The 181,949-nt window shown below is 54.2% G+C and carries 163 protein-coding genes, 8 tRNA genes and 3 pseudogenes (1 of these 174 only partly in view); 94 read left to right on the top strand and 80 right to left on the bottom strand.

Going from position 1 to position 181,949, the window contains the following annotated elements:
* Positions 1–297 precede the first annotated feature (297 nt).
* The 11 genes and pseudogenes from ACJ9N4_RS05225 to ACJ9N4_RS05175 form a co-directional block, all read right to left on the bottom strand.
* Positions 298–2,406: pseudogene (locus tag ACJ9N4_RS05225) on the bottom strand (VENN motif pre-toxin domain-containing protein); the annotation flags it as partial.
* Positions 2,407–2,493: 87 nt separating this feature from the next.
* Entirely contained in the window at positions 2,494–2,895 is a 402-nt protein-coding gene (locus ACJ9N4_RS05220) for a DUF6911 family protein (protein WP_182918902.1), read from the bottom strand.
* Complete coding sequence (locus ACJ9N4_RS05215; protein WP_230857821.1) at positions 2,885–3,679, bottom strand: hypothetical protein; 795 nt, start codon at positions 3,677–3,679, stop codon at positions 2,885–2,887. Before ACJ9N4_RS05215 ends, ACJ9N4_RS05220 begins: the two co-directional genes overlap by 11 nt.
* Before the next feature lie 1,182 nt (positions 3,680–4,861).
* Positions 4,862–6,118, bottom strand: a pseudogene (locus ACJ9N4_RS05210) (VENN motif pre-toxin domain-containing protein); the annotation flags it as partial.
* Between the two features lie 87 nt (positions 6,119–6,205).
* A complete protein-coding gene (locus tag ACJ9N4_RS05205) occupies positions 6,206–6,607 on the bottom strand; it encodes a DUF6911 family protein (RefSeq protein ID WP_182918902.1) in 402 nt (133 codons plus the stop codon).
* Positions 6,597–6,773, bottom strand: coding sequence for a hypothetical protein (locus tag ACJ9N4_RS05200; RefSeq protein ID WP_230857820.1), 177 nt, complete (start codon positions 6,771–6,773; stop codon positions 6,597–6,599). The genes ACJ9N4_RS05205 and ACJ9N4_RS05200 overlap by 11 nt, the downstream gene beginning before the upstream one ends.
* A 159-nt stretch (positions 6,774–6,932) precedes the next feature.
* On the bottom strand, positions 6,933–8,003 hold the full coding sequence (locus tag ACJ9N4_RS05195) for an ABC transporter ATP-binding protein (RefSeq protein ID WP_182918897.1): 1,071 nt from the start codon (positions 8,001–8,003) through the stop codon (positions 6,933–6,935).
* Positions 7,996–9,765 (bottom strand): ABC transporter permease, encoded by a 1,770-nt coding sequence (locus tag ACJ9N4_RS05190; RefSeq protein WP_182272531.1) that lies wholly within the window; start codon positions 9,763–9,765, stop codon positions 7,996–7,998. The genes ACJ9N4_RS05195 and ACJ9N4_RS05190 overlap by 8 nt, the downstream gene beginning before the upstream one ends.
* An 84-nt stretch (positions 9,766–9,849) precedes the next feature.
* Positions 9,850–10,938: an ABC transporter substrate-binding protein gene (locus ACJ9N4_RS05185; protein ID WP_182272530.1), complete on the bottom strand. Its 1,089-nt coding sequence runs from the start codon at positions 10,936–10,938 to the stop codon at positions 9,850–9,852.
* A gap of 168 nt (positions 10,939–11,106) precedes the next feature.
* Positions 11,107–11,808, bottom strand: a complete 702-nt coding sequence (locus ACJ9N4_RS05180) for a response regulator (protein WP_182272529.1) — start codon at positions 11,806–11,808, stop codon at positions 11,107–11,109.
* Between the two features lie 3 nt (positions 11,809–11,811).
* On the bottom strand, positions 11,812–13,449 hold the full coding sequence (locus ACJ9N4_RS05175) for a sensor histidine kinase (RefSeq protein ID WP_182272528.1): 1,638 nt from the start codon (positions 13,447–13,449) through the stop codon (positions 11,812–11,814).
* A gap of 179 nt (positions 13,450–13,628) precedes the next feature.
* Between ACJ9N4_RS05175 and yjdI the strand changes: the two genes are divergently transcribed.
* Positions 13,629–13,859, top strand: coding sequence for a 4Fe-4S mono-cluster protein YjdI (yjdI, locus tag ACJ9N4_RS05170; protein WP_182272527.1), 231 nt, complete (start codon positions 13,629–13,631; stop codon positions 13,857–13,859).
* A gap of 10 nt (positions 13,860–13,869) precedes the next feature.
* The gene (locus ACJ9N4_RS05165) at positions 13,870–14,142 is read left to right on the top strand and encodes a GNAT family N-acetyltransferase (RefSeq protein ID WP_108367787.1); all 273 of its coding nucleotides are present in this window, start codon (positions 13,870–13,872) and stop codon (positions 14,140–14,142) included.
* A 36-nt stretch (positions 14,143–14,178) separates the two neighbouring features.
* Here the strand turns inward: ACJ9N4_RS05165 and ACJ9N4_RS05160 are convergent, their stop codons facing one another.
* Both ACJ9N4_RS05160 and ACJ9N4_RS05155 read right to left on the bottom strand, forming a co-directional pair.
* Complete coding sequence (locus ACJ9N4_RS05160) at positions 14,179–15,408, bottom strand: amino acid permease (RefSeq protein ID WP_411500305.1); 1,230 nt, start codon at positions 15,406–15,408, stop codon at positions 14,179–14,181.
* 119 nt (positions 15,409–15,527) lie between these two features.
* Positions 15,528–15,989 carry a multidrug/biocide efflux PACE transporter gene (locus ACJ9N4_RS05155; RefSeq protein ID WP_020687112.1) on the bottom strand — a complete coding sequence of 154 codons (462 nt, stop codon included), beginning with the start codon at positions 15,987–15,989 and terminating at the stop codon, positions 15,528–15,530.
* Positions 15,990–16,090: 101 nt separating this feature from the next.
* Between ACJ9N4_RS05155 and ACJ9N4_RS05150 the strand changes: the two genes are divergently transcribed.
* The 6 genes from ACJ9N4_RS05150 (at position 16,091) to ACJ9N4_RS05125 (ending at position 23,252) form a co-directional block, all read left to right on the top strand.
* A complete protein-coding gene (locus ACJ9N4_RS05150; protein WP_182918895.1) occupies positions 16,091–16,957 on the top strand; it encodes a LysR family transcriptional regulator in 867 nt (288 codons plus the stop codon).
* Between the two features lie 92 nt (positions 16,958–17,049).
* Positions 17,050–18,228 carry an acetyl-CoA C-acetyltransferase gene (locus tag ACJ9N4_RS05145; RefSeq protein WP_182272524.1) on the top strand — a complete coding sequence of 393 codons (1,179 nt, stop codon included), beginning with the start codon at positions 17,050–17,052 and terminating at the stop codon, positions 18,226–18,228.
* Between the two features lie 266 nt (positions 18,229–18,494).
* Positions 18,495–19,256, top strand: coding sequence for a 2-dehydro-3-deoxy-D-gluconate 5-dehydrogenase KduD (kduD, locus tag ACJ9N4_RS05140; RefSeq protein ID WP_182272523.1), 762 nt, complete (start codon positions 18,495–18,497; stop codon positions 19,254–19,256).
* Positions 19,257–19,550: 294 nt separating this feature from the next.
* Positions 19,551–20,984, top strand: a complete 1,434-nt coding sequence (locus ACJ9N4_RS05135) for a sugar porter family MFS transporter (protein ID WP_411500325.1) — start codon at positions 19,551–19,553, stop codon at positions 20,982–20,984.
* Between the two features lie 289 nt (positions 20,985–21,273).
* The gene (gene wzz(fepE) / locus ACJ9N4_RS05130) at positions 21,274–22,398 is read left to right on the top strand and encodes an LPS O-antigen length regulator Wzz(fepE) (RefSeq protein ID WP_182918893.1); all 1,125 of its coding nucleotides are present in this window, start codon (positions 21,274–21,276) and stop codon (positions 22,396–22,398) included.
* Between the two features lie 161 nt (positions 22,399–22,559).
* Complete coding sequence (locus ACJ9N4_RS05125) at positions 22,560–23,252, top strand: aspartate/glutamate racemase (protein WP_182274567.1); 693 nt, start codon at positions 22,560–22,562, stop codon at positions 23,250–23,252.
* A 27-nt stretch (positions 23,253–23,279) separates the two neighbouring features.
* On the opposite strand, the gene ACJ9N4_RS05120 is transcribed toward ACJ9N4_RS05125, so the two are convergent.
* The gene (locus tag ACJ9N4_RS05120) at positions 23,280–23,678 is read right to left on the bottom strand and encodes a winged helix-turn-helix transcriptional regulator (protein ID WP_182272520.1); all 399 of its coding nucleotides are present in this window, start codon (positions 23,676–23,678) and stop codon (positions 23,280–23,282) included.
* Between the two features lie 190 nt (positions 23,679–23,868).
* On the opposite strand from ACJ9N4_RS05120, the gene ACJ9N4_RS05115 reads away from it, so the two are divergent.
* Positions 23,869–24,417 carry a flavodoxin family protein gene (locus ACJ9N4_RS05115; protein WP_182272519.1) on the top strand — a complete coding sequence of 183 codons (549 nt, stop codon included), beginning with the start codon at positions 23,869–23,871 and terminating at the stop codon, positions 24,415–24,417.
* Between the two features lie 19 nt (positions 24,418–24,436).
* On the opposite strand, the gene ACJ9N4_RS05110 is transcribed toward ACJ9N4_RS05115, so the two are convergent.
* Entirely contained in the window at positions 24,437–25,369 is a 933-nt protein-coding gene (locus ACJ9N4_RS05110; protein ID WP_411500304.1) for a LysR family transcriptional regulator, read from the bottom strand.
* 123 nt (positions 25,370–25,492) lie between these two features.
* Here ACJ9N4_RS05110 and lysA point away from each other — a divergent pair, with 123 nt between their 5' ends.
* Positions 25,493–26,755: a diaminopimelate decarboxylase gene (gene lysA, locus ACJ9N4_RS05105; protein WP_182918891.1), complete on the top strand. Its 1,263-nt coding sequence runs from the start codon at positions 25,493–25,495 to the stop codon at positions 26,753–26,755.
* On the opposite strand, the gene ACJ9N4_RS05100 is transcribed toward lysA, so the two are convergent.
* Positions 26,725–27,762 (bottom strand): LacI family DNA-binding transcriptional regulator, encoded by a 1,038-nt coding sequence (locus tag ACJ9N4_RS05100; RefSeq protein WP_182918890.1) that lies wholly within the window; start codon positions 27,760–27,762, stop codon positions 26,725–26,727. The genes lysA and ACJ9N4_RS05100 overlap by 31 nt on opposite strands.
* A gap of 266 nt (positions 27,763–28,028) precedes the next feature.
* Here ACJ9N4_RS05100 and ACJ9N4_RS05095 point away from each other — a divergent pair, with 266 nt between their 5' ends.
* Complete coding sequence (locus tag ACJ9N4_RS05095; protein ID WP_182920062.1) at positions 28,029–28,505, top strand: GNAT family N-acetyltransferase; 477 nt, start codon at positions 28,029–28,031, stop codon at positions 28,503–28,505.
* On the opposite strand, the gene galR is transcribed toward ACJ9N4_RS05095, so the two are convergent.
* Positions 28,466–29,482: an HTH-type transcriptional regulator GalR gene (galR, locus tag ACJ9N4_RS05090; protein WP_182272515.1), complete on the bottom strand. Its 1,017-nt coding sequence runs from the start codon at positions 29,480–29,482 to the stop codon at positions 28,466–28,468. The two genes, ACJ9N4_RS05095 and galR, sit on opposite strands and share 40 nt — an antisense overlap.
* Positions 29,483–29,906: 424 nt before the next feature.
* Between galR and aas the strand changes: the two genes are divergently transcribed.
* Both aas and lplT read left to right on the top strand, forming a co-directional pair.
* Positions 29,907–32,066 (top strand): bifunctional acyl-ACP--phospholipid O-acyltransferase/long-chain-fatty-acid--ACP ligase, encoded by a 2,160-nt coding sequence (aas, locus tag ACJ9N4_RS05085; RefSeq protein WP_182918889.1) that lies wholly within the window; start codon positions 29,907–29,909, stop codon positions 32,064–32,066.
* Positions 32,059–33,252 (top strand): lysophospholipid transporter LplT, encoded by a 1,194-nt coding sequence (gene lplT, locus ACJ9N4_RS05080; RefSeq protein ID WP_182918888.1) that lies wholly within the window; start codon positions 32,059–32,061, stop codon positions 33,250–33,252. The genes aas and lplT overlap by 8 nt, the downstream gene beginning before the upstream one ends.
* Positions 33,253–33,376: 124 nt before the next feature.
* On the opposite strand, the gene ACJ9N4_RS05075 is transcribed toward lplT, so the two are convergent.
* The 3 genes from ACJ9N4_RS05075 to mutH all read right to left on the bottom strand — a co-directional run bounded on the left by ACJ9N4_RS05075 (position 33,377) and on the right by mutH (position 35,649).
* A complete protein-coding gene (locus tag ACJ9N4_RS05075; protein WP_182918887.1) occupies positions 33,377–34,417 on the bottom strand; it encodes an NADP(H)-dependent aldo-keto reductase in 1,041 nt (346 codons plus the stop codon).
* A gap of 192 nt (positions 34,418–34,609) precedes the next feature.
* Complete coding sequence (locus ACJ9N4_RS05070) at positions 34,610–34,828, bottom strand: YgdI/YgdR family lipoprotein (RefSeq protein WP_114978579.1); 219 nt, start codon at positions 34,826–34,828, stop codon at positions 34,610–34,612.
* Between the two features lie 128 nt (positions 34,829–34,956).
* Complete coding sequence (mutH, locus tag ACJ9N4_RS05065; RefSeq protein ID WP_182272511.1) at positions 34,957–35,649, bottom strand: DNA mismatch repair endonuclease MutH; 693 nt, start codon at positions 35,647–35,649, stop codon at positions 34,957–34,959.
* 683 nt (positions 35,650–36,332) lie between these two features.
* Between mutH and rppH the strand changes: the two genes are divergently transcribed.
* The 12 genes from rppH to recD all read left to right on the top strand — a co-directional run bounded on the left by rppH (position 36,333) and on the right by recD (position 54,663).
* Entirely contained in the window at positions 36,333–36,863 is a 531-nt protein-coding gene (rppH, locus tag ACJ9N4_RS05060; protein ID WP_013098553.1) for an RNA pyrophosphohydrolase, read from the top strand.
* A gap of 12 nt (positions 36,864–36,875) precedes the next feature.
* On the top strand, positions 36,876–39,122 hold the full coding sequence (ptsP, locus tag ACJ9N4_RS05055; protein WP_182272510.1) for a phosphoenolpyruvate--protein phosphotransferase: 2,247 nt from the start codon (positions 36,876–36,878) through the stop codon (positions 39,120–39,122).
* 193 nt (positions 39,123–39,315) lie between these two features.
* The gene (lgt, locus tag ACJ9N4_RS05050) at positions 39,316–40,191 is read left to right on the top strand and encodes a prolipoprotein diacylglyceryl transferase (RefSeq protein ID WP_182272509.1); all 876 of its coding nucleotides are present in this window, start codon (positions 39,316–39,318) and stop codon (positions 40,189–40,191) included.
* Between the two features lie 6 nt (positions 40,192–40,197).
* Positions 40,198–40,992: a thymidylate synthase gene (gene thyA, locus ACJ9N4_RS05045; protein ID WP_061097204.1), complete on the top strand. Its 795-nt coding sequence runs from the start codon at positions 40,198–40,200 to the stop codon at positions 40,990–40,992.
* A 184-nt stretch (positions 40,993–41,176) separates the two neighbouring features.
* Positions 41,177–41,641 carry a prepilin peptidase-dependent protein gene (locus tag ACJ9N4_RS05040; RefSeq protein ID WP_395122779.1) on the top strand — a complete coding sequence of 155 codons (465 nt, stop codon included), beginning with the start codon at positions 41,177–41,179 and terminating at the stop codon, positions 41,639–41,641.
* Positions 41,632–42,192: a prepilin peptidase-dependent protein gene (locus ACJ9N4_RS05035; protein ID WP_411500303.1), complete on the top strand. Its 561-nt coding sequence runs from the start codon at positions 41,632–41,634 to the stop codon at positions 42,190–42,192. Before ACJ9N4_RS05040 ends, ACJ9N4_RS05035 begins: the two co-directional genes overlap by 10 nt.
* The gene (locus tag ACJ9N4_RS05030; RefSeq protein ID WP_182272506.1) at positions 42,189–42,590 is read left to right on the top strand and encodes a DUF2509 family protein; all 402 of its coding nucleotides are present in this window, start codon (positions 42,189–42,191) and stop codon (positions 42,588–42,590) included. Before ACJ9N4_RS05035 ends, ACJ9N4_RS05030 begins: the two co-directional genes overlap by 4 nt.
* Positions 42,575–42,898 carry a prepilin-type N-terminal cleavage/methylation domain-containing protein gene (locus tag ACJ9N4_RS05025; protein ID WP_182272505.1) on the top strand — a complete coding sequence of 108 codons (324 nt, stop codon included), beginning with the start codon at positions 42,575–42,577 and terminating at the stop codon, positions 42,896–42,898. The genes ACJ9N4_RS05030 and ACJ9N4_RS05025 overlap by 16 nt, the downstream gene beginning before the upstream one ends.
* Positions 42,899–42,910: 12 nt before the next feature.
* Positions 42,911–46,285 (top strand): exodeoxyribonuclease V subunit gamma, encoded by a 3,375-nt coding sequence (recC, locus tag ACJ9N4_RS05020; protein ID WP_411500302.1) that lies wholly within the window; start codon positions 42,911–42,913, stop codon positions 46,283–46,285.
* Positions 46,286–46,424: 139 nt separating this feature from the next.
* Positions 46,425–49,307: a pitrilysin gene (gene ptrA / locus ACJ9N4_RS05015; protein WP_182918883.1), complete on the top strand. Its 2,883-nt coding sequence runs from the start codon at positions 46,425–46,427 to the stop codon at positions 49,305–49,307.
* The gene (gene recB, locus ACJ9N4_RS05010) at positions 49,304–52,846 is read left to right on the top strand and encodes an exodeoxyribonuclease V subunit beta (protein ID WP_411500301.1); all 3,543 of its coding nucleotides are present in this window, start codon (positions 49,304–49,306) and stop codon (positions 52,844–52,846) included. Before ptrA ends, recB begins: the two co-directional genes overlap by 4 nt.
* Complete coding sequence (recD, locus tag ACJ9N4_RS05005) at positions 52,843–54,663, top strand: exodeoxyribonuclease V subunit alpha (protein WP_411500300.1); 1,821 nt, start codon at positions 52,843–52,845, stop codon at positions 54,661–54,663. Before recB ends, recD begins: the two co-directional genes overlap by 4 nt.
* Positions 54,664–54,697: 34 nt before the next feature.
* Here the strand turns inward: recD and argA are convergent, their stop codons facing one another.
* Entirely contained in the window at positions 54,698–56,029 is a 1,332-nt protein-coding gene (gene argA / locus ACJ9N4_RS05000) for an amino-acid N-acetyltransferase (RefSeq protein ID WP_182272500.1), read from the bottom strand.
* Positions 56,030–56,256: 227 nt separating this feature from the next.
* On the opposite strand from argA, the gene amiC reads away from it, so the two are divergent.
* Complete coding sequence (gene amiC / locus ACJ9N4_RS04995; protein ID WP_182918880.1) at positions 56,257–57,510, top strand: N-acetylmuramoyl-L-alanine amidase AmiC; 1,254 nt, start codon at positions 56,257–56,259, stop codon at positions 57,508–57,510.
* 88 nt (positions 57,511–57,598) lie between these two features.
* Here amiC and ACJ9N4_RS04990 read toward each other — a convergent pair.
* The 3 genes from ACJ9N4_RS04990 to ACJ9N4_RS04980 all read right to left on the bottom strand — a co-directional run bounded on the left by ACJ9N4_RS04990 (position 57,599) and on the right by ACJ9N4_RS04980 (position 57,915).
* A tRNA-Met gene (locus tag ACJ9N4_RS04990) sits at positions 57,599–57,675 on the bottom strand.
* A 43-nt stretch (positions 57,676–57,718) separates the two neighbouring features.
* A tRNA-Met gene (locus tag ACJ9N4_RS04985) sits at positions 57,719–57,795 on the bottom strand.
* Between the two features lie 43 nt (positions 57,796–57,838).
* Positions 57,839–57,915: transfer RNA gene (locus tag ACJ9N4_RS04980), tRNA-Met, on the bottom strand.
* 209 nt (positions 57,916–58,124) lie between these two features.
* Between ACJ9N4_RS04980 and mltA the strand changes: the two genes are divergently transcribed.
* Both mltA and tcdA read left to right on the top strand, forming a co-directional pair.
* Positions 58,125–59,222 carry a murein transglycosylase A gene (gene mltA, locus ACJ9N4_RS04975; protein ID WP_182272498.1) on the top strand — a complete coding sequence of 366 codons (1,098 nt, stop codon included), beginning with the start codon at positions 58,125–58,127 and terminating at the stop codon, positions 59,220–59,222.
* A 77-nt stretch (positions 59,223–59,299) separates the two neighbouring features.
* Positions 59,300–60,106, top strand: coding sequence for a tRNA cyclic N6-threonylcarbamoyladenosine(37) synthase TcdA (gene tcdA, locus ACJ9N4_RS04970; RefSeq protein ID WP_182272497.1), 807 nt, complete (start codon positions 59,300–59,302; stop codon positions 60,104–60,106).
* On the opposite strand, the gene csdE is transcribed toward tcdA, so the two are convergent.
* Complete coding sequence (gene csdE / locus ACJ9N4_RS04965; protein WP_182272496.1) at positions 60,097–60,543, bottom strand: cysteine desulfurase sulfur acceptor subunit CsdE; 447 nt, start codon at positions 60,541–60,543, stop codon at positions 60,097–60,099. The genes tcdA and csdE overlap by 10 nt on opposite strands.
* Positions 60,543–61,748: a cysteine desulfurase CsdA gene (gene csdA, locus ACJ9N4_RS04960; protein ID WP_182272495.1), complete on the bottom strand. Its 1,206-nt coding sequence runs from the start codon at positions 61,746–61,748 to the stop codon at positions 60,543–60,545. The genes csdE and csdA overlap by 1 nt, the downstream gene beginning before the upstream one ends.
* A gap of 430 nt (positions 61,749–62,178) precedes the next feature.
* On the opposite strand from csdA, the gene gcvA reads away from it, so the two are divergent.
* Genes gcvA through rlmM form a run of 3 tightly spaced genes read left to right on the top strand, consistent with a single transcriptional unit; the run spans position 62,179 to position 64,624 of the window.
* Complete coding sequence (gcvA, locus tag ACJ9N4_RS04955; RefSeq protein ID WP_182272494.1) at positions 62,179–63,096, top strand: glycine cleavage system transcriptional regulator GcvA; 918 nt, start codon at positions 62,179–62,181, stop codon at positions 63,094–63,096.
* 39 nt (positions 63,097–63,135) lie between these two features.
* Positions 63,136–63,531: a DUF423 domain-containing protein gene (locus ACJ9N4_RS04950; RefSeq protein WP_411500299.1), complete on the top strand. Its 396-nt coding sequence runs from the start codon at positions 63,136–63,138 to the stop codon at positions 63,529–63,531.
* Positions 63,524–64,624: a 23S rRNA (cytidine(2498)-2'-O)-methyltransferase RlmM gene (rlmM, locus tag ACJ9N4_RS04945; protein WP_182272493.1), complete on the top strand. Its 1,101-nt coding sequence runs from the start codon at positions 63,524–63,526 to the stop codon at positions 64,622–64,624. Before ACJ9N4_RS04950 ends, rlmM begins: the two co-directional genes overlap by 8 nt.
* A 94-nt stretch (positions 64,625–64,718) precedes the next feature.
* On the opposite strand, the gene xni is transcribed toward rlmM, so the two are convergent.
* From xni to queF, 5 genes are all read right to left on the bottom strand, one after another.
* The gene (gene xni / locus ACJ9N4_RS04940) at positions 64,719–65,474 is read right to left on the bottom strand and encodes a flap endonuclease Xni (RefSeq protein WP_182918877.1); all 756 of its coding nucleotides are present in this window, start codon (positions 65,472–65,474) and stop codon (positions 64,719–64,721) included.
* A gap of 111 nt (positions 65,475–65,585) precedes the next feature.
* Positions 65,586–66,953 (bottom strand): L-serine ammonia-lyase II, encoded by a 1,368-nt coding sequence (gene sdaB / locus ACJ9N4_RS04935; RefSeq protein ID WP_182918876.1) that lies wholly within the window; start codon positions 66,951–66,953, stop codon positions 65,586–65,588.
* A 63-nt stretch (positions 66,954–67,016) separates the two neighbouring features.
* Positions 67,017–68,306: an HAAAP family serine/threonine permease gene (locus tag ACJ9N4_RS04930; RefSeq protein WP_182272489.1), complete on the bottom strand. Its 1,290-nt coding sequence runs from the start codon at positions 68,304–68,306 to the stop codon at positions 67,017–67,019.
* 516 nt (positions 68,307–68,822) lie between these two features.
* Positions 68,823–70,187 carry a nucleotide 5'-monophosphate nucleosidase PpnN gene (gene ppnN, locus ACJ9N4_RS04925; RefSeq protein ID WP_182272488.1) on the bottom strand — a complete coding sequence of 455 codons (1,365 nt, stop codon included), beginning with the start codon at positions 70,185–70,187 and terminating at the stop codon, positions 68,823–68,825.
* Between the two features lie 114 nt (positions 70,188–70,301).
* The gene (gene queF / locus ACJ9N4_RS04920; protein WP_411500298.1) at positions 70,302–71,144 is read right to left on the bottom strand and encodes an NADPH-dependent 7-cyano-7-deazaguanine reductase QueF; all 843 of its coding nucleotides are present in this window, start codon (positions 71,142–71,144) and stop codon (positions 70,302–70,304) included.
* Positions 71,145–71,213: 69 nt separating this feature from the next.
* Between queF and syd the strand changes: the two genes are divergently transcribed.
* From syd to ACJ9N4_RS04895, 5 genes are all read left to right on the top strand, one after another.
* Positions 71,214–71,759: a SecY-interacting protein gene (gene syd, locus ACJ9N4_RS04915; RefSeq protein ID WP_182918874.1), complete on the top strand. Its 546-nt coding sequence runs from the start codon at positions 71,214–71,216 to the stop codon at positions 71,757–71,759.
* Positions 71,760–72,390: 631 nt separating this feature from the next.
* Entirely contained in the window at positions 72,391–72,720 is a 330-nt protein-coding gene (locus tag ACJ9N4_RS04910) for a YqcC family protein (RefSeq protein ID WP_411500297.1), read from the top strand.
* Positions 72,720–73,502: a tRNA pseudouridine(65) synthase TruC gene (truC, locus tag ACJ9N4_RS04905; RefSeq protein ID WP_182920060.1), complete on the top strand. Its 783-nt coding sequence runs from the start codon at positions 72,720–72,722 to the stop codon at positions 73,500–73,502. Before ACJ9N4_RS04910 ends, truC begins: the two co-directional genes overlap by 1 nt.
* A 15-nt stretch (positions 73,503–73,517) precedes the next feature.
* On the top strand, positions 73,518–73,967 hold the full coding sequence (locus tag ACJ9N4_RS04900; protein WP_182272484.1) for a flavodoxin: 450 nt from the start codon (positions 73,518–73,520) through the stop codon (positions 73,965–73,967).
* A 240-nt stretch (positions 73,968–74,207) separates the two neighbouring features.
* Positions 74,208–75,353 carry a glycerate kinase gene (locus ACJ9N4_RS04895; protein ID WP_182918872.1) on the top strand — a complete coding sequence of 382 codons (1,146 nt, stop codon included), beginning with the start codon at positions 74,208–74,210 and terminating at the stop codon, positions 75,351–75,353.
* Positions 75,354–75,390: 37 nt separating this feature from the next.
* On the opposite strand, the gene barA is transcribed toward ACJ9N4_RS04895, so the two are convergent.
* On the bottom strand, positions 75,391–78,150 hold the full coding sequence (gene barA, locus ACJ9N4_RS04890; RefSeq protein ID WP_182272482.1) for a two-component sensor histidine kinase BarA: 2,760 nt from the start codon (positions 78,148–78,150) through the stop codon (positions 75,391–75,393).
* Positions 78,151–78,207: 57 nt separating this feature from the next.
* On the opposite strand from barA, the gene rlmD reads away from it, so the two are divergent.
* The 5 genes from rlmD (at position 78,208) to eno (ending at position 86,083) form a co-directional block, all read left to right on the top strand.
* Positions 78,208–79,599 (top strand): 23S rRNA (uracil(1939)-C(5))-methyltransferase RlmD, encoded by a 1,392-nt coding sequence (gene rlmD, locus ACJ9N4_RS04885; RefSeq protein WP_411500296.1) that lies wholly within the window; start codon positions 78,208–78,210, stop codon positions 79,597–79,599.
* A gap of 150 nt (positions 79,600–79,749) precedes the next feature.
* Complete coding sequence (relA, locus tag ACJ9N4_RS04880) at positions 79,750–81,981, top strand: GTP diphosphokinase (protein ID WP_182272481.1); 2,232 nt, start codon at positions 79,750–79,752, stop codon at positions 81,979–81,981.
* Positions 81,982–82,052: 71 nt separating this feature from the next.
* The gene (gene mazG, locus ACJ9N4_RS04875; protein WP_182272480.1) at positions 82,053–82,844 is read left to right on the top strand and encodes a nucleoside triphosphate pyrophosphohydrolase; all 792 of its coding nucleotides are present in this window, start codon (positions 82,053–82,055) and stop codon (positions 82,842–82,844) included.
* Between the two features lie 223 nt (positions 82,845–83,067).
* A complete protein-coding gene (pyrG, locus tag ACJ9N4_RS04870; RefSeq protein ID WP_182272479.1) occupies positions 83,068–84,705 on the top strand; it encodes a glutamine hydrolyzing CTP synthase in 1,638 nt (545 codons plus the stop codon).
* Positions 84,706–84,787: 82 nt separating this feature from the next.
* Complete coding sequence (gene eno, locus ACJ9N4_RS04865; RefSeq protein WP_182272478.1) at positions 84,788–86,083, top strand: phosphopyruvate hydratase; 1,296 nt, start codon at positions 84,788–84,790, stop codon at positions 86,081–86,083.
* A 56-nt stretch (positions 86,084–86,139) separates the two neighbouring features.
* Here eno and ACJ9N4_RS04860 read toward each other — a convergent pair whose 3' ends face one another.
* Positions 86,140–87,249, bottom strand: a complete 1,110-nt coding sequence (locus tag ACJ9N4_RS04860; RefSeq protein WP_182272477.1) for an SDR family oxidoreductase — start codon at positions 87,247–87,249, stop codon at positions 86,140–86,142.
* Between the two features lie 451 nt (positions 87,250–87,700).
* On the opposite strand from ACJ9N4_RS04860, the gene queE reads away from it, so the two are divergent.
* A complete protein-coding gene (gene queE / locus ACJ9N4_RS04855) occupies positions 87,701–88,372 on the top strand; it encodes a 7-carboxy-7-deazaguanine synthase QueE (protein ID WP_182918871.1) in 672 nt (223 codons plus the stop codon).
* 27 nt (positions 88,373–88,399) lie between these two features.
* On the opposite strand, the pseudogene ACJ9N4_RS04850 reads toward queE, so the two are convergent.
* Both ACJ9N4_RS04850 and queD read right to left on the bottom strand, forming a co-directional pair.
* Positions 88,400–89,598, bottom strand: a pseudogene (locus ACJ9N4_RS04850) (IS4 family transposase).
* A 77-nt stretch (positions 89,599–89,675) separates the two neighbouring features.
* Positions 89,676–90,041, bottom strand: a complete 366-nt coding sequence (gene queD, locus ACJ9N4_RS04845; RefSeq protein ID WP_182272475.1) for a 6-carboxytetrahydropterin synthase QueD — start codon at positions 90,039–90,041, stop codon at positions 89,676–89,678.
* Between the two features lie 302 nt (positions 90,042–90,343).
* On the opposite strand from queD, the gene cysJ reads away from it, so the two are divergent.
* Genes cysJ through cysH form a run of 3 tightly spaced genes read left to right on the top strand, consistent with a single transcriptional unit; the run spans position 90,344 to position 94,611 of the window.
* Positions 90,344–92,149: an NADPH-dependent assimilatory sulfite reductase flavoprotein subunit gene (gene cysJ / locus ACJ9N4_RS04840; protein ID WP_182918870.1), complete on the top strand. Its 1,806-nt coding sequence runs from the start codon at positions 90,344–90,346 to the stop codon at positions 92,147–92,149.
* The gene (gene cysI / locus ACJ9N4_RS04835) at positions 92,149–93,861 is read left to right on the top strand and encodes an assimilatory sulfite reductase (NADPH) hemoprotein subunit (protein WP_182272473.1); all 1,713 of its coding nucleotides are present in this window, start codon (positions 92,149–92,151) and stop codon (positions 93,859–93,861) included. Before cysJ ends, cysI begins: the two co-directional genes overlap by 1 nt.
* A 15-nt stretch (positions 93,862–93,876) precedes the next feature.
* The gene (gene cysH / locus ACJ9N4_RS04830; protein WP_182918868.1) at positions 93,877–94,611 is read left to right on the top strand and encodes a phosphoadenosine phosphosulfate reductase; all 735 of its coding nucleotides are present in this window, start codon (positions 93,877–93,879) and stop codon (positions 94,609–94,611) included.
* A gap of 97 nt (positions 94,612–94,708) precedes the next feature.
* Here cysH and ACJ9N4_RS04825 read toward each other — a convergent pair whose 3' ends face one another.
* On the bottom strand, positions 94,709–95,752 hold the full coding sequence (locus tag ACJ9N4_RS04825; RefSeq protein WP_182918867.1) for an aminopeptidase: 1,044 nt from the start codon (positions 95,750–95,752) through the stop codon (positions 94,709–94,711).
* A gap of 301 nt (positions 95,753–96,053) precedes the next feature.
* Here ACJ9N4_RS04825 and cysD point away from each other — a divergent pair, with 301 nt between their 5' ends.
* The 12 genes from cysD (at position 96,054) to rpoS (ending at position 105,771) form a co-directional block, all read left to right on the top strand.
* Entirely contained in the window at positions 96,054–96,962 is a 909-nt protein-coding gene (gene cysD / locus ACJ9N4_RS04820; RefSeq protein WP_040074253.1) for a sulfate adenylyltransferase subunit CysD, read from the top strand.
* A gap of 9 nt (positions 96,963–96,971) precedes the next feature.
* On the top strand, positions 96,972–98,396 hold the full coding sequence (gene cysN, locus ACJ9N4_RS04815) for a sulfate adenylyltransferase subunit CysN (RefSeq protein ID WP_182272469.1): 1,425 nt from the start codon (positions 96,972–96,974) through the stop codon (positions 98,394–98,396).
* Positions 98,396–99,001, top strand: a complete 606-nt coding sequence (gene cysC / locus ACJ9N4_RS04810) for an adenylyl-sulfate kinase (RefSeq protein ID WP_182272468.1) — start codon at positions 98,396–98,398, stop codon at positions 98,999–99,001. Before cysN ends, cysC begins: the two co-directional genes overlap by 1 nt.
* A 58-nt stretch (positions 99,002–99,059) precedes the next feature.
* A complete protein-coding gene (locus ACJ9N4_RS04805; RefSeq protein WP_182272467.1) occupies positions 99,060–99,386 on the top strand; it encodes a DUF3561 family protein in 327 nt (108 codons plus the stop codon).
* A gap of 166 nt (positions 99,387–99,552) precedes the next feature.
* The gene (ftsB, locus tag ACJ9N4_RS04800; protein WP_003862095.1) at positions 99,553–99,864 is read left to right on the top strand and encodes a cell division protein FtsB; all 312 of its coding nucleotides are present in this window, start codon (positions 99,553–99,555) and stop codon (positions 99,862–99,864) included.
* A 19-nt stretch (positions 99,865–99,883) separates the two neighbouring features.
* Positions 99,884–100,594: a 2-C-methyl-D-erythritol 4-phosphate cytidylyltransferase gene (gene ispD, locus ACJ9N4_RS04795; RefSeq protein ID WP_182918866.1), complete on the top strand. Its 711-nt coding sequence runs from the start codon at positions 99,884–99,886 to the stop codon at positions 100,592–100,594.
* A complete protein-coding gene (gene ispF / locus ACJ9N4_RS04790) occupies positions 100,594–101,073 on the top strand; it encodes a 2-C-methyl-D-erythritol 2,4-cyclodiphosphate synthase (RefSeq protein ID WP_182918865.1) in 480 nt (159 codons plus the stop codon). The genes ispD and ispF overlap by 1 nt, the downstream gene beginning before the upstream one ends.
* Positions 101,070–102,119 (top strand): tRNA pseudouridine(13) synthase TruD, encoded by a 1,050-nt coding sequence (gene truD / locus ACJ9N4_RS04785; RefSeq protein WP_182918864.1) that lies wholly within the window; start codon positions 101,070–101,072, stop codon positions 102,117–102,119. The genes ispF and truD overlap by 4 nt, the downstream gene beginning before the upstream one ends.
* Positions 102,100–102,861, top strand: a complete 762-nt coding sequence (surE, locus tag ACJ9N4_RS04780) for a 5'/3'-nucleotidase SurE (protein WP_182272463.1) — start codon at positions 102,100–102,102, stop codon at positions 102,859–102,861. The genes truD and surE overlap by 20 nt, the downstream gene beginning before the upstream one ends.
* Positions 102,855–103,481 carry a protein-L-isoaspartate(D-aspartate) O-methyltransferase gene (locus tag ACJ9N4_RS04775; RefSeq protein ID WP_182272462.1) on the top strand — a complete coding sequence of 209 codons (627 nt, stop codon included), beginning with the start codon at positions 102,855–102,857 and terminating at the stop codon, positions 103,479–103,481. Before surE ends, ACJ9N4_RS04775 begins: the two co-directional genes overlap by 7 nt.
* 116 nt (positions 103,482–103,597) lie before the next feature.
* On the top strand, positions 103,598–104,719 hold the full coding sequence (gene nlpD / locus ACJ9N4_RS04770; RefSeq protein ID WP_182918863.1) for a murein hydrolase activator NlpD: 1,122 nt from the start codon (positions 103,598–103,600) through the stop codon (positions 104,717–104,719).
* A gap of 59 nt (positions 104,720–104,778) precedes the next feature.
* A complete protein-coding gene (gene rpoS, locus ACJ9N4_RS04765) occupies positions 104,779–105,771 on the top strand; it encodes an RNA polymerase sigma factor RpoS (protein ID WP_013098493.1) in 993 nt (330 codons plus the stop codon).
* A gap of 52 nt (positions 105,772–105,823) precedes the next feature.
* Here rpoS and ACJ9N4_RS04760 read toward each other — a convergent pair whose 3' ends face one another.
* Entirely contained in the window at positions 105,824–106,201 is a 378-nt protein-coding gene (locus tag ACJ9N4_RS04760; RefSeq protein ID WP_182272460.1) for a DUF4440 domain-containing protein, read from the bottom strand.
* Positions 106,198–107,400 carry an MFS transporter gene (locus tag ACJ9N4_RS04755; protein WP_196390428.1) on the bottom strand — a complete coding sequence of 401 codons (1,203 nt, stop codon included), beginning with the start codon at positions 107,398–107,400 and terminating at the stop codon, positions 106,198–106,200. Before ACJ9N4_RS04755 ends, ACJ9N4_RS04760 begins: the two co-directional genes overlap by 4 nt.
* A gap of 109 nt (positions 107,401–107,509) precedes the next feature.
* On the opposite strand from ACJ9N4_RS04755, the gene ACJ9N4_RS04750 reads away from it, so the two are divergent.
* Positions 107,510–108,397, top strand: a complete 888-nt coding sequence (locus ACJ9N4_RS04750; RefSeq protein ID WP_182272458.1) for a LysR family transcriptional regulator — start codon at positions 107,510–107,512, stop codon at positions 108,395–108,397.
* 147 nt (positions 108,398–108,544) lie between these two features.
* On the opposite strand, the gene mutS is transcribed toward ACJ9N4_RS04750, so the two are convergent.
* On the bottom strand, positions 108,545–111,106 hold the full coding sequence (gene mutS, locus ACJ9N4_RS04745; RefSeq protein ID WP_182918860.1) for a DNA mismatch repair protein MutS: 2,562 nt from the start codon (positions 111,104–111,106) through the stop codon (positions 108,545–108,547).
* Between the two features lie 113 nt (positions 111,107–111,219).
* Entirely contained in the window at positions 111,220–111,450 is a 231-nt protein-coding gene (locus tag ACJ9N4_RS04740; protein WP_182918859.1) for a SymE family type I addiction module toxin, read from the bottom strand.
* A 175-nt stretch (positions 111,451–111,625) separates the two neighbouring features.
* Between ACJ9N4_RS04740 and ACJ9N4_RS04735 the strand changes: the two genes are divergently transcribed.
* A complete protein-coding gene (locus tag ACJ9N4_RS04735; protein ID WP_182272455.1) occupies positions 111,626–111,970 on the top strand; it encodes a nitrous oxide-stimulated promoter family protein in 345 nt (114 codons plus the stop codon).
* Positions 111,971–111,974: 4 nt separating this feature from the next.
* Here ACJ9N4_RS04735 and ACJ9N4_RS04730 read toward each other — a convergent pair whose 3' ends face one another.
* From ACJ9N4_RS04730 to hypA, 10 genes are all read right to left on the bottom strand, one after another.
* The gene (locus tag ACJ9N4_RS04730) at positions 111,975–113,213 is read right to left on the bottom strand and encodes an MDR family MFS transporter (RefSeq protein WP_182918858.1); all 1,239 of its coding nucleotides are present in this window, start codon (positions 113,211–113,213) and stop codon (positions 111,975–111,977) included.
* Between the two features lie 11 nt (positions 113,214–113,224).
* Entirely contained in the window at positions 113,225–113,986 is a 762-nt protein-coding gene (locus tag ACJ9N4_RS04725) for an ABC transporter ATP-binding protein (RefSeq protein ID WP_182918857.1), read from the bottom strand.
* Entirely contained in the window at positions 113,986–115,023 is a 1,038-nt protein-coding gene (locus ACJ9N4_RS04720) for a FecCD family ABC transporter permease (protein WP_182918856.1), read from the bottom strand. The genes ACJ9N4_RS04725 and ACJ9N4_RS04720 overlap by 1 nt, the downstream gene beginning before the upstream one ends.
* A complete protein-coding gene (locus ACJ9N4_RS04715; RefSeq protein ID WP_182272451.1) occupies positions 115,023–116,021 on the bottom strand; it encodes an ABC transporter substrate-binding protein in 999 nt (332 codons plus the stop codon). Before ACJ9N4_RS04715 ends, ACJ9N4_RS04720 begins: the two co-directional genes overlap by 1 nt.
* Before the next feature lie 163 nt (positions 116,022–116,184).
* Positions 116,185–118,257: a formate hydrogenlyase transcriptional activator FlhA gene (flhA, locus tag ACJ9N4_RS04710; protein WP_196390424.1), complete on the bottom strand. Its 2,073-nt coding sequence runs from the start codon at positions 118,255–118,257 to the stop codon at positions 116,185–116,187.
* Between the two features lie 64 nt (positions 118,258–118,321).
* Entirely contained in the window at positions 118,322–119,332 is a 1,011-nt protein-coding gene (gene hypE / locus ACJ9N4_RS04705; RefSeq protein ID WP_182918854.1) for a hydrogenase expression/formation protein HypE, read from the bottom strand.
* Positions 119,329–120,450 carry a hydrogenase formation protein HypD gene (hypD, locus tag ACJ9N4_RS04700; RefSeq protein ID WP_182918853.1) on the bottom strand — a complete coding sequence of 374 codons (1,122 nt, stop codon included), beginning with the start codon at positions 120,448–120,450 and terminating at the stop codon, positions 119,329–119,331. Before hypD ends, hypE begins: the two co-directional genes overlap by 4 nt.
* Before the next feature lie 3 nt (positions 120,451–120,453).
* Positions 120,454–120,726 (bottom strand): HypC/HybG/HupF family hydrogenase formation chaperone, encoded by a 273-nt coding sequence (locus tag ACJ9N4_RS04695; protein ID WP_182272447.1) that lies wholly within the window; start codon positions 120,724–120,726, stop codon positions 120,454–120,456.
* Positions 120,717–121,580, bottom strand: coding sequence for a hydrogenase nickel incorporation protein HypB (gene hypB / locus ACJ9N4_RS04690; RefSeq protein ID WP_196390422.1), 864 nt, complete (start codon positions 121,578–121,580; stop codon positions 120,717–120,719). Before hypB ends, ACJ9N4_RS04695 begins: the two co-directional genes overlap by 10 nt.
* Positions 121,581–121,583: 3 nt before the next feature.
* Positions 121,584–121,934 carry a hydrogenase maturation nickel metallochaperone HypA gene (gene hypA / locus ACJ9N4_RS04685; protein ID WP_182272445.1) on the bottom strand — a complete coding sequence of 117 codons (351 nt, stop codon included), beginning with the start codon at positions 121,932–121,934 and terminating at the stop codon, positions 121,584–121,586.
* Positions 121,935–122,144: 210 nt separating this feature from the next.
* Here hypA and hycA point away from each other — a divergent pair, with 210 nt between their 5' ends.
* The 9 genes from hycA to hycI all read left to right on the top strand — a co-directional run bounded on the left by hycA (position 122,145) and on the right by hycI (position 129,935).
* A complete protein-coding gene (gene hycA, locus ACJ9N4_RS04680; protein ID WP_182918851.1) occupies positions 122,145–122,609 on the top strand; it encodes a formate hydrogenlyase regulator HycA in 465 nt (154 codons plus the stop codon).
* A gap of 70 nt (positions 122,610–122,679) precedes the next feature.
* Positions 122,680–123,288, top strand: a complete 609-nt coding sequence (locus ACJ9N4_RS04675) for a 4Fe-4S dicluster domain-containing protein (RefSeq protein WP_182272443.1) — start codon at positions 122,680–122,682, stop codon at positions 123,286–123,288.
* Complete coding sequence (hycC, locus tag ACJ9N4_RS04670; RefSeq protein ID WP_411500295.1) at positions 123,285–125,111, top strand: formate hydrogenlyase subunit 3; 1,827 nt, start codon at positions 123,285–123,287, stop codon at positions 125,109–125,111. Before ACJ9N4_RS04675 ends, hycC begins: the two co-directional genes overlap by 4 nt.
* 1 nt (position 125,112) lies before the next feature.
* On the top strand, positions 125,113–126,036 hold the full coding sequence (locus tag ACJ9N4_RS04665) for a respiratory chain complex I subunit 1 family protein (protein WP_395122793.1): 924 nt from the start codon (positions 125,113–125,115) through the stop codon (positions 126,034–126,036).
* Between the two features lie 15 nt (positions 126,037–126,051).
* A complete protein-coding gene (gene hycE, locus ACJ9N4_RS04660) occupies positions 126,052–127,761 on the top strand; it encodes a formate hydrogenlyase subunit HycE (protein WP_182918848.1) in 1,710 nt (569 codons plus the stop codon).
* Positions 127,762–127,770: 9 nt separating this feature from the next.
* Complete coding sequence (locus tag ACJ9N4_RS04655; protein WP_182918847.1) at positions 127,771–128,313, top strand: formate hydrogenlyase complex iron-sulfur subunit; 543 nt, start codon at positions 127,771–127,773, stop codon at positions 128,311–128,313.
* Positions 128,313–129,080 (top strand): NADH-quinone oxidoreductase subunit B family protein, encoded by a 768-nt coding sequence (locus ACJ9N4_RS04650; protein WP_182272438.1) that lies wholly within the window; start codon positions 128,313–128,315, stop codon positions 129,078–129,080. The genes ACJ9N4_RS04655 and ACJ9N4_RS04650 overlap by 1 nt, the downstream gene beginning before the upstream one ends.
* Positions 129,077–129,487 (top strand): formate hydrogenlyase maturation HycH family protein, encoded by a 411-nt coding sequence (locus tag ACJ9N4_RS04645; RefSeq protein ID WP_182272437.1) that lies wholly within the window; start codon positions 129,077–129,079, stop codon positions 129,485–129,487. Before ACJ9N4_RS04650 ends, ACJ9N4_RS04645 begins: the two co-directional genes overlap by 4 nt.
* Complete coding sequence (gene hycI, locus ACJ9N4_RS04640) at positions 129,480–129,935, top strand: hydrogenase maturation peptidase HycI (protein ID WP_182272436.1); 456 nt, start codon at positions 129,480–129,482, stop codon at positions 129,933–129,935. Before ACJ9N4_RS04645 ends, hycI begins: the two co-directional genes overlap by 8 nt.
* 88 nt (positions 129,936–130,023) lie before the next feature.
* Here the strand turns inward: hycI and ACJ9N4_RS04635 are convergent, their stop codons facing one another.
* Both ACJ9N4_RS04635 and ascF read right to left on the bottom strand, forming a co-directional pair.
* Positions 130,024–131,448: a 6-phospho-beta-glucosidase gene (locus ACJ9N4_RS04635; protein WP_182918845.1), complete on the bottom strand. Its 1,425-nt coding sequence runs from the start codon at positions 131,446–131,448 to the stop codon at positions 130,024–130,026.
* Between the two features lie 18 nt (positions 131,449–131,466).
* Positions 131,467–132,918, bottom strand: coding sequence for a PTS cellobiose/arbutin/salicin transporter subunit IIBC (gene ascF / locus ACJ9N4_RS04630; RefSeq protein ID WP_395122200.1), 1,452 nt, complete (start codon positions 132,916–132,918; stop codon positions 131,467–131,469).
* A 214-nt stretch (positions 132,919–133,132) separates the two neighbouring features.
* Between ascF and ACJ9N4_RS04625 the strand changes: the two genes are divergently transcribed.
* The 4 genes from ACJ9N4_RS04625 (at position 133,133) to ACJ9N4_RS04610 (ending at position 138,080) form a co-directional block, all read left to right on the top strand.
* Positions 133,133–134,146: a LacI family DNA-binding transcriptional regulator gene (locus ACJ9N4_RS04625; protein WP_411500294.1), complete on the top strand. Its 1,014-nt coding sequence runs from the start codon at positions 133,133–133,135 to the stop codon at positions 134,144–134,146.
* Positions 134,147–134,281: 135 nt separating this feature from the next.
* A complete protein-coding gene (gene hydN, locus ACJ9N4_RS04620) occupies positions 134,282–134,827 on the top strand; it encodes an electron transport protein HydN (RefSeq protein ID WP_182272432.1) in 546 nt (181 codons plus the stop codon).
* Positions 134,828–134,833: 6 nt separating this feature from the next.
* Positions 134,834–137,056 (top strand): carbamoyltransferase HypF, encoded by a 2,223-nt coding sequence (gene hypF, locus ACJ9N4_RS04615; protein WP_411500293.1) that lies wholly within the window; start codon positions 134,834–134,836, stop codon positions 137,054–137,056.
* Between the two features lies 1 nt (position 137,057).
* The gene (locus ACJ9N4_RS04610) at positions 137,058–138,080 is read left to right on the top strand and encodes a HoxN/HupN/NixA family nickel/cobalt transporter (protein ID WP_182272430.1); all 1,023 of its coding nucleotides are present in this window, start codon (positions 137,058–137,060) and stop codon (positions 138,078–138,080) included.
* On the opposite strand, the gene ACJ9N4_RS04605 is transcribed toward ACJ9N4_RS04610, so the two are convergent.
* The 4 genes from ACJ9N4_RS04605 to norV form a co-directional block, all read right to left on the bottom strand.
* The gene (locus tag ACJ9N4_RS04605; RefSeq protein ID WP_411500292.1) at positions 138,053–139,720 is read right to left on the bottom strand and encodes an SgrR family transcriptional regulator; all 1,668 of its coding nucleotides are present in this window, start codon (positions 139,718–139,720) and stop codon (positions 138,053–138,055) included. The two genes, ACJ9N4_RS04610 and ACJ9N4_RS04605, sit on opposite strands and share 28 nt — an antisense overlap.
* A gap of 566 nt (positions 139,721–140,286) precedes the next feature.
* Positions 140,287–140,445, bottom strand: a complete 159-nt coding sequence (locus ACJ9N4_RS04600; protein WP_182918842.1) for a hypothetical protein — start codon at positions 140,443–140,445, stop codon at positions 140,287–140,289.
* 239 nt (positions 140,446–140,684) lie between these two features.
* A complete protein-coding gene (gene norW / locus ACJ9N4_RS04595; protein WP_182918841.1) occupies positions 140,685–141,818 on the bottom strand; it encodes an NADH:flavorubredoxin reductase NorW in 1,134 nt (377 codons plus the stop codon).
* Entirely contained in the window at positions 141,815–143,263 is a 1,449-nt protein-coding gene (norV, locus tag ACJ9N4_RS04590; protein WP_182918840.1) for an anaerobic nitric oxide reductase flavorubredoxin, read from the bottom strand. The genes norW and norV overlap by 4 nt, the downstream gene beginning before the upstream one ends.
* Positions 143,264–143,449: 186 nt before the next feature.
* Between norV and norR the strand changes: the two genes are divergently transcribed.
* Entirely contained in the window at positions 143,450–144,964 is a 1,515-nt protein-coding gene (norR, locus tag ACJ9N4_RS04585) for a nitric oxide reductase transcriptional regulator NorR (RefSeq protein WP_182918839.1), read from the top strand.
* Here norR and gutQ read toward each other — a convergent pair.
* From gutQ to srlA, 7 genes are all read right to left on the bottom strand, one after another.
* Complete coding sequence (gene gutQ / locus ACJ9N4_RS04580) at positions 144,961–145,926, bottom strand: arabinose-5-phosphate isomerase GutQ (protein WP_182272425.1); 966 nt, start codon at positions 145,924–145,926, stop codon at positions 144,961–144,963. The genes norR and gutQ overlap by 4 nt on opposite strands.
* A complete protein-coding gene (gene srlR / locus ACJ9N4_RS04575) occupies positions 145,919–146,692 on the bottom strand; it encodes a glucitol operon DNA-binding transcriptional repressor SrlR (RefSeq protein ID WP_182918838.1) in 774 nt (257 codons plus the stop codon). The genes gutQ and srlR overlap by 8 nt, the downstream gene beginning before the upstream one ends.
* A 63-nt stretch (positions 146,693–146,755) precedes the next feature.
* Complete coding sequence (gene gutM, locus ACJ9N4_RS04570; RefSeq protein ID WP_182272423.1) at positions 146,756–147,115, bottom strand: transcriptional regulator GutM; 360 nt, start codon at positions 147,113–147,115, stop codon at positions 146,756–146,758.
* Positions 147,116–147,182: 67 nt separating this feature from the next.
* Complete coding sequence (srlD, locus tag ACJ9N4_RS04565; RefSeq protein WP_182272422.1) at positions 147,183–147,962, bottom strand: sorbitol-6-phosphate dehydrogenase; 780 nt, start codon at positions 147,960–147,962, stop codon at positions 147,183–147,185.
* A gap of 15 nt (positions 147,963–147,977) precedes the next feature.
* The gene (gene srlB / locus ACJ9N4_RS04560) at positions 147,978–148,340 is read right to left on the bottom strand and encodes a PTS glucitol/sorbitol transporter subunit IIA (RefSeq protein ID WP_182272421.1); all 363 of its coding nucleotides are present in this window, start codon (positions 148,338–148,340) and stop codon (positions 147,978–147,980) included.
* A 12-nt stretch (positions 148,341–148,352) separates the two neighbouring features.
* Positions 148,353–149,324: a PTS glucitol/sorbitol transporter subunit IIB gene (locus ACJ9N4_RS04555; RefSeq protein ID WP_182918834.1), complete on the bottom strand. Its 972-nt coding sequence runs from the start codon at positions 149,322–149,324 to the stop codon at positions 148,353–148,355.
* Positions 149,321–149,884 (bottom strand): PTS glucitol/sorbitol transporter subunit IIC, encoded by a 564-nt coding sequence (srlA, locus tag ACJ9N4_RS04550; protein WP_182272419.1) that lies wholly within the window; start codon positions 149,882–149,884, stop codon positions 149,321–149,323. The genes ACJ9N4_RS04555 and srlA overlap by 4 nt, the downstream gene beginning before the upstream one ends.
* Positions 149,885–150,158: 274 nt before the next feature.
* Here srlA and mltB point away from each other — a divergent pair, with 274 nt between their 5' ends.
* The 19 genes from mltB (at position 150,159) to ACJ9N4_RS04455 (ending at position 164,992) form a co-directional block, all read left to right on the top strand.
* Positions 150,159–151,259 (top strand): lytic murein transglycosylase B, encoded by a 1,101-nt coding sequence (gene mltB / locus ACJ9N4_RS04545; protein WP_182918833.1) that lies wholly within the window; start codon positions 150,159–150,161, stop codon positions 151,257–151,259.
* A gap of 307 nt (positions 151,260–151,566) precedes the next feature.
* Entirely contained in the window at positions 151,567–152,220 is a 654-nt protein-coding gene (locus ACJ9N4_RS04540; protein ID WP_196390418.1) for a metal ABC transporter ATP-binding protein, read from the top strand.
* Complete coding sequence (locus ACJ9N4_RS04535; protein ID WP_182272416.1) at positions 152,217–153,077, top strand: metal ABC transporter permease; 861 nt, start codon at positions 152,217–152,219, stop codon at positions 153,075–153,077. Before ACJ9N4_RS04540 ends, ACJ9N4_RS04535 begins: the two co-directional genes overlap by 4 nt.
* 14 nt (positions 153,078–153,091) lie before the next feature.
* Entirely contained in the window at positions 153,092–153,970 is an 879-nt protein-coding gene (locus ACJ9N4_RS04530; protein ID WP_182272415.1) for a metal ABC transporter substrate-binding protein, read from the top strand.
* 130 nt (positions 153,971–154,100) lie between these two features.
* Entirely contained in the window at positions 154,101–154,598 is a 498-nt protein-coding gene (pncC, locus tag ACJ9N4_RS04525; protein ID WP_182272414.1) for a nicotinamide-nucleotide amidase, read from the top strand.
* 89 nt (positions 154,599–154,687) lie between these two features.
* Positions 154,688–155,746, top strand: a complete 1,059-nt coding sequence (gene recA / locus ACJ9N4_RS04520) for a recombinase RecA (RefSeq protein WP_182272413.1) — start codon at positions 154,688–154,690, stop codon at positions 155,744–155,746.
* Positions 155,747–155,813: 67 nt separating this feature from the next.
* Positions 155,814–156,314 (top strand): recombination regulator RecX, encoded by a 501-nt coding sequence (gene recX, locus ACJ9N4_RS04515; protein ID WP_182918831.1) that lies wholly within the window; start codon positions 155,814–155,816, stop codon positions 156,312–156,314.
* Between the two features lie 131 nt (positions 156,315–156,445).
* Positions 156,446–159,073: an alanine--tRNA ligase gene (alaS, locus tag ACJ9N4_RS04510; protein WP_182918830.1), complete on the top strand. Its 2,628-nt coding sequence runs from the start codon at positions 156,446–156,448 to the stop codon at positions 159,071–159,073.
* 241 nt (positions 159,074–159,314) lie between these two features.
* A complete protein-coding gene (gene csrA / locus ACJ9N4_RS04505) occupies positions 159,315–159,500 on the top strand; it encodes a carbon storage regulator CsrA (RefSeq protein ID WP_000906486.1) in 186 nt (61 codons plus the stop codon).
* A gap of 343 nt (positions 159,501–159,843) precedes the next feature.
* Positions 159,844–159,936 (top strand) — tRNA-Ser (locus ACJ9N4_RS04500).
* A 4-nt stretch (positions 159,937–159,940) separates the two neighbouring features.
* Positions 159,941–160,017: transfer RNA gene (locus tag ACJ9N4_RS04495), tRNA-Arg, on the top strand.
* 64 nt (positions 160,018–160,081) lie between these two features.
* Positions 160,082–160,158: transfer RNA gene (locus ACJ9N4_RS04490), tRNA-Arg, on the top strand.
* 160 nt (positions 160,159–160,318) lie between these two features.
* Positions 160,319–160,395: transfer RNA gene (locus ACJ9N4_RS04485), tRNA-Arg, on the top strand.
* Positions 160,396–160,555: 160 nt separating this feature from the next.
* Positions 160,556–160,632, top strand: a tRNA-Arg gene (locus tag ACJ9N4_RS04480).
* Between the two features lie 258 nt (positions 160,633–160,890).
* Positions 160,891–161,457 carry a fructose-1-phosphate/6-phosphogluconate phosphatase gene (gene yqaB / locus ACJ9N4_RS04475; RefSeq protein WP_182918829.1) on the top strand — a complete coding sequence of 189 codons (567 nt, stop codon included), beginning with the start codon at positions 160,891–160,893 and terminating at the stop codon, positions 161,455–161,457.
* Entirely contained in the window at positions 161,454–161,882 is a 429-nt protein-coding gene (locus tag ACJ9N4_RS04470; protein WP_182272409.1) for a YqaA family protein, read from the top strand. Before yqaB ends, ACJ9N4_RS04470 begins: the two co-directional genes overlap by 4 nt.
* Before the next feature lie 83 nt (positions 161,883–161,965).
* Positions 161,966–163,510, top strand: coding sequence for a glutamate--cysteine ligase (gshA, locus tag ACJ9N4_RS04465; protein ID WP_182918828.1), 1,545 nt, complete (start codon positions 161,966–161,968; stop codon positions 163,508–163,510).
* A 152-nt stretch (positions 163,511–163,662) separates the two neighbouring features.
* Positions 163,663–164,178 carry an S-ribosylhomocysteine lyase gene (gene luxS, locus ACJ9N4_RS04460; protein WP_182272407.1) on the top strand — a complete coding sequence of 172 codons (516 nt, stop codon included), beginning with the start codon at positions 163,663–163,665 and terminating at the stop codon, positions 164,176–164,178.
* A gap of 49 nt (positions 164,179–164,227) precedes the next feature.
* Positions 164,228–164,992 carry an AraC family transcriptional regulator gene (locus ACJ9N4_RS04455; protein ID WP_182918827.1) on the top strand — a complete coding sequence of 255 codons (765 nt, stop codon included), beginning with the start codon at positions 164,228–164,230 and terminating at the stop codon, positions 164,990–164,992.
* On the opposite strand, the gene leuA is transcribed toward ACJ9N4_RS04455, so the two are convergent.
* From leuA to ACJ9N4_RS04390, 13 genes are all read right to left on the bottom strand, one after another.
* The gene (gene leuA, locus ACJ9N4_RS04450; RefSeq protein ID WP_182272405.1) at positions 164,989–166,638 is read right to left on the bottom strand and encodes a 2-isopropylmalate synthase; all 1,650 of its coding nucleotides are present in this window, start codon (positions 166,636–166,638) and stop codon (positions 164,989–164,991) included. The genes ACJ9N4_RS04455 and leuA overlap by 4 nt on opposite strands.
* A gap of 96 nt (positions 166,639–166,734) precedes the next feature.
* Positions 166,735–168,282 carry a multidrug efflux MFS transporter permease subunit EmrB gene (emrB, locus tag ACJ9N4_RS04445; RefSeq protein ID WP_182272404.1) on the bottom strand — a complete coding sequence of 516 codons (1,548 nt, stop codon included), beginning with the start codon at positions 168,280–168,282 and terminating at the stop codon, positions 166,735–166,737.
* A gap of 16 nt (positions 168,283–168,298) precedes the next feature.
* Positions 168,299–169,471 (bottom strand): multidrug efflux MFS transporter periplasmic adaptor subunit EmrA, encoded by a 1,173-nt coding sequence (gene emrA, locus ACJ9N4_RS04440; RefSeq protein WP_182272403.1) that lies wholly within the window; start codon positions 169,469–169,471, stop codon positions 168,299–168,301.
* Between the two features lie 127 nt (positions 169,472–169,598).
* Positions 169,599–170,129, bottom strand: coding sequence for a transcriptional repressor MprA (gene mprA / locus ACJ9N4_RS04435; RefSeq protein WP_182272402.1), 531 nt, complete (start codon positions 170,127–170,129; stop codon positions 169,599–169,601).
* 315 nt (positions 170,130–170,444) lie between these two features.
* Positions 170,445–171,629, bottom strand: a complete 1,185-nt coding sequence (locus ACJ9N4_RS04430; RefSeq protein WP_182918825.1) for an MFS transporter — start codon at positions 171,627–171,629, stop codon at positions 170,445–170,447.
* Between the two features lie 137 nt (positions 171,630–171,766).
* Positions 171,767–172,762, bottom strand: a complete 996-nt coding sequence (proX, locus tag ACJ9N4_RS04425) for a glycine betaine/L-proline ABC transporter substrate-binding protein ProX (RefSeq protein ID WP_182272400.1) — start codon at positions 172,760–172,762, stop codon at positions 171,767–171,769.
* Positions 172,763–172,771: 9 nt separating this feature from the next.
* Entirely contained in the window at positions 172,772–173,839 is a 1,068-nt protein-coding gene (gene proW / locus ACJ9N4_RS04420; protein WP_182918824.1) for a glycine betaine/L-proline ABC transporter permease ProW, read from the bottom strand.
* Complete coding sequence (proV, locus tag ACJ9N4_RS04415) at positions 173,832–175,034, bottom strand: glycine betaine/L-proline ABC transporter ATP-binding protein ProV (RefSeq protein ID WP_182272398.1); 1,203 nt, start codon at positions 175,032–175,034, stop codon at positions 173,832–173,834. The genes proW and proV overlap by 8 nt, the downstream gene beginning before the upstream one ends.
* Before the next feature lie 380 nt (positions 175,035–175,414).
* Positions 175,415–176,374, bottom strand: a complete 960-nt coding sequence (gene nrdF / locus ACJ9N4_RS04410; protein ID WP_182272397.1) for a class 1b ribonucleoside-diphosphate reductase subunit beta — start codon at positions 176,372–176,374, stop codon at positions 175,415–175,417.
* Positions 176,375–176,383: 9 nt separating this feature from the next.
* Positions 176,384–178,528 carry a class 1b ribonucleoside-diphosphate reductase subunit alpha gene (gene nrdE, locus ACJ9N4_RS04405; protein ID WP_182272396.1) on the bottom strand — a complete coding sequence of 715 codons (2,145 nt, stop codon included), beginning with the start codon at positions 178,526–178,528 and terminating at the stop codon, positions 176,384–176,386.
* Positions 178,501–178,911 carry a class Ib ribonucleoside-diphosphate reductase assembly flavoprotein NrdI gene (gene nrdI, locus ACJ9N4_RS04400; RefSeq protein WP_182272395.1) on the bottom strand — a complete coding sequence of 137 codons (411 nt, stop codon included), beginning with the start codon at positions 178,909–178,911 and terminating at the stop codon, positions 178,501–178,503. The genes nrdE and nrdI overlap by 28 nt, the downstream gene beginning before the upstream one ends.
* Positions 178,908–179,138, bottom strand: coding sequence for a glutaredoxin-like protein NrdH (gene nrdH / locus ACJ9N4_RS04395; protein WP_182272394.1), 231 nt, complete (start codon positions 179,136–179,138; stop codon positions 178,908–178,910). Before nrdH ends, nrdI begins: the two co-directional genes overlap by 4 nt.
* A gap of 185 nt (positions 179,139–179,323) precedes the next feature.
* Positions 179,324–179,650, bottom strand: coding sequence for a DUF883 domain-containing protein (locus ACJ9N4_RS04390; RefSeq protein ID WP_182272393.1), 327 nt, complete (start codon positions 179,648–179,650; stop codon positions 179,324–179,326).
* Between the two features lie 160 nt (positions 179,651–179,810).
* On the opposite strand from ACJ9N4_RS04390, the gene ACJ9N4_RS04385 reads away from it, so the two are divergent.
* Positions 179,811–180,155 (top strand): DUF2002 family protein, encoded by a 345-nt coding sequence (locus tag ACJ9N4_RS04385; RefSeq protein WP_182272392.1) that lies wholly within the window; start codon positions 179,811–179,813, stop codon positions 180,153–180,155.
* Between the two features lie 32 nt (positions 180,156–180,187).
* Here the strand turns inward: ACJ9N4_RS04385 and alaE are convergent, their stop codons facing one another.
* Both alaE and ACJ9N4_RS04375 read right to left on the bottom strand, forming a co-directional pair.
* The gene (alaE, locus tag ACJ9N4_RS04380) at positions 180,188–180,637 is read right to left on the bottom strand and encodes an L-alanine exporter AlaE (RefSeq protein ID WP_182272391.1); all 450 of its coding nucleotides are present in this window, start codon (positions 180,635–180,637) and stop codon (positions 180,188–180,190) included.
* Positions 180,638–180,755: 118 nt separating this feature from the next.
* On the bottom strand, positions 180,756–180,884 hold the full coding sequence (locus ACJ9N4_RS04375) for a hypothetical protein (RefSeq protein ID WP_269062540.1): 129 nt from the start codon (positions 180,882–180,884) through the stop codon (positions 180,756–180,758).
* A gap of 343 nt (positions 180,885–181,227) precedes the next feature.
* Between ACJ9N4_RS04375 and stpA the strand changes: the two genes are divergently transcribed.
* Positions 181,228–181,632 (top strand): DNA-binding protein StpA, encoded by a 405-nt coding sequence (gene stpA, locus ACJ9N4_RS04370; RefSeq protein WP_182272389.1) that lies wholly within the window; start codon positions 181,228–181,230, stop codon positions 181,630–181,632.
* A gap of 38 nt (positions 181,633–181,670) precedes the next feature.
* Here the strand turns inward: stpA and ACJ9N4_RS04365 are convergent, their stop codons facing one another.
* Together ACJ9N4_RS04365 and ACJ9N4_RS04360 are read right to left on the bottom strand one after the other, a co-directional pair.
* Entirely contained in the window at positions 181,671–181,850 is a 180-nt protein-coding gene (locus tag ACJ9N4_RS04365; protein ID WP_182272388.1) for a hypothetical protein, read from the bottom strand.
* Between the two features lie 80 nt (positions 181,851–181,930).
* A protein-coding gene (locus ACJ9N4_RS04360) for a rhodanese family protein (protein ID WP_182272387.1) crosses the window boundary here: on the bottom strand, positions 181,931–181,949 show its 3' end. It continues 503 nt past the right edge of the window; the window shows 19 of its 522 coding nt (coding positions 504–522); its start codon lies beyond the right edge, outside the window; it ends in the stop codon at positions 181,931–181,933.

Raw genomic sequence — 181,949 nt, 5'->3', positions numbered from 1 at the left:
CCTTCTGAGCCTGTTGTTTCTGGCTCAGATAGTTATTCTCAACAACAACCAAGCCCTATGATTTGTATTTTTTCATTTTCAAGAATAAATTCACAAAAAACATGAGCGTACCAAAAACAACCCCATTGAAAAAACTAAAGTTAAAGTCATCAAGGAAATTAGTAATCGAATAAGAAGGCCAATGTCCTTCTATCAGTAAAACAGGCAATCTGCTAAACACTGAAACTAAAACACATCCGGCTAAAATGGTGACGAAACCCATAAGTAAAAAAGGAAGAAAGTAAAAAAGTATTTTTTTCATTTCAGTTTCCCCTTGGCATAATCTTCGCCTGCTTTTCCCGCTCTCTCAGATAGATAGCCACCTGCTATTACTGGTAATTGGTTTACTTTAGGTGGCTCTATTATTGATGGCATTCTCGAATTTTGATAATCTTTAAATCCATTACTCCAAGGATTCCATACCTTATTATCAACCTTCTGAACACCCAACCCAAACAAATAACCTAACGTAGCCCCACCTGCAGCCCCGATCATAGGCACAGTTGGACTCTTACCATCAATAAGACTACTTATCCCTGCTCCTGCGGTGCTCACTACTGTAGTTCCAACATATTTCATACCAGTTGTAGCTGCTCCAGTTATCATTGCTGTGATAAGACTATTCGGGCTAAATACCTCACTTGGATCATTATGGATATTGTACGCCTGAGACGTGGCGTTTGCGATTCCACTTGTAGCCGCTGAAACACCTCTTGTTGCTAATGTTGAACTGCCAATCAAGTCCGCAACAGCAGGAGCAACGGCACGACCAAGAATCGGTATTGAAAGAGAAATCGTTGCGATAGCTGCTTTAGGTATGTTGTTTGATCGCTGCATCTCGTCATAGTTATCAATCACTGGCGACAGCTGATTAATGCTGTACTGTGCCAGTTGCTTACAATCTGCATCACAACCCGGTGATTGCATTAGCTGGATAAGGTCATCCTGTTGTTTAACAAGATAATCCTTACTGATCTGTGTGTTCAGCGCTTTTTGCTGTTGAGCCGCATCCGCTTTGCTCGCAACATCCACCAGTTTCTTACGCTCTTCATCCGTTGATGCCGATTTATATTTCTCAAGCCATGAGGTGGTCTGGTCAGCGCTGAGATAATTATTCTCAACCGCATTCTTCCCGGCACTGGCCCCGGCCGCAGCACCCGCCGTATTTCCCCCGGCAATCCCGCCAGCCATGCCCGCTGAAACAGTCGCCAGCGTACTCACGGTTTGCTTCTGGTCTTCCGTCAGCTTCGACGGGTCTGTGTCCGGATAGAGCTGTCTGGCAATCGCTGTCGCTACCAGTTCGCCGGATGCCGCCCCCACTGCGCCCGCTGCGGCACTGTTGCCCTGAAGGGCTGCGGTTACGCCGCCGAGGATGGCATGGGCAATCGCTTTTGCCGCCGTGTTGTCATCAATGCCTGCATGGTGGCCGATGATGTTCGCCAGTTCCGGTGCTGAAGCGCCCGCCAGCGCGCCCCCGATATTGCCGCCCGCCAGTCCCTGCAGCGCTGCCGTGGCCGCCTGGATACCACGCTGCATGTTGCTGCCGGTTCCGTACGTCACCATCACCTCTTTGTATGCCTGCGTGTCACGCAATTCCGCAAGATAGTTCTGGCGTTCTTTTTCTGTCGCATTTGCCGGAGGTGTCTTACCGGATGCTTTCTGGGCCGCTTTCAGCCCGTTCAGGTCACCCTGAGTCCTGGCAATATCCGCCACCTGGCTGCCAATATCGCTGATCATCCCGACTGCTTTCAGGCGGTTCTGCTCTTTCTCCTTGTCGAAGATCGGGCTGATGCTGTCGTTGGCATGTTCGGTGTCGCGGCTCAAATCGGCCACGTCCTGCTTCTGGTTTACCTTGTCGCGGAGGGTGAGGGTGCCTTCTGCCACGGCGGCCTGTGTGGTACCTTCCGCATGGCCTTTGTTGCCAGCGGCGGAGATCATGCCACCCGGCAGGTTGCCCTTGAATTTATCCCCGAAGCTACCGCCGCCGCTCAGGCTGATACCGGAGTGCGAGGTTTTAAAGTCGGCTTCGTTGTGGATGTCGCTGAAGCCCAGCGTCCCGGTATCGAGGCTGTTTTTGTCCGGTGTGGCGGTGGAGGCGATAACCGCACCGTCAAGCTGGGTGTGATGACCCACGGTGATATCGAAGCCGCCGTCCCCGGCATACAGCCCGGTTTGTTCGGCAACGGAATCAAAGCGGCTCTTCATCTTGTCCTGGCTGGCGTTGATATAGCCTGAACCGGACATGGTGCCGAAGGTGAAGCTGCCACCCGCAGCAACGCTGGTCTGCTTGCCGTCATAGTCATTGTTGTTCTGCTGACTGCGCATCAGCAGATCGTGACCGACATCTGCCACGATTTTATTGCCGTTACCGGAACACCGGGAACAGGCACCGCAAACGTATTATTCTCAACAACTACAGCACCACAAGTGATGCTGTAGTCTGGGATTTATACATCAATTAAGAAGTTCCGTTGATACGTTGCCAATATCGAAGAACTCTTTAAAGACCCTGACAACAAGATCAAAATCTTTTGTCAGTTGTCGCTCAGGCCAGTAATCCCCATAAATCTGTATTTTTTTCTCCATACCAGATTCCGATTTATCCCAATAGGAACGAACCGTTAAATCAGATTCCGAGCACTCTAGTAACGTCAAGAGATAGAAGCCATCATCTGTAGATACTTCTAAATTCATCGGCCCAATATCAGGTTCGGGGACAATGCGGAGTCTTACACCACCTGTATCCCCCCTCAATTTCATCAGGAATTCTTCTACATCATTCCACTTGGGGCCACGAACCCGCGAAAAAGAGTTTCTGGCGTACAGATAGAAATCGACTTCAAACTCATCTTTCATAAGTTTCTTTCCTGGTGAGTTTTTTCATCCCTTTTTCCCAATACAAAGTATCTCCGCTTTTCTCTTCAAAAATAGTAAGCGATTTCAAGCCAGATTTTTCAGCCATACTTTTTATATCGCTGAGACAGTAACCGCAAACTGGCTTACCAGATACTTTCATTTCCATGCTACGACCCGTTGTCATACCCTGCTCGTAGGCTTGTTGGATAGTACCAACTTCAGCATGAGCGGTAGCCATATTTCCATTTGGGAAATTTTTATCCGGTTGGTTAATTACTTTTGCCTGCACTACATCATTGATAAGCGTTGGTTTGCTGGCATCCCCCAAGAAGAAATCAGCTCTGTTCCCCTGATTCGTATCCGTAAAGACTTTTCCTGTCTGAGGATCTGTCAATTCAGCAGTAACTTTGGGAATAGAAGAATGGGCATTTTTATCAATAGACTGAGAATTCTCTGTCCAGCCAGCACCTTTATTTGGAGAAACAATACCTGTTTCAGTTTTGGTGATAACGCTGTTCCCTGCTGCGCCACCAAATATAGCAGCCGTTCCGAGACCAACATTCAGAGCTCCGTCACTATAGTTACCATCAGCAATCTGACCTATCCCCGTACCTGTCTGGTATGCACCTCCCGCAGCTACAAATCCACGCACCAGAGTACCAGGGGCTCCAGGAAGGACCATCAAAGCATCTGTACCCACTGCGGCTTGACCTGACTGAACACCGTACATTTTCAGATAGCTCAGCGCCTCATTATAGGCTTTGGCATCAGATGCCGATGCCACAAAAGCTCCGCCCTTCGTCAGGGACTGTATCGCTTGTGCCGCTTGCTGCTCTGAGTAACCGTAAACAGTCTGGAGTTCATAGCCATACTGATTAAGTAGCCCGGCAAGTTCTTGCTTTTCTGCATCATTCAGCTGACCATTCTGGTATTTATTCAGAAGCCCATTATTGGCTTTGTCCTCATTGGTTAGACGAACAATATCCTGCGATGCCTGAAGAAGGTTCTTACCATTTTTTTGATCTTCAAGCGCTTTATTAAGTGCATCATTTTTTGAAGCGCTAAGGAAGTTATTCTCAACTACATTCTATACCTGAGCATTAGCCAAACACCGCTGGCTGCAATGGGGCCTGTTAGCAACCCTAAAACTATGCATTCCCCTAACTTATTAAAATTGAAGTCAAAATAACCAATTTTAAAATAGTAATATAAAGAAAATGCCATGTTTAGCACTGTAAAAAGCACAATCATCGTTATGACGAGACTTGCCAAAAGATAAAAAAACACTTTCAAATTAATATCCCTATTTACCATTTTCATGTGCCTTATATTTATCATTGACATAATCTCCACCGACTTCAGCACCGACAGAACCACCTAAACCACCAATAGTTCCAGGGATAGGGCTCTCAGGTTTTGCACCTGTCATCCATGAATGCCCTCCAATTGGCACCTCTTCATACTTATCTCGGACATTATTAAATAATGGCTTCAATGGTGCTGAAATCAGCTTTCCAGCAGTATAACCTATCGCAGAACCAGCTAACGCCCCGGCAACGGCAGCTGTTGGATCTTCATTTTGGAGTACGCTTCCAGTATATGCAGTGCTAACACTAATGACTGAGGAACGTACAGCACCAGTACCTGCGGAAAACCAGCCCGTAGCACCCGACATCATGAAATCAGTATAATTAAATGAATCCTCAGGATTGTTATATATTTTAACCCCCTGAGCTGTACCATTAATTAACATACTGACACCCGCGCTTGTAGCTTTTGCTGCTGCACTTGCAGTCCCTCCCATCATCCCTGTCATTGCTGTCGCTGCCAGGAAACCATAAGATTTTTCAAGTTTATCTTTTTCAGCACAGGCAGCGCTATCTCCTCCAGCACATCCATCAAGTGCCTTCTGCCACTGTCCTGACAACTTTCTGACCTGCTCATCAGTAGAAGGTGTATCAGCCCAGTTATTCTCAACCGCATTCTTCCCGGCACTGGCACCAGCCGCAGCTCCCGCCGTATTTCCCCCGGCAATCCCGCCAGCCATGCCCGCTGAAACAGTCGCCAGCGTACTCACGGTTTGCTTCTGGTCTTCCGTCAGCTTCGACGGGTCTGTGTCCGGATAGAGCTGTCTGGCAATCGCTGTCGCTACCAGTTCGCCGGATGCCGCCCCCACTGCGCCCGCTGCGGCACTGTTGCCCTGAAGGGCTGCGGTTACGCCGCCGAGGATGGCATGGGCAATCGCTTTTGCCGCCGTGTTGTCATCAATGCCTGCATGGTGGCCGATGATGTTCGCCAGTTCCGGTGCTGAAGCGCCCGCCAGCGCGCCCCCGATATTGCCGCCCGCCAGTCCCTGCAGCGCTGCCGTGGCCGCCTGGATACCACGCTGCATGTTGCTGCCGGTTCCGTACGTCACCATCACCTCTTTGTATGCCTGCGTGTCACGCAATTCCGCAAGATAGTTCTGGCGTTCTTTTTCTGTCGCATTTGCCGGAGGTGTCTTACCGGATGCTTTCTGGGCCGCTTTCAGCCCGTTCAGGTCACCCTGAGTCCTGGCAATATCCGCCACCTGGCTGCCAATATCGCTGATCATCCCGACTGCTTTCAGGCGGTTCTGCTCTTTCTCCTTGTCGAAGATCGGGCTGATGCTGTCGTTGGCATGTTCGGTGTCGCGGCTCAAATCGGCCACGTCCTGCTTCTGGTTTACCTTGTCGCGGAGGGTGAGGGTGCCTTCTGCCACGGCGGCCTGTGTGGTACCTTCCGCATGGCCTTTGTTGCCAGCGGCGGAGATCATGCCACCCGGCAGGTTGCCCTTGAATTTATCCCCGAAGCTACCGCCGCCGCTCAGGCTGATACCGGAGTGCGAGGTTTTAAAGTCGGCTTCGTTGTGGATGTCGCTGAAGCCCAGCGTCCCGGTATCGAGGCTGTTTTTGTCCGGTGTGGCGGTGGAGGCGATAACCGCACCGTCAAGCTGGGTGTGATGACCCACGGTGATATCGAAGCCGCCGTCCCCGGCATACAGCCCGGTTTGTTCGGCAACGGAATCAAAGCGGCTCTTCATCTTGTCCTGGCTGGCGTTGATATAGCCTGAACCGGACATGGTGCCGAAGGTGAAGCTGCCACCCGCAGCAACGCTGGTCTGCTTGCCGTCATAGTCATTGTTGTTCTGCTGACTGCGCATCAGCAGATCGTGACCGACATCTGCCACGATTTTATTGCCGTTACCGGAACACCGGGAACAGGCACCGCAAACGTATTATTCTCAACAACTACAGCACCACAAGTGATGCTGTAGTCTGGGATTTATACATCAATTAAGAAGTTCCGTTGATACGTTGCCAATATCGAAGAACTCTTTAAAGACCCTGACAACAAGATCAAAATCTTTTGTCAGTTGTCGCTCAGGCCAGTAATCCCCATAAATCTGTATTTTTTTCTCCATACCAGATTCCGATTTATCCCAATAGGAACGAACCGTTAAATCAGATTCCGAGCACTCTAGTAACGTCAAGAGATAGAAGCCATCATCTGTAGATACTTCTAAATTCATCGGCCCAATATCAGGTTCGGGGACAATGCGGAGTCTTACACCACCTGTATCCCCCCTCAATTTCATCAGGAATTCTTCTACATCATTCCACTTGGGGCCACGAACCCGCGAAAAAGAGTTTCTGGCGTACAGATAGAAATCGACTTCAAACTCATCTTTCATAAGTTTCTTTCCTGGTGAGTTTTTTCATCCCTTTTTCCCAATACAAAGTATCTCCGCTTTTCTCTTCAAAAATAGTAAGCGATTTCAAGCCAGATTTTTCAGCCATACTTTTTATATCGCTGAGACAGTAACCGCAAACTGGCTTACCAGATACTTTCATTTCCATGCTACGACCCGTTGTCATACCCTGCTCGTAGGCTTGTTGGATAGTACCAACTTCAGCATGAGCGGTAGCATCAGGCAACACAACTGGTCGATGTGTAAGTATCCCGGTAATAGCGCTATAAAAAAGGCTGCATTACGCAGCCTTTTTTGGGGAACCCATTCAGTTCTTCGGGAAAATCCAGACGTGTTTTGCTGGCAGTGATAAATGACAATGCTGCGGGTCGCGAACGTCGTGGCCATAGGCGCGGATCACAAAGTCATCGCCTGCCGTGCGGAACAAGTATTCCCAGCGGTCACCCAGATACATGCTGGTGAGCAGCGGCAGTTCAAGCTGATTTTCACCCGGGCCGTCCACCACCTCGACGCGCTCGACGCGGATCACCGCGGTGGCCTCCTGACCGTTTTGCACGCCTTCACCGGCCTGCCCCCACAATACCCAGTCTTTTCCCTCAATGCATGCTTTGCCATCGCGCACTTCTGTCACTTTGCCGTGCAGACGGTTATTGCTGCCCATAAATTCTGCCGTAAACAGAGTCTTTGGCGAACCGTACATCTCCTGCGGTGTGCCTTGCTGTTCAATCTTACCGTTATTGAGCAGCAGGATGCGGTCGGAAATGGACATCGCTTCATTCTGGTCGTGCGTCACCATCAGTGCGGATAAGCCCAGCTTGATAATTAACTCCCGCAGGAACACGCGGGCTTCTTCGCGCAGCTTGGCGTCGAGGTTAGAGAGTGGTTCATCCAGCAGGATCACCGGTGGGTTGTAAACCAGGGCCCGGCCAATCGCCACGCGCTGCTGTTGTCCACCGGAAAGCTGGTGTGGGTGACGTTTACCAAGATGACCTAACCCAAGTTGATCCAGCACATCCTGTACCCGCTGGTTGATCTCTTTGGTTGCGACTTTACGCAGTTTTAACGGATAGGCCACGTTCTCAAAAACGGTTTTGTGCGGCCACAGCGCGTAGGACTGAAATACCAGCCCCAGATTACGCTCTTCCGCCGGAATTTCGCTGCGCGGCGTGCCGTCGTAAACTTTGTTTTTGCCAATCACAATTGATCCCTGAGTCGGCTTTTCCAGCCCTGCCACCGCGCGCAGCAGGGTGGTTTTCCCGCTGCCCGATGGCCCCAGCAGAGAGACCACTTCACCGCGCTTCAGGTTCATGGAAACGCCTTTCAGCACCGGGTTGTCGCCGTAGGTTAAGTGCAGGTTGTCGACCGCTAATTCAATCATGTAATTTGACTCCGAAACGAAGGGCAATGCCCAGACCTACCACGACCAGCAGGATATTAATAAAGGAGAGCGCTGCCACGATATCAATGGCACCAGCGGCCCACAGCGAAACCAGCATTGAACCAATGGTTTCTGTACCGGGAGAAAGCAGGTACACACCCGTTGAGTATTCACGCTCAAAGATCAGGAACATCAGCAGCCAGGAACCGATAAGACCGTAGCGGGACAGCGGAATGGTCACGTGGCGCGTAATTTGCCCGCGCGTTGCTCCTGTACTGCGGGCGGCCTCTTCAAGCTCTGGCCCTACCTGTAACAGCGTGGAGGAGATAAGCCTCAGTCCGTATGCCATCCACACCACGGTGTAGGCCAGCCAGACGCTGAAAATGGTGCTGCGTAATGAGCGCAGCCAGACGATCAGGTTTTCGCGCATCCAGTCAGACCAGACGAACCCGGAAAGCCAGCCTGATTTCAGCGAGTTATCCAGCCACATCGGCAGGAACAGGAAGACCCACAGGAAAGCCAGACCCGCGAGCAGGCCTGGAACCGCGCGCGGCACCAGTACGCTGTAATCAAGAAAGCGCGTGGTATTGTCCGGTTTGCGGTGCATTGCGATGCCAACAAACAGGTAGCACGCCACGGCCAGCGCGCCGCCAATCACGCCGATAGACATTGAGTTGACGATGGCGCGTAACAGGTTCGGTTGTGCCCAGATGGTGCGGAAGGTATCGAGTGAAAGCTCATCCCACAGCGAAACACCCACCCCCCAGTTAGAGATAAACGCGCGCAACACCACGCCAAGCAGGGGGACACCGATAGTCACGGTCAGCCAGGCGGCCACCACTGCGCCGGCCACCCAGCGCCATTTACCCAGCGGTAAGGCACGCGCCTGCGACGCTTTCCCTTTCATGGTCACGAAGCGGTTGGCGGTACGCATCAGACGACGCTGCAGCATAACCAGTGGAATAGTGATACAAATCAGCACCACGGCAACCGCTGCCATCAGGTGATAGGACGGGGTACCGAGCTTGTTGGTGAGCTGGTACAAATAGGTTGCCAGCACCATGTTACCTTCCGGATCGCCGAGCACCAGCATCAGGCCGAAGACTTCCAGCCCAAGGAAGAACAACAGCACGATGGCATACAGAATCGACGGGCGCACCATCGGTAAGCTGACGGACATCATCACCTGTAAAGGTGATGCCCCCGCAGTGCGTGCGGCCTCTTCGACATCGGAACCTACGCTGCGCAGCGCGGAAGAGATATAGAGATAGGCGTGTGGAACATGCGTCAGGCCCGCAATGACCACGATGCTCGACATGTCGTAGATATTCCACGGGACAAAGCCAATCAGCGCTTGCGCCCACAGGGATAAGAAACCCACCGGACCTGCCGCCACCACATAGCCAAACCCCAGCACCATCGGTGAAACAAAAATCGGCACCAGGATCAGCGGCTCAATCAGACGACGGCCAGGTAAATCGGTACGTACCATCAGAAAGGCCAGCACACCGCCCAATGGGATGGCGATGACGACCAGGCCAAAGGCGAGAATAAAACCACTTTTCAGTGCCTTATAAAAATCAGGGTCGGTGAAAATAAAGCCAAATGACTCAAGGCTCCACTCTTTTGCCGGAGAAAAGAACGGGGCGGATAAAAAGCTCTGTATCACGATAAACGACAAAGGCACGTAGATAACCAGTGCGGTTATCAACACGACAATACCGCGCGGCAGGCTTTGCCATTTTCTGTGTAATGTATTCATGGGGATATCCCTGGTGTTGCAGCCCAGAAAAATGAACTCAGGTCGTTGAACAGGAGCGCGGCGACATGCGCCGCGCTCAGATGCTTATTTGGCGGCGGCTGCACGCCACTGTTTGATGTAATCCAGACGTTTTTTCGGCTGCAGATATTCCAGCAGGCTTTCATCAACCGGGATCGGTTTCAGCGCAGTGCCCAGAATTTTGGTCAGACCGTCGATATCATTTTTACCTTCGATATCGTTACGAATGGACGGGATATCCGCCTGGTTTGCCAGAATGCTTTGCCCTTTTTCTGACAGGACATAGTCCAGCCACAGCTTAGCGGCATTGCTGTTCTGCGCCTGCTGGCTGATGAAGGAAACGCGCGACAGAACCAGGGTGTAATCTTTCGGGTAGGCGATCCCAAGTGACGGATCGTTCTTCGCCCGGGCTTCAGCGTAGGAGCCCAGAATGTTAAAGCCAATCAGGTTTTCACCCGATGAGACCCTCTCCATCATGGTACCGGTGGAGGACTGCACCGCTAAGCCGCCTTTGGCGACGTCAGCCAGCGTTTTGAAGTAGTTGGGATCGGCCTTGTGATCCTGCACGGAGAGCATGAAACCCAGACCCGACTTTTCGATGTCGTAGGTGGTGACTTTGCTCTTAAATTTGTCCGTCTGGCTGGCAATCAGTTTCGCCAGGGCTGCATGGGAATCCGGTACGTCACCCGCCGGGATCAACCGTTTGTTGTAGATGAATACGACCGGCTCGTAGGTGGTGCCATAAGCTTTATCATGCCAGACCGCCCATTTTGGCAACTGGCTTTGTTCCGGAGATTTGTACTCCATCGCGTAGTCGGTTGCGAGCTTCAGCCCGGTATCCATTGATGAGCTCCAGACCACATCGCCGCTACCGCCACCGGAGGCCTGTTCGCTGATAAAACGGTTGTACAGCTCGGTGCTGTTCATGTCGTTGTATTCAACTTTAATGCCGGGGTAAGTCTTTTCGAAGCCCTCGATCAGCGGCCCGGCGGCTTTGGTATCGGTGGTGGAATAGATAACCACCTTGCCCTCTTTGGTCGCGGCATCCACGACTTTTTGATACTCAGCAGGGTAGCCCTGCGGCAAAGCAGACATTGCGGAGGTTGAAATCAGTACAGTAGCGGTAAGCAGAGAAATTCGGAAAGTGTTCGACATTATAATTAACCTTTTAGTTACATTTGAGGAACTAATGGTCAACATAGCTTATGGGTTAGGGCAAACAATAGGGTGATGAGGGTTCCGGTTCTGAAGTGTGATTGTCGGCGTTGTTTCGGCAATTAACACCATTAAATCCGCGAACATTCGCCAGCGAACGGTTTCGGTTTATGCCTTATCGGGGGCTTTACGATACAGCCTTCTGGGGTGACCAATGTTGCCATACAGCATTTCGATGCTGATAAATCCGCTTTCCACACAATATTCCAGATAGCGACGCCCCGTGGTTTTACTGATCCCAACGCTCTCCACCACCTCTTCCACCGACATCGTGCTTTCGGGGTTATCGGCGAAAAATCGCTTAATACGTTCCAGCGTGTTGGGTTCAATTCCCTTGGTGGAGGGGGCAAGTGAAGACTCTGCGGCGGGCAGATTAAACAGGCGATCCAGCGCATGCTGGTCGACAACCTTAACCTGTTGCACGGTGTGGATGAAGCGCATAAACCGCTCCAGAGAGGCGTGCAGGCGCTGGAAAAAGACGGGTTTAATCAGATAGTCAAACGCGCCGCTGCGCATGGCATGGCTACAGGTTTGCATGTCGCTGGCGGCGGTGATGAAAATGACTGAGCATTCAAAACTTTTCAGCAGCGGATGGTCGATTAACTCCACGCCCTTACCGTCCGGGAGATAGTTATCCAGCAGGATAAGCCGCGGCTGATGTTGGCGGATCAGGCTATGCGCCTGTTCAATCGACGTGGCTATGCCGACCACGCGCAGGTGAAAATTCTGCTCGATATACTCACGATGCAGTTCTGCAAGGTGCGGTTCATCCTCAACAATCACAACATCTAGTGGTCGGGTCGTGGTCATACGTTAGCCCTGCCGAACGGGTTGATAGTAGGGAATAAACACAGAGAAAACGGTGCCCTGCGGGGTGTTATCGGTGATTTCTATACTGCCGCCCGCCTTATCGACATATCCTGCCACCAGAAACAGACCGATACCATGCTCTGCGCCCACTAATTCGTTACTGCTTTCCGGTTTACTGCTGAATCCCTGCCTGAAGATATGGGGCTTCATGGCGTCATCCACTCCACAACCCCGATCGGCCACCTCTATCAGCAACTCCTGGTTCCTGTCGGAAATATAGAGTTCGACGGGGGCGGGAACCGGGGCTTTCAGGGTCGCATCCACGGCGTTATCCAGCAGGTTGCCAATCACGGACACCAGTTCCGTTTCGGTGAGGGTACCGGGCATTCGGGTGAGATGGCAGGCGGGGTCAAACAGCAGCTCAATGCCTTTTTCCCGTGCGCTGACGTATTTTCCCAGCAGCAGCCCGCACAACGTCGGGGAGGCGAAATGGGCAGAGACGAAGTCCAGCACTCTTTGTGCCCCTTCCGATTGTACCTGGATGTAACGGATCGCTTCGTCATAATGTTTCATCTGCAACAACCCGACGAGTGTTGCCGTCCAGTTCAGCTGTTCATGGCGCATGATGCGCAGGTTATCCGCATAGCGTTTGATCTGGCTTAGCTGACTACTGAGGGTGTTAATGTCGTTTTTGTCGCGAAAGCTATAGACCCAACCACTTTCGACACCCGGCTCCACCTCAATCGCCACGCGGTTGACGATCACCTCACGCTGGTTAAATACCGCAACCTGGTCGTGGCTGCCGCGGCTTACTGAGGCATAGCGTTGAGATAAAAAGCCCGGTGGCGTTTGCAGAACATCCTCCAGCGGTTTGCCAATAAGCTCTTCCTCGCTTTGATGAATGTCCAGCAGCTCTCTGGCAGCACGGTTAATTAACATCAGCTGCTTTTCATTGTTGACCGCAAATACCCCTTCATACATAGCCTCAAGCAACGCTTTTTGCTGCAACACCAGCTGGGCGATATCTTTCGGCTCAAGCCGGAACATCTGCTTTTTAAGATTACGGGTGAACAGCCAGGAGAAAATAAACAGTAACAATAAAAGACCAATACCATATAACCCGGACTGCCAGAGAATATGGGCATTAATATTGGCAATATACGAGGTCAGATAACCGACCGAGACAATTCCAATCACCTGATGTTGGGCATTAAAAATAGGGGCCTTGCTGCGTAATGAAACCCCAATGCCTCCCTGGCGCACGGATATAATCGTTTTTCCCTTTAATACCTCGGCATTATCCCCACCAATCATGGGTAAATTCAGGCGTTCCGGCGATTCTGAGTGATACAGATGCTGCTCCTGGGTATCGCCAATGACAATATAACTGGCATCACTTTCAGCACGCAGCGGCTGAATTAAACGGGCAATACCGGGTATATCTCTGGCTGTGACTTTTTCAGCAAGACCTGGCATTAACGCTATTTCACTGGCCTGCACGCGGGCGCGCTGACCCAGATCGTGGTGCAACTGCCGGTCAATAAAATGAAACAGGATGGTTCCCAGCAAAGCCAATAGCAGGCAGGAAAAGCACACCAGCGCTAAAAAGAGCTTCACCTGAAAAGAGAATCTGCGTTTCATTACAATCTGCAAAAGCCATAGAAAAGGACAACGTTTATGGAGCCTAACATGCAGCCATGTCAGGCGTAATCGGACAAAAGCAGAGTTGTGAGCTGGCTTTTCGTTTTCGGTGTTATAGCCATCGGGATCCCGTAAGGCTATGCTTCATTCAGCACGATAATAACGACAGAGGCAATGTTATGGATAAAGATTTACTGGAAGCAGGATACCGGGCCTATACCGGGGAGAAAATCGACGTCTATTTTAATACCGGGATCTGCAAACATTCAGGAAACTGCGTACGCGGCAGCGCGGCGTTGTTCAACCTGAAGCGTAAACCGTGGATTGTGCCTGATGAAGTGGATGTGGCAACCGTCATCCGCGTGATTGATACCTGCCCGAGTGGTGCGCTGAAGTACCGTCAAAAATAAGCGAGGAACCATGAATATTCTGGAAGGCCATAACAAGTTTTATGTGAACGATGCAGAAGGAAATCAGGTCGCGGAGATTGTCTTCGTACCGACCGGTGAGCACCTGAGTATCATCGAACATACCGATGTTGACCCGAGCCTGAAGGGGCAGGGAGTCGGTAAGCAACTGGTGGCGAAAGTGGTGGAAAAAATGCGCGGTGAGAACCGTAAAATCATCCCGCTGTGCCCGTTTGCTAAGCATGAGTTTGATAACACCCGGGAATATGACGATATTCGTGCGTAAAGCACGCGCCCGGCATGACGCCGGGCACAATGACGATTAACCCACAAACATCACCGACACGCACAATACGCCAACGATCAGCGTCAGCAGGTTGCCGATGGAGCGATACTGTCTCAGGGACGGGATCAGGTATGTCGACAACGTCGGCATGATAAACAGGATCAAGGCGATAAGCGGGCCGCTGATGGCGTAAATCATTGAGATGGCATTCGGGTTGATGCAACACACCGTAAAGGTGATCACCGATACGCCAAGAATCGACACGGCGCGGTTAAAGGCGCGGCTCTTCTTCACACCCACCTGATGTAGCGACGATTTCACTATCTCCGTTGCCCCTTCAATCACCCCAAAATAGGTGCCTAGGAATGATTTTGACATCGCAATAATCGCCACAATCACCCCGGAAATGCCCAGCCAGACTGGAGAAGAGGGCATCATAGACAGCGCCGACAGGATCGTCACGCCTTCCTCTTTTGCTGCCACGATGTATGACGGCGGAATAGACAGCAGGCAGCTAAATACAAAGAACAGCACGCTCAGACAGATGATCAGGTATGCCACCTTCATGATTTTCTTGCATTTGCTGATGGCATCTTCGCCGTACTTCTCGCGACGGTCGACGACGAACGTCGAGATAATCGGGGTATGGCTAAAAGCGAAAACCATCACCGGGATCGAAATCCATACCTGATGCAGCGTATGTTGGTTGAACGCCATCTGGCTGGTGAGCAGCGAGGGTTGCCAGCTTCCCGTCAGGTACAGCGAAACAAACAGGAAATAGGCGATCAGCGGAAATACCAGGAACCCCATCACTTTTATCGTGATATGTCGTCCCATCAGGAAGATCAGGTTCAGAACCAGCACCACGCCAAAGCTGACCAGCACCCGCACGGGGGTATCCACCGTCATCCGTTTTGCCAGTTGCTCGGTTAGCGAGTTGGTTATTGCCACGGCGTAAATCAACACCACCACAAAGAAGGCGATGAAATAGAGTGTCGTGATCAGATTGCCGATTTTCTTGCCGTAGTAATGGGAAACGGCTCCGGTGATCCCTTCATTCCCTTTTGTTTTCGACGACAGGATAAATTGTGCCAGCGCTCTGTGTGGCCAGTAGGTTAATGGGTAGGCCACAAGGGCAGTGATAAGCAGGACAATCGCGCCTGCGGAGCCAAGCTGAATGGGCAAGAACAGCGTTCCCGCGCCCACGGCTGTACCATAGAGGGCGAAACTCCAGAGAGTCTCTTCTTTTGACCAAATTTTAGACATTAGAGCAACGCATCAACCAGAAAACCAACACAAAGGAGTGCAATTTACCATAATTATGAGCTGAGAGCGCAGTTGCTTCGAAGGTGTCTGGCCGGAGCGGGCGTCCGGCCAGAGAGGGATTAGCCTGCGAGGGCGCGTCGTTGCTGGCGACGCTTGAGAAATTTCTCGCGCAGGGTGTCGTAGGCCCAGTTATAGAACATGGTGTACGGCAGGAAGAACAGGAAGAAACCTATTTCCAGTGTGAATGCCTGAAGCAACGTGACGCCCAGAACGGCGGCAACAATGGACACACCGATCACAATAAACCCGCACTCAAACCCCAGCGCATGCAATGCGCGAACTTTTGCCGTACGTTTTACCCGCTGTACTGGCCAGAAACGGTCAAAACCGAAGTTATAGATAATGTTCCAGAGCATCGCCGTGGTTGCCAGAATAATGGTCAACCCTCCCATTTCGACAACGGAACGTTGCATTAACCACGCTGCCGTTGGGGCAAGGATCGCCGTGGCAATGCCTTCGAAACAGACGGCATGAAAGATCCGCTCTGGCAATTTACGTTGGAGTGCATCCTGATGTTGCATAGTGACCTCATTAATTCGCCAGTATGGGCGGTGTTGAGGTCTATTTTTATCGTTAAAGATGATATATAAAAGATAGTATCCATCGATAAAATAGATACATCATGCGCTATTCTCCCGAAGCCCTCATTGCGTTTGTCGAAACGGTTTCTGCTGGCTCTTTTTCCGCCGCCGCGCGCCGCCTGCGAAAAAGCCAGTCCACTATCAGTACCTCAATTGCGAACCTGGAAGCTGATCTGGGGTTTGAGCTGTTTGACCGCTCGGCGCGCCAGCCAGTCTTAACCGCTCAGGGTGAACAGGTGCTGGGCTATGTACAGTCGATCCTTGCCGCCAGTGCGCGGCTTGATGAGCTGGCGGTGTCGCTCACGGCACAAACGGAGGCTCGCCTGACGTTTGTGCTTTCCGATACGCTCAACCCGGACGTGCTGGAAGATCTCATGAACCAGTTCGATCGACGTTTTCCACATACGGAATTCGAATGCCTGATTGGCGAGGAAGAGGATGTTATCGATCTGCTGCAGAAGGAGAGGGCGCAGATTGGGCTGACGGAAGCACGAGACAGCTACCCTCCCGGGATTGGGGTCACACGGCTTGCAATGCAGACCCGGATGGCCATTTATGTCTCTGCCACTCATCCCCTGGCAGAACAACACGAAACTCAGGCCGGTGAGCTGCACGGCTGGCGTGAACTGCGACTGAATACCTACCTGGAGCGCGAACCCTCACTGGCGAGAGGACCTGTCTGGTCAGCACCGAATTACCTGTTACTCCTGGGTATGGCGGTGCAAGGATTTGGCTGGTGCGCGTTGCCGTGTGCGCTGGTGGATGAATTTGCCGCCGCGAAATCACTGGTGCAACTGAATGTTCCCGGCTGGCCGAGAACCATTGCCATCGATCTGCTGTGGAACAAGCGATCCCCGCCAGGCGTCGCCGGAAGCTGGTTGCGCCAGTATTTGCAGGATGCACGCTAATCCTGTGACTAAACTCACTTTTTATAAACAATTGCGTCAACTATCGATAACAATACTCTACTATCGTCATGTCATTTAACACAGAGGTCGTGATGAAAGATGTCGTTATAGTGGGTGCGCTGCGTACAGCTATCGGCTGTTTTCAGGGGTCGCTTGCGCGCCACTCGGCTGTTGATCTGGGTAGCGTGGTGGTTAAAGCGCTGGTGGAACGCAGTGGGATCGCAGCACATGAAATTGATGAGGTGATCCTGGGCCAGGTTCTGACTGCCGGAGCCGGGCAAAACCCTGCCCGACAGGCGGCGCTGAAAGGCGGCCTGCCCAATACCGTATCCGCGATTACCATCAACGACGTCTGTGGCTCTGGTTTAAAAGCGCTGCATCTTGCCACGCAGGCCATTCAGTGTGGCGAGGCAGATGTCGTGATTGCGGGCGGGCAGGAGAACATGAGCCGCGCACCGCACGTATTGACCGACAGCCGTACTGGCGCACAGCTGGGAAACAGCCAGCTACTCGACAGCCTGGTACATGACGGCCTGTGGGATGCATTCAATGACTACCATATGGGCGTGACGGCAGAAAACCTGGCGCGTGAGTACGGCATCAGCCGTGAACTCCAGGACGCCTGGGCGCTGAGTTCACAGCAAAAAGCCCGTGCCGCGATTGATTCCGGGCGTTTTCGCGATGAGATTGTCCCTGTCAGCACCCTGCGTCAGAATGGCGAAGCCGTTACGGTAGATACCGACGAGCAGCCGCGCACCGACGCCAGTGCCGAAGGACTGGCAAGGCTTAACCCGGCATTTGAAACGCTCGGTTCGGTTACGGCGGGCAATGCCTCTTCCATTAATGACGGTGCAGCGGCCGTGATGATGATGAGCGAAAGTAAAGCCCTGGAACTGGATCTTCCTGTGCTGGCGCGCATTAAAGCGTTTGCCAGCGTGGGCGTTGATCCTGCGTTAATGGGGATCGCACCCGTTTATGCTACCCGCCGCTGTCTGGAGCGCGCAGGCTGGCAGCTTGAGGATGTGGATCTGCTGGAAGTCAACGAAGCCTTTGCCGCTCAGGCGATTTCGGTTGGCAAAATGCTGGAGTGGGATCCGCTGCGGGTGAATGTTAACGGTGGTGCGATCGCACTGGGTCACCCTATCGGCGCGTCTGGCTGCCGGATCCTGGTATCATTGGTTCACGAAATGAAAAAGCGTAACGCCCGCAAGGGGCTGGCGACGCTGTGTATCGGTGGCGGACAAGGCGTCGCGTTAGCCATCGAGCGTTAATTCCTCGCAACATCACTCTTCATGCCGGGTCAGCGTGAGCATCACCCGGCAAAAGCATGCCCAAAAACCAACAGCGTCCTCCTTAATAACCGTGATCAAAATGCTATTTTTAGCATGTTTAAATGCAAAAATGAAACATTGTTTTAAATTGAGTTGAAAACATATTTTGCTGTGGATACTATGTGTTTACCAACAAAATGGAACGCTGTTTCGTTAATTTTTCTTTTGGTTACGATCGACTGGTGCTGAAAGAGTAAGGAGCCAACATGATTCTCGATGCATTTTCTCTGCACGGTAAAGTGGCGGTGGTTTCCGGTTGTGATACCGGCCTGGGTCAGGGGATGGCATTAGGTCTGGCGGAAGCGGGTTGCGATATCGTGGGTATCAACATTGTTGAGCCAACTGAAACCATCGGGCGCGTGATCGCGCTGGGTCGCCGTTTCCTGAGCCTGACCGCCGACCTGCGTAACATCGACGCGATCCCGGCACTGCTGGAACGTGCTGTCGCGGAATTCGGTCATATCGACATTCTGGTGAACAACGCCGGTTTAATTCGTCGTGAAGATGCGATCGACTTCAGCGAACGCGACTGGGACGACGTGATGAACCTGAACATCAAGAGCGTGTTCTTTTTGTCTCAGGCGGCAGCGAAGCACTTCATCGCTCAGGGGACAGGCGGCAAGATCATTAACATTGCTTCCATGCTCTCCTTCCAGGGCGGGATCCGTGTACCGTCTTACACCGCGTCAAAAAGCGCCGTCATGGGCGTGACCCGTTTGCTGGCGAATGAGTGGGCGAAGCACAACATTAACGTCAACGCGATTGCTCCGGGCTACATGGCAACCAACAACACCCGGCAGCTGCGGGCTGATGAGCAGCGTAACGCGGAAATCCTCGACCGTATTCCGGCTGGTCGCTGGGGTTTACCGGGCGATCTGATGGGGCCGGTTGTGTTCCTGGCATCTCCGGCATCTGACTATATCAACGGCTACACCGTGGCGGTTGACGGTGGATGGCTGGCACGCTAATTCCGTTTTCAGACAGAACCTCTGCCTCCGCGTGGAGGTTTTTTTTGCTCAAAAATCGTCATAGTCCATATCTGTAAAGATGAAAAATCCATATCAAAAAATCATAGATGACATAAATCACAAATTTAATTCTTAAAAATAAACATGTTAATAAAAACAGGTGAATATTCATCATTAGTTGAAATTGTAATGTCCATCACAGAACGCTACATGGCAGTCAAATAATCCATGTTTTCACGAATTACGGCCTGACACTTTTTCTCGCTATCTCGTAATTTCAGTGGACAAATTTCGCTGTTCAGGCAGGAAACTATGACCTCTATAAATGACTCTACCCTCATGCCCGGCGTACTGCGTGATACCCGCCGCATGAATCAATTTGTCTCTATTGCGGCAGCCGTGGCCGGTTTACTGTTCGGTCTGGATATCGGCGTCATTGCCGGGGCGCTGCCGTTTATTACCGACCACTTTACGCTGAGCAGTCGCCTGCAGGAGTGGGTGGTGAGCAGTATGATGCTCGGTGCGGCTATTGGGGCGCTGTTTAACGGCTGGCTCTCGTTCCGTCTGGGGCGTAAATACAGCCTGATGGTAGGGGCGATCCTGTTTGTGGCTGGCTCTGTTGGCTCCGCGTTTGCGGCAAGTATTGAAATATTGTTGCTTTCCCGCGTGTTGCTCGGCGTGGCGGTGGGGATTGCCTCCTATACCGCTCCTCTGTATCTCTCTGAAATGGCGAGTGAGAACGTGCGCGGCAAGATGATCAGTATGTATCAGCTGATGGTGACGCTTGGTATTGTGCTGGCATTTTTGTCCGACACCTACTTCAGCTACAGCGGTAACTGGCGTGCGATGCTGGGTGTACTGGCGCTGCCTGCACTGTTGCTGATTGTGTTAGTGGTTTTCCTGCCGAACAGCCCGCGCTGGCTGGCGCAAAAGGGCCGTCACGTGGAGGCAGAGGAGGTGCTGCGTATGCTGCGTGATACCTCTGAAAAAGCACGTGAAGAGCTGAATGAAATCCGCGAAAGCCTGAAGCTGAAACAGGGTGGCTGGGCGCTGTTTAAGATCAACCGCAATGTACGCCGTGCGGTGTTTCTCGGTATGTTGCTGCAGGCGATGCAGCAGTTTACCGGGATGAACATTATCATGTACTACGCGCCGCGTATTTTCAAAATGGCCGGTTTTACGACCACGGAACAGCAGATGATCGCCACGCTGGTGGTGGGGCTGACCTTTATGTTCGCGACTTTTATTGCGGTGTTCACCGTCGATAAGGCCGGGCGTAAACCGGCACTGAAAATTGGTTTCAGCGTGATGGCGATCGGCACGCTGATCCTCGGCTACTGCCTGATGCAGTTTGATAATGGCACTGCATCCAGAGGGCTTTCCTGGCTCTCCATTGGTATGACCATGATGTGTATTGCCGGTTATGCAATGAGCGCCGCGCCGGTGGTGTGGATCCTGTGCTCTGAAATTCAGCCGCTGAAATGCCGTGACTTCGGCATCACGTGTTCCACCACCACTAACTGGGTGTCGAACATGATCATAGGTGCGACGTTCCTGACGCTGCTGGATGCAATTGGCGCGGCGGGTACCTTCTGGCTCTACACGGTGCTGAACGTGGCGTTTATCGGAATTACGTTCTGGCTGATCCCGGAAACCAAAGGCGTCACGCTGGAACATATCGAACGTAAGCTGATGGCAGGGGAAAGGTTGAGGAATATCGGCGTGTAATTTTATTGCCCGGCGAAGCAGCGCTCGCCGGGTTTTTTTTATCTCTGCGGCAGATGCCGTGCCCGTTTATTCTCCGCTGAACGTCAGTGTTACTTCATTTAACTTTATTTAATGACGTTATTTTTCCGTTATCCTGACGACATGCCATCAAGGGATTTACTACAAATTCTGATAGGTGGCACATAGTTAGACTTATCCGGCATTCAGATAATTCTTATTATCTTGTATTATTCTGACTCCACGAACCAGTCAGGCAGAAATTTACTGCACCCTCAAAAGTAGAACAGTTATGTCAGCTATGGATTTCAAAAAAAACACGGACCTCGATTTTCCCCACTATGCCACCCCGGCAGCCAGTACTAAAGAGATAGATCTTCTGGGATTGTTGCACGTCCTGCTGGCGGCAAAAAAACGTATTATCGCCATTGCCTTTACCTTCGCGCTGGTAGGTCTGGTCATCACGTTTCTGATGCCGCAAAAATGGACCAGTAAAGCCGTGATCACCCCGGCAGAACAGACCCAGTGGAACCCGCTGCGCCAGATGATGGTTGAGCTACAGGTGCTCGGTGTAGACGCAAAAATTTCACGCCCGGATGTGTTTAATCTGTTCATCAAAAGGTTTCAGTCGCAGTCGCTGCTGGAAGAGTACATGAAGAACTCACCGTACGTGATGTCTCAGTTAAAAGGCACTGATATTGATCCGCTGGAGCTGCACCGTGCGGTGGTGAACATCGCAGAAAAAATGACAGCAACGGATAACGTCCAGGCAAAAGATGCTGATAAAGCACCTTATGTCTCCTGGACGCTGAGTTTCTCCGCACCGACGGCGGGTGATGCTCAGACGGTTCTTGACGGCTACATTGACTATATCTCCCGCATGGTAGAGCAGGAGACGATGCAGAACATTCGTAATCAGATCGTGTTGAAAACGAAAGAGGTACAGCAGCAGCTGGAACTGGATCGTGTGCGCCTGACGAATATTCATAATACTAACCTGCAGCGTCTTAACTACTCGCTGGAAGTGGCCAACGCGGCGGGTATCAAGAAGCCGGTCTACAGCAATGGCCAGGCAGTCAAAGACGACCCGGATTACTCTGTTGCGCTCGGTGCTGACGGTATTGCGCAAAAACTGCAGATTGAAAAAAATCTGAAGGATATCTCTGAACTGAATGCAGACTTCCAGAACCGTGAATACTATCTGACTCAGCTGCAAAAGCTCTCCTTTAAAGACATCACGCTTGAGCCGTTTAAATACCAGCTCTCTCCTTCCATGCCGGTGAAGAAAGATGGCCCGGGTAAGGCCTTAATTGTGCTGCTGGCGGGGATTCTGGGCGGTTTTTTTGCCTGTGGCAGCGTGCTGTTACGTGACGCCATGCGCTCACGCGATGCACTTCTGGAGCCAGTGGCAGAATAATTCTGTGGTGATGAAAAAGGGGCGCTGAATACAGCGCCTTTTTTTATCCGGGGAAGCGCCAGCCGGATAAATCAGGCGGGTTGCAAAAGCGGTGACGGGACAAAGAGCTGGAAACGCGATCGCAAGTTTGCTTCACTGGGATAAACGCATAAGGAGGGATGATGAAAACGATCGGCCTGTTAGGTGGGATGAGCTGGGAATCAACAATCCCTTATTACCGCCTGATTAATGAAGGGGTGAAGCAGCGTCTTGGCGGCCTGCACTCCGCCAGCCTGTTGCTGCACAGCGTGGATTTCCACGAAATTGAAGCCTGCCAGTCGAGTGGCGAGTGGGAAAAAGCCGGGGAGATCCTGGCGCAGGCGGCGCTTGGGCTGGAACGTGCCGGAGCCGAAGGCATTCTGCTCTGCACTAACACCATGCATAAAGTGGCGTCACAGATAGAAAACCGCTGCTCGCTGCCGTTCCTGCATATTGCCGATGCGACGGGACGCGCGATAAGCGCATCAGGGATATCACGCGTGGCGTTGTTGGGTACGCGCTACACGATGGAGCAGGATTTCTATCGTGGGCGGTTGAGCAGCCAGTTTGGTATCGAAAGCCTGATCCCGGAAGAAGCCGACAGAGAACGCATTAATCAGATTATTTTTGACGAACTTTGTCTGGGCACTTTCAGCGGATCTTCCCGTGCCTGTTATGTCCGCGTGATTGAGAAACTCGCACAACAGGGTGCAGAAGGGGTCATTTTCGGCTGTACGGAAATTGGTTTGCTCGTACCGGCTGAGCAAAGCCCGATTCCGGTATTTGATACCGCTGCCATTCATGCTGCCGACGCCGTCGAATTTATGCTCTCCTGAGCGGGCTTGCGCCGGGTATGTCCCGGCTCAGGCCTGCGCGTTGGCGGCGTCGTAAGCTGATTGCGCCGCGACAATCGCATCCATATTACTTTCCACCCAGTGCGCCAGTACGGTGACCGTTTCGGTTAAGGCCTGCCCAAGCGGCGTCAGGCTGTATTCCACCGTCACCGGCACCGTCGCGAAAACCTCCCGCGCAACCAGCCCGTCACGTTCCAGCTTGCGCAGAGACTGGGTCAGCACCTTCTTGGTGATCCGCTGAATATCGCGTTGCAGCTGATTAAAGCGCATCGGCCCGTTCTGGAGACGCGCAAGGATCAACAGCGCCCACTTATCGGCAATACGCGCCAGCACATCGCGTGTCGGGCAGCGTTCATCGAACACGTTATAAGGAGGCATCTCCTTTTTCAGTATTGCAGTATCAGTCATGGTGGTTCCCTCAAGGTAACCAGGTGAGGTAAAGGTGCCTTCTTACACCCGCGTTTGTTTGCGTGTATAAAACGACTTAAGGTTTCTATTTGATACCAGGGAACCGAAAATGGCAACTGATTCGCAGAGTAATGTCCGGACATATTTAATCGTTTGATTAACAAAGTAATATTGCATCAGGAGAGATACGATGAGCGTTGTAGTTATCTATTATTCTGGCTACGGCCACACCAAACGCGTTGCTGAAACGGTCGCAGAGGGTGCGCAGGCTGAACTGATCGCGATTGACAGCAATGGCGATATTCAGGAAAGCGACTGGCAAAAACTGAATGATGCGAAGGCAATCATTTTTGGCGCGCCAACCTACATGGGGAGCGTACCGTGGCAGTTTAAAAAGTTTGCTGATGCGACCTCTAAAGCCTGGTTCGTACGTAGCTGGCAGGACAAAGTCTTTGCTGGCTTCAGCAACAGCGCAAGCCTGAATGGTGATAAGCAAGTCTCGCTGCAATACCTGCAAACGCTGGCTTCTCAGCACGGCGGGATTTGGGTGAGCCTGGGTCTGCCACCGTCGAACACTCAGGCGGCAACCCGCCAGGATATCAATAACCTGGGCGGTTCTGTTGGACTGCTGGTACAGTCTCCGTCAGATGCAGACGCAGGTGCCATTGCGTCAGGCGATCTGGATACTGCAGTGAAATTCGGTGCGCGTGTGGCTGCGGTCGCAAAACGTTTTAACTGAGTCTTATGATGCCCGCCGTTTAGTCGGGCGTCTTTTCAAGCACCTTCTCCAGCTGTCCGGTCAGCGCAGATACTCCCCCTTGCAGATGCTCACTGAACGCGTCCACCAGCGCGGAAGCCGGGCGATGCAGCGGGCGGATCAGGCTCACGGTAAAAGGTACTGAAACGCTAAAACGGCGAACCACAATTCCGCTACCCGCGTAATCCAGCGCCGTGAGCGGATTGACCACCGCGACCCCAACCCCGGCGCGCACCATTGCGCAAATTGAGGCGGCACTGTGCGTTTCCACCACCATCCGCCGTTTCACCTGATGCTCGGCAAAGAGCGTGTCCAGCAGCTGTCGGTAGCTGTCGGTCTGGGAGAGGCTAATGTAGTTTTCACCGTGGAAATCAGCCGGTGTCAAAACGCGTTTGCGGACAAGTGGATGCCCGGCAGGCAGTACGCAGACCTCATCTAACGCGAGCAGTTCTGCACGCTGTGTTCCCGCTGGTGTGGCGAGGGTCTCGGTCAGACCCAGATCGTGGCGCTGAGCGGAGAGCCACTCTTCAAGCAGCGGCGACTCCTGCGGCACGATGGTGAGGTTTACCTCAGGATAACGGCTCAGAAAAGGCTGTATCAGCATCGGCAAAAACGACTGCGAAAAGACGGGCAGGCAGACAATCGACAGCTCGCCCTGGCGAAACTCGCGCAGGCTTTCTGCCGCGCTGACGATCCGATCCAGCCCGTACCAGGATCGCTGAACTTCCTCGAACAAACGCAACCCTTGTACCGTCGGGTGCAGCCTGCCGCGCGTGCGTTCAAACAGCTTCAGCCCCAGCACCTTTTCGAAACGCGCCAGCTCGCGGCTGACTGTCGGCTGCGAAGTGTGCAGCATCTGTGCGGCCTCGGTGAGATTGCCGGTAGTCATCACGGCGTGAAAAATCTCGATATGGCGTAAGTTGACGGCTGGCATGGCGCACCTGAGGGTTGAGGGCTATCCATATCATTTTTGCATAGACTCACGATAAAACGATATTTTTTATTCTCTTTGTGCTGTGGCGTAATCAGTAAAAATTGTGACGACCCGGAGAAGACCATGCCACGCCCGCTTAACCAGACCGATACCGATTTGAACGCCGACAACCTGCTGCGTCTGCCTGCCGAATTTGGCTGCCCGGTGTGGGTCTATGACGCGCAGATCGTGCGCGAGAAGATTGCCGCGCTACATCAGTTTGACGTAGTGCGTTTTGCTCAGAAGGCATGTTCCAATATTCATATTCTGCGCCTGATGCGCGAGCAGGGTGTGAAGGTTGACTCCGTTTCGCTGGGAGAAATCGAGCGTGCGCTGGCGGCCGGGTTTGATCCGAAGACCGACAGCGATGCGATTGTCTTTACCGCCGACCTGATCGACGATGCAACGCTTGCGCGCGTACATGAGCTGCAGATCCCGGTTAACGCGGGTTCTGTGGATATGCTGGAACAGCTCGGACAGGTTTCGCCTGGCCATCGCGTCTGGCTACGTGTAAACCCGGGTTTTGGTCACGGCCATAGTCAAAAAACCAATACCGGTGGCGAAAACAGCAAGCACGGGATCTGGTACAGCGATCTGCCAGCCGCCCTTGAGGTGTTGCAGCGTTACAACCTGACGCTGGTGGGTATTCATATGCACATTGGCTCCGGTGTGGATTACGGTCACCTTGAGCAGGTATGTGGCGCGATGGTACGCCAGGTTGTCGACTTTGGTCAGGATCTGGAGGCGATCTCTGCCGGTGGTGGTCTTTCTATTCCTTACCGCGAAGGTGAAGAGGCGATCGATACCGATCACTACTACGGCCTGTGGAACACCGCGCGTGACAAAATTTCTGCGCATCTGGGTCATGCAGTGAAGCTGGAGATTGAACCGGGCCGTTTCCTGGTGGCAGAGGCCGGTGTGCTGGTGGCGCAGGTACGCAGCGTGAAAGAGATGGGATCGCGCCATTTCGTTCTGATTGACGCAGGCTTCAATGATCTGATGCGTCCGTCCATGTACGGCAGCTATCACCACATTACAGCGCTGGCTGCCGATGGCCGTGATTTAACCCACGCGCCGCGCGTTGAGACGGTCGTCGCTGGTCCGCTGTGTGAATCTGGTGACGTGTTTACCCAGCAGGAAGGGGGCAAAGTGGAAACCCGCGCGCTGCCAGAAGTGAAGACGGGTGATTACCTGGTGCTGCACGATACAGGAGCTTACGGGGCGTCTATGTCGTCTAACTACAATAGCCGCCCGCTGCTGCCGGAAGTGCTGTTTGATAACGGTGTGGCGCGACTGATCCGTCGTCGCCAGACCATTCAGGAGTTGCTGGCGCTGGAACTCGTCTGATTAAAATACGGCCCCGTTGTGACCGAGTCGCGTAATACCAGCGTGCCGGTAAACGGTGGGATCGCTTCAACCGGCTGGTTTTTTGCCAGCCGGATAGCCTGATCGATGGCCGTGACAATCATATTGTCGATGGGCAGATAAACCGACGAGAGCGCAGGCTCCAGCCATTTGGCGCAAGGCGCATCGTCGAAACCAAACAGCGAAATATCCTGTGGGATCCGCCGCCCGGCCTGGTGTAAGGCTTTGGACGCACCCAGCGCCATATCATCGTTACAGGCAAACAGGGCGCTAAACGGAACATTTTCGGCAATAAGCTCCTTGCACAGCTCGTACCCCTGGGTCATACCCGCATCGCCATATTTGATCAGCCGCTCGTCCAGACGAATGCCGTGCTTCTCCAGCGCTTTACGGTAGCCCATCAGACGCGCTTTCCCGGTTGGCGTGTGAATAGGAACGGTGATACAGGCGATCTCACGGTGGCCCTGGTTTATCAGATAATCCACGGCTTTAAAGGCCGCATCCTGCTGTTCGAAGAAGACGCAGCGATCGGCTGCCTGGCTGACTTCGCGGTTAATGACCACCAGCGGCGTCTGCACGGAATTCATCAGCTTCATGATCGTCTTTTCGCTCATGTACCGCGTGTAGAGCACGATGGCATCGCACTTGCGATCGGCCAGCATCTGCACCGCCTGTTCTTCCTGCTCGGGGGCGTCGTGGCCGTCGGTGACGATCAACTGCTTTCCGTGCGTCTCGGTCTGCCGCGAAGCCTGCTGCAGCAGGCGACCAAAGTAAAAACCGTCGAAGGTGGAGACCACCAGACCAATGCTGTTGCTGGTCTGGTTGGCAAGCGACTGCGCGAGAAAGTTCGGGCGGTAGCCCAGCTCTTCCATCGCCGCGAACACCTGCTGACGCGTACTCTCTTTAACCTGACCTGTGCCGTTCAGTACGCGCGATACCGTGGCTTTAGACACGCCCGCCCGTAGTGAGACATCCAGCATTGTTGCCATTAGAAATTCCTGCTTCCACGTAATGGTCTGCAGTTTAACACAGACCATCCGGCGCATAAGCGATGCGGGAAGGGCAAAATCCCCATCACGATCACGCTTTTCGGTAACGATCCGTCAGCCGGGAATAAATGACGGAATGTGGCATGCCAAAATGCTATAACTCATCGCCTGTAATCTCTCTGGCGGCGTTGGGTTCGTCGTCACAGAATCGCGCCTCTCTGAGGCCACCTTTTCAAACCAGCACCTGGTTTTCGGGGAAAAATGAAGTGAATATTCTGCCGTTGTACGCCGCACCACAGTATGCGGAACAGGTTATCGACTGGATCTGGCACGCCTTTGGTGACGGGCTGCCCCGGGAATTTTTCCAGAGTATTGTTGAGCACAGTCAGACGCCGGGCGCATTACCACTGACCTTTATTGCCGTTGAGGGCGAACAGCTTCTCGGTACCGTGGGGCTCTGGCGCTGCGATCTCATTACCCGTCAGGATCTTTATCCCTGGCTGGCGGCACTGTATGTGGATGAAACGGCGCGAGGAAAAGGGCTGGCGGGGCAACTTCAGCAGCATGTCATCGCCTGTGCCGCGCGTATCGGGTATACCGAGCTACACCTTTGGTCTGCCTGCCGTGACTTCTACGAACGTTACGGCTGGCAGTACATCGGCGATGGGCTGGAATACCCGGATAAAATGGTACACCTTTATCGCTATTCGTTAGATGTCTCAGCGGGTTGTACCACGGAGTGACGGCGTACTAAGGTTGGACTGAACAGATGCGTAATATCCGGCGGCTGGCGTTTTTCCGCCAGTGCCAGCGCCAGCTCCGCAGCCTGCGTTGCCATCGTGACAATCGGGTAGCGGACGGTGGTCAGGCGAGGGCGTACGTAGCGTGAAACCAGCACATCATCGAAGCCAATAAGGGAAATTTCCGCCGGAACCTCAATCCCGTTGTCATTTAACACCCCCATTGCGCCAGCGGCCATCGAGTCGTTATAGCTGGCAACTGCGGTAAAATTCCGCCCGCGCCCCAGCAGCTCCGTCATTGCCTGTTCGCCACCGCTTTCATCTGGTTCACCATACGCGACCAGGCGGTCATTGCACGGCAGACCGTTTTCACGCAGGGCATCGTAGTAGCCCCGCAGACGGTCTTCCGCGTCGGAAATAGAATGGTTAGAGCAGAGATAGCCGATACGGGTATGGCCTTGTTGAATCAGATGGCGGGTGGCAAGCCAGGCACCGTAGTGGTCGTCGAGTGCCACGCAGCGTTTCTCAAACCCGGGAATAATACGGTTGATTAATACCATACCGGGGATTTGTTTCATCAGATGAATCAGTTCGTCATCGGGGAGCATTTTGGCGTGGACAACCAGCGCAGCGCAGCGGTGGCGGATCAACTGCTCAATGGCCTGACGTTCTTTTTGTTCATTATGGTAGCCATTGCCGATCAGCAAAAAATTGCCTGTCTGATAAGAAACCTGTTCAACGGCCTTAACCATTGCGCCGAAAAAAGGGTCAGAGACATCGCCTACTACCAGCCCGATGGTGTCTGTCGACTGCTGAGCAAGCGCACGGGCGTTAGCATTGGGGTGGTAGTTCAGGGTTTCCATCGCGTTCTGTACTGCCTGGCGTGATGCGTCACTGGCTTTTGGGGAGTCGTTTATCACGCGTGAAACAGTCGCAACGGAAACACCAGCCAGACGAGCTACATCCTTAATTGTCGCCATTTAATACCTTCTTAGTAGGGGTAAGCGTTTACACACTCGCTAGTGTTGCGGAAAAGTAATGTGCATTCAAGGGGAGTGGGTTTTCACAATCGACAAACGTGACGCAGAACACCCCCGGCAGTGTAAGCGTTACACGGGTAACCATGTCAAAATAATGTCAATCCGAACCTTTAGTTACACTTTGCCTCAGGCTGTTGCGATTGTCTGATAGCGAGAATGACGACGGGATTGATAAAGTCGAGATCCCAGAGGTATTGATTGGTGAGAATTCTTAGTACGCATCTCGTACTCATCTCTTGCACCAACCTGCGCGGATGCGCAGGTTTTTTTTCGTCCTGTTTTAGCTATCGCTCCTGCTGCACTTCTCGTGTAATCTGCCACCATTTAACGTAGCCCTTCACACTGGTTGGCAAAGGGAGTTGAGATGCTTTTTGGGTTCTTCCGTATACTTTTCCGTATTCTCTTTCGTATCCGTGTCACTGGCGATGCTCAGACGCTTCGCGGCGAACGCATACTCATCACACCTAACCATGTTTCTTTTATCGACGGCATTTTACTGGCGCTGTTTCTGCCCGTGCGCCCGGTGTTTGCGGTCTATACCTCAATCAGCCAGCGGTGGTTTATGCGCTGGCTGGCACCGTTGATTGATTTTGTGCCGCTCGACCCGACAAAACCGATGATGATCAAACATCTTGTGCGCCTGGTTGAGCAGGGGCGTCCGGTGGTGATTTTCCCGGAAGGGCGTATTTCGGTAAGCGGTTCGCTGATGAAAATCTACGACGGCGCGGGGTTTGTCGCGGCGAAGTCAAAGGCAACCGTCGTGCCACTGCGTATTGAAGGTGCGGAGCTTAGCCATTTCGGTCGCCTGAAAGGGCTGGTGAAACAGCGCCTGTTCCCGAAAATTACCCTGCATATTCTGCCGCCAACGTCACTGCCGATGCCTGAAGCGCCGCGTGCGCGCGATCGCCGTAAAATCGCCGGTGAAATGCTGCATCAGATTATGATGGAAGCGCGTATGGCCGTTCGCCCGCGTGAAACGCTGTATGAATCTCTGCTGTCGGCACAATATCGCTATGGCGCGAAGAAAAACTGTATTGAAGACATCAACTTTACGCCAGATACCTATCGCAAGCTGCTGACCAAAACACTGTTTGTGGGCCGTATTCTTGAGAAATACAGCAAGAAGGGCGAAAAGATTGGCCTGATGCTGCCTAATGCGGGGATCAGCGCGGCAGTGATTTTCGGCGCGGTTTCTCGTGGCCGTATTCCGGCGATGATGAACTACACGGCAGGTGTTAAAGGGCTGACCAGCGCCATCACTGCGGCACAAATCAACACTGTCTTCACCTCCCGCCAGTTCCTGGACAAAGGCAAGCTGTGGCACTTGCCGGAGCAACTGACCCAGGTTCGCTGGGTCTTCCTTGAAGATCTGAAAGCGGACGTTACGACGGGTGACAAGCTGTGGATTTTTGCTCATCTGATGATGCCTCGTCTGGCACAGGTTAAACAGCAGCCGGAAGATGACGCGATTATCCTCTTTACCTCCGGCTCTGAAGGCAACCCAAAAGGGGTTGTTCACAGCCATAAGAGCATTCTGGCAAACGTAGAGCAGATCAAAACCATTGCTGACTTTACGGCGAATGACCGTTTTATGTCGGCGCTGCCGTTGTTCCACTCCTTTGGCCTGACGGTCGGTCTCTTTACTCCGCTCCTGACTGGCGCAGAAGTGTTCCTGTATCCAAGCCCGCTGCATTATCGCATTGTGCCGGAGCTGGTGTATGACCGTAACTGCACCGTGTTGTTCGGGACGTCAACCTTCCTCGGTAACTATGCTCGTTTTGCTAATCCGTATGACTTCTACCGCGTGCGGTATGTGGTGGCCGGAGCGGAAAAACTGCAGGACAGCACGCGTCAGATTTGGCAGGACAAGTTTGGCCTGCGTATTCTGGAAGGTTATGGCGTCACAGAGTGCGCACCCGTGGTATCCATTAACGTGCCGATGGCGGCGAAACCGGGCACGGTTGGCCGCATTCTGCCGGGGATGGACGCGCGCCTGCTGGCGGTACCGGGCATTGAGGATGGCGGGCGTCTGCAGTTGAAAGGGCCAAACGTGATGAACGGTTATCTGCGGGTGGAAAACCCGGGCGTGCTGGAAGCGCCGACGGCAGAAAACGTTAACGGGGAAATTGAGACAGGCTGGTATGACACGGGCGATATTGTTCGCTTCGACGAGCAGGGCTTCGTGCAAATCCAGGGGCGGGCAAAACGCTTCGCCAAAATTGCCGGTGAAATGGTTTCTCTGGAGATGGTTGAACTGCTGGCGACGGCGGTATCCGCCGACAAACTGCATGCGACGGTTGTGAAGAGCGATGCCAGCAAAGGTGAGGCACTGGTGCTTTTCACCACCGACAGCGAGCTTAAACGTGACAAGTTGCTGCAATATGCGCGCGAGCACGGCATCCCTGAGCTGGCGGTGCCGCGTGATATTCGCTACCTCAAACAGCTTCCGGTGTTGGGTAGCGGTAAGCCCGACTTTGTGACCCTGAAAGGCATGGTTGAACAGGCGGAACAGCAAAATGCGTGAGTCAGTACACACTAACACTTCACTCTGGTCAAAGGGCATGATGGCGGTGATTGCCGCCCAGTTTCTCTCTGCTTTTGGTGACAACGCCCTGCTGTTTGCTACCCTGGCGCTGTTGAAAGCCGAGTTTTACCCCGACTGGAGCCAGCCGATCCTCCAGATGGTGTTTGTGGGTGCTTACATTATTTTTGCGCCGTTTGTGGGGCAGGTGGCGGACAGCTTCCCGAAAGGCCGGGTGATGATGTTTGCTAACGGCCTGAAGCTGCTGGGCGCGGCCAGTATCTGTTTTGGCTTCAACCCGTTTATCGGCTACACGCTGGTGGGCGTTGGCGCTGCGGCTTACTCCCCGGCGAAGTATGGCATCCTGGGGGAGCTGACGACCGGTGATAAGCTGGTGAAAGCTAACGGTCTGATGGAGTCTTCCACTATCGCGGCGATCCTGCTCGGCTCTGTCGCGGGGGGCGTGCTGGCTGACTGGCACGTGCTGGTGGCGCTGGGCGTTTGTGCGGTGGTGTATGGCGGGGCGGTCATTGCCAACCTGTTTATCCCGAAACTACCGGTAGCACGTCCTGGTCAGTCCTGGCGTTTTACGCCGATGACCGGCAGCTTTTTCAACGCCTGCCGTGTATTGTGGCGTAACGGTGAAACGCGTTTCTCGCTGATGGGCACCAGTATGTTCTGGGGGGCGGGTGTCACGCTGCGCTTCCTGCTGGTACTGTGGGTACCGGTGGCGCTGGGCATCACCGACAATGCCACACCGACCTATCTTAATGCGATGGTGGCTATTGGGATCGTCGTTGGTGCTGTAGCGGCGGCAAGGCTGGTGACGCTGGATACTGTTGCCCGCTGCATGCCGGCGGGGATCCTTATTGGAGTGGTGGTACTTCTTTTCTCGCTGCAACACGCGCTACTGCCCACGTACGCACTGTTGATCCTGATTGGTATCCTGGGCGGTTTCTTCGTGGTGCCGCTGAATGCGCTGTTACAGGAGCGTGGAAAGCAGACCGTTGGGGCGGGTAATGCCATTGCTGTGCAGAACCTCGGCGAAAACATGGCCATGCTGTTGATGCTGGGGCTTTATTCTCTGGCAGTGAAAGTGGGTGTGCCAGTGGTAGGCATTGGCGTCGGGTTCGGGGCGCTGTTTGCGCTGGCGATTGCCGGATTGTGGGTCTGGCAGCGTCGCCGTTGATATGTGCGGCCTGATGCCCTCACCCTAACCCTCTCCCCAAAGGGGCGAGGGAATGATGTGCTGCCACATTAATTTGTGGGGAACCCTCAGCAAAAACGGCAACAGAGTTGCCGTTTTGCGTTTATTACGGGGCCGGATAGGTATAAACCTGATGCACCGCTTCAATCTCCGCTAACACCTCTTCGCTCAGGTTCAGATGGAAACTCTCGATGTTGGTTTTCAACTGTTCCATTGTTGTCGCACCCAGCAGGGTGCTGGCAACAAACGGCTGACGGCGCACGAAGGCCAGTGCCATCTGTGCGGGATCAAGACCGTGACGCTTCGCGATATCAACGTAGGCTGCAACGGCTTTCTGGGTCTGCTCACCGCTGTATCGGGTGAAGCGGCTGAAGAGGGTGTTACGCGCACCGGCAGGTTTCGCGCCGTTCAGGTATTTCCCCGTGAGTGTACCAAAGCCCAGGCATGAGTAAGCGAGCAACGGCACTTCTTCATACTGTGTCACTTCGGCCAGACCCACTTCGTAGCTGCGGTTCAGCAGACTATAGGGGTTCTGGATAGTGGCGATGCGCGGCAGATCGTGCTTATCTGCCAGGTGCAGATAACGCATCACGCCAAAGGCCGTTTCGTTAGAGACACCAATGTAGCGGATCTTACCCGCACGCTGGCACTCCGTCAGCGCTTCCAGTGTTTCCAGCAGGGTCACGACCGGTGCGCTCTCATTCCAGCTGTAGCCGAGCTTACCGAAGCAGTTGGTTGGACGCTGCGGCCAGTGAACCTGGTAGAGATCGAGATAATCGGTTTGCAGGCGCTTCAGGCTGGCATCCAGCGCGGCGCGGATATTCTTGCGATCGAGGATCTGATTTGGACGGATCCCGGCATCGTTGTTGCGCGAGGGGCCGCTGACTTTCGAGGCCACAATCAGCTTTTCGCGGTTACCGCGTTTTGCCAGCCAGTTACCCACGTAGGTTTCGGTTAACCCCTGCGTCTCCGGGCGTGGAGGTACGGGGTACATCTCTGCAACATCAATCAGGTTAATCCCCTGGCTGACGGCATAATCGAGTTGTGCATGGGCATCGGCTTCGCTGTTTTGTTCACCAAATGTCATCGTGCCCAACCCCAGTTGACTTATCTCCAGAGCGCTGTGGGGGATACGGTGATAAAGCATAGTCGACTTCCTTCAATAGACATGTAGATACGTCATCCATCAAGCTGACTTGCTGTCCTGATGCAACTTGAATGATTTTGTGTACAGACCGCGTCAGGAACCTCCCGACAAAGGAATATAAACATGGCAGAGGGGAAGCAAAAGGGGAAGGAAAAAATCAAAAAGGCCAGCAAGCCACTGACCTTTATCTGTTTATCGCTCGATAATTTGCGAAACTTCGTCACGGTTGATTTGCATTTTATTGCCTTCCTGGTCGCGGTAGCTCACCAGTCCGGTATCATCGTCGACTTCGGGTTTGCCGTCGGTCAGGATCATCCTGCCATCCTTCGTCGCCATAACGTAATCGCTGCTACAGCCCGATACTGCAAACGCTAAACCGACTGCTGAAATTAACACTGCCCATTTTTTCATCGTTATCGTCCTCACCTGGCTTGTATCACATCATAGTGTAGTAATAACCCGATATTCCGACAGGAGGAAGCAGTAAAATCTTAAAAACCAGCTAATTGTGTTTAATAGCTCTCAAACTTCGTTAAAAACTATGTTTTTAGTAAAAAATGGCGTGCGAGCAGCGCACCGGTGAAATTCTTTTTAAGATAAAAGCCGCGTGGCAAGGTCAGTATCGGTTCACCCTGTGCGCCTATCGCCTCGGTGAGCGCTTTACTGTTGGCCGCTTTCGGACGCAGCTGTAACACTTCACCGTGTCGGGCGGTGATGCGCTCTACATGACCCAGCACGATCATATCCATCAGCTCTTCCCAGTCCTGGCATAGCTGTCTCTCTTCGCTCTCATCCGGGCTCCAGAGCAGCGGTGTGCCCACGCGACGTTCAGCCAGTGGGATCTGGCGTTCACCTTCTACCGGTACCCATAGCACTCGCTTCAGCTTATGGCGAACGTGGCTGGTTTCCCACGTTACGCCGGTATTGCCGGTTAACGGTGCGACACAAACAAAGGTGGTTTCCAGCGGTTTCCCCTGGCTGTCGACAGGAATGGTTTTCAGCTCGACACCCAGAGCGGCAAAATCTTGCTCTGGCTTACTCCCCGCACTTGCACCCAGCCACAGCTCCAGCAACATGCCGATCCAGCCTTTATCCCGCTTCAGATCGTTAGGGATCGGCAAACCTGCCAGTGCCGCCAGGTCGCCGAGCGAAAAGCCAGCGAGACGCTGTGCCTGGTCCAGCAGTTGGGTTTCGCTGGAAGGGGGAGAAAGTAAGGGTGCAAGCGGGTGCATGAAGGTAACCTTTTGATTAAAAAATGAACTAAGAAATTATCCCCTGTGGATAGAGTTTAACTTTTTCTGTACGAATATGCCATGTGCATGATTTATAGGTTGTTTTGGATGGCGAAAATTCTTCCTGTACAGCCATAAAACAGGTTGTCCAAATCTGGTCACTGACAATAAACAGGATCTTACACCATGTTATCCACAGAAAAGTGGGATAACTGGGAATAACCCGTACTACTGTTTCAATTTACAGCCTTGACGTGCGATGAAAATCGAATTTTCAGACAATTTGTGCCTAACTTATTGGCACAATCTGTGGATAAAACCGACGCTGTTCGATCTTTCATCAGTATGACGATCGCTGATGTGATGATCATCACGTTATTACGTTTTATGGCGATGGAGTTAAGGTTAACGTTATGAAAATAATAATATTATTTTTATGGGGATACGTGGCGTTCTGAACGGGGATTCAGGTTGTTCATCGGTAATTCCATACTTCTTCACAACTATATCCACAGAAAAGGTGAATAAAATTGCCCTTACGGCAACTCATCTGTTTATAACTCAGCGTATATTTGTGAGTTATTCAAATGTTATTAGGTTGCAGGCCTGTAAGAGAGTGGTTTACCGCCTCTCTGTAGTGTGAAACAATCGTTCATATATAAGGTTTAGTTTGGGGTAGTCCGGTGATTGATGACGATGGCTACCGCCCGAACGTAGGAATAGTAATTTGTAATCGTCAGGGCCAGGTCATGTGGGCCCGACGATATGGTCAGCACTCCTGGCAGTTCCCGCAAGGCGGGATCAACCCGGGAGAGTCCCCAGAACAAGCGATGTACCGGGAGCTGTTTGAAGAGGTTGGTTTAAGCCGAAAAGATGTTCGCATTCTGGCTTCGACCCGCAACTGGTTGCGTTACAAGTTACCGAAACGTTTGGTGCGTTGGGACACAAAGCCGGTTTGTATCGGCCAGAAACAAAAGTGGTTTCTATTGCAGTTGGTGGGCAACGATTCAGATATCAATATGCAAACCAGCAGTACGCCGGAGTTTGATGGCTGGCGTTGGGTGAGCTATTGGTATCCTGTGCGTCAGGTCGTGTCATTTAAGCGCGATGTTTACCGTAGGGTGATGAAAGAGTTCGCAAGTGTTGTTATGCAGCTTCAGGAGATCCCACCTAAGCCGCAAAGCGCACCTGCCTGGCGACGTAAAAGAGGTTAAGCTACGCAAATCATGCTCACCCGCTTGCGAGAAATAGTCGAGAAGGTGGCCAGTGCGCCTCGTTTGAACGAGGCGTTGAATATTCTGGTCACTGACATCTGTCTTGCGATGGAGACCGAAGTCTGTTCGGTGTATCTGGCCGACCATGACCGGCGCTGTTATTATCTGATGGCGACCCGTGGTTTGAAAAAACCTCGGGGCCGTACCGTTACGCTCGCGTTTGATGAAGGTATCGTGGGTCTGGTGGGGCGGCTTGCAGAGCCCATCAACCTTGCGGACGCGCAAAAACACCCCAGCTTTAAATACATCCCTTCCGTAAAAGAAGAGCGTTTCCGCGCATTCCTGGGCGTGCCGATCATTCAGCGTCGTCAGTTGCTGGGTGTTCTCGTTGTTCAGCAGCGAGAACTGCGTCAGTACGACGAAAGCGAAGAGTCTTTCCTCGTGACGCTGGCCACGCAGATGGCCGCGATCCTCTCCCAGTCTCAGTTGGCTGCACTCTTTGGTCAGTATCGTCATACGCGCATTCGCGCACTTCCGGCGTCTCCGGGCGTGGCGATTGCCGAAGGCTGGATGGATGCCACGCTGCCATTGATGGAGCAGGTTTACGAAGCCTCCACGCTTGATGAAGCGCTTGAGCGCGAGCGCCTTACCACCGCGCTGGAAGAGGCGGCGAACGAGTTTCGTCGTTACAGCAAGCGTTTTGCGGCGGGAGCGCAAAAAGAGACGGCGGCCATTTTTGACCTCTACTCGCACCTGCTTTCCGACGCGCGTCTGCGCCGTGAGCTTTTTGCTGAAGTTGATAAAGGCTTCGTAGCGGAATGGGCCGTTAAAAAGGTCATCGAAAAGTTTGCTGAGCAATTTGCCGCACTGACCGATGGTTACCTGAAAGAGCGTGCCGGGGATTTACGCACCCTGGGGCAGCGTCTGCTGTTCCACCTCGATGATACCATTCAGGGGGCGAATGCCTGGCCAAAACGGTTTATCCTGGTTGCCGATGAACTCTCGGCGACAACGCTGGCTGAGCTACCGCAGGATCGGCTGGCGGGCGTAGTGGTGCGTGATGGCGCAGCCAACTCCCATGCGGCCATTATGGTACGTGCTCTCGGTATTCCTACCGTGATGGGCGCTGATATCCAGCCGTCGGTGCTGCACCGACGCACCCTGGTGGTGGACGGGTATCGCGGTGAGCTGTTGGTCGATCCTGAGCCGGCTCTTCTCCAGGAATACCAGCGCCTGATCAGTGAAGAAAATGAATTAAGTAAGCTGGCGGAAGATGACGTCAACCTGCCCGCGCAGCTCAAAAGCGGCGAGCGGATCAAAGTTATGCTTAACGCCGGTTTAAGCCCCGAGCACGAAGAAAAACTCGGTAGCCGCATCGACGGTATCGGTTTATATCGCACAGAAATCCCGTTCATGCTGCAAAGCGGCTTCCCGTCAGAAGAAGAGCAGGTTGCGCAGTATCAGGGGATGCTGCAGATGTTTAACGACAAACCTGTCACGCTGCGTACTCTGGATGTCGGAGCCGATAAACAGCTGCCGTACATGCCTATCAGCGAAGAAAACCCGTGCCTGGGCTGGCGTGGGATCCGCATTACGCTCGATCAACCGGAGATCTTCCTGGTTCAGGTGCGTGCCATGATGCGCGCGAATGCGGCGACGGGCAATCTGAGCATCCTGCTGCCGATGGTCACCAGTATTGATGAGATCGATGAGGCTCGGCGGTTGATCGAACGTGCAGGGCGCGAAGTTGAAGAGATGATTGGCTATGCGATCCCTAAACCACGGATCGGCGTCATGCTTGAAGTGCCTTCAATGGTCTTTATGTTGCCGCAGCTGGCGAGCCGCGTCGATTTTATCTCTGTCGGGACTAACGACCTGACGCAGTATATGCTGGCCGTTGATCGTAACAACACACGCGTTGCCAGTATCTATGACAGCCTGCACCCGGCGATGCTTCGGGCATTAGCGATGATCGCTCGTGAAGCGGAACAGTGCGGTCTCGACCTGCGCCTGTGCGGTGAAATGGCCGGAGATTCAATGTGCGTTGCGATCCTGATTGGTCTGGGGTTCCGCCATTTATCCATGAACGGCCGTTCTGTTGCACGAGTGAAATACCTGTTACGTCATATCGAATTTGACGATGCCCGCGAGCTGGCGGAGCGCAGTCTTGAAGCCCAGCTGGCTACTGAGGTACGCCACCAGGTCGCTGCTTTTATGGAGCGACGCGGCATGGGTGGTTTGATCCGTGGCGGTCGTTAGTCTGTCCGTCTCCCTCTCGCTGTGGGAGAGGCAACACGCAGCACTATCCTCTATACACATCTTTTACATCTCAGGCGCATCCTCAGCGCCTGCCTTATGCTATGATTCGCAACTTTGGAGCTTCTGCTAACAACAGAAGCGCATGTCTACCGCTGTCCACTTTCAGCGGAATAACAACATCTTGTGGTGACAGATGAACAGTGGTTATCTGCATTTTCCGGAATTCGATCCGGTCATTTTTTCTGTTGGACCTGTAGCGCTTCACTGGTACGGCCTGATGTACCTGGTGGGTTTCATTTTTGCTATGTGGCTGGCTGGCCGTCGCGCTGGTCGTCCGGGTAGCGGCTGGACGAAAAACGAAGTAGAAAACCTGCTGTATGCGGGCTTCCTCGGCGTATTCCTCGGTGGCCGTATTGGGTACGTTTTGTTCTATAACTTCCCGGTGTTCCTGAGCGATCCGCTCTATCTGTTCCGCGTCTGGGATGGCGGTATGTCCTTCCACGGCGGCCTGATTGGCGTGATCCTGGTCATGGTGATTTTTGCCAAACGTACCAAACGCAACTTCTTCCAGGTCTCTGATTTTATTGCTCCGCTGATCCCATTTGGTCTTGGTGCGGGTCGTCTGGGCAACTTCATTAATGGCGAACTGTGGGGGCGTGTCGATCCGAGCGTTTCCTTCACTATGCTGTTCCCTGGCTCCCGCGCAGAGGACATGGCACTGTTACCATCTCACCCTGAGTGGCAATCCATCTTCGATACCTACGGCGTTCTGCCGCGCCATATGTCCCAGCTTTATGAGCTGGTACTGGAAGGCGTGGTGCTGTTTATCATCCTGAATCTGTTTATCCGCAAACCGCGTCCAATGGGGGCTGTCTCCGGCCTGTTCCTGATTGGCTACGGTGCGTTCCGTATCATCGTCGAGTTCTTCCGCCAGCCGGATGCGCAGTTTACTGGCGAGTGGGTTCAGTACATCAGTATGGGGCAGATCCTCTCCATTCCGATGATCGTAGCGGGTGTCATTATGATGATTTGGGCGTATCGTCGTCGCTCACAGCAACAACTTTCCTGAGGAACCATGAAACAGTATCTTGAATTGATGAAAAAAGTGCTCGATGAGGGCACGCCGAAAAATGACCGTACCGGCACCGGCACGCTCTCCATTTTTGGCCACCAGATGCGCTTCAATCTGCAAGAAGGCTTCCCACTGGTGACGACAAAGCGCTGCCACCTGCGCTCGATCATTCATGAACTGCTCTGGTTCCTGCAAGGCGATACCAACGTTGCTTATCTGCATGAAAACAATGTCTCTATCTGGGACGAATGGGCAGATGAAAACGGTAACCTGGGCCCGGTTTACGGTAAGCAATGGCGTGCATGGCCAACGCCTGATGGCCGCCATATTGACCAGATCACCACCGTGATGAACCAGCTGAAAAACGACCCGGACTCGCGCCGTATTATCGTTTCTGCCTGGAACGTGGGTGAACTGGATAAAATGGCGCTGGCACCGTGCCATGCGTTCTTCCAGTTTTATGTGGCTGACGGCAAACTCTCTTGCCAGCTCTATCAGCGCTCCTGCGACGTGTTCCTCGGCTTGCCGTTTAACATTGCCAGCTATGCGTTGCTGGTTCATATGATGGCACAGCAGTGTGACCTGGAAGTGGGTGATTTTGTCTGGACGGGTGGCGATACCCACCTGTACAGCAACCACATGGAACAGACGCATCTTCAGCTGACCCGCGAACCGCGCGCACTGCCGAAGCTGGTTATCAAACGTAAGCCGGAATCGATCTTCGATTACCGCTTTGATGATTTTGAAATTGAAGGATACGACCCGCATCCTGGCATCAAAGCGCCCGTTGCTATCTGATACGGCAAATACTCACACAACCGGTGCTTTTTAGCGCCGGTTTTTTTTCGCCTCTGCTTTGTTTTTCGGGGCTGCATCCAGAAATAATGCAACGTCCTGCAACCGATAACATTCTCTGGATAACGGCTCGTAAAGCCCTGATTTACAACTCGTCACGTTTCCCGTCCTTCGCCACACTTCCGGCATGAAAAAAGAGAACGGCTTTACGCTTATCGAAACCCTGGTCGCCATCTCGCTGGTCGTTATTCTTAGTGCCTCAGGGCTGTATGGCTGGGACCGCTGGCAACGGCAGCAGCGGCTGTGGCAAACAGCCGGACAGGTACGTGATTACCTGGTATTCCTGCGCAACGATGCAAACCGGCATAACCGCGATCACCTGATCACACTTCAACAGGATGGGGAACGTATCTGTTTAATGAGTTCTGTCGTGCAGGGTTGCGAGAAAAGTAGCCCTTTTGTGTTCAGAATGCTCTGGCCTGATATCACGGTAAGCGAGATAACACCCTCATTAGGATTTTATGGGTTAAGGGATACGGCCTGGGCGGGACGAGTACGGGTACAAAGCCGGGCGGGGGAATGGTTGATTACCGTCTCAAATGGGGGGCGTATCAGGATGTGCAGTAGTGCAGGAGAACGTTTATGTCGATGAACCAACACGGTTTCTCGCTTACAGAAGTCCTGATTGCCACTGCAATCAGTAGCCTTTTGTTGTTAAGTGCATCGCGCTTTTTACCCGGATTACAGCGGGCTACATTACTGCAATCAGGCCAGCGGGATCTTGAAGAGGAGGTCTGGCAACGCCTTTTTTCCATCGGCAAACAGCTCCAGCGTGCGGGATATTGTGCGGGAAGCTGTGAGGGGCAAGCTCTGGTGATTGGAGAGCAGGGAAGTTGCGTGATTGTGCAGTGGGATGCAAACAGCAACGGTCACTGGGATACCTCTTCGTCGGAACCCGAGAGTACGGGGTTTCGTCTGGGATCCGGAGCGCTGGAAACTTTGCGTGGTGCAACCTCTTGCGAGGGGAAAGGATGGGAAAAATTGACGGATCCTGGCAGCGTTGTGATCCAGCAGTTTGCGGTGAGTCGCGTTGAACACTCCGGTTTTGCGCCGCAGCTGAATATTGAACTGGCCGCCATCCGCACAGGTAAGCAGGGTGTACCTTACCAGGTTAACTATAGCGTTACGGGGTTTAACTTATGAACCGTCAGCGTGGGATGTCGTCACTGGCGCTGGTTCTGCTTTTGCTGGTGCCTGGCACGTTGATCCTCTCCGGCTTTAATCAGCAACTGACATCCTTTAGCGCGCTGGTTGGCGGCGAAAGCCGCTCGATTCAACAGCAGGCTTCTGTGCAGTCAGCGCTGGAGTGGGGGCGCGTTCAACGCTGGGCGTTACAGCCAGAGGTCCAGTGCAAGCAGGTACAGACGTGGCGTGTCTGCCTGCGTTTGCTGAGCGAGGCGCGAGTTTTGCTTATTGCCGGAAGCAATGGCCTGCTGTTGTGGCGTGGAGGGGAGGTTGCTGAAGGACGTATACGTTTTGCAGTTCACGGCTGGAGTGATTTTTGCCCGCTCAAGGAAAAGGCGCTATGTCAGTTACCCTGAACAAAGAAAAGGGATTTAGCATGGTAGAAGTATTGCTGGCGATGATGCTGCTGGTGACGATTGTGACGGCACTGTCTGGTTATCACCGGGCGCTGGCAGCCCGGTTCACCATGTTTAATCAATATCGCCAGCTCTGGCACCACGCCTGGAACCAGACACAGTTGGGTACCACTGTTCTGCCAGGCGGCTGGCAGATAAACCGGGTGCAGACAATACAGTCCGGATGTGTCAGCATCACAGTTACACTTATTTCTCCTCTGGGACGACGCGGTGAGATGACGCGTCTGCATTGCCCGGTCAGCCAGTAGTCGGGAGCGTCTATGTTAAGGGTCTACCACTCAAATCGTCTGGATGTGCTGGAAGCGCTGATGGAATTTATCGTTGAGCGCGAGCGGCTTGACGATCCTTTTGAGCCAGAAATGGTGCTGGTGCAGAGCACCGGTATGGCGCAGTGGCTGCAGATGTCGCTTTCCCGGAAATTTGGCATTGCGGCGAACATTGATTTTCCGCTGCCAGCAAGCTTTATCTGGGAGATGTTCGTCCGTGTACTGCCGGACATTCCTGAGCAGAGTGCGTTCAACAAGCAAAGTATGAGCTGGAAGCTGATGGCTCTGCTGCCAGGTATGCTGACACGCGATGAATTCACCATGTTGCGCCACTATCTCAATGACGATACCGATAAGCGCAAGCTGTTCCAGCTGGCATCGCGTACCGCTGATCTCTATGACCAGTATTTAGTGTACCGCCCGGAATGGCTGACAAGCTGGGAAACGGGGGCGCTGGTGGAAGGATTACCAGACGCGCAAATCTGGCAGGCACCGTTGTGGAAAGCGCTGGTGGAATATACGGAGACGCTCGGCCAGCCAAAGTGGCACCGTGCCAACCTGTATCAACGGTTTATCTCAATACTGGAAAACGCATCTGAGCGGCCTGACAATCTCCCGTCACGCGTGTTTATCTGTGGTATTTCGGCTTTACCTCCGGTCTATCTGGACGCGCTAAAAGCGCTGGGTAAACATATTGATATCCATATTCTCTTTACCAATCCCTGCCGCCACTACTGGGGTGATATTCAGGATCAGCGCTGGTTTTCGCGGCTGGTGACCCGGCAGCGTCGACGGCTCTTTGAAGAACGTTCCGTCCCGCTGTTTAAAGACAGTGCGACCGCCGCGCAGCTTTTCGATGAAAACGGCATTCAGAACCTGCCGAACCCGCTGCTTGCCTCGTGGGGCAAACTGGGGCGCGACTATATTCATATGCTCTCTGACATTACCTCGTCAGGCGAAGGTGATGTGGACGCGTTTGTTGAGATCCCCCCGGACAGCCTGCTGCACAATATTCAGTTGGACATTCTGGATCTGGAAAACCGTGCGGTCATGGGCGTGACGGTCAAAGAATTTGAACACAGTGACGGTAAGCGGAAGCTGGATCCTGACGATCGCAGTATCACTGTGCATGTTTGCCATAGCCCGCAGCGTGAAGTTGAGATCCTGCACGACCAACTGCTGGCCATGTTGCAGGACGATCCTGAGCTGACGCCGCGTGACATTGTGGTCATGGTGGCAGACATCGATAGCTACAGCCCCTTTATTCAGGCTGTTTTTGGCAGTGCGACAGGCGAGCGATATCTGCCTTACGCCATTTCTGACCGTCGTGCGCGTCAGTCTCACCCGGTACTGCAGGCATTTGTCAGCCTGCTGTCACTGCCGGACAGCCGGTTTATCTCTGAAGATGTGCTGGCTCTGCTGGATGTGCCTGTGCTGGCCGCACGCTTCAACATCAACGAAGAGGGGTTACGCTACCTTCGCCAGTGGGTGAATGAGTCTGGTGTACGCTGGGGAATAGATGACGATAACGTGCAGGAGTTTGAGCTTCCGCCAACGGGTCAGCACACCTGGCACTTTGGTTTGACGCGAATGCTGCTGGGCTATGCGATGGAAAGCAGCCAGGGAGAGTGGAATGAAGTACTGCCATACGATGAGTCCAGCGGGCTAATCGCTGATCTGGTCGGCCATCTGGCGTCGTTGCTGATGCAGCTAAACCGTTGGCGGCGTGAGCTGATGCAGCCTCGTCAGCTTGAGGAGTGGCTCCCGGTTTGTAGGGATTTGCTCAATGATTTCTTCCTGCCGGACAGTGAAACCGAAGCGGCGATGGCGCTTATTGAAAAGCAGTGGCAGGCGATTGTTGATGAAGGTGTCAGTTCGTACTATACCGGGACCGTGCCTTTGTCACTGCTGCGCGACGAGCTGACCCAACGTCTCGACCAGGAGCGTATCAGCCAGCGTTTCCTTGCCGGGCCTGTCAATATTTGCACCCTGATGCCCATGCGTTCTATTCCGTTCAAAGTGGTGTGTTTGCTCGGTATGAATGACGGTGTTTATCCGCGAGCATTACCTCCGCTGGGCTTTGACCTGATGAGTCCAACACCAAAACGAGGTGACCGTAGCCGTCGTGATGATGACCGCTATCTCTTCCTTGAGGCGCTCATTTCCGCTCAGAGCAAGCTGTATATCAGCTATATTGGCCGTTCGATTCAGGACAACAGCGAACGTTTTCCGTCTGTTCTGGTACAGGAGCTGGTGGACTATATTGGGCAGAGCCACTATTTACCGGGCGATGAACAGCGTAACTGTGATGAAAGTGAGCAGCGGGTGAAAGCGCACATCACCTGTTGTCATACTCGTATGCCGTTTGATCCGGCGAACTATGTAGCCAGTGAATATCAGAGCTATGCCAGCGAGTGGCTCCCGGCGGCGAAGAATGAGGGGAGGGCGCATAGCGATTTTATTCAGGAGCTTGAACCTCTCGTCATTGAAATGCTGACCTTTGAGCAACTGCAGCGTTTTTGGGCACACCCGGTACGTGCCTTCTTCCAGCAACGATTACAGGTCAGCTTCCGTTCTGAAGAGAGCGAAATTCCTGATGCAGAACCCTTCACCCTTGAAGGGCTGGAGCGTTATCAGTTAAACCTCCAGCTGCTGAATGCACTGGTTGAACAGGAAGATGCCGACAGGCTGTTTCGTCGCTATCGGGCAGCGGGGCAGCTGCCTTACGGCGCGTTCGGGGAAATTGCCTGGGATGTACAGTGGCAGGAGATGAAGGCGCTTGCTGACCGCGTGATTGAATGCCGACAGCCTGGAAAAAGCATTGAAATCGATCTCGACTGTAACGGTGTGCAGCTAACGGGCTGGCTGAGTCAGGTTCAGCCGGATGGGCTTTTGCGCTGGCGGCCCTCTATGCTCAGCGTTTCACAAGGTTTGCAACTCTGGCTCGAACATCTTGTCTACAGCGCTGGCGGCCATAAAGGTGAAAGCCGGATTTTTGTGCGTAAAGAGGGCGAATGGCGTTTCCCGCCGATGGAGCCTGAGCAGGCGTTACGCTATTTGTCACTGTATATAGAAGGTTACCGTCAGGGGATGAACAAACCTCTGCTGTTGCTGCCGGAAAGTGGTGGCGCGTGGATAAAAAACTGTTATGACGTGCAGAATGATGCCATGTTAACGGATGACGCTTCGCTGCAAAAAGCACGGAGTAAATTTGTGCAGGCCTATGAAGGCAACATGATGGTACGTGGTGAGGGGGAAGATGTCTGGTATCAACGTTTATGGCGAACGCTTGAGCCGGGATCCTTCAGAGCCATCACAGAAGAGGCACAACGTTACCTGTTACCGTTGTTTAAATTTAATCAGTCCTGAGTGCTGTATAAAAATTGCACAGTATGGGGTGTTCATTTATTATGCACTTCTTATCACGGACTGATGTACCCAAAGAAAGAGATGCTGGCGCGTCCAGCACGCAGTTTGTTAATGATGTAGCCGTGATAAAGAGGTCGTAATGCCAGGCAGCACCTTGTTGAAAGCGTTTGTTTTGTTTGTCGCCCTTTGGGCTCCCATCACTCAGGCAGACTCCGGTTGGCAACCCGTCCAGGAAACTATCCGTAAGAGCGAAAAAGATACCCGCCAGTATCAGGCTATTCGCCTTGATAACGGGATGACTGTGCTGTTGGTTTCCGATCCGCAGGCGGTAAAATCGCTCTCGGCGTTAGTTGTGCCGATTGGGTCCCTGGAAGATCCGGAAACCCATCCTGGGCTGGCGCACTATCTCGAACATATGACGCTGATGGGGTCAAAAAAATACCCACAGCCGGATAGCCTGTCCGAATTTCTGAAAATGCATGGCGGTAGCCACAACGCCAGTACGGCACCGTATCGCACGGCGTTTTACCTCGAAGTTGAAAATGATGCGCTGGAAGGTGCGGTTGACCGTCTGGCGGATTCTATTGCTGCGCCACTGCTGGATAAAAAATATGCTGACCGTGAACGCAATGCCGTCAATGCCGAGCTGACCCTGGCCCGCACGCGAGACGGTATGCGCATGGCGCAGGTCAGCGCTGAAACCATCAACCCGGCACACCCAGGCTCACGTTTTTCCGGTGGTAACCTCGATACCCTGAGCGATAAACCAAACAGCCCGGTGCTTGATGCTCTGCACGCATTCCGCGACAAATACTATTCCGCCAACCTGATGAAAGCGGTTATTTACAGCAACAAACCGTTGCCTGAGCTGGCCAGCATGGCGGCGCAGACATTTGGCCGGGTACCGAATAAAAACATAGACCAGCCGCAGATTAACGTGCCGGTGGTGACTGACGCGCAAAAAGGGATCGTTATCCACTACGTTCCGGCATTGCCGCGTAAAGTGTTGCGCGTTGAATTCCGCATTGATAACAACACGGCGAAATTTCGCAGTAAAACCGATGAACTGGTGACTTACCTTATTGGTAACCGGAGCCCGGGTACACTTTCTGACTGGCTGCAAAAACAGGGGCTGGTGGAAGGAATTCGTGCTGACTCCGATCCTGTCGTGAACGGCAACAGTGGTGTGCTGGCGATTTCCGCAACCCTGACGGATAAAGGGCTGGCGCACCGTGATGACGTGGTCGCGGCGATCTTCAGCTACCTCTCTTTGCTGCGCGATAAAGGTGTCGATAAACGTTATTTTGACGAGCTGGCACATGTGCTGGATCTCGATTTCCGTTACCCGTCTATCACGCGTGATATGGACTACGTGGAATGGCTGGCGGATACCATGATCCGTGTGCCGGTGGAACACACGCTGGACGCAGTTAATATTGCCGATCAGTATGACGCCGAGGCGGTGAAAGCGCGTCTGGCAATGATGACTCCACAGAACGCCCGTATCTGGTACATCAGTCCGAACGAGCCGCATAACAAAACGGCTTATTTCGTGGATGCCCCTTATCAGGTTGATAAAATCAGCCCACAAACCTTCGCGGACTGGCAGAAAAAAGCCGGAGAGATCGCGCTGAAGTTGCCGGAACTGAACCCCTACATCCCGGATGATTTCTCGCTGATCAAAACGACGAAAGACTATCCGCACCCGGAACTTATCATTGATGAGCCGACGCTGCGTGTGGTCTACACCCCAAGCCGTTATTTTGCGAGTGAGCCAAAGGCTGATGTCAGCGTCGTTCTGCGTAATCCAAAAGCGATGGACAGTGCCAAAAATCAGGTGATGTTTGCACTTAATGACTATCTGGCGGGTATCGCGCTCGATCAGCTCAGCAATCAGGCCTCCGTGGGGGGAATTAGTTTCTCGACCAACGCGAACAACGGTCTGATGGTCAATGCAAACGGTTATACCCAGCGTTTGCCGCAGCTCTTCCAGGCGTTGTTGAAAGGCTATTTTAGCTATACGCCGACAGAAGAGCAGCTTGAGCAGGCCAAGTCATGGTATGCGCAGATGATGGACTCTGCGGAGAAGGGTAAAGCTTACGATCAGGCGATAATGCCGGTACAGATGCTGTCCCAAATTCCGTATTTCCAGCGCGAAGAACGCCGCGCGCTTCTGCCATCCATCTCGTTAAAAGATGTGCTGGATTACCGTGACTCGCTGAAAATCAATACCCGTCCTGAGTTCCTGATTGTCGGGAACATGAGTGAGGAACAGGCCAAAACGCTGGCGCAGAACGTGCGTGCGCAGCTGGGTTCAAAAGGTAAAGAGTGGTGCCGCAACCAGGACGTGCTGGTTGAGAAAAAACAGAATGTGATTTTTGAAAAAGCGGGAAACAGCACGGATTCGGCACTGGCGGCGGTGTTTGTGCCTAAAGGTTATGGTGAATTTGCCAGTTCAGCCCAGAGCGCTGTGCTGGGACAAATTGTTCAACCGTGGTTCTACAACCAGCTGCGCACGGAAGAGCAGCTTGGCTACGCGGTCTTTGCATTCTCTATAAACGTGGGTCGTCAGTGGGGGCTTGGTTTCCTGTTGCAAAGTAGCGATAAGCAGCCTGCTTATCTCTGGCAGCGTTACCAGGCTTTCTTCCCGAAAGCGGAGGAAAAACTGCGTGCCATGAAGCCAGAAGAGTTTGCTCAGATCCAGCAGGCCGTTATCGCACAGGTGATGCAGCCGCCACAGACGCTGGGTGAAGAAGCGTCCCAGCTGAGCAAAGATTTTGATCGCGGTAATCTGAATTTTGATTCGCGTGATAAAGTAGTGGCCGAGATAAAACAGCTGACGCCTCAGAAGGTTGCCGATTTCTTCCATCAGGCGGTGGTTAAACCGCAGGGAATGGCCATACTGTCTCAGGTTTCCGGTAGCCAGAGTGGGAAAACGGAATACGTTAACCCGAAAGGCTGGAAGATCTGGAAGAGCGTCAGTGCCTTGCAGCAATCTATGCCCTGGAGTAAGAAAGAATGACCGATACCGCTGAGTCCCTTGATCCCTTACGTTTACCTCTGCAGGGTGAACGATTGATTGAAGCCTCAGCGGGAACAGGAAAAACCTTCACCATTGCCGCGCTCTATCTGCGTCTGCTGTTAGGGCTCGGCGGTAATGCAGCGTTTCCGCGCCCGTTAAGCGTGGAAGAGCTGCTGGTGGTGACCTTTACCGAGGCCGCCACCGCCGAGCTACGCGGCCGTATTCGTACCAATATTCATGAGCTGCGCATCGCCTGTCTGCGCCAGAGTACGGATAACCCTCTTTACGCGAGCCTTCTGGAAGAGATTGCCGATAAGCAACAGTCAGCCCACTGGCTGCTACTGGCTGAGCGGCAAATGGACGAAGCGTCGGTCTTCACTATCCACGGCTTTTGTCAGCGCATGCTGAGCCTGAATGCGTTTGAATCCGGCATGCTGTTCGAACAACAGCTCATTGAAGATGAGTCTGAGCTTCGCTATCAGGCCTGCGCAGATTTCTGGCGTCGTCATTGCTATCCATTGCCTCGCGATATTGCCGAAGCGGTTCACGCGTTGTGGAAAGGCCCGGAAGATCTTTTACGCGCCATTGACCGTTATCTGCAGGGGGAAGCACCGGTTATTAAATCCCCGCCACCAGCGGATGAAACGCTGGCCTCACGCCATGAAAAGATCGTCGCGCAAATTGCCGCCTTAAAGCAAAAATGGAATGAGTCAGCCGGCGAGGTTGAGGCGATCATCGAAAATTCCGGGATCGACAGGCGCAAATTTAACCGCGGTAACCAGGGCAAATGGATCGACAAGATCAGCGCCTGGGCGCAGGAGGAGACGCGCGGCTATCAGCTCCCGGATGCACTGGAAAAATTCTCTCAGCGTTTTCTTCTTGAGCGTACCAAAACCGATGGCGTTGTCCCGGAGCATCCTCTGTTTGTTGCCATCGAGGCCTTGTTGTCAGCGCCATTAACCCTCAACGACCTGATGATCACTCGCGCCATGACGGAGATCCGCGAGGCTGTAGCGCGTGAGAAACGTCGCCGGGGAGAACTGGGCTTTGACGATATGCTGAGCCGTCTGGATACGGCGCTGTGCAGTGAAAATGGCGAAGCGCTTGCCGCCGCTATCCGTGCCCGTTTCCCGGTGGCGATGATTGACGAATTTCAGGACACCGATCCCCAACAGTACCGTATTTTCCGCCGTATCTGGCGGCAACAGCCCGACACCGCACTGTTGCTGATTGGCGATCCTAAGCAGGCCATCTATGCCTTCCGTGGTGCCGATATTTTCACCTATATGAAAGCCCGCAGTGAAGTTGATGCCCACTACACGCTGGACACTAACTGGCGCTCATCCCCGGGTATGGTTGAGAGCGTCAATGCGTTATTCAGCCGTATGGATGCGGCATTTATGTTCCGGGAGATTCCTTTTCAGCCCGTGAAATCCGCCGCGAAAAATACCGCCCTGCGCTTTGAATTCAATGGAGTCGTGCAGCCTGCGATGAACTTCTGGTTGCTGGATGGCGAAGGTTTCGGTGTTGCTGACTATCAAAATGCGATGGCGCAGCACTGTGCCGCGCAAATCCGCGACTGGCTCAGTGCTGGCGCACGTGGCGATGCGGTTTTGTGGAAAGGGGATGACCCGACTCCTGTGAAAGCATCGGATATCACGGTGCTGGTGCGTAGCCGCCAGGAGGCAGCGCTGATCCGCGATGCACTGACGTTGCTGAACATCCCATCTGTTTATCTCTCAAACCGGGATAGCGTCTTTGAAACGCTGGAGGCCCAGGAGATGCTGTGGCTGCTCCAGGCCGTGCTGGCTCCTGAGCGTGAAAGTACACTTCGTAGCGCGCTGGCCAGCTCTGTGCTGGGGTTGAACGCGCGTGACATTGATGCGCTCAATAGCAATGAAACCGCCTGGGATGCTGTGGTGGAAGAGTTTGTCCACTACAGGGAGTGCTGGCAAAAACGTGGCGTAATGGCGATGCTACGCGAGCTGATAGCGCAGCGGCACATCGCGGAAAATATGCTCGCGACGGCAGGTGGTGAACGTCGTCTTACCGATATTTTGCATATCAGCGAACTGTTGCAGGAAGCGGGTACGCAGCTGGAGAGTGAACACGCTCTGGTGCGCTGGCTGTCGCAGCAAATCGCCGATCCAAACAGCAACGCGTCCAGCCAGCAGATGCGCCTGGAGAGCGATAAACACCTGGTGCAAATCGTCACAATTCACAAATCGAAAGGGCTGGAATATCCGCTGGTCTGGTTGCCGTTCATCGCCAATTATCGCGTACAGGATCAGGCGTTTTACCACGATCGTGATTCGTTTGAAGCGGTGCTCGATCTCAGTCAAGCCGACTCCAGCGTCGAACTGGCAGAAGCCGAACGCCTGGCAGAAGATTTACGCCTGCTCTATGTGGCGCTGACCCGCTCCGTCTGGCACTGCAGCCTGGGTATTGCGCCGTTGTTCCGCCGTCGTGGCGAGAAAACAGGGGAGAGCGATTTTCATTTGAGTGCGTTGGGGCGGCTTATCCAGCTCGGCGAGCCAAAAGATGCCGCAGGGCTGCGTTTGTGCATTGAATCGCTTTGTGGCGACCATATTGCCCTGCAAATTCCATCGTCGCCAGATAATAGCCGCTGGCAGATGCCAGAGCAGTGTGGATCTGAGCTCAGCGCCCGGCAGATTGTGCGAACCATTGCTGATGACTGGCGCGTCACCAGCTACTCCGGTTTACAACAGCACGGACAGAGCATCGCGCAGGATCTGATGCCAAAACTGGATGTGGATGCCGCAGGTACCGGTAGCGTGCCTGATGAACCGGCACTGACACCCCATCAATTTCCGCGCGGTGCGTCGCCGGGAACATTTTTGCACAGCCTGTTTGAAGAACTGGATTTCACCCAGCCTCTCTCTGAGGAGTGGGTGCTGAAGATGCTGCAAAGTGGCGGTTATGATGCGCAATGGCAACCGGTTCTTACCGACTGGGTAAAGGCTATTTTGCAGGCACCGCTCACGGAGCAGGGCTTCTCTCTGAACCAGCTGACGGCCAAAAATAAGCAGGTTGAGATGGAGTTTTATCTTCCTATAGCCAGTCCTCTTAAGGCCGATGTGCTTGATGAGCTGATCCGCGAACACGATCCGTTGTCAGCGGGTTGCCCGCCGCTCAATTTCCGCCAGGTTCAGGGAATGCTGAAAGGGTTTATCGACCTGGTGTTCCGCCACGAAGGGCGTTACTACCTGCTGGATTACAAATCGAACTGGCTTGGTGAAAACAGCGAGGCCTATACCCAACAGGCGATGGCATCAGCCATGCAAATGCATCGTTACGACCTGCAATACCAGTTATACACCCTGGCGCTGCATCGCTACCTGCGCCATCGCATTGCCGATTACCGCTACGAAGCGCATTTTGGTGGGGTGATCTACCTGTTCCTGCGCGGGGTAGATGCTGCTGATCCGGGTTCGGGTATTTTTCGTACGCGTCCGGATGTGGCATTGATTGAAAAGATGGATAGCGTATTTGCGGCAAACACGGAGGTGGTGGCATGACGATGCCGGAATTATTGCTGGAAGCAGTAGAGCAACGATTACTGCGTCCTCTTGACGCGCAGTTCGCCATGATGGTTGCAGGCGCGCAGCCTGCCGTGATGCTCGCAGCCGCAATCCTCAGTAAAGACGCGGGTGAGGGGCACGTTTGCCTGCCGCTTTCGCGTCTGGACATTGATGAAAAAACGCCTCCGGTGCTGCAATCCTGCTTCGCCCTGCTCGGTAATACGCTGGACTGGCAGGCGGTATTGCTGAGTTCACCTGCCGTGAGCAGGGGAGATACCCAGACGCCGCTCGTCCTGATTGATGAGCGTTTATACCTTAACCGGATGTGGCAATATGAACTGACGGTTGCCCGCTTCTTCAGCGAGAGCAATGCTCCACTTCCTTGTGATGAGGCGCATCTCCGGCAAACGCTGGATACTCTGTTTACTTCGCAGGAAGCCACTGACTGGCAGAAAGTGGCGGCCGCCGTGGCATTAACGCGGCGGATCTCGGTGATTTCTGGCGGCCCGGGGACGGGTAAAACGACCACTGTGGCAAAACTGCTCGCCGCGCTGATTCAGCTATCTGGTGAGCAAAAGTGTCGTATTCGTCTGGCCGCGCCGACCGGAAAAGCCGCAGCTCGTCTGACGGAGTCATTAGGTGGTGCGCTGCAAAAACTGCCGCTCACTGAGGCTCAGCTGGCGCTTTTCCCTGGTGAAGCCAGCACGTTGCATCGGTTGCTCGGCGCGCAGCCCGGTAGCCAGCGCCTGCGTTACCATGCCGGAAACCCGCTGCATCTGGATGTGCTGGTGGTGGATGAAGCCTCAATGATCGACCTGACAATGATGTCGCGATTGATTGACGCCCTGCCACCTCACGCTCGTGTCATTTTCCTCGGCGACCGCGACCAGCTTGCCTCCGTAGAGGCCGGTGCGGTGCTGGGGGATATCTGCACTTACGCAAGCCAGGGTTATACCGCTGAGCGGGCAAAAGAGTTATCGCGGTTAACAGGATGCGTGCTGGAAGGCGAGCGCAGCCCGCAGGCTGGCGCGCTGCGTGACAGCCTGTGCCTGCTACAAAAAAGCTACCGCTTCGGGAGTGACTCCGGGATTGGTCAACTGGCGGCGGCGGTAAACCGCGGCGATCGCCATGCCACGCGTGCGGTGTTTGACGGCACCTTCACCGATATCGAGAAAAAATCGCTGCAAACCGGGGAAGAGTATCAGGCGATGCTGGATGATGCCCTGCAGGGGTATCAGCATTTCCTGACGTGTGTCCAAAAGCACAATACACCTGAGCAGGTTATTGCCGCATTTGGTGAATACCAGCTTCTGTGCGCGCTAAGGGAAGGACCGTTTGGCGTAAGCGGCCTGAACGACAGGCTGGAGCAGCTGCTTACGCAGAAACGTAAAATCACCCGGGTGCCACACTCTCGCTGGTATGAAGGGCGGCCAGTAATGATTTCCCGCAACGACAGTGCGCTGGGGTTGTTTAACGGGGATATCGGGATTGCGCTTGACCGTGGACAGGGGCTGCGCGCCTGGTTCCTGATGCCGGATGGCAGCGTGAAATCCGTTCAGCCAAGCCGCCTGCCTGAGCATGAAACAGCATGGGCGATGACGGTACACAAATCTCAGGGCTCTGAATTCAACCACGCGGCGCTGATCCTGCCGACCCAGCTCTCGCCGGTGATCACGCGTGAGCTGATTTATACCGCCATAACCCGCGCACGCCAGCGGTTATCGTTGTATACCGATGAACGCGTGCTGGTACAGGCGATTGCCACCCGGACGGAGCGCCGAAGCGGCTTAAGCGCGATATTCGAAGCGGTTTAAGGGTAGACCCTCACCGGACGGTGAGGGCGTCGTATTATCCCAGGTCCGCCATCAGCACTTTGGAGCGGCGCTGGTAGTTGTACATCTCTTTCTTACTTTCCGGCAGTGAATCAATATCCACCGGCGTGAAGCCGCGCTCCTGGAACCAGTGAATACTGCGAGTGGTCAGCACGAACAGCTTACTCAGGCCAATCTGGCGCGCCTGGGCTGCTACTCGCTCCAGCAGCATTTCACCGCGTGAAGAGCTGCGGTAGTCAGGGTGTACGGCAACGCAGGCCATTTCACCAATCTTCTCTTCCGGGAATGGGTAGAGCGCAGCACAGGCAATAGTCAGGTTATCGCGCTGGATGATGGTAAATTTGTCGATCTCCATTTCCAGCTGTTCACGGGAGCGGCGAACCAGAATACCTTGCTGTTCCAGCGGGCGGATCAGCTCCAGAATGCCACCGATATCGTTGATGGTGGCACGGCGGATCTGTTCGGCACTCTCCATGACGATCTGTGTACCAATACCATCACGGGAGAACAGTTCCTGTAACAGAGCGCCATCTTCCTGATAGCTAATCAGGTGGCTACGACGCACGCCGCTGCGACAGGCTTTTACTGCGCCACGCAAAAAACGGACGGTACCTGAGTGATAATCACCTTCTGTCTCCAGTTCTTCCACGCGGGCCTGGGCTTCATTGGGGAAGAGTTCCGGCACAATCACCCCTTCGTCGTTCACGACCCCTTGCGAAGAGCAGAAGCCAATCATTTTTTCGGCCTTTAGCTTGATAGCCAGCTGGGTGGCGATCTCTTCTGACGTGAGGTTGAAGCTTTCACCCGTTACGGAAACGGCCACTGGCCCCATCAGGACAATGGCTCCGCTGTCCAGCTGACGGTGGATCGCCTCTTCATCGATACGACGAATGCGACCGCTGTGGCAATAGTCCACACCATCATCCACACCGAGTGGCTGAGCGATGATGAAGTTGCCGCTGACAACGTTAATATGTGCGCCCTGCAGCGGTGTATTGTTCAGGCTCATCGACAGGCGGGCAGTAATATCCAGCTGCAGCAGACCCGCAGCCTGTTTCACCAGCTCAAGGGTTTTGGTATCCGTGACGCGGGTATGCTTATGGTAAATCGGCTCATGGTGATGGGCCGCCAGGTTGGCATCAATTTGCGGGCGAGCACCATACACCACAACCAACCGGATGCCGAGGCTGTGCAGCAGGCCGATGTCATTGACAATGCTGGAAAAGTTTTCATGTTCTATCGCTTCGCCACCGAGCATGATGACAAACGTTTTTCCCCGATGGGCATTGATATAGGGAACAGAATGGCGAAATCCCTGAACCAGCTCGGTTCTACGTTCCTTTACCATGAGACAACCCTTAGTGAATGTTTATTCGTAATTTGTGTATTTTTATTCGATTGTGTTCGTGTGTGCAAGTCTAAATTTTCGGCGAAGCACAGAAATTTATAAGTAAAGCGTGCGTTAACGTATGAATGTTTACCCTTTTATAGATGACAGTTTATGCGCCATTCGTTAAAGTTTTCGGTCAATTTGGGCGTTTTGTGTATTTATAAGATTTCTTGCTCGGGAGAAGCATGTCGGGATCCAATTCAGCAATAAGCCGTCGCCGCCTGTTAAAAGGGGCAGGGGCGATGTGGTTGCTTAGCGTCAGCCAGGTAGGTCTTGCTGCCACAAGTCAGGTGGTGGCGGTGCGTGTCTGGCCGTCGTCAACCTATACGCGCGTAACGGTAGAATCTAATCGGGTGCTGAAATATAAGCAGTTTGCGCTCAGCAATCCGGAACGGATCGTGGTGGATCTCGAAGGCGTAAACCTGAATTCCGTCCTGAAAGGGATGGCGGCGCAGATCCGTGGTGATGATCCGTTTATCAAATCAGCGCGCGTTGGGCAGTTTGATCCGCAAACGGTGCGGATGGTGTTTGAGCTGAAGCAGAATGTGAAACCGCAGCTGTTTGCACTTGCGCCTGTCGCGGCGTTTAAAGAGCGGCTGGTGATGGATCTCTACCCGGCGAATGCAACGGATATTCAGGATCCGCTCCTCGCATTGCTGGAAGACTACAACAAAGGCGATCTTGAGAGTCAGGTTCCGCCAGCACAAAGCGGCCCGAAGCCGGGCAAAGCAGGGCGCGATCGCCCCATTGTGATCATGCTTGATCCTGGACACGGAGGCGAAGACTCCGGAGCGATCGGCAAATATCGTACCCGGGAAAAAGACGTAGTACTGCAAATTGCGCGTCGTCTGAAGGCGTTAATTGAGAAAGAAGGCAACATGCGGGCCTATATGACGCGCAATGAAGATATCTTTATTCCGCTGAAGGTTCGCGTGGCGAAAGCACAAAAGCAGCGTGCGGATCTGTTCGTCTCTATCCACGCAGATGCGTTTACCAGCCGTCAGCCAAGCGGCTCCTCGGTGTTTGCGCTCTCCACAAAAGGGGCGACCAGTACCGCAGCGAGATACCTGGCGGATACGCAGAACGCCTCGGATTTGATAGGTGGCGTGGGCAAAAGTGGTGACCGCTATGTTGATCACACCATGTTTGATATGGTGCAGTCGCTGACCATCAACGACAGCCTGAAGTTTGGTAAGGCGGTACTGGGTAAGCTTGGCAATATTAATAAGCTGCACAAAAACAGCGTCGAGCAGGCCGGGTTTGCGGTGCTCAAAGCCCCGGATATTCCGTCCATTCTGGTCGAGACTGCATTTATCAGTAACGTGGAAGAGGAGCGTAAGCTCAAGACCGCGACATTCCAGCAGGAAGTGGCAGAGTCAATACTGGCAGGGATACGGGCGTATTTCTCAGATGGGGCAACGCTGGCGCGACGCGGGTAGTTTCCTGGCCGGGTGGAATGCCCGGCAGATCCACAAACTGCAGATACAAAAAAACACCCTTGAGGGTGTTTATTGTTTTAAGAAGTGTTGGTTGCGGGGGCCGGATTTGAACCGACGACCTTCGGGTTATGAGCCCGACGAGCTACCAGGCTGCTCCACCCCGCGTCCGTCTTTCTGCTTTTGCAGAAACTTCTTCTTCAAATTTGATTGGTTGCGGGGGCCGGATTTGAACCGACGACCTTCGGGTTATGAGCCCGACGAGCTACCAGGCTGCTCCACCCCGCGTCCGTCTTTCTGCTTTTGCAGAAACTTCTTCTTCAAATTTGATTGGTTGCGGGGGCCGGATTTGAACCGACGACCTTCGGGTTATGAGCCCGACGAGCTACCAGGCTGCTCCACCCCGCGTCCGTGGATGCGCACTATACTCGGTTAGGTTTGTGATGCAACCCCTTTTTTACATAATTCATTAACTTTGTATGTAAATTGAACGACATCGATACGTGTGGACTATTTTTTGCGCAAAATTTGCCAAAGGGCATGTGATTCCATTCCTTTAGAACGGGGGGTTTGTTATCTTCATCACGCGGAAATGGGCAACTTAAAGACGAGATATAATGAAAGGATGTTGGGCGAAGTATCTGATGACGGGCGCAATGGTAGCCATTCTGGCGGCCTGTTCTTCCAAACCGACCGATCGCGGTCAACAGTATAAAGACGGGAAGTTATCCCAGCCTTTCTCTTTAGTTAACCAACCTGATGCCGTCGGCGCGCCGATCAACGCCGGAGATTTCTCCGAGCAGGTCTACCAGATCCGCAATGCGTCACCGCGTCTGTATGGCTCGCAGAATAATGTTTACAGCGCGGTACAGGAGTGGCTGCGCGCGGGGGGCGATACGCGTAATATGCGCCAGTTTGGTATTGATGCCTGGCAGATGGAAGGGGCTGATAACTATGGCAACGTCCAGTTTACCGGCTATTACACCCCCGTGATTCAGGCACGACACTCCCGTCAGGGCGAGTTCCAGTACCCGATTTACCGTATGCCGCCAAAACGCGGCCGCCTGCCGTCTCGTGCCGATATCTACTCGGGGGCGCTTAGCGAAAATTACGTTCTGGCCTACAGCAACTCGCTGATGGATAACTTCATCATGGATGTTCAGGGCAGTGGCTACATCGATTTTGGTGACGGTACACCGCTTAACTTCTTCAGCTATTCCGGTAAAAACGGTCATGCCTACCGCAGTATTGGTAAGGTGCTTATCGACAGAGGTGAAGTGAAGAAAGAAGATATGTCGATGCAGGCGATCCGCGAATGGGGTGAAAAACACAGTGAAGCCGAGGTGCGAGAGCTGCTGGAGCAAAACCCGTCGTTTGTCTTCTTCAAACCACAGAACTTTGCGCCGGTAAAAGGGGCAAGTGCCGTACCGCTGATTGGCCGTGCGTCGGTGGCGTCGGATCGTTCGATTATTCCGGCGGGCACTACGTTACTTGCGGAAGTTCCGTTGCTGGATCATAACGGCAAATTCAACGGCCAGTACGAGTTACGCCTGATGGTGGCACTGGATGTGGGCGGCGCAATCAAAGGCCAGCACTTCGATATTTATCAGGGTATTGGCCCGGATGCTGGTCACCGTGCAGGCTGGTATAACCATTACGGACGTGTATGGGTGCTGAAGACAACCGCTGGCGGTGGCAACGTATTCAGCGGCTGATTATGGTATTCTGAGCCGTATAGAGATTATTGAGCAGGGGTGAGGGAGAACCTCACCCTTTTTACATCTGAGGTCTTATGTCTGTGGTAATCAGCGACGCATGGCGTCAGCGTTTTGGCGGCACGGCTCGTTTATATGGTGAAAAAGCCCTGCAGCTGTTTGCGGATGCGCATGTCTGCGTTGTGGGTATTGGCGGCGTTGGTTCCTGGGCTGCAGAAGCGCTGGCGAGAACCGGTATTGGTGCGATCACGTTGATTGATATGGATGATGTCTGCGTGACCAACACTAACCGTCAAATCCACGCTCTGCGTGATAACGTTGGGCTGGCAAAATCTGAGGTGATGGCGGAGCGTATTCGTTTGATCAACCCGGAATGCCGCGTGACGGTGATTGATGACTTTGTAACGGCGGATAATGTTGCGGAGTACATGAGCAAAGGCTACAGCTACGTGATTGATGCCATCGACAGTGTACGTCCAAAAGCGGCGCTGATCGCGTACTGCCGTCGCTACAAAGTTCCGCTGATCACCACCGGCGGTGCGGGTGGGCAAATCGATCCGACGCAGATCCAGGTGGCCGACCTGGCAAAAACCATCCAGGATCCCCTGGCAGCCAGGCTGCGCGAGCGCTTAAAAAGCGACTTTAACGTTGTGAAGAATAGCAAAGGCAAGCTGGGCGTAGACTGTGTGTTCTCCACCGAGGCGCTGGTCTACCCACAGGCGGATGGTTCGGCGTGTGCTATGAAAAGCACGGCAGAAGGACCAAAACGAATGGACTGCGCCTCAGGCTTTGGTGCGGCCACGATGGTGACCGCGTCCTTCGGTTTTGTCGCGGTTTCCCACGCCCTGAAGAAGATGATGGCGAAGGCGGAACGTCAGGCCTGAGCCTGACGTGCGGCATCCAGCACCGCTTCGCTGAGCGCGGTCAGCCCCTGGCTGCGCGAGGCGCTCAGCTGCGTGCGAAGCCCCAGTTCATCGAACAGCGCCAGCGGCGAACGCGCCTGCAGTTCTGCCGCGCTTTTACCTTCCACGGCAGTTAAGAGCACTGCCAGCAGGCCACGCACGATACGACCTTCGCTGTCGCCGAAGAAATGCAATTTCTCGCCAGATACGCTAAACCCCAACCAGACACGGTTCTCACAGCCTGCTATCTCTTTTGCCTGCGCTTTAAGCTCCTCAGACAGGGCGGGCAGCTGTTTACCCAGCAGGATCAGCTGACGGTACTTGTCTTCCCACTGTGTGAGCGGGGCGAAGGTCTGTTTTAACGTCTCTTCTGTGATGACGGAGCCAAACGGGTGTCCGGCTAAAGCAGAGCTAGTCATTAATCCACCAGTAATTCAAGGGCGCGGTCAACGGCCGCAACCAGCGCGTCTACATCGCTTTGTGTATTGTATGGCGCAAAGGAGGCGCGCAGCGTACCGCTGACGCCAAGTGCCGCCAGCAGCGGCTGTGCGCAGTGCTGCCCGGCGCGCAGGGCAATGCCATATCCGGCCAGCAGCGTTACCATGTCGCTATGATGAACGCCCGCAAAATCAAAGGCCAGCAGGCTGGAATCCTGCACGCGGAATGAACGGAAACCTGGACGTTTTTTTAGCGCTTCTTCTGCCAGCGTCGCCAGTCCCCGGCTCCAGCTTTCGGCCTGAACGACGTCCGTTTCAGCCAGCCACTCCAGTGCAGCGCTTAGGCCAATGACGCCTGCCACGTTTGGCGTACCGGCTTCCAGACGATAAGGCACGTCCTGCGTTCTGAAGCCGTCGAAGGTTACCTCGGTAATCATCTTGCCGCCACCGAGCCACGGCGTCATTTGCGCCAGCAGTTCAGGCTTGCCATACAACGCCCCGATACCGGTTGGCCCGTACAGCTTGTGGCCTGAGAAGGCGTAGAAATCAATATCCAGCGCGTTAACATCGGCCGGAAAATGCACAATTCCTTGTGCACCGTCGACCATGACCACCATACCGCTGGCGTGGGCGATTTCGATAGCCAGTGCCAGATCCGGACAGCCTCCGGTAACGTTGGACATTTGCCCCAGGGCCAATATCCGACTGCGGGACGTAATCAGCTCAGGTAAACGCGCCACGTCGGGCAGAAAATCTGACCCCAGCGGGAGCTTTACAATGCGTGCGCCTGTTTGCTCCGCAACCATCAGCCACGGCACCAGGTTCGCGTGATGTTCTGCCTCGCTGACGATGATCTCGTCCCCCGGTTGCAGCCGCGGGCGCGCATAGCACTGCGCCACCATATTGATGGCCTCGGTTGTACCTCGCGTCCAGACGATATTTTTCCCGCTTTCGGCATTAATCAGGCGTGCGACCTGGTCGCGCGCGGCTTCATAGCGTGCAGTTAAGCGCTGGGCCTCAGCAAACTGACTGCGATGCACATTACCTGCACTCAGGCTGTAAAACTGCGTAGTGGCGTCGATAACGGCCAGCGGCTTGAGCGCCGTTGCTGCGCTATCAAGGTATATACCGGCATCGGCCAGCGCCGGGAACTGTGCGCGAAAGTGTGCGGGACTGAAAGCGTTCATGGAATTCCTCATTTCGATCCGTAGATCGTCGCGCAAATTTGGAAGCAGGGCAAGGTGGTTAGGTGAAACACGCTGGAGAGGGGAAAAAATGGACAAAAAAAAGCACCGCAAATTGGCGGTGCTACATTAATCACTATGGACAGACAGGGTAAATGTACAGGAAGTGAAAAATTGGTAGCGTTGCTACCGTGGTCTGAATCGCAGACCAATTGCAAACACAACAACACAACATCACAACCGTAAGCCAAAAGCCCTTCAGAACACGCATTCTAAAAAAAGCTTTTCGTTCCGGCTCAGGAAGTGCCGCCACTATAGGTATTTGCTGGTAGTTCCTCAACGGACAAATTATAATGGCTCAGATTAAAAAAACTAATAGGTTAAACGTTGTTTCCTATATGTTAAATCTCGTTAACATCTAAGCCAGATAACCATGTCGAAGCGATTGCCACCCCTTAATGCATTACGTGTTTTTGATGCAGCAGCACGCCACCTGAGCTTCACCCGCGCAGCAGATGAGCTTTTTGTGACACAGGCCGCAGTAAGTCACCAAATCAAGTCCCTGGAGGATTTTCTGGGCCTTAAGCTGTTCCGTCGCCGCAACCGTTCATTACTCCTGACTGAAGAAGGCCAGAGCTATTTTCAGGATATTAAAGAGATTTTTTCCCAGCTCACCGAAGCCACGCGTAAGCTGCAGGCGCGCAGTGCAAAAGGCGCACTCACGGTAAGCCTATTGCCAAGTTTTGCCATTCAATGGCTGGTGCCAAGACTTTCAAGCTTTAACTCAGCTTATCCGGGAATCGACGTCCGAATTCAGGCGGTGGATCGCCAGGAAGACAAACTGGCAGATGACGTGGATGTCGCCATTTTTTATGGTCGTGGTAACTGGCCGGGCTTGCGCGTCGAGAAATTATACGCAGAATATCTGTTGCCGGTTTGTTCACCGCTGCTTCTGACGGGGGACAAGGCGCTGAAGACGCCCGCTGATTTGGCGCAGCATACGCTTTTACATGATGCTTCTCGCCGTGACTGGCAAACTTATACCCGCCAATTAGGTCTTAATCATATAAACGTGCAGCAGGGCCCCATTTTTAGCCACAGTGCGATGGTGTTACAGGCTGCCATTCACGGGCAGGGCGTTGCGTTGGCGAACAACGTAATGGCACAGTCCGAAATTGAGGCAGGCCGCCTGGTTTGCCCTTTTAATGATGTTCTGGTCAGCAAGAATGCGTTTTATCTGGTTTGTCATGACAGTCAGGCAGAACTGGGTAAAATAGCCGCCTTCCGGCAGTGGATACTGTCCAGAGCGGCGAACGAGCAAGAAAAATTCCGCTTCAGGTATGATCAATAACTTTTGTGTGCTGAGCACGTATCACTTTAGGACTGAACCATGACCAGCCGATTCATGCTGATTTTTGCCGCGGTGAGTGGCTTTATTTTTGTCGCACTGGGTGCCTTTGGCGCGCATGTGTTAAGTAAATCTTTAGGGGTGGTAGAGATGGGCTGGATCCAGACCGGCCTTGAATATCAGGCGTTCCATACGCTGGCTATCTTTGGGCTGGCGGTAGCGATGCAGCGCCGTATCAGCATCTGGTTTTACTGGAGCAGCGTATTTCTGGCGCTGGGTACCGTGCTGTTTAGCGGTAGCCTGTACTGCCTTTCGCTCTCGCATTTGCGCCTGTGGGCGTTTGTTACACCTGTTGGTGGCGTCAGCTTCCTGGCAGGTTGGGTATTAATGTTTATCGGAGCTATCCGTCTGAAACGCAAGGGCGTTGTTCATGAATAAGGTTGTTTTATATTGTCGCCCGGGGTTTGAGAAAGAGTGCGCCGCGGAAATTACGGATAAAGCGGCGAAGCGCGAAGTCTTCGGTTTTGCACGCGTCAAAGAAAATGCGGGCTATGTGGTGTTCGAATGCTACCAGCCTGACGACGCGGATAAGCTGGTGCGTGAACTGCCGTTCAGCTCATTGATCTTCGCCCGCCAGATGTTTGTTGCAGGTGAACTGCTCAAAGATCTTCCGCCTGAAGACCGCATCACGCCGATTGTCGGGATGCTGCAGGGCGTGGTGGAGAAAGGGGGCGATCTGCGCGTTGAAGTGGCTGACACCAACGAAAGCAAAGAACTGATGAAGTTCTGCCGTAAGTTCACCGTACCACTGCGTGCAGCGCTGCGTGATGCGGGCGTGCTGACGAATTACGAGACGCCAAAACGTCCTGTCGTGCATATCTTCTTTATTGCACCTGGCTGTTGCTACACGGGCTACTCATACACGACCAACAACTCCCCGTTCTTTATGGGCATCCCGCGTTTGCGCTTCCCGGCAGATGCACCGAGCCGTTCAACGCTGAAGCTGGAAGAGGCATTTCACGTCTTTATCCCGGCTGATGAGTGGGACGAACGCCTGGCAAACGGCATGTACGCGGTCGATCTCGGTGCGTGTCCTGGCGGCTGGACGTATCAGCTGGTGAAACGCAACATGTGGGTTTCGTCTGTCGATAACGGCCCGATGGCACAAAGCCTGATGGATACCGGACAAGTGACCTGGCTGCGTGAAGATGGGTTCCGCTATCGTCCAAACCGCAACAATATCTCCTGGATGGTGTGCGATATGGTTGAGAAACCAGCGAAAGTGGCTGCACTGATGGCCTCCTGGCTGGTGAATGGCTGGTGTCGTGAGACTATCTTCAACCTTAAGTTGCCGATGAAAAAGCGTTATGAGGAAGTCTCTCAGAACCTGGCCTACATTCAGGCACAGATGGATGAACACGGTATTAACGTGGAAATTCAGGCACGTCAGCTTTATCACGACCGCGAAGAGGTGACGGTGCATATTCGTCGCTGGTGGGCTGCTGTCGGTGGGCGTCGCGACGAACGGTAGTTCCCCTTACCCCGGCCCTCTTCCCAAAAGGGTGAGGGAGAAAAGACAACACCGGGCAATCCCCTCTCCCCTATGGGGAGAGGGTGAGGGGCAACTAACGCTCTAACCTCAGTTGCTGCAAATTCCCGTCTAACTGTAAATCCGTCTGTAGTGTCGCCACATCCCGGCAGATAAACGCCATTTCTTTATGTGCCTCCAGCTTTTTGCGCCACTTTTCTGGTACGTCATCCAGCCGGGCATAAATTCCTTCCAGGCTCTGAAAATCCGTCAGAAGCTGTGCGGCACTCTTCGGCCCAATACCCGCCACCCCCGGAACCTTGGAGCTGCTTATCCCCGCAAGCCCCCAGTAATCGGGAAGTTGTTCAGGCGAGACGCCAAACTCACTGGCAATAAACGGTGCGTCCAGCCAGCGTTTTTGAAAGTAGTCGCGAATGCGGATAGTGGGTGAAAGTAGCTGGCAGTAGCCTTTATCGGTCGACACAATTGTGGCCTGATGCCCGGCGCTCGCCACCTTTACGGCAAGCGTAGCTGCCAGATCGTCGGCCTCATTGCCTTGAGCACCCCAGCAGGGGACACCGTGCTGTTCAAAGGCGGCGCGGATGGCGGGCATTTCAGCATGCAGATCGTCTGGCATGGGCGCGCGTCCGGCTTTGTAGTCGGGCAGGCGCTGGTGACGCCAGCCTGTATTGCGTGCTTCGTCGTCGAACACCGCGACGGCATGGGTCGGTTCGCTATGGCGGATAAGCAGCTCCAGTGCGTGCAGGCAGGTATCCTTACACGGCGTACCTTGCACCGCATGAATTCGGCGAATCAGGTTGAGGGCATCGACGATAAGCAAATGAACGGCCACAGATAATCTCCCTTCTGTTAATGCAGGAAGGGTAACACTGTCAGCAGTATGAAACTATGCGCGGCGGGGAAAACAGGAAGAAGCCTCGCAAAACGAGGCTTCCTGAGAGGCTTAATCGCAGGTGACGATCTTCATCGCCAGGCCACCGCGAGAGGTTTCGCGGTATTTGGCGTTCATATCTTTACCGGTTTCGTACATGGTTTCGATAACTTTATCGAGGCAGACGCGCGGTTCACTGGTACGGCGCAGCGCCATACGTGCCGCGTTTACCGCCTTCACCGAGGCGATAGCGTTACGCTCGATGCAAGGCACCTGCACCTGTCCTGCAACCGGGTCACAGGTCAACCCCAGGTTGTGTTCCATGCCGATTTCCGCTGCAATGCACACCTGAGCCGGGCTTGCCCCCAGCAGTTCTGCCAGACCTGCCGCAGCCATTGAACAGGCCACGCCCACTTCACCCTGACAGCCCACTTCCGCCCCGGAAATGGATGCGTTCATTTTGTACAGTGAACCAATCGCACTGGCGACCAGCATGTAACGTGCCAGAGAGTTCGCATTTACTTCACGAATAAACTTGTCGTAGTACGCCAGCACAGCCGGAACAATGCCGCAGGCACCGTTGGTTGGTGCTGTCACCACGCGGCCACCCGCAGCGTTCTCTTCGTTAACGGCCAGCGCGAACATGTTGATCCAGTCCACTACGGCCATCGGGTCAGTCGTCGTTTTGTCGGTGCTGACCAACATGCGGCGCAGTGCCGCCGCACGGCGTGGTACGCGAAGTTTACCCGGCAGAACACCCTCGGTGGTGATGCCGCGTTCAATACCGCTGCGCATCACTTCCCAGACGTTGGCAAAGTGCTGTTCAAGCTCTTCTTTGCTGTGCAATGCCAGTTCGTTTTTCATCATCAGGCCAGAGAGAGACAGACCTGTCTCCTGACAGTGACGCTGTAAATCCGCCGCGTTTTTATACGGATACGGTACCTCAACGGAGGAATTGTTCGTCTGACCAAAGTGGTCTTCGTCGACGATAAAACCGCCGCCGATGGAGTAGTAAGTCTGGCTGTAAATCGCCTTGTCGCCTGCCAGCGCGGTAATGCGCATGCCGTTTTCGTGCAGCGACAGGTTGTCGGCATGGAAATTCATGCACTGATCAACCGGGAACTCAACTTCATGCTCACCGTTTGCCAGCAGCAAACGACCATGCGTATTGACGTCCTGGATGAATCCCGGAATCGTATCAATATCAACGGTATCCGGCAGGTTTCCTGCCAGGCCCATGATAATGGCGATATCCGTATGGTGACCTTTACCGGTCAGGGAGAGAGAACCGTATACATCGACAACTACGCGGGTAACGTCGTGCAACATGCCGCGTGCAATCAAGTCATCCGTGAATTGTTTACCTGCTTTCATTGGTCCGACGGTGTGAGAGCTGGAAGGACCAATACCGATTTTGAAGATATCGAATACGCTAATCATGATGCGTCCATTGCTATCAGTCAGAGAGGAGGAGTGCGCCGCCCAGGGGCGGCGCAGGAGGTATTAGCTGAAGAGCGAGAAGAAAATGGCGGAGATGGCAATCAGACCCATAATCACAACGAATACGTTGCTGATATGGCCGCTGTATTTACGCATCGCAGGCACTTTCTGAATCGCGTACATCGGCATCAGGAACAGAATCATCGCGATAACCGGGCCGCCCAGGGTTTCAATCATACCCAGGATGCTTGGGTTCAGGGTGGCTACCGCCCAGGTGGTGACCAGCATGAACAGTGCAGTGATTTTGTTCAGTTTGTTGATTTCAATGCTCTTGCCTTTACCGCGCAGAGATTTAATCACCATACCGTTGAAACCTTCACGTGCGCCCAGGTAGTGGCCCAGGAAGGATTTGGTGATAGCGATAATCGCGATGATAGGTGCCATCCACGCAATCAACGGAGCGTTAAAGTGGTTTGCCAGGTAAGACAGAATAGAGATGTTCTGCTCTTTCGCCGCAACCAGATCTGTCGGGGAGAGGCTCAGTACGCAGCTGAAGACGAAGAACATCACGGTCAGCACCATCATGATGTGTGCACGTGCCAGGATGCTGGAACATTTCTTCTCTGCGCCATTGCCGTACTCTTCACGCTTCGCAACCGCGAAGGAGGAGATGATCGGGGAGTGGTTGAAGGAGAACACCATCACAGGGATTGCCAGCCACAGGGTCAACAGCAGGCCGTTACCGGTTGCGGATGCGCTGCTCAGGGACAGGGTTTCCAGTGCTGCACCGTTCCACTGCGGGATCAGGTAGCACGCCAGCACCATCAAGGCTGCCACAAACGGGAACACCAGAATGCTCATCGCTTTAACAATCATCTGCTCACCGAAGCGTACGATGGTCATCATACCGACGATCAGGATCAGAGACAGAATGGCACGCGGAGGTGGCGTCATGTGCAACTGGTGCAGCATGAAGCTCTCTACGGTGTTGGTGATTGCCACGCTATACACCAACAGGATTGGGTAAATTGCAAAGAAGTAGAGCAGGGTAATCAGTTTACCTGCGCCTACGCCAAAGTGTTCTTCAACAACTTCGGTGATGTCTTCACCCGGGTTTTTACCGGACAGCACGAAGCGGGTCAGACCGCGGTGTGCAAAGAAGGTCATCGGGAAGGCGATGATTGCCATGATGATCAGCGGAACCAAACCGCCGACACCTGCGTTAATAGGAAGGAATAGTACACCAGCGCCGATTGCTGTGCCGTAAAGGCCAAGCATCCACATGGTATCCGTTTTGCGCCAACCACTTCGGGATTCAATCGAAGCAACGGTGCTGGTTTGAGTGGTTTCCATCTGTATCTCCTGGAGGAAGCAAATTGTCAGGTTTCTAGTCTAATCCGATGAAAAAGGGCCTGACGGTAATATGAAATTCGTTCAGTGACGGTTTTTTAATAATTTTTGCCCGTAACTATTGGCGGGCGGAAAGATACATTTTAGTTATGAGTGTATCAGTGATCACGATCCCAAATGCAATAATCCACTTTTGATGTGGGCATCTTTAGACCATTTATCTATTAAAAAAACATCAAAGAGAATTTACGGGCGCGAAGGCTACCATTAACAACATGTGACCTGAAAGGCTGGCCAGTGAGATAGGCGTCTTACGCTGTAAAGAAATGGGATTTTAGGATTTTCTGGCAGATAATTTTGATTAAGGCTGATAATTTCCGGTTTGAAAAATGAGGTAATCGTTTGCGTATTGGCTGGTTTTGTAAATGACATAAGAGATATGCATCAGTTGTCAGGGAGTTATAAAGGAAATAAAAAAGCCGGATAGCGATCCGGCTTGAAAGGGTTTTGTGCTGATAGTCAGGTGCAGATTTCGTAGCAAGGAATATAGGCTGAACCCGGTAGCTTCATGCGGTGCTGGGCCACAAAGCCCTGCAGCATGTCATCCATGCGGCGCATCATCTCTCGATCGCCGTGAATTTTGTATGGGCCAAACTCCTCGATAGCGCGGATACCCATCTCTTTCACGTTACCTGCCACGATACCGGAGAAGGCGCGGCGCAGATCGGCTGCCAGAACCTCTACGGGTTGATCCGGATAGAGCTTCAGGTTGGCCATATTCTCGTGCGAAGGTTCGAACGGGATCTGCAGATCCGGCGCAATGCGGATTGACCAGTTAAAGCTGTAGGCATCGCCGGTGTCACGACGATTCTCTTTCACCAGTGGCATCGCTTTTTTCATCTGGCGTGCTACTTCTGCCGCATCGTCAATGATAATGCGATAGTGACGACGCGCAGCTTCACCCAGTGTATGCACGATAAACTCGTCCAGTACGCGGAAGTAGTCGGCACTCTCTTTCGGCCCGGTCAGGATCAGCGGCAGAACCTGATCTTTGTTGGCCGGGTTCATCAGGATCCCCAGCAGATAAAGCAGCTCTTCCGCCGTACCCACACCACCAGGGAAGATGATGATGCCGTGGGCGATACGGACAAACGCCTCAAGGCGTTTTTCGATATCCGGCATGATAATCAGCTCATTAACCAGTGGGTTAGGTGGTTCAGCTGCGATAATGGACGGTTCGGTCATACCGATAAAACGTCCCTCTTTATAGCGTTGCTGCGCGTGTCCCACCGCTGCACCTTTCATTGGCGCTTCCATCGCCCCCGGGCCGCAGCCGGTACAGATGTTCAGTTCGCGCAGACCAAGCTGAGTCCCCACCCGACGGGCATAGAGGTATTCGGTTTCATTAATGGAGTGACCACCCCAGCAGACAACCGTATTCGGCGCTTCGCCGACGTGCAGAGCGCGGGCATTACGTAAAATAGAGAACACCAGGTTGGTGATATGAACTGAGCTTTCCAGATCGAGATGCTGGAAGCGGTCGGCGTTGTGGATCTGCCCGTTAACAAACAGGATGTCACGCAGCACGGCAAACAGGTTGGCCTGCAGGGAACGAATAATGCGCCCGTCGACAAAGGCCTCTTCCGGCGGGTTGATGACCTCAAGTTTCACACCGCGCTCGCGGCGCAGCACGTTGATGTCAAAACTTTCGAAGCGGGACAGCAGTTCTTTACTGTTGTCCGTCAGACTACCGGAGTTCAGTACGGCAAGTGAACAGTTACGAAACAGTTGATAAAGATCGCTGCTGGCGGTGCGTTTAAGCATATCCACTTCCAGCTGCGACAACATATCCATTGAGCCAAGCGGGCTAATATGTGTAATCAAGTGAGCTCCTTACGGGACAATTTTCGTCTTTCCCTGTTGATTACAATAGCCCTGGCTTATGACGTTTCACAACCTAAAGCGCGGAATGAACCGCGCATATTTTCAAAAAAAATGTTACTGACGCACCAGACGTCCGGTAGCAGGCACAAAATCGGTATTGGTGCGCCACGGGTTGATATCCAGACCGCCACGGCGGGTGTAGCGCGCATAGACGCTCAGTTTTTCCGGGTGGCAGAAACGCTGAATGTCATTAAAGATGCGCTCCACGCACTGTTCGTGGAATTCGTTGTGATGGCGGAACGACACCAGGTAGCGCAGCAGCTTTTCCCGGTCAATTTTCGGGCCGCGATACTGAATCTGCACTGAGCCCCAGTCCGGCTGATGGGTGATCAGGCAGTTGGACTTCAACAGATGGCTGACCAGCGTCTCTTCGACCACTTTTCCGCTCGCTGCATTTTCGAGGTAATCGGCGCTGAATTCATAGTTAGCCACCTCTATGTCCTGATCGTCGATGCATGCACCGTTGAAGTGGGCAATAGGTTGCCCTTCCAGCTCATGCAGGCGATACAGTGAGACGGTCACCTTACCCTGCGCGCAGATGCTTAAATCCCGCTCCAGCGTGTGCTGGACATCTTCCCAACTGCGGAATTTTGTCTGGTTAAAGCTGTTGAGGTACAGCTTAAAGCTTTTAGATTCCACCAGGTTAAGACTGGCGTAATCCAGCTCAACGTGACCCACAGCGACCTGCGGCAGGCCGCGCTCGTTAAGCCAGGACAGTTCGTATAACGTCCAGATATCGCCGCCGACAAACGGCAGCGCGTCGGCGTGCAGACCCAGAGGATCGCGGTTCAGGCTGCGCGGTACGCCTTGCAACAGGCTTGCATCGTAGGTGTCGCGGTAATCGGTCGATTTACCCAGCGTTAAGCCCGTTAACGCCTGATGATTTTCGTAAGACATGTTTCATAGCCACTTTACAGGTACACTTATGGGCTGAGTTTATCCTGTCTTACAAGAAGAGAGAAATCGGTGGATATCGAAACTGCAAATGCCCTGACTACCTTCACGACCCGCTACTGCGATGCATGGCAAGAAAAGCAGGGGACGTGGCCGCAAAGTGCTGACTTATATGGTGTACCATCACCGTGCATTATCTCTTCTCTGGACGACCGCGTTATCTGGCAACCAAAACCCTTCACGGGCGAGCAAAATGTAAATGCGGTTGAACGCGCAATGGACATTGTGGTACAACCAGCGATTCATGCGTTTTACACCACGCAATTTGCAGGGGATATGGCCGCACGCTTTGCCGACATATCGCTGACCTTGCTGCAGACCTGGAGCGAAGACGATCTGCAGCGCGTTCAGGAAAACCTGATTGGCCATCTGGTCACGCAAAAACGCCTTAAGCTTTCTCCGACTCTCTTTATTGCCACGCTGGACAGTGAACTGGATGTTATCTCCGTCTGCAACCTGTCTGGTGAAGTGATCAAAGAGACTATCGGTACCCGCAACCGCGACACTCTTGCTCCTTCACTTGCGGATTTCCTTACCCGACTTGAGCCTCTTCTGTAATCCATGATGCTACTGTGCGTGTGAGAGATCTCTTACAAGGTTTGTGAGAGATTGCCGCATTCTTCAGTATTGTCTCAGAGAATTAAGAAAGCTATTGTCATATTTTTCAATGAATTAATTGTTTTTTGAGGCGTCTGGAGAGGTTTCTTGTGGCTTACCACGCTTACAGGGTGGGTTGTAAGACGAAGCGGAATAGCGGATTCTATCTCTGTCGACAGGATGCCGACACGAGAAACGAACATCAGGATGATGGCGTTTCTCACAAAGGACTCGTCAGGATGACGCTGCAGGAAGGCTTCAGGATGAAGCAAAGAGGATAGCGCAGGATGCGTAATGGACACCTCCAGGAAGGAGAACGAGAGCCGGTCAGGATGGTCGGTGGGTCAGGACGGCCAGGACGTTTCAGGATGAAACAGCACATCAGGATGATGTGAGCAGGATGCAAAAGGTTTACGGATGACCATGCCTTCGGGCCTCAGGAAAAGTTGTCACGGATGAGCAGGGAGCACAAATTGTAGCTGGAATGCTGCGGAACGAACCGGGAGCACTGTTTTTACAGTGCTCCCTTTTTTTATTTCTGCGTCCTGCAATGCTATGCTGCGCGCCGTTCAGTTTTTCAGTTGAGGTTACTATGACGCAACACGATAGCGTTCGTGCCCGGTTGCACGCCATCGAAGCACTATTGCGCCAACATCAGCTGTGGCAGGAGACCGCGCCGCAGCCAGAAGCGTTCGCAAGCACCCAGCCGTTTTGCCTGGATACGCTGGCACCGTTTGAGTGGCTCCAGTGGGTGTTAATTCCGCGCATGCACGCGCTGCTCGAAGGTGGCCACCCGCTGCCGCAGACGTTTGCTGTTTCGCCCTATTATGAAATGGCACTTGAGGCGACGCATCCTGCGCGCGACGTGATGCTGACTGAGTTAGAAAGGCTGGATGCACTGTTTGCCGGTGATGATGCATGATGCTTGAGATCCTCTATCAGGATGAGTGGCTGGTGGCGGTGAATAAACCGTCAGGCTGGCTGGTACACCGTAGCTGGCTGGATCGCGACGAGAAAGTGGTGGTGATGCAAACCGTGCGTGACCAGATTGGTCAGCATGTTTTTACCGCACACCGGCTGGACAGACCGACATCCGGCGTACTGTTGATGGGGCTTTCCAGCGAAGCGGGCCGCCTGTTGGCGCAGCAGTTTGAACAGCATCAGATCCAGAAACGCTACCACGCGATTGTGCGCGGCTGGCTGACGGAGACTGCCCGGCTTGATTATCCGCTGGTGGAAGAGCTGGACAAAATTGCCGATAAATTTGCCCGTGATGACAAAGGCCCGCAGCCCGCCGTGACGGATTATCGCGGCATGGCAACAACAGAAATGCCGGTGGCTACCAGTAAATTCCCCACCACCCGCTATAGTCTGGTTGAGCTTTTGCCCAAAACCGGGCGCAAACATCAGCTCCGCCGTCACCTGAAACATCTTCGCCATCCGATTATTGGCGACAGCAAGCACGGCGATCTGCGCCAGAACCGTAGCGCGGCAGAGCATTTTGGCTGCGATCGTCTGATGCTGCATGCAAGCGAACTGAGCCTGACACACCCGTTTACCGGCGAACCCCTGACCATTCGGGCAGGGCTGGACGACATCTGGATGCAGGCACTGTCACAGTTTGGCTGGCTGGGGCAACTCCCCGAAAATGAAAGGGTTGAGTTTGTACCGGGCAGCGTTCAGGATGAACAGCAAGCGCAATAATTAAGGGAACATAACATGGCTGAAGTTGGTATTTTTGTCGGCACGATGTACGGCAACTCGCTGCTGGTTGCTGAGGAGGCGGAAGCCATCCTTGCGAACCAGGGCCATAAAGCCACGGTCTATGAAGACCCGGAGCTTGCTGACTGGGAAAAGTACAAAGACAAATACATTCTGGTTGTGACCTCCACAACAGGCCAGGGCGATTTACCTGACAGCATCGTACCGCTTTTCCAGGGGATTAAAGACCAGCTCGGTTATCAGCCGGACGTTCACTACGGCATTATCGCCCTCGGTGACAGCTCCTATGCCAATTTTTGTGGCGGCGGTAAGCAGTTTGACGCGCTTTTGCAGGAACAGAGTGCCCAGCGCGTTGGCGACATGTTGCTGATTGATGCCGGTGAACATCCGGAGCCAGAAAGTGAATCGAATCCGTGGGTTGAGCACTGGGCGACCTTGCTGAAATAACGCCCCGCATGAACCGTTGGCCGGGTCAGGTGTCGCCGCCGCCCGGCAACGAACCCCAATTCCATGAAGTCTCTTCCTGCGCGTTGGGCTTATGCCCTAAACAACCTCTCATCATCACCGCAATGTTGTGTTCCTGCACGGTGAGAACATCACTCCCTCCGACATATACTTTTCCCCTCCATGACCAAAAGGGCAGTGCAGATATATGCTTAATGCAGTGAGTATGCGTAAGGGTGACCTATGAAAATTGTGATCGCGCCGGACTCATATAAGGAAAGTTTGAGTGCTCCTGAGGTTGCGACGGCGATAGAACGCGGCTTTCGCGAGATTTTTCCTTCGGCGCACTACGTCAAACTGCCGGTTGCTGATGGTGGCGAAGGTACGGTAGAGGCGATGGTCGCGGCAACTCAGGGGCGAATAGTTCATGTCCCGGTGACCGGCCCGCTGGGTGAGCGCGTGGACGGGTTTTATGGATTATCCGGCGACGGGCAGCACGCATTTATTGAGATGGCGGCGGCGAGCGGCCTGGCGCTGGTCGCGCCTTCGCAACGTAACCCATTGAAAACCACCTCATGGGGAACCGGCGAGCTTATTTGTCATGCACTGGATGTTGGTGTGAAACATATCATTATCGGCATTGGTGGCAGTGCAACCAATGACGGTGGTGCGGGTATGGTGCAGGCGCTGGGGGCAAAACTGCTTGATGCCAAAGCGCAACGCATTGGGCCTGGTGGCGGCGAATTGTCACGGCTGACGCATATCGATCTGAGCGAGATGGACAACCGTCTGGCTGATTGCCGGATTGAGGTGGCCTGTGATGTGACCAATCCGCTCATCGGCGAAGAGGGCGCGTCAACGGTGTTTGGGCCACAGAAGGGAGCCACGCCGGAGATGGTCGTCACCCTGGACAACGCGCTTGCCCACTACGCGCGGGTTATTGCCCGGGATCTGAGTATTGATGTGACAAACCTCGCCGGTGGCGGGGCGGCTGGCGGAATGGGGGCGGCACTGTACGCCTTTTGTGGCGCTCAGTTGCGCCAGGGCATCGACATTGTCACGGATGCGTTGCACCTGGCGGATCAGGTCGCCGATGCGGATCTGGTTATCACGGGTGAAGGGCGTATTGACAGCCAGACTATCCACGGCAAAGTGCCTGTCGGCGTGGCGAGAGTCGCCAAACGCTACAACAAACCGGTTATTGGTATTGCGGGTAGTCTGACGGCGGATGTCGGCGTGGTGCATGAACACGGTATCGACGCGGTGTTTAGCGTGCTTTATACCATTTGTTCGCTGGAAGATGCGCTGGATAATGCCAGCGAGAATGTGCAGCTGGCGGCGAGGAATATTGCGGCGGTGCTGAAAGTGGGACAGGGGTTGAAACGCTGAATGCCGGGTCAGGCGACGTCGCCACCCGGCAATGGTTCTAGTTTCCCAATAACTTCATCGCTTCCCGCGTCACATTATCCATCTCATCCAGCAGTTCCAGAAACTCCGGTTCAAGCTCCGATTCTGGCATGCCAGCTCGTAGCTGTTGCTCCAGCAACTGGCAGAGATTTTTCAGCCGTGGTACCCCGCTGTAGCCGCAGCTGCCGTGCAGCTTGTGGATGGCCTCCAGCAGATCCTCCGGGTTCTCTCCCACCAGTTGTTCTTCAATCTTATTCCGAATTTCCGGCAGGAACGCGACCAGCATTTGCAGCATTTCACGGGCTAAATCGGCCTTCCCGGCCGCCTGGCGTAGCGCAAGCTGCCAGTCAAAAGTGGCATTATGGTTGATGTTGATCTCAACCGGTTCGGCAGAAACGGTATACGTCCCGCTGATATGTCCCGGTTTATAGCGCAGCAACAGGTTGTGCAGCTTTTCTTCGTCAATCGGTTTTGCCAGATAATCATTCATTCCGGCGCTCAGAAGTTTCTCTTTCTGACCGGCCATCGCATGTGCTGTCACGGCAATGACCGGGGTTTGCTGCTGGTGCGGGAGCTGGTGTATCAGCTCACAGGCGCGAATACCGTCCATACCTGGCATCTGAATATCCATCAGAATTAAGTCGAACTGCATCTGTTTAGCCTGTTCGACCGCCTGAGCACCGCTGGCACACAGTTCAACGTGCTGAACCTGATCCTCAAGCAGTACACCTATCAGCTTCAGGTTGGCCGGATTATCATCCACCGCCATGACGCTCATCGGCAGCTTTTGTTCATCGTCAATCAGCGGCACGGCATGCTGGCTCAGGCGACAATACTCCGTGAGTGCTGGCAGCAAGCGTGTGGCGGTGAGTGGCTTAAGCAGGCAGGCGGCCGCTCCGTCATTTTTCAACTCTTCCGCGTTGATTTGGGCATGACACGGCAGGGCAAGCAGCAGGTAATCGGTCATTGATGCAGCTTTCGCCAGGCGCTCCTGTTGCATCGTGAGTTCGCCGGTAAAGGTGACCGGGACCCCCATCAGCAAAATATCGTAATGCTCGACGGCCAGTGCAGAGAACGTTGGGCTGTAGACAACCTCCAGCGGCGTGGTGCTTAAAATATCCAGCGTACACTGTGCCGCCGCTGCGTTAGGCTCAACATAGGCCAGACGCATTCCTTTCAGGCAATCCGTCACCGGGATATCTGTCAATACGTTCGGATTGAGGTCCAGGCTAATATGGAACCAGAAGGTTGACCCACGGTTTGGCTGACTGTGGAAAGAGATATCTCCGCCCATCTCTTTCACCAGTTTTTGTGTGATCACCAGCCCCAGACCCGTACCGCCGTGGCGGCGGGAAATGCTCGCATCTGCCTGACGGAACGCCTGGAACAGACGCGACTGGTCGCGCTCCGGAATACCGATACCCGTATCGCGGATCTGAACTTCAATCTGTACCTTGTTATTACTGAGCGCCCGTTTTTCGACCAGAATGTCGATGTTGCCGCTTTCAGTAAACTTGATGGCGTTACCCACCAGATTGGTGATGACCTGTTGCAGACGCAGCGGGTCACCAATGACGTTATCCGGCACGTCGTTCTTGATATTGAGCGTCAGCTCCAGCCCTTTGTCGTGTGATGAGTGGGCGAGCAGCGTCACCACTTCATCGAGCGTACTGCGCAGCGGGAAGGGAATGCTCTCCAGAAGCAGCTTACCGGCTTCCAGCTTGGAGAAGTCCAGCACGTCGTTGATGATAGCCAGCAGGTTATTGGCCGAGCGTTCAATGGTGTGCAGGTGATCGCGCTGGGTTGGGTTAAGCTCGCTTTTCAGCGTCAGGCGGGTAAAGCCGATCACGCCATTTAGCGGCGTGCGCAGCTCGTGCGACATATTTGCCAGGAATTCAGATTTAATGCGCGCCGCTTCCTGGGCGCGTTTTTTCGCCAGATCCAGCTCGACGTTCTGAATCTCCATCTGCTCCAGCGTTTCACGCAGATCGGAGGTGGCCTGGTCGACGTTATGCTGCATCTCCTCGTGGTATGCCGCCAGCGACATTGCCATCGAGTTAATGCCGTTTTTCAGCATATCCAGTTCGCCCAGCATAAATCCTTCCACACGACTGTCGAGCTGGCCCCGCCGGATGCGGTCAACGGTGTTGACCATATTACGGATTGGCCCCGTGACGTCGCGCATCAGTCGCCAGCCAAAGATTAGCGCAATACCGATACAGAACAGCATCATCACGCCGGAGATAAAAATCTCTTTGTACTGCTGCAGCCGTACAGACTTGAGATCCAGCTCCAGCGCCACATATCCCAGCATATTATTGGTGGATTTGGCGTCGGACTGGGCAGACTCATCAGGGGAGTAACTTTCCGAGATAATAGGCGTGCGCAGGATCATGATATCGCCATGCCGCATTACGCTGAGATTGCGCGGGAACGGCGTACCGTCCGGGATTTTCAGTTCCGCAGGGTCGAGATGAAAATTCGAGGTTACGAACAGGCGGTTATGCTCATCGTAAACGGAAATGGCGCGCACGATCTCCGAGTGTCGACGATGCAACACACTGATTAACTGACCAATAGATTCGCGGTTTTGCAGGTTCATCCCGTACTCACTGGAGACGGCCAGCGGTTCAATAATGCTGGCTCCGGCATCTTCCAGTTGTCGCTGCAAATCGTTATAGCGATGCACCACAAAGAAGATACTCAGCAGCAAACCGATAAGTACGGTGGGGGCGAGGATCAAAATCATCATGCGTGCACGCAGGCTGTAGTTGGTCATGGCGTTCCGTTATGGGACAATTAGGGTCACTAAATTTATTTGAGAACAATCTCAGCGATGGCGCAATTCTACTCTGCAAAGCGACGCGTGACGACGCGTCAGATCATAACTGTTGAAGCCACAGACCTCGATCCCTTTGGTCAGGGGGTTGCGCGTCATAATGGTAAAGCATTGTTTATAACAGGTTTGCTGCCAACAGAACGAGCAGAAATTACGCTGACGGAAGATAAGCGCCAGTACGCGCGTGGCCAGGTGAAGCGCCGACTGAGTGATAGCCCTGAACGCGTGGTGCCGCGCTGCCCGCATTTTGGCGTCTGTGGCGGCTGTCAGCAACAGCATGCCAGCGTAGGTTTACAGCAAAAAAGTAAAAGTAGCGCACTGGCGCGCCTGCTTAAGCATGAGGTTAACGAGATTATCGCCGACCAGCCCTGGGGTTACCGCCGTCGCGCCCGTCTGAGCCTCAGCTATCAGCCAAAAACCGGGCGGCTGGAGATGGGGTTTCGCAAGGCCAGCTCCAGCGATATCGTCGATATCAGGCAGTGCCCCATTTTGGTGCCCCATCTTGAGGCGTTGCTCCCGGAAGTGCGCACCTGTCTGTCTGAGCTGGATGGGGTTCGTCACCTCGGACACGTTGAACTGGTTCAGGCAAACAATGGCCCGCTGATGGTGCTGCGCCATACCGCGCCACTGTCGAAAAAAGACCGTGAAAAACTGGAACGCTTTTCGCATTCCCACGAGCTGGCGCTTTTCCTCGCCCCACAAAGCGAGATACTAGAACAGGTTACAGGAGATGCGCCCTGGTATGCGTCAAACGGGCTACGCTTAACGTTCAGCCCGCGGGATTTCATCCAGGTAAATGATGGCGTGAATCAGAAGATGATTGAACAGGCGTTGTCATGGCTGGATGTACAAAAGAGTGACCGGGTGCTCGATCTGTTCTGCGGTATGGGGAATTTCACGCTGCCATTGGCTCAGAAAGCGGCAAGTGTGGTGGGGGTAGAAGGTGTTGAGGCGCTGGTTGCCAAAGGGCAAGAAAATGCCCGACAGAACGGTTTGCAAAATGTGACATTTTTTCACCAAAATCTTGAGGAAGATGTCACTCAGCAGCCGTGGGCAACGCAGGGTTTCGACAAAATTCTGCTCGACCCGGCCCGGGCAGGCGCACCTGGCGTGATGCAACATATTATTAAACTCGCGCCGAAGCGTGTGGTCTATGTTTCCTGTAACCCGGCAACGCTTGCGCGGGATAGTGAGGCATTAATCAGCGCGGGTTACCAGATTCAGCGTCTGGCAATGCTGGACATGTTCCCGCACACTGGGCATCTGGAATCAATGGTGTTGTTTGAGCATATAGATACACTAAATAATTCGAGTTGCAGGACAAAACGCTCTAGCGTTTTGAACAGCGCTTGCGCTGGCCCCGAAGGGGCGAGGCCGCAGGCCGAGTAACGCGGCAAACGAATGAATCACCAGGAGCTTACATAAGTAAGTGACTGGGGTGAGTGAGTGCAGCCAACGCACATGCAGCTTGAAGTATGACGGGTATAATTAGTTTGGCTTGTCGACTTCGACAGGCCCAGGTCCCTAAAGGAGAGGACAATGGTTGCGGTAAGAAGTGCACATCTCAATAAAGCTGGGGAGTTTGACCCACAAAAATGGATCGCAAGTCTGGGGATTTCCAGCCAGCAGTCGTGTGAACGCTTAACCGAAACCTGGGCCTATTGTCTACGCACCACACAGGGGCATCCGGACGCTGATTTGCTGTTGTGGCGCGGCGTGGAGATGGTCGAAATTTTATCCATGCTGAACATGGATATCGAAACGCTGCAGGCCGCGCTTCTGTTCCCATTAGCCGATGCTGATGTGGTCACTGAAGATGTACTGCGAGAAAGCGTCGGTAAATCTGTCGTCGCGTTGATCCACGGCGTGCGCGATATGGCAGCCATCCGCCAGCTTAAGGCTGCGCACACTGATTCCGTCTCTTCAGAACAGGTCGATAACGTTCGCCGCATGCTGCTGGCAATGGTGGATGACTTCCGCTGCGTGGTTATCAAGCTTGCCGAGCGAATTGCGCACCTGCGTGAAGTGAAGGATGCACCTGAAGACGAGCGCGTACTGGCTGCCAAAGAGTGTACAAACATCTATGCGCCACTGGCGAACCGCTTAGGGATCGGGCAGCTGAAATGGGAGCTGGAAGATTACTGTTTCCGCTACCTGCACCCGGCAGAATATAAGCGCATTGCTAAACTGCTGCATGAACGCCGTATTGACCGCGAACACTATATCGATGAGTTTGTCGGCGGACTGCGTCTGGCGATGAAAGAAGAGAATGTGCGCGCCGAAGTCTATGGTCGACCAAAACACATCTACAGTATCTGGCGCAAAATGCAGAAGAAACATCTCGCCTTCGACGAGCTGTTCGACGTGCGTGCGGTGCGCATCGTGGCGGAACGTCTGCAGGACTGCTACGCCGCGCTGGGGATAGTGCATACTCACTTCCGCCACCTGCCGGATGAGTTCGATGACTATGTCGCGAACCCGAAACCTAACGGCTACCAGTCTATTCATACCGTTGTGCTCGGCCCTGGCGGCAAAACGGTTGAAATTCAGATCCGCACCAAACAGATGCACGAAGACGCCGAGCTGGGCGTGGCCGCGCACTGGAAATACAAAGAGGGTACCTCTGGCGGGGCACGATCTGGTCATGAAGATCGTATCGCCTGGCTGCGTAAGCTGATTGCGTGGCAGGAAGAGATGGCCGATTCTGGCGAGATGCTCGACGAAGTGCGTAGCCAGGTCTTCGATGACCGGGTATACGTCTTTACGCCGAAAGGCGATGTTGTCGACCTGCCTGCTGGTTCAACACCGCTCGACTTTGCCTACCACATTCACAGTGATGTGGGGCACCGCTGCATTGGCGCGAAGATTGGCGGGCGAATTGTGCCGTTCACCTATCAGCTGCAGATGGGCGACCAGATTGAAATCATCACCCAGAAACAGCCAAACCCAAGCCGGGACTGGCTGAACCCGAACCTGGGTTATGTCACCACCAGCCGCGGGCGCTCCAAAATTCATGCCTGGTTCCGCAAGCAGGATCGTGACAAGAATATCCTTGCCGGTCGCCAGATCCTGGACGACGAGCTGGAACATATCGGGATTAGCCTCAAAGAAGCCGAAAAACATCTGCTGCCGCGTTACAACTTCAATGAGCTTGATGAGCTGTTAGCGGCCATTGGTGGCGGTGATATCCGTCTGAATCAGATGGTGAATTTCCTGCAGGCGCAGTTTAACAAGCCAAGTGCGGCAGAACAGGATGCGGCCGCGCTGAAACAGCTTCAGCAAAAAAACTATGCACCGCAGCAGCGCAGCAAAGACAACGGTCGCGTGGTTGTGGAAGGCGTGGGCAATCTGATGCACCACATTGCCCGCTGCTGCCAGCCGATTCCGGGAGACGATATCGTCGGCTTTATCACGCAGGGGCGTGGGATCTCAATTCACCGTTCTGACTGTGATCAGCTTGCTGAGCTGCAGTCGCATGCGCCGGAGCGTATCGTGGAAGCGGTCTGGGGAGAAAGCTACTCCTCCGGTTACTCGCTGGTGGTGCGCGTTACCGCTAACGACCGTAGCGGCTTGCTGCGCGATATCACGACCATTCTTGCCAACGAGAAAGTTAACGTGCTGGGCGTTGCCAGCCGCAGCGATACCCGCGAACAGCTTGCCACCATCGATATGACCATCGAAATCTATAACCTGCAGGTGCTGGGCCGCGTGCTTGGCAAACTGAACCAGGTGCCGGATGTGATTGACGCACGTCGCCTGCACGGCGGTTAAGCGCCCTCTTCGACAGGCCGGGTCAGGCGCAGCCGCCACCCGGCATTTCTTTTTTTCATCAGGACAGAATTATGACTCAAATCGACCGCCTGCTCGGCATCATGCAACGCCTGCGCGACCCGGAAAACGGCTGTCCGTGGGACAAAGAGCAGACTTTTGCCACCATCGCCCCATACACCCTCGAAGAGACCTATGAAGTGCTGGACGCCATTTCACGCGAGGATTTTGACGACCTGCGCGGCGAGCTGGGTGACCTGCTTTTCCAGGTCGTATTCTATGCGCAGATGGCACAGGAAGAGGGACGTTTTGATTTTGACGACATCTGCGCGGCCATCAGTTCCAAACTGGAACGCCGCCATCCGCATATCTTTGGTGATGCTACTGCAGACAACAGCGCCGAAGTGCTGGCCCGCTGGGAGCAGATTAAAAGCGCCGAGCGTGCTGAAAAATCCCAGCACTCTGCGCTGGACGACATCCCGCTGAGCCTGCCTGCACTGATGCGTGCGCAAAAAATGCAGAAACGCTGCTCCACCGTGGGGTTTGACTGGACATCTCTTGGCCCGGTGCTGGAAAAAGTGCATGAAGAGATAGACGAAGTGATGCACGAAGCGCAGCAGGCCGTCGTGGATGAAGCAAAGCTGGAAGAGGAGATGGGTGACCTGCTGTTTGCCACGGTCAATCTTTCCCGCCATCTGGGAGTAAAAGCGGAAACCGCGCTGCAAAAAGCCAGCATTAAGTTTGAACGTCGTTTTCGCGAAGTTGAGCGAATTGTGGCTTCGCGCGGCCTGGAAATGACCGGAATTGACCTCGAAGAGATGGAAGAAGTCTGGCAGGAAGTAAAACGCCAGGAATCTGATCTCTAACGGAATTTTGCGATCAAGCGCAATTTGTGTGATTTTTTAAATGACAAGCGCTTGATTTGCGTCAAAAACATTTACCCAAAACGGGCTATTTTCTCACTCCTTATGTTTGTCATCGCCTGGAAAGGAGACGGAGAATGAAAGTTTGTGGCGCTCGCCGTGTTCGGGTATACTACTTTCCCGTCCTGGTTATTCCATCGTTTCACCCTAACTTCTCAGGTTCAGCATGACAACGAACTATATTTTTGTGACCGGCGGGGTCGTATCCTCTCTGGGTAAAGGCATTGCCGCAGCCTCCCTCGCAGCCATTCTTGAAGCCCGTGGCCTCAATGTGACCATGATGAAACTGGATCCGTACATCAACGTCGATCCTGGCACCATGAGCCCAATCCAACACGGGGAAGTGTTCGTTACTGAAGACGGCGCTGAAACCGATCTGGATCTTGGCCACTACGAGCGTTTCATCCGTACCAAAATGACCCGTCGTAATAACTTCACGACTGGCCGTATCTACTCCGACGTTCTGCGTAAAGAGCGCCGTGGTGACTATCTGGGTGCTACCGTTCAGGTTATCCCGCACATCACTAACGCAATCAAAGAACGCATTATTGCGGGTGGCGAAGGCCATGACGTTGTGCTGGTTGAAATCGGCGGTACTGTAGGTGATATCGAATCCCTGCCGTTCCTGGAAGCGATTCGCCAGCTGGCGGTCGATATTGGTCGTGAACATGCGCTGTTCATGCACCTGACGCTGGTGCCTTACCTGGCGGCGGCTGGTGAAGTGAAAACCAAGCCGACTCAGCACTCTGTGAAAGAACTGCTCTCCATCGGTATTCAGCCTGACATCCTGGTTTGCCGTTCCGATCGCGCTGTTCCGGCGAACGAACGTGCGAAAATTGCATTGTTCTGTAACGTGCCTGAAAAAGCCGTTATTTCAATGAAAGATGTCGATTCCATTTATAAAATCCCGGGCCTGTTGAAATCACAGGGTCTGGACGATTATATTTGTAAACGATTCAGCCTGAACTGTCCGGAAGCTAACCTGTCTGAATGGGAACAGGTTATTTACGAAGAAGCTAATCCGGCAGGTGAAGTGACTATCGGTATGGTCGGCAAGTACATTGAGCTGCCGGATGCCTATAAGTCCGTTATCGAAGCGCTGAAACACGGCGGTCTGAAGAACCGCGTCTCCGTTAACATCAAGCTGATTGATTCGCAGGATGTTGAAACGCGTGGCGTAGAAATTCTGAAAGGTCTGGATGCGATTCTGATCCCTGGTGGCTTTGGCTACCGTGGTGTGGAAGGCAAGATCGCCACTGCACGCTATGCGCGTGAAAACAATATTCCATACCTCGGCATCTGCCTGGGTATGCAGGTTGCGCTGATCGAATTTGCGCGCAACGTAGCAGGAATGGAAAACGCGAACTCTACGGAATTTGTGCCAGACTGTAAGTACCCTGTCGTGGCGCTTATCACTGAATGGCGTGACGAAGACGGTAACGTTGAAGTCCGTACAGAGAAGAGCGATCTGGGTGGCACAATGCGTCTTGGCGCACAGGCCTGCCAGTTGTCCGACGATAGCGTGGTTCGCAAGCTGTATGGCGAGCCAACCATTACTGAGCGCCATCGTCACCGCTACGAAGTCAACAACATGTTGTTGAAACAAATTGAAGCTGCGGGTCTGCGTGTTGCGGGCCGTTCCGGGGATGATCAGTTAGTCGAGATCATTGAGGTGCCTAACCATCCGTGGTTCGTTGCCTGCCAATTCCACCCGGAATTTACTTCTACGCCGCGTGATGGACATCCGCTGTTTGCAGGCTTTGTGAAGGCCGCCAGCGATTACCAGAAGCGTCAGGCGAAGTAAAAAAAGTTAGAACGGCAACGCGTACCTTTGGTACGCGTTGTTTGTCTGGAGTTTTAGTTTAACTTGTACTGAGGAAAATCTAATGTCCAAAATCGTTAAAGTCATCGGTCGTGAAATCATCGACTCCCGTGGTAACCCGACCGTTGAAGCTGAAGTTCACCTGGAAGGTGGTTTCGTCGGTATGGCAGCTGCTCCATCAGGTGCTTCTACTGGTTCCCGCGAAGCGCTGGAACTGCGCGATGGCGACAAATCCCGTTTCATGGGCAAAGGCGTACTGAAAGCTGTTGGCGCTGTAAACGGTCCTATTGCTCAGGCAATCCTTGGCAAAGACGCCAAAGACCAGGCTGGCATCGACAAGATCATGATCGATCTGGACGGTACTGAAAACAAATCTAACTTCGGTGCGAACGCCATCCTGGCCGTTTCTCTGGCGAACGCCAAAGCGGCAGCTGCTGCGAAAGGTATGCCTCTGTTCGAGCACATCGCTGAACTGAACGGCACCCCAGGCAAATACTCCATGCCAGTACCAATGATGAACATCATCAACGGTGGTGAGCACGCAGATAACAACGTTGATATTCAGGAATTCATGATTCAGCCAGTTGGCGCGAAATCCCTGAAAGAAGCGGTACGTATGGGTTCTGAAGTGTTCCACAACCTGGCTAAAGTTCTGAAAGCTAAAGGTATGAACACTGCTGTTGGTGACGAAGGTGGCTATGCGCCAAACCTGGGTTCTAACGCCGAAGCACTGGCTGTAATCGCTGAAGCGGTTAAAGCAGCTGGCTATGAGCTGGGCAAAGACATCACCCTGGCAATGGACTGTGCAGCATCTGAATTCTACAAAGACGGTAAATACGTTCTGGCTGGCGAAGGCAACAAAGCGTTCACCTCTGAAGAGTTCACTCACTTCCTGGAAGACCTGACCAAACAGTACCCAATCGTTTCTATCGAAGACGGTCTGGACGAGTCTGACTGGGCTGGTTTCGCATACCAGACTAAAGTACTGGGCGACAAAATCCAGCTGGTTGGTGACGATCTGTTCGTAACCAACACCAAGATCCTGAAAGAAGGTATCGATAAAGGCATCGTTAACTCCATCCTGATCAAATTCAACCAGATCGGTTCTCTGACCGAAACTCTGGCTGCGATCAAAATGGCGAAAGACGCTGGCTACACTGCAGTTATCTCTCACCGTTCTGGCGAAACTGAAGATGCTACCATCGCTGACCTGGCTGTTGGTACCGCTGCAGGCCAGATCAAAACAGGTTCTATGAGCCGTTCTGACCGTGTTGCTAAATACAACCAGCTGATTCGTATCGAAGAAGCTCTGGGCGAAAAAGCACCATACAATGGTCGTAAAGAGATCAAAGGCCAGTAATAGCCTTTAATCCCTTGAAATGAAAATGCCAGTCGAATGACTGGCATTTTTTTTGGCTATTTAAAATCGACTTCCATTTGCTCCGGAATAGTCAGCCCCCGGGTGGTCTGAACGCAGCGGGCAATGTAGTCCGTAAAGCGAGGGGGTTTTGGCATCCCCATGCTCAGCAGCTTATCATTGCTGAAGCGCACGTTCAGCGTGGCAAAGGCACCGTATAAACGCATCGCTTTCAACATCAGACGCTCATTGCACGGGCCAAAAATATCCTTCAGCTCGCGACGCATTCTGACCAGCGTTTCGTAGCTCACCTGAGCGTACTTATCACCGACAGGCGCTTTCTCCAGTGCCAGCGCCATTGCGTTATCAATATCCGCAAAACGAACGCTGTTCTCTTCCCCGGCAGAAATATGCACAACTTCCCCTGGACGAGCATTGCTGTAGAGGAGCATTAACAGTGCATCGGCGCAGTAGTCCACCGGCACAACATCGATCTTGTCTTCCATCGAACACATAAATTTTTGCAGCATCAGTCCCATGCTGAAGACCCAGAAAATGCTGCTTGAAGGCGCACAGCCGTGACGGGTATGGCCGACGACGATGGATGGACGGGCAATAAGCAGTGGCAGATTTGGGCAATGCTGACGCATCATCTGCTCAATAGTGGATTTCGAGTACGTATATTCCACCAGGTGCTCGGCGCTTTCTCTGAATTCCGCGCTTTCGGCTACCAGTGAATCCTGCTCCGGCGTACAGGACATGGCGGTACCCACGTGCAGGAAACGCTCTAATGTGGCCACTTGCTCCATGCGGCGAGCCAACGCCAGCGTGCCCTCAACGTTAACTTTCCAGATCAGCGGGTTATTACCAAATGACGCAACGGCTGCGCAGTTAAGAACATGCGTCACCTGTTCCAGACGAGGATCGTCCAGGAAACTCTCAGGCTGGCTGAGATCGCCGATGAGGATATCCTCCGCTTTCAGCGAGGCCAGTTTATCCTCATGGACGTTGAATTTACGCATGTTCTCTTTCACGCGCTCCAGCCCTTTTTGTTGGTCGCTGGCACGCGCGAGCAGGAGTAACCTTACGGGTTCGTTGCTATTAAGGATTTTTTCAAGTGCTGCACCGCCCAGAAATCCGGTCACGCCTGTAATCAATAACGTCTTCATGGATACCGTCTCATTATGATAGATGAGGCGGATTGTAGGCGGGTAAAAGTAAACGGCATTTAAATAAAAAAAAGCCCTGTCGAGTGACATCTTAAGCTTATTTTAAGGTAATGAAATTGGCCGTAGTTTTTTTGACAACAACAGGGGGTGAAAAATTCATTATTTAAACTTAAAATAACTAATTAACTGTTTTAAAAGATTTTTATCTTATGGAGTTAGTTACGTCTAACTGTAAAAACTAAAATAATTTGTTACATTATGAATTCATGTGATGAATAAATAAAAGAGCCTCAGGCGGCACAGTTAAACCGGAAAATAAAAATAGCAGACAAAAATGAAATAATCGGTTTACCGCTTTTTCACATCAATTTTTCCTCAAAGCACCGATGGAGCATGATCCTCAGGCGGGGATCTGCGATACTTATCGTTTATCCCCTTAACTGAGATGACTATGCAGTACCCGATTAACGAGATGTTCCAGACCCTGCAAGGCGAGGGTTACTTTACCGGCGTTCCCGCTATCTTTATCCGCTTGCAGGGATGCCCGGTTGGCTGTGCCTGGTGTGATACCAAACATACGTGGGATAAACTCGCAGATCGGGAAGTGTCGCTGTTTAGCATTCTGGCCAAAACCAAAGAGAGCGATAAGTGGGGCGCGGGAAGTTCGGAAGATCTGCTGGCTATCATTGGTCGCCAGGGCTGGACGGCCCGCCATGTGGTGATCACCGGCGGTGAACCCTGCATCCACGACCTGACGCCGCTGACTGAGTTGCTCGAAAAGAACGGCTATAGCTGCCAGATTGAAACCAGCGGTACCCATGAAGTGCGCTGCTCACATGCCACCTGGGTGACGGTATCGCCAAAAGTAAGTATGCGCGGTGGATATGAGGTGCTGTCTCAGGCGCTGGAACGTGCCGATGAGATCAAACATCCGGTTGGTCGCGTGCGTGATATTGAAGCGCTGGATGAACTGCTGGCAACGCTCACCGATGAAAAGCAGCGGGTCATTGCCCTGCAGCCGATCAGTCAGAAAGACGATGCCACGCGTCTGTGCATTGAAACATGTATCGCCCGCAACTGGCGGTTGTCGATGCAGACGCACAAGTATTTGAACATTGCATAAAAAAGCCCGGTCTGACCGTAATGCTGGTCACTTAAGATGACCAGCAGTTTTTCTCGTCGGGTATTTCTGGGATTTTTCTCTTAACTCCCGAGGGTAACTTCGCTCTCTTCTTCCGGGTAATACCAGCCATTTTGCTTTCTCATACAACGTTCTTAACTCGCCCGGCATCTTACCCGGTGAAGCCCATGGCAACGTTATCAGCAGCCGGGTGATTTCACTTATTGAGCCGCTAAAGCTCAGTTGATAAGGCAGATAATCTCCTTTCAGTTCGAACGCCATCCTTACCATCTGGTATCTCACCAGGTTGTAAGTCAGCAGCACACCCCATAACTCCTGTCGCACCCGTTCTGGCAGTTTGCTGCGTAACGTCCTGCGATTGTCCAGCATCCCTTGCTTTGCTTCCCGATAACCCAGTTCAATTTCCCATCTGTGACGATATAACACGCTGATATCATTGCCAGGATAACGATTCTGGTCTGTCAGGGATGTCAGAGATGTCAGGGATGTCAGGACCCGCCTTTCTTTACCATTAATCGTTCGGGTCAGCAGTCTGGCTGTGAACCGCTCGGGGAGTGCAGGCCACTGTTTTCGGGCCTGTGGGCTGGTTGTCAGTTCAACAAACTCATCGCCGCGCTCCAGTTTATGCACGACTTCATATTGGGTGTGTTTTTTCAGCGGTAGCAGCCAGTGCCGTTTTTCTCCGCACGTTTGCCAGTGATGAAGCAGTCCCGGTGAGTAAAATCCTTTATCGAACAAAGTGATACTCTCATCCGGTGTTCTCTCTGCCAGCTGCGCTGCCAGTCGCATTTCGCTGACGTTCTCGCTGTCAAAGACGCTGGCATTAATCAGATGGCTGCTCAGGTCCATCAGGCAGATCATCCGGACCTGCGGATAGCCACCGATACCATTCCGTCCGGCAGGTCTGCTGAAGGCTTCGCTGTTTTCCGGCGCTGAATGACTGAGCTGCGGGCGGTAAAAGGCTCACCGGTCCTGTCAGTGATATCCATCAGATTCACAATCTCAGTCATGGGGCGATTGCAGAAAATGGACATGCCAACGACAAGCCAGATCATGGATTCAAGAGGAAGTTTGCGTTTGCGAAGCGTGACAGTATCCGTCAGCGTTAGCGCCTTCTGAATGAATTCAGGGGGAATGAGGTCAGAAAGGCTACGGGCGTGCTCAGGGGAGGTGACATTGATAATGCCGGGAGCTTGTGAAAGTTCCATTTAAAAAGGGTCCATGATGAACATGAACCCTTTTTACACCGCCCACCGGATCGGCATTAGGTCTGACCGGGCTTTTTTTACTCTCCGCGATATACGCAGCCTGCCGTACAGGTTTCTTTGATCATCACCGCGCTCAGCAGTGGTACCAGCGGTTTCATCTGATCCCAGACCCATTTTGCCAGCACTTCGCTGGTCGGGTTTTCAAGGCCCGGGATGTCATTCAGATAGTAGTGATCCAGACGATCATAGGTTGGTTTGAAGGCGGCCTTCAGTTCGGCAAAGTCCATGATCCAACCCGTATGCGGATCGACTTCACCGGTGATCTCAAGACGCACCATAAACGAGTGCCCGTGCAGGCGGCCACATTTATGCCCTTCAGGGACATGCGGAAGGCGGTGGGCGGCTTCGAAGGTGAAATCTTTAAACAGTGTGGTGGACATCATCGCTCTCAGTAATGCGGAAAAAACCGCCGCATAGTACCGGAAAGCACAATTTTTATCATTAACTAAAACGGCTTTAAGGTGTGAACCCTGCCTGTCAGACACTTTTCCTGTTTTTTATCGTTTAATTTCAATCTGTTAAATAATCGGTTTTATCGTTAAGAACGATAACTAAAACAGGTTAGTCCATTTGGTTATTTATTATTTCCATCCCTTCTTTAATTGTTATTATCCCCGCCGTTAACCTTATCCCTAGTTTGGTCTTTTTGCATAAATTCCGCTTTGCTACTGGAACATAACGACGCATGACAACACAGGCCCCACCTTCAAACTTGCTTCCCCTGAACCCGGAGCAACTGGCGCGCCTTCAGGCTGCCACCACTGATTTTTCACCCACTCAGCTTGCCTGGGTGTCCGGCTATTTCTGGGGAATACTTAACCAACAGGCAGGAGCCGTTGTTGCTGCTCCTGCGACTGCCGTTGAGACCCCGGCCATTACGCTTATCTCCGCCTCGCAGACGGGCAATGCCCGCCGTGTTGCCGAAGCGCTACGTGATGATCTGCTCGCGGCCAAACTGCACGTGAATCTGGTGAACGCCGGGGATTATAAATTCAAACAAATCGCGTCAGAAAAACTGCTGGTGGTTGTGGCTTCAACGCAGGGTGAGGGTGAGCCTGCTGAAGAAGCGGTGGCATTGCATAAGTTCCTGTTCTCGAAAAAAGCGCCAAAACTGGCGAGCACTGCCTTTGCCGTGTTCGGCCTGGGCGATACCTCCTATGAATTCTTCTGCCAGTCAGGTAAAGATTTTGACAGCAAACTGGCGGAGCTGGGCGCAGAGCGCCTGCTGGACAGAGTCGACGCCGATGTGGAATACCAGACCGCGGCAGCTGAATGGCGCTCGCGTATTGTTGAGGTGCTGAAAGCCCGTGTTCCGAAAGAGACATCGGCGCAGGCAACACTCACGGCGACGGGGGCCGTCAATGATATTCACTCCACGCCATACACCAAAGAGACTCCGCTGACGGCGACGCTTTCCGTTAACCAGAAAATTACTGGCCGTGACTCTGAAAAAGATGTGCGTCATATCGAAATCGATCTTGGTGACTCGGGTCTGCGTTATCAACCCGGTGATGCGCTGGGGGTCTGGTATCAGAACGATCCTGCGCTGGTGAAAGAGCTGGTTGAATTGCTGTGGTTGAAAGGTAACGAACCTGTCACCGTGGAAGGTAAAACACTGCCGCTCAGCGAAGCGCTGCAGTGGCATTTCGAGCTGACGGTAAACACCATCAATATCGTTGAGAACTATGCCACCTTAACGCGCAGCGAATCACTGCTGCCGCTGGTTGGCGACAAGGCGAAATTGCAGCATTACGCGGCAACTACCCCGATTGTCGATATGGTGCGTTTCTCTCCTGCTCAACTGGATGCCGATGCGCTGATTAGCCTGCTGCGTCCACTGACGCCGCGCCTGTACTCCATCGCCTCTTCGCAGGCAGAAGTGGAGAGCGAAGTGCATGTCACCGTGGGCGTGGTGCGTTATGACATCGAAGGCCGTGCGCGTACGGGGGGAGCATCAGGCTTCCTGGCTGACCGTGTAGAAGAAGAGGGCGAAGTCCGGATCTTTATCGAGCACAACGATAACTTCCGTCTGCCAGCAAACCCGGAGACGCCGGTCATTATGATTGGCCCGGGCACCGGTATTGCACCGTTCCGTTCATTTATGCAGCAGCGCGCAGCAAATGAAGCGCCGGGCAAAAACTGGCTGTTCTTCGGCAACCCGCACTTTACCGACGATTTCCTCTACCAGGTTGAATGGCAGCGCTACGTCAAAGAAGGCGTACTTTCGCGCATCGATCTGGCCTGGTCTCGCGACCAAAAAGAAAAAGTCTACGTACAAGACAAACTGCGCGAACAGGGTGCAGAGCTGTGGCGCTGGATCAATGACGGTGCCCATATTTATGTCTGCGGCGACGCCAATCGCATGGCGAAAGACGTTGAGCAGACGTTACTGGACGTGATTGCCGAATTCGGCGGTATGGATGCCGAAACGGCGGATGAATTTTTAAGTGAGCTGCGCGTTGAGCGCCGTTATCAGCGAGATGTCTACTAATGAGTGAAAAACATCCTGGCCCACTGGTGGTCGAAGGCAAACTGTCTGATGCCGAGCGCATGAAGGTTGAGAGTAACTACCTGCGCGGCACCATTGCCGAAGATTTAAATGACGGTCTGACCGGCGGTTTCAAAGGCGATAACTTCCTGTTGATCCGTTTCCACGGTATGTACCAGCAGGACGACCGTGACATCCGCGCCGAGCGTGCTGAACAAAAGCTGGAGCCGCGTCATGCAATGCTGCTGCGCTGTCGTCTGCCGGGTGGGGTTATCACCACCAAACAGTGGCAGGCGATCGACAAGTTTGCCCATGACAATACTATTTACGGCAGCATTCGTCTGACCAACCGTCAGACCTTCCAGTTCCACGGTATTCTGAAGAAGAACGTGAAGCCGGTACACCAGATGCTGCACTCTGTTGGCCTGGACGCGCTGGCGACCGCCAACGATATGAACCGTAACGTGCTGTGCACCTCGAACCCGTTTGAGTCCGAACTGCATGCAGAAGCGTATGAGTGGGCGAAGAAAATTTCTGAGCATCTGTTGCCACGTACCCGCGCTTATGCGGAGATCTGGCTCGATCAGGAAAAAGTTGCCACCACCGACGAAGAACCGATCCTCGGCCAGACCTATCTGCCGCGTAAGTTCAAAACCACGGTGGTGATCCCGCCGCAGAACGATATCGATCTGCACGCCAACGACATGAACTTTGTGGCGATTGCCGAAAACGGCAAGCTGGTGGGCTTTAATCTGCTGGTGGGCGGCGGTTTGTCCATTGAACACGGTAACAAGAAGACCTATGCCCGCACCGCGAGCGAGTTCGGCTTCCTGCCGCTGGAGCACACTCTGGCCGTGGCGGAAGCGGTAGTCACCACTCAGCGTGACTGGGGTAACCGTACCGATCGTAAAAACGCGAAAACCAAATACACCCTGGAGCGCGTAGGCGTCGAGACGTTCAAAGAGGAAGTAGAGCGTCGCGCGGGTATTAAGTTTGAGCCGATCCGTCCGTACGAATTCACCGGTCGTGGCGATCGCATCGGCTGGGTAAAAGGTATCGACAATAAATGGCACCTGACGCTGTTTATCGAAAACGGTCGTATTCTGGATTATCCAGGTCGTCCGCTGAAAACCGGTCTGCTGGAAATTGCTAAGATCCACAAAGGTGAGTTCCGCATTACCGCCAACCAGAACCTGATCATTGCCGGTGTGCCGGATAGCCAAAAGGCGAAGATCGAGAAGCTGGCACGCGATCACGGGTTGATGAATGCGGTCAAACCGCAGCGTGAAAACTCGATGGCCTGCGTGTCATTCCCGACCTGTCCGCTGGCGATGGCGGAAGCCGAACGCTTCCTGCCGTCGTTCACCGATAAAGTGGAAGCGATTCTGGAAAAGCACGGTATTCCTGAAGAGCACATTGTGATGCGTGTGACCGGTTGTCCGAACGGCTGTGGCCGCGCGATGCTGGCCGAACTGGGGCTGGTCGGTAAAGCGCCGGGCCGCTACAACGTGCATCTCGGCGGCAACCGGATGGGTACACGCATTCCGCGTATGTATCGCGAAAATATTACGGAACCGGAAATTCTCGATTCCATTGACGAGCTTGTCGGGCGCTGGGCGAAAGAGCGCGAAGCGGGTGAAGGCTTCGGTGACTTTACGGTGCGTGCGGGCATCATTCGCCCGGTGCTCGATCCCGCACGGGATTTCTGGGAGTAACCACGAGAGGTAATTATGTCCGTACTCGATCTAAACGCCCTTAACGAACTGCCAAAAGTTGAACGTATTCTGGCACTGGCGGAAACCAACGCAGAGCTGGAAAAACTGGACGCCGAAGGGCGAGTGGCGTGGGCGCTGGAAAACCTGCCGGGTGACTATGTTCTCTCGTCGAGTTTTGGTATCCAGGCGGCGGTCAGCCTGCATCTGGTGAATCAAATTCGACCGGACATTCCGGTGATCCTCACCGATACCGGCTACCTGTTCCCGGAAACCTACCAGTTTATTGATGAGCTGACGGACACGCTCAAACTGAACCTGAAAGTCTACCGTGGAGAGCAGAGCGCGGCCTGGCAGGAGGCGCGTTACGGCAAGCTGTGGGAGCAGGGTGTTGAGGGCATTGAGAAATACAATGAGATCAACAAAGTCGAGCCGATGAACCGTGCGCTGAAAGAGCTCAACGCGCAGACCTGGTTTGCGGGCCTGCGCCGCGAGCAGTCCGGTAGCCGGGCGACATTGCCGGTGCTGGCTGTTCAGCGCGGTGTGTTCAAAGTGCTGCCGATTATTGACTGGGATAACCGTACGGTTTACCAGTACCTGCAAAAACACGGGCTGAAGTACCATCCGCTGTGGGATCAGGGCTATCTGTCAGTCGGCGATACCCACACCACGCGTAAATGGGAGCCGGGAATGGCGGAAGAAGAGACGCGATTCTTTGGGCTGAAGCGCGAGTGCGGGTTGCACGAAGGGTGATCCCATGTCCCCGGACCGTACATGGGAGAGGGGCGGGGTGATCCCATATCCTCCCTCTCCCTGTGGGAGAGGGTCGGGGTGAGGGCATCAGGCAGCACTAAGCCTTATTTGCTTTCGCCAGTTCTTTCACCAGCGGCAACATCACTTTCACCACATCGCGACTGCGGTGTTCAATTCTTTGCGGTAGCGCGCTATCAATGTGCTGCTGATTATCCAGTCTGATGTCATGCCAGCTTGTCCCGTCCGGGAAGGCTTTCGATTTGGCACGCTGTTGATAGCCATCTTTCTTGCCCAGCGTCCAGTTAGTGGCCTCAACGTACAGTACCGGAATACCCGCTTTGTCGAATACTTCACCGTCGGAACAACAGGCGGTTCCTTTTGGATGCGCCGGGTTGCCGCCAGGATTGCTGGTAGCATACACACCCTGATTACGGGCAATGGCCAGCGCCCGGTCTCGCGTGAGTTTACGCACGGTGCCAGGGGTACTTTGTCCGCTGTTGAAATAGAGTTTATCGCCCACGATCAGGTTATCGAGGTTAATCACCAGCAGCGTATTTTTCTTCTCTTCTGCACTCATGCGCTTAAGGATATTCTCAGCGCCGAGTTTTCCTTCTTCTTCACCGCTGGTCGCGACAAAGCGAATTCCGTATTTTGTCGGGACATTCTTCATGCGCTCGGCCAGTTCGAGCATGACGCCCAGACCGGCCGCGTTATCATCCATTCCCTGCAGCGTCAGCCCGCCGAGGTTATTATCGATATCGGCATCGCTCATCGGCGCGTAGGTATCGAGATGCGCAATAATAATAATCTGCTGGGCGGCGTGGCCCTCGTGTGCAGCAATGACGGTGCTGCCGGTCACGTTATGCCAGTTTTTCGTTTTGTTGCGTGAGGTATAGATGTAGCGGCTGTGGAACGACCGGATATCACTTTGGTAACCCATATCCGCAAACTGCTGGCGAATATAGTCTGCAGAGAGCATCTCTGCTGGCGTGCCGGTCATGCGACCAGGAAAGACCGTTGCAATGTGCCGCGCCTGCATATTGGCGATTTCACCATACGGTTGATTTTTTGCCTGAGCCGGAAGGATAAAGCAAACGCCGAGCGCCAGGGCAGCCATACGGTGGCGCGTTGCGGATAACATAGTGAGTCCTTAAAAACAGAGCAAATTTTTAACCTGCTTAGTATGAAACTGTGATCCCGTATGCACAATTTGAAATGCTCTTAAATGCCCGATATTTCGCATGTTAAGCACTTTTTGATATTTTTATTTCTGTGTCGTTATTCCATTGAGTAACTACTCATTCCAATTCGTAATTTCATTCGATCTAAGCCGCCCCCTATAGTCCCACTATTCCCGGTTGTTAGTTGCACAGCACGTTCAACATACAACAGACGCAGAGAACTTCCGTTCTTCTGCGGTGATTCTGGCTTAAGGAACGGTTATGGACCAAAAACGACTTACTCACCTGCGGCAACTCGAAGCGGAAAGTATCCATATTATCCGCGAAGTGGCAGCTGAGTTCTCTAACCCGGTGATGATGTACTCCATCGGCAAAGATTCCAGCGTGATGCTGCACCTGGCGCGTAAAGCGTTTTATCCGGGCACGCTGCCGTTCCCGCTGCTGCACGTTGATACCGGCTGGAAATTCCGCGAGATGTATGAATTCCGCGACCGTACTGCGAAAGCCTACGGCTGTGAGCTGCTGGTGCATAAAAACCCGGAAGGGGTGGCGATGGGCATTAACCCGTTTGTACACGGCAGCGCCAAACATACCGATATCATGAAAACCGAAGGCTTGAAGCAGGCGCTGAATAAATACGGTTTTGATGCCGCCTTTGGCGGTGCACGCCGTGATGAAGAGAAATCCCGTGCCAAAGAGCGTATTTACTCCTTCCGCGACCGTTTCCACCGCTGGGACCCGAAAAATCAGCGTCCGGAGCTGTGGCACAACTACAACGGCCAGATTAACAAAGGCGAAAGCATTCGCGTCTTCCCGCTTTCTAACTGGACCGAGCTGGATATCTGGCAGTATATCTATCTGGAAAATATTGAAATCGTTCCACTGTATCTGGCGGCAGAACGTCCGGTTCTGGAACGCGATGGCATGCTGATGATGATCGACGACGATCGCATTGACCTGCAGCCGGGTGAAGTGATCAAAAAACAGATGGTGCGTTTCCGTACTCTCGGCTGCTGGCCGCTGACCGGCGCGGTGGAATCTCACGCGCAGACGCTGCCGGAGATCATCGAGGAGATGCTGGTGTCGACCACCAGTGAGCGACAGGGCCGCGTGATTGACCGCGACCAGGCTGGCTCGATGGAGCTGAAGAAACGTCAGGGTTATTTCTAAGGAGCCGCCATGAACACCACAATTGCCCAACAAATTGCTGATGAAGGCGGCGTAGAAGCTTACCTGCACGCACAGCAGCACAAAAGCCTGCTGCGTTTTCTGACCTGTGGCAGCGTCGATGACGGGAAAAGTACCCTGATTGGCCGTCTGCTGCACGACACGCGCCAGATTTATGAAGATCAGCTCTCGTCCCTGCACAATGACAGCAAGCGTCACGGCACCCAGGGTGAAAAACTCGACCTGGCGCTGCTGGTTGATGGTCTGCAGGCGGAACGCGAGCAGGGCATCACCATTGATGTGGCCTACCGCTATTTCTCCACAGAGAAGCGCAAATTTATTATTGCCGACACCCCGGGGCATGAGCAGTACACCCGTAACATGGCGACCGGTGCGTCCACCTGTGAGCTGGCGATCCTGCTGATCGACGCCCGTAAAGGCGTGCTGGATCAAACCCGCCGCCATAGCTTTATCTCCACGCTGTTGGGGATCAAACACCTGGTGGTGGCGGTGAACAAAATGGATCTGGTGAACTTCAGCGAAGAGAAGTTCGGGGAGATCCGTCAGAGCTACCTGACCTTTGCCGAACAACTGCCGGGTAATCTGGATATTCGCTTTGTGCCGCTCTCTGCACTGGAAGGCGATAATGTCGCGTCCCAGAGCGAAAACATGCCGTGGTACAGTGGCCCGACGCTGCTGGAAGTGCTGGAAACCGTAGAGATTCAGCGCGTGGTTGACACTCAGCCGATGCGCTTCCCGGTGCAGTATGTTAACCGTCCGAACCTTGATTTCCGCGGCTTCTCCGGCACGCTTGCTTCCGGTAGCGTGAAGGTTGGCCAGCGTGTGAAAGTGCTGCCATCGGGTGTGGAATCGGCCATTGCCCGCATCGTGACCTTTGATGGCGATCTGTCGGAAGCCGGTGCAGGTGAAGCGGTGACGCTGGTGCTGAAAGATGAGATTGATATCAGCCGGGGTGACCTGCTGGTAGATGCTCACGAAACGCTGGCGGCGGTGCAGGGCGCTGCCGTTGATGTGGTGTGGATGGCTGAACAGCCGCTGGCCGCTGGCCAAAGCTACGACATTAAAATTGCGGGTAAGAAAACCCGTGCCCGCGTGGACGGCATTCAGTTCCAGGTGGACATCAACAATCTGACCCAGCGCGAAGTCACCGGACTGCCGCTGAACGGGATTGGGCTGGTGGATCTGACCTTTGATGAACCGCTGGTGCTGGATAAATACCAGCATAACCCGGTCACCGGTGGGCTGATCTTTATCGACAGGATTTCTAACGTCACCGTCGGGGCCGGTATGGTGCGCGAGCCCAACGGCCAGGCCGCCGTGCCATCCGAATTCAGCGCCTTTGAGCTGGAGCTGAACGCGCTGGTGCGTAAGCACTTCCCGCACTGGGGCGCACGCGATCTGCTGGGAGGCAAATAATGGCCGATCATGATGAGAACGTCGTCTGGCATCCTCATCCGGTTACCGTCGCAGCGCGCGAGCAACTCCACGGTCACCGTGGGGTTGTGCTGTGGTTTACCGGGCTGTCTGGTTCCGGTAAATCCACGGTAGCGGGCGCGCTGGAAGAGGCGTTACACCAGCAAGGGGTGAGTACTTACCTGCTGGATGGTGACAACGTGCGCCACGGCCTGTGCAGTGATTTAGGGTTTAGCGACGAAGACCGCAAAGAAAATATCCGTCGGGTGGGGGAGGTTGCCAGCCTGATGGCGGATGCCGGGCTGGTAGTGCTGACCGCGTTTATCTCACCTCATCGCGCCGAGCGCCAGATGGTGCGCGAGCGCGTAGGTCAGGATCGCTTTATCGAGGTGTTTGTTGATACCCCGCTGGCGGTTTGCGAAGCGCGCGATCCCAAAGGGCTTTATAAGAAAGCCCGCGCGGGCGAGCTGCGGAACTTCACCGGTATTGATGCGGTATATGAAGCGCCTGAATCGCCTGAAATTCACCTGGAAGGTCAACAATTGGTAACAAATTTAGTAAGCCAATTATTAGATCTGCTCAAACGGGACGATATTATCAGATCCTGAGGCGGTATCGTTCGGGGGCAGTTTTCCCGAGCGGTGAGTCATGGTCACAGGATTAGCTATGCGCAACAGCGAAAACTACATTATCACCACCGGGTCGGAGCCGTTATCGACCGACGACGAGACGACCTGGTCATTTCCTGGGGCCATCGTCGGCTTCGCCTCGTGGTTACTGGCGCTGGGTATCCCTTTTCTGATCTACGGCGGTAACACGCTGTTTTTCTTCCTCTACACCTGGCCTTTTTTCCTGGCGCTGATGCCCGTGGCGGTTGTCGTTGGCATTGCGCTGCATTCGCTACTCAATGGCAAACTCCTGTACAGTACCGTGGTCACGATTGTGACGGTGGTTCTGATGTTTGGGCTGTTATTTTTGTGGCTCATGGGCTAAGTTCAGCCATAATTCAAACCGTAACCAACTGTGTGACAATATTGTGCAGGGCGATTCTGCGGAAAAAATGTGGTACATTTGCCCGCGATGTTGCGGCATCTCTGTTACCCCGGCGTAGAGTCCTGGGGGCGTTTTGGGATGATGATGCCGTTTTTCAGGGGGCAGGATGGGTAAACTAACGCTGCTGTTGCTGGCTTTGCTGGTCTGGCTGCAATATTCGCTGTGGTTCGGTAAGAACGGGCTGCACGACTATAGCCGGGTGAGCGATGACGTCGCGGCTCAGCAGGCAACAAACGCCAAACTTAAGGCGCGAAACGATCAACTCTTTGCTGAAATTGATGACCTCAATGGCGGGCAAGAGGCGATTGAGGAACGCGCACGTAATGAACTCAGTATGACTAAGCCGGGCGAAACCTTTTATCGTCTGGTTCCGGATGCGTCTAAACGCAATCAGGGCTCAGCACAGAATAATCGATAATCAGGCCCAGGATTACGACATGGCAGTAACTTTTTCGGACGTATGCGCCGTGGTGCCGGCTGCGGGTTTTGGCCGGCGCATGCAGACAGAATGTCCCAAGCAATACCTTTCTATTGGTGATAAAACGATCCTTGAGCACTCCGTGGCGGCGCTGCTGGCGCATCCACGGGTGACGCGCGTGGTCATCGCCATCAGCCCGGGTGATGCCCGTTTCGCGCAACTGCCGCTGGCAAATCATCCTCAGATAACGGTTGTTGATGGTGGTGCCGAGCGCGCCGACTCCGTGCTGGCGGGCACTCAGGCTGCCAAAGATGCGCAGTGGGTTCTGGTGCACGATGCCGCACGTCCGTGCCTGCACCAGGATGACCTGGCGCGCCTGTTGGCAATTAGCGAAACCAGCAAGGTGGGCGGCATTCTGGCTGCACCCGTGCGCGACACCATGAAGCGTGCCGAACCGGGCAAACTGGCCATTGCTCATACCGTTGAGCGCGTCGATTTATGGCACGCGCTGACGCCACAATTTTTCCCCCGCGAGTTACTCCACAACTGCTTAACGCGTGCGCTTAAAGAAGGTGCGACCATTACGGACGAAGCCTCGGCGCTGGAGTATTGCGGTTTTCATCCTGAGCTTGTTGAAGGGCGCGCTGATAATATAAAAGTGACGCGCCCGGAAGATTTACAGCTTGCGGAATTCTATCTTACCCGTTCGACCCATCAGGAGAAGGCATAATGCGAATTGGACACGGTTTTGATGTACACGCCTTTGGCGGAGAAGGCCCAATTATCATTGGCGGCGTACGCATTCCTTATGAAAAAGGTCTGCTGGCGCATTCTGATGGCGACGTGGCGCTGCATGCCTTAACCGACGCGCTGCTCGGAGCTGCCGCGCTGGGTGATATCGGCAAGCTGTTCCCGGACACCGACCCGGCGTTTAAAGGGGCTGACAGCCGTGCGCTGCTGCGCGAAGCCTGGCATCGTATTCAGGCTAAAGGTTACACCCTGGGCAACGTTGACGTGACGATCATCGCCCAGGCTCCCAAAATGCTGCCCCATATTCCACAGATGCGCGTGTTTATTGCCGAAGATCTGGGTTGCCACATGGATGACGTCAACGTCAAAGCGACCACCACTGAGAAACTTGGGTTTACTGGCCGTGGCGAAGGCATTGCCTGTGAAGCCGTGGCGCTGCTGCTGAAGGCGGCCAAATGACCGATTTCGATGACCTGACGTACCTGCATGGTAAACCGCAGGGGAACGGCCTGCTGAAAGCCAGTCCTGAAGATTTCGTCGTAGTGGAAGATTTAGGTTTTGAGCCGGACGGCGAAGGCGAGCACATTCTGGTACGCATTCTGAAAAACGGCTGCAACACCCGGTTTGTAGCCGACGCGCTGGCGAAATTCCTGAAAATTCACGCCCGCGAAGTGAGTTTCGCCGGGCAGAAAGACAAACACGCGGTCACTGAACAGTGGCTTTGCGCGCGTGTGCCGGGCAATGCGATGCCTGATTTAAGCCAATTTGAGCTCGAAGGCTGTAAGGTGCTGGAGTATGCCCGCCATAAGCGCAAACTGCGTCTGGGGGCGTTGAAAGGTAACGACTTTACACTGGTGCTGCGCGAAGTCACTAATCGTGATGACGTCGAAAAACGCCTGAACGCCATCAGCGAGCAGGGCGTGCCGAACTACTTTGGCGCACAGCGCTTTGGGATCGGCGGCAGTAACCTGCAGGGCGCACTGCGCTGGGCGCAAAGCGATGCACCGGTTCGTGACAGGAATAAACGCAGTTTTTGGTTGTCGGCGGCCCGCAGTGCGTTGTTTAATCAGATTGTGAGCGAACGACTGAAAAAACCAGACGCGAATCAAGTTGTTGTCGGCGATGCGCTACAATTAGCGGGACGCGGAAGCTGGTTTGTGGCGACGGCTGAAGAGATGGCTGACGTACAGGCTCGCGTGGACGCCAAAGCGCTGATGATTACCGCAGCGCTGCCCGGTACGGGCGAGTGGGGCCCTCAGGGCGCTGCGCTGGCCGCTGAGCAGTCAGCCGTGGCAGATGCACAAGAATTACAATCATTGCTGGTGCGGGAAAAAGTCGAAGCGGCACGCCGTGCGATGCTGCTCTACCCGCAACAGTTGAGTTGGAACTGGTGGGATGACGTGACCGTTGAGTTACGCTTCTGGCTGCCGGCAGGTAGCTTTGCCACCAGTGTTGTCAGGGAACTTATCAACACGTCGGGTGATTATGCGAATATTGCTGAGTAACGATGACGGGATCCATGCGCCAGGTATTCAGACGCTGGCGAAACATCTTCGCGAATTTGCAGAAGTGCAGGTAGTGGCTCCCGATCGTAACCGCAGTGGGGCGTCTAACTCATTGACGCTGGAGTCGTCGCTTCGCACCTTTACCTTTGATAATGGTGATATTTCCGTGCAGATGGGCACACCGACCGACTGTGTGTTCCTGGGCGTGAATACGCTGATGCGCCCGCGTCCGGATATTGTTGTGTCCGGTATCAATGCCGGGCCAAATCTCGGCGATGACGTTATCTACTCGGGTACCGTGGCGGCCGCGATGGAAGGGCGTCATCTGGGGTTCCCGGCGCTGGCGGTATCGCTTAACGGTCATAAGCATTACGACACAGCGGCGGCAGTCACCTGTTCGATTCTTCGGGCGCTGAGCCGTGAACCGCTGCGTACCGGCCGCATTCTTAACATCAATGTTCCCGATCTACCGCTGAATGAAATCAAAGGCATTCGTGTGACGCGCTGTGGCAGTCGTCATCCGGCTGACCAGGTGATCCCGCAGCAGGATCCGCGTGGCAATACGCTCTACTGGATTGGCCCACCGGGTGAAAAATGCGATGCCGGGCCGGATACGGATTTTGCCGCCGTAGATGAAGGATACGTTTCCGTTACGCCGTTGCACGTAGATTTAACCGCCTATAGCGCGCATGATGTCGTGTCGGGTTGGCTGGATCGCGTTGGAGTGAACACGCAATGGTAAGCAAACGTGTACAAACTCTTCTGGAACAATTACGCGCTCAGGGGATCACTGACGAGCATGTGCTGGATGCGCTTGCCCAGGTTCCCCGCGAGAAGTTTGTTGACGAGGCGTTTGAACACAAAGCATGGGAAAACGTGGCGTTGCCTATCGGGCAGGGCCAGACGATTTCACAGCCCTACATGGTGGCACGCATGACGGAACTTCTGGAATTAACGCCGGAGTCCCGCGTGCTGGAGATTGGCACCGGGTCGGGGTATCAAACGGCGATCCTGGCGCATCTGGTTCACCATGTTTGCTCGGTCGAGCGAATTAAAGGTTTACAGTGGCAGGCGCGTCGTCGCCTGAAACAACTGGATTTACATAATGTTTCGACACGGCACGGTGATGGATGGCAGGGTTGGCAGGCACGAGCCCCATTCGATGCCATCATCGTGACGGCCGCTCCGCCTGAGATCCCTGCGGCACTGTTGTCCCAGCTTGATGAAGGGGGCATTCTGGTTCTGCCCGTGGGGGACGAGCAGCAGCTTTTGAAGCGCGTTCGTCGACGCGGCGGCGAATTTATTATCGATACCGTGGAAGCCGTGCGCTTCGTCCCACTCGTTAAGGGTGAGCTGGCCTGAGACTCGGAATTATCCAGGGTTATTAAGGCAAATTCAGCGTATGGTGTGGCGCGAAAGGTTCGAGCCATCACGGTTATTTTTAAGTCACTGGTAGTTAACACATTCCTGGGGGATAAATGAGCGCGGGAAGCCCTAAATTCACCATCAGCCGTGTTGCGGCATTATCACTGGTTTCGCTATGGCTGGCAGGTTGTTCAAATTCTGGTAACGCACCTGCGTCTGTGAGTTCCGTAGGCGGAAACAGCGGATCGGGTAACACGTCCAGCGGAATGTTGATCACCCCTCCGCCAAAAATGGGTTCCACGACACAGCAGACGCAGCAGATTCAACCGGTTAAGCAACCGGTATCGCAGCCAACACAGATTCAGCCAGTGCAACAGCCTGTGCAGACCCAAAATGGGCGCATAGTTTATAACCGTCAGTATGGGAACATTCCAAAAGGGAGCTATACCGGCGGCAGTACGTACACCGTGAAGCGTGGTGACACGCTGTTCTACATTGCGTGGATCACCGGGAACGATTTCCGCGACCTGGCTCAGCGTAATAATGTCCAGGCTCCGTATGGACTGGAAGTCGGTCAGACGCTCCAGGTCGGCAACGCCACGGGCACACCACTCACGCCGGGCAATACCGTTTCAGCGGCAGATGTCACGGCGCAAAATAACAGCGTTAAACCTGCACAAAAAACCACCACGGTGGTTGCTTCGCAACCTGTAATTACGTATTCTGAAGATTCAGGTGATCAGAGTGCTAACAAAATGTTGCCGAATAATAAAGGGACTGCGACTGCTGTCACAGCACCGACTACGGCACCTGTGGTTAGCTCTATCGAACCGACTGCCAGCAGTTCATCTACCAGTTCGCCTATCTCTGCATGGCGCTGGCCAACTGACGGCAAGGTTATCGAGAACTTCTCTTCTACCGAAGGTGGGAACAAAGGGATCGATATCGCAGGAAGTAAGGGACAGGCTATCATCGCGACCGCAGATGGGCGCGTTGTGTATGCCGGTAACGCGCTGCGCGGTTACGGTAATCTTATTATCATCAAACATAACGATGATTACCTGAGTGCCTACGCCCATAACGACACAATGCTGGTCCGGGAACAACAAGAAGTTAAGGCGGGGCAAAAAATCGCTACTATGGGTAGCACCGGTACCAGTTCTACACGCTTGCATTTTGAAATTCGTTACAAGGGGAAATCCGTAAACCCGCTGCAGTATCTACCGCAGCGATAATTTGACGGGGCATGCCAACCTGGGTGTCTTGTTCAGGGATCACGGGTAGGAGCCACCTTATGAGTCAGAATACGCTGAAAGTTCATGATTTAAATGAAGATGCGGAATTTGATGAGAACGGAGCAGAGGCTTTTGACGAAAAAGCCTTAGTAGAAGAGGAACCCAGTGATAACGATTTGGCTGAAGAAGAGCTGTTATCGCAGGGAGCCACACAGCGTGTACTGGACGCGACTCAGCTTTACCTTGGGGAGATTGGTTACTCCCCACTGTTAACGGCCGAAGAAGAAGTCTATTTCGCACGTCGTGCTTTGCGTGGTGATGTTGCCTCGCGCCGTCGCATGATTGAAAGTAACTTGCGTCTGGTCGTGAAAATTGCCCGTCGTTACGGTAATCGTGGTCTGGCTCTGCTGGATCTGATTGAAGAGGGCAACTTAGGTCTCATCCGCGCAGTAGAGAAGTTTGACCCGGAACGTGGGTTCCGCTTCTCCACTTACGCTACCTGGTGGATTCGTCAGACTATCGAACGGGCAATTATGAACCAGACCCGTACGATCCGCCTGCCAATCCACATCGTCAAAGAGTTGAATGTCTATCTGCGTACCGCGCGCGAGTTGTCCCATAAGCTGGACCACGAGCCAAGTGCGGAAGAGATTGCCGAACAACTCGATAAACCGGTTGATGACGTAAGCCGTATGCTGCGTCTCAACGAGCGCATTACCTCAGTTGACACCCCGTTGGGTGGCGACTCCGAAAAAGCGCTGCTGGACATCCTGGCCGATGAAAAAGACAACGGCCCGGAAGACACCACGCAGGACGATGACATGAAACAGAGCATCGTCAAATGGCTGTTCGAACTGAACGCCAAACAGCGTGAAGTGCTGGCACGTCGTTTCGGTTTACTGGGGTATGAAGCTGCGACACTGGAAGACGTCGGCCGTGAGATTGGCCTGACCCGTGAACGTGTCCGCCAGATTCAGGTTGAAGGTCTGCGTCGCCTGCGTGAAATCCTGCAGGGGCAAGGGCTGAATATCGAAGCGCTGTTCCGCGAGTAAGCAACCATTCGTCAAAAAAGGCTCGTCGTGAGACGAGCCTTTTTCTTTTGTGTTACGGCTGCGCGGTTTCGTGCAGCAAACGCCACGTTATCCGATCGCCTTCCTGATTGAGCACCGCGGTTGACCAGCGCACGTTGAGTGGCTGCTCCGGGCGGGTTTGCGTCTCCCGATAGTGAAGCACTGCGCCGTTGTTCCAGGTTTGTAGCGTCGTTAATTCATCAATGACAATCTTCAGACCGGGACGGCTTCCGCGCTGACTGTCCAGGAAACTGGCAAGGGCTTGATAGTCGAAATGTGCCCCACCCGGTGGGATCATCAGAAAATCTGGCCGGAAACGGGTGAGCAGGGCGCTGGGATCGCCTTCACCTTTGCCTAACCAGTTTTCAAGCGCAATGTGGAGGTCGATAATTTCGTGTTCGAAAGGCGTCATGAATTCTCCTGTCGCAGCTGGGTTAGCACCTGCGTATTGTTAAGACGAAAAACATACAGTACAGGCAGTAAGGTGATACCTGCAGCAAAAATAAACATCCCGTGCCACGCGGCGAGCGGTGTCAGCCAGGCCAGCGCCAGGTTCAGCGCCTGCGCCAGCAACAGGGCTCCTGCAAAAAAGCTTAACTGCCGATTAAGATTCCACAGCGCGCTGGCATCCGGCATATCTTCCTGGTGCGTCGTCAAAAAAGCGCTACTCTGAGCCGTACTGCTGCAAAGGCTTCCGCCTGCGCCCATCAAGGTAAACGCAACGGCAGGTAACAGCATTGCCGAACTGGCGTTAATCAAAAGCAGAATGCCCGTTGCCTGCAAAAGGCAACCGAGGACAATCAGCGGCCGGGGTCCGATACGGTTAAAATAGCGTCCTGTCGCCGTGATGGCTATAAACGATGCCACAGACCACGGCAACATAAGCATCCCCGTTGCGGCTGGTGTCATATTGGCCTCGCTCTGAAGATAAAACATGCCCGTGACGTTCACCCCGATAAACATGCCGGGGACACATAAATAGACCAGCATGGAAAAACGTAAAAGCGGGTCCGTCAGCAAAGGCAGGTTTAGCAGCCTGGTTGCTTTCATCGGTGGCATTTCGTGTTTAAGCCACAGGCAGGCCAAAGCAAAGGTCACGATGGCAACCGGGAGCGTGGCGAAAAATATCCAGCGCCAGCTTAATGCCTGAACCAGCAGTCCCCCAATAGCGGGTGAGCAAGCGGGGGCAAGCAACGCAACCAGCATGACCGCTGAAGAGAGTCTGGCGCGCTCGTGGGGCTTAAATTGTTGCCATGTCAGTGCCTGTCCAACCGGGATCAGCAAACCACCCCCAATCCCCTGCAGCACTCGCCAGACAATCAGGCTCTCCAGCGAGGATGACAGGCCCGCTGCAGCAGAGGCTGCGCTGAACAGAAAAAGTGAAAGCAGGATAACGCGCTTTGGCCCGATGCGGCGCGTCAGCACGGTGCTGAAGGGGATCACCAGTGTCAGACCGGCAATGTACCCGTTACTGACCCAGGAAAGTGCTGAAGGCGTGGTGTTAAAGGCGTGAGCCATTGCCGGAAAAGCGACGCTGGCGATAAACATATTAATCAGATCAAGAAAAAAGCCCAGCAGATAGACAACTGCGACTTTGCTGCGATACGTCATGGTAGATCCTCCGGTGAGGAGGCGGATCGTAGCGTTCCTTAATGTGCTGATAAACACGACAAACTGAGATATTCTGTCAAAATTATTTTGACAGTTCTCAAGGCTGATAATGATTAATTTACAGCGTACGGCGATGTTTGTTGCGGTAGCGGACACAGGCAGTTTCACCGCCGCAGCAGATGCGATGGGGCTGACAAAAGCTGTCGTCAGTTTCAATATTCGCCAGCTTGAAGATGAGCTGGGCGTAACGTTGTTGCTGCGATCTACCCGTCGCCTGAGGTTAACCGAGGCAGGGGCGCTTTTTCATCAACGTAGCGTGGCGCTTTTAAAGGATGCAGAGCGATTGCGGGATGATGTCCGCGCAAACCATGCCGGGCTTACGGGGGAATTGCGGATCACCACTACGCCCGAGTACGGTTCGCAGATCGTGATACCTTTGCTGGCCGGGTTCAGCCAGCTACACCCGAGCCTGCGCATACGTCATGTCTCGTCGTCTCTGCATGCCGACCTTATCTCTGAACGCTTTGATGTCGCCATCAGACTGGGAACCCTCGCAGATTCACGTTATCACGCCGCATTGATTACCCACTTTTCCATCCTGCCCGTTGCGACGCCTCGTTGGCTGCTTGACCATCCGGTTGAATCGCTGGAACAGCTGGCTGAAGCAGACTGGATTATTCACGAGCGCCTGGCCTCGCCGCTGCACTGGCAGGTGAAAGATGCACGGGGGGCGTCAGCCACCCTGGAGATAAAAAAAGCACCGCGTTTGTTTGCGGACAGTGCTCAGGCGCTGATGGCCTTTGCTCTGGCAGGAAGCGGTGTGGCGCTACTTCCGGAGTGGCTGGTTCGAAATGCTCTTGATGCGGGAAAACTGGTATCGGTTTTACCGGGATACCGTTTTGCACGGCAGGGTATCTACGCGGTGTATCCTGATGCCCAGCATGTGCCTGCGAAAGTGCGGACATTTATCGATTTTATGCGCATGAGGGTTAATTAATCGGGGCGCATCTTTTTGATAAGTGCCGAAAACTCGCACCTGCTTTACTTTGTTAAGGCGTCCTGAAAATACCTCATCAACCTGATTGCTGAAGCGCTGAAAAAAGCCCGGTAAGCGTGAGCGCCACCGGGCCCAGACGACAAAGGACTAAACCAAACTCTTCAGCCGGTAAATCCACTCCAGCGCCTGACGCGGTGTCAGTGAATCCGGGTCGAGATTCTCCAGCGCTTCGACTGCGGGAGAGGTTTCTTCTGCAGGAGCCAGCAATGACATCTGTGTACCGTCAATCTGTGTGGCTGCGGCATTGGGTGACAAACTTTCCAGCTCACGCAATTTCTGCCGCGCGCGCTTGATCACCTCTTTCGGCACGCCCGCCAGCGCTGCGACGGCCAGGCCATAGCTCTTGCTTGCCGCACCGTCCTGCACCGTGTGCATAAAGGCGATGGTATCACCGTGTTCCAGTGCATCAAGATGAACGTTTGCCACGCCTTCCATCTTCTCTGGCAACTGTGTCAGTTCGAAATAGTGGGTTGCAAACAGCGTCATGGCCTTGATTTTATTCGCCAGGCTTTCGGCACATGCCCACGCCAGCGACAGTCCGTCATAGGTTGACGTTCCGCGTCCAACTTCGTCCATCAACACCAGACTGTACTCGGTTGCGTTATGCAGGATGTTGGCGGTTTCGGTCATTTCCACCATAAAGGTTGAACGCCCGCTTGCCAGATCGTCTGCAGCGCCCACACGGGTGAAGATACGATCGATTGGGCCAATCTCCACTTTTTGCGCTGGAACGTAGCTACCGATCCCGGCGAGCAGGGCGATGAGCGCAGTCTGGCGCATATAGGTACTTTTACCGCCCATGTTTGGACCGGTGATGATCAGCATTCTTCTTTGCGGTGACAGGCTTAGTGGGTTAGCAATGAACGGCTCGTTCAGCACGCGCTCGACCACTGGATGTCGACCCTCGGTAATGCGAATACCGGGTTTATCGGTAAAGGTTGGGCAGGTGTAGTTCAGCGTCTCTGCGCGTTCTGCCAGGTTTACCAGCACATCCAGTTCAGCCAGTGCACCGGCGCTTAATTGCAGCTCAGCAAGGTGTGGCATCAGCATGTCGAACAGCTCGTCATAAAGCTGTTTTTCCAGCGCCAGGGCTTTGCCTTTCGAGGTGAGAACTTTGTCCTCATACTCTTTCAGCTCAGGAATGATATAGCGCTCGGCATTTTTCAGCGTTTGTCGACGAACATAGTGGATAGGTGCCAGATGGCTTTGTCCACGGCTGATCTGAATGTAGTAACCGTGTATCGCGTTATAACCTACCTTCAGGGTGTCCAGCCCCAGACGTTCACGCTCGCGGATTTCCAGCTTATCAAGGTAGTCTGTTGCACCGTCTGCCAGCGCGCGCCATTCATCCAGCTCTTCGTTGTAGCCTGGTGCAATTACGCCGCCATCACGAACCAGAACCGGAGGCGCATCAATGATGGCGCGCTCCAGCAATTCGCGAAGCCCGGTAAACTCTCCCATTGTTTCGCGCAGCTTCTGTACTGGCGCGCTGGCTACGTCACCAAGCTGGGCACGCAGTTCCGGTAGCTGCTGGAAGGCATGACGCATACGCGCGAGATCGCGTGGGCGAGCCGTACGCAGTGCCAGACGAGCAAGAATACGTTCCAGATCGCCGACCTGGCGCAGCACGGGCTGCAGCTCAGTATAGCGATCCTGCAAAGCGGCAATGGTCTGCTGGCGGCTGGTCAGTGTATCGGTATCGCGAATCGGCATATGCAGCCAACGCTTAAGCATGCGGCTGCCCATTGGGGTAACCGTGTTATCGAGCACCGAGGCGAGGGTATTTTCCACACCACCAGCCAGATTCTGGGTGATCTCCAGGTTACGGCGCGTCGCAGCATCCATGATGATGCTGTCCTGCTGACGTTCCATTGTAATCGAGCGGATATGCGGCAGCGCCGTGCGTTGGGTATCTTTCACATACTGTAGCAGGCAGCCAGCTGCACACAGCCCGCGTGGGGCATTTTCCACGCCAAAGCCAATCAGATCGCGCGTGCCAAACTGCAGGTTCAACTGCTGGCGCGCGGTATCAATTTCGAATTCCCATAGCGGGCGGCGACGCAGGCCACGGCGGCCTTCAATGAGTGCCATTTCGGCGAAATCTTCGGCATAGAGCAGCTCTGCCGGGTTTGTGCGTTGCAATTCGGCCGCCATGGTTTCGCGGTCAGCCGGTTCGCTCAGGCGAAAACGTCCGGAGCTGATATCCAGCGTGGCGTAGCCAAATCCTTTACTATCCTGCCACAGCGCTGCCAGCAGGTTATCCTGGCGCTCCTGCAGCAGGGCTTCGTCACTGATGGTGCCTGGCGTGACAATGCGCACAACTTTGCGTTCAACCGGGCCTTTTGAGGTGGCTGGATCGCCAATCTGCTCGCAGATCGCCACGGATTCGCCCTGGTTCACCAGCTTTGCCAGGTAGTTTTCTACCGCGTGATGGGGGATACCCGCCATCGGGATAGGCTCACCTGCCGATGCGCCACGTTTGGTCAGGGAGATATCGAGCAACTGCGACGCGCGTCTGGCATCGTCATAAAAGAGCTCGTAAAAATCGCCCATACGGTAAAACAGCAAGATTTCCGGGTGTTGTGCTTTCAGCTTCAGATACTGCTGCATCATCGGCGTATGTGCGTCGAAATTGTCGATTGTGGTCATGGAGTTATGATATCCATTTCTTTGATAATATTACGCTTTGAGCGGCTCAGTGGCCGTTAGTTCCCTCTATTGTCGCATGAAAAAAAGGTGTGGCGCAGAAAAATGTCACGACTTTACGAGACGCCTTCCGGCATTAACTCGATGATGATTTTTCCATGCTCAACACCCACCCGAACCTGCGAATTTGTGGTAAATCCGGCTTGTTCAAGCCAGTCCCCTTTTAAGCTTAAAGCAGCATGCACGCTGTAATGTGTCGGGATTTTAGTCTTGCGGTCCTCGTGACGTTTTCTGAAATAGCCGACTTTTAAATGACGATAGGGTTTGGCGATAGCGATCTGTTGCATACGGTCTCCGGTAGATACGGGCAAAGTGTGTTTCTGATACCTGTATAAAATACCAGTAAAAGTCATGAGGGGCGGGGTTAAAACTGGAAGGCGTCTTCAGAAAACGAAATGCAACGACTGAAACCGCAAGGGATAAATGGTATTATAAATGCACTTTATTATTCGGTGACCCGTCATGTCTGATAAACGCATCGCACGAGAAAAAGAGACGATCGCCAAAATGATCGCCCTGTATGAAAAACGGTGCCCACAGGCTTCACAGGAAGAAGGGTACTATCAGGCACTTAATGCCTATGCGGATAAGCGTCTGGATAAATGCGTCTTTGGTGAGGAAAAACCAGCCTGTAAACAGTGTCCGGTACACTGCTACCAGCCCGCCAGACGTGAGGAAATGAAGCAGGTTATGCGCTGGGCAGGGCCACGCATGCTGTGGCGTCACCCCATTCTGACGATTCGCCATCTGATTGACGATCGCCGTCCGGTACCGGAATTGCCGGAAAAATATCGTCAGAAAAAGTAGTCCGTTACGTCCGGGAAGGTCGTATTGAACGGCAAATCACGGGTAACGCAAGTGCGCTACAAAAAGGAAATAACGCCAGCAGCAGCCAGGGGTAAATTGCCTGCGTTGAGGGAACCAGCGCATGATCCAGTAGCGGGCCGAAGAACAGATTCCCCGCCAGCACTGCGCAGCCCCCGGCGGTAGAGAGTGCACCATAGTGTGCCCCCAGCGTTGACGCTTCGGCAAAGTGTGGGATCAGGTCTTTTGCTGACGGTACGAGCAGCATTTGGCCCAGCGTTAACAGGGTCACAAGGCACACCGAAGGCAACAACCGTAACCAGCCTTCCGGCGGCTCTGTTGCGGCGAACAGGGAGACGCTCGCAAAGGCGGCGGCGAGCAGCAAAAAACCCACCGGTAAGATCCTGATGGCACCCACGCGTCGGGCGAAGCGCGCCAGCGGAAGCTGAAAAGCGATAATCAGTACTGAAGCCAGCATAAAGAGAGGACCGAGATCTTGCTCGCTGCCACCTGAACGCTGGATCTCTACCGGCAACGCCAGATAGAGCTGGTTATAGCTCAAAAGCCACGAGCTATAGGCAATGATAAAGGCGACAAAGCGCGGCTGGCGGAAGGTCGTCCACCAGGGAAGCACCTTTAGTACCTGTTTGCTGTGGGGTGTGGCAGGAAGGCAGAAGTACAGCACAACGAGCGCAATGACAAACACTCCAGCACCTGCCAGCGCCACCTGACGGAAGCCCAGCCCTGTCAGCAGCGCGCCGGCAACCGGGCCCAGGACCGCTCCAAGTTCACCGCACACGGCAAAAAGAGCAAACCACTCTGCCCGGCTCCGTTTTCCCTTTGCTTCGCTTTGTGTCCCCGTTTTTGCCAGCAGGGCTTCAATGGAGGGAGAGAACAGTGCCCCCCCGATACCCGTCAGGCACGCTCCCAGAATGATGGGAAACAGGGATTGTCCGCATGCCAGCAGGAGATAACCCGCCACGCGAATAATGCAGCCGCAGAGGATAACGATCTTTGCGCCATATTTGTCAGAGAGCGCTCCACCAACGATAAACATACCCTGTTGGGAGAACGTGCGTAACCCCAGCACCAGCCCGATAAGCCCGCCAGAGAGCAACATATCGTCGCGTAAAAATATCGCCAGGAAGGGAACAACTGCGTAAAAACCAATATTAAATACGAACTGGCTACCCAATAAAACGGGCGGCCAGAGCGTTGTAGCAGAACGCAGGGAGAACAGAGACATGCAGCCTGACCCTAAACGATAAAATGAATGTGCTTTTTGCCGTGGTACGGGGAGATCTCAATTTTGGTTTTCACCCTGAACACATCCCAAAGCAATTCCTCGGATAAGATCTCCTGCGGCGTGCCTGTGGCGACAATTTGCCCTTTCTGCATCACAATCAACGAATCACAGAACATCGAGGCGTGGTTGAGGTCGTGGAGAGCCACAATGCTGGTCACCGGTAACTCGCTGATCAGGTGCATTAATTGTATCTGGTGATGAATGTCCAGGTGGTTAGTCGGTTCATCCAGCAGGATTTCGGTGGGTGTCTGCGCCAGTGCGCGGGCAATATGCACGCGCTGACGCTCCCCTCCGGACAGGCTCAGCCAGCCCTGGTCACTTTTTCCCTGCATATCCACCCTCTGCAGAGCCGCGGTGACGGCCTCGTCATCATGCGTGCTCCAGTTCGAGAAAGGAGAGTGATGCGGTATACGACCAAGTTTTACCACATCACGAACCCGCATGTTGGCATCAGTCATGCTGTGCTGTTCAACGAATGCCACCCGGCGTGCCAGCTGTTTTTTGGCGATGCGGGCAATGTTTTGCCCATCCAGCGTCACGCTACCGGTATCCGGGCGACGCAGGCCTGCCAGAATGCGCAAAAGAGAGGACTTACCACAGCCATTGGGACCAAGTAGCCCAACTGTTTCTCCCCGGGAAACGTTCAGCGAGACATTATTGACGATGACCTTTTTACCGACCTTCCAGGTAATATTTTCAGCGGAGATACTCATCACTTATTCCTTGAGCGGTAGATAATCACGGCAAAGAAAGGTACGCCAACCAGAGCCGTCACCACGCCAACGGGAAGGCTTTGCGGTGCAATCAGTATGCGAGAGGCGATATCCGCCAACACCATCAGGACCGCCCCGGCCAGTGCACTGGCAATCAGCAACGTGCGGTGCAGCGGGCCGAAGAAGAAGCGCATGACGTGCGGCACAACCAGCCCCACAAAGCCGATAGAGCCAGCCATGCTGACGATAGTCGCGGTGATGAGTGCAGTGGTGGTAAAGAGGATCAGGCGTACCCAGGGCACGGCAATACCCAGAGAGGCGGCGGCATCATCACCAAAGGTAAAGGCATCCAGTGCGCGGGAATAGTAGAGGCAAACGGCAAGCCCAATCGGTACCACCACCAGAATCAGTTGAAACTCAGGCCATCTTACACCGCTGAAACTCCCCAGTAGCCAGAACATCACATCACGTGCCTGCTGAGCACTGGCAGAGGTACTGATGGTGTAAGCGGTGATCGCGTTGAAGAGCTGCGACGCGGCAACGCCCGCCAGAATGGTGCGTTCATTGCCGCCGCGAGCGCCGTTGGTCAGGAAGGCGACAAAAACAAAGGCGGCAAATGCCCCGGCAAATGCGCCCGCGGAGAGAGAAACCGCACCGGTACCAATACCCAATACGACCACAGAAACCGCACCTGTTGATGCTCCCGCAGAAACGCCGAGCACGTAGGGCTCAGCCAGTGCGTTCTTCAACAGGCTTTGCAGCACTGCTCCGCAGATGGCCAGACCAGCACCACAGCATGCCGCCACCAGGGCGCGGCTCAGGCGGAAGTCCCAAATCACGCTCTCGTAGATGCGGTTGAGGGGAACATCGGTCAGGCCGATTTTATTGCTGACGGTGTAAAAGACGTTTTGCAGCGGGATCGAAAGTTCGCCAACGCTGACACTCAGGGCAATGACCACGAACAACAGTACTGTTGCGAGCAAACACGAGGTGGTCAGGAGCAGTCCCTGTCGCGCCTGAATAACGGCCGTCGTCATCAGTTCAGCCCCAGTTTTCTGAGCTGTTCACCCACTTGTTCAGCCCCGTAAATCGTGCGGATTGTCGGGTTCATCGCCTGACCATCCATCACCACAATATGACCTTTTTTCACTGCATCCAGCTGGCTGACGGCAGGATCACTTTTCAGGAATTTGATTTTTTCTTCAGCATTATCAAGCGCCCAACGGTTACGATCCAGGCTGGAGACCACGATCACATCGGGGTTCGCGGCGATAATGCTTTCCCAGCCCACCGTCGGCCATTCGGTTTCGGAGGTGATGGCGTTATGTCCACCGAGAACGTTGGCGATAAACCCAGAGGCGCTGTTTTTTCCGCCTACGTAAGCATCAGCAGAAGGGGAAGAACTGGAGAACCAGAAGACAAAAGAGAGATCCTTTTTATTCTTACTGAACGTTTTACGCAGGTCATTCTCACGTTTTTTGAAATCGGCAATCAGTGCTTCGCCACGAGATTGCACGTTAAAGATTGCCGCGAAATCTTCAATCTCTTTATAGAGCAAGGTCATATTCCACAGCTTTTGACGGCTGCCGTACATATCACCTGCGGCTTTTTTGGTCGCACACATCCCCGGAGATAAATAGCTGTTTACGCCGACGGTGGCCAAATCTTCACGTTTTGCCACCTTGCTTTCTGGCCCCAGTAAGAGAGGGAGTTGTGCAGGAACAAAATCAGGGTTTTGCGCAAGGATTGATTCAAGGGTGGGGATTTCTACCGTCAGCGTTTTGATTTTTGCATTTTGTTCAGCCAGCTGCGGCAGAACTTTGGTCGGCCAAAACGCACTGGCGGTAATGTTATTTTGCAGGCCTAACAGCAGCAAAATCTCGACGGTATTCTGACCGAGAGCAACCACCCGCTCAGGGGCTTTAGTAAATGTCTCTTTATACCCGCAGTTTTCAATCGTCAGAGGGTACGTGGTTGCCAGAGCAGAACTGGCTGACGCAAACGCCAGGCTTAACGCGCAGATGATTTTTTTCATTAAACGCTCCCCGTCATTAAAATTATTTTTAATGTAAATGAAACTCATTATTAAGGCGGGATTTTATACAGAGGAAAAGATTTTGTGTCAATGAAGGCCACTTCACGGAGATAACACGGGGGGAGCGAAGGGCGGTGCGCATGCTGCCGCCCTGTATCAGACGTTAAACCAGGCTCTCTTTATCAATTCCCAGACGCTTCATGCGAGACAACAGCGTGGTGCGTTTCAGCCCCAGCCGCTGTGCCGCGCCTTTTGGTCCGGCAACCACACCGTTCGTCTCTTTCAGCACGCGCATAATCAGCTGGCATTCGTTTTCACCGTCCTGTGCCACGTCGGTTGCTATCACGGAGGTTTCCGGCAGAGAGACTTCCGGCAGCGACAGTTGCAATACGCTGCCGCGCGTCAGCAGTACCGCGCGTTCAATGACGTTTTCCAGTTCGCGCACGTTGCCGGGCCACTCCATCAACGAGAGGGTACGCAACGTCTCGGCGGGAATGCTGTCGATGTTTCGCCCCATCCGGCGCGCAATTTTAGCCGTAAAGGCTTTGACCAGCAGGGGGATATCTTCCGGGCGTTCGCGCAGCGGCGGCAGGCAAATCGGGAAGACGTTCAGGCGATAATAGAGATCGCTTCGAAACTCGCGGTCGGCGACCATTTTTTTCAGGTCGCGGTTGGTGGCGGCAATCAATCGCACGTCTGTCTGAATCAGTTTGTTGCTGCCGAGGCGTTCAAACTCCTGCTCCTGCAGGACGCGAAGCAGTTTTGGCTGCAGCTCCAGCGGCATATCGCCCACTTCATCCAGAAACAGCGAGCTTTTATCCGCCAGCTCAAAACGGCCCAGACGCTGGCTACTGGCACCGGTAAAGGCACCGCGTTCATGGCCGAAGAGATCGCTTTCCAGCAAACCTGCAGGCATGGCGGCGCAGTTCATCTTCACCATGCGACGGCTGTTGCGGTTACTTAAATTGTGGATCGCGCGGGCAATCAGCTCTTTACCCGTGCCCGTTTCACCCAGGATAAGCACCGTACTGTCGCTTTGTGCCACCATCTCAACCTGCTTGAGTACGCTGTACATCGCTTCGCTACGCCCGATAATCTCACCAAACTCGCTGTCAACGTTGTTGAGCTGCTCGGTCAGCGCCAGGTTTTCATCCACCAGCCGTTCTTTCAGACGGTGGATTTCCTGATAGGCCAGCGCGTTATCCAGCGCGATGGAGATACGCTCTGCGATCTGGCGCAGCAGCTTCAGGTTGGCGGTAGTAAAAACACCTTCCTCACACTGCGCCAGCTTCAGGACGCCCAGCATGGTGTTGCCGGACATCAGGGGGAGCAGACACAGCGTCTGGATGTTATTGCCCCAGATGTTAAACAGCATCCGCTCGTAGGGGGCCTGTGCATCCTGTTCATTGAGATTGAGCAGCAGGATCTCTTTGCTTTTGAACACCCGTTCAGAAAGGGTGCCTGCTTCATCCACTTCGCTCTGCTCGTGAGCCGGGTTTGCCTCATCAAGATAGTGCGTGGAGTAAATATTCAGTTTGCCCTTACGATGGCCCCGGAGCGCAATGCTGATGGCATCGATTTTGAAATAGTGGTGGATCTCTTTCGAGACTTCGCTGACCAGTTCATCCATGTCGAGCCGTGACAGCACGGCGTTAGTGATCGCCACCAGAATGCGGAAGTTGTCACGCTCGCGGCTCAGCAGGTCGTAGTCCACATTGTTACTGACGCGGCTTTGGATCTGCTCTGCAACGACGGCCACTATCTGGGTAAAGGTGTGCAGACGCTCATATTCCGCCTCGCTCCACGACTGGTCGGTATTGCGAATAAACTCGCAGCCACCGAAAATATGGCCTTCCACGGCCAGCGGCAGCAGGCAGTAGTGCCCGAATGGCGGATATAAATGGCTCTCTGCCAGCATCGGCCAGGCTTGTCGGAATTCATCAAAGTTGCAGTGCAGGGCTTCCGGGCGGGAAAGAATGCGCCGGACAGGGCCATGTGCCAGGAAAGTTTCATCTTCATATTCAAAGATTTTGCCGCTATCTCGTGTGGAGTAATAGCTCGCGCGATGGCTCCCGCTATGCCAGAGCACAATGGCGGCGCTGTCCGCCAGCGCAGATTGTCTGACCAGCCGCGTCAGGGCATCGCTCAGCGAGCCGAGGTCGGGCTGCTGCAAAAGTGTGCGCGTGATGTCAAACAGGCCTTGCTGTCCAAGATTGCTCATCGGTGTATACGGCATAGTGCTTTCCAGTAGAAACGGGCAAATATAGATAAATTCAGTGCTGACCGCTTTTGCCGCGGTTCTAGCAAATTCGGGGTAGGGGTTCCGCGTGCGGGAGATCCAGCGTACGCTTCACACCATAAAGTCCGGCCAGGCGTACCCCTTTGCGCTCAACCACTTCGCCAACGATCGCGGCCTCTTTCCCTAAGGGATGTGCCCGCAGCTGTTCCAGCACCGCATCGGCCGCTGCGCGTTCAACGCCAATCACCAGCTTACCTTCGTTCGCAAAGTTTAGCGGATCGAGACCCAGCAGCTCGCAAAGCCCACGAACGGCGGGTTTGACGGGCAGACCGCGTTCAGTCAGTTCAATCCCGCAGCCGCAGCTTGCGGCGAATTCGTGCACCACCGCATTGACACCACCGCGCGTGGCATCGCGCAGGGCTTTCACGCCCGGAATGGAACGCAGCGTCTGGATAAGTGGGGTGAGTACGGCGCAGTCGCTGCGTAACTCGCCATCCAGCCCCAGACCTTCGCGCAGGTTCAGTATGGTTGCGCCGTGGCAACCCAGCGTGCCGCTGACTAACAACACATCGCCCACGGCAAGCTGCTGAGCACCCCAGTGGATCTCCGCAGGGATAGCCCCCATTCCGGCAGTATTGATGAACAGTTTATCTGCCGCACCGCGCTGTACCACTTTGGTATCGCCGGTGACGATGGCGATACCCGCCTCGCGTGCAGTATGCGCCATGCTGTTGACTACGGTAGTGAGCGTTTCCATCGGCAACCCCTCTTCGAGGATAAACCCGCAGGAGAGGTAGCGCGGGATTGCACCGCTGACGGCAACATCGTTCGCGGTACCGCAGACAGCCAGCTTGCCGATATCGCCTCCAGGAAAGAACAGCGGGTCGATCACGTAGCTGTCAGTGGAAAATGCCAGCCTGTCACCCTGCGCGGTGAGGGTCGAGAGGGCAATACGTGCCTGGTCTTCCTGCTCGGCCAGCCAGGGGTTGTTAAAGGCTTCCATAAATAGCCGGTTAATCAGCTGTTGCATCGCCTGGCCGCCGCTGCCGTGCGCCATTTCAACCGTATTCATGCTTCACACTCCTGATTGCGATACTGATACCACGCGGCACATGCCCCTTCGGAGGAGACCATCAGCGCGCCAAAGGCGGTGTGCGGGTTACAGGTGTTGCCAAATAACGGGCATTGATGGGGTTTGCATTTTCCGGTAAGCACCTCGCCGCAGCGGGCGCGGGGATCGTCGCAAACCTGTTGTGGCCGCGGGCGGAAATGTGCTTCGGCATCGAATGCGTGATACGCAGGCGTCAGGCGCACGCCTGATTCGGCAATCAGCCCCAGCCCACGCCATTCGCTGTCGCCTTCAACGCTAAACACTTCCGCAATGGCACGCTGGGCTCGTTCATTACCGGCATCGGGCACCACGCGGCGGTACTGGTTTTCCACTGCACTCAGGGCTGTTATTTTCTGCTCAACCAGCATGGTTACGCCTTGCAGTAGATCAAGTGGCTCGAAACCAGCGACCACTAACGGGCGATTGTACTGCTCAGCGATAAAACCGTAGGCTTCTGTCCCGATAACCATGCTGACGTGGCCCGGTGCCAGAAATGCGTCAATGCCGTTTCCCGGCTCTTCCAGCAGGCTGCGTAACGTCGGGATGAGCGTAATGTGCTGGCAGAAAAAGAAAAAGTTATCGACGTTGCGGGTTTTAGCCTGCTGCAGTGTGATTGCCGTGGCGGGCATCGTGGTCTCAAAACCCAGCCCGAAAAAGACGACTTTACGCTCAGGGTTATCGGTTGCCAGCGTCAGGGCATCCATCGGCGAGTAAACGATCCGGATATCCGCACCACGGGCTTTAGCCTGTAGCAGTGAGCCATTTTTTCCAGGCACGCGCATCGCATCGCCAAATGTGCAGAAAATGACGTCAGGCTGGCTGGCAATTTCGATACAGCTGTCGATGCGTCCCATTGGCAGAACGCAGACCGGACAGCCGGGGCCGTGGATAAACTCGATGTTTTCCGGCAGAAGCTGGTCGAGGCCAAATTTAAAGATCGCATGCGTGTGCCCGCCACACACCTCCATAATCCGTAACGGCTTTTCAGCGCTGTAGTTCAGCAGTGCAGCTCTCGTTTTCAGATGCCCGATAAGCTGCATTACCTGCTCGGGGGCGCGATATTCATCAACGTAACGCATGGGTTATTGCTCCTCGCCGTACAGCAGTGCGCCGACGTCAGGCTCAACGTCAAACATGTTTTGCAGGGCATCCAGCGTGTCGCGGGCTTCCGCTTCATTTATCACGCTCATGGCAAACCCCACGTGTACCAGTACCCACTGACCAAGGCGTGATTCACCGGTTTCATCGGTGCTGCCCACCAGCGTCAGGTCGACGTCGCGCAAAATGCCACAAACCTCAACTTTGGCCTGATTTCCGTCAATGGAGTGAATTTGTCCCGGGACACCTATGCACATCGTTCACTCTCCAGCCAGTTCAGCCAGGCGTCCATGCCGTCACCGCGCGTGGCGGACACCAGCAGGATCGTAATATCCGGGTTCACTTCGCGGGCGTACGCCAGGCATTTGTCCACGTCGAAGTTCAGGTACGGCAGCAAATCCACTTTGTTCAGCAGCATCAGCGAGGCGGCGGCGAACATGTGCGGGTACTTCAGCGGCTTGTCCTCCCCTTCGGTTACGGAGAGCACCGCCACTTTATGCCGTTCACCGAGATCGAAGCTTGCCGGACAAACCAGGTTGCCCACGTTCTCAATAAACAGGATGCCGTTATCTGTCAGCGGCAGACGCGGCGCGGCATCGGCAATCATCTGCGCATCCAGGTGGCAACCTTTACCGGTGTTAACCTGAATGGCCGGCGTGCCGGTTTCGCGAATGCGCGCGGCGTCGTTTACGGTTTGCTGATCGCCTTCAATCACCGCACAGGAGACACTTCCGTTCAGGCGTTTGAGCGTTTCCGTGAGTAGCGTAGTTTTGCCGGAGCCGGGGCTGGACACCAGGTTCAGTACCAGCTGCTTACGCGTGGCAAAGCGGGCGCGGTTACGGGCCGCGAGCTGGTTATTTTTGTCGAGTACGTTGATTTCGACTTCCAGCATCTGACGCTGGCTGATGCCCGGTGCATGCGTGCCCGCTTCGCCGTGGCCATAATGCAAATCGCCCGCACCGGATTGTTGAGGGGCAAAGGTGATACCGGTTATCACCGATGCGGGACGAGCCGCAGGGGAAAAGGGCGCGGAGCGAAACGCAGAGTGAGGACGGTGTTCATCCCCTTCTATATACAGGTTGCCTTCAGCACAACCGCAGGTACTACACATAATTTACTCCCTCTCGATTTCGAGGCGTTGGATCTGCATGCCGTCATCCGCCACGATGCGCAGCCCGGTGCTCTGGCACTGCGGGCAGCTCCGGACTTTTGATGACAACAGGGTGACGTACTGCTGGCACTGCTCGCACCAGCACTCTGCCTGCTGTTCTTCAATGTGAAGTTCACAGCCTTCCGCCAGTGTGTCGCGACACACCAGCTCAAAACAGAAGGTGAGGGCGCTGGTTTCGACACAGGAAAATGCCCCGATTTTCAGCCAGACACCGGTCACGCGTTTTGCGTTGTGCTGCACTGCCTGCTGTTCGATGAGCTCCAGCGCTCGCTGGCAGAGGGTGATTTCGTGCATGACGCCTCCTTAATGAATTGCCCCGGTAATGCAATAACAGTGCCAGCTTGATTTTTGTTAAGGCGTGACGATGTCAACGCTGTCGAAATGACACGTCGATACCGCTGAAGTGACAGCGGATGGTTACTTAAATTCATTAAAAATCAATGCATTAAAAACTGGCACGGAATCTGCTTAATAGCCGCAATCTCCACTAACCGGATACCTTTTATGACTATTTGGGAAATCAGCGAAAAAGCGGATTACATCGCGCAGCGCCATCAGCAGTTACAGGAGCAGTGGCACCTTTACTGCAACTCTCTGATTCAGGGCATCACCCTGTCGAAAGCCCGTCTTCACCACGCCATGAGCTGTGCAGCACAGGGTGATATGCGCTTTGTCCTCTTCGGCCACTTTACGATTTACGTCACGCTGGCAGACACCTTCAACAGCCACACCATCGAGTACTACGTCGAGACGAAAGAGGGCGACAGAGAGTGTATTGCGAAGGCGCAGCTGATGGCTGATGGCATGGTGGATGGTCATGTCAGCAACCGCGATCGTCAGCAGGTGCTGGAGCATTATCTGGAAAAAATCGCGCCAGTTTATAACGGTCTGTACACCGCCGTTGAACACGATCTCCCGGTCAACCTGAAGCAGCTGATGGATACAAAAACATCGGCGAATGTGGCCTGACCTGTGAGTGTCGATAAGTGTCGATAAGACAGTTTTTCGTCAAAAATGACTATCACCAGAGGATGACCCGGTGAACCGTTTTGTAATAGCTGACTCGACGGTCTGTATTGGCTGTCGAACCTGTGAGGCGGCGTGTTCGGAAACCCACCGCCAGCACGGGCTACAGTCCATGCCGCGCCTGCACGTTATGCGTAATGAAAAAGAGTCTGCCCCGCAGCTCTGCCATCACTGTGAGGATGCGCCGTGCGCGGCTGTCTGCCCTGTTAATGCCATCACCCGTGTTGATGGCGCTGTACAACTGAACGAAAGCCTGTGCGTGAGCTGCAAGCTGTGCGGCATTGCCTGCCCGTTCGGAGCCATTGAATTTTCCGGTAGCCGTCCGCTGCATATTCCGGCCAATACGAATTCGCCGAAAGCGCCACCTGCGCCACCGGCTCCGGCGCGCGTGAGCACGCTGCTGGACTGGGTACCTGGCGTGCGTGCGGTGGCGGTGAAATGTGACCTGTGCAGTTTTGATGAGCAAGGCCCGGCCTGCGTACGTACCTGCCCAACTAAGGCGCTGATTCTGGTCAATATTCGCGATATCGCCCGTACCAGCAAGCGTAAACGCGAGCTGACCATCGATACTGATTTTGGCGATCTTTCTCTGCTTCAGGCGCTTAACGAGGGGGCGAAATGAACGCGATGACGATGATTAACAGCGCGGTAGCGTACTATGCTGCCACCGCTATTCTGGCGCTGGTCTTCTCTTTTCATAAAACCCTGAGCGGCTGGATTGCGGGCATTGGCGGGGTAGTTGGCAGCCTGATGACACTGGCTGCCGGTGGAGTGATGTTGTCTGGCGGGCAATCCGCAGAAGCGGTGATGCCGCTTATCCACCACAGCATTCAGCTTACACCGCTGAATGCCATCTGGCTGGTGACCTTTGGCCTCTGCGGCGTGTTTATCAGCCTGTTCAATATCGACTGGCACCGCCATCACAATACCAAAGCAAACGGCCTGCTGGTTAACCTGCTGATGGCGACGGCGGTCTGTACCGTAACCGCCAGTAATCTCGGCGCGCTGGTGGTAATGGCAGAAATCATGGCGCTGTGCGGCGTGTTCCTGACCGGCTGTAGCACGTCCGGCAAACTGTGGTTTGCGCTGGGTCGCCTCGGCACGCTGCTGCTGGCGCTCACCTGCTGGCTGGTGTGGAGCCGTTACGGCACGCTGGATTTTTCCCTGCTGAATGAACGCACGCAGGTGCTGCCGTTTGGGGCGGATATCTGGCTGACGGGCGTGGTGGGTTTTGGCTTGCTGGCCGGGATCATTCCGCTGCACGGCTGGGTGCCGCAGGCGCATGCGAATGCCTCTGCGCCGGCGGCCGCACTCTTCTCGACGGTTGTCATGAAGGTGGGGCTATTCGGCATTCTGGCGCTGTCGCTGACGGGGGGGCAACCGCCGCTGTGGTGGGGCGTGGTGCTGCTGGTCGCTGGCATGGTCACGGCGTTTGTCGGCGGTCTGTACGCGCTGATGGAGCACAACATCCAGCGTCTGCTGGCGTATCACACCCTGGAAAATATCGGCATTATCCTGCTGGGTCTTGGCGCGGGAGTGACCGGGCTGGCGCTCAATCAACCGGCGCTGGTTGCTGCCGGGTTTATCGGCGGCTTGTATCATCTCGTCAACCACAGCCTGTTTAAAAGCACGCTGTTCCTCGGTGCTGGCAGCGTCTGGTTCCGCACGGGTCACCGTGATATCGAAAAGCTCGGCGGTATCGGCAAAAAAATGCCTGTGATTTCACTTGCGATGCTGGTGGGGCTGATGGCGATGGCCGCACTGCCGCCGCTGAACGGCTTTGCCGGTGAGTGGGTGATTTACCAGTCCTTCTTCGCGCTCGGCCAGAGCGACGTATTTACTGCGCGCCTGTCAGGGCCACTGCTGGCAGCGGGCCTGGCGATTACCGGGGCGCTGGCGGTGATGTGTATGGCAAAAGTCTACGGCGTGACTTTCCTCGGTGCGCCGCGCACGCGTGAAGCTGAAAACGCCTGCTGTGCGCCGGTACTGATGGCGACAAGCGTGGTCGCGCTGGCGCTGTGCTGCATTGCGGGGGGGATCGCTGCACCGTGGCTGCTGCCATTGCTGGGGAATGCGGTTCCACTGCCGTTGACCACGGCACATACCACCGTTTCCCAGCCGATGATTGCGCTGCTGCTGATTGCCGCACCGCTGCTGCCGTTTGTCCTGATGCTGTTCTTCAAACGTGACCGACTCGCTTCCCGCTCGCGCGGTACTGCATGGGCCTGCGGCTATGAGCATGAACAATCTATGGTCATCACGGCGCACGGTTTTGCCATGCCAGTAAAAGAGAACTTCTCCACCGTGCTGAAACTGCGCCACTGGCTGAACCCGGTAGGTTGGGTTCCGGGCTGGCAGAGTGCCGCTGCACCTGCATTGTTCCGCCGCCTGGCCGTTATTGAGCTGGCGGTGCTGGTGGTGATTGTGATTTCGCGAGGAGCCTGACATGAGTCTGTTACTGGCATTACTTCAGGCGCTGGTGTTATTCGCCGTTGCGCCATTGCTTTCCGGGGTGAGCCGCGTGGCGCGCGCCCGGATGCACAACCGTCGTGGGCCTGGCGTGCTGCAGGAGTACCGCGATCTCTTCAAATTGTTCACGCGTCAGAGCGTTGCACCGGATGCCGCAGGCTGGGTCTTCCGCCTGACGCCGTTTGTGATGGTGGGCGTGATGCTGACCATCGCCACCGCGCTGCCGGTGGTGACGGTCGGTTCTCCACTGCCGGTGCTGGGCGATCTGATCACGCTTATCTACCTCTTCGCCATCGCCCGTTTCTTCTTTGCGATTGCAGGCCTGGACACCGGTAGCCCGTTTACCGGCATCGGTGCCAGCCGCGAGGCGATGTTGGGTGTGCTGGTTGAGCCGATCCTGCTGCTGGGGCTGTGGGTCGCCGCGCAGGTGGCGGGGTCAACCCATATCAGCTTTATCACCGACACCGTCTACCACTGGCCTGTGGCCCGCTCCATTCCGCTGGTTCTGGCCTTGTGTGCCTGTGCGTTTGCCACCTTTATTGAGATGGGCAAATTGCCGTTTGACCTCGCCGAAGCGGAGCAGGAGCTACAGGAAGGGCCGCTGACCGAATACAGCGGTTACGGTTTTGCGGTGCTCAAGTGGGGGATCAGCCTCAAACAGCTGGTGGTGTTGCAGATGTTTGTGGGTGTCTTCTTCCCGTGGGGGCAGATGACGCACTTTTCCGTTGGTGGTCTGGTACTGGCCGCTATCGTTGCCGCACTCAAGCTGCTGGTTGGCGTGCTGGTGATTGCGCTGTTTGAAAACAGCATGGCACGCCTGCGTTTTGTCGCGACATCGCGCATCACCTGGGCTGGTTTTGGTTTTGCATTTTTAGCGTTCGTCTCCTTTCTGGTGGCGTGATTGAAGAGAGTTTTTATGTCTGAAGAAAAGAAAGGTCAGCAGTATCTCGCCGCGTTGCATCAGGCTTTCCCGGGCGTGGTGCTGGACGAAGGCTGGCAAACCAAAGACCAGGTAACCATCACCGTGAAGGTGAACTACCTGCCGGAAGTGGTGGAGTTTCTTTACTACCAGCAGGGTGGATGGCTGTCGGTGCTGTTTGGTAACGACGAGCGTCAGCTGTGCGGGAACTATGCGGTCTACTACGTGATGTCGATGGAGCAGGGCGAGAAGTGCTGGCTCACCGTGCGTATCGAAGTTGACCCGAATAAACCGGAGTATCCATCCGTAACGCCGCGCGTACCGGCTGCCGTCTGGGGCGAACGTGAAGTGCGTGATATGTACGGCCTGGTGCCGGTCGGCCTGCCGGATGAGCGCCGTCTGGTGCTGCCGGATGACTGGCCGGACGAACTTTATCCGCTGCGTAAAGACAGCATGGACTACCGCCAGCGTCCGGCACCGACCACCGACAGTGAAACCTACGAGTTCATCAACGAGCTGGGAAGTAAAAAGAACAATGTGGTGCCAATCGGCCCGCTGCACGTCACTTCCGATGAACCGGGTCACTTCCGCCTGTTTGTTGATGGCGAGAACATTATCGACGCCGACTACCGCCTGTTCTACGTCCATCGTGGCATGGAAAAACTGGCAGAAACCCGCATGGGTTATAACGAAGTGACGTTCCTCTCCGACCGCGTGTGCGGTATTTGCGGCTTTGCCCACAGCACGGCCTACACCACCTCGGTGGAAAACGGAATGGGGATCGTGGTGCCGGAGCGAGCACAGATGATCCGCGCCATTCTGCTGGAAGTTGAACGTCTGCACTCGCATCTGCTCAACCTCGGGCTGGCCTGCCACTTCGTCGGCTTTGACTCCGGTTTTATGCAGTTCTTCCGCGTGCGTGAAGCATCGATGAAAATGGCGGAAATCCTCACCGGGGCGCGTAAAACCTACGGTCTGAACCTGATTGGCGGGATCCGCCGCGATCTGCTGAAAGACGACATGATCAAGACCCGTCAGCTTGCGCAGCAGATGCGTCGCGACGTGCAGGAGCTGGTCGATATGCTGCTCAGCACGCCAAACATTGAGCAGCGTACCGTCGGTATTGGCCGCCTCGATCCTGAGATTGCCCGCGACTTCAGCAACGTCGGCCCGATGGTGCGCGCCAGCGGCCACGCTCGCGACACCCGTGCCGACCACCCGTTTGTCGGCTATGGCTTGCTGCCGATGACGGTACACAGCGAGCAGGGTTGTGACGTGATCTCCCGCCTGAAAGTGCGTATCAACGAAGTCTTCACCGCGCTGAATATGATCGACTTCGGGCTGGATAACCTGCCGGGCGGCCCGCTGATGGTGGAAGGCTTCACCTACATTCCAAACCGCTTTGCCCTCGGTTTTGCCGAAGCGCCACGCGGAGACGACATTCACTGGAGCATGACCGGCGACAACCAGAAGCTCTACCGCTGGCGCTGCCGTGCGGCCACCTACGCCAACTGGCCAACCCTGCGCTACATGCTGCGCGGCAACACGGTGTCTGATGCGCCGCTGATCATTGGCAGCCTTGATCCGTGCTACTCCTGCACCGACCGTATGACGGTGGTGGACGTGCGTAAGAAGAAAAGTCAGGTGGTGCCGTACAAAGAGCTTGAACGCTACAGCATCGAGCGTAAAAACTCGCCGCTGAAATAAGGACTCGTCATGTTTACCTTTATCAAAAAAGTGATCAAAACCGGCACCCAGACCAGCAACTATCCACTGGAGCCGATGCCGGTCGATAAAAACTTTCGTGGCAAACCGGAGCACAACCCCCAACAGTGCATCGGCTGCGCGGCCTGTGTCAATGCCTGCCCGTCGAACGCCCTGACGGTGGAAACTGACCTGAAAACCGGTGAGCTGGCCTGGCAGTTCAACCTCGGGCGTTGCATCTTCTGTGGCCGCTGCGAGGAGGTTTGCCCGACGGTGGCGATCCGCCTTTCGCAGGAGTACGAGCTGGCGGTGTGGAAGAAAGAGGATTTCCTGCAGCAGTCACGCTTTGACCTGTGCAACTGCCGCGTCTGCAAACGTCCGTTTGCCGTGCAAAAAGAGATCGACTACGCCATTGCACTGCTAAAACACAACGGTGATGTCCGCGCGGAACACCATCGCGAAAGCTTTGAAACCTGCCCGGAGTGCAAACGTCAGAAGTGCCTGCTGCCGTCTGACCGTATTGATATAACCCGCCATATGAGAGAGGCCAGCTGATGGAAAACCTACTGGGCCCACGCGATGACAACGGCATTCCGGTGCCGATGACGGTGGACGAATCCATCGCCAGTATGAAGGCGTCGCTGTTGAAAAAAATCAAACGCTCGGCCTACGTCTATCGCGTGGACTGTGGCGGATGCAACGGGTGTGAGATCGAGATTTTCGCCACACTGTCACCGTTGTTTGATGCTGAACGCTTTGGCATCAAAGTGGTGCCATCGCCGCGTCATGCGGACATTTTGCTGTTTACCGGTGCTGTCACCCGCGCTATGCGCTCGCCTGCGCTGCGCGCGTGGCAGTCCGCGCCCGATCCCAAAATCTGTATCTCTTATGGAGCCTGCGGTAACAGCGGTGGCATTTTCCACGACCTCTACTGCGTGTGGGGTGGCACCGACAAAATCGTGCCGGTGGATGTCTATATCCCGGGCTGCCCGCCAACGCCTGCCGCGACGCTGTACGGTTTTGCAATGGCGCTGGGCCTGCTGGAGCAGAAAATCCACGCCCGTGAACCGGGCGAGCTCGACAACCAGCCTGCCGCGATTCTGCACCCGGATATGGTGCAGCCGCTGCGCGTGAAGGTTGACCGCATGGCACGCAAACTGGCGGGGTATCGCTATGGCCGTCAGATTGCTGATGACTATCTGCGTCTGCTAAGCCAGGGCGAACACCAGGTGGCGCGCTGGCTGGAAGCGGAAAACGACCCGCGTCTCAATGAAATAGTGGCGAACCTGGATCAGGTGGTTAATGAGGCGCGTATCCGATGAGTGAAACGGTGGTGTTCAGTCAGCTGAGCCGTAAGTTTATTGATGAGAACGATGCCACGCCGGATGCGGCGCAGCAGGTGGTCTATTACAGCCTGGCGATTGGTCACCACCTGGGCGTGATTGACTGCCTGGAGACGGCATTAAGCTGTCCGTGGCCGGAATATCTGGCCTGGATAGCCACTCTGGAAGAGGGAAGTACGGCGCGGCGCAAAATGGAGGGGGTACCGAAGTACGGTGAGATCGTTATCGACGCCAACCATATTTCAATGCTCGCTAACGCGTTCGATGCTGCGCTCAGTATGCAGACGCCAGAGCAGCAGGCGTGGAGCAAAACGTTGCTCAGCATGCTGCATGATATTCATCAGGAGAGCGCCATCTACCTGATGGTGAGGAGATTACGTGACTGACGTTTTACTGTGTGTTGGCAACAGCATGATGGGCGACGACGGAGCAGGTCCGCTGCTCGCCGAAATGTGTGCCACAAACCCGCAGGGGAACTGGGTGGTTATCGACGGCGGCAGTGCCCCGGAAAACGACGTGGTAGCCATTCGCGAACGGCACCCGGACAGGCTACTGATTGTCGATGCCACCGATATGGGGCTAAACCCTGGTGAAATTCGTCTGATCGATCCGGACGATATCGCTGAGATGTTTATGATGACGACCCACAACATGCCGCTGAACTACCTGGTGGATCAGCTCAAGGACGACGTGGGTGAAGTGCTGTTTTTGGGTATTCAGCCGGACATCGTGGGGTTTTATTACCCGATGACACCGCCAGTGAAAGAGGCGGTGGAAGTGGTGTATTCCAGGCTGGGAGCGTGGGTTGGGGAGGGGGGATTCGCCCGGCTCTGAATAATGCCGGGTGGCGGCTTCGCCTTACCCGGCCTACAAAATCCTTCTCCCTCTCCCTGTTGGAGAAGGCTGGGGTGAGGGCAACAGGCTACGCCAGATCCCCCCCGTTACTTGCGATCACCTTTTTATACCACCAGAACGATTTCTTGCGTTTCCTGTCCAGCGTGCCATTCCCGGCATCGTCCCGGTCGACGTAGACAAACCCGTAGCGCTTGCTCATCTCGCCTGTTGATGCCGACACCAGGTCAATGCAGCCCCAGGTGGTGTAGCCCATCAGCGGTACACCGTCCTCAATTGCATCTCCCATTGCGCGGATATGTTCGCGCAGGTAGCTGATGCGATAGTCGTCGTTAATCTCGCCGTTAGCATCAATGACATCTTTTGCACCGAGGCCATTTTCCACCAGGAATAGCGGCTTCTGGTAACGGTCGTACATCATGTTCATGGTGATACGCAGGCCCAGCGGGTCGATACCCCAGCCCCATTCGCTGACCTGAATATGCGGGTTACGCAGTGACTTCACGATATTCGCCGCGCTGGTATTCCCCGCGTTCATGTCCGCCGACGCGCAGCGCGAGGCGTAATAGCTGAACGAGACAAAATCGACAGTGTTCTTGAGCAGCGCGTCGTCGCCAGGGTCTTTAACTATCTCCACCCCTTTTTCGCGGAACACGCGGGCAGAGTAAGCCGGGTAGCGACCACGGGCCTGTACGTCGATAAAGAACAGGTTCTCGCGGTCTTTTTCCAGCGCCATCCACACGTCTTCTGGCTTGCAGGAGTACGGGTAGAAATTACCGCCTGCCAGCATGCAGCCGACCTGGTTTTCCGGGTTCACCTCGTGGGCGATTTTGGTTGCCAGCGCGCTTGCCACCAGCTCGTGGTGTGCGGCCTGGTATTTCACCTGATCTTCGTTTTCACCTTCTTCAAACACCAGCCCCGCGCCGGAGAACGGGCTGTGCAGCATGATGTTGATTTCGTTGAAGGTCAGCCAGTATTTCACCAGACCGTTAAATTCCACGAAGCAGGTGCGGGCGTAGCGGGCGAAGAAATCGACCATTTTGCGGTTACGCCAGGAGCCGTACTCCGTGACCAGGTGCATGGGGACATCGAAGTGGCACAGGGTGACCAGCGGCTCGATATTGTACTTTTTGCACTCTTCAAACACCGCACGGTAGAAGGCAATGCCTTCCTGGTTCGGCAGCGGCTCGTCGCCGTTCGGGTAGAGGCGGCTCCAGGCAATTGAGGTGCGGAATACCGTAAAGCCCATCTCCGCCATCAGGGCGATGTCTTCTTTATAGCGATGGTAAAAATCGATCGCCTCGTGGCCTGGGTAAAACTCGTCGTCACGCAACGAAAAACGTTTTTCCTTACCGAGTTTCACCGCCAGTCGGTTGGCTCCGTGGGGGATCATATCGACCGTGGCCAGCCCTTTACCGCCTTCACGGTAAGCCCCTTCACTCTGGTTGGCGGCCAGTGCGCCGCCCCATAAAAATCCTTGTGGAAAAACAGACATTTTTACCTCGCTATCAATTTATACTTGTGCTGCTTTGCCCTGAACCGGGGCGGTGTGCAGGGCGCGGGCCTTTTCCGCCTCGTCCTCAACCGGAATATCCTCAAAGCCCAGCATCAGGGTCAGAACAAACGACAACACCACCGCCAGCGCCATCACGCCAAATACCCAGACGATGGTCATCGGATTAGCCGGATCAAAGAACTGGACGCTGGTAAACAGCCCCGGAGCCGCCATCGAGTGGCTGGCAAGACCCGCCATTCCGGCCACTGCACCGCAGATGAAACCGCTGATAAGGCTCGCAATCAGCGGGCGTTTCAGACGCACCGCTACGCCGTACAGCGCGGGTTCAGAAATACCCGCCATGATGGCGGAAGCCGCTGCCGCCAGCGCCGTCTGGCGCAGTTCCGGGTTTTTCGTTTTCCATGCCACCGCCAGCGATGAACCGCCGAGCGACAGGTTGGCTCCAATTTCTGACGGCATGACCATCCCTTCTTTGCCCGTTTCGGCAATGGTCTGAATGATGGTTGGCGTGAACACGCGGTGCATGCCGGTCATCACCAGTAGCGGCCAGAGCGCGCCCATAATTGCCACGGAGAGCCAGCCCAGATAGCCGTGAATGGTGTACACCAGCGCAGAAATGGCGCTACCGATCCAGATCCCAAGTGGCCCAATCAGCACGATGGCGAGTGGGGCGGCAATCAGGACGATCAGCATCGGTTTGAGGAAGTTTTTGGTGACTGCCGGAGTCATCCGGTCGACCCAGCGTTCGATATACGACAGGCACCAGGTCATGACCAGCGCCGGGATCACGGTGTAGGTGTATTTCACCGCCGTTACCGGAATAAAGGCGAATTCAACGTGCTCGCCCTGTGCCGCTTTTGCCATCAGCTCGATAAAGCCCGGGTGTACCAGCACCCCCGCGATGGCAATGGCCAGCGACATGTTGGTTTTGAATTTTACCGCTGCAGAGGCTGCCACCATCAGCGGCAGGAAGAAGAATGCACCGTCGCCAATAACGGTCAGGATGGTGAGCGTCGGCGCACCTTTTGCCAGTACGCCCGTCATCTCAAGGATCATCGCCAGCAGCTTGACCATTGAGCCGCCGATGATCGCCGGGATCAGCGGGGACATGGTGCCGATCAGTGCATCAAGGATCCCGGCACCAATGCGGCGCAGGGTCATTTTTTGCGGGCCTTCCGGTACGACAGGCTGCAGGTTCGTCGGCAGCAGGCTGATCACTTCACGATAAGCCTGAGAAACGGTGTTGCCAATGATCACCTGACACTGGTTGTCGTTGCGTACCACGCCGAGCACACCGCTGATGCTTTTCAGGCGAGCGGCATCGGTGAGGGTTTCGTCTTTCAGGACGAAACGCAGGCGCGTCATACAGTGGGTGACGGCGACGATGTTGTCTTTACCGCCCAGCGCGCTGACAACGTCGTTCGCCAGCGCGGCATAATTTTTGGCCATCGGATGTGATCCTGTTGTCATGGTGAGAATATGTAGGAAACCGGTTCCACATAATCATCATGAGTTTCTTTGAATGAAACAAGATCACATTTTGTACATTTCTTATATTCGTGATGATGATCACTTTGAGGTGTTGAAAGCGTGATATCGCCGCTGCGACAATTTTTCTGCGGTGCAGTACACTGCGCCCATCAGTTTCAAACGGAATAACATCATGACCACGATGCTGGAAGTGGCGAAGCGGGCCGGCGTTTCAAAAGCGACGGTTTCCCGGGTGCTGTCGGGGAATGGCTACGTCAGCCAGGAGACCAGAGACCGGGTGTTTCAGGCGATTGAGGAGAGCGGCTATCGCCCCAATTTGCTGGCGCGAAACCTGGCCACCAAACGTACCCAGACGCTGGGGCTGGTGGTCACTAACACCCTCTACCACGGCGTCTACTTTAGCGAATTGCTGTTTCACGCCGCGCGGATGACGGAAGAGAAGGGGCGACAGTTGATTCTGGCGGACGGCAAGCACAGCGCCGACGAAGAGCGCGAGGCTATCCAGTACCTGCTCGATATGCGCTGCGATGCGGTGATTATCTATCCGCGCTTTTTGAGCGTGGATGAGATGGACGAGATTATCGAAAAATGCGAACAACCGATTATGGTGCTCAATCGTCGTTTGCGTAAAAACAGCAGCCATTGTGTCTGGTCAGATCATAAAGCATCCTGCCAGGACGCCGTGTCGCAGTTGATTGCGAAAGGGCATCGGGAGATTGCGTTTATCACCGGCTCGCTGGATTCCCCGACCGGGGCTGAGCGTCTTTCCGGCTACAAAGACGCGCTGGTGCAGCATCACATTGCGCTGCGCCCGGAGCTGATTGCGCAGGGGAAATGGAACCCGGCCAGCGGCGCGGCGGCCGTTTCTGAGCTGTTATCACGCGGTGAAACTTTTACGGCACTGGTGGCGAGTAACGACGATATGGCCATCGGGGCGATGAAGCAGCTTCACGACAGCGGGGTTATCACGCCGGATGCGGTGTCGGTGATCGGCTTCGACGATGTGGCGATTGCGCCCTACATGGTGCCGCCACTCTCCAGCGTGCGCATTCCGGTAACAGAAATGATTAAAGAGACCATCAGCCGCCTGATCTTCATGCTCGACGGCGGTGAGTTCAAATATCAGCAAACGTTCTCTGGTGAGCTTATTCTGCGTGATTCTGTCATTGACGGCCCACACCGCTGACGTCGACAGCTGTCATCGTCATAAGTGACGATGACAGTGCCGCACCATATATTTCAAATCAATATAAATCAATGGGTTAAAAACTGGCACGGTTTATGAATATCTCCGCGCATGACTGTTATGCTGGAGAAGCAGATGAACCGTTTTATGATGGCCGATGCCAGTAAGTGCATTGGTTGCCGTACCTGTGAAGTTGCGTGCGTTGTATCCCACCAGACGGAGCAGGATTGTGCCTCCCTGACCCCGGATTCTTTCCTGCCGCGTATTCATGTTATTAAGGGCGTGAATATCTCAACCGCAGCGATTTGTCGTCAGTGCGAAGACGCACCGTGCGCCAACGTCTGCCCGAACGGGGCGATTAAACGCGAAAAAGGGTTTGTCCACGTCATGCAGGAACGCTGCATCGGCTGCAAAACCTGCGTGGTGGCCTGTCCGTATGGCGCGATGGAAGTGGTGGTTCGCCCGGTTGTGCGCAACAGCGGTATGGGGCTGAGCGTGCGCGCGGACAAAGCGGAAGCCAACAAATGTGACCTCTGCTACCACCGTGAAGCGGGCCCGGCCTGTATGGAAGTTTGCCCTACGCACGCGCTGGTTTGTGTGGATCGTGACAAGCTCGAACAGATGAGCGCCGAAAAACGTCGTCGTGCGGCGTTCGACACCAGCTCATCTCTGCTGTTCTGATCCGCTATGAGCAGTAACGGTGTGCAGTTGCGGGTGCGCGGCAAGGTGCAGGGCGTGGGGTTTCGTCCCTTCGTCTGGCAACTGGCGCACCAGCTTCAGTTGACGGGGGATGTCTGCAATGACGGTGAGGGCGTGCTGGTGCGCGTTGTCGGTGATGGGGGGGACTTCATCGCAAGGCTGCACCAGGACTGCCCACCGCTGGCGCGTATTGATAATGTCGACACGCTGCCGTTCGTCTGGCCGGCGCTGCCGGAGGAATTTACCATCCGTCACAGTGCGGGCGGGGCGATGGACACCCAGATTGTGCCGGATGCGGCCACCTGTCCGGCGTGCCTGGCCGAAATGCGCGATCCTCGCGAGCGCCGTTATCGCTATCCGTTTATCAACTGCACCCACTGCGGTCCGCGTTTTACCATTATCCGCGCCATGCCGTACGATCGTCCGGCCACGACAATGGCGTCATTTCCGCTCTGCCTGCCGTGTGAAATGGAGTATCTCGACCCCGCAGATCGGCGCTTTCATGCTCAACCGGTGGCATGCCCGGACTGCGGGCCGGAGCTGGAATGGCGTGCGGGTGATGCTCAGTCCACGCGAGAGCAGGCACTCAGCGCAGCGGTTGAGAGGCTAAAAAACGGTGGCATTGTTGCGGTTAAAGGGCTGGGGGGCTTTCATCTGGTCTGCGACGCGCAAAACCCGCAGGCGGTGGAGAAACTACGGGCACGCAAACAGCGCCCGGCAAAGCCGCTGGCAGTGATGATCCCGCATGCAGGTTCTTTGCCGGAGCCGGTTCAGGTGCTGTTGCACTCTCCTGCGGCTCCGATCGTACTGACGCCGAAAGCATGGCTGCCTCCATTACCCGATGCGATCGCGCCGGGCCTGGATTGTGTGGGGGTGATGCTCCCGGCGAACCCACTGCAACATTTGCTGATGATGGACTGCCAGCGCCCGCTGGTGATGACCTCCGGCAACCTCAGCGGCAGGCCACCCGCTATCCGTAATCAACAGGCACTGGACGACCTCGGGGATATTGCCGACGGTTTTCTGCTGCACAACCGCGATATCCTTCAGCGGATGGATGATTCAGTGATGGATCGGGACGGTGCAATACTGCGCCGTGCGCGCGGTTTTGTGCCAGATGCCATCATGTTACCTGCCGGTTTCAGCCATATTCCCGCCATGTTGTGTACCGGGGCTGAGATGAAAAACACCTTCTGTCTGGTGCGGGGTAACCAGGCGGTGCTGAGCCAGCATTTTGGCGATCTCAGTGATGAGGGCGTTGACGCTCAGTGGTGCTCGGCGCTGTCGGTCATGCAGCAAATCTATGCGTTTCAGGCGGAGCGTGTGGTGTGCGATGCGCATCCGGGATACCACACCCGCCAGTGGGCGGAAGCGCAGGCGTTGCCGATTGAAACGGTATTACATCACCACGCCCATGCCGCGGCGTGCCTGGCCGAAAACGGCTGGCCGCTCGACGGCGGTGATGTCATCGCCCTGACGCTGGACGGCATCGGGATGGGCGAGAACGGTGCGCTATGGGGTGGGGAGTGCCTGCGGGTTAACTATCTTAACTGCGAACATCTGGGTGGGTTGCCTGCCGTGGCGCTGCCGGGAGGGGATCAGGCAGCAATGCACCCGTGGCGCAATTTATTCGCCCACTGCCTGGCGTTTGTGCCGGACTGGCAGCGCTACCCGGAAACGCGAGCCGTTCAGATGCAAAACTGGCCGCTGCTGGCGACAGCGATGTCCCGTGGTATCAACACGCCGCTGGCTTCATCCTGCGGACGGCTGTTCGATGCGGTGGCTTGTGCGCTGGGCATTGTGCCAGAAAAGCAGCGCTATGAAGGTGAGGCTGCATGCAGGCTGGAAGCGCTGGCAGCGCAGTGTGCGGGAGTCGAACACCCGGTTACGCTGTCAGTGGAGAACCTTGCTCTCTTCTGGCAACAGTGGCTGAACTGGCGGGCTGAGCCCTGCGAACGCGCATGGGCGTTTCACGATGCGCTGGCAAAAGGACTGGCTGATTTCGCCGCGTTCCATGCCCGGCGCTTATCACTTACTGCCGTCTGTTTTAGCGGTGGCGTGTTACATAACCGTCTGTTGCGTGCGCGTCTGCGTCATTACCTCTCTGACTTTACCCTTCTTTTTCCTCATCACCTGCCTGCAGGCGATGGGGCTATCTCCTTCGGGCAGGCGGTAGTTGCCGCCGCCCGGTCATGTTCACAAAGGACTTAAAATGTTACGACTTTTACGCAATGAACCTCGTGCGGCGCTCCTGCTGCTGGCTCTGGTAATGGCTAATCTTCTGGCCTGGGGATGGGCCTGGCAAACCTTCAGCGGCAGCACGGCGCTGATGGCGGCAAGCCTGCTCGCCTGGTGCTACGGACTGCGTCATGCGGTGGATGCCGACCACATTGCGGCCATTGATACCGTTACGCGTAAGATGATGCAACAGGGCAAACGCCCGTCCGGTGTGGGGGCGTGGTTTTCACTGGGGCACTCCACCATCGTGGTGCTGGCCTCCATTGCCATTGCCGCTACGGCCACGGCGTTTCAGAAGAATATGGCCTGGTTTCATGAGACGGGCAGCCTGATTGGTACGGCGGTTTCTGCGACGTTTCTGCTGGCGATGGCGCTGGTCAATATGGTGATTTTACGTGGCGTCTGGCGTAATTTTCAGGCGCTGAAAAACGGTCATCCAACGTGCGGCGACATCACGCTTCCGGCATCTGGTGGGGTGATGAACTGGCTGTTTGGTGCAACGTTTCGCCTGGTAAACAAGAGCTGGCAGATGTATCTGGTTGGTTTCCTGTTCGGTCTGGGATTTGATACCGCGACGGAAATTGGCGTGCTTGGGATCTCCGCCGCCAGTGCCTCAAACGGCATGTCGGTGTGGTCAATCATGATCTTCCCGGCACTTTTCGCCAGCGGTATGGCGCTGGTGGATACCCTCGACAATTTGCTGATGGTGGGAGCCTACGGCTGGGCATTCAACAAACCGCAGCGCAAGCTCTACTACAACATGACCATCACCGGTACCTCTGTGGTGGTGGCCCTGTTCATCGGCGGCCTGGAAGCGCTGGGTCTGCTGATGGACAAATTTGCCCTGACCGGTGGCATCTGGGATCTGATTGGCGAGGTTAATGACAACCTGGGCAACGCCGGATTTGTGGTGGTGGGGCTGTTTATCGCCTGCTGGCTGATCTCCATGATCAACTACCGCTGGCGTGGCTACGATGCGCTGGTCGTGCGTTCCTGAGCGGGGGGTAACCAGGCGCGAGTGAAATCAAGCCAGCCTCCGGCCGTCAGCACAATGTCCTGCACATTTTCCATCGTGTTGATGCGATAGCGATAGTGGAACAGCGGCGTACATGCGCCGCTTTCGAGCAGAGATTGAAAAAAGGAGGGCAGGAGGTTACTCAGGCTCTCCTCGCTCCCGCAATATCCCATCAGCTTCTGCTTCTCTTTTTGCCATATGTCTTCACCCAGTGCAGTGGCCCAGGCCGGTTCGTCAGTAAACCACTCTGCCAGCGCAAATCCCGGAAGTCCGCCCGCCAGATAGTCACCGAGCAACAGATCGGCCTGCGTCAGTGCGTTATGTGTATGCCATTCTTCGCGATCTTTCCTGCTGATTGTCAATTCGCAACCGTGCTTTCTCAGACGCGTTTGCAGCATGCTGGCCAGCTCGCACAGTTCTGGGGTGTGGTAGCAAACCAGCGCAAGGGTGGCGGGAAGTTTTACTCCGGATGTTTCCGGATATTCTGGTGTCGTCAGGCCAGGCAGTAATGCCGTCCTGGTTTCTAAATCATCCCGATGGGCAAAATGTTGCTGATTAATTGACAGAATTTCCCGGCGCAGCCAGGCAGCCAGCGGTGGGGGCAATGTGGCGTTCACCATTAACCACGCGAATCCCTCGCTGGTCGAGGTAATGGCTTCCTGCGCGTTTTGTCCCTTCCCGACGGTGATCCACGCCGGTTTATCTGCTTCTGTGCGGGTTCGCCAGAACTCAATCGCATGCAGCAGTGGATGAGCGGCAAAGTACCAGGGCTGGCGCTCAAGGCGCAGGTAGTGCGAGTGGTGATGGGCGATGGCAAACGGCCCGGCACCGACATCAGGCTGTTGCGGGTGCGGAAGACGACAAACGTGATGCGCAAGACGGTGTGCCAGCATGGCATCAGGCGTGTTCAGGTTTATCTCCAGACACCAGGGGGCGACAAGCGACGTCTCCTTAACGTGTCTCAACCCCACATTACGTGCCGGGTCAGCCAGTACCTGTTGTAGCGCACTGAGAATATCTTCATCGCTAATGGCTTGCCCGTTATGCCAGTGTGCGCCGCTGCGCAGGTAAAAACGCCAGCGGCGTTTGTCTTCACTGGCATTCCAGTGATGGGCTAAATCGGGTATCGGGTGCGGCTGACCGGGTGTATAGCGCGTCAGCCCTGCGTGTACCGCGCAGATAATATGCTGTTCGGCGCGGCGGCGCTGTAGTGCCGGATGAAGTGACGTCAGCGGGCGATACCACGGAATACGCAAGGTTGGCTGGTGCTTAAGCCATTTCCCGCCCAAAAATGGGGTGATGATGTGATGCAGACTGGCCGGATCGCCATCGGCCAGCTGTAATGCACTCTGGTAATCCCCTTTTTCGAGACAAGCGTGCATCAGCGGCGCGCTGAGTTCACTGGTGGTCGCCAGGCAATGCAGAATGGCGCGATGTCCACGTCCTGGGTGCGCATGCCAGCTTAACCATCCGCTTTGCGTGAGCTGGCGCAGTAACGTGCGCACATGACGTTCACTGCACAGCGCGACCTCAGCAACTTCAGCAATAGTCGTGGGCTTTGGCTCCGCACCGTAGTGCTGGTAAAGCCGTTGATACTGACGGATTTTCTGAAGCTGGCGCATGACGACGTACCGGTGGTGAAAGGGGCATGATGAGAGTGTAAGTGGTTTTGCGGAATAAATAAGGCAGGGATATATAAAGTGTTCCGGTTTTATTCCCTCACCCTCGCCATTTTGGCGGAGGGTGAGGGGATGTATCAGGCTTCGATCTGCGGGCGGATCTTCAGCGCGGGCTCGTCCAGCACGCTGAAGGTATCAATACCGTGCTGTACGGAAGGCCATATGTGGCCACGAATCCACGCGATATAAACGGAATATTAAAAACGTCAGGTTGGCCCAGGCGTAATGATATAGCGGCAACGGGTAATGTTGCGATATGCGTTCATGAGACAGGATCCCAAAGAGGACATCATTCACAACGAAAAACAACAGTTTTTGTTTTAATGTAAAAGCGTGAAGAAGAAAAGTGTGATGTGGGATAAATTAATTTCTGTGATGTTTTTAATAAGTCATTCTTTAAATAAACGATGAAGAGTTAAATAATTTGTTCCTGTTTTTTACCTGATGACCCTACGCTTACCCGGCCTGCAAAATCCACAGGCCCGCGTCAGCGTAGGGTCACCAGGTGGTTACCGCTTAACATTGCTCATCGGCATCATCAATTCACGCAGACGCTCAATACGGGCTTCCGGGCTGAGATACAGCCAGCGAAATAAAATATGTTCTGCTTTCTTTGTCTGTTTAAAATAGGCAGAAAGATAGTTAAGCTCTTTGCTAAAAGTGGCCATGGGATGTCTCCGGCTGATTAATTCACTGTCAGAGTAAGCCGGGAACATGGAATAAAACAGGTTGATGTTTTTCAGGTGTTCCGCATTTAAATATTCATGGATGTAATGAATAAGGGATTAATGACGATGATTTATCTGATTTGTATTCTTTTGTTGAATAAAATACGCAAAAAAAAAGCCCCGGGACGTCGGGGCTACGGATAAGAAAATCCTAAGGTTAAGTAAGCGTGGTAAGAGGGTTAAGCGGGCAATGATTTCAGTAGTGCGAAAGCCTCCTTCATCCGGTCTTCACTAACCACAAAAGCGCGCACCTGACCGTCATGATCGGATCCCCGGGCCACCATGCCCTGGGGTTCAATAGCGATGTGCCAGTTCAGATCCTGGCGCTGCGTTTCGCCTGCGAGATGCAGCGGTAACTCCGGTGTTTTCACCTTCACCAGCATGGCGGGTAATTTCAGTGGTGCAGAAGCGCCAAGCAGATTTTTCGCCAGATACATCGCACTTAATTGAATCGGCTGCAGGAACGGCAGTACCTGGCCGTTGATTTCGGCGCAGTCACCCAGCGCGTAAATATCCGGCTGCGTGGTTTGCAGGTAGCTGTCCACCTTCACGCCACGGTTCGTCCCGGCTCCGGCACGTTGCGCCAGACCGATTTCCGGACGCAGACCCGTGGCCGCAACCACCACATCCACCTCAACATGGCGATTACGGTCGAGCGTGACGCGAATACCGTTCTCTGTTTTAGCCAGACTTTGCAGCTGAGATTTCAGCAGCAGATGTACACCCATATCGGTCAGACGATGCTGTAAGCGACTGCTTACTTCTGCGGGCATTAGCGCTGACAGAATGCTGGCAGCGTGGTCGAGCAGAGTGACGGATTTACCCGCACGACAGAAATCCATCGCCAGCTCAGTGCCAATCAGGCCGCCGCCGACAATCATCACCCGTTGCGCGTCACGAAGCCACGTTTCACTGGCCTGATACTCCTGTTGGCTGTTGAGCGTAATCATCAGCTCACGCCCTTCAACCGGTGGCACAAACGCTGATGCCCCCGTAGCCAGAACCAGCTTGTCGTACTGCCAGGTTTTCTCTTTCGCTTTCACCACATGGGCGGCAGCGTCGATATCGGTAACCCAGGTGTACGGAAACAGGTTCAGGTTAAATTGCTCCGCGAACTCTCCCGCGCTCTGGCGGGTGAGATCGTCGGCACGTTGGTTCTGGCTAATGACGTGGCTTAAATCAGGTTTGTTGTACTCATCCATGCTGTCGGCGGCGATCACCGTCAGCGGCACATTAGCATCCTGTTTGCGGATATTTTTCACCAGCTGGCGGGCAGCAAAGCCCGAGCCGATGATGACGATACCGTTGCTCATTTTGCCTCCGTACCCAGCTCATCAAAGACGTCTTTACCGAGCGAACATTCCGGGCAAAGGAAGTTGTCTGGCACATCGCTCCACGGCGTTCCTGGGGCAACATCCTGCAGCGGCTCGCCCAGTTCCGGGTCGTAGATCCACTGGCAGACGCTGCACTGCATGCGCGGGCCGAGGTTAGCGGTGGCGGCCGCAGCACAGGCGCAGGCTTCCTGTTGTGCGCTGGTTTTTACCGCCACGTCTGGTAATGGAGCGAGCGCCCACTGACGTGCAATGTCACGGCCATGCTGGCGGCAGAGTTCCAGTGCGTCGATATCCGGACGCCATTTTGCCTTCAGGCTCATGGACATCTCAAAACCGGCATCCTGCAGGCGGGTAGACAGACGGTCTACCGCACCGCCGCTCCAGCCGTGTGAGCCAAAGGCGCTGGCGCGTTTGTTACGAAAACGCAGGCCGGTCATCTCTTCCACCAGGCCGGCAATTTTCGGCATCATCACGTTGTTCATGGTGGAGGTGCCTACCAGCACGCCTTTAGAGCGGAAGACGTTGGTCAGGATCTCGTTTTTATCGCTGCGCGCCACGTTAAAGATTTTTACCGCCACATTCGGGTCAACTTCGTTGATACCCTGGGCAATGGCGTCAGCCATCATGCGGGTGTTGTTGGACATGGTGTCGTAGAAGAGTGTGATGCGGTCTTCCTGATAATCTGCTGCCCATTTCAGGTACAGCTCCACAATCTGGGTTGGGTTTTCACGCCACACCACGCCGTGAGAGGTGGCAATCATATCTACCGGCAGGTTGAAGCCGAGGATCTCGGTGATTTTTGGCGTGACCAGACGGCTGAACGGGGTCAGGATGTTGGCGTAGTAGCGCTGGCACTGCTCAAACAGTTCGGTCTGATCCACTTCGTCATTGAACAGACGTTCGTCGCAGTAGTGCTGGCCGAAGGCGTCGTTACTGAACAGCACCGCGTCGCCGGTCATGTAGGTCATCATGCTGTCAGGCCAGTGCAGCATGGGGGTTTCAACGAAGATCAACTGTTTGCCGTTACCGATATCCAGTGAGTCGCCGGTTTTTACGGTATGGAAATTCCACTCCGGATGGTGGTGGTGGCCGTTAATGGAGTCGATAGCGTTGGCGGTGCAATAAATAGGGGTATTCGGAATGTAAGACATCAGCTCGGTCAGCGCACCGGCGTGGTCTTCTTCCGCGTGGTTGATGATGATGTAGTCGAGTGCGTCCAGGTCGATTTCGTTACGCAGGTTCTGCACGAACTCGCGGCTGAATTTGTGATCGACGGTATCAATCAGCACGTTTTTCCCTTCACGGATGAGATAGCTGTTATAGCTGCTGCCGCGCAGCGTTTTGTACTCCGTTCCGTGGAAATCACGTACTTCCCAGTCACGTTGGCCAACCCAATGAATGTTATTTTTAACCAGAATAGACATAGCAACCTCAATTAATACGGCATTTTTAAATAAGATGTTTTGCTTATATCAAGTTGCGTGCCAACTTTTTATTATATTGATTTTTATGTATTTTTTATTTTGTTATCCGTAATGGGTAGTCATTATGACTATCACTGAAGCTGTCAATATGACAATATGAGTTGTCAAAATGACAGTGAGGCGCAGATGAGTTTTTCCGTAGACGTGCTGGCGAAAATCGCCATTGAACTGCAAACCGGTATTGGGCATCAGGATCGCTTTCAGCGGCTGATCTCCACACTGCGTCACGTGCTGGCATGTGACGCTTCGGCACTACTCCGCTACGAAGGGCGGCAATTTATTCCGTTGGCCATCGACGGGCTGGCGCAGGACGTACTCGGACGGCGCTTTACCCTGGAAGGCCATCCGCGTCTGGAAACCATCGCCCGTGCGGGTGATGTGGTGCGCTTCCCGGCAGACAGTGATTTACCCGATCCTTACGACGGTCTGATCCCCGGGCAGGAGAGCCTGAAGGTACACGCCTGCATCGGCCTGCCATTGTTTGCCGGACAAAATCTGATTGGCGCGCTGACCCTCGACGGGATGTCGCCAGACCAGTTTGATACTTTCAGCGACGAAGAGCTGCGGCTGATTGCCGCGCTGGCCTCCGGGGCGCTGAATAATGCCCTGCTGATTGAACAACTGGAGAGCCAGAACATTCTTCCTGGTAGCCCGTCGGCATTTGAGCAGGTGGCTCATACGGAGATGATTGGCCTGTCGCCGGGCATGGTCCAGCTCAAAAAAGAGGTCGACATCGTGGCCGCCTCCGATTTGAACGTACTGATCTTCGGGGAAACCGGCACTGGTAAAGAGCTGGTGGCAAAGTCGATTCACGAAGCGTCACCGCGTGCGGTGAATCCGCTGGTGTACCTTAACTGTGCCGCACTGCCGGAGAGCGTGGCGGAGAGCGAGCTGTTTGGTCACGTTAAAGGGGCATTTACCGGGGCTATCAGCAACCGCAGCGGCAAGTTTGAAATGGCGGATAACGGCACGCTGTTCCTCGATGAAATTGGCGAATTGTCGTTGTCGTTACAGGCTAAATTGCTGCGCGTGTTGCAGTACGGCGATATTCAGCGCGTGGGCGATGACCGCAGCTTACGGGTGGACGTGCGCGTGCTGGCGGCGACTAACCGGGATCTGCGCGAAGAGGTGCTGGCCGGGAATTTTCGTGCTGATTTGTTCCATCGCCTGAGTGTGTTCCCGCTTTCCGTGCCGCCGCTGCGCGAGCGTGGTGAAGATGTGGTGTTGCTGGCGGGCTATTTCTGCGAGCAGTGTCGGCTCAAAATGGGGCTTTCCCGGGTCGTGCTAAGCCCGGGTGCGCGCAGTCATCTGCTGAGCTACGGCTGGCCGGGTAACGTGCGCGAGCTGGAACATGCGATCCACCGCGCGGTGGTGCTGGCGCGGGCGACACGTTCAGGCGATGAAGTGGTGATCCACGCGCGTCATTTTGCGCTGCATGATGAAAGCGTTCAGGCCGTCACTCAGGCTGCGCCAGAGATTGCCAATGAAAACCTGCGCGACGCGACAGAGGAGTTTCAGCGTCAGATGATCACTCGCGCGCTGGAGCAGAACAACCGCAGCTGGGCGGCATGCGCGCGGGCGCTGGAAACCGACGTCGCCAACCTGCACCGGCTGGCGAAGCGTCTGGGGCTGAAGGGTTAAATAATTCCGGCCTGGTAGAAGTCCTGCAGGTTGATGGCACCGCACAGCTTGCCGCTCTCATCCACTACCGGGGCGGCGGTGATTTTGCGCTTCATCAGTACCTCTTTGGCCTCGATTGCGCGGCTTTCGGCATTCAGCGTCAGCCCGCCTTTGGTCATCGCTTCAGAAACCTGCGATTCCAGCTTGCCGCCACCCACCAGCCAGCGGCGCAGGTCGCCGTCGGTAAACACACCGTTGACCTGACCGTGCTCATTACACACCGCGACCAGCCCTAACCCGGTGCGGCTCAGCTCCAGCATCGCATCCATCACGCTGGTGTTGAGTTTGACTTGCGGAATAGCATCGTCGGTACGCATCAGGTGATGCACTTTATTGAGCAGGCGTGCGCCAAGCGCGCCCGCAGGGTGTGAGCGGGCAAAATCTTCTTCATTGAAACCGCGCGCCTGCATCACCGCCATCGCCAGCGCATCGCCCATCATCAGGGTATTGACGGTGCTGGAGGTTGGGGCGAGGTGCATCGGGCATGCTTCACGCTCAACGGAAATATCTAGCACCGCTTTGGCTGCCAGTGCCAGCGGTGAACGGGCTTTACCCGTCATCGCCAGCAGGGCGACGGATTTTTCCTGCAGACGTGGAATGATGAGATCCAGCTCTTTGGCCGAACCGGAGTAGGAGATAAACAGCATCACGTCACGGCTTTCAATCATCCCCAGATCGCCATGCAACGCCTCGGCAGGATGAACGAAGAAGGCTGGGGTACCGGTGCTGGCAAGCGTAGCGGCAATTTTCTTACCGATATGGCCCGATTTACCGATACCCGCCACAATCACTTTGCCTTCACACTGGATGATGGTGTTTGCTGCGCGAACAAAATCCTCCCCAAGACGTTCCGGCAGGCGGCTGGCTTCCTGCAGCTCCAGCATCAGCGTCTGGCGACCTGCGTTTAACAGAAAATCACTCATCTCTTTCTCCGGTTACGATCACATCGATTCCTTTTTCTTCCAGCGCTTTTTTAAACGCCGGATCGATACCTGCATCGGTAATCAGCTTATCGACGCTCTCAAGGCTACAGACAATATTGGGGCTTTTACGGCCAAACTTCGAAGAATCTGCCATCAGAATCACTTCCCGTGCCGCGTTGCACATGGCCTTGCTGACGCTGAACACCTCGTTGAAGGTGGTCACGCCCGCATTCAGGTCGATGCCGTCGGTGCCCATAAAGAGTTTATCAAAGCTGAAGTGGTCGAAGGCGTTCTCTGCCAGTTGACCGTGAAACGAGGCTGATTTTTTACGGAAGGTACCGCCAGGCATCAGAATGGTTTGCTCGCAGTCGTTTTCCGACAGGGCGTTGACGATATGCAGGCTGTTGGTCATCACCGTGATGTTGTTAAAGCGGCTGAGCATCGGGATCATCTGTAACACCGTGCTGCCCGCATCAAGGATGATAGAGTCGCCATCGTGGATAAATTTCACGGCGGCTTCGGCAATCAGCGCTTTCTGGTGCGTATTGATCAGCGTTTTGTGGTCGATAGGCGGGTCGGTTTCGTCTTTGTTGAGCACCACTCCACCGTAGGTTCGAATGACTGCGCCAGAGTTTTCGAGCAATACCAGGTCCTTGCGTATTGTCGTGCCGGTCGTGTCAAAGTAGTGGGCCAGTTCTTCTACCGAGCATTTTCCCTGCTTTTGCAGATGCTCCAGAATGGCCGCCTGCCGCTGACGTGGTTTCATAGGCGCTCAATTCCTTACGTTGCGAAATGATAATTTCGCAAGCTTATAGCGTTCACAACGAAATTATCCATGTTTCAGATTAAGCGCTAATGATAGTGCATTCTGACAGAGTGGATCATGGGGAAAGATCACATCAGGCTGCAATTCCTGCAATGATGTGCCATTGATTGCCTGGATTTTCGCCGGTCTGGCGAACACCGTCATGCCACGCATGATGAGTGAATCGCAGACGTTGTCGTCTTCATCCAGCGCAATCGCAATCACCACACGAGGTTTGAAGCGTCCGCCGGAACGCCCGACGCCCACGCGGCCTTTCTGGCACAGCGCCTCGAATGCGCGGTTGAACTGGTGGATTTGCCAGCCGCCAAACGCCATCTGGCAGATCCAGGCGATAGCAGCGACGGTGATTAATGCGGTGACCATATCAGCTCCTTGTTTTTTTCCCCTCTCCGGCGGGAGAGGGGTAGGGTGAGGGCATCAGGCTGCTCGATCAGAACATGACCTGCCCACCGGTCACGTTAATCGACTGCCCGGTGCAGTAAGACGCTTTCGGGCTGGCGTAAAACAGCAGCATATTCAGCACGTCCTGATAGTCGCAGCCGCGCTTCAACGGCACTTTGTCGATGTAATATTGCTCCACTTCGTCGGCGTTGATACCGAGTTTGGTGGCATACTGCGGCAGCAGGGACTGGAACATCGGTGACTTCAGCAGGTTGCCGAGCATCAGCGAGTGTACGGTAATGCCGTATTCGGCCAGATCCAGTGCCAGCGACTGCGTCAGGCCCACGCCGCCAAATTTGGCCGCGCTGTAACCGGAGTTGTGTTTGCTGCCCACTTTACCCGATTTGGAGTTGATCTGAATGATGCGTCCCTGAATTCCGTCGCGGATCATCAGGCGTGAAAACTCGCGGGCACAGAGGAAATACCCCACCAGATTGACCTGCAGCGAGCGGTCGAAATCGCCCAGCGCGAAGTCGCTGATAAATGCCGCTTTTGCAATCCCGGCACTGTAGACCAGCAGGTCAGTGCGGCCAAAAATCTCATCCACACCGCGAGCGAGCGCCATCACACTCTGTTCGCTGGTGGCATCGGCTCCAAACCCGTACGCCATCCCTTCGCCAAACTCGGTGTTGATGGTGTCCGCCACGCGCGCGGCTTTTTCACTCTGAATATCCACTACCGCTACGCGGTAACCCTCTGCGGCAAGCCCACGGCAGATGAACTCTCCTAAGGTTTGTCCCCCACCAATGACAACGGCAACCTGACTCATATCTTTCTCCTTAAATTACGCAACAAATTTTAACGTGCAGCCTGGGGTTACGGCCTGTGGAACCGGGCCATCCACGTGAACCGTACCGGGGTATTCCGCCTGTGACTGGCCATCAAAACGCAGGGTGATGTGGCCCAGTTCACGCAGGTTTTGCTCAGCCACGTCACCCACGGCGGTGACGGCATAACGCGTTTCACCCAGCTCCAGCTGACTACCGGCCTTCAGCTCACCGTTCAGCTCGCCGTGGCAATGGATAAAACAAAACTCTTCAATATCCGCTGGCGCACCTTCGCGGAAGGTGATCAGCATCTGGTCACTGAGCGCATCGGCTGCGCTCTGTCCGATGCGGGTAATGGTGGTTTGGTAAATCACGGTCATCGCAGGAACCTCTTATTGATAAATAAAGCCGGAGACAAACCAGGCAATCAGTACGGTTGGTGCACCTGTCAGGAAGCGGCTTACCAGCACTGACGGTACGCCAACGCGCACGGTGTCCTGGCGCGCTTCGGCAAGCGATAGCCCAACGGGAATGAAGTCGCACGCTGCCTGAGCGTTAATGGCAAACAAGGCAGGCAGAGCCAGGTGTGGAGGAATATTTCCCAGACCGATTTGCACACCAATCAGCACGCCGATGACCTGCGCAATCACCGCGCCCGGGCCGAGGAACGGTGACAGCAGCGGGAAAGAGCAAATCAGTGCCAGCGTCACCAGCCCGAGCGGATGGCTGGCAAGCGGGGCGAGGCCGTGGGCAATCCAGTCGCCCAGACCGGATGCCATAATGATGCCGATAAGCGCCGAGACGAATGCCATAAACGGCAGAATGGTTTTCAGCACCGTGTCGATGGTGTCGCGCCCGGACTGGAACAGCACCGCCACCGCCGAACCCATGCCCATCCCAACTTTCGCCAGCAGGCCGTCGCTCTGCTCGGTGATTTTTTTGCTGGTGTCGTAATCACGCGGCGCGGCTTTGGCTTCCTTTTTCTGTGAAGCAGGGGACCCTTCTGCCAGACGGATGTTGTCTTCTTTCACGCCTGAAACATAAATATCTTCAAGGATGTACTGCGCCAGTGGGCCAGATTTACCGGTGGCGTGAATATTGATGGTCGGGATGCGACGCTTTGGATAAATGCCGCAGCGCAGGGTGCCGCCGCAGTCAATGACCGCAACGCCGATTTCAGCTTCCGGTGGTTCACCCTCTTTAAAACCGTCGACGGCTTCCCAGCCAGTTAACTCACGCAGTTTGTCGACAATTGCCGGGCGCGTGCCTGCAGTGATGTAGACAATTTTTTTGTCTTCAGTGGCGTCGAGTTCCAGCGGGCCGCCCCAGCCGCCCGTTCCTTTAACAATGCGAATACGGCTCATGCTGTGGCTCCTGAAAGATGGACTTTTTGTTCAAGCTGGATGCCCATTTTTTTCTCGAAAATGGCGGTCGTGAGGTCGGTAACCCAGCCGCGGAAGAAGTTGGTGACCAGACCGACCAGCAGATAGCTCACCGCCAGCGGGCCAAGTGGTAAGCCAAGCGTGGTCAGACCGCTGGCAATACCGAGGTAGACAAACAGCTCGCCGGGGTTGATATGCGGGAACAGGCCGTTCATCGAGTGGCAGCTGTAGGATGCAGCGGCGTAGTAACTCGGCTTGTATTTTTCTGGCATAAAGCGACCGAGACTTAAGGTCATCGGGTTGCAGAAAACGAACGTACCGATGCAGGGTAGAACCAGATAACGGGACAGTGGGTTCCCGGCGCAGCGCTGGGCGAAGCGTTCAATGCGTTGCTGGCCGATAAAGTTAATAAGTGCGTTCATGATAACCAGCAGGCTGATCAGCAGAGGCAGGATCCCGGTCACCATACTGGTGAACACCTCTCCGCCTTTCTGAAACAGCCCGATGAACCACTCGGCACCGTGGGTGATGGTTTCTATCATTCTTCTCTCCTGTGGGGGCTTTTTGTTTTTGTATAACCGCGACTAATAATAATCACTTTGAAAGGTTTTAAAGTGTTAGTTAGATCTCACAATGAAAGAAAAATGGATTGTTTTGAAAGTTAATTAGTGTGGTGAATTGTTTTTGGTTGAAAAAAACACAGATTTGCGTTGGGGAGCGTAAAGATTTGGCAGGGGAGATGAGTACCGCTTCCTTGAGGTGTCGGGGATGCTTTACCATACTGGGCTCTTATCGAACTCGTTAAATGGATGTCCCATGTTCAAGCGTCGTTATGCAGCGTTGTTACCTGCGCTTATTCTTCTGTCTGCCTGTAGTAGCAAACCTAAAACCGAAGCTGCTCAGCCTACGGCTGGCACGCCTTCCGGGGGATTCTTGCTGGAGCCGCAGCATAATATGATGCAGATGGGCGGTGACTTCGCGAATAACCCGGCGGCCGAGCAGTTCATCGATAACATGGTGAGCAAACACGGCTTTGACAGGCAGCAACTGCATGAAATTTTGTCTCAGGCAAAACGTCTGGACTACGTTCTGCGCCTGATGGACAGACAGGCACCGACGGCGCAAGCGCCGACTGGGCCAAACGGTGCGTGGCTGCGCTATCGCAAACAGTTTATTACCCCGGACAACGTGCAAAATGGCGTGGTGTTCTGGAATCAGTATGAAGATGCCCTTAACCGTGCATGGCAGGTTTACGGCGTACCGCCTGAAATCATCGTCGGGATCATCGGCGTGGAAACCCGCTGGGGCCGCGTGATGGGGAAAACCCGCATTCTCGATGCGCTGGCAACACTCTCCTTTAACTACCCGCGTCGCGCCGAGTATTTCTCGTCCGAGCTGGAAACCTTCCTGCTGATGGCGCGCAACGAACAGGACGATCCGCTGGATCTGAAAGGGTCGTTTGCCGGTGCGATGGGCTACGGTCAGTTTATGCCGTCATCCTATAAGCAATTTGCCGTCGACTTTAACGGTGATGGTCATATCAACCTGTGGGATCCGGTGGATGCCATTGGTAGTGTGGCGAACTACTTCAAATCACACGGTTGGGTCGCGGGCGGCCAGGTGGCAGTGCAGGCTAACGGCCAGGCTCCGGGGCTGGAAAACGGTTTTAAAACTAACTACAGCATTTCGCAGCTGACAGCGGCAGGTCTGACGCCAACGCAGCCTCTGGGTAATGCACAACAGGCGAGCCTGTTGCGTCTGGATGTGGGGACGGGCTATCAGTACTGGTACGGGCTGCCAAACTTCTACACTATCACCCGCTATAACCACAGCACGCACTATGCAATGGCGGTGTGGCAACTGGGGCTGGCAGTTTCGCAGGCGCGTGCACCCGCGGCATCACCGTTTAGTCAATAATCAGTCCGGTTGAGTATGCCGGGTAAGGCAACGCCGCCACCCGGCAATAATGCAGACACAGTGCAGACTGATGCTCTCACCCTCTCCCACGGGAGGGGGAAATACCACAGAAACATTTCGCCACACTCCTGTTCAATCCTCTTCGTTTACATCTTCGTTTTCTTTCATTATTGTTATGTTATAACATCTAATGTGGTGTCGAGATGTCAACGTCCCTTTTCTCTTTATCCGCGTCAGTCCGGCTTCTGTTGGCACTGGTGCTTATTGTGTTTATCGGGCTGGCCGTGAGCTGGGCGGTGGCTTTGCCATGATCGTAATGAACGAACTGATGGCGGGGTATGACCGCCAGCCTGTTACGCGTCCTCTGTCGGGTGTCATTGAACGCGGAAGCATGACCGCGATTATCGGTGCTAACGGATGCGGGAAATCCACATTACTGAAAACGCTCGCCGGGTTTATTCCCCCTGTAAGCGGCGATTTTCGCTGGCAGGGTAAACGCCCGGTGATTGGCTGGCTGGCGCAGCGCCACGCGCTGGAGGCGCAATTTCCACTGACCGTGCAGGACGTGGTGAGTATGGGCTGTTGGCCGGGGATTTCGCTTTTTTCTGGTTTTCGTCGCGAAACGCGACTGCGTATTACCGAAGCCCTTGAGCGTGTGGGGCTGGAGTCGATGGCGTTATCAACTATTGATGAACTGTCCGGCGGCCAGTTTCAGCGCATGCTGTTTGCGCGCGTACTCGTGCAGCAGGCTCCGCTGGTGATGCTCGATGAACCGTTTACCGGCGTTGATGAAGTCACCTGCAATGTGCTGATGGCGCTGATGCTGGAGATGTATCAGCAGGGGCAGACCCTGCTCGCCGTGTTGCATGACAGCGAACGCGTGTCGCGCCACTTCCCGCAGACATTGCGGCTGGATGTTGATACCCCCCTCTGGAAAACCGAACGGGTGAGGGTGGCATGATCTGGCATCTCTTTTTTCAGCCGTTTATCGACTACGGCTTTATGCGTCGTGCGCTGGTGGTCTGCCTGGCGCTCTCGGTCAGCACTACCGCGTTGGGTGTATTTCTTCAGTTGCGCCGGATGAGCCTGATGGGCGATGCACTCTCTCACGCCATTTTGCCCGGTGTCGCCGTGGGATATTTGCTGAGCGGAATGTCACTGCTGGCGATGAGTATTGGTGGCTTTATCGCCGGAATTACCGTTGCGCTGGTGGCCGGGCTGGTGAGCCGCCGTACGCCGCTTAAAGAGGATGCCAGCTTTGCGGGGTTCTATCTGGGATCGCTGGCGTTGGGCGTCACGCTGGTGTCGTTGCACGGTTCGAACGTCGATCTGCTGCATCTGCTGTTTGGCTCTATTCTCGCCGTGGACAACGATGCCGCGCTGTTTGTGACCGGCGTTTGCATCTTCACACTGATGATGCTGGCTATTTTCTATCGTGGGCTGGTGACCGAAGCGTTTGATACCGCCTGGCTGCAGGTGAACGCTCGCGGGGTGCCCGGCTTATTACACGGCCTGTTTCTGGCATTGCTGGTGCTCAACCTGGTAGCCGGTTTTCAGGTACTTGGCACGCTGATGGCCGTGGGGCTGATGATGTTACCCGCAGTGGCGGCCCGCTGCTGGGTACGCACCCTACCAGGATTGCTGCTGATGGCAGGTATTAGCGGCATTTTCTGCGCGTGGCTGGGGCTGAGCCTCTCCTGGGCGATGAGTCTACCCGCCGGACCGTCCATCGTCCTGACGGCCAGCGCGCTGTTCTTTATTTCCATTTTATTTGGCACGCGCAGCAGGCTGGCAGGCAGCCTGCGTGCGCTTTTTTAACGCAAGGGGAAACGATGAAACGTACAGGGTTAGCAGTGGCGCTCGCGCTGGGGATGATGTCACACAGTGTGATGGCGAAAACGCTCAACGTGGTGACCAGCTTTTCCATACTGGGGGATATCACCCGGCAGGTGGGGGGCGATCACGTGAAGGTGACGACGCTGGTCGGGCCGGACGGTGACCCGCATACTTTCGAACCGTCGCCGAAAGACAGCGCAGCGCTGAGTAAGGCTGACGTCGTGGTGGTAAACGGTCTGGGGCTGGAGGGCTGGCTCGACCGGCTAGTAAAAGCCTCTGGCTTTAAGGGCCAGCTCGTTGTGGCCTCCACAGGAGTGAAAACTCATACTCTGGAAGAGGATAGCAAAACCGTGACCGACCCACATGCGTGGAATAGCGCGGCGAACGGGGCGCTGTATGCGCAAAATATCCTCTCGGGGCTGGTGAACGCCGATCCTGAAGATAAAGTGGCGCTGGAAGCCTCCGGTAAGCCCTATATCAAACAGCTCACCCAACTGGATAACTGGGCTAAAACGCGCTTTAGCCAAATCCCGCAGGAGAAACGTAAAGTGCTGACCAGCCATGATGCGTTCGGGTATTTTAGCCGCGCCTACGGTGTGACTTTTATGGCACCGCAAGGGCTGTCATCAGAGAGTGAGGCCAGCGCGGCGCAGGTCGCGGAGATCATTAACCAGATTAAAATGGACGGCGTGAAAACCTGGTTTATGGAAAACCAGCTCGACCCGCGTCTGGTGAAACAGATTGCCAGTGCGACGGGCGCGCAGCCGGGCGGGGAGCTTTACCCGGAAGCGCTGTCGGCAAAAGGTGGTGTGGCAGATACCTACATCAACGCGTTTCGCCACAATGTGAATACCCTTGCGGACAGTATGAAATAATCTTTCCTGTAGCCGGTGCACCCGCATCGGCTTTTTTCTGAAGCTCCCTCGTAAAACCCGAAGCTCGTCCCCATATCGGACGAGAAAGTGCTATCTTGTGCAGCACGTTTTTCCGAAGCCAGGAGCGATAATGACTGACCATGAATTGATGCAGCTGAGCGAAGTGGTAGGGCTGGCGCTTAAGCAACGTGGTGCGACTATCACCACTGCAGAGTCCTGTACTGGCGGCTGGGTTGCCAAAGTGATTACGGATATTGCAGGCAGTTCCGCCTGGTTTGAACGCGGCTTTGTGACCTACAGTAACGAAGCTAAGGCACAGATGATTGGCGTGCGTGAAGGGACGCTTGAACAGCATGGTGCGGTCAGTGAACCGGTGGTGATTGAGATGGCTATTGGGGCGCTGAAAGAGGCGCGTGCCGATTATGCCATTTCGATCAGCGGCATCGCAGGGCCGGACGGTGGCAGTGACGTGAAGCCCGTCGGTACCGTCTGGTTTGGTTTTGCCACCTCAAAAGGTGAAGGGATCACTCGCCGGGAGTGCTTTAGCGGCAATCGCGAAAGCGTGCGTCGGCAGGCAACCGAATATGCGTTAAAAACGCTCTGGCAACAATTTCTACAAAACACTTGATACTGTATGACTGTACAGTATAATTGCACCAACAGAACAGAAATCCACGGTGAAGCGCAGTCGCTTCTCCAGGCATGACAGGAGTAATAATGGCTATCGACGAGAACAAACAGAAAGCGTTGGCGGCAGCACTGGGCCAGATCGAAAAGCAATTCGGTAAAGGCTCCATCATGCGCCTGGGTGAAGACCGTTCAATGGACGTGGAAACCATCTCCACCGGTTCGCTTTCTCTGGACATCGCACTGGGTGCTGGCGGTTTGCCAATGGGCCGTATCGTAGAGATCTACGGACCGGAATCTTCCGGTAAAACCACCCTGACGCTGCAGGTTATCGCTGCGGCACAGCGCGAAGGTAAAACCTGTGCGTTTATCGATGCCGAGCATGCGCTGGATCCAATCTATGCCCGCAAACTGGGCGTTGATATCGATAACCTGCTGTGTTCTCAACCGGATACCGGTGAACAGGCGCTGGAAATTTGTGATGCGCTGGCACGCTCCGGTGCCGTTGACGTTATCGTGGTTGACTCCGTTGCCGCACTGACGCCAAAAGCCGAAATTGAAGGTGAAATCGGTGACTCTCACATGGGCCTCGCGGCGCGTATGATGAGCCAGGCGATGCGTAAGCTGGCCGGTAACCTGAAGCAGTCCAATACGCTGCTCATCTTCATCAACCAGATCCGTATGAAAATTGGTGTGATGTTCGGTAACCCGGAAACCACGACCGGTGGTAACGCACTGAAATTCTACGCTTCTGTCCGTCTGGATATCCGCCGTATCGGCGCGGTGAAAGAGGGTGAGAACGTGGTCGGTAGCGAAACTCGCGTGAAGGTGGTGAAGAACAAAATCGCTGCACCGTTCAAACAGGCTGAATTCCAGATCCTCTACGGCGAAGGTATCAACTTCTTCGGCGAGCTGGTTGACCTGGGCGTGAAAGAGAAGCTGATTGAAAAAGCGGGCGCATGGTACAGCTACAACGGTGATAAGATCGGTCAGGGTAAAGCCAATGCAATTGGCTGGCTGAAAGAGAACCCGGCTGCGGCGAAAGAAATTGAGAAGAAAGTGCGTGAGCTTCTGTTGAACAACCAGGACGCCACACCAGACTTCGCAGTTGATAGCGCGGATGCTGAAGAAACCCACGAAGATTTTTAATGTTTCGTGTAAAGACGAAGGGCTGCTGATGCGGCCCTTTTTGCATTTCTGAACCAGCAGGTTTTTTATGAGTGAACCGACAACTCGTCGTCCTGCGTACGCACGTTTACTGGATCGTGCGGTACGTATTCTTGCTGTGCGCGACCACAGCGAACAAGAGTTGCGGCGGAAACTTTCCGCCCCCATCATGAGCAAAAATGGGCCGGAAGAGATTGATGCTACCGCGGAAGATTACGACCGCGTGATTGCCTGGTGCTACGAGCATCACTATCTGGATGATGACCGTTTTGCTTCCCGGTTTCTCGCCAGCCGTGGCCGCAAAGGATACGGCCCCGTGCGCATCCGCCAGGAGCTTAATCAGAAAGGCGTAGCCCGTGAATCCATTGAAAAAGCGATGCGCGAATGCGATACCGACTGGTGCGAACTGGCAAGAGAACAGGCGATGCGTAAATATGGTGAACCGCTGCCGCGTGAATTTTCAGACAAAATCAAAATTCAGCGCTTTTTGCTCTACCGCGGCTTCCTGATGGAAGATATTCAGGATATCTGGCGCAATTTTACCGATTGAACGCATGCGGGATTTTACTTCCCACTAAAGAAAACTTATCTTATTCCCACTTTTTCCAGTAGCTGGTCTGTTCAACTGTTTAACAGTACAGGCTTGCTACGACATTTCGTTAGCTTGATTTCAGGATAATTATGAGCAAGAGCACCGCTGAGATCCGTCAGGCGTTTCTCGATTTTTTCCATAGTAAGGGACACCAGGTTGTTGCCAGCAGCTCCCTGGTACCGAACAACGACCCGACTCTACTGTTTACCAACGCCGGGATGAACCAGTTCAAGGATGTATTCCTTGGTCTCGACAAGCGTAATTATTCCCGCGCCACAACCTCACAGCGTTGCGTGCGTGCGGGCGGTAAACACAACGACCTGGAAAACGTCGGTTACACCGCGCGTCACCATACCTTCTTCGAAATGCTGGGCAACTTCAGCTTCGGCGACTATTTCAAACACGACGCCATCCAGTATGCGTGGGAACTGCTGACCGGTGAAAACTGGTTCAACCTACCGAAAGAGCGTCTGTGGGTTACCGTCTATGAAACCGATGACGAAGCCTTCGAAATCTGGGAAAAAGAAGTTGGTATCCCGCGCGAACGTATTATCCGCATCGGCGATAACAAAGGCGCACCTTACGCGTCTGACAACTTCTGGCAGATGGGCGATACGGGCCCTTGTGGTCCATGTACCGAGATCTTCTACGATCACGGTGACCACATCTGGGGTGGCCCTCCAGGAAGTGCTGAAGAAGATGGCGATCGCTACATTGAGATCTGGAACATCGTCTTCATGCAGTTCAACCGTCAGGCTGACGGTACGATGGAGCCGTTGCCGAAGCCGTCCGTTGATACCGGTATGGGTCTGGAGCGTATCGCGGCTGTTCTGCAGCACGTTAACTCCAACTATGAGATTGACCTGTTCAGTACTCTGATCAAAGCCGTTGCTGATGTGACGGGCGCAACCGATCTGAACAACAAATCTCTGCGCGTTATCGCAGACCATATCCGTTCCTGTGCATTCCTGATTGCCGACGGTGTTATTCCGTCGAATGAAAACCGTGGTTACGTGCTGCGTCGTATCATTCGTCGTGCTATCCGTCATGGCAACATGCTGGGTGCGAAGGACACCTTCTTCTATAAACTCGTTGGGCCACTGGTTGGCGTGATGGGCGCTGCGGGCGATGAACTGAAACGCCAGCAGGCGCAGGTTGAACAGGTTCTGAAAACCGAAGAAGAACAGTTTGCCCGTACTCTGGAGCGTGGTCTGGCGCTGCTGGATGACGAGCTGGCTAAGCTCAAGGGCGACACGCTGGATGGCGAAACCGCTTTCCGCCTGTACGATACCTACGGCTTCCCGGTTGACCTGACGGCAGACGTTTGCCGTGAGCGCAACATCAAAGTTGACGAAGCGGGCTTTGAAGCTGCGATGGAAGAGCAGCGTCGTCGTGCGCGTGAATCCAGCGGTTTTGGCGCAGACTATAACGCGATGATCCGCGTTGAGGGTGCGTCTGAATTCAAAGGCTACGAAAATCTGGAACTGACCGGCAAAGTGACCGCTCTGTTTGTTGACGGTAAAGCCGTAGACAGCATCAGCGCAGGCCAGGATGCGGTTGTGATTCTGGACAAAACCTCGTTCTATGCCGAATCTGGCGGCCAGGTTGGCGATAAAGGCGAACTGAAAGGCGACGGCTTTAGCTTCAACGTTACTGACACCCAGAAATACGGTCAGGCTATTGGTCACCAGGGCAAACTGGTTTCCGGCTCTCTGAAAGTGGGTGAGGGCGTTCAGGCTAACGTTGATGAAGTTCGCCGTGCACGTATTCGTCTGAACCACTCCGCAACGCACCTGATGCACGCAGCCCTGCGTGATGTTCTGGGTACCCACGTTGCACAGAAAGGTTCTCTGGTTAACGATAAGGTTCTGCGTTTCGACTTCTCTCATTTCGAAGCGATGAAGCCATCTGAAATCCGTGCGGTGGAAGATCTGGTGAACGCGCAGATCCGTCGTAACCTGCCAATCGAAACTCATATCATGGAGCTCGAAGCGGCGAAGAAGAAAGGTGCGATGGCACTGTTTGGTGAGAAATATGACGAACGTGTTCGCGTACTGAGCATGGGCGACTTCTCCACCGAACTGTGCGGTGGTACTCACGCTTCCCGTACGGGTGATATCGGTCTGTTCCGCATCGTTTCTGAATCAGGTACGGCGGCAGGTGTTCGTCGTATTGAAGCGGTGACCGGTGAAGGTGCTATTGCCAGCCTGCATGCGCAGAGCGACCAACTGCACGACATCGCACAGTTGCTGAAAGGCGATAGCCAGAATCTGGGTGAGAAAGTGCGTGTTGCGCTGGATCGCACCCGTCAGCTGGAAAAAGAGCTGCAGCAGTTGAAAGAGCAGGCAGCAGTACAAGAGAGCGCAAGCCTCTCCAGCAAAGCGGTAGAGATTAAGGGTGTCAAACTGCTGGTCAGCTGCCTGGCCGGTGTTGAGCCTAAAATGCTTCGCACTATGGTCGACGATCTGAAGAACCAGCTTGGTTCCACAGTTATCGTGCTGGCGACGGTGGCAGAAGGTAAGGTTTCTCTGATTGCGGGCGTCTCTAAGGATGTGACCGACCGCGTTAAAGCAGGGGAACTGATTGGTATGGTCGCTCAGCAGGTGGGCGGCAAGGGGGGCGGTCGTCCGGACATGGCGCAAGCTGGTGGTACGGATGCGGCGGCACTTCCTGCGGCATTGGCCAGCGTTGAAGGCTGGGTAAGCGCGAAACTGTAATAATTACAAAGCACAAGCAGACGCCATAGCGGCAACGTTATGGCGTCTTGTTCACTGTGCTATCGATAACGATAAAGTCAGGTTGAGTTTGTGTATATCGGCTAAACTTACGTTTAACAGAATGTAATGCCGTGACTGCTTACACTTTACGTGTTTGTCATCGCTTACTTTTTGGCGTTATATGATGGATAATGCCGGGATACAAGAGACCCGACTCTTTTAATCTTTCAAGGAGCAAAGAATGCTGATTCTGACTCGTCGAGTTGGTGAGACCCTCATGATTGGGGATGAGGTCACCGTGACAGTTTTAGGGGTAAAGGGTAACCAGGTTCGTATTGGTGTGAACGCCCCTAAAGAAGTATCTGTCCACCGTGAAGAGATCTACCAGCGTATCCAGGCTGAAAAATCCCAGCAGTCCAGTTACTGATATTATCGCGTCTCGCTGTCGGGCGAGACGCAACCTCTCCCGCAATTTTTCCTGCTTAAAGTTACCGTTTGATTTCAACCGCTCTGTTTTTAACCACTCCCTTACCCTTATCTCGACCAAACGCCGTCATTCCCTCAATAGATTTCTGTGAAGATGCCTGCAAAATCCGCTTATAAAACACCCTCTTTGCGGCTTTTACATGCGAATTGCGTGCGATTTGTGCAAACGATAAAAGCGTGTGGAAAATTGTTTGACTTATAAGTCCCAGAAAGTAATATATGCGCCACGCAGCGACGAGAAGCTCTTAACGAGTTACTCGAAGCACTCGAAAGAGGCGTTGTGTGGTGAGGTGGCCGAGAGGCTGAAGGCGCTCCCCTGCTAAGGGAGTATGCGGTCAAAAGCTGCATCCGGGGTTCGAATCCCCGCCTCACCGCCATTTTGCATCCGTAGCTCAGCTGGATAGAGTACTCGGCTACGAACCGAGCGGTCGGAGGTTCGAATCCTCCCGGATGCACCATCTATTACTTCATATTGCTTTCGAAGTGATATGAATATCGAGTAGTACAGTAGTAAATCCCGATGCATCCGTAGCTCAGCTGGATAGAGTACTCGGCTACGAACCGAGCGGTCGGAGGTTCGAATCCTCCCGGATGCACCATATTCTCCGAGATAACAGCAACACTGTTATTTCAAGGTCTGCGAGTTAATCGCAAGCACCAGGGAGGATAACGTTGCTTCAGCAACGGCCCGAAGGGCGAGGCGCAGCCGAGTAATCCTCCCGGATGCACCATTTACTGTTTCTAAAAGCATTTCCCGATGCATCCGTAGCTCAGCTGGATAGAGTACTCGGCTACGAACCGAGCGGTCGGAGGTTCGAATCCTCCCGGATGCACCATCTTCTCCGAAATAACAGCAACACTGTTATTTCAAGGTCTGCGAGTTAATCGCAAGCACCAGGGAGGATAACGTTGCTTCAGCAACGGCCCGAAGGGCGAGGCGCAGCCGAGTAATCCTCCCGGATGCACCATTTACTGTTTCTAAAAGCATTTCCCGATGCATCCGTAGCTCAGCTGGATAGAGTACTCGGCTACGAACCGAGCGGTCGGAGGTTCGAATCCTCCCGGATGCACCATATTCTCCGAGATAACAGCAACACTGTTGTTTTAAGGTCTGCGAGTTAATCGCAAGCACCAGGGAGGATAACGTTGCTTCAGCAACGGCCCGCAGGGCGAGGCGTAAGCCGAGTAATCCTCCCGGATGCACCATCTCTTCTTGTCATTCTCCTTGTGTTCAGTTCTTAATCACTCTCATTGTTATCATTTCGCAATCAGCGACAAAAACCACCATTTACGATAAAGTAATGCTTTGTTAATCGTTTAGCGAGAGCACGATGTACGCACAGTATGACGGTTTGATCTTCGATATGGATGGTACCATCCTGGATACTGAACCCACGCATCGTAAAGCCTGGACTGAAGTCCTTGGACGTTACGGCATGCGTTTCGATCTCCAGGCAATGGTTGCCCTCAACGGATCCCCAACCTGGCGTATTGCGCAGGCCGTGATTGAAATGAATCAGGCCGATCTCGACCCGCACCTGCTCGCACGTGAAAAAACTGACGCGGTAAAGGCGATGCTTTTAGATACCGTACGTCCATTGCCGCTAATAGATGTTGTTAAGGAGTGGCACGGACGTCGGCCGATGTCGGTTGGCACGGGCAGCGAAAGCTCAATCGCAGAAGCGTTGCTCAACCATCTTGGCTTGCGTCACTATTTTTCCGCTGTGGTTGCCGCCGATCATGTTAAAAACCACAAACCCGCACCAGACACCTTTCTGCTTTGCGCAGAACGCATGGGTGTACCTGCGGCAAAATGCGTTGTTTTTGAAGATGCAGATTTTGGTATTCAGGCCGCGCGTGATGCCGGAATGGATGCGGTGGACGTTCGCTTACTGTGAGTGACGCGCTGTCACTTGCCTCATTATTCGCCAGCAGCTTCTTAAGCGCCACGCTCTTACCGGGAAATTCGGAAGTGGTGCTGGTAGCGATGCTGTTGTCTGGTGCCAGTCAGCCCTGGTTGCTCGTCTTAATAGCAACAATGGGTAATAGCTTTGGAGGGCTGACTAACGTTATTCTTGGGCGTTTCTTCCCGCTGCGTGAAAAATCACGCTGGCAGGAAAAGGCAGTCGGCTGGCTAAAACGCTATGGCGCTGCCACGCTGTTATTAAGCTGGATGCCTGTAATAGGTGATTTACTGTGTCTGCTGGCGGGATGGATGCGCATCTCCTGGGGACCGGTGCTCTTTTTTTTGTGCCTTGGCAAGGCGTTGCGCTATGTTCTCGTGGCATGGGTAACACTACAGGGTATGACGTGGTGGCACTAATTGGTGGAGTGATTTAGCGACCTTCAATCGTCAACCATTACAATTATGCTGAGTAACAATACTTTGACAGGCGGGAGGTCAATTTGATCCCGGACGTATCACAGGCGCTGGCCTGGCTGGAAAACCACCCTCAGGCTCTGAAGGGTATTCAGCGTGGGCTTGAGCGTGAAACGCTGCGCGTTAACGCAGATGGCAGCTTAGCCACAACGGGTCACCCGAAGGCGTTAGGCTCGGCGCTGACACATAAATGGATCACAACCGATTTCGCCGAAGCGCTGCTGGAGTTTATCACTCCGGTGGATGGCGATATTGATCATATGCTGACGATCTTGCGCGACGTCCATCGCTTTACCGCCCGTAATCTGGGCGATGAGCGCATGTGGCCGCTCAGTATGCCGTGCTATATCGAGCAGGGGCAGGAGATTGAGCTGGCGCAGTATGGCACGTCGAATATCGGTCGGCTGAAAACGCTTTACCGTGAAGGGCTGAAAAACCGCTACGGCGCGTTGATGCAGACCATCTCTGGGGTGCATTACAATTTCTCTCTGCCGATGGCGTTCTGGCAGGCGAAATGCGGCGAAACGGATAAAGAAGCGATCTCCGCAGGCTACTTCCGCCTGATCCGTAACTACTATCGTTTCGGCTGGGTCATTCCTTATTTGTTTGGCGCGTCACCTGCGATTTGTTCATCATTCCTGCAGGGAAAACCGACCACGCTGCCGTTCGAGAAGACCGAATGCGGGATGTACTACCTGCCGTATGCCACGTCTCTGCGCCTGAGCGATCTTGGTTATACCAATAAATCGCAAAGCAATCTCGGTATTACGTTTAACGAATTGCATGAATATGTGGCAGGATTGAAGCGCGCGATTAAAACGCCGTCGGAAGAGTACGAGAAAATCGGTCTCGAAAAAGACGGTAAGCGCCTGCAAATCAACGGCAACGTGCTGCAAATTGAAAACGAGCTGTACGCGCCCATTCGTCCGAAGCGTGTCACGCGCAGCGGTGAAACACCGTCTGATGCGCTGCAGCGCGGCGGTATTGAATACATTGAAGTGCGCTCGCTGGATATTAACCCGTTCTCACCGATTGGTGTTGATGAGCAGCAGGTTCGCTTCCTTGATCTGTTTATGGTCTGGTGCGTGCTGGCCGATGCGCCTGAAATGAGTTCAGATGAACTGCTCTGCACCCGTACTAACTGGAATCGCGTGATTCTGGAAGGGCGTAAGCCGGGTCTGACGCTGGGTATCGGCTGTGAAGCGGCGCAGTTCCCGCTGCCAAAAGTGGGTAAAGATCTGTTCCTTGACCTGAAACGTGTTGCCCAGACAATGGACAGCGTATACGGCGGTGAAGAGTATCAAAACGTTTGCGACCAGTTGGTCGAATGCTTTGATAACCCTGAACTGACATTCTCAGCACGTATTCTGCGTTCTATGATTGATCAGGGTATCGGCGGTACAGGGCGTTCGCTCTCTGCGCAATACCGGGAAATGCTGATGCAGGAGCCGCTAGAAATCCTGAGTGAAGCGGATTTTATGGCAGAACGAGACGCTTCTGTCATACGTCAGAAAGAGGTCGAAGCGGCGGATACTGAGTCGTTTGAGGCGTTTCTGGCGAAGCAGGTTTGAACCAAAAAGAAAAAGGCCACATCGCTGTGGCCAAAATATACATCTCTGAATTCAGGGATGATGATAACAAATGCGCGTCTTTCATATACTCAGACGCGCATTCTGTCGAAGAGTTCAGTTTTTTTTAAAAAAATCACTATCGGAGGTGACGTATGCCGTTATTAGATAGCTTTACCGTCGACCATACCCGTATGGAAGCACCTGCTGTACGTGTGGCGAAGACCATGCACACTCCGCACGGCGACACGATCACCGTATTCGATCTGCGTTTCTGCGTGCCGAACAAAGAAGTGATGCCTGAAAAAGGCATTCATACGCTGGAGCACCTGTTTGCCGGTTTTATGCGTGACCACCTGAACGGCAACGGCGTAGAGATTATTGATATCTCCCCAATGGGCTGCCGCACGGGTTTCTACATGAGTCTGATTGGTCAGCCTGAAGAGACGCGCGTTGCAGCAGCCTGGAAAGCAGCAATGGAAGACGTGCTGAAGGTGAAAGAGCAGAATCAGATCCCTGAACTGAACATTTACCAGTGCGGGACTTACCAGATGCACTCTCTGGAAGAAGCGCAGGAAATCGCGCGCCACATCATTGAGCGTGATGTTCGTGTGAACAGCAATGAAGAGCTGGCCCTGCCAAAAGAAAAACTGCAGGAACTGCACATCTAGTGCGCCTTCGCCCTCTCCCACCGGGAGAGGGTAAGGGTTGTTTAACCCCATGACCACAACCTCGACCTTCTCCTTTGTCCATCGTCCCCTGGTACCGTTTGCGCATGATTATGCTCATGGCGACAGTGAACCCTGGCATCAACATGACTGCGCACAGCTGTTGCACTGCCTGAGTGGTGTGGTGAGGGTGGATACTGCCTCTGGCTGTTGGGTTGTCCCACCGGGTCGCGGCGTCTGGCTGCCTGCGGGTACACGGCATTCCCTGCGCATCACCGGTCATGTTGCCGCACGTACGCTGTTTATCGATCCGCTGGCCCGTGCCGATCTCCCAGCGACCTGCCAGATCGTGCAGATCTCTCCACTATTACGCGAACTGATCCTCGCCTCTCTTACGCTTCCGGAGTCGTACTCGCCAGGCAGCCGGGATGAGCGGGTGTATGAATTGATCCTGGATGAAATTCGCGTGATGCCGGTACTACCGTTTCACCTGCCGGAGCCGGAAAGTGAAACGCTGCGAAATCTTTGCAAGCAGATCCGCCAGACGGCGGGAGAAAGCTGGAGCAGCGTGCAGGCCGCCAGCCTGATCGGCATGAGTGAGCGAACCCTGAATCGCCATTTTCAAACGCAGACGGGGTTAAGCTACAGCGAGTGGGTAAGAAGGGCGAGATTACTGGAAGCGCTACAGCGGCTGGCACAGGGCCAGCCTGTGTTACGTGTGGCTCTGGATCTGGGTTACGGCAGCCACAGCGCCTTTACGGTGATGTTTCGCCGGGTGATGGGAATTTCACCCAGCGATTACTTCAAAGACAGCTAACTGATGGCGTTCAATAGTGCCTGAAGAGACGCGCGTGCCACGTCGCTGTCAATGCCGACTCCCCAGCGGCTACTGCCGTCCTGGAACAGACAGCGGATATACGCCACAGAGCGGCTGTCGCTACGTTCTCCCAGGGTATGTTCATGATAATCCTTAATCACAAACGGGGCGTTAACCCAGCGGCTCAGGCCGTTAGCGGCGGCGGATAATAGCCCATTTCCCTGGCCATCAAGCTGGCGCACTTCCCCTTGTGCGATGATGTTTGCCGTCAGACGTAACTGCCCGTCCTGCTGGCTGTCGCTAAGGTAAGATTGCAGGGAAAAGCGCGGTGTCACCACCAGTCCATAGCGGCTGCGGAACAGTTGCCACAGCGCATTCTGCGTCATCTCTTTCCCGTGTTTATCCGTTTCCTGCTGTACGTACTGGCTAAAGTCCTGCTGCAGGACACGAGGCAATTTCAGACCATGATTCTGTTCAATAAGCCAGGCGCTGCCGCTTTTACCGGACTGGCTGTTCACGCGGATCACCGCTTCGTAAGTACACCCAATATCCTGCGGATCGATGGGGAGATAAGGCATCTCCCAGCGTTCGCCGGGGCTACGGGCATCAAAGCCTTTTTTGATCGCATCCTGATGTGAGCCCGAGAAGGCGGTGTAGGCCAGCCGTCCTGCCCACGGATGGCGCGGATGCACTGGCAACTGGTTGCAGGTTTCCACGACTTCCACCACGCGGTTCATATCGCTGAAGTCCAGCTCAGGGCTGATCCCCTGGCTGTAGAGGTTCATTGCCAGCGTTACCAGACAGACATTGCCCGTGCGCTCTCCATTGCCAAACAGGCAGCCTTCGACACGGTCAGCTCCTGCCATTACCGCCAGTTCGGCACTGGCGACGCCAGTGCCGCGATCGTTATGCGGGTGAACGCTAATGCAGACATCGCGACGACGGCTAAAGTGGCGACAGAAATACTCAATCTGGTCGGCATACACATTCGGCGTATTCACTTCTACAGTGGCGGGTAAGTTAATCACCATCGGTCGCTCATGGCACGGCTGCCAGATTTCCGCCACGGCTTCACAAATCTCCAGCGCAAACTCCGGCTCGGTAAAGCAGAAGGTTTCCGGGGAGTATTCATACTGCCAGCGGGTGTCGGGGTTCTCTTCACAAAGCTTACGGATAAGGTGCGTGGAACGGGTTGCCAGCTCGACGATCCGGGCTTTCTCCATACCGAACACCAGGCGGCGGAACAGCGGCGCAGTCGCGTTATACAGATGAACAGTAGCCTGCTTCGCGCCGCGCAGAGAGTCAAAGGTGCGAAGGATCAGATCTTCCCGTGCCTGCGTTAATACCTGGATGGTCACATCATCCGGGATGCGGTTTTCTTCGATCAGCTGGCGAACAAAGTTGAAGTCGGTTTGCGAAGCGGAAGGGAAGGCGACCTCGATCTCTTTGAACCCGCAGCTTAGCAACAGATCCCAGAACTGCAGCTTGCGCGTGCTGTCCATCGGTTCGGCGAGGGATTGATTACCGTCGCGTAAATCGGTAGAGAGCCAGCGCGGCGCATGAGTAATGCGTTGCTCAGGCCAGCGACGGTCGGGCAGAGAAATGGCGGGAAAAGGCTGGTATTTGTCGGCGGGTGTGTTCAGCATGATGCGCTCCTGTTGTCTTTTCACTATCGTGAATTGATCTCAGGAGCGCTGCTTTATCGGAACTGACAATCGCTGTCGCGTTTTGGACAACGTGGGTTAGTGCGCACCACCACCACCGCTACCGGCACCAAACGGCGGTCTGGCAAACCACACCAGGCCGAGCAGAATGATAAAGATCCCTGCCGATATCCAGAAAATCTCATTTGCAGAGATAATCAACCCCTGGTTAGTGATCTGCTGTGCAATCCAGCCGGAGGCCTGCTGCTCCGTCATTCCCATTCCCTGAAGCTGGTTATACATCTCCCGGGAGTTCGGGTTGAACGGGTTCACCGCTTCGGTCAACTGGGCATGGTGCATCGATTCACGGTTGGTCCACAGGGTGGTGGTGATCGACGTCCCGATGGAGCCTGCCAGCGTACGGGTAAAGTTCGACAGGCTGGACGCTGCCGCCATTCGTTCAGGTGGCAAACCGGAAAGCGTAATGGTCGTCAGTGGCATAAAGAAGCATGCTACGGCAAAGCCCTGAATAAACTGCGGCCAGGCGGATGCGCCAAAGTCCATTCCCGGTTCGAACGTATACGCGCGCCAGTAGAAGCACACGGCGTACATGATAAAGCTGAACGTCACCAGCCTGCGCATGTCGAGCTTATGGGCAAAACGGCCAATAATCGGCGACAGCAGAACCGGAATCAATCCAACCGGTGCAGAGGCAAGACCCGCCCAGGTTGCGGTGTAGCCATATACCTCCTGCAGCAACTGCGGTAGCAGAACAATGGCACCGAAGTAGAGCATGTAGGCGAGGCTGATACACAGGCAGCCTATGGTGAAGTTTCGCGACTTAAAGAGCGAGAGATCGACTATCGGGTTATCATCGGTCAGCTCCCAGACAATCAGGAAACTGAGCGATACCACCGCAACAATCGTCAGGATGATGATCTCCCGTGAGTTGAACCAGTCCAGCTCTTTACCCTGGTCGAGCATCACCTGCAGGCTACCGATGCCGAGGATCAATAACGCCAGGCCCACGCTGTCAATGCGCCGCTGTTCGGTTCGCGTTTCCCTGCCACGCAGCGACTGCAACGTCATCATGACGACGATGGCACCAATCGGTACGTTGATGAAGAAGATCCAACCCCAGTGATAGTTATCGCTGATATAGCCGCCCAGAATAGGCCCGCAAATCGGCGCGACAATCACGGTCATTGACCACAGCGCCAGCGCGATAGAGCGTTTGGCAGGCGGATAGTTGTTCAGCAGTAAACTCTGTGACAGCGGAATCAATGGCCCGGCCACAATCCCCTGAATGACGCGGAAGAAAATCAGCATCGTCAGGCTGGTGGACATGCCGCACGCCCAGGAGGCGAGCACAAAGGCGATGGTTGACCAGAGGAACAGCTTCACCTCACCGACGCGCTTTGCCAGCCAGCCGGTAATCGGAATGGAGATAGCGTTCGCCACCCCGAACGAGGTAATGACCCAGGTTCCCTGGCTCAGTGATGAGCCAAGGTTCCCGGCGATAGTGGGGATCGCCACGTTTGCGATGGTGGAGTCCAGCACCTGCATGAATGTCGCCAGTGACAGCGCAATAGTCATAATGACCAGTTGCGCGCCTTCCAGCGGTTTTTGCGGCTTTTGCTGTTGCATAACGCTCACCTTCGGATTAACCGGCGTTTGCCTTCACGATGTCATCGATCAGTTTGTTGACCGGATCGAGGCTAATTTCACGGGCGTTACTTTCATAAGCCGGGCTGCTACGTACCTGGCTTGCCAGGATCTGTCCATCGCGGTTGGCAGTATCAACCGTTACCAGCGTTGAGAGGCCAATACGCAGCGGGTGGTCAGCGAGCTGTTTTGCATCCAGCTCGATACGCACGGGCAGACGCTGGACCACTTTGATCCAGTTACCGGTGGCATTCTGTGCGGGCAGCAGGGAGAAGGCGCTGCCGGTCCCCATATCCAGACCCACTACTTTACCGGTGTACTTCACGTCATCACCGTAGATGTCGCTGATAACTGTCGCCGTCTGGCCGATACGCATATGGGCAAGCTGCGTCTCTTTGAAGTTGGCATCCACCCACAGATTGTTTGCCGGTACTACCGCCATTAGCGGTGTTGTTGGGCTAATCTGTGCGCCTGGCTGGACGGAACGACGGGAGACGTATCCGGTCATTGGGCTGACAATTTTGGTACGCTGCAGGGCAAGCCATGCGTTGCGCACTTCAGTCGCCGCCTGTTTTACCGCCGGTTGGTTTTCCAGACTGGTACCGAGTACCATCGCCTGGTTGGCGTTGTACTGTTGGATCGCCACATCCAGCTGTGCCTGTGCGCTGGCAACGGCATCACGGGCGTGTTGCAGCTCTTCGCGGCCAATCAGGTTGGCGGTGCCGAGAGGAACACGACGATTGAGGTCGCTCTGCGCCTGGGTCAGCGCGGTTTTTTGCACATCAATGCTGGCCTGAAGCTGTTTACTGTTGATCATCAGCTGGCGGGTTTGACGGACGCTGGAAGCCAGCCCTGTCTGTGCTTTTTCAAACGCCTGCTGGGCGTCGGTCGGGTCGAGTGTAACCAGCACATCCCCTTGTTGCACAAAGTCGGTATTGTCAGCCCAGACTTTCGTCACGCTGCCCGACACCTGCGCCATAATTTGTACCTGGTTCCCTGCCACGTATGCGTCGTCCGTCTCTTCAGCATGACGCAATACTAAAAACCAGTAGATCCCATATGCCACGGCAATAGTAATAAAGAGCAAGGTCAGCAGAAGAAGGGCGCTCTTACGTTTGCCTTTCTTGTTGGCCGGTTGCTGCGGGGTTGCGTTCTCCGCATTTGCGCTCATTGTTGTTCTCCACGATCTTCTTATTTTCACATCGGCTGAGCCGACCTGTTGTCAGAAAGGCCAGCAGTGTGACGTGCTGGCCTGTCAGTTTTCTTTTCTAATCTGGATAATCGAGCGTGTCGTCGCGTTAGCGCAGCGCTTCAAGAATAGCGCCATCTTCATCCATCTGATCCAGACGGGTAAGCAGCTTGCGAGTGATGTGCTCAAGCTGGTCGCGCTCGGCGGTGCTGAGGGCAGACCAGAGTTTGTGCAGACAGTTGTGCTGAGGTGGTAACACCTCACGCAGGAATTCGTGACCTTTTTCAGTCAGTTGCAAATGCAGACAACGGCGATCGTTGTCGCTTTCACGGCGCTCAATCCAGCCGCGTTTTTCCAGCTCATCAGCAATACGGGTGGCATTGGTACGGGACGAACCCAGCGCGCAGCTCAGCTCTGATGGCTGGATACTGTGGTTTTCCTGAGACTCCAGCGTAATCAACGCCATAAACAACGTCTCGTTAATCCCTTGAGCTTTCAGCATTTTATTACGGTTATCCAGTAACTTCCCCTGCATGTGCATGCACAGGCGGGTCAGCAGGATTTCCTGATACGGGAAGTCCTCATGACGACTGGCGCGGAATTTAAGCATTTGTTCAATGGGCGTAAACGAACTATCCATTTGGGTATAACCTCATTAATTACAGCCGATATAGTAACGATGGTGACAAATAATGTAAATGAATTATTTGTGCGGTTATATCCGCCAAATTTATGACACCATCAGAAAGCGCCGGGTAAGTCCGTGACCCGGTGAGCACAGAAAGGACGAGGGATTTGCCCCCGGAAGAGAGGATGTGAGGACGGGGTTCTGAACTATTCATGCCGATTGTAAATATGTCACCCACATTAAAATTTCTGGGATAAATGATTACATTAACATTAACAGACTGAAAGGCCCCTTTATACCCATAAGAGGCCTAAAGCAGTGTAAAACTTAGTGGATTGACTCCTGGCGATGAAACCCACGCCACCAGACCAGCAGATTCAGTGCGGCCACAATTGCCCCTATTGCACATACGCCTGACCAGCCCGCGTGCTGCCACGCCGAAGCTGAAATTAATGAACCCGCAGCACCACCGATAAAATAGCTGGTCATATACCCGGCAGTAAGGCGGTTACGCGCCTCTGGCTTCACGCGGTAAATGACGGTCTGGTTGGTAATATGCACACCCTGCACGGTGAGGTCGAGCACCAGAATACCGACGATCAGCGCCAGTACAGAGGTATGTCCGTACCAGATAGCAGCCCAGGAAAGCAGCAGTAAAACCAGCCCGGTGGAGGTGGTCAGGTGGGATTTGCCTTTATCGGCCAGCCCGCCAGCCGGACGCGCACCCAGCGCGCCCGCCGCGCCAGCCAGACCAAACAGGCCAATCACCCCTTCGGAATAGTTAAACGGCGGCGAGGCAAGGAGAAATGCCATTGACGTCCATAAAATACTGAAGTTAGCAAAGGTGAAACATCCCAGCAGCGCGCGGGTGCGTAGCAGTTTATCCTGGGTGAAGAGGCTGAAAACCGAGGCGAGAAGCTGCGGGTAGTTCAGGTGATTCTCCGGCTTCACTTTTGGCAGCCCACGCCACAGCGCCAGCGCCATCGCCACCATCAGTACGCTGGCTACCCAGTAAACGGTGCGCCAGCCACCCAGGCTTGCCAGCAGTCCCGCAACGGTACGCGCCAGTAAAATCCCCAGCAGCAGGCCGCTCATGATGGTGCCTACCACTTTGCCGCGTTTTTCCGGCGAGGCGAGCGTGGCGGCGAGCGGTACCAGAATTTGTGCCACGACAGAGAACAACCCCGTCAGGGCGGTGCCGATAATCATCATCGTTAACGACTGACTACTGGCGGTGATCAGCATCCCGCCTGCGGCCAACAGGGTCATGGAGACAATCAACATCCGGCGTTCAAACATATCGCCCAGCGGTACCAGGAACAGCAGCCCTGCGGCGTAGCCAAGCTGTGCGGCGGTGACAATAAAACCTGCTGAGCTGGCGGAGAGGTTAAACGCGCGGGCGATGGTATCAAGCAGAGGTTGTGCGTAGTAGTTACTGGCGACAGCCAGACCCGTTGCCACGGACATTAAAAGGATGAGTGCCGGGCTAAGCCCGTGAGTTGTTTTTGTCATTAGGTTCAGGGATCGTGAATTAAGTGATTATTTTTCCAGAACCATAATAACGAATGATGGTGAATGTTGGGGGATTGTTAAGTGATGGTTTGTGCGGTTTAGCTTCCCTCTCCCGGTGGGAGAGGGAAGTGAAATGATTACTTCTGCGCGTCCAGCGCCTCCTTCAACCAACCGTCAAACTGTTTCTGGTGGGCTTTGATCCAGCCGTCGACGTGGCCTTTAACATCCGCTTCAGACGATTTTCCGTCATGCATCATGGCATTCTGGGCGTTGATGTCCGCCAGCGGCAATTTCATCACCGAAAACAGTTTTGCCGCCGCCGGGTTTTTCTCTGCCCAGGCTTTGTTGGCAACAATATGCATGGTGTTTACCGGGAAGCCGTAATTCATGCCGTTTGGCAGCTTAGTGTCGATATCTTTCTGCTCGCCTGGCAGGGAGGAGAACGGTACCTGCAGCCACACCACGTCTTTGCCCGGCTTCAGCACGTCGCTCACCCAGTACGGAGTCCAGGTGTAATAGATGACGGGTTTACCCTCTTTAAAGCGGGCAATGGTATCGGCCATCATCGCGGAGTAGTTGCCGTGGTTTACGTCGACGGTCTTCGCCAGATCGAAGGCTTTGTTCTGGTGGTTAATCACCGCTTCACAACCCCAGCCCGGCGAGCAGCCCATCATGTCGGCTTTACCGTCACCGTTGGTGTCGAACAGTCTGGCGATCTTCGGATCTTTTAGCTGCTCAATATTGGTGATGTGATACTGGTCGGCAGTTTTCTTGTCGATCAGATAACCCTGCGCTGCACCGGTTACGAAGGTCCCTTCGCGGTAGAATTTCTTGTCACCACCGGCGGCGGCATACATATCGTCGTGCAGTGGCTGCCAGTTCACGGCGGTAAAGGTCGCATCCCCGGAGGCAATCGAGGTATAGCCCACGTTGTAATCTACTTCACTCGGCGTATTGACCGTATAACCCAGCTTCTCCAGCGCGCGGCTGACGATCAGGGTCTGGAAACTCTCTTCCGAAATGGTGCTCTGCACCGGCTGCACGGTAATGCCTTTGCCAGGCAGGTCAGCGGCAAAGGCGCTGGTGGAGACCAGGGTGGCAAACGCTGTGGCAAAAAACAGGTTCTGTCGCATCGTTGTTCCTTAGTATTTGGTGAATGGACGGGTGAGTAATCCGACAGGGCCGGTGGTATACCAGCGACGGTTACCGCGACTGCGTGAATCACGACCGACAGCCTGGGTCAGGCGGTCAAGAATAATGGCGAGGATCACGATGCCTACGCCGCCCACGGTCGCCAGTCCCATATCGAGACGGCCAATACCGCGCAGTACCATCTGGCCGAGACCACCTACGGCAATCATCGAGGCGATCACCACCATTGAGAGCGCCAGCATCAGCGTCTGGTTGACGCCTGCCATAATTGTTGGCATGGCCAGCGGGAGCTGGACTTTAAACAGCATCTGACGCGGGCTGGCCCCAAACGAGCGTGATGCCTCGATAAGATCGGCAGGCACCTGGTTAATCCCCAGAATGGTCAGACGAATAATCGGCGGCAGGGCGAAGATAATGGTCACCACTACGCCCGGCACGTTACCGATGCCAAACAGCATCACGATTGGTACCAGGTAAACAAACGCCGGAGTGGTTTGCATCGCATCCAGCAGCGGACGAATAATTTTCGCTGCCCGCGGGCTTCGCGCCAGCCAGATCCCCATTGGCAAACCGATCGCCACGCAGAAGAGCAGGGCGGTCAGGACCAGCGCCAGGGTGATCATCGCCTGTGACCACGCGCCAATGGCACCAATGGCAATCAACGAGATCAACGTAGCGATACCCATGCCTGTGCTGCCAAACTGCCAGGCGATCAGCGAGAACAGCACGATAGCTACTGGTGCGGGCATCCCCAGCATCAGCTGCTGGAAGCCATTCAGGATGTAATCCACCGGGACGCGGATCCCCTGAAATACCGGACGGAAGTGGGTGACCACCCAGTCGATCCCTTCCGTGACCCAGCTATCCAGCGGGATCAGCGTTTTGTGGAACGGATCCATAATATTGAAGTGTTCTGGCGCAGGCGCTGGGGCGCTGTTGAGCCAGTCTGCCGAACCGCCATCGGCTGGCGCAGGTGTCGATGACCCCCACGCGTCGGCAGATTGTGCAGCGCTGTCCGCTGCCTCAGTGGTTCCCCACGGGTTCGATTGATCAGCCATTGTTTGCCCCTTCGCGGTCTAAAGCCTGCAGCAACATGCGTTTTGAGATGATGCCGACGTACTGGTGTTCTGCACCCACTACCGGCACGGCACACGGTGCCTGACCCACGTGAGAGAGCAACTCGCTGAGCGGCGTTTCGGCATCTACGGCAAGCGGCGCGTCGATTAGCGCCGCATCAATTCCCTGATTTTCGCTCAGTGCGGTTTTCAGGGAATCAATCGAGACGATGCCTACAAATTTATTACCGCGTTCAACCAGATAACCGTATTCGCGGTCTTCATCCTGCAAAAGCTTGAGTGCGGAGCGCGGACCGAAACCTGGTGTTTTACGGATAATGCCGTTCGGGGTACGGCGGGCAATATCTTTGGCGCTAAAGACCTGGCTAATATCCACGCCGCGGAAGAAGGTACGCACATAATCATTCGCCGGATTATTCAGAATTTCATCCGGCGTGCCGACCTGCACCACCTCACCATTTTGCATAATGGCAATACGGTCGCCAATACGCATCGCTTCATCGAGATCGTGGGAAATAAAGACAATGGTACGTTGATGTTTCGACTGTAATTTTACCAGCTCATCCTGCATCTCGGTACGAATTAACGGGTCAAGCGCCGAGAACGCTTCATCCATTAATAAAATGTCTGGATTAATGGCTAATGCGCGGGCTAATCCCACGCGCTGACGCATCCCGCCGGAAAGTTCATCCGGGTATGCGTGAGCATAATTATCCAGACCTACCTGACGCAATGCATCCAGCGCTTTTTCCTGGCGCTCATCGGCCGCAATGCCTGCTAATTCCATGCCAAAGGCGGTATTATTTAATACCGTCATATGCGGCATCAGCGCGAATGACTGGAACACCATCGCAATCTTCTTTCTGCGCACCTCACGGAGCTCAGCATCTGATATTCTGGCTATATCCACACCATCAATCAGCACCTGTCCACGGGTGGGTTCAATCAGGCGATTGAGAAGGCGAACCATAGTGGATTTACCCGAACCGGATAACCCCATGATGACGAAAATCTCGCCTTCTTCAATGGCCAGACTGGCGTCTTTAACGCCAAGCGATAGCCCGGTTTTTTCCAGAATTTGCTCTTTCGAAAGTCCTTTTTCGATATATTTGAAAGCACGTTGCGGATGCTCACCAAATACTTTATAAAGATTTTTTACTTCTAATTTAATTGCCATGCAATAGAGAATGTCCTGTTATTTGTTTATGTCGATATGATTACCATGGTAAATAGTTAGCGGGTATTACCCTAACATACTGAGAATCTGAGACAACCCTGAGGCTACTTATGGTGTGAATTTTGCTGCAGGTGAAGTGGCTGAATTTCCCATGAGTAAAGGGCTGAGCGTGGTTTGAATTTTTCTGAATTTTTTGTTGTTGTACAGGGAAATTTCACCTGAACTGGAGTGATTCAGGTGAATATGACGTGGACATTACAGTGTAGATGGTTTGGGCATATTAAGGGTAAATAATGAAGTTTATATTAAATTAATCAGTATTAATTTCCCCTCTCCCTGACCCTCGCCACTTTGGGGAGAGGGCGGATGAGAGGGCGTTTTTAAAAATCCCAATCCTTATCTTCAGTCTCTACCGCTTTGCCCATCACATACGATGAGCCAGACCCGGAGAAGAAGTCGTGGTTTTCATCGGCATTCGGCGACAGCGCCGCCAGAATCGCCGGGTTTACTTCCGCCATTTCTGGCGGGAACAGTGCTTCGTAGCCGAGGTTCATCAGCGCCTTGTTGGCGTTGTAGCAAAGGAATGCTTTCACATCCTCCTCCCAGCCGCTTCCAGTGTACAGCTCTGCGGTATAGCTCAGCTCGTTGTCGTAAAGATCCATCAGTAAATCGAGCGCAAAACCTTTCAACTCCTCACGCTTTTCCTCGCTAACTTTCTCCAGCCCTTTCTGGTACTTATAGCCAATGTAATACCCGTGAACCGCTTCATCACGAATGATGAGACGAATCAAATCTGCGGTGTTGGTTAGCTTGCCACGGCTCGACCAGTACATCGGCAGCCAGAAGCCGGAATAAAAGAGAAAAGACTCCAGAAACACGCTGGCGATTTTCTTCTTCAGCGGCTCGTCGGCCTGATAATACTCCAGTACCAGTTTCGCCTTACGCTGCAAAGCGTTGCTTTCTTCACTCCAGCTGTAGGCGGCATCCACATCTTTGGTCTGGCAAAGCGTGGAGAAAATCGAGCTATAGGAGCGGGCATGTACCGCCTCCATAAAGCAGATGTTCGACATAACCGCCTCTTCATGCGGTGTCAGCGCATCGGTCATCAGCGCGGGCGCACCCACGCTGTTCTGAAGGGTGTCCAGCAGCGTCAGGCCGGTAAAGACGCGGATCGTCAGTTGCTGCTCGGCATGACTTAGCGTTTGCCAGGCCGGAATATCGTTGGAGAGCGGTACTTTTTCTGGTAGCCAGAAGTTGCTGGTCAGGCGATTCCACACCTCCAGGTCTTTATCATCCTGGATTTTGTTCCAGTTAACGGCACTGACAAGTGACAGTTTCATCCTTTCTCCTTACAGCGCGCAGGACACGCAGCCTTCAATTTCAGTGCCTTCCAGCGCAAGCTGGCGCAGGCGAATGTAGTAGAGCGTCTTGATGCCCTTCTTCCAGGCATAAATCTGCGCTTTGTTGATATCGCGCGTGGTGGCGGTGTCCGGGAAAAAGAGCGTCAGCGACAACCCCTGATCCACGTGTTTTGTCGCCTCAGCGTAGGTATCGATGATCTTCTCTGGGCCGATTTCGTAGGCGTCCTGATAGAGCGCAAGATTCTCGTTGGTCATAAACGGGGCAGGGTAGTAAACGCGCCCGGTTTTGCCTTCCTTACGGATCTCAATTTTCGACACAATCGGGTGGATGCTCGACGTGGCGTGGTTGATGTACGAGATAGACCCCGTCGGCGGCACCGCCTGCAAATTCTGGTTATAGATACCGTGGTGCATCACATCGTCACGCAGTTGCTGCCACATCTCGTGCGTAGGAAGCGTTATCCCCGCGCGGGTAAACAGCGCCCGCACTTTCTCTGTTTTCGGCGTCCAGCTGCCTTCGAGATACTGACTGAAGTACTCGCCGCTGGCATAGCGCGACAGTTCAAAACCTGCGAAGCGCTGGTTGCGCTCGCGTGCCAGCTGCATCGAGGTATGCAGCGCATGCCAGGTGATGGTGTAGAAATAGAGGTTGGTGAAATCCAGCCCTTCGGGGCTACCGTAAGCGATACCTTCCCGCGCCAGGTAGCCATGAAGGTTCATCTGCCCCAGACCAATGGCGTGCGACGCGGCGTTACCCGCTTCAACGGACGGCACACTGCGAATGTGGCTCATGTCCGACACTGCCGTCAGCCCGCGAATGGCGGTTTCCACCGTGCGACCAAAATCCGGTGAATCCATTGTGTGGGCAATGTTCAGCGACCCGAGGTTGCAGGAGATATCTTTACCGATGCCCGCATAGTCCAGGTTTTCATCATAGGTGGACGCGCTGTTGACCTGCAAAATTTCCGAGCACAGGTTGCTCATATTAATGCGCCCGGCAATCGGATTTGCGCGGTTTACCGTGTCTTCGTACATGATGTAGGGATAGCCGGATTCAAACTGAATTTCCGCCAGCCGCAGGAAGAAGTCGCGGGCGTTGATGGTCGTTTTGCGGATGCGGTCATCGGCAACCAGCTCATCGTAAAGCTCGCTTATCGCCACATCGCCAAAGGCTTTGCCGTAAATGCGTTCAATGTCATACGGCGAGAAGAGTGCCATGTCCGCATTCTCTTTCGCGAGCGTAAAGGTGACATCCGGGATCACGACACCCAGTGACAGGGTTTTGATACGGATTTTTTCGTCGGCGTTTTCGCGTTTGGTATCCAGAAAACGCAGAATGTCCGGATGATGCGCATGCAGATAGACCGCCCCCGCGCCCTGACGTGCGCCAAGCTGGTTGGCATAGGAGAAGGCATCTTCCAGCATTTTCATCACCGGGATGACGCCGGAGGACTGGTTTTCAATGCGCTTAATTGGCGCACCCGCTTCGCGCAGGTTAGAGAGCAAAAACGCCACGCCGCCACCGCGTTTAGACAGCTGCAACGCCGAGTTCACCGCGCGGCCAATTGACTCCATATTGTCTTCGATACGCAGCAGGAAGCAGGAAACAAGCTCGCCGCGCTGGGCTTTGCCGCAGTTGAGGAAGGTCGGTGTGGCGGGCTGGAAACGACCTGACAGGATCTCATCCGTTAAACGTTCTGCCAGCGCTTCATCACCCTGAGCCAGCGTGAGCGCCACCATCACCACGCGATCCTCAAAGCTTTCGAGATAGCGTTTGCCGTCGAAGGTTTTCAGGGTATAGCTGGTGTAGTACTTCCATGCACCCAGGAACGTCTGGAAACGAAAACCGCTGGCATGGGCCTTCTCAAACAGCATCACCACAAAGGCACGGTCATAGCGGGCGAGTACCCGCTCTTCGTAATACCCCTCTTTGACCAGGTAGTCGAGACGTTCATTTGGGTGTGCAAACGTCACGCTGTTTGGGCGGACATGGGCGGCAAAAAAGGCGTCCACCGCATCATGGTCTTTGCCAAACTGGATACGGCCATCGCGATCGTAGAGGTTAAGCATCGCGTTTAGTGCGTGGTAATCCGGTATCGCCTGAATTACGCGTTCTGCGGTTGTCGTTGCCAAAATTCGTTTACTCCTTTACGCACGTTCTCTACGTCCTGCTGTGTCCCCATCAGTTCAAAACGATAGAGATACGGCACGCCGCATTTTTGAGAGATAACATCCCCGGCGCGGGCAAATGCCTCGCCGAAATTGCGATTACCTGCCGCAATAACGCCGCGAATAAGCTGTCGGTTGTGGGGATCGTTCAGAAAGCGGATCACCTGACGCGGTACCGTGCCTGCCGTACCTCCGCCGCCATAGCTGGGAACCACCAGAATGTAAGGTTCCTCTACCTGGATCCGCTCGCGTTCGTTGAGCGGAATACGTATCGCTGGCAGCCCGACGCGCTCAATAAAGCGGAGCGTGTTTTCCGAGCTGCTGGAGAAGTAGACCAGCCTGCTCATGCACGGGTGGCCAGGCGATTAATCATATCCGGACGAAAGCCAGACCAGCTGGTTTCTCCGGTGACGACGACCGGGAGCTGGCGGAAACCTTGCGCGCGCAGGGTATCGGCGGCATCCGGGACCAGATCGATATTCACCATCTCGAACGCCACGCCGCGGTTTTCCATTGCGCGTTTGGTTGCGTGGCACTGAACACAATTGCTACGAGTGTAAATAACAATGCTCATGATTCGTATTTCCATTTAAAATGAGAAAACGGCGCGAGTCATCGCGTCAGGTTGTGTGTGTTGCGCTAAAGGAATACTAGATGTAGATGTGGTTATTTTCAACCACACAATATATGGGATGTTTGGCGTGTTGTTGCCCCGGTGATGAGCACAGCGGGGCAGGGCAGACGTATCGCGACAGGTCTTTACTTACGCAGGCTGAGCAGAGCCCCTACGACGATGCCGACGGCGGCGACCGTGCCCAGGGCACAGAGCGGTCTCTCACGGACGAAGGTATTTGCACAACTCGCCGCGTCACAGGCTGCCTGCGTCGCACGATGACGGCCATGCATTCTGGCGCGGGTTTCACGCAACAGAGACTGAGCCTTACGTTTTACGGCATCCGTTTCGTCCTTTGCATCAGAACCCCAGGATTTCAGTACTTCTTCCAGCGCGTCTGCTAATTGGCTGACATCATTACGAATATCCTGGGTGTCGTGGTTAATATCATTCCGGTTCGGTCTGTTAAACATACGATCCTCCGTAATTTTACCTTCGCATTGAGTTTAGCCCAGAATTTTAATATCTGAAGCGAGTCACGACTTATCCGGCAGTTTATGGAATATTCTGAAAGCCCTGCTAATGCTGAATACGGTAAGGTTGCCCGGCAGGAAAAAATAACGAGGAAGAGATATGTATTTACGACCCGATGAGGTGGCGCGCGTTCTTGAAAAAGCGGGATTCATCATGGACGAAGTGACACCAAAAGCCTATGGATATCGCCGTGGTGAGAATTATGTTTATGTTAACCGTGAAGCGAGAATGGGGCGTACGGCTCTCATTATTCATCCGACGCTGAAAGACAGAAGCCAGTCATTTGCTGAGCCTGCCTCGGATATTAAAACCTGCGATCATTATCAGCAATTCCCCCTCTATTTAGGTGGGGAAACGCATGAACATTATGGTATTCCGCATGGTTTCAGTTCGCGTATGGCGCTGGAACGGTTCCTGAAGGGACTGTTTGGCGAAGTACAATAGGTCTGCGACTGGCATACGCCAGTCGCTCCTGATCACGCTTTTGCCTGGTCGTACTGGCTGACTTTAAACAGGCGACGACAGTAGTCGAGAAAATAGCCATACACCGCGCCCATCAACATTGAAATCACAATGTTCGAGCTCACCGCAGCGGCAATTTGATGCCAGTCTGCGCCAACCGTGAGCAAAATCGCCACGTAGACCGGAGACTGGAAAGTGACATATGCCAGTACGTCTGCCAGATTTTTCACCCAGCCTGCCGGGCTCATACGACGGGCGAAACGCATCACCGCATCGCGGTATAATCCGTAAGGCCATGCAATAAGGATGTTTACCGGGATCGCCACCAGACGAGAAGAAAGCGACTGCTCGAAGGACATTCCGGAGAGGAATATTTCAATCAGCATGTTCACGACGGAACAGTAGACAACCATCGCGACGGTATCCGCTACCGCATGGCGCAGGCGAGATTGCGGTGAGAACATGTCTGAACTCCTTGAGAAGAACACGATAGTAACGTTTTACCCGAAGCTTTTAGTGCTTTAGGTTGCTTTGTTTGGTGTGTATAGCGTATATCTCTGGTTTGAAACTAACAATTAGTGATTAATTTTTATTTATTACCGTTTTGTCCACAAAACTCTCTAAAATCGATTGATTTTTAATCGCCTCGTTATTTTCTTTTTCTTTATTGTTTTTGTTGTTTAAAATCATGTTGTTGTGATCTGTTTGCATGATTCTCCCTCCCGGATTAACCATGTTATCAGCATGGTGTTTCTTGTTTTGAACAAAAAACATTCGCCTCATGATAATTGTTCTTCATTTTTTGATTTTTCAGATAAAAATGCTGATTTTGTTCAGTCTGTTTTATTCTTCTGTGTTGCATTTTTATGCATTCGCTCATCGTGCAGCGTTATATCCCCCCATGCTTTATCCAGAATTAGAGCAATATTAATTTTAAATATTTCAAACTATTTACAGCAATGGCTGAGAAATTAGATGGGTAGATATTGAAGGGGAAATGAATTATTCTGTTCTTTGATTTCTCGACTTACCACAAAAAAGGTTTTCAATTAATATGTCTTTGACGTTACAGAATCTAAATAATATCCGTACACTGCGTGCAATGGCGCGTGAATTATCCCTGGATGTTCTTGAAGAAATGCTGGAAAAAGTCAGGATCGTTGCGGAAGAGAAACGTAGCGAGCAGGAAGAGTTCGAGCAACAACGCGCTGAACAGCAGGATAAAATTAATGCTTTGCTGGAACAGATGAAAGCTGATGGTATTTCACCTTCCGATCTGCTCGGTTCTCAACTGGCTCAGACGGGCAATCCGGCGAAAAAACGCAAAGCGCGTGAAGCAAAATATCGCTTTATTGACGTGAACGGTGAAGAGAAAACGTGGACCGGTCAGGGCCGCACGCCGAAACCAATCGCCAGCGCACTGGCAAACGGTAAATCACTGGATGAATTTCTGATTTAATCCGTGGGCCGGGCGGAAGACTCCGCCCGGTTGCATATTTAGCAGACGCCGAAATCACCGTCTTCGGTGTACAGGGCAACATCTGCGGAGCTCAGCGTGAATTTCTCACCCTGCTCATTGCTGGCCTGCACTGCCACAATACTCTCGCCGTTCACTTCGAGAATTTTCAGTTTCGGGCCGCCTTTACGCGGTTGCACATAATCACCGACAGAAAACATAGTACCTCCTCATCGTTATCGTGTTCTCCACCTTAGCCCACGTCTGGCACTGGGTACAGCCTATTCTGCCGGGGTACTGCTTACGAGGTACGTCGGTTC

It is taken from the genome of Enterobacter sp. LM3 (assembly GCF_046622475.1).
GTDB classification, from domain to species: Bacteria; Pseudomonadota; Gammaproteobacteria; order Enterobacterales; family Enterobacteriaceae; genus Enterobacter; species Enterobacter cloacae_P.
The sequence above is the reverse complement of the archived record's forward strand: the minus strand, read 5'-3'. Positions and strand labels throughout refer to the sequence as shown.

Bases quoted from the DNA above. Each gene is read 5' to 3' on its own strand.
- ACJ9N4_RS04645 (WP_182272437.1), top strand. From the start codon at position 129,077: ATGAGTGAAACGGTGGTGTTCAGTCAGCTGAGCCGTAAGTTTATTGAT.
- hydN (WP_182272432.1), top strand. From the start codon at position 134,282: ATGAACCGTTTTATGATGGCCGATGCCAGTAAGTGCATTGGTTGCCGT.
- cysH (WP_182918868.1), top strand. From the start codon at position 93,877: ATGTCCGTACTCGATCTAAACGCCCTTAACGAACTGCCAAAAGTTGAA.
- mutH (WP_182272511.1), bottom strand. From the start codon at position 35,649: ATGCACCCGCTTGCACCCTTACTTTCTCCCCCTTCCAGCGAAACCCAA.
- recD (WP_411500300.1), top strand. From the start codon at position 52,843: ATGACGATGCCGGAATTATTGCTGGAAGCAGTAGAGCAACGATTACTG.
- ACJ9N4_RS04455 (WP_182918827.1), top strand. From the start codon at position 164,228: ATGACCACAACCTCGACCTTCTCCTTTGTCCATCGTCCCCTGGTACCG.
- csrA (WP_000906486.1), top strand. From the start codon at position 159,315: ATGCTGATTCTGACTCGTCGAGTTGGTGAGACCCTCATGATTGGGGAT.
- mltB (WP_182918833.1), top strand. From the start codon at position 150,159: ATGTTCAAGCGTCGTTATGCAGCGTTGTTACCTGCGCTTATTCTTCTG.
- ACJ9N4_RS05110 (WP_411500304.1), bottom strand. From the start codon at position 25,369: ATGCCAGCCGTCAACTTACGCCATATCGAGATTTTTCACGCCGTGATG.
- ACJ9N4_RS05185 (WP_182272530.1), bottom strand. From the start codon at position 10,938: ATGTCGAACACTTTCCGAATTTCTCTGCTTACCGCTACTGTACTGATT.
- recC (WP_411500302.1), top strand. From the start codon at position 42,911: ATGTTAAGGGTCTACCACTCAAATCGTCTGGATGTGCTGGAAGCGCTG.
- cysC (WP_182272468.1), top strand. From the start codon at position 98,396: ATGGCCGATCATGATGAGAACGTCGTCTGGCATCCTCATCCGGTTACC.
- ispD (WP_182918866.1), top strand. From the start codon at position 99,884: ATGGCAGTAACTTTTTCGGACGTATGCGCCGTGGTGCCGGCTGCGGGT.
- ACJ9N4_RS04540 (WP_196390418.1), top strand. From the start codon at position 151,567: ATGATCGTAATGAACGAACTGATGGCGGGGTATGACCGCCAGCCTGTT.
- ACJ9N4_RS05190 (WP_182272531.1), bottom strand. From the start codon at position 9,765: ATGAATACATTACACAGAAAATGGCAAAGCCTGCCGCGCGGTATTGTC.
- ptrA (WP_182918883.1), top strand. From the start codon at position 46,425: ATGCCAGGCAGCACCTTGTTGAAAGCGTTTGTTTTGTTTGTCGCCCTT.
- ACJ9N4_RS05040 (WP_395122779.1), top strand. From the start codon at position 41,177: ATGAAAAAAGAGAACGGCTTTACGCTTATCGAAACCCTGGTCGCCATC.
- ACJ9N4_RS05125 (WP_182274567.1), top strand. From the start codon at position 22,560: ATGAAAACGATCGGCCTGTTAGGTGGGATGAGCTGGGAATCAACAATC.
- truC (WP_182920060.1), top strand. From the start codon at position 72,720: ATGCTTGAGATCCTCTATCAGGATGAGTGGCTGGTGGCGGTGAATAAA.
- ACJ9N4_RS05205 (WP_182918902.1), bottom strand. From the start codon at position 6,607: ATGAAAGATGAGTTTGAAGTCGATTTCTATCTGTACGCCAGAAACTCT.
- surE (WP_182272463.1), top strand. From the start codon at position 102,100: ATGCGAATATTGCTGAGTAACGATGACGGGATCCATGCGCCAGGTATT.
- srlD (WP_182272422.1), bottom strand. From the start codon at position 147,962: ATGAGTCAGGTTGCCGTTGTCATTGGTGGGGGACAAACCTTAGGAGAG.
- pyrG (WP_182272479.1), top strand. From the start codon at position 83,068: ATGACAACGAACTATATTTTTGTGACCGGCGGGGTCGTATCCTCTCTG.
- ACJ9N4_RS05165 (WP_108367787.1), top strand. From the start codon at position 13,870: ATGAATATTCTGGAAGGCCATAACAAGTTTTATGTGAACGATGCAGAA.
- ACJ9N4_RS04910 (WP_411500297.1), top strand. From the start codon at position 72,391: ATGACGCAACACGATAGCGTTCGTGCCCGGTTGCACGCCATCGAAGCA.
- ACJ9N4_RS04665 (WP_395122793.1), top strand. From the start codon at position 125,113: ATGAGTCTGTTACTGGCATTACTTCAGGCGCTGGTGTTATTCGCCGTT.
- ACJ9N4_RS04600 (WP_182918842.1), bottom strand. From the start codon at position 140,445: ATGGCCACTTTTAGCAAAGAGCTTAACTATCTTTCTGCCTATTTTAAA.
- yqaB (WP_182918829.1), top strand. From the start codon at position 160,891: ATGTACGCACAGTATGACGGTTTGATCTTCGATATGGATGGTACCATC.
- ispF (WP_182918865.1), top strand. From the start codon at position 100,594: ATGCGAATTGGACACGGTTTTGATGTACACGCCTTTGGCGGAGAAGGC.
- ACJ9N4_RS04390 (WP_182272393.1), bottom strand. From the start codon at position 179,650: ATGTTTAACAGACCGAACCGGAATGATATTAACCACGACACCCAGGAT.
- ACJ9N4_RS04895 (WP_182918872.1), top strand. From the start codon at position 74,208: ATGAAAATTGTGATCGCGCCGGACTCATATAAGGAAAGTTTGAGTGCT.
- ACJ9N4_RS04555 (WP_182918834.1), bottom strand. From the start codon at position 149,324: ATGAGCCGTATTCGCATTGTTAAAGGAACGGGCGGCTGGGGCGGCCCG.
- ACJ9N4_RS05035 (WP_411500303.1), top strand. From the start codon at position 41,632: ATGTCGATGAACCAACACGGTTTCTCGCTTACAGAAGTCCTGATTGCC.
- mutS (WP_182918860.1), bottom strand. From the start codon at position 111,106: ATGACCACAATCGACAATTTCGACGCACATACGCCGATGATGCAGCAG.
- recB (WP_411500301.1), top strand. From the start codon at position 49,304: ATGACCGATACCGCTGAGTCCCTTGATCCCTTACGTTTACCTCTGCAG.
- ACJ9N4_RS04365 (WP_182272388.1), bottom strand. From the start codon at position 181,850: ATGTTTTCTGTCGGTGATTATGTGCAACCGCGTAAAGGCGGCCCGAAA.
- cysJ (WP_182918870.1), top strand. From the start codon at position 90,344: ATGACAACACAGGCCCCACCTTCAAACTTGCTTCCCCTGAACCCGGAG.
- ACJ9N4_RS05200 (WP_230857820.1), bottom strand. From the start codon at position 6,773: ATGGAAATGAAAGTATCTGGTAAGCCAGTTTGCGGTTACTGTCTCAGC.
- srlA (WP_182272419.1), bottom strand. From the start codon at position 149,884: ATGATAGAAACCATCACCCACGGTGCCGAGTGGTTCATCGGGCTGTTT.
- proX (WP_182272400.1), bottom strand. From the start codon at position 172,762: ATGCGACAGAACCTGTTTTTTGCCACAGCGTTTGCCACCCTGGTCTCC.
- nrdF (WP_182272397.1), bottom strand. From the start codon at position 176,374: ATGAAACTGTCACTTGTCAGTGCCGTTAACTGGAACAAAATCCAGGAT.
- lysA (WP_182918891.1), top strand. From the start codon at position 25,493: ATGCCACGCCCGCTTAACCAGACCGATACCGATTTGAACGCCGACAAC.
- hycE (WP_182918848.1), top strand. From the start codon at position 126,052: ATGTCTGAAGAAAAGAAAGGTCAGCAGTATCTCGCCGCGTTGCATCAG.
- ACJ9N4_RS04605 (WP_411500292.1), bottom strand. From the start codon at position 139,720: ATGCGCCAGCTTCAGAAAATCCGTCAGTATCAACGGCTTTACCAGCAC.
- csdA (WP_182272495.1), bottom strand. From the start codon at position 61,748: ATGAACGCTTTCAGTCCCGCACACTTTCGCGCACAGTTCCCGGCGCTG.
- gcvA (WP_182272494.1), top strand. From the start codon at position 62,179: ATGTCGAAGCGATTGCCACCCCTTAATGCATTACGTGTTTTTGATGCA.
- norW (WP_182918841.1), bottom strand. From the start codon at position 141,818: ATGAGCAACGGTATCGTCATCATCGGCTCGGGCTTTGCTGCCCGCCAG.
- ACJ9N4_RS04730 (WP_182918858.1), bottom strand. From the start codon at position 113,213: ATGTCTCTGTTCTCCCTGCGTTCTGCTACAACGCTCTGGCCGCCCGTT.
- ACJ9N4_RS04860 (WP_182272477.1), bottom strand. From the start codon at position 87,249: ATGAAGACGTTATTGATTACAGGCGTGACCGGATTTCTGGGCGGTGCA.
- recA (WP_182272413.1), top strand. From the start codon at position 154,688: ATGGCTATCGACGAGAACAAACAGAAAGCGTTGGCGGCAGCACTGGGC.
- ACJ9N4_RS04900 (WP_182272484.1), top strand. From the start codon at position 73,518: ATGGCTGAAGTTGGTATTTTTGTCGGCACGATGTACGGCAACTCGCTG.
- aas (WP_182918889.1), top strand. From the start codon at position 29,907: ATGCTTTTTGGGTTCTTCCGTATACTTTTCCGTATTCTCTTTCGTATC.
- ACJ9N4_RS05030 (WP_182272506.1), top strand. From the start codon at position 42,189: ATGAACCGTCAGCGTGGGATGTCGTCACTGGCGCTGGTTCTGCTTTTG.
- ACJ9N4_RS05100 (WP_182918890.1), bottom strand. From the start codon at position 27,762: ATGGCAACAATGCTGGATGTCTCACTACGGGCGGGCGTGTCTAAAGCC.
- srlR (WP_182918838.1), bottom strand. From the start codon at position 146,692: ATGAAACCACGTCAGCGGCAGGCGGCCATTCTGGAGCATCTGCAAAAG.
- ACJ9N4_RS04725 (WP_182918857.1), bottom strand. From the start codon at position 113,986: ATGAGTATCTCCGCTGAAAATATTACCTGGAAGGTCGGTAAAAAGGTC.
- ascF (WP_395122200.1), bottom strand. From the start codon at position 132,918: ATGGCCAAAAATTATGCCGCGCTGGCGAACGACGTTGTCAGCGCGCTG.
- ACJ9N4_RS04610 (WP_182272430.1), top strand. From the start codon at position 137,058: ATGTTACGACTTTTACGCAATGAACCTCGTGCGGCGCTCCTGCTGCTG.
- ACJ9N4_RS05150 (WP_182918895.1), top strand. From the start codon at position 16,091: ATGCGCTATTCTCCCGAAGCCCTCATTGCGTTTGTCGAAACGGTTTCT.
- stpA (WP_182272389.1), top strand. From the start codon at position 181,228: ATGTCTTTGACGTTACAGAATCTAAATAATATCCGTACACTGCGTGCA.
- ACJ9N4_RS04930 (WP_182272489.1), bottom strand. From the start codon at position 68,306: ATGGAAACCACTCAAACCAGCACCGTTGCTTCGATTGAATCCCGAAGT.
- kduD (WP_182272523.1), top strand. From the start codon at position 18,495: ATGATTCTCGATGCATTTTCTCTGCACGGTAAAGTGGCGGTGGTTTCC.
- gutM (WP_182272423.1), bottom strand. From the start codon at position 147,115: ATGGTCACCGCATTAATCACCGTCGCTGCTATCGCCTGGATCTGCCAG.
- ACJ9N4_RS04655 (WP_182918847.1), top strand. From the start codon at position 127,771: ATGTTTACCTTTATCAAAAAAGTGATCAAAACCGGCACCCAGACCAGC.
- alaS (WP_182918830.1), top strand. From the start codon at position 156,446: ATGAGCAAGAGCACCGCTGAGATCCGTCAGGCGTTTCTCGATTTTTTC.
- argA (WP_182272500.1), bottom strand. From the start codon at position 56,029: ATGGTAAAGGAACGTAGAACCGAGCTGGTTCAGGGATTTCGCCATTCT.
- norV (WP_182918840.1), bottom strand. From the start codon at position 143,263: ATGTCTATTCTGGTTAAAAATAACATTCATTGGGTTGGCCAACGTGAC.
- barA (WP_182272482.1), bottom strand. From the start codon at position 78,150: ATGACCAACTACAGCCTGCGTGCACGCATGATGATTTTGATCCTCGCC.
- ACJ9N4_RS04430 (WP_182918825.1), bottom strand. From the start codon at position 171,629: ATGACAAAAACAACTCACGGGCTTAGCCCGGCACTCATCCTTTTAATG.
- pncC (WP_182272414.1), top strand. From the start codon at position 154,101: ATGACTGACCATGAATTGATGCAGCTGAGCGAAGTGGTAGGGCTGGCG.
- ACJ9N4_RS05025 (WP_182272505.1), top strand. From the start codon at position 42,575: ATGTCAGTTACCCTGAACAAAGAAAAGGGATTTAGCATGGTAGAAGTA.
- queE (WP_182918871.1), top strand. From the start codon at position 87,701: ATGCAGTACCCGATTAACGAGATGTTCCAGACCCTGCAAGGCGAGGGT.
- ACJ9N4_RS04825 (WP_182918867.1), bottom strand. From the start codon at position 95,752: ATGTTATCCGCAACGCGCCACCGTATGGCTGCCCTGGCGCTCGGCGTT.
- ACJ9N4_RS05145 (WP_182272524.1), top strand. From the start codon at position 17,050: ATGAAAGATGTCGTTATAGTGGGTGCGCTGCGTACAGCTATCGGCTGT.
- cysI (WP_182272473.1), top strand. From the start codon at position 92,149: ATGAGTGAAAAACATCCTGGCCCACTGGTGGTCGAAGGCAAACTGTCT.
- ACJ9N4_RS04950 (WP_411500299.1), top strand. From the start codon at position 63,136: ATGACCAGCCGATTCATGCTGATTTTTGCCGCGGTGAGTGGCTTTATT.
- ftsB (WP_003862095.1), top strand. From the start codon at position 99,553: ATGGGTAAACTAACGCTGCTGTTGCTGGCTTTGCTGGTCTGGCTGCAA.
- ACJ9N4_RS04715 (WP_182272451.1), bottom strand. From the start codon at position 116,021: ATGAAAAAAATCATCTGCGCGTTAAGCCTGGCGTTTGCGTCAGCCAGT.
- hypF (WP_411500293.1), top strand. From the start codon at position 134,834: ATGAGCAGTAACGGTGTGCAGTTGCGGGTGCGCGGCAAGGTGCAGGGC.
- leuA (WP_182272405.1), bottom strand. From the start codon at position 166,638: ATGCTGAACACACCCGCCGACAAATACCAGCCTTTTCCCGCCATTTCT.
- recX (WP_182918831.1), top strand. From the start codon at position 155,814: ATGAGTGAACCGACAACTCGTCGTCCTGCGTACGCACGTTTACTGGAT.
- rpoS (WP_013098493.1), top strand. From the start codon at position 104,779: ATGAGTCAGAATACGCTGAAAGTTCATGATTTAAATGAAGATGCGGAA.
- ACJ9N4_RS04695 (WP_182272447.1), bottom strand. From the start codon at position 120,726: ATGTGCATAGGTGTCCCGGGACAAATTCACTCCATTGACGGAAATCAG.
- mazG (WP_182272480.1), top strand. From the start codon at position 82,053: ATGACTCAAATCGACCGCCTGCTCGGCATCATGCAACGCCTGCGCGAC.
- hypD (WP_182918853.1), bottom strand. From the start codon at position 120,450: ATGCGTTACGTTGATGAATATCGCGCCCCCGAGCAGGTAATGCAGCTT.
- ACJ9N4_RS04805 (WP_182272467.1), top strand. From the start codon at position 99,060: ATGCGCAACAGCGAAAACTACATTATCACCACCGGGTCGGAGCCGTTA.
- alaE (WP_182272391.1), bottom strand. From the start codon at position 180,637: ATGTTCTCACCGCAATCTCGCCTGCGCCATGCGGTAGCGGATACCGTC.
- rlmD (WP_411500296.1), top strand. From the start codon at position 78,208: ATGGCGCAATTCTACTCTGCAAAGCGACGCGTGACGACGCGTCAGATC.
- ACJ9N4_RS04530 (WP_182272415.1), top strand. From the start codon at position 153,092: ATGAAACGTACAGGGTTAGCAGTGGCGCTCGCGCTGGGGATGATGTCA.
- ACJ9N4_RS04735 (WP_182272455.1), top strand. From the start codon at position 111,626: ATGTCTGATAAACGCATCGCACGAGAAAAAGAGACGATCGCCAAAATG.
- eno (WP_182272478.1), top strand. From the start codon at position 84,788: ATGTCCAAAATCGTTAAAGTCATCGGTCGTGAAATCATCGACTCCCGT.
- srlB (WP_182272421.1), bottom strand. From the start codon at position 148,340: ATGACCGTGATTTACCAAACCACCATTACCCGCATCGGACAGAGCGCA.
- flhA (WP_196390424.1), bottom strand. From the start codon at position 118,257: ATGCCGTATACACCGATGAGCAATCTTGGACAGCAAGGCCTGTTTGAC.
- ptsP (WP_182272510.1), top strand. From the start codon at position 36,876: ATGCTCACCCGCTTGCGAGAAATAGTCGAGAAGGTGGCCAGTGCGCCT.
- mprA (WP_182272402.1), bottom strand. From the start codon at position 170,129: ATGGATAGTTCGTTTACGCCCATTGAACAAATGCTTAAATTCCGCGCC.
- csdE (WP_182272496.1), bottom strand. From the start codon at position 60,543: ATGACTAGCTCTGCTTTAGCCGGACACCCGTTTGGCTCCGTCATCACA.
- emrA (WP_182272403.1), bottom strand. From the start codon at position 169,471: ATGAGCGCAAATGCGGAGAACGCAACCCCGCAGCAACCGGCCAACAAG.
- lgt (WP_182272509.1), top strand. From the start codon at position 39,316: ATGAACAGTGGTTATCTGCATTTTCCGGAATTCGATCCGGTCATTTTT.
- proW (WP_182918824.1), bottom strand. From the start codon at position 173,839: ATGGCTGATCAATCGAACCCGTGGGGAACCACTGAGGCAGCGGACAGC.
- ACJ9N4_RS04760 (WP_182272460.1), bottom strand. From the start codon at position 106,201: ATGACGCCTTTCGAACACGAAATTATCGACCTCCACATTGCGCTTGAA.
- ACJ9N4_RS04535 (WP_182272416.1), top strand. From the start codon at position 152,217: ATGATCTGGCATCTCTTTTTTCAGCCGTTTATCGACTACGGCTTTATG.
- ACJ9N4_RS04625 (WP_411500294.1), top strand. From the start codon at position 133,133: ATGACCACGATGCTGGAAGTGGCGAAGCGGGCCGGCGTTTCAAAAGCG.
- ACJ9N4_RS04385 (WP_182272392.1), top strand. From the start codon at position 179,811: ATGTATTTACGACCCGATGAGGTGGCGCGCGTTCTTGAAAAAGCGGGA.
- nrdH (WP_182272394.1), bottom strand. From the start codon at position 179,138: ATGAGCATTGTTATTTACACTCGTAGCAATTGTGTTCAGTGCCACGCA.
- mltA (WP_182272498.1), top strand. From the start codon at position 58,125: ATGAAAGGATGTTGGGCGAAGTATCTGATGACGGGCGCAATGGTAGCC.
- yjdI (WP_182272527.1), top strand. From the start codon at position 13,629: ATGGATAAAGATTTACTGGAAGCAGGATACCGGGCCTATACCGGGGAG.
- ACJ9N4_RS04755 (WP_196390428.1), bottom strand. From the start codon at position 107,400: ATGACGTATCGCAGCAAAGTCGCAGTTGTCTATCTGCTGGGCTTTTTT.
- ACJ9N4_RS05195 (WP_182918897.1), bottom strand. From the start codon at position 8,003: ATGATTGAATTAGCGGTCGACAACCTGCACTTAACCTACGGCGACAAC.
- ACJ9N4_RS05120 (WP_182272520.1), bottom strand. From the start codon at position 23,678: ATGACTGATACTGCAATACTGAAAAAGGAGATGCCTCCTTATAACGTG.
- hycC (WP_411500295.1), top strand. From the start codon at position 123,285: ATGAACGCGATGACGATGATTAACAGCGCGGTAGCGTACTATGCTGCC.
- relA (WP_182272481.1), top strand. From the start codon at position 79,750: ATGGTTGCGGTAAGAAGTGCACATCTCAATAAAGCTGGGGAGTTTGAC.
- nlpD (WP_182918863.1), top strand. From the start codon at position 103,598: ATGAGCGCGGGAAGCCCTAAATTCACCATCAGCCGTGTTGCGGCATTA.
- ACJ9N4_RS04750 (WP_182272458.1), top strand. From the start codon at position 107,510: ATGATTAATTTACAGCGTACGGCGATGTTTGTTGCGGTAGCGGACACA.
- ACJ9N4_RS04740 (WP_182918859.1), bottom strand. From the start codon at position 111,450: ATGCAACAGATCGCTATCGCCAAACCCTATCGTCATTTAAAAGTCGGC.
- ACJ9N4_RS05180 (WP_182272529.1), bottom strand. From the start codon at position 11,808: ATGACCACGACCCGACCACTAGATGTTGTGATTGTTGAGGATGAACCG.
- ACJ9N4_RS05070 (WP_114978579.1), bottom strand. From the start codon at position 34,828: ATGAAAAAATGGGCAGTGTTAATTTCAGCAGTCGGTTTAGCGTTTGCA.
- proV (WP_182272398.1), bottom strand. From the start codon at position 175,034: ATGGCAATTAAATTAGAAGTAAAAAATCTTTATAAAGTATTTGGTGAG.
- ACJ9N4_RS05160 (WP_411500305.1), bottom strand. From the start codon at position 15,408: ATGTCTAAAATTTGGTCAAAAGAAGAGACTCTCTGGAGTTTCGCCCTC.
- ACJ9N4_RS04635 (WP_182918845.1), bottom strand. From the start codon at position 131,448: ATGTCTGTTTTTCCACAAGGATTTTTATGGGGCGGCGCACTGGCCGCC.
- queD (WP_182272475.1), bottom strand. From the start codon at position 90,041: ATGATGTCCACCACACTGTTTAAAGATTTCACCTTCGAAGCCGCCCAC.
- tcdA (WP_182272497.1), top strand. From the start codon at position 59,300: ATGTCTGTGGTAATCAGCGACGCATGGCGTCAGCGTTTTGGCGGCACG.
- hypE (WP_182918854.1), bottom strand. From the start codon at position 119,332: ATGAATACGGTTGAAATGGCGCACGGCAGCGGCGGCCAGGCGATGCAA.
- ACJ9N4_RS05075 (WP_182918887.1), bottom strand. From the start codon at position 34,417: ATGCTTTATCACCGTATCCCCCACAGCGCTCTGGAGATAAGTCAACTG.
- thyA (WP_061097204.1), top strand. From the start codon at position 40,198: ATGAAACAGTATCTTGAATTGATGAAAAAAGTGCTCGATGAGGGCACG.
- ACJ9N4_RS04375 (WP_269062540.1), bottom strand. From the start codon at position 180,884: ATGCAAACAGATCACAACAACATGATTTTAAACAACAAAAACAATAAA.
- sdaB (WP_182918876.1), bottom strand. From the start codon at position 66,953: ATGATTAGCGTATTCGATATCTTCAAAATCGGTATTGGTCCTTCCAGC.
- ACJ9N4_RS05175 (WP_182272528.1), bottom strand. From the start codon at position 13,449: ATGAAACGCAGATTCTCTTTTCAGGTGAAGCTCTTTTTAGCGCTGGTG.
- truD (WP_182918864.1), top strand. From the start codon at position 101,070: ATGACCGATTTCGATGACCTGACGTACCTGCATGGTAAACCGCAGGGG.
- cysD (WP_040074253.1), top strand. From the start codon at position 96,054: ATGGACCAAAAACGACTTACTCACCTGCGGCAACTCGAAGCGGAAAGT.
- ACJ9N4_RS05220 (WP_182918902.1), bottom strand. From the start codon at position 2,895: ATGAAAGATGAGTTTGAAGTCGATTTCTATCTGTACGCCAGAAACTCT.
- ACJ9N4_RS04720 (WP_182918856.1), bottom strand. From the start codon at position 115,023: ATGACGACGGCCGTTATTCAGGCGCGACAGGGACTGCTCCTGACCACC.
- ACJ9N4_RS04650 (WP_182272438.1), top strand. From the start codon at position 128,313: ATGGAAAACCTACTGGGCCCACGCGATGACAACGGCATTCCGGTGCCG.
- queF (WP_411500298.1), bottom strand. From the start codon at position 71,144: ATGTCTTACGAAAATCATCAGGCGTTAACGGGCTTAACGCTGGGTAAA.
- ACJ9N4_RS05115 (WP_182272519.1), top strand. From the start codon at position 23,869: ATGAGCGTTGTAGTTATCTATTATTCTGGCTACGGCCACACCAAACGC.
- nrdI (WP_182272395.1), bottom strand. From the start codon at position 178,911: ATGAGCAGGCTGGTCTACTTCTCCAGCAGCTCGGAAAACACGCTCCGC.
- galR (WP_182272515.1), bottom strand. From the start codon at position 29,482: ATGGCGACAATTAAGGATGTAGCTCGTCTGGCTGGTGTTTCCGTTGCG.
- hypB (WP_196390422.1), bottom strand. From the start codon at position 121,580: ATGTGTAGTACCTGCGGTTGTGCTGAAGGCAACCTGTATATAGAAGGG.
- lplT (WP_182918888.1), top strand. From the start codon at position 32,059: ATGCGTGAGTCAGTACACACTAACACTTCACTCTGGTCAAAGGGCATG.
- hypA (WP_182272445.1), bottom strand. From the start codon at position 121,934: ATGCACGAAATCACCCTCTGCCAGCGAGCGCTGGAGCTCATCGAACAG.
- hycA (WP_182918851.1), top strand. From the start codon at position 122,145: ATGACTATTTGGGAAATCAGCGAAAAAGCGGATTACATCGCGCAGCGC.
- emrB (WP_182272404.1), bottom strand. From the start codon at position 168,282: ATGCAACAGCAAAAGCCGCAAAAACCGCTGGAAGGCGCGCAACTGGTC.
- norR (WP_182918839.1), top strand. From the start codon at position 143,450: ATGAGTTTTTCCGTAGACGTGCTGGCGAAAATCGCCATTGAACTGCAA.
- rlmM (WP_182272493.1), top strand. From the start codon at position 63,524: ATGAATAAGGTTGTTTTATATTGTCGCCCGGGGTTTGAGAAAGAGTGC.
- cysN (WP_182272469.1), top strand. From the start codon at position 96,972: ATGAACACCACAATTGCCCAACAAATTGCTGATGAAGGCGGCGTAGAA.
- ACJ9N4_RS04775 (WP_182272462.1), top strand. From the start codon at position 102,855: ATGGTAAGCAAACGTGTACAAACTCTTCTGGAACAATTACGCGCTCAG.
- luxS (WP_182272407.1), top strand. From the start codon at position 163,663: ATGCCGTTATTAGATAGCTTTACCGTCGACCATACCCGTATGGAAGCA.
- gutQ (WP_182272425.1), bottom strand. From the start codon at position 145,926: ATGAGTGATTTTCTGTTAAACGCAGGTCGCCAGACGCTGATGCTGGAG.
- amiC (WP_182918880.1), top strand. From the start codon at position 56,257: ATGTCGGGATCCAATTCAGCAATAAGCCGTCGCCGCCTGTTAAAAGGG.
- ACJ9N4_RS05155 (WP_020687112.1), bottom strand. From the start codon at position 15,989: ATGCAACATCAGGATGCACTCCAACGTAAATTGCCAGAGCGGATCTTT.